Raw genomic sequence first — 222,741 nt, forward strand, 5'->3', positions numbered from 1 at the left:
CTTCCGTTACTAGGGTGCTTGTTATTACAGGCATCCCTTTATTTTTTGCACAACAACTACAAGCATGATCGCTCTCTTTTAGTCTAAAGTCCAGTAACTAAGTTGAGAGGGATATCTGAATTGGGCTATGCTTATGCACTCCCAGTGGATGATATCGTTATAAAACTTAAAATTTTTCCTTAGGAGCTAACATCTGTAAAATCTTTTCTACATGATCCAACTCTCCAACGATTCGCCGAATTGGGTGAGGCCAAACCTTGACAAGGGTAGGAGTTGCAGAAACCTGATTGAGTTCTGCTTGTTCTGGATGAGTTAAAACATCAATCACCTTCAAAGTATAAGGGTGTCCAAGCGATCGCTCTAATAATTCGTGTAAATTTTGGAGAATGCGTTCGGTGGTACTGCTATGTCCTGCAACAAACAAGCGCAGAACATACCCTTGTGTGATAACTTCTTTTTTTTGCACTATCACTGGTTGGTGGTATTTTGGCACAGGTTCAGAAAGGTCTAGACGGACAATTAAATCGTGATCTTCCCAAAGTTGCCCAAATGAGGAACGATAAGTTGTTAACACCATGCGATCGCACAACCCCTCCTGCCAGGGAGCTGCTTGCCATACTAAGTCCCCTGTACCAAAAATGGCATTAAGCAAAGCTTGATGTCTAATTACAGCCGGATAAGCTTCAGCAAAAGTTCGCACTTGTTGAGTGCGCGGATCTAACCAGTGGTCAATAGTTGCAGTATAACAAGGCACTAAAAAATGCGGCGGCTCTGGTAAATCTAGGATTTCTTGCAAAGCCGAGCACAAATGCAAATGCCATCGACCTTGCTTGCTAGGGTCGATGCAGTAAATTAAATCTCCTCCAGGTGTAAATAGCGCAATGCCTTTAAACAACTGGGGTGTAGATAGTTTGTTTGTCGTCAAGTTATTCACAGAGTCTAGGAAGCTAAAAGTAAAAATTCTCTCTTTTACCTTTTACCTTAGCTATAACCTCAACCAGGATCACCTAAAAAATTGGCAACCCATCAAAAATCCCGTAAATCTCGTTTCCACTCCCTGACTGGAAATGCTTTTGATTGCGGTGCCGCTAGAACCGGAGGCAGAGCCTCCAAATAGGCATTCCCAGTCGGAGACTCTTAACAAGACAATCATCTTCATTGCCAAGAGGAACAGACTTAAACTCGACCTCGGAGAAACTGTGCCATTTCGTTAGGAGTTGGTGACATTTCCAAAGCAGTTTCTTCAGTAATCCGACCGTCTTGATAGAGATTGAGCAACGACTGATTCATCGTGATCATGCCGTCAAAGCCAGCTTGCTTCATCAACTCGCCAATTTCATCATATTTACCATCTTTGATCCATTCTTTAATTGCCTCAGTGTTAATCAAGATATCGTGGAAAGCAGCCCGCTTACCGTCAGTTGTGCGGCACAAACCTTGGGCAATTACTGCCACTAAAGACTCAGAAATTGCCACCCGCATTGCATCCTGTTCTTCACCAGAGTAGAGATTGAGAATCCGCTCAATGGTTTTGACAGCGCTATTGGTGTGCAAGGTTCCCATGACTAAGTGACCAGTCTGAGCAGCTTTTAGGGCGGTGTTAACTGTTTCCTTATCCCGCATTTCTCCCACCAGAATTAAATCTGGGTCTTCCCGCAAAGCTGCTTTCAAAGCGTTGTCAAATTTCCGGGTGTGCATTCCCACTTCCCGCTGTTTGACTAAAGACTTGCGGCTTTGATGAACAAATTCTATCGGGTCTTCAATGGTAATAATATGCTTGGCCATCTCCTTATTGATGTAGTCAACCATCGCTGCCATTGTGGTGGATTTACCAGAACCAGTGGGCCCAGTCACCAAAATTAAACCTTTGTGGTGATGACAAATATCCCGAAAAACTGGAGGTAAATTCAACTGTTCCATAGTTAAGATTTTCAGCGGAATCAACCGCAACACCATTGCAGGCCCTTTGAGAGAGCCAAAAACATTAATCCGCACGCGAGCAAAGTCATACTGAGTTGCTCCGTCAAATTCTAAGTGTTCTTCAAAGCGCTGAATTTCTCCTTCAGTCATCACCTCCCGCAACCAATTCATCAAAGTTTCTTTATCTATTTCTGGATGATCCGTTGCTTGAATTTCTCCTCGGTTGCGGAAGCGGGGTACTTCACCTACACCCAAGTGAAGGTCAGAATATCCCTGATCGTAAGCTTCCCTAATTAACTGCGCTAAAGTGAGTCCCGGACTGCTGTTTTTAGGGCGAAGTGAACTAGGTATGGGCGGTGGACTACCCGGACGATGACCTGCAACAGGAGCGTTGCTGCTTCTATCCATTGACATATCCAATGTTTGTGTCATCTGCCGCTGCGTAGTAAACGTTGGCGGTGGTGGCGGCATTGGTGGTAGGTTACTTCCAGCAGCAGACTTAGAATTTAATGGAGACTGTGATTCTGTCATATATCTTCACATTTGGCAGTTAAAAAGTTGAATTAGCGAGAAGTCTAGTCACTTGCTTCGATGACTTTTGGAAGATGCTTGCGTGCAAGCCCTAGCGGTGATGGGAGGCGATTGAAACTCTAGAACCACGGTCAATCCATTTCATCCACCTCAATTTGTATCTTTTTTTCCTAAGATTCTAGTACTCAGAAGATTGAGAGAAGTTATTTATCGTATCTAACCTGGTTTAACACACGCAATGACTAAAACTGCCTCAGTAAAATATCTGAGACATATAAGTATTTTATAAGACATAAAGTAAATTATAAATATTCTAAGCCTTTAGATGAGAAATTTATCCCAGACAAGGACACAAATTGCCAGCAATTAACATCACAAACACTAGCAGATCATTTATTCAGCCCATCTAGGAATTATGAGAACCTTTACTGATTTTTATAAGAAATGTTAAGTTAAATCGGTTCAATATTCGGGGATCAAGATTATAAAGCTTATACTTTTTAGGTTCTGTATCTGAAGACAGATGCATAAAACAGGTTTTTTTAATAGACATAAAGTTGACTTTACATTCATAATTATAAAAAATTGACTGTAAAGTTTAGTAAATAAATGCTCATTTTTCTGATTAGTTTTTATATACTGAATTTCACTGATAAAGAAATCAGTTTACTCGCAAAAAGCGAGATATGACTGAAATTAAAATTTGCTGTGTATTTTAGGAGGAAAAGTCATGGTTTCTGCTCAAAGCTCTAATCAAGGAAAGACCTACTCCATGTTGATGATTAAAAGCTTTTTAATATGGACTTTTACATTGGCAGTATGCTTGTTGGTTGTCGGTTTTCCACTAGTTGTCTTGATGGCTACGGTTGGATGTCTGTTGTCAATTGTCTTGCAATCTGTGATGCCTGTTAGTGCTGTTTTGCTTGTAGCAGGCGCTTTAATCATGTTTAATGTCATGGCAGTTGTATTGGCTGCGGGTGTACTAACTCTTAAAGGAGTTCATCCTAATGAAATTAAATGGTTAAGCTGGCTGCATGGAGAGGCAGACCAAATGCAGACTACTGTTTACGCTGCTTGCCCTTTAACTTGTGAGATTAAAATATAGTCATTACAGGTGAATTCGACAAACAAACAGTGCGTCTGCCCGGTTAAGCCGGGTTTTTTCATACTTTTTGTGATTTGAACATCGGAGATCAAGATTTAGTAATTAGAGTTTTATTCAATAAATAGTGCGTTTGCCCGGTTAAACCGGGTTTTTTCATACTTTTTATGTGATTTATCCTTTTATATTTATGATTTGTGTGATGATTTGCCGCCAACTATTGACTATTAATCATAGACCATTGACTATAGCCATTGGCAAATGACAGATGATTCATGACTAATGATTAATCAAAAACGGGTTTACATTATCTTGGGTACTCGTCCGGAAGCGATTAAACTAGCTCCGCTGATTCAGGTCTTCCAGAAGTCTTCAGATTTTGAGTCGCAAGTAATTCTAACTGGACAGCATCGGGAGATGGTTGAGCAAGTTATGCAGTTGTTCAACATCAAGGCAGATTATGACTTAGAAATTATGCAGGTTCAGCAATCTCTAAATGATATTACCTGCCGTAGTTTACAAGGGTTAGAAGGGTTATTCAAGGAGAAAAAGCCAGATTTAGTGGTGGTGCAGGGAGACACTACCACGGCTTTTGCGGCTGCTTTGGCAGCTTTTTATCAAAAAATCCCTGTTGGTCATGTAGAAGCAGGGTTAAGAACGGATGATATCTTCAATCCTTACCCAGAAGAAGCTAATCGGCGATTGATTTCTCAAATTACTCAGTTGCACTTTGCGCCGACTCCTTGGGCTGTAGAAAACTTGCATCGTTCTGGTGTTTTGGGTGAAGTTCACATGACCGGTAACACGGTAATTGATGCATTGTTAAATGTAGCTGCAACCCAAGCAGTTTGCAATATACCAGGCTTAGAGTGGGATTCATATCGCGTTCTGTTAGCAACAGTTCACCGTCGGGAGAATTGGGGAGAACCTCTGTTAGCGATCGCTCAGGGGTTTTTACAAATTTTAGATAAGTTTCCTGATACAGCTTTGCTGCTACCATTGCACCGCAATCCGACAGTGCGAGTTCCATTAGAAGAGCTTTTAGGGAATCATCCCCGAATTTTTTTAACAGATCCTTTAGATTATGGCCAACTGGTGGGAGCAATTGGGCGATCGCATCTTTTGCTCACTGACTCTGGTGGGTTGCAGGAAGAAGCCCCCAGCTTGGGAAAACCAGTACTAGTTTTGAGAGACACTACCGAAAGACCAGAGGCTGTTGCAGCCGGTACAGCCAAACTTGTAGGCACTACGAGTCAGAATATTTTTGCAGCCGCTGCTGAGTTACTCAGTGATCTAGATGCTTATGAAGCAATGGCAAATGCAATTAATCCCTTTGGGGATGGTCATGCAGCAGAGCGCATTTTGCAGATTGTGCAAAATTACTTGGGTCTTTCATCAGAAACATCAACTTAGAAAGTTACATTAAACAAAGTGCAAAACTTCTGTTTTTTAGAGTACAAAAAACCGGCTTTTCTCCCGGTTTTTATTTTTTTAGTTAGATTTATTTCCATCCCACAAGAAAACAGGTAGAACCTCGAAACGAGATTTTCAAAGGGTGGCTTTTTGGTTGACTGACAAAAGTCCTCAAAGTCTTGTCCTTTCGCTTTTATCCCGCTTAGGAATCAATTCCCAAGCTAATAGCTTAAGTTTACTAAAGTAGACTCAAAAGCATTTAAGCTATAAGCAATCAATTTATAGCAGTTCTCGACCAAGTAAGGTACAGTTTTGACCTCACTTCCATTCCTCTCTCCTTTTAAGAGAGAGGCTTTGAATTTTTCCCCTTCCCGCTTCGGGAAGGGGGCTAGGGGGTTAGGTCTTATACCTTACCGAATCGAAAATAGCTATATTGCACGGCGGGTTAGGGTGCAACGCATTCATATTGGCTAAATGCCCAGAGCTGATCTAGTTTCGGGCCCCACCACACCATCTACAAGTAGACCTTTACTTGCCTGAAAGCTTCGGACTCGGCTAGCAGTTTCTTGACCGTAAATTCCATCAATTGTGAGATTACCCAAAGCTGTCTGAACGTCTCTTACAAGCAGACCTCTAGAACCAGGGCTAAGAATAACTGAACCCCCAACGCCACCAGGTCTACTCACAGGAACACTGTAAGGTTTATCACCAACCCATCGCGCAAAAACGTATCTACCTGTAGAAAGCCTAGCAAAACCGTTTTCATACCTTTCAATCGCTGGGAGTGTTGCACCATTTGATACACAGTCAACATATGAATAGTTAGTGCTTGGGCCTGTACGGACACGTAAACAACTGCCGTTAGTCCTTACATATGCAGCCGAACTCATTTGAATTTGGCTAGCAGCAATAAGTAATACACCAATACCAGCTAAAGCTAACCAAGCCGAAGATTTAAGCAGTTTTCTCCAATTGAATTTAGATTTGCTGATTCCAGATACCTCTTTTTTAGTAATAACTATGTCTGAAGATTTAAGAGGTTTTTTCCGATTTAATTGAGATTTAGGCGGATTATATTTGGTGTTTGCAGATGCCTCTTCTTGAGCAATAAACATGTGGGAATAAGCAAGATATTCCATAATGCGCTCCTTTATATGAAAAAATGAGTACTCACAGAGAATTACTTGATTTTTCTCTGTATTTATTCTTAGTATATTTTATATCATTACCTTTTAACAAAGTTTTACTAGTAGCGGAATTAATAAAAATAAAATTAGTCAAAAGATTCTTGAGAAAATGCGATGTCTGCGATGGTCACTGACTTGTACTAAGCGCAGCGATGCACTCAGCTTGTCGAAGTGTCGAAGTAGCGATGTCGTACCCCTACGGGGATCTTGCTAGCAAGAGCGTCTCGTAGAAAAGTGCGGGCTACGCCAACGCGCTGATTTATAAAGCTTTTTGTTTGGATGCAATACAGTCTGACCTCACTTCCATTCCTCTCTCCTTTTAGGAGAAAGGCTTTGAATCTTATATTATGTCCGCTTGATTAGTTATTAAATCCCAAGAACCCACCTTGTGACCGTATACACACAAGTCTGAAATAGCTGATTAACTGAGGTTTTAGCGTCAGTTTTACCCCACCCTAACCCTCCCCGATGGATTGGGGAGGGAACTAGAAATCTTGTTTCCCCCGTGAAGATTGGGGAGGGAACTAGAAATCTTGTTTCCCCCTTTACAAGGGGGGATTAAGGGGGGTAATTCTACTTGTGTGTACACCGTAGACCTATGGGGAGGGGTTCTTTTATTATGGGTAATTTGGCAAACATGATATTACTCCCCAACGCTAGTAGGGAAGGGGCTGGGAGTTAGACTACATTAAACTCAGCTTTTTGGCGATTTTTGCCTAAGTCCTGTTAAATTTAGTTAAAGCTTTTTCTATACTGGCTTCCCTGTTGTTGCATCCAGACATGTCAAACGTATTCTTCAAGTTTAGCTAAACTAGCAACCGCAGAAACTAACTCGTCTAAGTCTATTGGCTTACATCTATATATATTATAACCTGCTAATAATGCACGATTACGGTCTTCGTCCAAAGCAGATGCCGTCAGAGCAATAGCTGGAATCTTTCTCCCTCGCTTTGCTTCGAGATTTCTGACCTTCAAGAGCAGTGAGCAGCCGTCTTCATCTGGTAAATAAAGGTCACTAATCAGGATGTCTGGTTTAAAAAGTGAGATTATTTCTAGAGCATCATCTGCCGAAGCAGCTGTGATCAGCTCTGCTCCCTCTAATTCAAACAGAAAGGTAAGTAATGTTCTCGTATCAGCGTCGTCATCAACTATGAGTAATCGCAGACCTTTAAAAGACATCGATTCATTAGACATATTCTTACCGCCCTGTAGCTCAAACATCTGGAGTCAGAGTTATATCAAAAAGCATTTATTAGTCAATACCTTTTAACGCACACGTTCCCAGAGTTTAAATGTACTAGTTAGCAAGTGTCTGTCCGGTTTCAGACATAGAGACTTAAAAGTCTTATTCAGAATTGTCTCTAGGCGAATTGTCCAATAACCGAGCAAATTCGTTTTTTATAACTTGATAACACTCACAAGAGGTGTCTTCCAAAATCCCTCGATTCAGGATATTAATGCGACCACGGTTATAGCTAATAATTCCGGCTCGGTTGAGGGTGCTAGCCGCCAGTGTGACACCGGAGCGACGTACACCTAGCATCTGGGCAATAAATTCTTGAGTAAGCAGAAAATCCTTTGATTCCAGACGGTCAGTGACTGTCAGCAGCCACCTGGCGAGTCGCTCTTCTATTGTATGCAGACGGTTGCAGGCAAGCCCTTGTCCAAGTTCGGTGCATTGAGCTTGTACGTAGCGTAGCAGCAGACTTTGAAGCGCTCCACCCCGGTTAAACTCACTTTTAAGGACATCTGTATCTATCTGCGTAGCACCGTCTCCAATCTGCACTATAGCTTTTGTGGTTGTTGTGTCGCCTCCCAAAATTACTGGGATACCCACCATGCCTTCACTACTTACCAAACCAGCTTCGACTGTCGAACCATCTTGCATAGTGGTGACGATAGAAATCACTGAATGATAGGGAAAATAGACATGTGTAATTGGTTCTCCTGGCTTATAAATAATTTGGTTAAATGCGAGCGGAACATACTTTATGTGGGGAAGAAGACGCTCATAGTCGGAGGCAGGCAGAGCAGCAAGCAGCTTATTTGCTTGCGGCTTTAAAGTATTATAATCAACTGACATTAGGACTCTCCTTCAGTAGATGTCCTTAGAAAAGGCAACTTAAGGCCTAAGGACACAAATGAGGATTTATTCCTAAAGTCAGAAGGTATATTTTCTAAAGATAAATTTCGGCTAAAATCTGAAAAATTATGTTTACTTTTCTAACCTAACATAATTAGGTTAGCTATTTTTCATATCATTGCGTAGGCGGAGCCTTCCCGTAGGGTACGGAACGCAGTCAAGCAAAGTAATCGCAGAGTACAGATGAAGTGAATTGCTTGATTCTACATTCGCTTCATTCACAATGAATTGTAACGATTTTGGTAAATTTTTGCATTGGGATGCTCCCTATTTAGCTTAAAACTTCAATCACACTACTATAGACATGAGCATCGTGAGAAGCGATCGCAGTAATAAATTCCTGGTTGTGCAAGTCTTTAAAACCCTGGTTTTTTGTGATTGCGGCAATTTATTCTGCATTCTCTCAGTTAGCTATAGCAGTCACTCTAGTAGACTGTGGCAGAAGTTTGCTTACCTTTAACAAGGGATTTTGCCTCTTGTTTCTTAACGCACCGAATATCTGGGATGGTGCGTTAGTCTACGGCATAACACACCCTACAAAAATAGGTTTTTAGGGCTTGTGTGTAGACCGTAGCCTCTGGGGAAGAGGAATGGAAGCGGGGTTTTTAATATACTTTGCGACTTTTCAAACATCCTCTAACAAGGAAATCTTTTGATTGCGACTCTACCGTGAATTCGGAAGGCGGTAGCTCCCCCAATGGGCATTCGCAGTTTGAGGACATTGCCCAATTGTAGTAAAGATGCGAGATATCGCCTCTATACAAGGGTTTTGACATCAAACAAATTCATTTTCATCCTCTAAATCAGAAACGCCCAAAGGAACATACCCCGTATAAACATTTATTAAGTTTTAATTCTAGAAAAATTTTAAGACTTTTTGCTATACTACGGTAAATAGATTGATTTACCGTAGTTTTTACTTAGCCTAAAAAAGTCTATTTCACAAAAGCTCAAAAAAAGCAAGTATTTTCTACTACATTTTTAGATTTTTTATTACTCTAAACTAGCTCACTTATCCGGTTCATCTATGCCAAAATAAACAACTGCGCCTGTTAAATACGATTTATCCATCAATTTACAATAGTATAAGCAAAATATTTTTTGCTGATAAATTTATATTGGCTAAGTGCCAAAATCAGTGTTGTTTGGAGCTAAATTGCTTAGTCCTAAACAAAATGTAAAATATCCAGCACAAATATCACTGTTAAATCAACTGAAAAACAACGCATAAATATGAAGTATAACCAACTTGGCAAGAGTGACTTAAAAGTTTCTGAAATTTGTCTGGGCACAATGACTTATGGAGAGCAAAATACGATTGAAGAAGCCCATGAGCAGTTAGATTATTCTATTGCCCAAGGAGTCAACTTTATTGATGCGGCTGAGATGTACCCTGTCCCCACAAGTGGCGAAACTTATGGATTAACTGAAACTTATATTGGGGAATGGTTAAAGCGTCAACAAAGAGATCAACTAATTATAGCTACTAAAATTGCTGGTCCCGGTCGAGGCTTTAAATGGGTCCGTGGTGGAGCTAAAGCAATTGACCGTGATAATATCAAACAAGCTGTAGATGATAGTCTAAAAAGATTACAAACAGATTATATTGATCTGTACCAAATTCACTGGCCTGATCGCTACGTGCCACGGTTTGGGCAAACCGTGTTCGATCCGACTCAGGTGGCAGAAACGGTTCCTATCGCTGAACAGCTAGAAGTTTTTGCCGATGTAATTAAGGCAGGAAAAATTCGCTATATCGGTTTGAGTAATGAAACCCCTTGGGGAGTCGCCCAGTTTAGTAATGCTGCTAAACAATTAGGATTGCCCAAAGTTGTTTCGATTCAAAATGCTTATAACTTGCTGAATCGAGTATTTGACGGAGCCTTAGCAGAAGCCGTTTATCAGGAAGAAATTGGCTTACTAGCTTATAGTCCTTTGGGATTTGGTTTCTTGACTGGCAAATACCTAAATGGCAAACCAGAGAAAGCAAGAGTCACTTTGTTTGAAAATTTTGGTCAGCGCTATTTGAAACCAAAAGTAAATGAAGCAGTCGCAGCTTATGTGGAAATTGCCAAGCGCTATCAACTAAGTCCAGTGCATTTGGCCCTCGCATTCGTGCGGAGTCGTTGGTTTGTGGCTAGCACAATTATTGGTGCTACGACACTCGAACAACTCAAAGAGAATTTGGAAAGTGTAAATGTAGTTCTCGACAAAGACATTTTAGAAGAGTTGGATATAGTTCATGCTCAGTCTCCAAACCCAGCACCTTAACAATTCAAAATTAAAAATTAAAAATTAAAAACAAAGAAGAAATAACTAATCTCCATTGCCTCGTTACCAGGCTCCAGCATGGTAACGCCTTTCGAGAGCCTCTGGCTCTGATTATTAATTGACCGTTTGTTTGGAATTGTCTCAGTTTTATGGGGCAGTAAATCATTGATGAATAAATATCAAAATTCTCATTTGCTGTGTACCTTAAAAGTAGTAGTCTGGCTTTTACTAGCCCAATCGGGCTTGAGTTTGATAGTTTCTGGATGTAGTCTGACTAACTCTACTAATTCCACTGTTAAATCTGTGAGTGACTATCAAGGTTCCTCAACAGCACAAAGTTCTGCACCTGAAAAACAGACAGTAGTTCGCATTGGTTATATTAAGGGAAGTTTGTCTGCGATCGCAAAAGAACGTGGGACTTTAGAGCGTGAACTAGCTCCCAAAAATATAAAAGTTCAGTGGGTTGGTACATTCCCATCTTTTGCACCTGTATTAGAAACAATCAATGCTAAAAGTTCTGATTTAGGAGCTGGTGGCGATATTGCTGGTTTGTCTGCATTGTCTGGCGGGATTAATGCTTGCATTATTGCCTACCGACCGGCTAATCGCAACTCAGAAGGGATTGTAGTTCATGCAGATTCCCCGATTCGGAAATTCGATGATCTTATTGGTAAAAAGGTGATTGTGAATCGAGGTGGCATCAGCGAACATTTGTTATTGAAACTATTAGAAAAAGAAAATATCCCCAAAGATAAAGTAAGTCGCGTTTACATGAAACCTGATGAAGCCCTACCCGCTTGGGCATCGCATCATGTCGATGCTTGGGCAGTTTGGGACCCTTGGGTTGCTAGTGCTGAAATCAAGTACAATGCCCGCCAAATTCCTTTGCCTGCACAAGTCCCGCATTACTCCCTTTATATGGTGGATAGGGATGCACTAAAAGCAAAATCTGAGGCGATTAGGGGAGTTATTACGATTCTTGCTAAAGAGGGTGAATGGCTAAATAAACATTCTCAGGAGAATCAAAAACTATACCAAAAAGTATCAGGATTACCGCCTGAAGTTGTGAAGCGGACATTTGAACGCCGACCTGTTGATGGAGTGCTTCCCTTAGAACCGAAAGTGATTGCCGATTTACAGAGTGCTGCTGATTGGATATACAAACAGGGAATTGTTCAGAAACGAGTAGAGGTGCGTGACGCACTCTGTCCAAGTTCTTAGATTAGGGACTGACAAATAAAAAAATATTCAAAAAACTGATGAAAAGACTCTCTCTTCTTCATTCCTCCTCCTGAACTTGGAAGGTGAAATAGTACACCAGTGGAATCTGCCTTATCCACCAGGGTTATATGGTTATCTCTTGCCTAATGGCAACCTTTTTTATAACGGTAAGACTCCACCACAAGAGCCACTACGTTTTGCTCTGTGGGCTGCATTTAAAAGTGGCGTTGTTTTAGAAGTAGATCCCAAAGGAAATATTATCTGGGAATATAAGCATCCAGATCATCATCACGATGGACGTAGACTAGCCAATGGCAACACAATTCTACTAGCCATTGAAAAGATACCTCAGTCGTTGGTCAAGAGCATCAAAGGCGGCGTAACAGGTACGGAAGCAGATGGTGATATCTATGCTGATGTACTTTATGAAGTGACTCCAGCAGGGGAAATTGTTTGGACTTGGCACGCCCACGAACACCTTGATCCAGATATATTTACGATTACACCCCAGGATCATCGACACGAATGGACTCATGGGAATACCGTAGATGAACTCGCTGATGGCAACATTATAGTCAGCTTTCGTAATATATCCACAGTTGCGATCGTCGATCGCAAAACCGGAGAAATCATCTGGACGTTGGGTGATGACGTGCTAGCACAGCAGCACTTCCCGAACGAATTAGCTAACGGTAATATCTTGATTTTCGACAATGGCGCACATCGCCGTCACATTGCTCTCAATTTCTCCCGTGTAATTGAGGTGAACCGCCAAACAAAAGAGATAGTTTGGGAATACACTGACAACCCGCCCCAAAATTTCTTCAGTTCCTATATATCAGGAGCGCAACGTTTAGGGAATGGTAATACCTTGATTACAGAAGGTGCTTATGGCCGAATATTCGAGGTGACAGTTGCAGGGGAAATTGTTTGGGAATACATCAATCCCCACTTTGCATCTCGGAATATTCCAGGTGAGAAATCGCCCGTAACTCGTGGGGAGCAAAATACAGTCTTCCGCGCCTTCCGTTATGCACCTGAAGAAGTGCCCTGGCTTTAGGAAAGGGTAGGGAAAGCAGGGGGGCATAAAAGTGGAGTTAAAAGACTCATTCACGAGTATCAAAGACTCATTAACGGGGTTCAAAGACTCGTCAGCGAGTATCAAAGACTCATTCACGAGTATCAAAGACTCGTCAGCGAGTATCAAAGACTCATTAACGGGGTTCAAAGACTCGTCAGCGAGTATCAAAGACTCATTCACGAGTATCAAAGACTCATTAACGGGGTTCAAAGACTCGTCAGCGAGTATCAAAGACTCATTCACGAGTATTAAAGACTCATTAACGGAGTTCAAAGACTCGTCAGCGAGTATTAAAGACTCATTCCCTATTCCCAATGCCCCATGCCCAACGCCCAATGCCTTACCTAGTAGTCAAATTTAAAAGTTTGGTTAGTGTCTGAAATTTTTCGCCACATCGAGAGCTTCTACTGGGCTTCAGGACACTAACAATTTAAGATTTGGGATTTTGGATGAAAATTCAATTCCCAATGTCGATTAACAAGTCCTATTTACCAAGGAACTTAAACATGGCCCAAATCAAAGTATACAGTGCAGTTGTTTGTCCTTATGCTCACCGTACCCGTTTGGTACTCCAAGAGAAGGGCATTGACTTCGATTTGATTGAGATTGATTTGCAGAATAAGCCTGAAGGGTTTACCAAAGTATCCCCCTATGGTAAAGTTCCTGCGCTAACTCGTGATAATGAGCCAGTTTGGGAGTCAGCAGTGATTAATGAGTATCTCGATGAGGTATTTCCCAATCCACCACTGTTACCCAGCAGTCCGATTGCAAAGGCACAGGCTCGCATCTGGATTGATTTTGCTAACACCAGGTTCGTTCCCGCTTTTTCTACCTTGCTGCGGAGTTCAGATCCCCAAAAACAAGAAGAAGCTAAACAGGAACTATACAAACACCTGGAATTCATTGAAAACGAAGGTTTGGCAAAGCTATCTGGGGAAGGCCCCTACTGGTTTGGTGAATCCATCAGTTTGGTCGATTTCACCTATTTCCCCTGGTTTGAGCGCTGGGCTGCACTAAAGCAGTATCGCGGCTTTGGGGTGCCAGAGGAATTTACCCGTGTACGCCAGTGGAAACGTGCTTTGAAAGAGCGTGAATCTGTGAAGGCGATCGCTAACTCTAAAGAATTCTACATTGAGCGATATGCTAAATTCGCTGCGCCTACTCTCGCTGCTGTTTAAACGTAATTCATAATTATGTTTCAAGTGGGAATTAAACTCCACTTGAAACATAGAATTAAACTCATTAAAAATACGAATTATGTTAGCGTAGCGTTAGCGAGTCCGCGTTCGCGCAGCGTCTCCTAGAGAGCGTCATTACTAATTACGACTTTACCGAAGTGAGCCGCACTTTTGAGATAATGATAAGCTTCTCGTGCTTCAGTGAATGGAAAAACTCGATCAATAATCGGTTTGATTTGATGCTGTTGCATCGCCTGATTCATCGCCTCAAACATTTCCCGACTGCCAACTTCAATTCCCTGAACTGTTAAATTCTTAAAAAGTATTGGACTGGGATCAATTTCATTTCCTCTACCTGATAATACGCCAATCAAACTAATACGTCCCCCAATGCGGACTGCTTGTAGTGATTTTGGCAAAGTGCCTGCACCGCCTACTTCTACTACATGATCTACACCCGTGCGATTAGTCAATTGGTAAACTTGCTTTTCCCAATCTGGTGTTGTTTTGTAGTTAATTGTCTCGTCAGCACCAAGTTGTCTAGCTCGTGCCAATTTATCATCACTACTGGAAGTAATAATCGCTCTAGCACCATGTATCTTGGCAAACTGGAGAGCAAAAATCGAAACTCCTCCAGTACCGAGTAATAAAACACTATCACCTGCGCGAATATTACCTTCTGTTACCAGTGCTTGCCAAGCTGTGACACCTGCACAGGGCAAAGTCGCCCCTTCAATGTCGGATAGATAATCTGGTAATATCACCAAATTATCTTGGTGTAATACGACATACTCAGTCAGCATTCCATCGTTACCACTTCCGAGAGCGGATTTCATTTTCTCTCTGGTGAAAGAGCCATAAATCCAGTCTTGGAAGAAAGTACCCGCGACGCGATCGCCTATTTTCACGCGTGTAACACCTTCCCCCACTGTCACGACTTCCCCCACACCGTCACACACGGGAATTACCGGATATTTCTGTTTAGGATCGTAAGCTCCTTCGGCAATAAGTAGATCACGGTAATTTAGGGATGTTGCTTTGACTTGAATCAGAACTTGTCCCGCAGTTGGTTTTGGTTCAGGGCGATCAACTAATGTGAGGGCATCAATCCCGGCGTTGCTTTGAATTTCGTAAGCTTTCATTGGCAGACTCCTTTTGCTAAAGATCATAGTGTAGAAAAATTTTGTGCTACTTTTCTACACCCAAATAATTACCAAGGAGGGGAAAAGGGTAAAGGGGAAATTTGAGTTGATATAAAAAGCAGTGGTTAAATGTTACATAAAACCACTGCTTTTTATTGTAATAGATAAATAGTGCCTACCCTAAACTGATAGTCATTTCACCTGATCAGCTAGGTTGATCATCTGGAAACATACACTTATCAGAGTCACAACCACTAGGCCCAGCCTCTGACATTTCGCCTAAATCATAGCGGCTTAAGACCGCACAGAAATCATCTGTTTTGCGTCGTGCTTTCACCTCTTGATTCAAGCGATCATAGGTTGGTTTATCTATTGGTTCAAATGGCAAACGTGGGAATGATTGCAGGTCGTCAAAACGGGCTAAAAGAGCTGCTGAAATATATCCCTCATCATTTTGGATAGTTTCATAAATCTGCTGTGCCAAAGGTTCGATTTCATCAGAGCGAAGTTCCAAAGTAGCTGATGTGTTATGAGTCACATACCAACGTTGAACCTGGAGGACAAAATCAAATTGGGCCAAGACTGAAAACTTAGAAACATCAATTTTATCAGCTGCTGGTAAATCAGCCCAAGGTACAGAAACAGGGATTTCTACTAACCACTCACTCACCCTTTGATCAAAGGGATCGTTAAGCAAATTGCCCTGTTCATCTTTGTCTGATTGAGAGGGAATGACGTTGTAACCATAGTCAATACAAGCTAAGGCTACTGGGTCATTTTTGGCGAAAGTGATGCGGCGAATGAATCTTTGCGCTTTCGGGGGATGCCATCCGGAACTAGCATTAGTTAATAAAGCCTTAGTACCACTGGGTTGGACTGTGGTACAGCGATTTGGACGTTTGAGATGATGGCGATCGCAGTAATCCCAAACAACCCGATGTACAATTTCTTTCCAGGAAGTCAGATATTTTTCTTCCTTACGCTTGAAAGCTAATCCTTGTGCAGTTGCGGGTCTTCCTTCTGCCCACCAGCGCAGCCAATCAACACCAAAAGCATGGACAAAGAAATCAAATAAACCTGTAAAAGAAACTCCCACAATCGGGTCTAATTCACGGCTGTATTGATAGCGTGGTTCCAGGAACTTGTGATTTAAAAGTGCTGCTACAGATAGCGCTCCAGCAGTGAATGCCTCTTCTTGTTCTTTATAGTTATATGGGTCAATTTGATTAAGGTGAACCTCAGACAAATTACAGTGGAAGTTACTGCCGATGATTTCCAAATTTGTTACCCTAGAGGCTTTTTATCCCCTAGTTCTACTGCTTGATTATTCGCAGTAGTTCCGCGTACATTTTGCAGATGTGACACCCCCTTTGGGTAAGTCAAAGGTCAAAGTTCAAATTGGCTTTTGACTTTTGACTTTTGACTTTTGACTTGTTACATCTGCCCCCGCACTCTTGGAGAGATTATATTCTAGACATCGATTTCTAGTGTAATCTAGTTTCACTCTCTACGCTGTACGGTGTCAAAGACTTTTTAGTTCCTTTGATTACCACGGGATTAGCATCTCAGCTTTCCCCGTTTTTGCGAGGTTTTTAACGTGAGGCAAAATCAATTACCACACGGATTTAAAGCATATCGCTGCAAACGATGTTCTAGTTCATTAGCATCAAGATTTGGATAACGTTCTTTTAACCACTGTTTTGCTGTTCCTTGTTCGTAAGCTTTCAAGAAATCAATTTTTAAGTTAGCAGTTGACAGCAAATCAATGTTTGATCGCGCTACAGCTTCACCAGCCCATTGAATCGCTCCCTCACCGCTATAATATTGTTTGCGGACAGCATTAAGACATTCTTCTAAGGTTGGCTTGCGGTGAAAAACTCTGGTATGATTTGCCATCCTGAGTGCATCGCGCTCTGGATCAATTCGCCAATTGCCAGTTTCATCTTGCTGCCATAAGTTATCTTTGGCATCGGCGAACAAACTATCTTCGCTAGAACCTTGCCTCATACCAGCTGAACGCCTAATGTTTCCGGCAACAATCGTCACAGCAGCTTGATCAATTAATAGACAGCATTCAACTGAATTTAATTGTCCTCCTAAAGCTTTATTAAGAATAGATGCACAACCCTGATAAAGTCCGGGTAATTTAACAGGATTAGCAACTCCTCCAAAACCGTTGAGAGTTTCTCCTGCTTTGCGGACATCGCTGATATCGACTAATACTTCAACCTCTGTTGAAAATTGTTCATCAGTGGAAAGTTCCAACAGGGTTTGATATGATTCAACCCAACCTTCACGGCTATCTCCAACGTGAATAGTGACATTATTGCCTTCTATATGAGTTTCAGTATATTCACGCCGCTGTAGGACAGGAGTACTGCCAATTTCACCTTGTACGGTGACATTCAGTCGATTACGGATGGGAGGTAATTGGTTAATAAATTGTGGTTCTAGAACGGCTCCAGTGCCACAGCCCATCATTGCCAAATCCATCATTAATCCGAAGGCACTCCAGTCTTCGAGATTGGTAGAGGTGCAATTATAAGCCCCGGAGAAGTTTTTTGGCTTGGTTATCCAGTCTGTACCACCAACCCATAGCCAGCGCCCACTGGGCATAGCTTTCAAGTTGCGCTGCATCTGATCCAGGATGGCTGCTTCTTCTTGAGTTAGCTTTCCCAGCTTGATTAAGCCGAGTAGAGTGCGATCGCATACCTCATCCCATGTTTCCCTTAGTCCCGCCTTTGTGCGGCGGCTATAGGTTCTAAAAAATACGGGATTAGCAGCCGGTGCAGTTTCGGGAAACCTTGCACTCTGGCGTATTCTTTCGAGATTCTGAACCATATATCAAGTGTCTTGCGTGCGGACAGATTATGACTATACGCCAAGTAGTTTGAGTATTAAAGATTGTCAAATTGTCCACTTTACGCTAGCTCTAGCCGGACTATTTGCAACAGAAATTTATGATGTATAATGTCCCTCACCCTTGGCATTACCTCAGTATTCAGTTTTAATTAACACCAAAAAATTTATAAGTAAATTTTTTGGTACCGATTCTTATTTAATTACTTAGCGGAGGCATAAACTTTGCTTAAAATTAGCATTACCATTTCTTAAAGTAGTTGAATTAACAAGCGAGGATGTCATGACTCAATATGACTATATTGTGATTGGTGCGGGTTCGGCAGGCTGCGTTGTCGCCAACCGGATGACACAAGATAGTGAAACAACTGTGTTATTACTCGAAGCTGGGAATCCAGATACTAAACCTGAGATTCAAATCCCGTTGTCATCCCCTAACCTACCTCGCTCAGAACTGGACTGGAAATATTTCTCCCAACCAGAACCTTACCTGAATAACCGCAAAATCTTTTGTCCCCGTGGCAAAGTCTTAGGTGGCAGCAGTTCGATTAATTCCATGATTTATATCCGGGGGAATCATCACGATTATGACCACTGGCACTCATTGGGGAATCCTGGTTGGAGTTATCAAGATGTATTGCCCTATTTTAAGAAATCTGAGAACCAGCAACGCGGTGCCGACGCATACCACGGAGTTGATGGGGAGTTGAGCGTCACCGATATTCAACCCCCTACTGTGGCATCCCAACGATTTGTAGAAGCAGCCGTGGCAATTGGATATAAGCACAATCCTGATTTCAATGGAATACAGCAATCAGGTGCGGGAATTTATCAGTTGACGGTAAAGGATGGTAAACGTCACAGTGCTGCTGCTGCATTCCTCTTGCCAATTCTCAAGCGTCCTAATTTAACAATAACAACAGGAGCGTTAGTGAGGAGGTTATTGTTTGAGGGAACCCGCACCGTTGGGGTGGAATATATGCAGGAGGGAAGGCTGCACCAAGCCAGGGTTAACAAAGAAGTGATTTTAAGTGCTGGTGCATTCGATTCGCCCAAGCTGCTGATGCTTTCCGGCATTGGTGATGCAGAACACCTGCAAGCAATGGGGATTCCTGTCGTCGTTGATTTGCCAGGTGTCGGTCAAAACCTCCAAGACCACTCTCTCGTTCCTGTGGCACACCAGATAATTACCAGTCCTGTAACACACGAGGTAATTGCTGCGTTAGACCCGGCAATTAGCAGTAATGGTAACGCTGAAGCCGGATTATTTTTGCATACCGAAGGTAATCTGGATGCCACGCCAGATTTACAGTTTTTCTTCGGTCCCATTCTGTGGATATCTCCTGGCAAAACCCTCTCTGGTTTGGGATTCACTGTTACAGTCAGTTTGACTCATCCTCAAAATATTGGGAGTGTCAGTTTGCCCTCGCCTGACCCCAAAGACCCACCGATTATTCGGATCAACTTTCTACAAAGTCAATCCGATGTGCAAAAGATAGTTGCTGGGATTAAAATAATGCGTAAATTATTTCATACAAGTGCCTTTGATCAGTTTCGAGGTGAGGAAATCAGTCCCGGTACTGAGGTGATTAGCGATGAAGCTCTCGAAGCTTACATCCGGGAATTTTGCGTTACGGGGTATCATCCTGTCGGCACCTGCAAAATGGGAACTGACCCAATGGCGGTTGTCGATCCCGAACTCCGGGTACGCGGTGTTACGGGGTTGCGGGTTGTTGATGCATCGATCATGCCAACTCTGGTCGGGGGCAATACGAACGCGCCCACGATTATGATCGGCGAGAAAGGAGCCGATTTAATTAAAGCCGCAGGTGGTGTTTCATCGCAAGTAGCTTCAGCAATGGCAAACTAACTCGCTGGCAGGATCGCCTGGAGATAACATGAGACTGTATTAACTACAGCTTCAATATTCATAACTACAACTGAAGCTGTATTAACTACAGCTTCAACATTTATAACCACAGCTTAAGCTGTATTAACTACCGCTTCAAGTTTACTTATAACATCATGAGTATTTATAAATAATGTTTAAGCTGTATTAACTACAGCTTCAAGTTTACTTATAACATCATGAGCATTTGTAACCACAGCTTAAGTTGTCTTAACTACAGCTTTTACTTTACTTATAAAAAGTTGAGTGTTCCGAATGTATTGTTTTAAAACTGGTAAGCCGATACAGCGAAGTAGGGGGTATATGCTCGGGCGATCGCTCTCAAGTAAAATAGCGATCGCAGTTACAGAAATTTTCAGTTGAGTAGACTGCAATAACCACGCCTAGTCTTCAACCCCTGTAATTGAGCTACGCTGCTATTTTATCGTTATCTTTAAGATTGCGAGTTCAGTAGGTACTTAAAGAGGTCGTTGATCGCTCGATTAGCTGATATTGAACCAGATCCTTTCCAATAAAAACCTACCTCATGAACCCGGTGAAGCTGGACAACTTTTAGCTTAGACCACAAGGGAAATGGCTGGAATTGCTTGATTGCTGGGTTTAAATCTTGATCGCCTACCGGATCTTCAGTGAGGAGAAATAGGATATTCCCATCAATCTCACACAGCAGTTCATTTGATAAAGGATAAACAATAGCGCGTCCTCCCAAACGGATGCTTGTCTGGGGATTGAGCAATTGATTTGGTGGAATTTTTATCCCAGCATCGAGGAGGATAGTTCCCGCAAAACTAGCCTTTTCTGCAAGTATAAGCTCCGTTGAGCGCAATTCGGCTACCGATAATACAACCGTGCTTAACAGATGCTGACCCATAGATACTCTCAAGTGTGCTAAACGTGCATAGTAGTCAGCCATTAACTGCTGCTCCTCTTTAGTCTTGCCTAAGGCACGGGCAGTAAAAGCTAAGAACTCCTTCCACGGTGCAACTGGGTTGAAAGTAGCCAAAACCGTAGGTGCAATGTGGGACAATAATGGGTAAATATCCTCATGGGAGCTGAAGCCTAAAATTAAGTCTGGCTTGAGTTGTAAAAGCTTCTCCAAATTGGGAGATGGCCAGTCCACCGACTCAATGCCTCTAAGCTTGCCCACCAATCGCTCCAAGTCAGAGACAGCATCCTTTGGGGCAGCAATGGGCTTGACTCCCAAGGCAAAAGCAGGTTCTAATAAAGAGCCAAGCAAAACCGCTACCCGTTGTGGATGGGCAGGAACTATCGTTTCACCCATAAAGTGTTTGACCACGCGGACATCTACTTTGGGTGGTGAAAAAGTCAAGGAATGACTATTACTGTGTAGGTGTGTCCGGTAACTGCAAGCGCATAGCGATAGAAAGCAGAATAAAGCAATTAAATATAGCCGGATCTGACGGCTGCTCCACGTAAACACCATAGTTTTCAAAAGTGCCACCCCAGCGTAAAGGTTACGGTAAATGGGTTGCCATAAAACACTGTCGTTCTGGTCAAAGCAGTGTCAAAATAGGTGATGTCAAACAGATTTTGGAAGTTGAGCGCTGTATCCAGTTGTCCGCGACGATAGAAAAGGGCTGCATCGGTGCGTACATAACTAGGTAACTTAAAAGAATTAGCCAAATCCCCTTGGCGATCGCCTACATAAAACAAACCCAACCCAGCACCTATCCCTTTGAGGTTTCCTCTGGGAATAATGTAAGTCGTCCAGAGGCTAGCTTGATTTTGCGGCGCTAGGTTGATGAGGTTGCCGACGGGGGTGGAATTATCCTTGGTGACGCGGGGATCAGTATAGCCATAGGATGCAATCACATTCAAGCCTGGTAAGATTTCACCTGTGACAAACAACTCTACACCCCGACTCCTTTCCTCTCCAATGGGAATAGAAAATCTAAGGTTGTTTGGGTCAGCCGTGAGGCGGTTGGTGAGGGTGAGATCGTACAGAGCGAAGTTGGCTGAGAGTTTATCATCAAGCAATTCAGCCTTGACGCCCACTTCGTATTGCGTCCCGCGCTGCGGTTGAAATGGATTGTTATTAGCACTTAGACCAGTCTGGGGAACAAAGGAGCGGCTATAGCTTGCATAGAGCGATATTGGTTTGATCGGCTGATAGACTAAACCTACACGAGGGCTAAAAGCTTCGCTCGAAAACGAAGTTGAGGTGAGAGTGGGAATTTGGCTAAAACTCGTATTCCCTGCCCAGTCATAGCGAGCGCCCAAAACCAGTTTGAGGTTAGAGAATAGCTCGATCGCATCTTGAGCATACACACCTAGGTCATCAAGTTTATTTCCACCCTGAAAGTCACCAATGGAACTGCCGAGTGGCTTCCCATAAACAGGATTGAAAATATCAATTGCGGGAGTAGAGGGAAGACTATAAGCATCGTGAATATTGATCCAAGCATATTCCGACCCAATAATAAGTTGGTGTTCAAGGCTTCCGGTTTTAAAGCGCCCCGTGACTTGAGTATAAAGATCGTATGAATTTGAAACAAAAGGTCCACGGAAAGCTATTGTATCTCGATCAAGGGTGCGGTTATCTGGTTCTAGCCTGCTAGGGAGTAAATCAGGGTTGTCATTAACTCTCGTAAGAATTGCCTGAAAAGCATTCTCCACTGACCAATTTTCACTGAAGCGATGCTCCAGTTTGTAGGAGAGGCGAGTAGATGTAGTATCTTGAGGATCTTCTATTCCAGGTTCTCCCAAAAACCGACTTGGAGGGAGTTTACCATTGGGGTTGGGCAGCACAGTTCCCACCGCAGGCAGTCCGCGCCAATCTAAGTTTTGATTGAAATCCTCATAGCTGGAATTCAATGTCAACTTCGTATCCTTGTTAATATCCCACGAGAGTGCGCCGGCAATCTGATAGCGCTGCTGATGGTAAAAATCTACAAAGCTATCAGAAGACAGGTAGGAACCGTTAAGGCGATACAAGACCTTTTGATCTGAGGTCACTGGACCACCGATATCAAAGGAGGGTTGTATTGAGTTGAAACTGCCAACAGAAAAAGAAGCAGCATAGTAAGGTTCTTTTAGGGGCTGCTTTGTGATTACATTGATTATGCCGCCCAGTCCCGCTTGTCCATAAAGCACAGAGGCTGGACCTCTAAGAACCTGGATTTGCTCCACATTGCTAATATTAATGGCTTGTTCAGATCCACCAAAGTAATTTCTAAGACCGTCGGTTAAAATATTATTAGAAGAATCAAAGCCCCGAATCAGGAATCTATCTTGCAAGCTTGAAGGAAACCCGCCTTGTGATACGCCAGCATTCTTTAGCGCATCTCCAATGTATTGGTTATGCTGGTCTTTGATCACCTGTTGGGGGATGACATTAATTACCTGTGGAACGTCCCGTGTTGGTGTATTCGTTCTTGTGCCAATACTCGCGTCAGGAACGTTATAGCCTGTTTCTGGAGGAGCAGTTACCTCTAGTTCAATTTGTGGTTGCTGTGACTCAGTTGGTGGTATTTTCTGTGACGGCGTTGGCTGCTGTCCAGTAATTGCAGTAGGAGTTACGCCAAACACCAAACCCTCAGTCTGACTATCAAACAATTCCACTACTGGTACTGCTGTTTCTCCAGTCACTGTTAACCGCAGCGTATTGCCATCCACAGGTGCAACTATTACCGATGCAATACCGACTGCTGGTTTTCGGGAGCGGAAACTCTCACCACTCACCAATTGCAACCTAGCATTCTTGATATCTGCAACGTAAGAATTACCTTCAGTTTTAACAGAAACGGATAATTTAACAGAATTAGGCGTAACTAAAATTACCTCTATTCCTTTATTTGTGGTATTTACTTTTACATCTGTTACTAACACTACAGGAGTTACTGCTTGGCTAAGTTTTGGGACATAGTTCTGATTCCTGGGTGTCTTTAGTAAATATGCGGCACTGGTGAAAGCAGACTGCATATCACTCAGGTTTAAAATCTCGTGACTGAGTTCAACTTGATTAACTGCTGTCTGTGGGAGTAATGGTTGCTTGTCAGTTACATTTGCCGTTTCCTTGCCCAGAACAGGAAGGATATACGTTACCATTGAGGCAGTTAATAAAAGACACTGCCAAAACAAGATAGATAGTTTTTTTAAAGCCACTATTACCCCTGACAATTTGCTATTTGCTTTCAAGTCACCACAAAATATGCCAAAGATATGGACGATCGCAGAATCAATCATCCTTTGTCTTCTAGTATTCATATTTCTAAAACAATACCAACAGTTGGTAACAATTACCAAAAATTCTGGTAATAAAACTTTGACAAATAGCATTGTTGTTGAAATCAAGCAATTGAAGGAAACCAAAGGTAAACTTTTAGTAGCCTGGATTATCCCGTTGCTCTGCTGATACCTAAAAAGCGTCCATGTCTACGTAAATAATCTTTCTTACTTGCTTGCTATTGAAGCATTTCTAAGTTAAGCTGACTGCTCCTTGTCCACATATAGGAATCATATTTGATTTTTGAAAAAATCAAGAGATAATACGGTGAGAGCTTATAAGTATAATTAACAACAATGATAAAGCAGCATTTACAACAGACGATACCTTCTCTACTAGATGCTTCGCAAACGCTGAACTACAGGAATTTTAGGTAAGTTTTCTAATTTTTTATTAAAATTGCATAAAGCTTATAACAATCTCTGATAAGTTAAAAATTAATATTAGGGGTTTTAGGAGATAAAAATTAATATGCGATCGCATAGTATATGTCTTAGTCCATTAGTTTTCTGTTTACTCAGTGTCGGTGTGAGTCCGGCAAAAGCGAACGCCCAAACGATTTATCCATTTGACGTAGTATACGACACGGAAGTTACTCTCACACCTATCCCATCGACCGACGTATCTAAAGCATTTGTCTCAGGTTTCAATTCTGATGCTCCGTACGGTCTGAGTAACTTTTCTAGCATAAACAACTACAGCCGAATTGACCCCAATACTGGTAATCTCGTATTTGTTCAAGACGCAACAGAATTTGGTTTACAAGGCTTGCCAATCGGCAGAGATGAGTTTTTTGGCAGTGGCGATGACAAATTATTTGGCAGCAGTAGCGCTACTGCTGCATTTGACTTTATTAATCGTAAATTAGTAGGTTCTGGTACTTTAACTATCACTGGTGGTGCAGGTAGGTTCAGTGGTGCTACAGGCATATTTAACTTCAGTGAAATTGAGTCACTGGATCAAGATTCAACTGCTCCCTTGAAAGGTCAAGCTTTTTTGAGTGGTTCTTTCCAGACACCGCAGCAAATTCCAGAACCAAGAACAGGAGTAACACTATTCGGTATATGTGTAATTGGGATTAGTTCGATATTGCGTCGGCGTTACCTTTGAGCTACTAGACAGTAGTGCGTAAGTTCTAGTTATGTAAGAGTAATCCGAGTAAAAAAATGCCTAATTGTCATTGCGAATAGAGCGAAGCAGAATGATGTCGTGTTCGGTGAAAGACTTATCATTAAGACCGCAGTTCTTGCTGGGGGCAGGGAGCAGGGGGAAAGAGGGTTTTCTGGTTTCTGCATAGATTACGGGAATTATAACTAATTAACCGGACATGATATGAAGCAATCTCTTCGTCTTACCGTGCTTAACAATAAGCGCTTGTGTTAAAAAGCTATTACCAGAGTCTGCAATTAAACAAGCAATATTTGATCTAAAAATCATGGCAAATTACTACTGACCCAGAAACTATGCCAGAGATTCTACTTCTTTTGTGATGACAAATCTTCAAGGTAATCTCAAGAAAACTTTAGGCGACTTATATGGGTTAAGAACCTGGGTAGAATATGCATTCCGACAGTGTAAACAGAGAACTAGGGTGGACAGATTATCGTTTCATAGATTTCCAACATATCGAGAGGTGGTGGGAAATTATTTTCTGTGCTTACACTATGATTAGTTTAAATTCTCCAGTATTTTTAGACTTAAATCAATCTCGTCAACTTGAGACTGAGATACAAAAAGATAGTTCGGGTGATTTTTCTAATCATCAACAATGGAATCATGAATGTGGATGGAAGAATATTTGAAATAATCTACGTCTAATTATCCAACCACTCTTACTTTTTTGGTTGATTTATCCTTGGCTAGATATCTTTCCCAATTCACATTTATTGCTGGAATTCAATCATTTAATTGCTGCAATGAATCAATTAAAACCTAGTTATGCTTTTGGATAATTTCACTTATTTACTACTAGCTCACTCCGGAAAGTGACAGAAGAGGGATAATACTTAGAAAACTAAAGCCAGAGATTTCTTTTTGGTTCCCCCTCTTTTTGGCGAGTCGGGCTGCTGGTGTAGTATGAGGGTGGGTGTCGGTGGGCTGGGTCGATTCGTATCGCCTTTTCCTGCACACTCACAGACATTTGTGCCATTTCCTTAATCTGTTAAAGATGGTGTAGCAGTGCGACGCAAAACTGCTAAATCCTCCTCATCTAGTTCCACCTCAATTCCACTGCGAATCAGTTCAGCAAAATGGTCATTTGGCACCATAATACTTAGGGCATATAAGCGACCCAACCCGGTATTTTCAATAAAATGTATGTCGGTGGGAGGTACTAAAAAGCTGTCCCCCGCCTGAATTGGTACTGTCTTACCATCACAGTGAGCGAGTCCTTCTCCTTTAAGGATGAAAAACATTTCCACCGCCGACTGATGCCGATTTGGGGGTTGCTTCCCGCCCACGTCAAAAATTTCTACACAAACTATGGGGGAGACGTCAGCACTTGCCCTATCGAACACGATCGCTAACCGATTCGTGGCATCGGGACTGATACGATATACCTGGTAGTCTTTGGGAGATTTAATTACTGGAATCATAAATTGAGTTACCTTTAGTTGAATAGAAGACAAGATCCACTAATCTTCAATCCATCCAGCTTTATGGCTTGGATAACTTTCCGACGCAGGTCGTAACTGTAGGGTTTGGGCATGGAATGAGTGCGATGGCGCGGAAGGAGGATTTGGGACTACTTCCAGTTTATGTTATAACCGCCTTGGCGGTTGCTATAGATACTGAGTTTAAAACCACAGACTTTTTAGCTTTTCAAGCGTGCCATTCACCTGGGACACCTTGCTACGGCACTGATACTTCGCTGCCGTCTGGGTTGCCCTGGAATGTCCAGGTACCACCCGATCGGAAGGTTGAACCTGTGCCAAAGGTGTCCTCCATGTACTGCATGTAAGTGACCAAGCCGTTCTTCACCTTTGCCAGGACAGAGAAGGGAGAGACAAACGTTTTATCGAGTATCACCGAATGGACGGTGAAGCTGCCAAAGACAGCGACGTTCTCACCTTCGCCAAATATCTGCTGAATATCAAACGCCTCGATGTTCCAAAAGGTATTGAGTTCCTGGAAAACTTTGAGGACGCTGGCCGGACCATCTTTATGCGTGCCTGCCCAAGGCATAAGCTTTTTTAGGTCGGCATTATCATAGGTGAGTGATACGTAGATGGCATCGGGGGCGACAAGCCGATTGACGACCTCAGGCTTGGTGGCACCTTTGAGGAGTTCCTGCACGATTTCAACGTTGATGTTTGACATGGGTGTGTTCGTTTTCAGTTACAGTTGGTTTCTAGTAGTGATTCTGCGGCAAGTCAGTGCCTCGGAAGAACTCTTCGGGCCCCGCGATTCGCGGGGAAGACGCATTCAATCTTTGATGAATTCAGCTAGAAGAGCAACCACCTCAGGGCCGGATTCTTCCATCAGCCAATGACCAGATTCCGGCAAGATCACGGCCCTGAATTTCTTTTTATCTTCCACGAAACGTGCCGCCATTTGCTTGGGCAATACGTCTCCTACGCCCTTGCCACCGCTGATCGACATGGATGGAATTCTAATCAGCTTATTAGCGGATAGCAGCGCTTCGTTCTGTTTGATGGATTCAGAGTGAAATCTGTAGTAGCCGCTAAAAGCAGCGTGCAAATTTTCGATCCTCGAGTAAGGCTCAATTAGTTCGTCGAGTAACGCATCAGTGAAAATATCCTTTTTCCCGGCATAGCTTTGTATAAAGTAAGCCATAAACAGTTTAGGGTCGTTCGATATCAATTTTTCGGCGATATCTCCGTAGCTAAAAAAGCCGAAATGCCAACCAAGGCCAGGACCTTTCGGGGTGTAGCCCGGATAAGTCCACATTGCCTTGTCCGGAATTGGCGAATCCATGAATACGACTTTTTTGATGTAATCCTGGTTGTTGGCGACCATTGGATAAGAGGCTGTATTGCTCAGATCATGGGAAACATATATGATCGGCTCTCTCGTCAATTTCTTGATGGCTGTCAACAGATAGCTGGAGAGAGCCTGTGCGCTATACCCAGTCTGGGAGGCTTCCGATTGCCCAAGTCCGGGCAAATCGATGGCAATGACCTGGTGCGTGCCAGCAAATGCTTTCAGGGCGGGTTCCCACATTTTCCAGGTCGAACCAAAACCGTGGACAAACACGATGGGACTGCCCGATCCGGCGCTGACGTAGTGCAGCTTAATGCCGTTACTCTCCACGTAGTCACTCTTAAACCCGGCTGGATAGGCATATTGCCCGCGACGCTGCTGTTTTACCTTGGCGAGGGCCAGCTTGGACACGGCAGCTGGTGTATCTATCGATGGTGGACTGACTTCTTGAGCTACTGCACTGAGTGGAGCAAGAGCAAGTAACACGGCAGACAAAATCAAACTCAGGCGTTTATTAATTCCGTTCATAATTAGTCTTCACTTGGTTCCTATGGATGTCTGCCCAAGGTATGAGCTTTTTCAAGTCGGGATCATTGTAGTTGAGCGATACGTAGATGGCATCGAGAGAGACGAGTCGGTTGACGACCTCAGGGTTGGTGGGGTCTTTGAGAAGGGCTTGAACGATTTCTACAGGTGTACTAGACATACGTGTTCCTATAAGGGACTTCCAAATTTAAAAATATCCCAAAATCTCATATAACAATCCTCTTTCCTCTTCCTATCTCTGTGCCCTCTGCGCCTCTGTGGTTCGTTTTATTATTGGATAATTTATTTCTTGGAAATCCCTAAGATTGCTTATGCGAACTTGATAATTGGATTTGATGGTTGTGAAGCTTATTTAACAAGGACTGAAGATTTAAATCCAAGCTCGACTATTGAGCAGAAATGCCAGCACCAGAGATCGTGCCTGAATTGAAAGCGATATGTTTGTACTCCAGGAATTCATCGATCGCCGTCAGACCATTCAGCCTGCCGTTGCCGCTGCGCTTGAATCCGCCTTCCTCAAACTCGTCCCAAACGATCGCCCAATCGTTAATCCAGATCGTGCCTGCATCTATCTCGCGGGCGACGCGCAATGGACGGTCAACATCGCGAGTCCAAATGCTCGCGGCCAAGCCATACTCGCTATCGTTTGCCAGCTGCACCGCTTCTGCCTCAGTCTCGAAGATTTGCATCGTCAGGACTGGACCGAAGACCTCTTCCTGAACGATCGTCATTTTCGGATCGGTTACTTCCAGCAAAGTCGGACGGTAAAACGCACCGCTGGCAAGTGGACCTTCGACAATTGGGCCGCCGCGTACAAGCACCTTAGCGCCGGCTGCGATCGCCTCCTCCACCATCTTGTCAACACGAGCGACGTTCGGCTGATCAATCAGAGGTCCCATATCACTGGACGGATCGGACGCAGGTCCTGTCTTAACGTTTTCCAGTCGCTGGGCGATCAGCGTGCGAAAGCGATCGGCAACAGCACGCTGAACCAACAGCCGGGAACCTGTCATGCAGAACTGACCTGCGAAGGTCGTAAGTGCTTTCTCAACCTTTGGTGCAGCCGCCTCTAGATCGGCATCCTCGAAGATGATCATTGGTGTTTTGCCACCAAGTTCGGTCTGAAATAGCTTGAGCGTCGCTGCTCCGGTTGCGGAAATTGCCTTCCCTGTCTTCGTGCTTCCTGTAAAGCTAATCACTCGAACATCCTTGGACTCCATCAGAAAAGATGATCCACCTCTGCCTTTGCTTTCACTAAAGACATTAATCACGCCCTTCGGTAAATCGGCAGCTTCAGCGAGGGTTTTACTAAACAGATAGTTGATCTGTGCTGTATTACCTGGCAATTTAATAACAGTTGTAACACCAGCAGCAAGAGCAGGTGCCAGAGAACGCACAGTCAGGACAAGCGGCGAGTTAAACGGTGCGACGATTCCAGCAACTCCGATTGGAGATCGAGTTACAACCGAAAGGTGTCCGGGTTGGACTTCCATCGCCCGTCCATAATCGGTCAGCACAACCGATGCCCAGTATCGAAATTTGCTGGGAATCATATCGACTTCAAATGCTGCTTCGTCATGGACTTTGCCGTTTTCAAGCGAGAGAATCGCGATCAGTTCATCTCTGTGGGCTTCAAAGCGATCGGCAATTTGATTCAGCACTCGCGCACGAAGTGCCCGATTTTCTTTCCAGTCTAATTCTCGGAACGCCCGCACCGCAGCATTAATCCCCTGAACTGCCTCGTCACGCCCACCATCTGCATAAGTTCCAATCACTTTGCCTGTAGCTGGATCAATGCTATCAGTATGCTTTTGTGAATCAATCCACTCGCCATCAATCCAGTTCAGTGCGGGTGTTCCTAGTTCAATGTTTGGTGCTGAGGATTTCTTATCTGTCGTTGCTGCCATAATAGCCGCTCCTTACTTTTCTACATAACTAAGTTTCTACTCACAGTCAAAGCTCAACGTACTCTTGTTTGATTAGCGGGTAATCTTCAGCCTTGATTGGTTGTGTTGCAGAAATTTTCAAGTGATAAACGAACGAGTTTCGTTCGCATTTTTTAAGCAATAACTCCAAAGATTTCGTTAATGAACTCTGCCTGAGATACACTCTGCGTAGGGAGGAAGCATTTGGTTAATAACCCATCGAAATAGAGATTCTTGCCCGAATGCTTCGCCCTTACAGGAAAAAAGTTCGATGAACCAAAGTTTTACAAAAGCCTGCCTCAAGCTGGATGAACGACTTGCAAAACCAGCTTGCCGCGTGGATGTCCGTGCTGGCTAACTTCCTGTGCTTTAGCGGCTTCTGCCAGTTCAAAAACTTGCTCAATAGACGCTTTGAGCTGTCCGTCATCAATCAATTGAGCAATCTGCTGGAGCTGGGAATTTACTCTGAGATTGGCGAAAACAGGAACCACTTTAATGCCCTGTGGAATGCCTGATTCAGGCACACCAAGTGTCGAAACTAAAACGCCACCGGGACGAATGATTTGCCACGATCGCGCTTGCGTTTCTCCACCAACCAAATCAAGCACCACATCTACATCTTTTACCTGCTGTTCAAATGGTTGACTCGCATAGTCGATCACCTGATCGGCACCCAGGTTTCTCAGATCATCAAGGTTCGCTGCCGATGCCGTTGCAATGACTCGTGCCTTCTTCCACTTGGCAAGCTGAATTGCATAGCGACCTACTCCACCCGCGCCACCATGAATCAGCACGCTCTGCTCTGGCTGGAGATTTGCGCCATCAAACAATGCTTGCCATGCGGTTATTGCCACGATTGGGACAGAAGCCGCGTGAATATAATCGAGCGTTTTCGGCTTCTGGGCGATCGCGTCTGCATAGCCCACTGCATACTCGGCATAGGCTCCCGAAAGCGCCATGTCTGCTGTTCCATAAACCGCTTGTCCTGGTTGCAGTGTGGTGACACCATCGCCCACACTTGCAACAACACCAGCCACATCAGCGCCAGCAATCACGGGCAGCGAATAATCATAGACTTGTTGGAAAAACCCTTCACGAATCTTCCAATCGATTGGGTTTACGCCTGCTGCATACACTTGAATGAGGACTTGCCCTGCTTGCGGTTCAGGACGGGATACTTCGTCGTACTTGAGGTTTTCAGCCCCGCCGTAAGCATGAATTCGGATTGCTTTCATCGTTGCCATTGTGACGTACTCCTTTTCATAAAATGGATCAGTATTTCATCAATCACTGGCGATCAAAATTTTGAATGTTACTAAGAAAAAGATTCGTAGTCGCTTGGAATGCTGAACTGCGATCGCGCTGTTTCAGCGTTAAACTTTTACTTACCTACTGGGTAATTACAATTCCGGTGTTGCATATTTGGGGAATGATTTTGCTAGTTTTGTGGGATGGACCGAAAAGCCCGTCCCTTGTATTTCAGGGCGGGCGAGACGCCCACCCTACAAGAATCATCCCTTGATTCAGCAACGGCACAATTCCTACTCTGTTGACGATCCATCGACATACTGCTGACCACCGATCATAATGAATTCAACTGTGCTGGCTGGAGCAGCGAAATCCAATGAGGTAATTTCCTCTCTTTGAGCCTCGACTCGACCCAGTACAATGATCTCTTTTCCACTTGTGCCCGGTTTGAGACTCAGGGCGTGCGCGTCAAGCTGTATGACCACGCCACGCACCAAACTGTTACCTCTACCACCTTTTGTGATCACGTCCCCAAGCACGAGGATATTGCCAAATGGTTTACTGGTCTGTATCCCGATCGAGCCATTGCCATGAGTGGTAATGCTTTTGAATTCTGCATAAGCCAAGGTTCCGTCGTATAGATTGAACCCCCGCGCCCCTTCGCCATAGGTCGCCAGGTCGCCTTGCACAATCAGAGTTTGCAAATCTCCGAAATTCACGAATCCGATTCCACTGGTTCCATGAGATATGATAGACTGCCGAGCAAGCCAAAGACGGACATTGCCCCAGTTATCCAACACCATATCATTTGTCCCGTAAGTTGTTATAGGACTGTTATTGATCACTTGTTGAGCCTTCATGCCTGAGCCAACGAACACCCCGCCTGAGATTAGATTGCCAGTACCAGCCGGGATATTGCCATTAGTATGGATTTCGCCTGTGGTCAATAATTTCAGGTCAATCATGCCACCAGGAGAACTGGGCGCTGGTCCACCTTGAGGATCGGCGTTTGCGGGAACAGTTATGCCGCCAAAAATAAAGATGCCGCTACCCCTCAACGGCACATCTCGCGTTCCCCCTGAGAGGTTTTCGGCACGCAGTGTCCAGCGACTTTGGGGATCGGTACAGCGGTTGTAGATCGTAAGGGAACCCGGAACGACCTCTACGCCGTAACCGACTGGACGATGCAGCGCTGAGGTGCTGTCGCCGTCATACACTTGAACGTCAGTGAACACAAGGTCAGCGGTCATCACAATACTAGATTCCAAGTGCAGTCGACCGTAGACGACGAGATGCTGCAACTTGAGTTGTCCAAGAGTAGTCGTTGCCGGTTCCAGACTAAGCGTTAATCGGCTCGGATCTGATCGGAGGGTTAGGTTCTGGAGGGTGTTATTTGCCGTGAGCGCTACTCCGTCTGAATCTGGCTTGAAGACCAATTCTGCGTCAGAAGTTGTACCCACCAAACTTGAGCCTTCAAGAAGTGTAAATTTCTCTAAGTCATGAAGGCGACCAGCCACCTCGATTACAACATGTGTACGTTGAACCGCTTCAGCCAGAGAAGCTGCGTCCTCAACGACTACATGAGTGCCAATGCTATCTGCCATAAACGACTCCCATCAGTGGTTGGATTTACCTCACTCACAACACAACGGTTTACTTGATGTTGAGGCTTTAGTTAGAGTGAAAACAATTGACGCGCATTTCCATGAGCGATATGTAGACGGCTTTCGCGAAGCTCCACCTATACCTACAAAAGTTTGACTATCAGGACGCCTTGAAGGTGATGTCTGCGCGATCTATGAAGGGCTGGAACAAGTCTACCGGCCAGTTGGGATCGCTCTTGGAGGTGCGCTCCAGACACTTCCAAACGCCATCGCGACGTTCAAAGATATCGTCGTAGGTGCCAGTTGAAACGATTCCGACGTGTTCAGCCTTCCAGTACACGAACCATCGCCAGTGCGCTTCGGCCCTGTCACCCGATCCAGAAATTTCAAACGCGCCCATAGAGTGGAACCACTTGTCCATCGGGAAGACGCTGTGTGCGTAGTCGAACATCTGCTTCATGCCCTCAAAACCCTCGAAGGTTGAAGTACGTAGATCGTAGACGTGGAATTTACCCTCCGGCCAGTAAAGGCGGTTGTAGAGGTCGGCCTGCTCGCGCCCCCAACCCTTGTCGATACATCGCTGATGCATGTTCAACTGCTCGAAGATGGTAAAGCGGTCAATCGCTGTGAGTTCGTTGTTCTGAGACATTGAAGTTCTCCTCTACGCTGAAATTCTTGCGGGCGGTCGATGAGTTGATAGTGTTCTAGATTTGTTGTTAAGACTCCTGAAACGTCCAATGCATAAATTCTTCAGTCATCGCTATTTACTTACCTAGCTATTTGATGCTGCGGTCTTCCTCAAATTACATTTATTTCTCATCGTTGTACAAGTATCATTTTGTTGATGCGACGTTTCTTCTTAGTAAACTTTAGAACTACGATGGACACCTTAACAAGCATGAAAGTATTGCTTCAGGTGGTGGAATCGGGAAGTTTTGTGGCAGCCGCCGAGCGGCTCAACTTATCCACAGCCATGACCAGCAAGCATGTGATGCACTTGGAACGAAACCTTGGCGCACGTTTGTTGAATCGAACCAGCCGACACTTAAGCCTAACCGAGGCAGGAAAGCTCTATTATGAGCAATGCCGGGAAATGCTTGATAAATTGGAAATGGTGGAGGCAACGGTGAGGCAATCAGCCGTCGTCGCGCGTGGCGTACTCAAGATCAGCGCCCCAGTTTGGTTTGCTAACCCGTTATTCACTAAAGCCTTGGCGAAGTACCGCTCTCGCTATCCAGACGTTTTGCTATATCTGAATTTGAATGATCGGTTGGTGGACTTGGTGAAAGAAGGATTTGACTTGGCGTTACGTGTCACGCCTGAGGAACCCGGTTCTTCACTGCTCACGCGACGCATTTGCTCAATTGAACTGATGTTGGTTGGCTCAACTGACTATTTGCAAAGAAATGGATACCCAAAAACTCCCAACGAACTGTCGAAGCATGTAAGCATCAGCTATTACTACTCGCAGTTTGCCGATGAGATACTCTTTGAGGATTCTAACGGGCGGGAGACAGTCAAACTGCCAGTCTCGATCCGCTCCAACAACACTATCATGCTGTATCAGGCAACCCTTGCTGGGATGGGGTTGGCAGTTTTGCCAAAGTGGTTAATTGAAGATGATCTTACCAGCCAACGATTGGAGGTGCTGAAGCTGGACTACACGTTGGCAACCTCATCTCTTTATGCTGTCTATACGAATCGGCGATACCTATCACCCAAAATAAGTACTTTCGTAGATTTTCTCGCTGAACATTTTTCTGACATCACCGAGAGCTTTGATTAAATTTGTCCTTGAGGATAGTTCATCCTTTAATTATGCAACGCCTAATTTTTTAAGTTCCTTAAAATAGTTAGTAATTAGATAATACTCGCCAAAAATGAGAAGTAAGCTACATAATTCGTAATTAAATTAGTTTAGGATTTATTTACAACTAATTCAAGACCACCAATTTGACAATTTGATGAGGCAGCATGGTCTTCTCATATTGGGAGAGGCTAGCGCCTGCCGTAGGATGCCCGTTCGCCGCAAGGCGTCCCGTTAGGGAAGGGCTGTAGGGGGTTTCACCCATGAGTGACTGCCGTTAGCGCAGCGGTAGCGTTAGCGAAGCGGTAGCGTTCGCGCAGCGTCTCGTAGAGAGGAACGAGCGTCCGTAGGAGCGTCACCCGTGGGGTGTGGTGAAACGCCTGAAAATTACAAATTAAGGTCTTCTCTACAAGACGCTTTACGTAGCAAGATCCCCGTAGGGGTACGTAGCGGGGCGTAGCTCATTAGGAATTAGTAATTAGTTAAATAGCTCAATCGCTTCAGTTAACCGATTCCAAATGTTAGTAAATAATGATTTGCAAGACCGATGGATTCCTCGTTATTTCAGATTAGCGATCGCCAATATGCTCTCCAATTTAATGGTACCGCTGTCTGGAATGGTTAGCGTTTCCTTTTTAGGACACTTGCAAGATATTCGTCATTTAGCTGGCGTTGCACTAGCTACGGTTGTGTTTAATTACTTCTATCGAGCATTGAATTTTTTGCGTCTCTCTGTCACTGGCACGACTGCCCAGGCGACTGGAAGAAATGATCAACAGGAAGTGCTGCTGCTAGGCTTACGGAATGTTTTAATTGCCCTCGGCTTGGGGTTTGTTGTTTTGCTCCTGCAATACCCACTGAGAGAATTGGGGTTTATTGTCTTGAACAATACTCCAGAGGTGAAAGCGGCTGCGGTGGACTACTTCAATACGCGGATTTGGGGTGTACCTGCGGTTCTGGTGAATATGGTGCTGTTCGGCTGGCTGATGGGGCGTGAACAGAGCCAGAAAGTCTTAGTCTTGTCGGTTTTTGGCAACGTCGTCAACATCATCTTGAGTTACCAGATGATTCTGCGAGCAGGTTTGGAAAGCATGGGAGCAGGCTTGGCACAAGCTTTGAGCCAATTTCTGATGATGCTGCTAGGACTAACTTGGGTCAAGAGTGAAATCCAGTGGCAGGAGATCCGTGCCGTCGCGCCTCAGCTTTGGAACAAATCTGCCTGGAATGAGACTTTTGCCCTGAGTCGGGATCTATTTATACGGACACTGGCGATAGGGTTTACCTTTTGGGCTTTTACCAATCTATTTGCTGGGATGGGAAGAATCGCCTTTGCGGAAAATGTCTTGCTGATTGAGTTCATGACGCTAGGAATTCAAATACTCAATGGCTTGTCTTATGCAACGGAAACCTTAACGGGCAACTTTCATGGCACAAACGAGCAGGGGCAGATGGTGCCACTGCTTGGGGTTTCTATAGGCGTAACTCTGATGTTTGCAGTCATCATGTCCCTTACCTGCATCCTATTTCCTCAAACCGTATTTGGACTACTCACAAATCACACGGAAATAACCACCCACATTGATCCCTACATTCCCTGGCTAATGAGCGTGCTGGGGCTGTATGCGTTTGCCGTCTCAATTGAAGCTTATTTCTTTGGTTTGGCAGAAGGATTAATCCTCCGCAATGCGGCTTTTATCGCAACTGGGTTAGGGTTTATTCCCACAGCAGCCCTTGCTTGGAAGTTGCAGAGTGTTCATCTGTTATGGTTGGCGATGTCTTTGTTTATAGTGACAAGAATTGCAGTGCAGGGAATTCAGATCCCTAGAACTTTGAAACTAGCGGCAGATATTGCTCCTGCTGAAAAGACTCAATGCTAGGAAATCGAAGGCGTAATTTTTATCTTTTACAATCACCTTATTCACAGCATTGTAAACGATTAGCTTTAATTGAGAGCGTTGAAAATCACTGGTGCTGAAACTACACCTTTGGCCTCTAACACAGCTGCAACCCGTAAAATTAACGCTTCATTATATGGTGCTGCTATCAATTGCACACCTAAAGGTAAGGCATTTTGGCGCTGAATTGGTACTGATAAAACGGGTAAGCCAATAAAAGATAATGGTTGAGTAAATAATCCCAAATGAGAACGGACAAGAATTTCTTCACCATCCAAAATCATGGTTTGTTGACCAATTAGCGGTGCAGAAATAGGTGTAGTTGGGGCAAGAATCACATCCACATTTTGAAAGATTTTCCGAACGCGATCACGATACCATCTTCTAAATCGTTGTGCTTGGAGATACCAGTTACTTGGAATTAACGCCCCAGCCAAAAAGCGATCGCGCGTCGCTGGATCAAAATCCTGGGGACGACATCGCAACTTATCCAAATGCAGATTTGCGCCCTCACTAGCTGTAATCACAAACGCTGCTGCCCGGGCGCGGTGTGCTTCTGGTATGGTTACGTATTCAGTGACTTCTATTGCATCAGCTACTTTTTGGACTGCTGCTAAAGCTTCCAGTTCTGCGCCTTTGGTGAAATAATCAGCAGCAATGGCAATTCTGATATCAGAGATATCTTGTTTGAGTTGTGATAAAACCAATTCCGGCGGACGCTTTGTACAAATTGGATCGCGATCGTCTTCTCCTTGAAGGACATCAAACACCGTAGCGATATCCTGCACTGAACGCGCAAAAGGGCCAATATGATCAAAACTGCTAGAAAATAAAGCTACCCCAGCACGAGATAACCTTCCATAAGTTGGTTTCAAACCAAAAACGCCACACAACGCCGCTGGAACGCGAATTGAACCATTAGTATCAGAACCCAGCGTCAACGGTACTAACCCAGCAGCAACAGCCGCCGCCGAACCACCCGAAGAACCACCAGCAACTCGTTGTAAATCATGGGGGTTGTGAGTAGCACCGTAATGGGAATTTTCTGTTACAAACCCATAAGCGTACTCATCCATATTCAAAGCGCCAACCAGCACAGCACCCGCTTGTTTCAGCTTCGCTACTGCTGTCGCATCTTGGCTAGCTGCTGGGTTCTCTGCATTGATTTTCGACCCCGCTAGAGTCGTTAAACCAGCGATATCAAAGAGATTTTTCACCGCAAAAGGCACACCAGCAAGCGTTCCAGGATTATTACCTTGGGCGATTTCCCTGTCAATGCGGGCTGCATCTGTTAAAGCTGTCTCAGCAGTCACAGCCGTAAAACAGTTGAGTTGATGATCCCGCGCTGCTATTCGTGCGATCGCAGCTTTGGTAACTTCCACCGCGCTAACTTTACCTTCACGTACAGCAGCAGCTATTGTTATGGCATCGGCTGAATCAAAATTCATGCTGGAATATTAAGAGATAGCGCGTTTAGCTGATTACATCTAAAGAAGGGTATTATACAGAAAAATTGGTATAATACGTCAAGTTGATTTGTCAGATGCAGTTAGTAACAATTATGCTCAAATTCATCAGATTTTTAGGAGTCTAAGATTGTTGTGGGCATGCTGGTTGGACGCTACGAAATTATTCGGGAATTGGGTGGCGGCGGCTTTGCAATTACTTTTCTAGCAAAGGATTATCTACAACCCAGTCAGCCGTTATGTGTTGTCAAGCAATTGCGTCCTGAACATAATGAGCCTCGGATTGTAGAGTTTTTTGAAACAGAAGCGACTGTTCTGGAAAAGTTGGGTAAATCTTCCCAAATTCCTCAATTATTAGCGCATTTTAGAGAAAATAAGAACCTTTATATTGTTCAAGAATTTATCGAAGGACATGATCTAAAGCAAGAAATCATTCCAGGTAAACAGTTAAGTGAAGATTATGTCACTAAGCTATTACAAGATGTTTTGGAAGTTTTGTCCTTCGTACATAATCAGCAGGTAATTCACCGCGACATCAAGCCGGAGAATTTGATGCGACGGGATCGGGATGGGAAGATTTTTCTGATTGATTTTGGGGCAGTCAAGGAACTTGGCGCTCTGATAGTAAATGTAGAAGGTAAGGTGACTTCTAGTGTGATCATAGGAACTCCTGGCTATATGCCTAATGAGCAAAAGAATGCTAAACCCATATTTGCTAGTGATATATATGCCTTGGGAGTGACGGTGATTCAAGCATTGACGGGTATTTCGGCAGTGGACTTTGAAGAGGATGCCAAAACAGGTGAAATTCTCTGGCGTCATCGAGCACAGGTAAGCAAGCATCTAGCTAATGTGTTAACCAAGATGGTGCGTCGTCATTACAGTTTACGCTACGCCAACGCCACCGAAGTGCTACAAGACCTTTCAAAAAAACTGCCTCCACCACCAACACGACCACAACAACCAATTAACTGGTCGCGGCGCAGAGTTATTCAAACCGTGGGGTTAATGGGAGCTAGTTTTAGCTTTGCAATTGTGGTTGAGAAACTCTTGCTCAACAACTCTGCCCAGAAAAAAGCTTTGCCATCAACCTCATCTATTCCCGCAAATAATATTCCAGTACCGTCCCCGAAGGAGACTCCAGCATTACCGAAGATAAGTGTAAATCCTAAGGAATTTGCTTTAAAAACCTTCCAGTTTGAAGTCATGAAGGTAGATCAGCAAGGAAACAGCACCACAATCAATCCTGGTCAGGCAAATTTTTTTATAGAAGACCTTGGTAACGGTAACACACTGGAGATGGTAGAAATTCCTGGCGGTCAGTTTCTCATGGGTTCACCACTAACAGAAAAAGAGCGAAACCCAAATGAGGGGCCGCAGCATCCGATGACCGTTAAACCTTTTTTCATGGGTAAATTTACGGTCACTCAAGAACAGTATCAAGCAGTTATGGACATCAACCCCTCTTCCTTCCAAGGGCCAAAAAGACCTGTCGAACAAGTAAGTTGGAATGATGCAGTTAATTTTTGTCAAAAGCTGTCGCTCATGACTAGCAAAAGTTATCGTTTACCCACCGAGGCAGAGTGGGAGTATGCAGCTCGTGCTGGAACGACTACCCCGTTCTATTTTGGTGAGACGATTACGACTAAGATAGTTAACTATAATGGCGAGTATACTTATGGTTCTGCTCCCCAAGGTGAAAATCGTCAAGAGACTGTGGATGTTGGTAGTTTACCTGCGAATGCTTTTGGTTTGTATGAGATGCATGGCAATGTTTGGGAATGGTGCCGAGACAAATACCACAATGATTACCGTGGAATGCCTGCTGATGGAAGTGCTTGGGTAAGTGGAAATAATAATCCTTGGCTGCTGCGGGGTGGTTCATGGTTTAGTCAGTCAAGCGTTTGCCGTTCATCTGCCCGTTTAGACGAAAGCAATTCGGATGCAACGGTTTACGACTTCGGTTTTCGGGTGGTTTGCACAATTCTAAAAGGTTTTGTTGCACCCAATTAGCAAAGGAACCTCAAACCCCTAACAGACTGGCATTTCTACTAAAGCTAGCTATTATGGTTCAAATATAGGTGCAGCTTCAATTTCTTCAGCCAAAGGAAACTCATTAACAAGATTAGCGATCGCCCTAATTCTCTCAAAATTTGCCACCACCCCATCACGATACTCATCTCTTAGCTGTAAATCCAACAACAACGCCATTTGATCAACATACTCACCCAGATTAAACCTTTCTGTTCTCATCTTTCTTCCTTCACGCCCTTTGGCCCTTTGCGTCCTTTGCGGTAGCCTGCGGCAAGCCGAAGCGTCTACGTTATTCTAAACTTATAACTTCTTGCGCCAACTCAAACAAACAATGCGATTAATTTTATACAGTAAACCCGGCTGTCATTTATGTGAAGGCTTGCAAGAAAAGCTAGAACAAATCCAAAATCTCAGCTTCGAGTTGGAAATTAGGGATATTACGACTCATGAAGATTGGTTTGCTGCGTATCAGTATGAGGTGCCAGTACTTTATTTATCGAACCACAGAGACGCAGAGGAGGACACTTGCGTGCGGGGGTTCCCCCCCGTTGAGCAAAGTGTCCGTGGCACGGAGGAAGAAATTATAGAAGCACCATTGCCGCGTCCTTCTCCTCGTGCTAGTGTGCAGCAGTTGGAGCAAATGTTGCGTAAGTATTTAGCCAATTAGAAAAAAATAATGCAGAATAAGCCCAAGATTAAGAATGTGACGAGGTTCACAAGATGAAATTGCGGGAATTACTAACAGCGGTAGATAGTGTTGAGCAATTGCCTAGCCATCCGATGGAGGATGTGGAAGTTAGGGGTTTGAAGACGAATTCCCATGCTTGTATTGTGGGAGATTTGTTTATTGGGATGCCAGGAGGACGGGTTGATGGTGGGGATTTTTGGCAAAGTGCAATCGCATCAGGGGCTGTAGCAGCGATCGTCTCCCCGGAAGCTGCACAGAAAAATCCTTCCACAAATCAGGCTGTGGTGATCAGTGCAAGTAACATAACTCAAGCTTGTGCCCAGATAGCCAGTGCTTTTTACGGTTATCCAGGACAAAAACTCAAGCTGGTGGGTGTAACTGGTACAAATGGCAAAACTACAACTACTCATCTAATCGAATTTCTGCTGATCAAAGCTAATCTAGCTACAGCTTTGATGGGAACTCTTTACACTCGTTGGGCAGGTTTTGAGCAAACTGCTGCCTACACTACGCCCTTTGCGGTGGAACTGCAACAGCAGCTAAGAGAAGCTATAAATGCTGGTAGTGAGTTCGGGGTGATGGAAGTAAGTTCCCACGCTTTGGCCCAAGGTAGAGTATTAGGTTGTCAATTTGAGGTGGCGGTGTTCAGTAATCTTACTCAAGACCATCTCGACTATCACAGCGACATGGAAGATTACTTTGCTGCCAAAGCGTTGTTGTTTAGCCCTGATTATCTCAAGGGACGGGCAATAATTAATGCTGATGATTCCTACGGGAAGCGGTTAATTGCCTCGTTGGATTCCGAACGGGTCTGGAGTTACAGTGTCAACGACAACAGCGCTGATTTCTGGATGAGTGATTTAAGTTACCAGCCGAATGGTGTCAGTGGTATATTACATACACCAAAAGGTGACGTGGCTTTTCGATCGCCCCTAGTTGGTCAATATAATTTAGAAAATCTTCTAGCAGCCGCAGGAGCAGTTTTACACTTAGGGCTAGATTTGCAGTTACTTGCATCTGTGATCCCTGAGTTTCCGGGAGTTCCTGGACGGATGGAACGGGTAGAGATTAGTCCTGACCAAGATATTAGCGTGATTGTGGATTATGCTCACACACCTGATAGTTTGGAAAATTTGCTGAAAGCAGCACGTCCGTTTATACCTGGTAAAGTGATTTGCGTGTTTGGTTGTGGCGGCGATCGCGATCGCACTAAGCGCCCAAAAATGGGTAAAATTGCTGCTGAATTAGCAGACATAGCTGTGGTGACATCGGATAATCCCCGGACTGAAGACCCAGAAAGGATTTTGAAAGATGTTTTGGCGGGAATTGCTGACACAGTGCAGCCAAGTGTAATTTGCGATCGAGCGATCGCAATTCGGACTGCTATTTTACAAGCACAACCAGGTGATGGAGTCTTGCTTGCTGGTAAAGGTCATGAAGACTACCAAATTCTCGGTACTGAAAAAATCCATTTTGATGACCGAGAACATGCACGCGATGCTTTACACGAAAGACTGAACATACAAGCCTAATTACAAGTAGGGTAGCACAGCTAGCTGTACTACCCTAAAATGTGTATTCCACAAAATTAAAATCGCCCATAATTCAAGTTCATGTTTTTTTTCCATGCAGATTTTGTAAAAAATGCACACATAAAGGTGAAAATCGAAGACAGAATTATTTCTTGCTTCATCCTTGTTGTGCTTGACTCATGAACGTTTCTCTAGCTAAGGATCTGTCTGTTTATGAACTGGTTATGGGAGTGCAAGTGCCTCCTAAACCATTGTCCCTCAGTCCTGCTACTCTGCTATCACTGGTGAGAGCGCAAATTGACTTACTAATTGAGCAGCAAATTGCAGCCACTTTATGGGTGAAGCTACCACCAGAAAAAATTTGGCAATCAGAATTAGCGCGTTATCAATCCTCCGTAGGTGCATCTAGTTTCATTTATACTTGCCAGATTGACGAGAGTGGGAAAGGGGGAAATGGGGGAACAGGGGAAGAAAATATCCTCTCATCTCCTTATGATGTCCCCGTTCACCTACCACCAGATAGCCAACTGCGACGCGAAAGCTTTCTGATAGTGTTATCGCCCCAGTTTTGCAGTTTAATTTTGGCTCATCGACCACTTAAAAAACGCAAAAATCAGACATCGGGGAAGTTAAATACTAATAAAAACCAGCCGTTGCTGATTATAACTACTGTCGAGGGGAGAGTAATTCAGCAAGTATTAAATGGTATCCAACAAGCGATTGCGCCAGAATCATCCCCAATACCGATTGATTTTATTTGTCCAACTGCGCCCCAAGCCGCACTGATAAATCAACTGTTTACAAAACAACTCCTGCGACAAGATGAAATTAATCGTCAAATCATTACAGCCCGCACTACCAAGTTGCAGCAGCTAAATCAAGAACTGCACAACAAAGACCAACTCCAAGATGAATATCTGAATAATCTATGTCACGAACTGCGTACACCTCTGACGCATATGAAGACAGCACTTTCGTTATTGAATTCCCCTAATCTCAAACCCCCGCAGCGACAACGTTATTTACAGATGTTAAATACCCAGTGTGATCACCAAAATTCCCTAATTACTGGTTTATTGGAACTGGTGCAGATGGAACGTAATTTAGAAGGGACGGCTTTAGAGTCAGTGCAGCTCTCAGATATTGTACCTGGAGTAGTCAGTACCTACCAACCTGTGGCCCAAGAAAAAGGGATCATGGTAGCCTACACCGTACCTACTGAACTTCCATCTATTTGGTGTGTGAGTGGTGGGCTGAGGCAGATTGTGATTAATCTGCTGCACAACAGCATTAAGTTTACTCCCAATGGAGGTCAAGTATGGGTGCGTGCCCGGATTCAAGGCGATTATGTCCAATTAGAATTCCGCGACACAGGTATCGGTATTGCTGAAAACGAAATTCCCAAAATCTTTGACCGATTTTATCGGGTGCGTACAGCAGCAACTGAAAATTATGGAGGTGCTGGGTTGGGATTAACAATTGTACAGCAATTGCTGCTGCGCTGTGGCGGATCTATTTCTGTAAAAAGTAAATTATATGAAGGTTCCACATTTACAGTACAACTGCCAACTGTTGGCAATACCCCAAGAGCGATCGCAATAGAAAATGACTGATCAGTTATGATTATCTCCTGAGTTAACTTTCTGGTGCTATCCAATTTTGTCTTTGTTTAAAATTAATTAGAAAACAGCATCACAAACTTTTGCATAATTTCTCTGGCTCAGAAAGTTAATAAAAGGAATTAAAATTTTAAGAAAAATCTAATTAGTTGAATTGTGAATAATTAATTTTTAATTCCTTGTTTTCCCAAGCTTACTGATGATTCTTAGCTAGAAGTTTTTGGTAGCGCGGCAGTAATTTGGCGGAGCATCATGACTTGCCAATAAGGTACAGGAGCTAGCAATACAGTACCAGTTCCCTCAAAACTATTGACGAAAAACTCACCAGAAGTCATTGAACCTAAGAGAGATTTAGTAGCTTTTTCAACGCGATAAATTAAGGTATTTGTGCGAGCAATCGCAAAATTTCCATCGACGACTAATCGGTCATTTCGTAAATTTATTACTTCTACAGGGCCTTGTGCTGCCATCACCACTGTACCCCTGCCTTTAACTTTTGTTTGAAACAAGCCCTCGCCACCAACTAAGCCTGATAAAAATTTGTTTCGTTCAATTCCTACTTCTACGGTGCCATCACTAGCCCAATAAGCGCCACTATCTAAAATCCATTCACTACCGTCTAATTCTAGGATGTGATATCCCGATAAAGAAGGCTCTAAATATAATTCACCTGTACCTGTATATGTAGGACGGAAAATATTTTCTCCTGTGGCTAGGGATTTTAAAAACCCCCCTGCTGAAGGGGCTTTAGATTGCATCTGAATGTTACCACGTATATAGTACATAGCACCAGATTCAGTCCTGACTGTTTCGTTTTGCAAAGTTACTTTGACTAAACGTAAACTTTCTCGTTCAATTACTTCAAAACTTGCCATATTTTCCTTTTGATTTTTGCAAATAATGTATGCTTGGCTCTTAGCGAGAATTTACATCCATTTTTACAGATGGCAAGTCAGAGAAATTTAATTACTGTTTAATTTAACGTGAGTTTGAGGGGTCTATTGTGTTCGCATAAATTAACGTGAGTTCGACGGGTTACACCATTTCACTTTAATACTGAGCGTAGCCGTTCGCGTAGCGTTCCGCAGGAAAGTCCAAAATCCAAAATTGATTGACTCCTAACTTTTAGCTCCTGACTTGTGCTTGTTGCTAACTTCTAAAGGCAGGAAAATCGTCAAAACTTCCCCATAGTGTGGACGCTGGCGTACAATCAGTTTGCCACCGATCGCCTGAAACAAATGCTTGGTTGCGGCAATATTCAAACTAATCGTACCCGTTTCTGGTTGGAACATCAGCAATTGACCAAGTGCTTTGCGAATTGGCGGCGTTCCAGGTATGGCAGCTTTATTGGAATCTTTGCACCTGAATTGGGGCGATAATTGTAACTTTAGTTGATCTCCAGCCGGAACAACTTGTACTTGAATATGGCTACCAGCAGGTAAGCTGCGAGTGAAATTCTCTATCAACCCACTAAGTACCTGATCCAGCATTGTGGGATTGCTTACCACTGTTGGTAGTTGCTGGGGTAAAATAACATTTAAAGTTAAGTTCCGCCGATGCGCTGCTTGTTCCCAACGGGGAATGCTCTGCTGCAACACCTGATCTAAAGACATCGGCGTGAGTTGAGTTTTTGAAGATTTTACTGAAGCAGTAGTTTCCAGTTCTGCTGCCTTAAACAGCAACTCCATGCGGTCAATTTGCTCGGTACACTCGTGATCGATAATTTTTAAGCGATTGATCACGCTAGCATCTAAGTCTCGCCGCTTCAACAACAGGCGAGTCATGGTGCGAATAGTTGTTAAAGGTGTGCGGACTTCGTGAGCGAAGGCTTGGAGCAATTCCACGTCAGGATTTGGGGATTGGGCATTGGGGAAAACTCTGCTCCCCTGCTCAAGAGCTTCTTCCCCAGTCCCTAGTAAGGAGTCCCTAGTCTCTTCGACTTCTGTTAATTCCTGAAGCAACAATTGGCTAAACTCAAGCACGACGCGGCAATCTGGTGCTACCGGGGAATACTGTTGGACTAATACATCCAGGCGGGCAAAAAATTCTGGATTAGCCAGCATTACCCTTGCTCCTAGCGATCGCCAAGCCTGCTGCACTACTTCTGGCTCAAAAGAAAATGAAAAGGTTTTTTTACCGTTTTTGTGTGTCGCTAAAACTAGCACTAATCTAAATTTATCTGTGAAAACTAGGCAAAACTGTTCTGCCCCTAGCGGATCGGCAGGTAATAAGGGAAGTACTGATTCATGAAGAGCAATTTCTTCATTTACAGATACGTTGGCGTAGTCCGCCGCAAACATCGCATCTGGCATCTGAAATGGCATCAGCGCCAAGGGGTTAAATGGTTTTGCCGTAAAAGTTACTGTCTGTAAGCTTTGAGTCAGTTTTGGCTGACTAAATAAGGGCGCTGGTGCAGCTAAAACTAATCCTTGGGTTATGTTTCTTGAACCACCTGCTAAAGTATTTAATAGCAGATGTTCTGTCGCTGTGAGGCTGACACGCCACTGCCGCTCTGCTTTAGCAGGTGAACATTCAGCTACACTTGATTGATTTTCAGCCAAGATTTCGCTCAGGCTTGGCAATATCCATTCATACACAGGCTTTCACCCCTTAATTCAAGAGCGACTAACAGCGTCTAGGTAGACATTTCACTACTACTTAAGAGGTTATAGCTATTTGTGTACTGATGACAGTGGTAGAACCGAACAATTCGAGCGCAATTTCCCCTCTAAGTGCGATCGCAGTTATTTATAGGCTGAAAAACACTCGCGCTTACCTTGTTACCCGATCATGGCGATCTTTGATTGATAATTGTGCTGATTTCCCTACTCGAATCGGGATTGCAATTACAAACTCTGCACCCTGTCCCGGTGATGAAATGCATTGCAAAGATCCACCATGCTTTTCAGTAATTATCTGGTAGCTGATCGATAATCCCATACCAGTCCCTTTACCAATTGGTTTCGTGGTGAAAAAAGGGTCAAATAAACGCGACTGGATTTCTTCTGGAATTCCTGCTCCATTATCAGCAATCCGAATCACGGCATTTTCATTTACCTGTTCAGAAGAAATACGAATCAAGGGATTTGGACAAAGTTCTTTTTGGAAACCCTCTTCTAAAGCATCGATTGCATTTGCCAAGAGGTTCATAAATACCTGATTCATTTGCCCTGCAAAACACTGGATTTGAGGAATTTCACCATATTCTTTGACTACTTGAATTTGAGGGCGATTATTTTGTGCTTTGATTCGGTGTTGCAAAATTAACAGTGTACTGTCGATTCCTTCATGGAGATCAGCTGTTTTAAATTCAGCTTCATCCAAACGAGAGAAAATTCGTAGACTGAAGACAATTTCCCGGATGCGTCTAGCCCCCATCTTCATTGAGGTTAATATCTTAGGCAAATCTTCTGTTAGGTACTCAATATCTGCTTCTTCGTTAGCATTTTTAATTTCTGGCTCTGGGTAGGGATAATAATTTTGATAAAGCTTAATTAATTGCAGCAACTGTTGAGTGTAATCATCAGCGTGTTGGAGGTTGCCATAGATAAAATTAACTGGATTGTTGATTTCATGGGCAACTCCGGCCACTAGTTGACCCAGACTTGACATTTTTTCTGATTGAATTAATTGGATTTGGGTTTTTTGCAGGTCTTTTAGAGCTTGCTGAAGTTCTGCTTCTGCCTGCTGGCGCTCCGTAATTTTGTCTCGTAATTGTTCATTAGCATTGAGCAACTCATCTCTGGAATGTTGCAGATCGTCCGCCATTTTGTTGAACGAAGTAGCTAACTCACCAATTTCATCCTGGGACCGAATACTAACTCTGGTGTCCAACTTACCTTCAGCCAGATTCACCACAGCTTGCTGGAGTTGTTTAATCGGTTTTGAGATGCTTCTAGAGATTAAATAGCCTACTGATAATGCCAGTATGCCACATCCCAAACTAATCACTGACGTGACAACAATATTTTTATGGGCTGTTGCTAGTGCTGCTTTGTAAAGTGGTGTATATTCCAAAATTATTGCACCAATAGTTTCACCGTTGCTAGTCTTAAAAGCAACAGCAATCAATTGAATACCCAAAGGGTATTCAGAACTGGTCTCAACATAGGTCCTTGGTATACCATCGTGAATAGTTTTACCAACTTCATTATTGAGATCGTGATCTAATCGCGTACCAATGTCTTCCGGAACTACATCTGCCAGAATGATTTTATTGCGGTCTACAATCTCCAGATCATGCTGACGTTGCTTATGTAGTGCTTGAACATTCTCTTGCAACTGGGTTAGCATCTGATTTGGCGATCGCATCTTCTGGGACTCAAGCTCATGACTTACGAAATATCCCAGTAGTCCAGCAACTTCTTCAGCCTCTTGTTCAGCAAGATACTTAGCTATATTCAATTGCTGATTGGCACTAATTGCACCAATAGTTCCTGAGAGAGTAGCCATTCCTAGAATACCCGAAATTAATTTTTGGCTAATTTTCATTGCTTGCTTGAAACCTCAAGTGCTGGCTACTGTGCTGATTTAGTTTTAGGGAGTTTGCCCTAATTCTAAAATTCCCAGTTGTCAGCCTATAAGCTACAGAATTAACAGCCATTAGCAAAATTTTTAATCTGGGTCTATTTCTGCGATGTGCCGCAGCTGTGCCCGTTGTAGACATCGCATTTTTTAGTAAATTAGCAATAGACTATCTCAAAGGCACTTTATGACTTCTTTTGAAACTTCAGTTAAAGATTTGGTATTAGTTACTGGTGCCACTGGTGGAGTGGGGCAACTGGTGGTAGGCAAACTGCTAGAAAAGGGTTTGAAAGTTCGCGTCCTGACACGCAATGCTGCAAAAGCTGAAGAGATGTTTAACCAAAGAGTGGAAATTGCCGTTGGTGACATCCGCCAGCCAGCTACACTGCCAGCCGCAATGCCAGATGTCACCCACATCATAAATTGTACTGGAACCACTGCCTTTCCCTCTACGAAATGGGAGTTTGACCAATCCCCGAACTTGCTTGAATGGGGAACAATTTTTCTTAACCCCCAATCTAGTCAGGCAAAGGCAAAGAATAGTCCAGCAAAGGTCGATGCCCAAGGTGTAAGCAACCTAGTGGCAGCAGCACCCCGGAATTTGAAGCGATTCGTTTTCGTCTCTTCTTGTGGAATTCTCCGTAAAGATAAGTTTCCTTTTAGTATTCTTAATGCTTTTGGCGTCTTGGATGCCAAACAAAAGGGCGAGGAGTCCATTATTAATTCCGGATTACCCTACACTGTTATCCGCGCAGGACGCCTCATTGACGGGCCCTATACCTCATACGATCTCAATACCCTCCTGAAGGCAAAAACAGGGGGTAAATACGGTGTAGTACTAGGTACAGGGGATACACTTTCGGGTGATGCCAGCCGGATTGACGTAGCCAGCGCTTGTGTGGAATGCCTTTTTCAGCCAAGTAGTGCTGGGAAAATTTTTGAACTCGTCAACCAAGGACAAAGACCACCTGTGATTGATTGGGAAACTCTTTTCTCTAGGCTTAAGTGAGTGCTGTTAGCGGATAGCTATGGTTTAGCCCGTGCTAAGTAATATTTTATTCAATGCCCCATACAACTCTTAGAGAGGCTGCGCCCTAAGCGTAGCTATGCCGTAGGCTTTACGGCTACGGCTCCATGTCCGCAAGTCGAGATGCTCAGTACAAGTGCCCAATCCCCAAATATTGCCGATTATACGTAATTACAGAAGTGATCGCGCCTTTTAATCTCGTTCTATCCTCAGTGCTTTTGTAATTTATTACCTCTAAAGACGGCAAACACCACTCTGCCGTTACGGTTCACCCTAATTACTGAAAGTATTAATTCTCATACATTAGACAAAGAAAAGGAAATCAATCTATGAACCAACTAAAAAAACTATTTAGTTAGTTTAACCGTCCTAAGCAAGGTTCGGGAAACCACCCTTCATGGACTGGCTACCACTAAGCTTCAGTATATATATCAGCATAGTCTGGAGTTTTAATCCCAGGAAAGCCAAACCAAAGGTCTTCATGCTGAACTGGCTGATTTATTGACCCTGTTGGTTCAAAATTTAGTCCTTTATATTCTCATTCATTCATTTGTAGTTATACGGAGCCAGCACCTAAAAATGGCAAAAGTAGTTGGAATTGACTTAGGAACAACGAACTCCTGCGTGGCAGTGATGGAAGGTGGTAAACCCACAGTAATTGCTAATGCTGAAGGTTTTCGGACAACACCATCAGTGGTTGCATTTGCGAAAAATGGTGACAACTTGGTTGGTCAAATCGCCAAACGCCAAGCGGTGATGAACCCCGAAAATACGTTTTACTCAGTCAAACGCTTTATCGGACGCCGCTACGACGAAGTTAGTAACGAAGCTACAGAAGTTTCTTACAAAGTCCTCAGCAGCAACGGCAATGTTAAATTAGATTGTCCCATAGTTGGTAAACCGTTTGCTCCGGAAGAAATTTCTGCAAAAGTTCTTCGCAAACTAGTTGAAGATGCCAGCAAATACCTGGGCGAAACCGTAACCCAAGCTGTAATCACCGTTCCGGCATACTTTAACGACTCCCAACGGCAAGCAACGAAAGACGCTGGTAAAATTGCAGGTATTGAAGTTCTGCGGATTATCAACGAGCCTACCGCTGCTTCTCTGGCATATGGATTTGACAAGAAGAGTAACGAAACCATTCTCGTATTTGACCTTGGTGGTGGTACTTTCGACGTATCTGTGCTGGAAGTAGGAGATGGAGTTTTTGAAGTACTAGCCACATCTGGTGATACCCACCTCGGCGGTGACGACTTCGATAAAAAAATAGTTGACTTCTTAGCTGAGAAGTTCAAGAAAGCCGAAGGTATTGACCTGCGGAAAGACAAACAAGCCTTACAGCGTCTGACGGAAGCCGCAGAAAAAGCCAAAATTGAGCTTTCTAGCGTTAGCCAAGCAGAAATAAACCTGCCATTTATCACCGCTACCCAGGATGGGCCCAAGCACCTGGATACAACCCTAACTCGCGCCCAGTTTGAAGAACTTTGCTCTGACTTAATCGACCGTTGCCGTATTCCTGTGCAAAACGCTCTTCGGGATGCCAAGTTAAACAAAGGCGATATTGATGAAGTGGTGTTAGTTGGTGGTTCTACCCGCATTCCCGCAGTCCAACAGATTGTGAAGCAGGTATTGGGTAAAGACCCCAACCAAAGCGTTAACCCTGATGAAGTCGTAGCAGTTGGTGCAGCCATTCAAGCCGGGGTACTGGCTGGTGATGTAACTGGCATCTTGTTGTTAGATGTGACACCGCTGTCTTTGGGTGTAGAAACCTTAGGCGGCGTGATGACCAAAATTATCCCCCGCAACACGACAATTCCCACCAAAAAATCTGAAGTCTTCTCCACCGCAGTGGATGGTCAAACCAACGTAGAAATTCACGTCCTCCAAGGTGAACGCGAATTCTCTAACGATAACAAGAGCTTGGGAACCTTCCGCCTCGATGGTATTCCTGCTGCACCACGCGGTGTTCCTCAAATTGAAGTGGTGTTCGACATTGATGCCAACGGTATCCTTAACGTCACCGCTAAGGACAAGGGTACTTCTAAAGAACAGTCCATCAGTATAACTGGTGCTTCCACCCTGGATAAAAGTGACGTTGACCGGATGGTGAGAGAAGCTGAACAAAACGCTTCATCTGACAAAGAACGGCGTGAGAAGATTGAACGCAAGAACCAAGCCGACTCCTTAGCATACCAAGCTGAGAAGCAGCTACAAGAATTGGGCGATAAAGTTCCTCCTGCTGATAAGACCAAAGTCGAAGGTTTGGTGAAAGAACTGCGGGAAGCAGTTGCTAAAGACGACGATGAGCAAATCAAGAAGCTCACTCCAGAATTGCAACAAGCGCTATTCGCTGTTGGTAGCAATATCTATCAACAAGCTGGTGGCGGTGCTACACCAGGTACTGAACCTCAAGATAGCGGTTCCACATCTAGCTCTGGTAGCGGCGACGATGTGATTGACGCTGATTTTACAGAGAGCAAATAATTCCCCTACCTCTTTTGGGAAGATTATTTTGTCCCACCTCATATTTCCCACCCAGACAAATGCCTGGGTGGGGATTTTTTTAAGAGTTATAAGTTAGGAGTTAAGAGTTAGAAGTTAGTGTGACTTATATCATGTCCGGATGATTAGTTATATTTAAACTATCCTTGTTCTTGGCCACCAGTAATAGCAAGTTAATCCTCTGACTAAATGATGTTGTTTAATTATCTGTTGACATCGGTAGACCAAAAGCTCTTCTAACTCATCTAGAGATGCAGGAGAAAAGTTAGCAACTACTTCATTGGTCAGAGGCCACAACCTTTCTGCAGGTTGCAATTCAGGAGAGTAGGCAGGTAAATAAATTAAGTCAATTCCTTCGGGAACAATTAAATCGTTACTTGTATGCCAACCAGCTTGGTCAACTGTCAGTAAAATTCGTTTATTTTCTCCAATATCGTACTCTTGAGCAAACTCAGCCAAGACTCGATTAAACACCTCAGTATTAACTCTAGGTAGAATCCACCAATATGTTTCCCCAGATTCTGGATGGACAAAACCGTACAACCACATCCATTTATACTTTTGTTGTACTCTAGCCAAAGGTAATTCTCCCTCTGGTATCCAAACTCGGCGCAAAATCGGATGTAGACCTAAATGGTGTTCATCCATACTCCAAACCTCTATTTCCGCATTTGGATATTTGGCTTGAAGAAATTGCAGCCTCAAATTCAGTTTTTTTTCCAGTCTTCTTGTTCAATCACATCGGCTTCTCCATGTTCAGGTCGAGTGACTCGAAGACGGAAAGTCATTTGTCTGAGGTATTCCCATCCGCGCCGACGATCTATTTTCTCACCTAGTAGCTGCGACAACCAGTCTGCTACCTTACGCCCATTCCATAATCCGCCATCAGGTGCTTTTTCTGACAATACCTGCCATAGTTGGGCTTGTTGAACATCTGTTAGCAGTGATTCTTTGCCTTGATTATGATGCCGTTTGTTTGCCAAACCCGATGCACCATCTTGGTTATATCTTTTGATAATTTGATAAATCCAAATCTTTGTGTATCCTGTAACTTCAGATACTTCTTTTACGGTCTTTCCTGTTGCCAATAACCACACTATTTGGTAATGGCTACGTTCTGTTGCTTCTGCCGCTTGACGGTAACGAACAAACAGTTCTTCTGTACTTAAGTGGTTAGCGATCGCAATCCTCTTTGGCATCAGACCTAGATTTAGATACTCTGCACTTTTCCTTCTTTATTATAACTACTCAACCGGACATGATATTAGACAAAAAATAGCCTAAAATCTATATACAGAAAGACTTTAACATCCTTTTGCTTGGTTTGTTGATATACATCGGTTTGGGCTATTTTTGAGCATTTAGTGTATTTTCCTTACCATACATGGGTTTGAGGCTTGTTTCTCCCTCAAAAATGTTTAAGTCCCGTTCAGCGGATGGTAAAGTTGGGTTATTTATTGTTTGTTATGCTTGTAACCTACCTGCACCAATGAAAGCACGGAAACCATATTGCTGTTCTTGTTTAAGATGAAATGCAGTTCGATATTCACCTTTTTTAAAGTAGTTTGCTCATTACTCTGCCAAAATCTGAATGTAAAGCTCTGGATCGTATTGTGCTTTGGTTTCTGCTTTGGCAGTTTCTAAAGTTTGCAGTGCTGCTTCTGGTTGATTGAATGCAGATTGCGATCACGCTAACGCAAACAAATACCAACCCCGATGATACGACCTTTCCCAATCTAAGTTCCCAACATCTGCAAGTTATGTAAAGTAGCGTAAAGCCCTCCTTGTTGCAGTAGTTGATCATGACTTCCCTGCTCGATTAATTCGCCACGCTTGAGAACAAAAATCCGGTCTACATTGCGAATCGTAGACAGGCGGTGAGCGATAATAATCGCAGTACGTCTGAGCAAAAGCTCGTTTAATGCCTCTTGAACTAAAGCTTCTGTGCCAACATCTAAACTAGCAGTAGCTTCATCTAGTACTAAAATTTGGGGATTGCGAATGGCAGCCCGCGCAAAGGCTAAAAGTTGCTTTTGACCACTAGAAATATTTGTACCCCGTTCTCGAAGTTGAGTATCATACCCTTGGGGTAGTTCTTCTATAAACTGGGCAATATTGGTTTGCTCTGCTGCTTGTTGAATCTGTTCAACGGTATAGCCATCTCCTAAAGAAATGTTGCTTTTAACATCGCCAGCAAACAAAAAGCCTTCTTGGAAAATTACTGCCATGTAGCGCCGCAATTCTGCCTGTGGTACTTCCCGAATATCGATACCATCTATGAGAATGCGTCCTTGGGTGGGTTCGTAGAGGCGGCACAAAAGACGGATGATTGATGTTTTACCCGCACCTGTAGGACCGACTAATGCCACTTTTTCACCAGGATGAATGGTGAAATCTAAGTCTTTAATTACGTAATCATCATTTTTGTAAGCAAACCAGACGTGATCAAAGCGAATTTCTCCCAGATCAGGCAGAGAAGTTAGGTCTGAGGATTCTAGATTTGCAACTATCTCATCTATGTAGCCGAATTTAGCATCAAATATTGAGAAGCGCACATTGGCGCGATCGCGGATTTCTATCGGTTCATCTAATATATCGCCTACGCGTTCAATGGCAGTGAAACCAGCTTGAATTACCGTAAATTTTTCCGCAAAATCCCTTAAAGGGTCAAATAATCGCTGGGCATACAAGACAAACGCAGATAAAGTCCCAAAAGTCAAGCTTTTTCCCAATAGTAACCAACCACCTACCAACAAAACACCTGCGATCGCAATCAGACCAATCCATTCCAAGGTTGCTGAAATAAATGAATCATAAAAGATGGTTTGATCCATTTGCTGAGTGTATTGACTGTTCGTGGCGCGAAACAATTCGGCATTGAATTTTTCCCTGCGGAACAACTGCACCACGTTAATGCCGAGGACATTTTCTTGTAGCTGTGAATTCAGGGTAGAAAGTTCTTCCCGTCCTTTGTAATTGGCTTTGCGGTACTGTTGCTGAATGTAAACAATTAACCAGGTTACTGGTAACAACATCAATAGCAGCAAGCAAGTGAGTTGCCATTGGATGGAAAACATTAAACCCAAAATCACCAGCATGGAAAACAAATTGGACACAATGCCAATTGCCCCAGTAGAAAAGACATCGCCTAACACTTCCACATCGCTGGTGATTCTGGTGATTAATTTACCTACAGGCGTGCGGTCAAAAAAGCGTACTGCTAAAGATGTCACATGCTGGAATAAGTCTTGGCGAATTGCTGCGGTGATTTGTTGCCCTAACTTCTGGACTAGATAACCCTGGTAGCCTGTCACAATCAATCGGATTGCGATCGAAATTACCAATAATCCCTCCAGGATATTTAGCCCTTGCGAGAAGGGGCGATTCCTGAGAAATTCGTAAGTGCTTGGTTCATTGCGAATTAGGGAGATAGTTTGGCCAATCAACAGTGGTTGTATGGCATTAGCTAGCGCGATCGGTATGAGTAGGCACATCGACAGCGTCAACAGTCCTCCGCTACGACGGGCATAAGGCACTAAACGCAAAAACAACCGCCAGTCATTTTCACCCCGACGATGTTGCGTATAAGATTTTTTGAGAGATTGGTAGATGCTCATAGTAAGAGCATTATATTAATGTTTGCAAAAAAAAAATACGCTTGTTTAAAGTAGTGTTTGGCCTCCTGCTCTGATATCATGCCTGAGATAGAAACTGCAAGACTGCTACTGAGACCATGTACTCCTCAAGACCTGGATGAACTTGCTCCCATTTTGAGTAACCCAGCAGTTATGAGGTATTCATCCAGAGGGCCGATACCAAAAGATCAGGTCAAAGAAGTAACACAGGAAATATTAAAATTTTTTATTATACACTGGCAACAGCACGGTTTTGGTATCTGGGTTGTAGTGGAAAAAGCCACCGCCAAATTAATTGGTCATTGTGGGCTGAATTTTTTACCAAATAGCCCTGAAGTCGAAGTTCTCTATCGGTTAGATGAAGCTTATTGGAATCAAGGAATTGCCACCGAAGCCACAAAGGTAAGTTTGAGGTATGGCTTTGAGGAAGTCAAGCTAGATCATATCGTCGCCATCACTGCACCAGAACATATAGCTTCGCGTCGTGTGATGGAGAAATGCGGCTTGAAATACCGGAAAAATGCTCAGTTTTATAACTTAGATGTAGTGTATTATGCTCTGGCTCGTTCAGAATGGCGATCAGATGATTCTCTTTACATTTTGCAACTTTAAAGTTTGGATTTTGGGAAGTGAAGCAACTACCTTGAATAATATTGCTTCTGTCTATAATGATTTAGGAAAATCTAAACAAGCGCTATTGCTTTACTATCAAGTTCTTTTGGCACAGCCCGCTGCACGCATCCAAACTTCCTTTCTTTCCCGCCGTTGAGGCGACTGGTGTACCAAGAACACTAACCTCTAAGGGGTGATCGCACCAGAATAATTCGTAGAGTCTGCCTAAGTCCTAAAGAGATCGAACGGCTCCGGGTAAGTAGAGATTTAGCCAGTAAAACCTCATCCAACCCACGAAAAATAAGATTGTGGAAGGCTCAGGGATAAGTAATGGATGTGAATGGTAACATTACCCTGGTAGCCCAAACACCTACAGTTAATCCTGTGCGTTCTTGGTTATCACTTATCTTTTGTCATGCTTGTGACTAAACCAACTACGATTTTTGGCGCGAATTCTATAAAAGTTAAAAGGCAAAAACAGCCACGGTGTTGGGAGAAGACCACGCTAGCTCACTTTTTACGTTTGCCTTTGTACTTCCTAATAGCTTTGATATGCATCCTTGGTTCACCCGTACTGGCAAAAGTTCCTGGCTCAATTAATTCCTCATCCCAACTACCAATTAATAGTCTTATGTCGCTGGCTGTGGCCGCAGACCCCGCCTCACTATTAGAGCAGGGCCAAATTTTATACAATGCTGGAAACTTTACCAAGGCGGTAGAAGTGTTACAACAGGCTGTCCAAGCATCTAAGCAGCAAAGGGACAGCCTTAGCCTGGCAGTAACACTAAGTAATCTTTCCCTAGCTTACCAGCAACTGGGTGCATGGATTCAGGCACAGCAGGCAATTACAGAGAGCTTAAATTTGCTCAAAGGACTGGATGAAAACCAAAATCTGCAAAAAATATTTGCCCAATCACTGGATATTCAAGGTCGTCTCCAACTGACAATGGGACAGGCCGAAGAGGCTTTAGAAACTTGGCGGTGGACGGAAAAAATTTACAGGCAAGCAAATGATCAAAGCGGTGTGGTGCGATCGCTAATCAATCAAGCACAGGCGTTGCGAAGCCAAGGACTTTACCCTCGGGCTGTCAAAACACTCGAAGAGGTAAGTCAGACGTTAAAATCTCAACCAGACTCTAGAGAAAAGACAGTGAGTTTGCGATCGCTCGGTGATGCCCTTTTGGTAGTGGGAAATTTGGAAAAGTCATACCAGGCGCTAGAAGAAAGTCTAATGATTGCTCAACATCTGCAATCAAGTACTGATATTGCGGCAAGTCTTTTCAGTCTGGGGAATCATGCCCGTAAAAAACAAGACAATATACAGGCGATCGCCTATTATCAACAAACAGTTGCTGCATCTCCTTCACCCCTGACAAAAGTACAAGCGCAACTTAATCAACTGAGCCTACTCATTGAAGATCAACGATGGGCAGAGGTTCACACTCTCTCACCATTGATTGAGTCCCAACTCGATCAACTCCCCCTCAGCCGTGCTAATATTTACGCTCAAATTAATTATTCACAAAGTATCTTAAAAATCAAGAGTGGTGTGTTACCAACATCTAGTCAGAATTACTACTCTGAATTCAGCACAAAAGACTCAGCAGTATTACTCGCCAGGGCCATCCAGCAATCCCGCAGTTTAGGGGACAAGCGGGCAGAAGCCTATGCTCTGAAAAGTTTAGGCGGTTTGTACGAAGAAACCGGACAGTGGTCAAAAGCGCAAGACCTGACCCTGCAAGGATTAGCTTTGGCACAGAGCAGCAATGCACCAGAAATTATCTATACTTTGGAGTGGCAGTTAGGTAGATTGCTCCGGGCACAAAAAGATATTAATGGTGCGATTAGGGCATATGATCTTGCTGTGGAAACTCTCGAGTCTCTCCGCAGAGATTTAATAGTCAGTAATGTATTGAATCAGGATGTGCAATTCACCTTCCGGGACAGCGTAGAACCCGTCTACCGAGAGTCAGTAGAGTTACTACTGAAATCCCAAAAAGAAAAATCAGATGAAAAAATATTGGAGAAAGCACGAGAGCGGATTGAAGCACTCCAACTAGCAGAATTGGACAACTTCTTCCAGGAAGCTTGCCTGCAAGGTCAGAGAGTAGCCCTCGATCAAGTAGTAGACAAAGAAAATGCCAGAGCTGCCATCCTCTATCCGATTATTCTTCAAAAAGAACTCCAGGTAATTGTCAAAATTCCCAAACAACCCCTGCAAAGCTACACTACTCAGATTTCCCGGATAGAAGTAGAGAAACTCTTAGTAGAACTGCAAAAAAATCTTGTTGATCCCACCGCTACCAAAGCCGTCCAAACCCACTCGTACCAAGTTTATAACTGGCTACTCAAACCGATTGAGTCAGAATTGCAAAAAAGTCGGGTAGATACCCTAGTGTTCGTCTTAGATGGCCCGTTACGCAATTTACCAATGGCAGCTCTCTACGATGGCAAGAAATACTTGGTAGAGAAATATGCAATTGCTCTGAGCGTCGGTCTGCAACTCCTCAGCCCTAAACCACTGGTAAAACAGCAACTAAAAGCGCTAACCGCAGGATTGACTAAGCCGCCACCAGGTTTTTCCAACTTTGCACCGTTGCTTGCGATAGAATCTGAATTCGACGGGATTAGCAAAGCAGGAATCTCGACAACTAGCCTACTAGATAAAGATTTTAAGAAAAAGAATTTAGAGAGTAAAATTGGTGCTGCTCCATTCAACATAGTGCATTTAGCAACCCACGGTCAGTTTAGTTCCCGCCTTGAAGACACTTTTATTTTGGATTTTGATGGTGAGATCAATGTCAAGGATTTTGATACTCTCTTCAGCAGTCAGGGTAAAACCATAGTAGAACTATTAGTTTTGAGTGCTTGCCAAACAGCAACAGGAGACAAGCGTGCAGCACTGGGTCTTGCAGGAGCAGCTGTCCGAGCTGGGGCACGCAGTACCATAGCCTCGCTGTGGCAGATTGATGATGAATCGACAGCAATGTTTGTTAGTGCCTTCTATCAAAAACTCAACAGTGGCAAAATCACCAAAGCCAAAGCTGTCCACCTTGCCCAGCTACAACTGCTGAAAAATGCTAACTACAGAGCGCCAAGCTTTTGGTCTGCTTATGTGTTGATTGGCAATTGGTTGTGATTTGGGGATTGGAAACTGGGAACAAAGAAAATTAGAGACTCATTCATCTCTTTGAGAACTCCCTTCATCCACCTCAGAACCTCAAACCTCTCAATCCCCAATTTTGCAATAATCATTCTCTATTTTGTGGCATAAATTTAGTGAATGCGGGTGATATGTATATAGCAGCATTGCTCACTAGGGATTGACTTATGAATAACTCCACTTATAAGCTAGACGATTTCGCTTTAACATTGCCGATTTCCCAATCAGCTCGCATAACTGCCCAGCAATTTGCTGACCAGCAGCCAAATCCTGAAAAAGCAGAACAAGTTCGGCTGAATACGCTGGCTGTGTGGGTGGTGAATGACTACTTGGAAATGATGGATATTCCTACTGACCTCCAAGCTAGTGACAGCTGGAATTCCATCATGCGCCTCTGTGGGAATATAGCTGACTTAGAGGTGCCCTCAGTTGGTCGTCTAGAGTGTCGCCCTGTGCAGGAACACCAGCAGATATGTTCCATTCCTCCAGAAACCTGGGAAGAACGGGTAGGTTATTTAGTAGTTCAATTTGATGAATCGCTCCAAGAAGCGAGGCTGCTTGGTTTTATGCCTAGTGTCGCAACTGAAACACTGCCTTTAGAACAACTGCAACCATTGGAAGCGTTTATCGACCACCTGAGTCAACTGCGCCAATCCCCAGTTAGTTCACTGGTGAATTTAAATCAGTGGTTTGCTGGTATATTTGAGACAGGTTGGCAGACTATTGAATCCCTGTGGAACGTGCCGGAACTCAGACCAGCTTATGTTTTTCGCAGTACTGAAACTTTGGAACTAAATACCCTTAAAGAACCAGAATCAATTACTAAACGGGCAAAACTGATTGATTTGGGTATCCAAATTCTCAACCAACCCGTCATGTTGATTGTGGAAATCAGCCTAGAAGAAGATCAACAAACCAGTATTCGTCTCCAATTGCACGCCACTGGGAATCAAATCTACTTGCCCGCAGGAGTTAATCTCACCGTTCTAGATAGTTCGGGAGCAGTATTTCTAAATGCTCAATCGAGAAAATTAGACAATTATATTCAGTTGCAGTTTCGCGGAGAACCTACAGAGCAATTTAGCGTTAGGATAGCTATCAATGATATTAGCATTACCGAATATTTTCGGATTTGAAACATATAGCTAGCTTCCCTCTTTTTTGGTAATTTATTAAGTGGTAATTGGTTAATTAAAAATTAAAAGTGAAAAATTCAAGCCAGCTTTTGGGGATTTTTCAAAAAGTCTGTAAAAGCTTATGGAGCTTGTTATGAGACATTAGAACAGGGCATGATTTTGCACAGGGAGATTAGTGACAGTCATGGGTAAGTTAGTGGTTCTGAAATTCGGAGAGGGTAGTTTTGAGCAGGGGTTTGCTGTTACTCTCCAAATTGGTGAAGAACACGAGCGTGCTGCAACAGAAATCACGGGGAGGTTACCTTCATTCCCTGAAATGCCGCTTTATTACAGTCATTGGCAGTCTAGTTATCGGCAGATAGGCAATCGTTATCGCCTCCATGCTGACCAAATGCAGGTGACGAATGTATCGATGATTCAAGACTGCGAAAACACTTCCCATATTTTGCGGGCACGTTTTAATACCTGGCTGCGAGCAGAGGAGTTTCGCCCTTTGAGGGAAAAATGGTTAGAAAGATTGTCCTCCACGGAAGAAGTGCGGGTGATTCTGCAAACAGAAAATAGCCAATTGCAACTATTACCCTGGCATCTGTGGGATTTGTTAGAACGCTACCCCAAGGCTGAAATCGCCCTTTCTTCACCATCCTACGATCGCATTCACAAGCCACGCACTTTAAATAAATTAGTCAACATTTTAGCAATTGTGGGCAATAGTCAGGGGATTGACACCCAGGCTGATCTAGCTTTACTGCAACAGTGTGCTAATGCAGAGGTCAGCTTTCTGGTAGAACCACAACGTAAGGAATTGACTGACCATCTCTGGGGAAAAAACTGGGATATTCTCTTCTTTGCTGGGCACAGTTCCAGTAACAAAAATGGCGAAAGCGGACGAATTTATCTGAATAAAACTGATAGCCTTACCATTGGCGAGTTAAAGTACGCTCTTAGGAAAGCCATTGAAAACGGTTTGCAACTAGCTATATTCAACTCCTGTGATGGATTGGGATTGGCGCGAGAATTAGCTGATTTGCAAATTCCTCAAATGATCGTCATGCGCGAACCGGTTCCAGACCAGGTTGCAAAAGAGTTCTTGAAGTATTTTCTCGAAGGCTTTGCCAATGGGAAATCTTTATATCAAGCGGTACGCCAAGCGCGGGAACGATTGCAAGGACTTGAGGATCGATTTCCCTGTGCGACTTGGCTACCAATGATTTGCCAAAATCCAGCCCAGATACCACCCACTTGGGATGAATTAAGGTCTAGAAAAACTGAAGATATACCGAATTTAGCTTTGTCTCACAAACGCAGATTTACGATAACTTTGTTATCGAGTTTGGCGATTACAGCCTTGGTTTGTGGGGTGAGATGGCTGGGATTGGTGGAAAGTCCAGAGATGCAAGCCTTTGACCAGATGATGCGATCGCGCCCCGCAGAAGGACTAGATTCGCGCCTGTTAGTAATTACAATTGATGATGACGATATAGCAACTCAACGACAAAATGGCGAGTCCTTGATGGGAATTTCCATTTCCGAAAAATCACTCAATAAACTACTGACAAAACTGAATCAATACCAACCCAGAGCGATCGGCTTGGATATCTACCGTGATTTTAAAGCCACACAACCAGATTTAATTACTCGTCTCCAAAAAACTCAGAACTTGATTGGCGTATGTAAGGGGAGCGATGTCACAGAAAATATCCCAGGCTTTAAGCCGCCACCAGAAATCCCCACAACAAATTTGGGATTCAGTGACTTTATTAATGATAGTGATGAAGTTATCCGTCGGCATCTCCTGTTCATGAACCCAGAGCCGACATCATTGTGTCGTGCTCGTTATGCATTCAGTGTAGAACTGGCCTCTCTCTATCTACAACCCTTAGGAATTGAACGAAAGATCACTCAAGGGAATTTGCAGCTGGGTAAAACTATTTTTCCAAATCTGAAATCTCGTACTGGTGGCTATCAAAATATTGATGCTAATGGCGGTCAAATCTTGCTCAACTACCGTTCCTCAAAAGAGATAGCCCAACAGATAAAGCTAACCAAATTTTTATCTTCTAATCCGATTGACCCCAGTGTTATCAAAGACAAGATTGTTTTGATTGGTGTGGTGGCAAAGGGGGATTCTCCAGACGCCTGGGCTACACCCTATGGCGCTGCTTTAAAGAAAATGCCAGGAGTGTTGGTACAAGCGCATATGGTCAGCCAGATCCTCAGTGCTGTGCAGGATGGGCGGCCGTTGCTGCGGGTTTGGTCACTGTGGGTTGAGGTGGTCTGGATTTGGGGCTGGTCTTTGGTAGGGGGAGTCCTGGCTTGGCGAAGGCTTTCGTTCCCTTGGTTGGCATTGGCAATCAGTATTACCTCTAGTGTTCTGTATATAATTTGCTTTAATCTGTTAATTTCGGGTGCTTGGGTGCCGTTTATACCTTCGGCTTTGTCGTTGGCAGCTACGGTTGCCTTGATGTCAATTTATAATTCAAAAACAAAAGTTCGGGTGGCGAATAGGGAATAGGGAATAGGTAAAGATTTTTTTATGAAATTTTTGGATAACCAGCAGATAAATCTACAAGGTTTACATACTTAAGGTAAGGTTTTTATGAAGTCAAATTCACAACCGATAAAACTGTTTCTAGTAGTAGCTTTTAACTGCACCAGTTTACTAATTAGCCTGACTCCAGTCCTTGCAAAACCAACTCTTAGTTCTTCACTTAGCGATCGGAATGCTAAAACGACCCTTGCTCAAGCCACAACCTTTAATCAACCTCCACTTCCACCTGGCCCCCCTCCTGGAGGTCGGGTTCGTGGTGGAGCGAAGCGTGGGGAACCGATATGTCCACTTACTAAACCTAAGCTGACTGCTTTAGTGCCCTTTACTAAGTCAGATGAAGTGATCAATGTCTGGGGACAGACAACCCTACAACGCCCAAGTTGGTTTTTTTATGTGCCGTATACCAAAAATTCGCCCTATGAAGTTGAATTTGTGCTGCAAGATCAGGACTCTAACGAGATTTCCCGCCCACCGATCGCTCTACCAGATAAACCAGGAGTCATCCGCGTTTCTCTACCTTCCACTGCTCCTGCTTTGGCATTAAACAAACAATATCGCTGGTTTTTCACCATTAATTGTAACAAGCAAACGATTTCCCCCCCGACTTTCGTCGAAGGGGTGATTGTCCGAGTCGAACTAAATCCAACCGTAGTCAAAAAGCTACAAACACCAGAACTTCTAAAGCAGTATGCTATCTATGCTGAAAACGGGATATGGTACGACGCACTGACGATACTGGCTCAACTGCGTCAGAAAAATCCTAAAGATGCAACACTGCAAGCAGAGTGGCGGCATTTGTTAGATCAGATCGATTTAGATGATATTGCAGCAGAACCGATTCTCTCAAAGCAACCTTAGACTAAGAAACACAAGATAATACTACGGTGTACACACAAGTCCTAAAAACCTAGTTTTTTAGGGTGTGTTATTCCTGAGGGTAGGGCACTATCCCAGATTTTCGGTTTACCCCAAGAGTAGGAAAGCGATCGTCCTGGCTTATCATAAGAATGGAGCGAGATTAACCAAAGAGGCAATGAGGCGACTGGTGGATGGGCTGTGCAAGCAAGCCGGAATTACTAAGAAGATGTCACCCCATCGTGTTCGCCACAGTGCGATTACCACAGTATTGGATCTGAATAATGGCAACTACCGTGCTACTGAGCGATTCAGCAGACACGTCCAAATTCAAACGGTGTTGAAGTATGATGATAACCGCCAGCGCTTGCAAAAGCAGATGAGCGACTCAATATCAGAACTCATTTAGAAAAAAAATTAATTAAAGCTGGCAATCGAGGCAGAATCAAGTGACTTTCCCAACTCGGACAATCTTAGTATCACGAGGAGCAAAAAAAATGACTATCACAGAAGATAATTTTCGAGTTCGTCCCATGACCAAAGATGATCTAAAAATTGCCTTAAGCTGGGCTGCTTCAGAGGGGTGGAATCCGGGGATTGATGATGTTGATAATTTTTATATTGCCGATCCTGGTGGTTTCTTAATTGGAGAATTAAACGGTCAACCTATTAGTTGTATTTCTGTAGTGCGATATAGTGCTAAATTTAATTTTATTGGCATTTATCTTGTAAAACCCGAAGAACGGGGAAAGGGTTTTGGTTTAAAAACATGGCAGGAAGCATTGAAGTTAATTTCTAATCAACCTGCTGCTTTAGATGCTGTCTTACAACAAGTTAATAATTATCAAAGATTTGGTTTTAAACCTGCTCATTCTCATCTCCGTTATCAAGGGATAATTAACGGAAAAATCTCGCCAGATGTGACAGATTTAAAAAATCTTGATTTTGAGCAACTTTGTCGTTATGATGAGCGATATTTTCCTAGTTCTCGTCCTCATTTTCTTTCGACATGGATTAATCAACCTCATGGGCAAGGTTACGCTATCATCAACGATGCTAATTTGGTAGGTTATGGAGTGATTAGAAAAGCTACGGATGGTTTTAAAATTGCCCCTCTATTTGCGGAAAATGAAGAGATAGCAGAAAAGTTATTCTTAGCCTTAGTGACTTATGCAGAAATCAGTCCTATTTATGTAGATGTTCCTAATATTAATGAAGCCGCTATTCTTTTATTTGAAAAATACCAAATGACCTCTGTATTTGAATATGTACGAATGTACACAGAAGAGCCTCCCAATATTGATTGGCACAAGATTTTTGCTATTACTACTTTAGAATTAGGTTAAATACTCCTGAACAATTATAAAACAAAAAACCTGCCAAATTTAATGTTTCTACTAAGTCATGATTCTTGGTAATTATATTCAAATATTCTCAATTTTAAATTCTCTTTGCCAGTGCCAGATTTCTGGCTTCTGGCTCATCCCAATCTAAGTCCAGAGACGCTTTCAGGCTGGTTTTAGCGACGATATCAGCACCAAAGCTTGATCCCACATTTTCTAAACTATCTTAATTACTTTCAGCTATTATTGATAACGCTTTTCTCAACGCATGACCTAATAAATTATAGGTATCTTCAACTCTTGCTGCTCCCCATAATGGACTTGAATCTAGGGCTATCCTTAATGAAGTTGAATTATAGCCTCCACGAACTTTAGCCATTTCAACCGTCTTTTCGATTAACCGTCTATCAAAAGAATATGATATTAAAAGGGCACGGAATTTTACTAGCGTTCCTTTGCTGAATGGGGCTTTTTTACAATCAAGACAATCTAAAACTAGCTGCCATCTTTTATCCATTTCTATTGCTTCTATTGCCTCATCATCTGAAACTCCTGTATATGCTTGAAGGATAATGAAAAGTGTCAATTGTGCTGGTGGCACTGGTGATAGTCCAACGCTACTATCTTTAAAAATTTTGGCCAATTCTAATTGAAAATCTGAATCAAATAGTTCGTGGCGGATCTGCCGCAAAAATACAAATAGCTTGGCTTTACGTATACGTTTTACTACCGTTGACTCTTTGGGTGATAACTCGATGGGAGGTTCCCAGATTCGTGAACGCATTTTATACCCCTTATTCCTTTAACCTCGGAGATTGTGATAAACAAATATTGTATCTTTTGTCAACTACTTTTACTCGACCGTCGCTCTAGGGGAGGGGCTGCTGTTGAGAAGTGAGGTAGGAATTACAAGTAATTTACCGTACATGATATAAACGCGCAGAAACAAGATCCCCGACTTCTTAGAGAAATCGGGGATCTAAGGGTTGCAATTCTCACAAATAAAATCGGATTGCTATATAACTAATCTTCTTTTTGCAAGATATCATGATCAATCGGTCACTCCTTTTTAATATCAGGACTTTCTGCTGTCCAATAGTCATCTACTTCAGGAGATTCAGAAACCATCACAAACTCAGTCTCTTTTCTAGGGCTATTTCCCCATTGATCCAAAACATCTTTAATTAACACCTCTTGCACCCAAATTTTAGCGACGACAGTTAGGGGTAGTGCTAGAAATAATCCTAAAAAGCCAAAGAAAGTCACGAAAAATAACTGTGAAATTAAGGTTACAGCTGGTAGCAATGAGACTTGATGCGCCATGACAATGGGCGTGATGAAATTACTTTCAGCCTGTTGAATAAAAAAGTAGAGAATCAAGACAGCAACTGCTTTCCAGGGTTCATCTAACAAAGCGATCGCCATTGCTGGTATTACACTCAGCGTTGGGCCGAGGTTGGGAATTAAGTTCAAAAATCCTGCCAAAACCCCTAAAGCAAGTGCTGCTTTTACACCCAAAATAGATAAGCCAATTACACTCATCAACCCTACTACACCCATAGCAATGAGAGCGCCTATTACCCATCCCCCCAAGGAGACTTCGCATTGATCTAAAATCCCTTCGACTCGTCGCCGATAAAATGAGGGGAAAAGCCGCACAAAGACTTTGCGGTAAGCCACAGGATTAGCTAATGTCATTCCTGTTAAAACTAGCACTAGTAAAACCTTGAGGACAATTTCCAAGGAGCCAGATACAAAGGCGAAGGAGTTTCCTAATACCCGATTGGCGATGGGCTGTGCTTGTTGGATCAGGCTGTTTAAATCTGGGATGTAAGGAATCAATTCAGTAGGAATGCGGGTTCTTAAGGCGTCAAGCCAACTATTAAAACGTCCAAACCCTTGGGGAACCCGATAGGTTAGTTCTTGAAACTGCTGGGCAAAAGGTGGCACAATTAGCCAGAAAAAACCCACGATTCCGGCAAAAAAGATAGCTACTGAGAGAAGGACAGCGAATCCACGCTGCATACCTGAGCGTTGGAAGCGTTTCGCTAGCCGATTTAAGGTGGTGGCTAACACAACTGCGGCAAACACGAGCAAAAGTACTTCCCGAATTTGCCACAGGATGTATAAAGAAAGAACTATGGCGATTAAGCCGATCCATTGACCGAGTTTCACAGGCTGACTTCCAACGGTTGGCGAGATGCAATTTTGTTGTAATTCAGCTAGGTTAGCTGATTTTAGTCACTTGTGCGTAAATGGTTTGAGTTAATTTTGTTTCTGCGCTTGGAATCGCCACAGTAGCGCGATCGCCATAATCACAATTGGCAACAATACTATAATCAGCGCGTTGGTTGCTGTCGCCGGAATTGATAGACTTGGCCCTGCATATTTAATTAATACCGATAACAAAGCCGAGAGTAAAAGCAGTTTCAGAACAAATCCTAGTTGATTTTCCATAAAAGCACGGCAATACAAATTTTTATGGCACATACGAATTTGCGCTGTACCGTCCAGTTTCTACAATAAACCTACAGATACAATCCTTTCCAACTTTCTCTAGGAAATGCGATCGCTTTTTTACGTCAAACTCAACCAGCCAAAAACTTGTTCCACAGTCAGTTCTAATTCGATACCCTCCAGGATGGGTAATTTCTCAGCACCTTCGTATAATTCCACTCGCTGTCCAGGAAAAATCCCCAGCATACTTTCATCTTCAGGGTTGATTAACCAGCCTAGTTCTGTACCATTGCGCGAACAATGCAATAACTTACTCAACACTTTTTTTAACCTTTGGTCTGGGGAAACAATCTCAATTGCCCAGTCGGGATGAATTTCAAAGCGATTAACAATTCTGCCAGTTGAAGTTTTAGGAATTCTATCCCAGCGAAACACAGACACATCAGGGACGATAGATGCACCGCCAAAAGTGCAGCGTAGTTCGGGTAAAGCCAAAGCAATTTTTTGCCCTTCGGTTATCTGATTGATGACATGACAAGATTCGCTCCGCAGTAGGCTATGTTCACCTTGAGGCATTGGTTTTTGAATGATTTCCCCGTTGATAAAATCTGATGCTGGTTCAGTTTCTGGCAGTTTGAGGAAGTCGTCTAATGTTAGTTGGGGTTGAGTTGCGATCGCCATAAATGAGTGAAATAGAGGGGATGGTTTTATTATGCGCCTTAGCCAAGCTCACCGCAGGCATCGCCAAGTGACAGACATTTTGGTAGAAAGTGCGATACCCATTTCGGCTCCCTTCGGCTTTGCTACTTCGACTACGCTCAGTACAAGTCAGGGCAAGACACTCAGTGCATCGCCTAACTTTAGTTGTGGGGTTTGCTCAAGAACTGCTCCTCAACCTCCCCTGCTCAAGAACTGCTTTTTTGTCTTACCTTTACTGTCACGGTGTTTTTCTAGTACCTACTTCACCGATTCATCATAGATACGGATTTTTGCCTTAATACCGTCTACACCTGCAAACATTTGGACGTTGAGACGGTTGTCTCGGTGCATCTGTACCAGTAAATAGAGTAGTAAGGGTTCTCGCGCCAGGTTATCTTTGACTTCATCAGGGCAAGCCTGGGTGGATAAATCCGTTCAAAGACTCGTTAATGAGTATCAAAGGTGGATGAACGAGTATCAAAGACTCATTAATGAGTATCAAAGGTGGATGAACGGAGTTTTTTAACTCCTAGCTCCTATTTTTAAAACGAAACTTTGATACAGGTTTTTTCACAACTCTGGAATTAATACGATGAACACGTTCAGGTAACAACGTATCCAATACGGTTCAGTTAAGAAAATTTATCTGTTTAGGCAGGTAGGGGGAGCAGGGGAAGCAGGGGGAGAGAAAAAGGAATTTGAGATTGGCTGGTATTCTCCCTAAATAATTACATCCCCTGGCTAGCTACTGTTGCTTGTACCATTGCATAGGAATGTAATCCCCTATCCCACAACAACATCCCTGATGTTACGGAACGTAATAGTCTTAATGCTCGTACTCGCTCTCCAATCCGATAGGGACACATTAATGCATCAAATATTATGTGTGTTCCAGCTTCCACTAATATAACTAATCTAACTTTAGGGAACGCAGCTTGTGTCCCAGGACGACCAAAAACTCTGGCATTTTCATCACATCTGGGACATCAAAACAAGTACCACCAATGACTAAAATTCGTAGCCCATTTAAAAATGCCCCCAAAGTTTCGGTTGTAGCGATTAGTCTTACCTACTGATGAAATAAATCACTTATCACTCTTGCTCCTAATCGCTGCCGAGCTTGTGTGATGGCTGATTTGCATGGCATCCGCCAGTATTTACCAACTTTCACCCATGCATCACTCATCCCATCTATTAGGTTTTTAAGTACATCTGGCATTGAGTCTTTAGACCAAAAACTCATTCCTATCACCAGACTTATTACTAATTGTGCTGGTAGCGATGGCTTGCGTTCCTCTTTAGTTTGGGTATTAGTGATCGCCTGTTCGATGACAAAATCTGAGATCGCCATCTCAATTGCTTTAAGCACCTCACCGCTTTGTATCTCAGGAGACACCAACGAAAAATCCTTAAGATGCACCACACTTAATTTTCATTCATGGAAACAATGCCTAGTTTACATGACTTTTAGGCTTAACTAAACCGTATTGAGTTAAGGAGAGTTAAATTATACTTAATCAAACTAAATATTAAATTTAATTTAAATTAAAAGTCAAGAGATTATAGGACTAATTAGTTTCCTTAATTAGTCTAATAATTATGAAATTGAGTTAAGGAGAGTTAAATTATACTTAATCAAACTAAATATTAAATTTAATTTAAATTAAAAGTCAAGAGATTATAAGACTAATTAGTTTACTTAATTAGTCTTGTAATTATGAAAAAGCGAAAGTTAGGTAGTTCTCAGGTACAAATCACACCCATCCTGATGGGAACTTCGCAAGCTGGTAAACATAAGTGGGTAGGAATTGAGGATGCTGACTCGATTAAAACAATTAGAGCCGCATTTGAAGCAGGGATTACAACAATTGATACTGCTGCTCATTATGGTGAAGGACACTCTGAGCGCATTGTAGCCGAAGCCTTATCTGATGTGCGTGCTTGCGTGGAGTACGCCACAAAAGTTTTCGTCCATCATCTCAAGTACGATCAAGTGATTGAAGCTTGTGAACGCTCTCTAAGAAACCTCAAAACTGACTACATTGACCTTTACCAAATTCATTGGCCATCTGGCGCTTTCAATAGTCAAACAGTACCTGTTGAAGAGACTATGAGTGCTCTTAACCGACTTAAAAAGCAAGGCAAAATTCGGGCAATTGGTGTTTCTAATTTTTCTCGCGCCCAATTAGCACAAATAGCAAGTTATGGAAGTATTGATAGTTTACAACCTCCCTATTCTTTATTCTGGAGAAAGGTAGAAAAAGATGCCGTACCTTACTGCATGAAAAACAATATTTCTATCCTTGCCTATTCGCCTTTAGCACAAGGATTGTTGACAGGGAAATTTGCTCTTGGTCATAAATTCGATCCAGCAGATAATCGTGCTAAGAATAAGCTGTTTCAAGGCGAAAACTTTGAACACGCCCATCAAGCTTTAGAAAAATTACGCCCTATAGCTCATCTTCATAATTGTAGCCTTGCTCAGTTGGCTTTGGCATGGTTAATAGCTCAACCTCAAACAAATGCGATCGCTGGTGCGCGTTATCCTGAACAAGCAAAAGACAATGCATTAGCCGTTAAGGTTAAACTTTCTGCCGCTGAACTGGCAGAAATTGATGCGATCAGTCGCACCGTTAACGATCATCTTGATGACAGTTCAGATATATGGGATCGCAGTATGCCAATACTAACCCAAGTTGCTAAGTAAGTTGGCATGAAAAAACCAAACTATGTGATGGCTTTTAATTATTCTCCATTCCCTATGACAAATTTACAAATTTTCCTAGATACTGCCACAGAAGCAGCCTTAGCTGCTGGCGTAGTATTACGACATTACTTGGGTAAGTTAGAAGACATGATTATTGAAAAAGGCCGCCCTGGTGATTTAGTCACTGCTGCCGATAAAGCTTCAGAAGCAGTTATTTTAGAAGTTTTGCATCGCCATTTTCCCCAACACTCTATTCTTGCTGAAGAATCGGGGAAACTAGGTAATCAAGATAATCAATATTTGTGGGCAATTGATCCTTTAGATGGCACAACCAACTACGCTCATCAATATCCTTTTTTCGCTGTTTCCATTGGGTTATTAATTGATGGTGTACCGCAAGTTGGTGTAATTTATGATCCTCTTCACAATGAACTATTTAAGGCCGCTACTGGCTTAGGAGCAACACGCAATCACTGTTCCATCAAGGTTTCCAAAACATCTGAACTGAGTAAGAGTTTACTGGTAACAGGATTTGCTTATGATCGTCACGAAACTTCTGATAATAACTACGCAGAATTTTGTCACCTCACCCACCTTACTCAAGGAGTCAGGCGTAGTGGGTCAGCATCGCTAGATTTAGCCCATGTAGCTTGTGGGCATCTAGATGGTTACTGGGAACGAGGGATTTCTCCTTGGGATATTGCCGCTGGCATAATTTTGCTACAAGAAGCTGGGGGTAAAGTTACCGCCTACGATAGTACTCCTCTAAAAATTGAGTCGGGTAGAATTCTTGCTACCAATGGTTACATTCATAACAACCTCAGTCAAGAATTGATGCAAATTTCACCCTTGTCAGTTTGGAAATGAAATTCAATAAACTCTTAAGAAACACATTTTAAAACCCTTTACCAGCAAGGCTTTGAAAAAATTATGAAAAATGTGTTTCTTTCATATTTTGCTAGTGGTGATCGCCGTTAGTCAGAGGCTCATATCTTGCACCAACTGTAGACACCCGTAAAAAGTAAATAAAGGGCGTTGCATAATTGAAGTATGAATTCGAGCGATCACTATGCAGTATCCAAGGTGTGCATCAAGTCATATCCGCTCATATTGGCAAAAAATATGGTAAACTCTCATCATATTTGTGTTGATTGTGGTCGTCAATTTATAGAATTCATTTGATATCTTTGAGGTGAACAAGTAAAATCGGCACAAACAGTGGAATAGAATCCAATACGGTTCAGATAAGCCTTTTTCTCTCCCCCTGCCTCCCCTGCTCCCCCTACCTGCCTAAACAGATAAATTTTCTTAACTGAACCGTATTGACTCTTAACTCCTAACTTCAATTCCGTTGCCAAATTTTAATCGTCTTATCCAAACTCCCGCTAACTAACATCTCACCGGAAGCTGTAAAAGCTAATGCTGTGACTATATGAGTATGACCTGTAAACGTACCCAGCAATTCCCCAGTTTGTAGATGCCACAATTTGATGGTTTTATCAGCACTACCGCTGGCGATAATTTGACCATCGGGACTTAAAGCGATCGCATATACTCTATCTCTATGTCCTTTCAGAGTATGAAGTAATTCCCCAGTCTCCAATTGCCAAATTTTAATTGTTTGATCCCAGCTACCACTCACCAGCATACCATCTGCACTGATTGCCAAGGAACCAACAATGTGAGAATGACCCATGAGGATATGCAGCGGTTGTACGTCCTTTAAACTTTTGACTCCCATCAAAAGTGAGGTGCGCCAGACTTTAATTTTGCGGTAGCTACCTGTAACCAGAGTTTCCCCGTCTCGACTCAAAACTAGGGAATGAGCTGCGGTATCATCTAGAGAGAGGGCGATCGCAACCTGACGTTGCATCAAATCCCAAAACAGAATTTTTCTATCATCTCCTCCTGTAGCTAACATTCTGCCATCTGGTGTAAAAGCAGCACACCGCACTACCCCATTATGTTTGTGCAAAATATCTATCAAGTCTAAAGCGCCGACGTGCCAAAGCTTAATTGTAGAATCTGCACCGCAACTTACTAAAGTTTGCCCATCTGAACTAAAAGCCAGAGAATTCACTTCATCCACTAGCCCAGATATCACCCAAGGATACTCTGATAATGTATCTATTAATTCACCCTTGCTTAAATCCCAGAGCTTCGTCTCTCCGCGACTACCACTTGCCAATATGGGTAAAGCTTTGCCATTCTTACACGCAGAACTGAAAGCCAAGCAATTAATCCCTCTATTGTGCCCTTGCAAAGTCTGCCAGCATTCCCAGTCACCGACTATACCCTTAAGGCAATGCTCTGATGGTAGAGTTTGTATTGTCTCTGCGATCGCTTTCTGATTAATTACTGGTGACGTGTCTTTTTTAGCAACTAGTGATTCTAAATACCAACTCAACCCCCCCGCATACAACAAATTACTTGGACTTATATCCAGTTTTGGTTCAGTAAATTCAAGGATATTTGTAGGTAAAAAGCCTGTTATTATACTTTGCTTCTCGTAACCTAATTTACCTGTAGATGGATAAAACAAACAAAGAAAAATTAATCCTTGGTGATTTCTTAAATCTTCTTGAGTAACTGACCATCTAATTTTGTCTTTCTTAATACCATTAAAACTTTCTCCATCAGCAACATAAACTTGAACACTTAGCTGAGGATCATCTTTTAAGACATAAGGAAATTTACTTTCGCCACACAAATTTCCTTCATCATCTAAAATCATGTTTTGCAGGGTATCACAAGATACCTTTTTTACCAACTTCCCTAAGCGTTCAGTTATCACCCAGTCAACGATTTGCTCCCGCAAAAAATAATCTTCCGCTTGTCGTTGGAAGTATTTGGGAAAAGGTATCGTCCAGTCGGGAGGTTCAGGATATTCAGGCGGCGTCGGCGGCGGATTTTTGGCGAGAATTTCTGCTTGTTGGCGAGAAAGTTCTTGGAGTTTTGCCAAAGGCTCACCCCGAAATCCTATTATTTCAGTGTGACAACCTTTAACTTGACTTTCCAGCAAAGATAAGTCATAAGTTTTAGGTTTTTTCACACGTCGAAGGAAGTCAGTTTGTTGAGCTTTGAGTAAGCTAATCCAATCCATCAGCATTCTTGCGGCAAACTATTGCATACCTAAGGTAAGCTATACCAATGCAATTACTCAAGTTTATAACCTTAGTTAATTAAAAATTCAGTAATGTTAGTAGTCTAAAAAAACACAGCCATTGGCAGATGTTTGCGGGAAAGAGATAGATGGATAGCACTTAAACATTTCATTCACTGATGCAACTGAAGTATATAGAATTAGTTTGATGTCAGTTAATTCTAACGGAGATGGAGAGCGAGATACTGTTTCCCTAGAAACAGTTCTAGTTGCAAAGAAAAGTTTAATCTGAGAGGGATTTCAAAGGTTGCAGTAACGTTAAGTCAACAAATACTTACATAAAAATAAACTAGTAGCGCTGATTCTAGGGGAGATCATCTAAAATAAGTATAAATGGTGAAGATTGGTTAATTTTAACCTTTGCGTTTTGGTTGTCTGGGTGTAGTATTTACATCAGAGGAGTTGCCAAAAGTATCCCTTGCCTCTATATGTTTAATTTTCATTTGCAAGTTCAAGTCATCACTGCTAACAATTGTTTCTAAATTCGCTAATCTTTGCTCTAACAGTTCTATTTGCTGTTGTTGCAAATAGTTAGTTTTTGATTTTTGCTCATCAGAACGCCAAACAGCAACTGTACCAACAGCTGCGCCACCAATAGCAACTAAAGGAAGAATAGCACCGCTTCTGGTAACTGCTGACAGTGGGACGCAAACTCCGAGAATGGCGACTGTAATTACCCAAATTCTTGTGGTGGCAGATAATCTGACATCTTGATATTGTTCTAGATTAGGTTGAGATTTTTTAGCCATAAGTAAATCCCTTGAAAAGTTATTTGCTAGATTGGCACAATTGTTTACTAAAATACTTCCTACAATTGGGTTAAGTATAATTATTGTACTAATATTTTTAATTACCAATAGGTAAACAGAATTCAACATTAGGACTTACGCAAAAAACCTCTCAAACTCTCATACCTCCCTGTCGCGCCAGTTGCTACCCTGCGTGAACGCTAAGAGCGAACAAGTCTCTTAACCGCAAGGGCGCACTGGCTTCTCTGTGTCTGGAGTGGTTCGTTCTTCCATGACCCGTGCGTAAGTCCTGAACATAAAATCCCAATCAGTGAAATGATTTTCTTAACTCCTATACAGACGCGATTAATCGCGTCTTTACTGCTGCCTTCTGCTTTCTACTTAGTTACTTCGTTATTTTAGATCATTAGATTTTGCTTGCAAGGAACAGTTGTACACTCAGAGGAAGATTTTCTTGAAGTCATAGTAAGGAAGGTACAAATGACAGTTCGTGCTTTTTTTGAAGCTGCCAAAGTTGAGGGTGTCCACTCACCTTACGATACCATTCACCTGAAAATTCTCTATCCAGCACAAATACCGGATCAGCTAGAAAAAAGTACTGGAATTGAGCCAGCTGATCCAGAAAAGGCACCTTTTCCAGTAGTGATTTTATTCAACGGCTTTAACTGTGATGCTCAACAATACCAATGGCTGGCGGTTAAACTCGCTGAACGTGGATTGGTAGTGGTTCTATTTAATTGGATTACCGAAAGTCTACCAGGCGTAATTAGCCTCACACCTGGGATTGATTTGGAAAAGATGAAACCCACAATTTATCGTACTGCTCCCACAGCTTTGGCTTTGCCAGCACTCCTAGCTAAACTCGAACAGTTACAAAATCAGGGAATTTTAGCAGGAATGCTGGATTTACAACGGATCATTCTCGGTGGACACTCTGCGGGTGGTATGGTATCTATAGAAAATGCTGACCCTCGGTTTTTCCCTGAAGTTACTGCATCTTTTGCTTATGGCGCAAGTAGTACAGGATTTACAATCATCGGGTATGAACCAGAAACCATCTTACCTTTACCAGATTCCCTACCACTTCTACTGATGGGAGGAACTGAGGATGCTACCACCCCAGTCAGCCGTACATTCCAAGAAGCAATTACTGGGGGACGAAATGACACCTATCTGGTAATTTTAGAAGGAGCAAATCACTTTTCGATAGTTGATGAGCCAGACTCCACTATAGTTAAATCCTCTCTCGACTTAGAAGCTACTCAATCCCAAGAAAACTTGCGTTTGCTGATGAGTGAAATTATTAGTCTGTTTATTGACACTTATATTCACCACCAACCAGAAGCATCTCAGTTGCTTGAGCAATTATTAAATACTGCCAATCCTTTGATAAAATCCTTTGAGCGTAAGTAGTTAGGCTGATTATGACAAGTGCATCTTATATTTTTCTGGCTGGAGCAAGTCGCGGTGTTGGTCGAGAAATTGCTCAATATCTTACAGCGCAACAGCTAAAGGTCAAAGCACTCCTGAGAACAGCAGCAGTAGCTAGTGAACTAGAAGCAATGGGTATTGAGGTAGTTCTGGGAGATGCCTTGAATGTTGACGATGTAGAACGGGCAATGCTGACAGATGAACCTATTGACACTGTTATCAGTACAATTGGCGGTTTACCATCAGACGTAGAAAGGCCAGATTACCCTGGTAATAGAAATCTGATCGATGCAGCAGTTAAAGCTGGGGTGCAAAAGTTTATTCTTGTATCTTCCATTGGTGCTGGCAATAGTGTTGTTGCTGCGTCACCCCAAGTTTTAGAGGTACTGGGAAAAGTTTTAGCTGAGAAAGACAAAGCTGAACAACACTTAATTGCCAGTGGACTCACCTATACAATCATCCGTCCTGGTGGACTAAAGTCAGAACCAGCAACGGGCAATGGCGTTTTAACCGAAGATCCGCACATTATTGGTAGCATCAATCGTGCAGATGTCGCGCAGTTAGTTGGTCGCTGTTTAAATAGCGATGCCTACGGCGGGCTGCGCCAACGCGCCAATAATAAAATTTTGTCAGCGGTAGACCGAAACATGCTATTTGGGCAAAGAGAATTTGCAGAATTTAGTTTGGATTAATGCCCCTAAAGCTTCTTCTCAATGCCCAATGCCTTTTAGATCAACTTGTCAGGTGTAATAGGTAAATCACGGATGCGCTTACCTGTGGCATGGTAAACTGCATTGGCGATCGCAGCTGAAACACCTGTGATCCCAATTTCGCCTACACCTCTTACACCTGCTGGGTTGAAGTTGAAGTCAGGTTCGCCGACGAAGGCCACCTGAATGCGAGGAATATCTGCATGGGCTGGGAAGTGATAGGTAGCAAGGTCATAAACCACGGGGTAGCCAATGTTTGGATCAACTTGGCAATCCTCCATTAAGGCTTGCCCAATACCCATGATCACGCCACCACGGACTTGACTGGCTGCTGTCTTAGAGTTGATCACTCGCCCGATATCCATCACTGACACCCAGCGCGTCACCCGCAAACGTCCGATTTCTTCATCCACGCTGACTTCACAAAAATGTGCGCCCCAAGATTGGAACGCCCATTCCTTGGTTTCATCGCCAGGAGCAGAGGATGCTGTGGCCTCAATTGCTGCCTGGCCGGACTGACTCAGAGTTGCAAATGCCTCCTGTGCGGTCTTAACATTAGCAGTTTTCAGGACTTGCTCACAAGCTGACATGACCGCCGGGAGGAGAGATGCTGTCATCATGGAACCAGCCGCCATGCCTCCATCTGGTAGCAAGGAGTCGCCTAACTCTACGTGTATCTGTTCGACGGGTAGCCCCAATGCGTCTGCTACTGTGACCGCAACAACGGTATATGCGCCAGTGCCCATGTCATTGCCGGCGGTGAGAACATGGGCAGTACCATCTGCTAGCAGCCGTACCTTGACTGATGCTTTCCCCCGCCTGCCAGGGTAGGTTGATGCCGCCATCCCCCAACCAACGAGTTTACCATCGCGTGTCAAAGAACGCGGCTGTTTTGGTCTGTCTTTCCAGCCAAATTGCTCCGCACCCAAGAGCAAACAGTCAGCAAAATGTTTGGCTGAGAATGGCTGACCTTGGCGCTGGTGTTCTTTAGTTTGGTTTTTTAGGCGCAGTTCTACCGGGTCAATCTTTAGCATCCAGGCTAACTCGTCCATCGCTGACTCCATCGCCCACATCCCAGGATTCTCTCCTGGCGCGCGCATGAATGTTGGTGTACCCATGTTCAGCACCGCTAGTTCCTGCTTCAGTTGCAAATTCGGCGCTGTGTACATAACTGGCGTGACTGAGGTACAGGGTTCTGTAAAGACATCCACTGGTGAGGTAGAGGATTTAACCTCATGGGCGATCGCAGTTAAACTACCATCAGCAGTTGCTCCCAAGCGCATAGTTTGCTCGGTTTCGGAGCGGTGTCCGGCGTTCGCTGTCATTTGCCGTCGGCTGAGGACAACTCTGAGAGGACGCTGAATTTCACGGGCAGCCGCAGCACAGAGAATACCGTGGGGCCAGGGAAAAGCTTTAGAGCCGAAAGCTCCACCCAGGAAGGGTGTGACTACACGAACCCGTTCACTTGGCACTCCAAAGAGTTGTGCATAGGTGCGCTGGGTTGCCGACACCGCCTGGGACGGTTCGTAAACAGTGAGTGATGCATCTTGCCAGTGGGCAATGATCGCATGGGGTTCCATCGCCGCGTGCAGTTCGATGGCTGTCTTGTAGGTAGCTGTAAGTTTTGTTGTTGCACTCGCCACCCCTGCCGCAAAATTCCCCTTTTCAAACTTTAGCTCCTCACCCATCTGCGGTGGTGCCTCCTTGAAGGTAGCTTTTGCAGCTTCCACGACTGGTTTTTGGCTTGTGTATTCCACCTTGACCAAATGCGCTGCATCACGCGCCCGCTCGAAGGTGTCTGCCACTACCAAACCGATAATTTGTCCTGCATAGTGAATTTTGTCATCCGACAACGGCAGACGAGCCTCGTAGATTTTCGAGGTCATAAAGTCGTTGGTTGGCATAAACACTTTCGGCGAGTTTTTATGCGTGAAAACATCTATGACACCTATTGCCTTTTCTGCCGCCCTGGTGTCGATGCTTTTAATTTGCCCATTGGCAATGCTGGCGGTGACAAGATAACCGTGAACCAGACCTGGAATTTCATGTTCTGCGGCGTAGGTTGCCGTGCCCGTAACCTTTGCCCGTCCATCCTTGCGGTTAACGGCAGTCCCAATTACTTTGTTCATACTACGCCTCCTCCTTTGGCTGATACCGCGAGTGCGCGACGAATTGCCCGCTTTGCCAAGTCAACTTTGAAACTGTTATAAGTTAATGGTTTAGCTTCTTGAAGTGCAATTTCTGCCGCCTGCTGAAACGTTGCAGTATTGGCACTCTTGCCGATCAAAAACTTTTCTGCTTCTTTTGAGCGCCAAGGTTTATGGGCTACGCCACCCATTGCCAAGCGTACATTCTGAATCTGCTCACCCGCTAAGTCAATCGCAGCTGCCACAGAGACTAATGCAAAGGCATAGGAAGTGCGATCGCGTAACTTTAGGTAAACCCCTGATTTGGCAAACGGCACTGGGGGCAGAACCACAGAGGTAATCAACTCACCTGGCTCTAAGTTTGTATCTCGCTGGGGTGTATTCCCTGGTAGTCGGTGAAAGTCTGTCAATGGTATTTGCCGCTTACCGTTGGGGCCTTCCACAACAACAACAGCATCCAGAGCCGCAAGAGGGACACACATATCTGAGGGTTGAACTGCCACGCATTGGTCACTGGCCCCAAAGATGGCGTGCATCCGGTTGATGCCCGTTGCTGCCGGACAGCCGCTTCCCGGTTGCCGTTTGTTGCAAGGGAAGGCGGTATCGTAGTAGTAGGGACAGCGAGTGCGTTGCAGTAGGTTGCCCCCTACGGTTGCCATATTGCGGATTTGCTGAGACGCACCAGAAAGAATCGCCCGGGACAGTATTGGATAATCGCGGCGAACATCAGGATGGTCTGCCACTGCTGTGTTAGTTACCAGCGCTCCAAGGCTCAGACCACCCTCACTTGTGCGTTCAATGCGCTTCATCTCTAATCGAGAGATGTCGATAAGTTGCGATGGCTCATCTAAGAAAACTTTGAGACGGTCAACCAAATTCGTACCGCCCGCAATCAATATCGCATTTTGGTCATTCGTTGCCCGTTGAACCGCATCTTTCACAGAAGTGGCACGGGTGTAAGTGAAGTTGTTCATCTGAGCATCTCCTGGGGTTCATTGACCATCACTGCTGCGGCAGGAGAGGGCGATTTTTGTCCTATTACCTGCTGGACTGCTGCCACAATGCCGTTGTAAGCGCTACATCGACAGAGATTACCACTCAGTCGCTCCTTGATTTCAGCTTCAGAGAGTTCAGCCAACTGTGGGGGACTAGCCAAATCTGGTGTGACAACGCTGGCACAACCGCGTTTGATTTCATCAAGTAAGGCAACAGAAGCACAAATCTGTCCTGGGGTACAATAGCCGCACTGGAAGCCATCGTTATCAATGAATGCTGCCTGCACTGGATGGAGAGTATCGCCCTTTGCCAGCCCTTCAATGGTGACGATCGCCTTGTCTTCCTGCATCACTGCCAGAGTCAGGCAGGAATAAACTCGCTCACCATCGATTAGAACAGTACAAGCCCCACACTGTCCGTGATCGCATCCCTTTTTACTGCCCACTAGCCCCAGGCGATCGCGCAGGGCATCTAAGAGTGTGACACGCGGCTCAAGGTCCAGGGTTTGCTGCTCACCGTTAACAGTAAGTTTTACGTTGATCTCACCTGGGTTACTTTGGCTAGCGTCCTTTGCTATGGTTGCCTGATTGAGTAATGAAGGAGCGGTTATAGCTGTTCCGGCAGCAGTCAGTGCCTGTCCCAAAAAACCGCCTTGAGATGTTTTTTCTACCCTTTTTTCGTGTTCCATAATTCGTCCTTCTAGATAGAATAATGCGGTAATTCTGAGAACTTAGGGATATGCATAGCTATTTAGTATTGTGTACATAATGACTCCCGGTTTGCCCATTTAAAAATGAGTTAGTAAAAACAAATATAGCGAAAAGCGTATTCCCAAAATTTCAGAGACTCCAAATGGGTTCTATAGAGTGGTTTGGCGAAAATTTAGACTTAAAGTGAATCGTTTGATGAGTGCGATCGCGATATGCTACTAGTATTGCTACAATGTAGCATCAAAATACTCGCTTCAGTAAGGAGTCTTTCTTATCTTCACCCCAAGCAGTTCCATTGGTGCAACCCCTCAATTAACCTCTCACCCACGACATTAGTCGAATACCCCTGCGTAGTCCCCAAGCAAAACTCTCAATTAGCCAGCCTGGGGATAAATACGAGCAGTCAACTGAGGCAATGGCACCTCATGTAGTGCAGAGGGTTGATCAGCCCCGAAGCAATCAACTTCAAGACGAGTCATTGCCCAAACTGGAAAAAGCAACCAGTTCTGATCATGATATTGCCAATATTCCAATTCTAAGACCAGATACACCGACTCCAATTCAAGCAAAATTGACGATTGGAGAGCCTGGGGATAAGTATGAACAAGAAGCGAACGCAATGGCTAGTTTTGTAGTGCAAAGGATTCATCAGCCACAGAGCAAAAAACTTCAACGAGAATCTTTGCCAGAAAATGATTATATGCAAATTAAGCCAGAATGCAGTATACAGCGACAAGTGTTGCCAGAAGATAATTGTATGCAAATCAAGCCAATGGTGCAGCGTCGTGCAAATGTCGGCGTTGCAGAATAGAAATATGAATTCGAGCGATCGCTATGAAATGTCCAGGATGTTCATCAGATCATATTCGCAAGAATGGGCGGCAGCGTGGTAAACACCCATTACATATGTGTAGACTGTAAACGTCAGTTCTTCGAATCTTATGAGCAGAAAGGGTACAGGGAAGATATTAAAAGTGAGTGCTTATAATGGCAGCTACTTGCTCTACTTTCATTGGTTTTCCAGGTCGGCTCAACAGACGAATCACTAACCATCGTGTGCGTTCTTTTACTTCTCTACAACGTCGGTAGCGTTGGGTTAATTCTGCGTAATCCAGGTGAGGAATGATCTTAATCCGAGTACGAGGCATCGCTGTACACCGAATTTTACTTCCCTTAAATAATACTATCTATTGCAACTTGATATAAGACCGGAGGCGGAGCGTCTCCGGCTCCGCATTATCTTACTCGATTACATCGCAAAACTTTTTGTTACTCCAAAACCGAAGAAATGCTGAAATACTCAATTCGGTTAGTAATACATTATCTGGAGTATGGCTCTGTGGCCCTGCGGGCGCTACGCGCCCGCAAGCTTGAAGCGATCGCGTGATTCATATTTTGATTCAGCAACGCCAGGATTTTTATCATCTGCGACAATCAGGTGATCGCACTGAAACACTTTATCTGGCATAATTAGGACGGACAAGATGTCTATCCTACAAAACATTCATAAAACCTGGCTATGCAAAGAGCAACATAGCATTGAGCTTACAGCTTGTTGAAATGTATTTTTGCAACCGTAAATCTAAGTAAGTTATAATAACATAAACAGTCTTGGGCGATTAGCACAGGGGTAGCGCACATCCTTCACACGGATGGGGTCACTGGTTCAAATCCAGTATCGCCCACTTATATTGTCGAATAAGTAATTATTTGTCGTCGTTAACAGATTAATGTCGTTATTAGACCTCTTGCAAAAAAGTTTTGTGGTATTATATAAAGTTTGGAAATTTCAAGTCAATTAGCTTTTTGAAGGTCATAATTATAAATTCCAGCAATCAAGTGACAACGTAGTCGAAACCGTTTTCTACGATTGCGATAACGTTGACTGAAAATCCGAAAAACTTTTAAACGTCGATTCACATGTTCAATTGCAATCCCAGGGCTGGCCAAAGAACGATTGTAATGCTTATCTTCTGGAGTTAACTTGCCTTTTTTTGGTTTCTTTTTTGGTAAACGACAATTCCGATGTAACTTGCTAAGACCTTGGTAGCCACTATCTTCTAAGCTCTCGGTTTCGGGATGAAAACGCACTTTACTATCGACGAACAACTTGTAGTCATGTCTTCGACCCGAACCGTTGACAACACAACGAATTTCAAAGCTTGCAAGGTTAATCACCAATTGAGATTTGAGGGTATGTTCTTTTTGTTTGCCACTATAGAAGCGTTTTTGACTATATTTAGGACGTTCAATCGGACTCTGTGTGACATCCATCACTGCTGTTAAAGGTTTCTGTGATCAAATCAACAAGGACTTTTTTCCACCTAAACCAAACTTACCGCAGCTGACCAGTGTGCTTTCAATTCGGTGTACGATACGGCAAACAGTCGATTCTAACACCTGCCAATCTTGAGCAATATGGAAGTAAGTGCGATATTCTCGCCAAAATGTCAAGCAGATTAAAACTTGGTCTTCTAAATCTAGCTTGGGAGGACAACCACGCGTTTGTTTGGTTTCGGTAGTATCTCCCATGACTTTCACCATCTGATCAAATGTCAGCCTTTGCACTCCCACCAGACGTTTGAACTCTCGATTTGATAGTTTTTTTGTTTGCTCCTATCGCATAAGTGAGTTTAATCAAGCTAAAAACCCTCTATCTTACCATAAAATAATTCTGCAAGAGGTCTATTCAGAAAAAAAGAAAACCTTGGATAAAGGAAACAAGAGCGCCTCATATTCCTTTTTGGGAGTAGAACAATCAATTAAGTTACCTGAGAAAATTCGCATAATTTTGGATTCTGGCAACACAATGATCGCCGTAGTGCGATCGCACTCTGGGTCGAGGCATTTTTCTATATCGAGGTAGTACCACTTTTTGATAATTTTCTGGCTTTTTTGGTCTTTGATCATTACAGGTAGCTCAGATAGCAGCACCATGAACAAAGCTGTCAGGCGTTGCTGACCGTCAACGATTAATAGGTTTGGAGTAGAATTTTCTGGTTTTAATACCCCATTGACTAGGCGAGGTTTGAATTGTCGGCTTTGATTACCTTGCTGAAGCATCATTACTGCGCCAATTGGGTAAGCTAGAGATATGCTGGCAAGCAAACGGCGCACATGGATATCGTCCCAAACCCAATCTCGTTGAAAATCTGGAAGTTGGATACGTCCAGTTTTAATGTCTTTCATGACATCAAGGAGAAAATATTTACTGATGTCAAAGGTAGAGATTGAGTCCATTGGATGTTCTGCCATTTTTGTCATCAAGAAAGATGCGGTTACTCGCTACAGCTAGTACTTCTGTACCTCAGCCTAAGATTCTCTTTAGGGTAACAGCAAGAGGTTTTTGGGGCAGTTGGTCGTGAGTAGCGATCGCTTTTGCTTAATCTTGAGGAAAGTCTGGAGGTAAGATAACAATTCCTTTGACAACTAGTTGTTTAAATTGATTGATTAAATCAGCTTGCCGTAATATTCGGGTAATGTATTTAAGCCGTCGGCCAAAGTCTGTCCCCCAATCTTTCACGGTTTTTGGACTATTACCTGTAACTTGTACGATCACATTAATACAGGACTTACGCAACTGTCACAAGCAATGGCCCGGCTACACCGCGCCGAGCGCCAAGCAACTATGCGATAAACATGGGAACAGTAGGACGTTTTAGTTGCTCAACTAAATAATTTGATAACAACCCATGCTTAATTTTATAGATTGTTTGACCAGTTTTATAAGCTAAATTTTTAAGTCTAAGCCAGACTAAAATAGCGCAAGCAATATGATTTCTTTGAATACGGTCCTTACGGCACTGACATGATTCAATGCCAGTCAATTGCTTTAATTCTCGGTGAAACTCCTCAACTTTCCATGGTTCGCGCTAGCGTGCCGGAGGCACACTTTACACACTTGTTGTACAACGTCCGTAGAATCTTGAGATAAATCATTTTTGCGAATTAAATCCGTTCTGTCGGTCGAGACAGTTACAAAGGAATTGCTTCACTTTTTTAGGAGATGGGAATTTATTTATTTTGACTATTTTACTGATTTTAGCTTTTGTTGATTCCCAGATAACAATTCAATTCTTTGATAATCTTCAAGACAAGCCGTATCATCTAGAAGTCGATTACGTTTCAAAGAACAATAGTAATATTTTCCTAAACCATCAATATATAACATCAATTTATTTGTCGCATACCAAGTGTCCATTAAAACGGCTTGGAACGGTAAACTTTTATGATACACAAGGTTTTGCAGCATCTCTGACACATGATCTATCTTTGTTTTTCCATCTGTATCTGGGTCATAAATCCGATAATCAACTACCCAAAATTTTCCCACTTCATGATTGACATATATACAATTTATTAACCCAATCCCTTGAATGACTCTATGTTCGTTACCACTATATTGTCGTTTACTTGTCTCTATTTCTGTGGCGGTTCTTTTATCAATTACTGTATCATCAAAAACTAGATATGCTTGAGCATTTACTTCAATGATATCTTTGAGATTATCCCAAAGCAAACGTGGCGTTAATTTTTCATTCTTGAGATAACGGTTAATTTGATCGTGACTAATCTGTTCTAAATGCTTTGCTAAAAAAGTTAACAGTGTAATTAATTTGACTACTCAACAAGTATTGGCAATAGTTAAGTTTCCTAAATCTCATACAGGCAGTGCATTTAATTGGCAGCATCCTCTACTGATATTCTCATAATTTGAACAACAATTTACACAGTTGATTACTATTACTCATTTCACCAATCTCCTCTGGATACGCTACTTTCTATATAGTACGTAAATACTATAAAATGGCGATCGCACTGTGCCAGTTGCGTAAGTCCTGTAATGGTTTTCGCTGGCGGTTACTGCGCGACTCTTCCTTGATGACTCGTTTGACTTATATCGAATTTGATTTAGAACAGATTCTCAACGGTGAGAACTTTGCCGAGTTTGGACTATTTTATCGGTTGTTTCACCGTTCCCGCTTGCCTGAAGGTGTGGATGATGCGGATAAGTGCTTGCTGGAATATTACCACCAAGAAGCACTGCAACAGGGGGGACGGGTACGCGACAGACTTCGAGATGGGGTAGAAAAAGCACTAATCCAGCTAGGCACAGGTTTTCTCCAACATCCAAGTAATGACAATTTGCGGCAGAAGCTTGTTGCTGGTACAGAATTAACGGATATCGAATATTATCGCCAACTGTTGCGGCTGATTTATCGCTTGCTGTTTTTGATGGTGGCAGAGTTTCGCAATTTATTAATTGGAGATGATGTAGAGAAAGCGCGAATTTATCGTGAATATTATAGCATTGAGCGACTACGAGAGTTAGCCGAGCGTCCCCATTGGCGGCAAGAAGGGTTTCAAGATTTATGGCAGGGTTTGCGGGTGAGATTCCTGCTGTTTGATGAAAACTGGAGAGGAAAATATTTAGGATTATCACCATTAAATGGCGATTTATTTGGTTCGTACACTCTACCAGCTTTAGATGGTTGTGCTATTGATAATCACGATTTGCTAGTAGCGATTCGGGAGTTATCATTATATCAAGATAAGGGGCAATTACGACGGGTAAATTATGCTGCCTTAGATGTGGAATAACTGGGTAGCATATATGAAAGTCTCCTTGATTTTCACCCAGAAATATCTCCTAAAAATTACGAATTCAAATTAGTATTTGGTAGTGAGAGGAAAACTACAGGTTCTTACTATACGCCAGCGCAGCTAGTAGGACAACTGATAAAAACAGCTTTAGAACCATATAATTGAAGAAAAAGTTCGTAGTTGCGCTTTAGCGCCTCTTGATTCGGATGCGCTAAAGCGCAACTACGAACAAAGTTTACTCAGCCTGAAAATTGTAGACCCCGCCTGTGGTTCCGGTCATTTTCTCTTAGCCGCAGTACGTCGGGTAGGAAAGGAATTAGCTAAAATTCGCACTGGGGAAGCTGAACCAGGCAGTGAACCTTTAAAGTTAGCGATTCGAGATATTATTCAAAATTGCATTTATGGTGTGGATTTAAACCCCTTGGCTGTTGATTTGTGCAAAGTAGCCTTATGGATTGAAGGTTTTTCTTGCGGCTTCCCTCTTAACTTTTTAGACCACAGGATTAAGTGTGGTAATTCCCTTGTGGGAGTGATGGATTTGAGTTGTTTGGATGAGGGAATTCCTGATGAAGGGTTTAAGCCAGTAACAGGTGATAATAAAAATCTATCTACACAGCTTAAGAAACGGAATAAACAAGAACGTGAGAAAAAAGGACAACTATCAATTGATGAGAAATTAAAAATTGATAGTGTAGATTATGCAGAAATGTGGCGACAGTTAGGGATAATTCCTGAAACCACGCCACAACAAGTTAAATATAAGCAAAAGCAATATCAAGAGAATCTGCAAGAATCGAGTTGGTGGTTGAAATATTCTGCTTGCAACTTATGGACAGCAGCTTTTTTTATACCATTAACTGAGCATCATTTACAGTTACTACCTACAACTGAAGCATTAAACCGTTTAAAACGTGAAAAAGTAGAAAAAATTGCAAAATCAGATGATAATTACGAATTACGAATTACAAATTACGAATTAAATAAGGTTGTAGATGCGGCGAATAAGTTAGCTGAGGAAAAGCACTTTTTCACTGGTGTTTAGAGTTTCCTGAAGTATTTGAATATTTACTGCTTTGCACACAAAAACTAAGTTTTGTTTATTAACTATGTCTAATAGTTGCAAGCAAAATATTTCTTTTTATTTTATGTTAACTAAAATAAAAGATTTAAATGATAATAGACAAGTATTTTCCTTTACTTTACTCAATATCAGCCACCTAACCCTGACTGGTTTGCCATAGTCATCTATGACAAACGCAGCAATGAACGTAGCTATCCCCAACGTTATCGTTCTTTGCTAGAACCTCATCTACGTCGCTTTTACCTAGACGAACTTGATGGCGCACCAGATGATTCTCTAGGAATAGGAATTGTACGCTTAGTTATAGAGAGTGGGAACAAAGCCAGAGAATTCGCCAAAACCCTAATTAACAAAGCTAACGAGGAATTGACAGATACTCTCATCCAAAGAAAAATTCTAGAATTTATAGAGACAATCATAGTCTACAAGTTTCCTAATTTAAGCCCCGAGGAAATAAAAACCATGCTGAATTTAAATTTACTTAAACAAACCAAAGTTTATCAAGAAGCGAAAGAAGAAGGAAAACTAGAAACAAAATTAAAAATGATACCAATTTTGCTGGAGCTAGGATTAAGTGTTCAACAAATTGCTGAACGTTTAGAACTAGATGTGGAGGAAGCAAGGAAAACTATACAAGAGATATAAAAATATAAACAATTGGCTTATAAAGTAAATCTTAAGTAGTCTAACACACCGCTACATAACAAGTGCGTTAGGCTCTCATGTCACATTTTTCATGACAAATCATCTCGAAAATTTTATTTTTACTTTATAAATAGCTTCTAAGTATTTTGTTATTTTCTGTGTCTATAACGGGAAATATAGTATATAAAGTACGTTGACGAAATAACGTACCCTATATAATAAAACCTAGAATCAAAGTTTATGAAAATTACTATAAAGCTACAAGAGTTATTACAGCAACCTGAAAATGCCATTTTACCTATTAGCAATTTATTACCACAAAAATTAGCATTGCTAGATTGTACAGGAGTCGTAGCTGTTACACCAGAGTAATTAACTTTGCTATTTACAGGTATTCCTCAAAATTGGGATATACAATAAATTGAAGAAATATTCAACTTTTCTACTATTACTCCAGCTTTTAACCATCAACTTCGAGAATGGATTGACCAACGCTTAGGACGCACTTCACCCCCATCATCAATTACAAATTACGAACTTGTATTGAGCGCAGCCGAAATATTACGAACTACGAATTATCTTGATATTTTTAATTTCCGCAACGAAGTAATTGGCGACTACCGCCGCTATATTGAAAGCTTCCTCAAAATCCGCTACCAAAAAGTAAAAACCTTTGTCGATAACGAGTTAGAAAAAGGTCAACTCTGGACTGACCCTTTAGTACAACTTAACCCTAAATATCGTCCTGGCGTATCTGTCACCACATTAGTACAGCAAGGTGTTCTACATCCAGACTCTATACGCTACTTCTCACAATATGGTGAAGCTTATTCCTTCCACTCTCACCAAAAACAAGCCTTTGAAACAGCGCAACGTCAAGAACCCTATGTTGTCACCACAGGAACTGCTTCTGGTAAAAGCCTAACTTATGTTGTCCCCATCATTGATGATTTGCTACACCATCCTGAAATCAAAGGAGTTAGGGCTATTTTGGTTTATCCCATGAATGCCTTAATTAATTCTCAGGAAGAAGAATTAAGAAAATTTCTCAAACAAGTCCTTAACACCCATATTCGCAAGGCTTTGCTTACCCGCTTATTATCAATGGAAACTGCGATCGCCTGGAGACGAGAACGCATTACCTGCGACGAAGAAGAACGCCTCAAATACGGTTATAACATCACCACCCACTTCCGTTACGATAAACAAAAACGCCAATCAGCAACCGTACAAACCGCCGATGGCACAGAATTATTACGTTTAACTTACGGTGCTACAGCAGATATCTGGCATATTAATCGCGGACTGAACAAGAAAAAAAGCGAGGAACGAGGATTTAAACTCGATATCAAAACTGGTATTTGGGGCGAATCCAAAAACGACTCGGTAAAAGATAGCATTCACACCGACGTAACTTAATGGTGAAAAACACCTGCAATATCCTAGTCATCGAACCATTAAGTGTTCCCACAAAAGAGAGAGAAGCTTTTATTGCCACCCTACAATACGCCCTGGAAACTGCCATCCAAGCAGTGTACAAATTAGAAGCCGACGAACTCGACTCCGAATGCTTGGGAGACGGGAAATATTTACTATTCTGGGAAGCGTCGGAAGGCGGTGCAGGTGTCCTTTCTCAACTGTTAGAAAACAGTAATGCTTTCCAAAAAATAGCCGATGCAGCTTTAGATATATGCCATTTACAAGAAACTAAAGATAGCTGTGTTCAAGCTTGCTACGAATGCTTGCTTTCTTACCGCAACCAGTTCGACCATGCTTTGATAAATCGCCATCTCATCAAAACCTTGCTTGACGAACTGCAAAAAAGCACAATGCAGATAGAAGGAATATATTGTGATGAACAGTATCAACAACTGCTGCAACAAACAGACCCAAATTCCCAATTTGAGCGAATAGTTTTAGAAGAAATTTATAAACGCGGATATAAATTACCAGATTCTAGACAGGAATTAATTCCAGAGACGAACTGTAAGCCAGATTTTCTCTATAAAGAAGATGGCATTGCTGTTTTTTGTGACGGTTCAGTTCATGACAGCCTTGAGAAACGTAGACAAGACAGAATTGAGCGAGATAATCTCAAGCACAGTACCACTTACCATGTCCTTGTCCTACGACATGATGAAGATTAGCAAACAGAGTTGACAAAACTAGCTGGTTTGTGAGTGGCTTTAGAGTGCGATAGGGCAGTGTTCGCACCTCTAACCTTAAGCCATTTTCAAAGACGTTTCTGACGCTTCGCCATTGTTGCAAAAGGCAAAAAACAGTGAGGACATTCACCCTGTACCCAATCTGCGGGAATCGGGAAACGAGTCTCACAGTTAGTACATTTGGTTAACAAGCGTAAATTGTGGCGATCGCATTTCATCACATCCTTAAACTGCCATTGAATACGATGATAGAGTGATTCTGCATAGCAAGCACCACATAACCGAATTGGTCTGAGTTTCATAGTCACACCTTTTGGTGGCAGAATCTCTCTAAGCTTCTCAACTTCCACACCAACTATACCAGCCAAAGCTTCCAACTCCTGCTGTGTCGGAAACGGGTTGAAATAACACTTCTCCCACCTACCAATAACACCACCTAACCCCGTCAATTTACCAAGTTGAGTTGCAGTTAAATAATTCTCCCGACGAAAACGCCCTAAAAAATGGCTTAAGCTTTCACCTTGGAGTAGTTCAATATCAAAAAATCTAGGCTCTTTCGCTATATTTTCCATCACTCAAACTACTCCAAAACCTCATCTAAAGTCGCTTTATCAATATTACTTAACCCTTTTCTCAAAGATAAAATCGCTGCTCGTCTTAAAACCCTATCCACCAAACCAATCTTGCCACCTGTTTTTTGATACAACGGCATTAAAGTTTCTTTCCTAGTTAGATTTGATGGCACGGGTAAACACAAAACTTCATCTTCCCAAATTTGTAATAACTCGGTAAATTTTTTCTCTGACACTAATTGCAAACGATAACATTCTATGAAACGGTCATGAATATAAGGTTCTTTCTTGATGAGATTATCCAGACCATCAGTTCCCACAAGCACAATTGCAATTTTCAATAAATCGTAAATTCGAGCAATTTCGCTAAAGGTATTCAACTTCAAAAAATTTGCTTCATCAATAATCAACATTTCTACTTTTGATTCTTTAATGAGCCGCAGTACTCGTCGCCGTAAATCAGTTAATTTACCCGAAGTTGCATCATATTTTAAACTTTATAAAATTAATGTTAGTAGTTCTCCCGCCGAACAATCTCCTGGAGCCTGCATATATAAAACAGTTACAATATCCCGCTTACCTGTTCTTTTTTGCGGCTTATTCAACAGTTTATAAACGTCACAAGTAACTGACTTCCCCGCTCGTGGTGGCGCAACAATTCAACCACATTGTTTGGAAAGACGCAAACTATCCAACCAATCATGAATTTTTGGGATATGGTCAAGCTCTACAACGCTGGGAGTAATCAACCTTCCAATTTGCGGCATCAATTCTTCTGGGATTTGGTCATCTCCCCATAAATTTTGCACCCACTTACGCAAAGATTCGTCTGTCATAATCTATGATAGCTCAAATATTTGATTTACTTAAATTTGACCCATTTTTATCAAACTAATCGTCATAATCTCGACGAAGTTGTTCATAGTCAAATACTCTAGGTCGCCGTTTTTGTTGAGGTGTTTCTTGTATTTGTTGAACTGGTTCGTGAATTTGAGGAGGTTCGTACACCGGATAAACTTGAGCTTGTTCTTCTTTTTTACGTTCTTTGTGGCTCTTTTTCTTCTGCTTGATAAAAGTGTCCCTATCCCGCACTTCTGCCAAAATAGATTTATTACTTATCTGCTTACCAGTATCACGAATTTTTCGACTTGCTGCTTTCGCTTCTTCCAAGGAAATCTGCTCAGTTTCTAAGTCAATCGCATGTGCCTGAGACAACAACACTTCTTTTCCCGAATCTTGACGATATACAAAAACTGTTGATATGTCTCTAGGGTCAAATCGCAATATTACACCCTCACCCGCATAACCTGCTAAATATTCCCCCTTATAGGTAATGTTCTCAAAACTCACATACCCACCTTTGTAAATACTGCGGCGTGTCTTTTTCATCAAACAAATATCTAATTGCCGCTCGTCAATTAAACTTGGTAGTGCAGGTAAACCAGCTTCCCAGCGTTGAAACCGCGTTTGTCCGCTACGAGCATCAAGTCGCTGATTGTAGTTATCAATAACATAGCGAATAATTAGTAGTTGTAAGTCTCGCAGCGTAATACAAGCTTCTTCTTCAGCATTTTCTGGACGTTGCTGAATATTAGAACCTAAATAGCCGATAAACCCTGCTCTTGATACTTTTTAACAAGTCGCTGCACCGTCCGAACCGTCTTACCAAGCTTTTGTGCCGCTTGCTTAAGTTTGATTCCATAGGTTTTGCGATCGCATGGCTCAATTAAACTTTGTAATACCTCCATCCTTAGCTTGGCTTCATCCGAGAGTTGGGTAATAATCGTGTTCGTTGGTTCTGCGTCCTCATCCTCTAAAATTTTTTTACAGTGAAAACTAATCCGCCACTTTTTTGCTTTTTCTACAGCAAAGATTACTAAATTAGATAACAAATATTTAAATAAACAGAATCAAGTAAATAATCAATCAATAGATAACTTATCCAATTAATGCATTATTACCCTCACTAATATCACTACAAGCCTTACCCAGTAAAAATTACAGGCTATAATTTACTTTACAACTTTTTTATAAGCTGAGGATTTTGTCTCAGGCCCCATTCATAAGTGATCGCACATAAGGAAAATTAATTAATATCTAAAGCTAGGTGTTGGGCACTCAGAATAACCGCAAGATCCTACTCTACTAGGTGACTCATATTGATAAGTTGTATTAGGTTGATAATTACCTTTAATACAGGATTTAACCCCCATCATTATTAATAGTGTAAGAATCCCTCCAACTACTTGACCCCCTGAATTATTAATACTCATATCATCTACTTGAAAATATTTCAAAACTTCTATCTCAAGCTACTATATATAATAACTACCTCATCATCAAAGAAACACTGAAGTCACATTACAAGTGTTTATACTCACTCAAGTTTGGGGCACCACTATTAGTAACTTCAGTAAACTCACCAATGGAACTGTATAGAATCCCTAATATAGTTAATTAATTATACAAGGGTACTGTTATGTTGGAAAAGAGAAAAGAAGCTGTTAAAAAGTTATACCAAGCCTACAAGCTAATAGGAGAGGTTTTACCTTTAAGTGAAGAACATATTTTATCGATAAATGATGGAGAGGCTATACAAAACTTAATGGATTTTGCCAAGCAGCTTGAAAAATATATATCAGATATAGGGTCGATTGATGATGTATCTTTTCATTCTGATAAGCATTTAGATTCAAATAAAATACTTGAGTACACTAATAATAATGTGACCTTTCCAACTCAGCGTGGGGCTGTATCAACTGTCAAAAGTAAACACAACAGACCTAGTTAGGTTAACCTTGTTTTTCTCCAATGGGTGATCGCTGCAAGTATACTTTGCTAAGTATAAATACTTATAAAGTTTGGGCGGCACTATTAATGTGTAGGAGAGAGGGAGATAACTATAGTAGAGAACTGACAGGATTAATCTGAAACAGAAATCTCAATAGTCAACTGAATATATTCACCCAACTTGTTGCTACCTTCTCTCAAACCTATAAGCAAACTTGAGTATGGTAAGCTCCAGCCTCAGGCTTTTAAATTAAGTAAATTGATAATAGTAAATTCATAAACAAAAGTGATTTAACTTCCCTTAAAGATAAGGACTCTTTGTTAAGTTAACTTGAGTAGACTCCTTAAAAGTTAGCTAAACCTCACTTTTTTGACTATAAACTTTAAGTCCTTTTTTCTCAAGCCATTTGATAAATTCTTTAACTCTATCAGTGGTATTTATTTCCCTTTTAAATTTCTTTAGGTTCCCTAGTAGAGAATCATCAGCAGCAGAATAATGTTCTATCAACCTTTGCTCTAATAACTTAATTAAAGGAGGCTGCTTAGGTTTAGAAGTAGAGCCGCCATTAGAGCCATTTCGATTACCAGTATAAACTAAACCTTCTAACCAAGATTTGTACTTATGTAGTGAGCAAGGCTTTTAGGGCAGGTAGTATGTCCTCTCTGAAATGACCTTTTTAATTTAAGGGCGGCTCAATTTCCCAAGTGTCCTCTTAGTTTTATATAGCAATTCTCATTTGAATGAGGAACAGGGGTAGGGACACGGCAATGCCGTGTCCTTACGAGTATCTGTGTTCATATGTGGCTAATTATTTTTTCTGTACCTTACCTATGCGGGAACCGCTATAGTACTCTTCCCAATTGACAATTTCCCCCTTTATAAGGCAATACAGTTCAGTTAAGCATTTCTTCCTTCTCTTTCCTCCCTTCCTTTGTGTCCTACCCTGCGGGAAGCCACTTCTCTTCTCTACGAGAGGCTGCGCCCTAAGCGAAGCTATGCCGCAGGCTTTACGGGACGCTGCGCGAACGTGTCTATGGGCGCTTGGCGGTTCGTTAAAAAATTGACTTTGATAGAGAGTTAAGCCTTAACTGAACTGTATTGCTTTATAAGGGGGTAAAGGATGTACTTCATTTAGATGCAAAACCCTGTAATTCTGCATCAGCAGCTACCGTTATCAAATAGTCTATTAAACCATCTGAAAACGCGAACATTAGGTGAACGAGCTATGAGTAACCAATGATCGCAAAACCAAGCGAGTAAGTTGCCTATGCTGTTAATTATATTTGGCAGGATGCTGTAACTAATTTAGCTGATATCCGCGGCACTAATTTAGGCGATCGTACCTGAAGCGATGATTGGACTAATTTGTTAAAAGCTATTGATTTGTCATAATTTGCCTCTGCGCCAATTGTTGCGCGTTATCGCTGTAGAAAAATTGTGGTTTAAAGAATAAAGTGGCGGCTTTTAAATGATAGAATGTGCGCCAAAAGATTGCTGTAATACTTGTTATTACGTTGTGCAGGATCTAGAGCGATCGCGTCATCAAAAAAAGTGCCACTCATTCTTACTCTCAATTCTCCGTATAATATTCAATTCGATACTCACGCACCGCCTTAATTAATAGCGTTATTACTATTGACAAAACTAGTTTCATCTTAAACTGTCACCAATGCTAGATAGAAATCTGCCCCGCCTGCGAACTTATGATTGGAACAACTATACAGGGAGGAAGAGGAGGGTCAGGTATAGGGGGTGTTCCACACTCTAGAGTTTTAGGGTCAACCAGAGAGACTAGTTGAGACTTAATTACACTTAGTGTTCCTCCTACAGTTTTTTCAAGGACTACTTGAGACTTACTTACACTTAGTGTTCCTCCGACAATTTTTTCAGCCTCCACATCTGTAATGTCCTGCTCAACAATTGATTCAATATGGTCTAAATCCCAGATTTTTATTTTCAAGGAATGATGCATAGTAATTACCTAATTAATTATTTTTCCTTAGAGGTAAAATCATCTCTATTTAATAACCCAAGTTGCAGCAGAAGTTTTTCTGCAAATTATGCTATTTATTTACAAAACTTTATAATTTATGCTGTCCAAACAGCATAAAAAGCCCTGATCATTACTGTTATTAAGGGAAATTCATCAAATGACTGAGAACTTACGCACTTCGTGCTGGCTTTTAAGGCTAATGATTTCTTTAGCTATTAGTGGCGCATACGTCAATACTGGGGATTGCACCTTTGCTCAAATTACGCCTGATAGCACTTTACCCAATAATTCTACTGTGAAACTAGAGGGGAATACCAGAATTATTGAAGGAGGAACTCTATCTGGAAGTAATCTTTTCCACAGTTTTGAGCAGTTTTCTGTACCCGCTGGCAGTCAGGCTTACTTCAACCACGCTTTAAATATTCAAAATATCATCAGTCGCGTCACGGGTGGTTCTGCTTCTATAATTGAGGGTCTGATTTCAGCCAATCCCAAAGGCTCTGCTAACTTGTTTTTTCTCAATCCCAATGGAATTATTTTTGGGCCTAATGCCCAATTGGACATCAAGGGTTCGTTCATCGCAACTACAGCAAATCGCCTCAAATTTGCAGATGGTACTCTGTTTAGCGCGTTTCCTTCCCAAAACACACCTCTGCTAACGGTAAGTGTTCCCATTGGCTTGCAATTTCAGGGAATAGCAAAAAGTATTCGTGTAGAAGGATCTGACCTCAAAGTGCAACCTGGTAAAACTTTAGCACTCGTGGGCGGTGATATAACGTTGCAGGGAGGTGAACGAGCAGCTTTAGAAAAACCGAATTTGGCAGTTCCAGGAGGACGGATTGAGCTAGGTAGTGTGGCTGGTGTTGGAGAAGTGAGCTTGAACCAGAAAGATGACGATTGGGTACTGGGGTACGCCTCTGTAAATAATTTTGGCGATATTCGGCTGGAAGACGGAGGGTATGTTGATGTTAGCGGTACTGGCGGTGGTGATGTTCAGATTCAAAGCAATAATTTGGCTTTAATTCAAGGCTCATTGATTTATGCCGACACACAAGGTACGGAGGCTGGTGGACAGGTGCTTGTCCACACAACAAAGGCGGTGACTCTCACTGAGGGTTCAAAGATTACAGCCGATGTTGCTTTAAAAGACGCAACTGGAACCGGGGGAGACGTGACGATTGAAACTGGACAGTTGAATATTCAGGGGGATCTCTCATTTGTCAGAGCTGGCACCTTAGGCAAGGGACCGGGGGGAAAGCTTACCGTTCGCGCCTCGGAGTTTGTGGAACTAGCAGGAACAACAAGCGGCTTGTTCACTCAAACTGACGATGTTGGAAATGCTGGAAACTTGACAATTACCACTCGAAGGTTAAGTTCTCAGAATGGAGCGCGAGTATCAACTTCTACTCAAGGCGAGGGACACGGGGGAAATTTGACTGTAACTGCCACCGATTCTGTGGAAGTTATTGGTGTTGGTAGCGGCTTGTTCACTCAAACTTTCGGTGCAGGAGATGCTGGAGACTCGACAATTAATACCAGACGCTTGAGTGTCCAAGATGGAGCACAAGTATTAACTGCTAGTCGTGGTCAAGGAAAGGGAGGAAATTTGTTTGTGGCTGCTAGCGATTTTTAGATTTTAGATTGCGGAGTGGGTAGTTGCTCTGTGACCATCAATTATATAACTAGCTCGCAAAATTAAATTTCACCATCTTGAGAATATTCAGGTTGTTAAGAAACCTCATGATCACAAATCTGGTTGTTCGAGTAAGGACAAGTCGCCGAATTGTGTCACATGTCTATGTCCATTTTACCACTTTGTCAATGCGTAATATCAGGTTCGGTTCAACACTTATAATATCTGTAGGTTGGGGAGCCACTGCGCCCAAGAGGGTTTCCCGACTTGTTCGCTCTTAGCGTTCCCGCTCTTTAGCAAGTGGCGTTTGAGGAACGAAACCTAATATTAACAAGAAGTAAATGTTGGGTTTCACTGGGGGGTTAGGTTTTTGATTACTGAATCGATGCTCTAGAGGATTTAAATTTCTTAAAGATCCGATTTTCTTTACTGAAGTGTATTTGTCAAATCTCCAAAACGGTTAGCATCCCCATCTGCAAAATTCCCCTTGTCCCCAAGTCTCTTTCTTTAATAACCCTCTCCCGATTCCCCCCTTTTAAGGGGGAAATCGGGTTAGAAAGGATAACTCAGGATAATTGCTAGCTTTCTGAAGTTTCTTGGGAGAACTTCTTATGGATAGTTCTAGTGGATTCCCCATCAGCACCTACCGTTATCAGATAGTCCATTAAACCATCTGAAAAGGGGAGACGTAAGTGGAAAGTACCATCGGGTTTAATTTTGATGGTATGACCACCAATGTTTACACTTGTATTTGGTTGGGTTGCTCCGTGAATAATCAACTCAGCATCTGTCACAAACCAGAAATCTTCGTGGGAACGACTGAAAACGCGAACATTGGGTGAACGGGCTATGAGTAACCAACGATCGCTATCAGCAATATAGCCAATTTCAACCATGTAGTCGCGATCGCTCACGGGAATAGCCACAAAGCGTCCCTGTACTACCTCTTCAGATTCATACTGCTGTACAAGCTGGGGATTTTGATAACTCAAGTCAATCCCAGTTACATCGTAGAGCCGCACTAGCAATTGGGAGCCGCCTTGTTGTTGCAGTGCTTCCTTCTGAGTCTTGGAAATGTACCAAGAGACATAAGCCCACTTGGGAGTGCGGGGTGTGAGCGCTACACTGCTCTCTTCTTCACTGCTCTGTTCTTCGGTTTCTACCAAGTCAATAGGTGTCTGGCTTGCTAACGCTACATTTTCAACGGTGGAATCTGTATGCACAGGATTGAAGACACGAACGATCGCTGAACGGGCTATAAAGAACCAGCGATCGTCATCAGCGACATAGCCAATTTCAGCTATGTAATCGCGATCGCTGATGGGAATTTCTACAAAGCGATCGTTTGCTGTCTCTTCACATGCATACTGCTGTACAAGGTGGGGACTTTGATAACTTAAATCTATCCCAGTTACATCATAGAGCCGCACTACTAAATCAGAGCCGCCCTGTTGTTGTAGTTCTACTTTTTTGGTTTCGGAAATTTCCCAAGAGACATCAGCCCATTGCAAAGTGTGCGATGTAAGGACAATACTGCTCTTTTCTTGGTCATCTACCAAGTCAATATCTGTTTCATCCCCGATTGCCAGATTATCAACTATCGGATCTAGAAGAACAGGACTGAAGACACGAATAACTGCTGAACGGGCGATGAATAACCAGCGATCGCCATCAGCGATATAGCCAATTTCAGCTATGTAATCGCGATCGCTGACGGGAATATCCACCAGGCGATCGTGTGCTGTCTCCTCAGATTCATACTGCTGTACAAGGTGGGGACTTTGATAACTTAGGTCTATCCCAGTTACATCATAGAGCCGCACTACCAATTGAGACCCACCCTGTTGTTGCAGCGCTGCTTTCTTGACTTCGGAAATCTCCCAAGAGACATGAGCCGATGTAGAAGTATGCGGCGTGAGTACAATACTGCTCTCTTCATCTGCATCAACCAAACCAATAGCTGTTTCGGCTGCAATTGGCTCATTGTCAACCGTAGTATCGGTTTGTCCTTGGGTATCTGATCCAATGGTAGTCCAGGCTCCAATCCCTGCGCCTGCTAAAGCCGCTGCGGCGGCAAAATCTGTGGAGTCAGCTTCAGCTACAGTCGGCTCTGCTTGATATTCTGACTCTAGCAAATCGGTAGTGGGTTCAGATGCGTCCGCTACCAGATTCAATATATCTTCTGGAAATTCTGGGAAATCGGGCAGTGAGGATGTTTGTGCCGCTGAGGGTTCTATAATATCCGTTGCCGCTTCGCCAGACTCTGGTAAGGGCAATTCATCTCCTGAGGCTGTATCTTCAGTTGAGGTGATACTGTTTAACCAGTTCAATTCTGCCTGAAGTTCCTCATCTATCTGATCTTCACTAACTTCTGTGTCCCAATAGTCAAATTCAGATGTTACTTCTGGCACATCTGGTAATTCTGGGAGTGGGGCTGTCACCTCAGATGCCTCTTCTGGAATATTACCCAGGTGAGGGTATGAAGTATTTACTACAGCCGCCGGAGCTTCTATGTCCCATGCAACTTGATCAGAATCAGGAATGTTTGTCTCTGGATAATGCTCTAGATGGACTGTCTCATCAATGGTGTCTATTTCTGTTTCTTTGTTGTTAAAGGTAGACCAGGTAGCCGCCCCGATTCCTGTTGCTAAAGCCGTACCACCGGTTAAAGCTGCGGCTCCCAAGTTGTTATTACCTGATCCATTAGCTACTCCAGAGGTTGTGCCTTCATGGAGCTTAGAGTTACCATTGGTTGCCTCTTGGACTAAATTCGATGTCTCGTGAGTAGCATTTTCCGTCAGGTCAGATTGTGTTTGAGCATAGATGTTGAAAGGAGTGCGATCAGGGCTTTCTTGCTCTTGGAAGTGCGGCACTGAATCCTCCTCAAGCATCGCTCCGTTAACGGGCAGGGATGTGCTGGCATTGAGCACCGCCATTTCTGCACCTTCTGTGCTGGGTAGATCAGGATCTGATTCTGGTAAGTTGTCTGTTTTCTCAGTCGGCAATGGACGTTTTCCCAGAATCCACCAGAGTAATGCTCCACCTACGGTAATAAAAAAGACAGGTAGCAGCAACCAAAATGGTGTTTCCCTGTTGACAATTGGACTAACTTGTGAAGTAGCAGGAGCCACAAAGGGCTGTTCGCCAAATGCAGAAGTGGTGGCACTAGGGGAAGGTGTAGCAGGTATCGTCTTAGCACTGGGGGAAGGCTTGACAGCAGGTTGTGATCCGTTCGCTGCGATCGCAACTGCTTCAGCAGTTCTACCTTGTTCTATAGCCTTCTGTCCTGGAGGTGCAAGGGTAAAGCCGAGAAAATCTACTGTGGTTAAGCTGGGATTTTTTTTGTAAACGTAAACTAAAGGTTGCGAGAAGGGATATTTCGCATCATCTGGCAAGGCTTGATGTAATTCCAGAACACGCACACCTTTGAGCTTTGACACCTGATTAGCTAACACATAGCTGATGCCGTCTTTGCCCAGTTGTTTGATGATTTCTGCGGTATTATCCTCACTTACTTGGGTAGCATTGGCCCCTGTAGCAAAGTTAGCAGTCTTGAAGGCTGGATAAGTACGAAAAGTATTGCGAGTCTCACTGGTGTTAGGGTGATCAATTAATCGAATCTTCCCTGAAGACCCTCCCAGTTGTGACCAATTTGTAACTTCTCCCCGAAAAATCCGGGCAAATTGCTTACTAGTCAAGCTTTGCTTGAAAGGATTATTAGCACCAACCACGATCGCAATCTTCTCACGGCGCAAGCGAACTTGCTCTAGTCCTTGGGCTTTTTCTGCTGGCGTCAACCCACGCCCCATTGCTGCTATGTCGATTTTGCCAGCTAGCAAATCTTTCAGTGCCGTACTAGTGCCATTAGCAGCAACTTCAACCTTTGTGCCGGAAAACTGTTTTTCAAAATTCTCTTTCAGGCTTTGGTTGATTGCACCCAAGCTACTTGAACCGTCAATCCGCACTGTTGTCCCGTTCTGCACTGTTTGCGGCAGTGAAAAAGCGGGAGAATTAGGTTTAGATTGGGCCAGCATGGGTGCTGACACCAGCAAACTTGCTGCCATAGGGGTTGTAGCTAAGGCAACCCATAATACCAGATTGACTATTGAATTATCTTTTTTTTCTTGTTGCCACATAAGCCCCTTAATTAAAGTAAAAAATAGAAAGCCTGCTAGTCCTAAATCGGATCTGTTTAGGGATTATCGAGGAGACGCGCTAATTATACATCTGAGTTATCTTTACTTCTAATTCCTTCAGCGCACTCGTATTGTTTTATACTCTGCATTAGCTTGTATAGCATGAGAATTTATACTCTAATTGCCAGAGTCTGTTTACTATAAATTTTTCTAATTTATATTGCAAGTTATACCAAGTTGGTAGTTTTTGGCCACAATTATGAATTATTGAATTACTAAAACTGGTAAAGTGTACCAAATTCAATATTATTTAACAATATTATTTTCAGTATTGCTGAGTACTGAGTATCGTTGTGTCAGAACTGAGTACTCAATGTTCAGCACTCAGCAGAATCTACTATATTTTTGAGATAACAATGACAATCTGGCTTATCAATCAGTGACTCAACCAAGGCATTTAAGGCAGTAGCAGCTAAAGCCCCACCTCCCAAGGTTCCTTCAACTGTAATAAAAGGTATCCCTTGTTGCATCAGTTGTCGCTTGGCTGCGGGAGCATGGCTAAAGCCAATGGGCATTCCAATTACTAGTGCAGGTTGAATTTTCTGGTTGGTGAGCGCTTCACAAACTTCTACAAGGACTGAGGGGGCATAACCGACTACCAGCACACAACCCTGATTTACTTGCTGCAATTTTGATCGCCATTCTCGATGTTGCCAAAAGGCAAGTTCTGCCTCTGTGGCGGTGGTAATATGGGGATTATCAATCAAGGTTTCAATGTGGCATCCCAAGTGAGATAATCGGGTTTGATCCAAAGCAGCAGCAACCGTTTGGGTATCGACAACAATTTGACAGCTTGCAGATAGGGCTTCTCGACTAGCTGCGATCGCACCTGGACTCAACTTGATAAAAGACACCAAACTGACATCACCACAGGCCAAAACCAGCTGAGAAATTAAGTGTTGTTCAATTTCCGAACGGTGAGACAAATCAGGTAGTAAACGTTGTAGCGATTCTGAGAAAGCTTCTGAATGCGTATGAATTTCGGCATCCAAACCACTCCACAGGTTTTCCAATCCCCCCAATCCAGCTTGAGTTTCAACATCGAGTAACTTGAGTTGTGCCAAAACTTCCGCTTGCATAATTTGACAATGGCGATCGCGCCCCAATAATCCTTCTAGTGCTGATGCAGTTTGTCGCAGTTGAGAAATTTGTTGCATCACCGCCCGATATTGCTGCTGGAGTTGTCCCATGAGGTTAACAGTTGTGTCAGCTTCTGGTTCCACCTCCAAAATATTGCGGATATGGTTTAGCTGAAACCCTTGCTGCTTGAGGGCGACAATCCGTTGCAACCGAAGGACATCTTTTTGGGTATAGAGGCGATAATTGCTAGGCGATCGCACTGGTTGCGGTAATAGTCCCAATTGATGGTAATGGCGCACCATGCGCGGAGTTAAACCGCCGCCTACCAAGTGGGTTAATTGCTTAATTGTCAGCTCACTGCTCTTGATTTCCACAAATTACGGTATTAAAGAGGTTAATTATTACCGAGGGGATATTTAAGAAACGCAATGTCTGACGACAAGCCACTGCGTGTCTACGCTTTTAACCTAGCTTAGTTAAACTATCTGCTAGCTGATAATTTTTTCTGTATATTAGCTTCTTGGATGACGTAGTTGTTGCTCGTAAATACTTGAATACCTGGAACAACAGCATAATCCATATCATGTGTGATAATTTTAATTTTCCCTGCTCCTGCTCTACTAATAGCTTCGAGAAGTAGTAGATCGTAGCCATCAACAGCTTGAGTTTGGAATCTGTTTAGTGCTGCATCCGTTGTTGCGTCATCTACTGTCAGATCAACAGGAACAGCAAATGCTTTAACCTGACTCCAAGCTGACTGAACTTCGGCAACAACATTCATCCGTTCATTTGAGTAATTATGACGGTATTCCTTAAGTGGCAAATACCCATGCGATTTTGTATAAATGTTATATTCAGTTTTCTCAATGATATGAGCAAGTTCAGCCAAAATTAGTCCAGAATATGTCAGTGTGGCTCCATTTACAAGAGCTTGATTAATATATTTGAGATAATTGCTGAATCTGGAAGTTTGAGTACCAAACCCAGCATTTGTATACGTCTGCCAAAACCAGACGTTGGTATCTACAAGAAAAATATCATACTGCTGCGGATTATCAGTTTTGATATCGATGATATCAGCTTGGATATTAAGATTTACCACCATGCTTTAAAAAGTTGCAGCCTGCTCTGCGATCGCTGCATCCACCGCATTACGAAATTGCTCATCGGAATAGTAATGCTTCGCATTGGCAATCACACGCTCAAGAACATTCCACCCATCAGAATTTATAGCGGTGAACTCAACCAGTCGATTAAGGTTATCTGCTGGAATATCTTTCAATAGATGACCGATCGCAATGTTGAAAAAGGGAGACGCAAAGACCTGAACTCCAGTAAAATCTAATTCTACAGGGTCGCCAGAAAGCAGAACTGGATGAATCTGGTCATATAGCTTTTGCCCACTCTCAGCGCTGATGGCGTATTTCCCGACGAGATCAAAAATTTTGTATGCCATTCCTTTATCTCCCTATTTAAAATAACTGCTTCTTAAGTTGATGAGCTTCAGTTGCTAGGCAGTAGTAAGATTCATCACACCGAAGTGCAATATTAATCAGGGTTCCCTTAAAATTAGTACATGTGTTCTCATATATAATATTATCGCCTATATTGACATATCCGTCATTACTAAAAATTGTAAGGTTTCCATGATTTTTTACGATGAACTCTTGCAATAAATTTAAACCTGCGCCACGGGAGATACTGTCTTGCTTAGTGCTATTTCCCGGCTCGAACGCCCACTGTAGAGCCTCATTAGCACTCTTGTTTAAGTTCTGAGGTAGAGAGCGAACACTAGTAGGGATACCAATACCAAAGTCGATGACCGTCAGATGAAGAAAACCAAGTTTGGGGTAGTGCTGACCGCAGCTGAACACCCCCACAGCAGATTGACTATGATCAAATGCATTGAAATATATCTCTAAGACTCGCCCTGTAATTGCATCTTGTAGTCTTGGACTGATATTGACCCAATCTTTGCCCAGCCAATTATATTTCAGGTAATCTGCAATAGCACTCATATCCTGCTGAAGATCATTCCGGTAAGGTATGGAGTTGCCATCCCAAGGTTTGCTGTCAAAACCGAAATCATACAAGAAGCCATTCTGAGCTAAGTTCATCCGAATTTTGTCTGAAACTGTATTCCAATCAAAAGCGACAGAACCGCCACGAGCTTCGATAAGACGGAATAGTCCCCCCAAAAAAGCAACCCCGTAGTGTCCCAAGAATTCGCAGTAGTGAAAATCTACCTTGATATTTAAGCAATCTTGGGGTAACTGCTCAATTTCATCCCTGAGTTTAAATAACTTATTAAAATGATGGGGATTGTCATCAATCTTGGTTACATAAAGAATTAAATTTGGTTGGTTTTTAGTCTTTAACAGCAAGATAACTCCGACTATTACAGATATTTATTAGTTATTTATATCTTGAACTTGAAAATTGGGATCAACAACATTTAGCACATTTTTGCGATCGTGGAGCTTACTAGAGGCAATTGCTTTCATCCTCTGATAATAAATTTGAAACCCATTCTTGGAGCATTTGTCATGCTAAACCTTGACATTAACATTAATGTCAAGGTTTAGCGTGAGAGAGTCCTTGTTAATTCACCTCTCATGCTCTATCCCCAACGTTTCAGCCAATTCACCAGAGAACACGCAGATACCCTAGCTGCACTTTTATGTGGGTTGCTGCTATTTCTTGGATGGTTCGCCTTACATCTCGGCGCGTTGGAATTGGCATTCCTGCTGCTACCCGCTGCTTATCTAATTGGTGGTTACGAAAGTGCGCGGGAGGGATTGACTACCCTCTTCAAAGAAAAAGAACTCGATGTAGATTTGCTGATGATTGTGGCGGCTATTGGTGCTGCTAGCCTCGGCTTATGGCGAGGAGAATATCATCTAATTATTGATGGGGCAATTTTGATTCTCATCTTTGCCATCAGTGGCGCATTAGAAGGCTATGCCATGCAGCGAACTGAGCGGAGTATCCGTAGTTTAATGAGTTTGACGCCAGATACAGCAAGGGTTTTGCATCAGGGAAGGGAAGAGGAAGTTCCGATCAGTCAGCTAAAGGTGGGTGATGAGATTGTCGTCAAACCCGGAGAGCTAATTCCTACAGATGGGATAATTTTATCTGGTTACAGCACCCTCAATCAAGCTGCAATTACAGGCGAGTCTTTACCTGTAGAGAAAACAGTCGGCGCAGAAGTATTTGCCGGCACACTCAACGGCTATGGTGGATTGCAAATTAAGGTACACAAACCAGCCCAAAGTAGTTTAATTGTGCGTGTGATTCGTTTGGTAGAACAGGCAAAGACTGAAGCACCTCCTTCGCAAGAGTTTATCGATCGCTTTGAGAAGGGATATGCCAAAGTCATTGTTGTAGCTGGGATATTACTGGCAACTTTACCGCCATTTCTCTGGGGTTGGGATTGGGAAACGACGATTTATCGGGCGCTTACCTTCCTAGTGGTAGCTTCTCCCTGTGCGTTAATGGCTGCAATTATGCCTACGCTGCTTTCGGGAATTGCCAATGGTGCAAGACAAGGAATTTTGTTTAAGAATGGGGCGCAGTTGGAGAAGATTGGCAAAGTGCGAGCGATCGCATTTGATAAAACTGGTACCCTAACAACAGGACAGGTGCAGGTATTCCAAGTAATTTCAGCTAGTGAATACACTCGAAGTGATGTATTAAAAGCTGCTGCTACTGTGGAATCCTATTCAGAACATCCCATCGGTAAGGCAATTGTGCAGGCGGCTGGTGATTTGGACTGGGTTGGTGCAGTTCAAGTGCAAGCTATACCTGGACAGGGAATTGTGGGAATTGCTCAAGAACAACAGGTAATTGTAGGCAATGCCGTTTTTGTGCAACAGTATGTGACAAATTTACTTGATGAATTGCAAGAAATGGCTCAATCTTTGGAGCAAGAAGGTAAAACTGTGGTTTGGGTAGCGAAGAATCCCACCCCGCTTTCTCTTAGGGGAGCCGATATGATGGGTATAATTGCGATCGCAGATGAGGTGAGAGTGGAAGCAGCCGTAACTATTACCCGCTTAAAGAAACTGGGAATTGAGCAAATTGTCATGTTAACTGGGGATAATCAGGAAACTGCTTACAGTGTCGCCAAAGCAGTAGGAATTGATCGGGTATATGCTCAACTTCTGCCAAAAGATAAGTTGGATGTTATCCGTCGTCTACAGCAACAATATCAAACTGTGGCAATGGTAGGCGATGGGATCAATGATGCACCAGCCCTAGCGCAAGCATCTGTGGGTATAGCGATGGGAATATCTGGTAGTGATGTGGCATTGGAAACCGCAGATATAGTACTGATGGCAGACAGGTTAGAAAAAATTGCCGTGGCGATGCATTTGGGTAGGCGATCGCAATCCATAGTCAAACAGAATATATTCGTAGCGTTGGGTTTCATTATGTTGCTTTTAGTGGGCAACTTTCTGGGAAATATTAACTTACCTATTGGCGTCATTGGCCATGAAGGTTCCACAGTATTAGTTACCCTCAGTGGTCTGAGATTGTTGAAATAAGGCACTTTTCTCTCTTTTCTCTGAGTCCTCTGCGCCTAGAGCGGTAGCCTGCGGCAAGCCACTGCGTATCTACGTTAAAATTTGAATGCGACGGAGTTCTAAGCCTGATTAATCAGTATCAAAGACTGATAGGACTTACACACACTCTACGATTCTTCTCTACCAGAGGCTGCGCCAACGCCAACGCGCAGCCTCTGGTGGAGAAGGCGTCTTGACGGTAGCCTGCGGCCATTGGTGTTAACTTAAGCTCAAACGCTTACACAACATACGTTTTACCCCACCCCCAACCCCTCCCCTTGGTAAGGGGAGGGGCGGTTTTGGCTTTAGACAAAACCGGGGTGGGGTAACGCGAAGAGTAGATGTAAATTTTAAATTTTTGATGCCGTTGCACTTTTCTCTAACTGTCTAATCCGCTCCATTTGCAAGAGGTTCCACTCATCTTCAGAATAGGGTGTGCTAAACCAGACATCTAATATTTCTTTAGCGATCGCTTCTGTAGTAGCACGTAAACTTAGTACAAGGACATTCGCATGATTCCAGATGCGGGCCCCGCGTGCCGTCTCGGCATCATGACACAAAGCTGCACGTATCCCTGAGACTTTGTTGGCGGCAATAGATGCACCTGTACCAGTCCAACAAAAGACAATCCCTTCATCTGCTTTCTGAGTTGCCACTGCTAAAGCAACTTTACTACAGCTGAGAGGCCAATCAACTTCAGGATCATTCTCGGTTAGGGAACCGAAGGGTATAACTTCATGCCCACGCTGCTTAAGTTCTACCACTATCCTATCGGTAAGGTTGGTGCGTTCATCACTGCCAATAGCGATTTTCATGACTTTTCACGCTTTCCCCTTTAAAGATGTAAATTTAAGTAGGTAGGCACAAAAAACGGGACGTACTAGGGTAATTGTGCAGGATAACGGGCCGATACATCAATGCTTTGGAAGTTCAGCAGTTATGGAAAAAGTGGGAATACATGGGTTTGTACATCAACTTTATTACCAAAATACTGTTCCGAAATGAATCCAATTGAATTGGAATGGCAACACTTAAAAAAATCTGAGCTATCTGGGCAAATAATTGATGATGAGTTCAACCAGTGCTTATGCCGTTATCGATGGTGTTAAAGCTAGGGGAGAGAAAGATAACTACAGTACTCAGCGTGTAAAATTTAACTTGAATGTCTCTGATTATATTTTCGTTACATACCTATAAATTTTTCTGCCTACCTACTTATACTTTTTAACATAAATTACTAAAAAATAAGAAAACATGCAGAACATTATTAATTTTCATCAGGACTTCAACAGATTTGTGGAAGATAGCTATTGTATTCTTCCAAGAATGCAGTTGCCAATCTCACCTCTTCAATATGTCTTGCGGGAGAAGCTTGTTAATCAAGATGGTCTTTGGTTAGAGTTTGGTGTTGCTAGCGGACACACCCTCAATCTCATCTGTGAGTATTGGTTACAAGGAAATGTTTATGGGTTTGACAGTTTTGAGGGATTACCATCTGATTGGCGTCCTGGATTACCTAAAGGAGCTTTTAAGCAACCAGAATTACCCTAGGTAAAAAGCAATGCGACTCTCGTAAAAAGCTAAACGTATGTTTAATTTGTATGATTGAGCAAATTCCAATATACGTTTCATAAATTGGGGACGTCGAGAATTGTTTTCTCCTCCATTATCTTGATTAATAAGTAAGGTTTTTATTTCCGAAAATCGTCGTTTTTCAGACTTCAAAAAATCTCCTAAAATATCAACGATAAAATCGCTATAAATAAATATAAGATAGTTTGTCATTGCGTACTCCAAAGGATAACCCGTTCGCCTTGGTCTTTGCCAGGAGAAGGGTATGAAGTGTTCGCGCCTTGGTCTTGTAGAGTTGCGATCATAAAGAGTGAGATTGCAACTCTACAAGACGCTACCACTCCACTGCCTTCGATACCCTACGCGAAGGCTTACGCCAACGCAATGACATTTTATATTTAATTTCGCCCAGCTACTTACTAAATCAATTTGATCGTAAACATCATTAGAAAATGGGTAGATAGAAATTGAGCATTACGTAGTTATCGATTGGTACAAATATTAAAAACTCCGACTACCCACTTCTTGCGGTGCAGGCTTGATGGGAGCGCCATTGGTTAGGCTGAGAATACCGGAAACAACAATTTTGTCCCCAGCTTTTAGTCCTTGGATAACTTGATAACTATTCCCCTGAATAACTCCCAATTTCACAGGTTTTTGTTGAGCTACTAAAGATCCTGCTTCAGCTTTAGGCTTTTGTGCCGATGCTTCAGCTTTAGGCTTTTGTTCTGGCGCTTCAGTTTTAGGCATTTGTTCTGGCGCTTGAGCCACAAACACAAAAGTCTCCCCACCCAAACGAGATACTGCTGTAACTGGAATTAAGATTCCTGGACGTTTGTTCCAGATCACTCTGGTTTGCACTGACTGAAGATTAAGCAATCGATTTCTCAAATTGCCAAAGTTGGCTTTCACCAAAACTGTCTGCGAATCTAAACTAGCATTTGGAGAAATAAAACTGATCCTACCCGTTGCTGTGGGTTGGCCTTGGGCGTTCAACATTTGCACAGGTAAACCCAAGCGCAACTTTTTGGCTTGATTTAGCGGAACGGATATATTCAGGTCTAAAGAGTCGTTTTTGGTCAATGTGGTGAGTTGATCCCCTTGTCCTACATACTGTCCTGGCTTGACTGGGATATTACCAACAATACCTGTGAAAGGAGCTAGGACTTTTGTGTATTGCACTTGGACTTGAGCCGACTGGACTTCAGCCGCTGCTTGGTTTACTTGCGATTGCCCCTGGGCAATATCTTCTGGGCGGTTGCCGTTCAACTGTTGCCTATAGAATTGTTTCTGTTGTTCTAAGGCAGCACCTAGCTGCTGGATATTAGCAGTTCTGTTTTTGCGGAGTTGCTCTAAGTTTTTCTGGGCTGCAACCACTGCTGCTTCAGCACTAGCTTTGTTTTTGACGTATTCATCTAGGGTATCTTGGGAAGTTGCCCCTTGTTTTGTTAATTCTGCGTATCGCTTTGCTCGTGCTTCTGCTAGTACTTGATCGGATTTGGCGGAATTAACTTGAGCTTCAGCCTGCTGAATTTGCTGTGGTAGCGATCCAGATACGGCATCTTGATATTTTGCTTGGGCCTGATCTAGCTGGGCTTTGGCTTGGGAAACTACTTCTGTTCGAGTCCCTGCTTTGAGTTCGGCAAGATTCGCCTGTGCTTGTTGTAGTGCTGCTTGTTTTTGTCGTAGCAGGGCTAGGGCATCATCAATTTCTAGGCTAATAATTACTTGCCCTTGTTGAACACGGTTGCCCTCTTTGATAAAAATCTGGCTAATTCGCCCTCCAACCTGTGGTTTGATTGGTACTGAGAGTGGTGCCTCTAAGGAGCCAATAAACTCCGAACTATCCTGCACAGTTTCAGTTTCCACTGTTGCTAGCTTAACGGAAACTGCCGGTTGAGGAGCTGCTCCAGCACCCTCTGGTGCATTGCTAGCATTACGCGTTTGCCACCAGCGCCAACCAAAACCAACACCTGCAATTAACAGGATAATTCCTAAGATTAGAGGCCAACGCCGCTTTCGAGGTGGCTTAGGCGATCGCTCTGACAATGGTCCTAACTCTTGACTAGAATCAGTAACAGCAGGCTGTTCTATTTCAACGGGAAGGGGAGACTCAGGGAACTCAGAATGGGACATCTTTGGTTTCTTCTCTTGTGGATTTAGACTTGGGCAATCTAGTTTTCGCTAAAAAAGCATTGTTTAAATAGTTTTTAGCTCTTTTTTTTTGATGTTGGGAACAAATATATATTTGGGTATTTGGCGATCGCTCACGATGTCTAGCACCTAAAACGAACAAATATAGTTCAGCACATTCTAGTTAATTTGTACATTTCCTAACTCCGATAATTTGTTTATACGGATGATTTATCAAACTATTTTAGGCAGTATAAACCCTGTCTTTAGCTCCGAGAGAAAGCACCGTTCAATATCCGGTTGATCTTGTTTGAGGCAAATTAACAGAACCTCCTGTCTCCTTCAAGGACTGTAAAGCGATCGCTTTGGTAATCACAGCAGCTAATAGTTGCTCTTTGTTCTAAAAAAGGCGATATCAAGTTACCTGATTGACCGCAGCAACACAAGCAATTTCTCGCGCTGTGGCTTCGATTAAACCTGCTGTTGCAAACTACTTAGTTGCTGACTTTATCAAGTGTGCATGAGTTTGTGCGGTCCCTGATGCTAAGTTTTCCATGAGCGTTTGTAAGCGTTTGCTTGCACATGTAAGTGCTTGCTTGCATTATAACCACATAGTAGACGAGATTGATATAAGATAAACATGAGTTTATCTCTCTTTAGTAGTAGTGAATATTGATCTTAGGGAAGAGAAGAGTATGGAGTGATCGCTGATTAATTCAGCTTTATTAAGCAAGTTTAGGAGTTTCATCGAGTTATCCTCACCAAGAAACAGGTGCAATCAGTGTTCTCTAATATAGATTCCTCTTTTTGAGTAATCTTAACTTCCTACACTTAGGTCACCCGATCGGTTGATTTTTAACTCACCCAAATGGGTGATTTAATTTTCCCTAATTAGGGTTTTGTATGTGTAGCCGAGCCAGCAATGCCCAATGCCCCATGCCCTTCAACTATCCACAACTGATTTTTTAGAATCCAATTTCGGCAAGATCCCCACAGTTGATTTTCGGTTAGCAAGAATATGAGAAAAGAGCCACTCATACCGATCAAGTGCTTGCTCCAAGGAATAGTTTTCTTCGGCAAACTGTCTTCCTGTGTGACCTAGCCTCGCCCCTAAAGCAGGATTAACATATAAATCATGCACCGCAGCAGCCATTGCATCGGGTGATTCTGGCTCAACAATTATCCCACCACCACTGAGTTGGATTGCTTTAGCAGCAGTACCAGTGGCAGGAACTGAACCCACAATCGGCCGACCACTCGCCAGCAATAGTGGTATTTTTGAAGGCATATTGAACGAAATAACATTGCGCTTTTGCACAATCAGCCCTACATCAGATGCTGCTAGCATTTCGGGTAGTTTTTCTCGCGACTGTAACGGTAGCAGCAAAACATTATCTGCTCCATTTAATAGACAATATTCCTGCAATCTTTGCAATGCTATTGATTCGCCAACGATGACAAAGACAATATCCTTGATATGACGCAAGCAAAGTGCTGCTTCTATTACTGTTTCTAAACCTTGCGTTAGAGCAATATTGCCCGAATAAAGTACTACGAATTTACCATCGAGTTGATGGCTAGATATCCAGGAGTTGTTTTCTTTCAGTAAAGGGCGGATGAAATTTACATTTACCCAATTGGGAATACAAACGATTTTATTAACAGGTACTCCTTTATTCACTAAATTCTCACGAAACCCATCGGCGATGACACTAATAGTGTGTGCAGTCCGATATGCAAATTTCTCTAGGGCTGCAAGAGTTCGGATCATCCACTTATTTTTCAATAGCCCAATACGCACGGCAGCTTCTGGTAGAATATCTTGCACATTCAGAACTACGGGGCAGTCGTATAACCAACCAAATATTGTTGCTGGTAAAGTAGCTAGTAAAGGCGGAACTGTTAAGATAATCACATCGGGGCGTCCACCTTTAAAGGCTTGGGGTAAGCTCGTAAAAACAAAGCTCAACTCCAGTAACAGCCGATCTACAAGGTTAGGTTTAGACTTAATTCGGAGGTAACTTCGTTGAATGGTGACACCATTTTTTTGTTCAGTAACGTACCATTTACCCCGATACTCATCGTAAATTTCGCGCTGAGGATAGTTGGGCATTCCGGTAATCACCCGCACTTGGTGACCTCGCTTTACTAGTCCTTCTGCCAATTCAGTCATTAAGGGAGCAATTCCAATCGGCTCTGGATGATAATTGTAGGAATAGATCAGAATGTGCATGAGCTATTTGTGAATTTCGTGAAGACAGCCTGAGATGAGCGGATTTATTGCTAATTTCAGTAGGCGCTGCTACTTTTATTACTTAATTTCAGTTATGAGCAGGTTATGATTTTTTGAAATCACAATTGCAATCAAGACTATTTAAAACTTTTTATGGTGAATTTTAAGAGTTATCAATTATTAATTATTAATTATTAGTTACCAATTACCAGTGTTCACTGATAATTGTTGACTGATTTAAGTTTCTTACCATACGCATGATAAGTTTTCACTAATTTTAAGAAGGATACAGAATACAGAATCAATATAGTGAGGGATTCAGACCCACTACTTTTTTACAAAGTTTAGATGCCTGCGGCAACCCGCAAAGCGTCTACGGAGGAAGCCTCCGCTCTGACTTTGCGCTAATTGTAGAGACCAAATTTTAAATTTGGTGAGGGACTTAAAACCGTTTATTCAGACGCTCTCTACGAGACGCTGCGCGTAGCTTGCTTCCCCGTAGGGGTACGCGGACTCGCTAGTGCTGCGCTATCTGCGAGTCACACAGAATTAAATTGGATAATTCTAGCTAATGACTCCTGAATTCTGTTTTGTTAAAAGTGAATCTAATGCTTAATTTACACTTAGGGGATTGTAGCATTATATTTAATCTCGTGCATGAAACCCACATTCCAGCTTGTAAAGTGGCACATGAAGTATTTTTAACCAAGTCATCAGTATTGAATTCATTAGTCAGCATCTCACTTTTTTGAGTAATTCAAAGGCACTAACTTTTCAACACTAGCGTCCTGCGTAGCTTCATATTTGAAGCTGTTAGCGGAAAAAAAAACTGTGATGCATCGCAACATCACCTTGCCAGTTAAACTTGAATTTAACAGCTTGAGCCGGGTTGTTAGCAGCAGCAGCGATGCCTGCGGTGGTCACTGAGCGTATTGTAGAGAAGTGCGGGCTATTGGGCGCCGCAACTGTAAAAGTGGCACTGATTGCTGTGATAGTAGCCATTTTGGCGAAAATCTTTTTCATTGTCATAACTCCAAAGTTGATTGACATCATGCAGATATCAATTTATAAACAACACTAACTTTATGAAAAATATGTATAATTAAGTACTGCATTAAATTAGGTAAGTAAATGTAATAAATCAATGAAGAGAAATACTTTTTTTGTGAAGTTTTGGAGAAAATGCCAAGTCTATTTAACAAACCTAAGCTCGACTTTATCCATTTTAGGGATGTATGTGGCAAGGTTTACTAAGTGATTTTCCAGCTTGGTCAACTGTTTACGGTTATTTCTGGATGTTGAGCAAAGATGATACATAGTTATAGATTCACAAAAAGCATCCAAACTCTAGTTACCGTAAAAATCACGAGCGATCGCTTGATAATAACTGATAAAGTTGAGCTACGCAAAGTTGAAAACAGTGTCCTATGCCTGGGTTTCTATTAGAAATTGGTACAGAAGAACTACCTGCAAGTTTTGTCAGTGATGCTTTACTGCAATGGCGGGAGCGCATTCCCCAAAGCCTGCAAGCAAACAGCCTCAAGGGCGAAAGTGTCCAGGTGTACGGTACTCCCCGCCGTCTGGCGGTATTGATTAAAGGTCTACCATCTCAGCAACCAGACCGAGAAGAAGAAATTAAAGGGCCCCCCGCCCAAGCCGCCTTTAAAGATGGTCAGCCGACAGCAGCAGCAGCAGGCTTTGCCAAAAAGCAAGGTGTGGAACTGGATGCGCTGTTTGTTCGCCCCACTGACAAAGGGGAATTTGTCTTTGTGCAAAAAAGAATTCCCGGCTGTCCTGTAGCAGAAATTTTGACAGAACTTGTACCCCAGTGGATTTGGGGTTTGGAAGGTAAGCGGTTGATGCGTTGGGGGAATGGGGATGCGAGGTTTTCCCGACCAATTCGCTGGCTAGTAGCTTTGTTAGATGAGACGGTGCTGCCTCTAGAATTAGTGAATGGCTCTAAAACGATCCAGAGCGATCGCATTTCTCAAGGTCATCGAGTCTTACATCCTGATCCTGTGACAATTGCCCAAGCTACTGATTATGTCACCGCTCTCAAGTCTGCCTATGTCACAGTTGACTCAGAAGAACGGGCAAATATTATTAAAGAGCAAGTAAAGGCAGTAGCAGAGAATTTAGGCGGGTATACAGTAATTTACCCCGATTTGTTAGAGGAAGTAACCAATCTTGTAGAATATCCTTCTATAGTTGTTGGTAAATTTGAACCAGAATTTTTGGAATTACCAACTGAGGTAATTACTGAAGTTATGGTTACTCATCAGCGTTATTTCCCTGTATTCAAACCAGATAGTTATCAGCAAGAATTATTACCAAACTTTATCACAATTTCTAACGCTGATCCCAATAAATCAGATATTGTTGCTATTGGGAATGAAAGGGTAATTCGTGCCAGATTAGCTGATGGAAGATTTTTCTACGAAGCTGATTTAACCAAGTCTTTAGAAAGCTTTTTACCTCAGTTAGAAAAAGTCACTTTTCAAGAAGAATTGGGTTCGGTGCGTGCCAAGGTAGATAGAGTAGTCAACATTGCCGAGCAAATTACTAGCCAGTTAGAATTAAAAGAAGATCAAAGTCAAAGAATCCAACGTGCTGCTTTATTATGTAAAGCAGATTTGGTAACACAAATGGTGTATGAATTCCCAGAATTACAAGGGATCATGGGAGAAAAATATGCCTTAGCTAGTGGTGAAGATGCCGAAGTTGCAAAGGCAATTTTTGAACATTATTTGCCAATAGGAGCAAGTGATAGGTTCCCGGAAACACTCACAGGTCAAATTGTCGGTTTGGCAGATAGATTAGATACTTTAGTGAGTATCTTTGGTTTAGGTTTAATTCCTTCTGGGTCGTCTGATCCCTTTGCCTTGCGCCGGGCTGCCAATGCTGTAGTTAAAATTACTTGGTTTTATAATTTGCCGATAAATTTAGAGAGTTTATTGGAGCAGATAGCAACAGATTTTGCAGCTAAATATCACAAAGAACAGGCATCATTAACCGCAGCATTACAAGAGTTTTTCTTACAACGCATCCGCACTTTACTACAAGAAGAAAAGCAAATTGATTACGACTTAGTAAATGCTGTTTTGGGAGAAAATGACCCAGAATATACAGAACGGACGTTAAAGGATTTATTGGATGTACGCGATCGCGCTTTATATCTACAACAAATCCGCAACGATAGTACCTTAGATAACATCTACGAAACCGTTAACCGTTCCACACGATTAGCCGCCCAAGGTGATTTGGATACAAAACAGCTAGAACCGACAACTGTAGTTCGTCAGGAATTATTCCAAAAGCCCTCTGAAGAAGCTTTGTATAAAGCCTTAATCGATTCAGTACCGCAAATTCAAGCAGCACAGCAGACACGAGATTATAAACTCTTAGTAGCAGCACTAGCAAAAATTGCTCCGACAGTTAGTAACTTCTTTGATGGCCCGGATAGCGTTCTAGTTATGGACTCCGATCCAGAAGTTAAGCGGAATCGATTACATCTGCTCGGATTAGTTCGCAATCATGCCCGTGTTCTAGCTGATTTTGGCGCGATCGTCAAAAATCTGTAGCGTAGCTCAACAAAAAGTTGTGTAATTTTTGCCGATAGACGCTACTATAGGGAGTGCTTAACCAGGGACCTCTGCTGCAATCTATGCCTAGAGCTACTGTAATTGGATTAGGAAAGTCCGGTGTTGCTGCGGCAAGATTGTTGAAACGGGAAGGTTGGGAGGTAGAGCTAAGTGATGGCAACACCTCCGAAACCCTCCAACAACAACAACAACAACTCGCTGCCGAGCAAATAACCGTTAAACTAGGCCAATCCCTAGAATTGAATGGTGTTAATTTACCCCAATTAATAGTTGTTAGTCCTGGCGTGCCTTGGGATATTCCCGTATTAATTAAGGCACGCCAATTAGGTATTGAAACCATTGGGGAAATGGAACTCGCTTGGCGAAATTTGCGAGCGCTACCTTGGGTAGGAATTACTGGCACTAATGGCAAAACTACTACCACAGCTTTAATTGGTGCCATTTTCCAAGCAGCAGAATTAGATGCACCCGCCTGCGGTAACATTGGCTACGCCGCTTGTGAAGTTGCCCTATCTTGCAGCACAGGGAGAGAAACTCCAATCCAAAATCAAAAATCTAAAATCCAAAATTGTATTGATTGGGTGATTGCGGAAATTAGCAGCTATCAAGTAGAATCTTCCAGTTCTCTTGCACCACGTATCGGTGTTTGGACGACTTTCACGCCGGATCATCTTAGTCGCCATCAGACTTTAGAAAACTATTACAACATTAAAGCCAAGTTATTACGCCAGTCAGAGTTGCAAGTATTCAATGGCGATGATGCCTACTTGAGCAAGTTAGGTCTAAGTGCTTGGCCTGATGCCTATTGGACAAGTGTGAGAGGAAAAGATTTCCTGATTAGCGAAAAAGGCTTTTACATCGAAGACGACTGGGTTGTGGAAAAGTTGAGTGCAACTTCTGCACCAGAACCGATTGTGAAAGTATCCACTTTGCGGATGGTAGGAGAACATAATCAGCAAAATCTCTTGATGGCAGTAGCAACGGCAAGATTAGCGGGAATTAATCGTGATGCGATCGCACTTGCAATTCGGGAATTTCCTGGCGTTGCTCATCGTTTGGAGCATATCTGCACTTGGGAAGGTATTGATTTCATTAACGATAGCAAAGCCACTAACTACGATGCTGCGGAAGTTGGTTTAGCATCCGTTAACAGTCCAGTGATTTTAATTGCTGGTGGAGAAGCCAAAGCAGGTGATGATACTGGCTGGCTAGCAAAAATTCACTCCAAAGCTGCTGCTGTGTTATTAATTGGCTCTGCTGCACCCGTATTTGCCCAACGCCTCCAAGAGGTAGGATATTATTCTTACCATATTGTGGAAACTATGGAAAGGGCAGTTCCTAGAGCAGCAGAATTAGCTAAGGAATATCAAGCGCCTGTGGTGTTGCTATCTCCGGCTTGCGCGAGTTTCGACCAGTACCCGAATTTTGAGGTGCGGGGTGATCATTTCCGTCAGTTGTGCCTTGATTGGGCAAAAGCAGAGAAACTTCAATACAACTCGATTCTTTCATCCCCTCTGCCTTAGTAAAGCATTTCAATTAGACCTCTTGCATAAATCAAAAATAAAGAACCCCACCCCGCATTTGCTGACGCAAACGCTCCCCTCCCCTTGGTAAGGGGAGGGGTTGGGGGTGGGGTGTTAGGGACTTTTGCAAGAGGTCTATTAATTCGTAGCGAATCAATGAAATGCAATACCCTGCAATGCCAATGCGTCGGCTTACATTGTTAATACATCGACCGCGTTGTTAATGCGTCGGCTTACATTGTTAATACATCGGCCGCATTGTTAATGCATCGGCTTACATTGTTAATACATCGACCGCGGTGTTAATGCGTCGGCTTACATTGTTAATGGGTCGGCCGCAATAAAAACGCTAATGATAATAGGTGTAGTGCTTACACTTATGTTCGACCAGGATTACAAGGTGCTAGTGCTGTTTGTTATTTAAAATCTGTAGCACCAGCATCAACACCAAATAGCTGCTGTGTATCCGGTGTTAAATTGTAAGGGGAAAGTGCGGTGCGATCACATCATCATATAGACTTAAATATTCTAGAAGGATTGTTTAGGGCTAATTTAGTGATTTTGTATAATTATGTTTTGATGTAGTTTGCAACTTCAACCTCATGAGCGATGCTTGTAGGTTTAGGAATAGGTAAACCATCTTCTAGCATTCCTTCTAGATGAAATTCAATCGCTTCTGTAATCATCTGCTTAACTTCTTCTAAAGTTTCACCTACAGCTACACAACCTGGTAAATCAGGGACATAAGCACCATAGCTAGTTTCTCCCTTTTCAATCACAACTGTATAACGCATTACTCTTCCTTCAATTGAGCTTGTCTCCAGATATTTTTAAGAGTACCAATTGGCACATCCACATTTGGCTTACCAGACACTGTTACAGTACTGGATTTATCTGGATGTTTGAACTGTCGATGACTACCTTTAGTTCTAGCAAGATACCAACCATCAGCTTCTAGTCGTTTGATAACTTCGCGTACTTTCATGCTAGCGCTTATCTGTAAGGTGAAATTTATATTACAGATAGAGTGTCTTATTGACAATTCTTAAAGCAATCACTCAATATAGTCAAAATCGCTTCATGAATCGAGTGGCTCAAAATGAAATGCTAAAGTTAATAATCAAGCTTTTCCAGAGCTACATTCCTTCTCTCCCAGATAAAATTTATATATGAACGCTACACAAGAAAAACTAAAAGTTCAGCTTGAGCAGGCAATAGTTGCGGCTTTTGGCGCTGACTTTGCTGGAGTAGATCCAATTTTGGTTTCTGCTAGCAATCCTAAATTTGGTGATTATCAGGCGAATGTGGCTTTATCCCTGAGTAAAAAATTAGGAAAGCAACCAAGAGCGATCGCAGCTGCGATCGTTGAGAAACTAGATGTATCCGAAATCTGCGAACCGCCAGAAATCGCTGGGCCAGGATTTATCAATCTAAAACTGAAAACGGTATACTTAGAAGCCCAACTCAATGCGATTCAAACTGATCCCCGGTTGGGAGTTCCAACTGCAAAAACGCCCAAGCGGGAAATTGTGGATTTTTCTAGTCCAAACATTGCCAAAGAAATGCACGTTGGACACTTGCGTTCCACAATTATTGGTGATTCCATCGCCCGGATTTTAGAATTTCAAGGACACGATGTCTTGCGGTTAAATCATGTGGGTGATTGGGGTACACAGTTTGGAATGTTAATCGCCTATCTCCGGGAAGTCCACCCAGACGCGCTAACAAAAGCTAATGCTTTAGATATTGGTGATTTAGTCTCTTTTTACCGCAAAGCCAAACAGCGGTTTGATGCCGATGCAGCTTTTCAAGAAACAGCACGACAAGAAGTTGTAAGATTACAAGCAGGTGCAGAGGATACACTCCATGCTTGGAAACTGCTGTGCGAACAGTCGCGGCGGGAGTTTCAAATAATTTATGACTTGCTAGATGTCCAGATAATTGAACGGGGTGAATCTTTCTACAACTCCTTACTATCTGGCGTTGTGGAAGATTTGGAAAAATCTGGCTTACTGGTAGAAAATCAAGGAGCAAAATGCGTTTTTTTGGAAGGATTTACAAATAGAGAAGGTGAACCTTTGCCCTTAATTGTGCAGAAATCAGATGGCGGTTATAACTACGCCACAACAGATTTAGCATCCCTCCGTTACCGAATTCAGCAGGATGAAGCAAAGCGGATAATTTATGTAACAGATGCTGGACAAGGAAACCACTTTGCTCAGGTTTTCCAGGTAGCACGCAAAGCTGGATGGATTCCCGATGATGTGGAATTAGTGCATGTGCCCTTTGGGTTGGTGTTAGGAGAAGATGGTAAAAAATTAAAAACTCGTTCTGGGGATACTGTGCGGTTGCGGGATTTATTAGATGAAGCGATCGCTCGTTCTCATGCAGAGCTAAAAGCTAGATTACAAGAAGAAGAACGCCAAGAAACTGAAGAATTTATTAATGAAGTTGCTAGAGTAGTTGGGATCAGTGCAGTTAAGTATGCAGACTTAAGCCAAAATCGCACCAGTAACTACATTTTCAGCTACGACAAAATGCTGGATCTCAAAGGCAATACAGCGCCCTATATGCTGTATGTTTATGCGCGGATTCAGGGGATTAGCCGCAAGGGTGATATTAACTTTGAGGAGTTGGGAAACAATGCTGTCCTGTTGCAGCATGAAACAGAATTAGCGCTGGCAAAATATTTACTTCAACTGGATGAAGTTATTAGTAGTGTAGAGCAAGACTTGCTACCTAATCGTTTATGTGAGTATTTGTACGAACTGAGTAAGAAGTTTAATCAGTTTTATGACCGCAATCAGGGAGTTCAGGTGTTGGATGCACAGGAACCGCAGCGAACATCTCGCCTGGTTTTATGTGATTTGACTGCTAGAACTCTGAAGTTGGGACTATCTTTGTTGGGAATTCAGGTATTGGAGAGGATGTAATATATTTATTTTTTTAACGCAAAGGTATGCTGAGGTAACGCAAAGGTACGCAGAGTAAGAGTTAAGCTAAAGCTGATTTTTTCTTTGTGTACTTTGCGGTTTGTTAATTAGAATTGCTGGACTTGGAGGCGATCGCAAATGGTACGGACACCATCAAAAAACATAACTTTGGCAGAGTTTCTAATGTTACCAGAAACGAAGCCCGCTAGTGAATACATCGATGGAAAAATTATTGAGAAACCTATGCCACAGGGAAAGCACAGTACAATTCAAGGTGAAATGGTTAGCACTATCAACTTAACGGTGAAGCCCAAGCGAATTGCTCGTGCTTTTCCAGAACTGCGGTGTACTTTTGGTGGAAGGTCAATAGTGCCAGATGTTTCTGTGTTTACTTGGCAAAGAATTCCCCGTGATCACAATGGTCAAGTTGCCAATGTATTCCAAGCAGCTCCTGATTGGACAATTGAGATTCTATCGCCTGACCAAAGACAAACGAAAGTTACAAAAAATATTTTACATTGTCTGAATTATGAAACACAAATGGGTTGGCTGACTGATCAAGAAGAACAAACGGTATTTGTATACATTCGCAATCAACAGCCAATTATGTTGGATCAACTAGAAGCTTTACTCCCTATGCCAGATTTTGCAAGTGAGTTAAGGCTGACACTAGGAGATTTATTTGGTTGGCTGTTAGAGTAAATCCAAGCATGTCAAATCCTGACGAACTGAATAAGAAAATAGATCAAGTGCAACAGATTTTCTGGGTAGGAATCGGTTGTAAACGAGGAACCTCATGGCAATTAATTGATTGGGCAATTGAGCAAGTCTTTCAAGAAAATCAACTTTTTCAAAGTGCGATCGCAGGAATTGCTACTATTGACACTAAAGCCTCAGAAGTTGGTTTAGTACAAATTTGTCGCCTACGCAATTTGCCCCTAAAAACCTTTTCTGGGGAAATCCTTCGCTCTGTCTGTGTCCCCAACCCTGCCACAATTACCGACCACAAAGTAGGTACACCTAGCGTAGCAGAGGCAGCTGCTATTCTTGCAGCTACTCAACTCACATCGTTGACTGTTTTCTCCTTTGCAAGCATAGAGGAATTGCGGGTGAGGTTCTTAGTTCCTAAACGAGTTTTCCAGCTACAAGGGCAACCAGGAGCGGTAACCCTAGCTGTTGCCCAAGCTTGAAATATGAGTATTACAATTTACTAATTTTTCTAGTCAACAACTCTCAATAAATAGTTAATTATGCTAGAAACAATTGCTAGCACAATTGAACCTAACAAAGCAGGTAAAAAGCCCTTAATCTCAAAACCATAACCAGGAGTTAGTCCACTTGCCAGCCAAAGGGTTAAGGCGTTGATTACAAATGTAAATAAACCAAAGGTGAGTAAGGTAATAGGAAATGTCAAAAGACGCAAAATTGGTCTGATAAATGCATTAACTAGCCCGATAACCAGTGCGGCCACAAGGGCTACAACAAAATTATTGACAATAAAGCCATCAACGATTTTAGAAGTGATCAATAACGCCACCGCAGTACCAAGCCAAGTTAATAAAAAGTGTTGCATAAGTTTTTTTAGAGGAATTAGCAGTAAGTTTAATTAATTTGACTATTGCCAGTTGTAATCTATAACACCATTAAGCATAGTTGTATCTAGCTCCTAAAGTTGCTGTACTTCTCTTATCAGTTCAAAAGCAATGTAATTTTTCAGCGATCGCATAGAGAGATACTTTCAATCAAGATATCTTTATCGTATTGCAGGATGTACCACGAATTAAATTCATCAAAAATAATATGAGTAGCAAAATTTCTACAGAGGTTTCTCGACTGAGAGAAACCTCTGTACCTAAAAGAGGGTATGTAGCACTAGCAAGTTCCAAAGTCATTAAGGGAACTGGCAAAATTGTACTCTAGTGGGTGGCAACTTTAGTCTCAGGCTAACGTTGTTAGGGCGATCGCCGCAAAAGAACTTCCCACGTAGAGCCACCAACTATACCGTCAGCTTCTAATCCATAGCGCTTTTGTGCAGCTTTCACAGCTACTTCGGTTGTCACGCCAAAGTCTCCATCGGCATCGCCTTTCAAGAAACCAAGCTTTTTCAGTTGTTGTTGTAACTTAACAACTTCAGAACCACGTAATCCTATACGTAAAATTGGCAATCCTTCTGAGGTGTATTGAATACCAGGGGTTCGGTTAGTAGTTGTGTTTGACTGAGTTCGAGCAGTTGATGTCGTGCGATTCGGCGTTTTCTGCGTGCTTGAAGTTGTAGCTTTTCTTGGGGTAGCAGGTCTTGGCTCAGGGCTGGTCACAGCTTGTGTTGCAGCTTTTTTTGGGGTAGTAGGTCTTGTAGGGCTAGTCGGAACTTGTGTTACAGCTGGTTTTGGGGGATTGGGGGTAGGATTTGCAACGTTGGTGAGGTTGCTAGCCTGGGTTGGAACAGGAAAATTTGTAGCTGAGTTAAATCTTAGCTGGGATGAAGGGACGGTTGATGCTACTATCGGTTCCTTAGGGAAAAGTCGTTGCCAAGTGCTGGCATCAACAACACCATCTGGATTCAAGCCAGCTGCTTGTTTAAACCGGGAAACAGCACTGGCGGTATTCTGACTATATATACCATCTACTGCACCAGAATAAAAACCCAAAAGTTTTAGAGCTGCCTGAAGTTCAGACACACGTTCGCCTTGGCTACCAACTTTAAGGGTAGGGCGGTTGATGCTATCTCCAGGATTTACTTGGGCAATTTTTTGTGGTGCGGCTATTGATACTACAGCCGTTGAGGTAATAAGCAGAGCCGTAGTGAAGAACAAGAGTATTTCAATGGCTGATAAAGATTTAGACCTCTTTGGCCACCAACCCTTTTGCCGTTTTTCCATTCTACAGCGATTTACAGTTGGGTCTAGTAATTTTAAGTAACTCAAAATACTTGCTGTCAGGCTGCTTTGCATGGAATTTACTCCCAAAATATTCTCATGCTAATGGTACAGCCGCTTGGTCTAAAAAACAGCTGCATTTACGATATCTTCTCTGCGAGACGCTACGCGAACGATGGGCTACGCCTACGCACATAATCCAATATCGAATAGTACTAAGATTGATGTGAAATCCCTGCTAGGACTGGGTTACATGGTGATGGGGGTGTAAGAGTGTAGCGAAGAAGCTTTTCTTGTACTGACTCGCTCGTTTCTTGATTTAAAATCTTATTCTTGAGTATGCAGAACTCCTACACCCAAAAGCCAACTACATTAAGAGTTTGCAGTTAACGAACCTACCATTCCAACCAGTACCCAATAGCGCGATCGCTAATTTTATTCCTCTTGTCATGTTCTCTAGGACTCAAGTGAGGTGGTCGTTGTACTTCCCAAATCTGCAATAGTGGATGCCACTTTGATAGAAAGGGACGTAGACCATTATTCAGTACTGCGATCGCAAAGGGTGCTGAAGTTTGTAGCGATCACACCACTGCATTTAAGGACAATCACCTGCCCCATCCCGACACTGTTCAATGGCTTTAAATGTAGTGCTTATTCTGCATAGCTTAGAACTCTTATTAGTGCCATTCATCCAATATCCTTGGGTTCAGACTTGCTCCTCCCTAACTCTTCTCAAAAAGCAGGGAATTAGAATAAGCCTATGCGATCGCTCGATTAATTGCTTCTTCTTGACCAACTAAAGACAAGTAAGGTGATTTTAAATACTTACAAGCTGCGGTGATCGCATCCTTGGCACTCACAGCCGCAATCAATTCTTGGAACTTTGTGTCAAAATCAATTCCTAAGCCCAAAATTTCATACCAGCCGTATATTTGAGCAATTTGCCCGTTCGTTTGTTTACCCAAGGCGTACTGCCCCAGGATCTTATTTTTAGCAGCTTGGAGTGCGCTTTCGGATACTTCATCGCTAGACAATAAATCTACTTCTGTCCGTAGTCCCTCTAGGGCAATGCTGGTATTTTCCGGTGCTGTACCCATGTAAACCACAAACGAGGCTGGAAATAGCCTTGTGGAGTAAAAGGCAGATACTTCGTAAGCTAAACCGCGTTTTTCCCGCAATTCCACAAACAAGCGACTAGAAAGCCCATTTCCCAGGTAGGTACACAGCAACTTCAGTGCGGCGTAGTCAACAGAACTCACTGATGTTCCCAAATAACCAAGCATCACGATTGATTGTTGTGTTTGTACTGGCTTCAGCCTTACCTGTGGTTCCACCCTAATCTCAGGTAAATTCAGTATTGGCAGTGCTTGGGCTGGCGCTTGCCAATGACCGAAGACTTCTTCTACCAATGCCACTGCATCTGTGGGTGTGACTCTACCAGCAATACTAATTACTACATTCTCTGGACGGAAATAAGTCTGGTGATACTCCACTAAATCCGCACGAGTTAAGCGGCTCATGGTGGTTTCATCTCCCAGCACTGACATAGCATAGGGATGATTTTGGTACATTACCTGCCGCATTTGTTCAAAGGCGACATTGAACGGTTGCTCTTTTTGGGAACGAATATCCTGGAGTGCTAAACGCCGTTCTAGTTCTACTTGAGTTTCGGGAAAAGTAGGCGATCGCAAAATCCGCCCTGCCAATGTTAAAATTTCCCCAAAATCGGATGTTACCGTTTTGAAAGATAGCAAAAAATAATCAGTGCTGGCATCTGCACTCAAACTCGCCCCTACAGACTCGACAATTTCGGCAATTTCCAAACTAGAAAGACCATCGCATCCCTTTGTCATCACTGCTGAGAGTAAATGTGCCAACCCTGCTTGCTCCCGATTTTCGTGACAACTACCGGCCCGCACAAAGATTCGCGCCGCAATGATGTCCGCAGCAGGGTTTTCTGCCACCAGCACGACAATGCCATTGTTCAATATGGTACGATGGATAGGCGATTTTTGCAGCAAGGTTGTCATTTGTCCTTTGTCCTTTGTCATTTGTCAATAGTTAATATTTATTACTCATTTGCAAATGACTAATAAATAAATATTAATTAACAGGGTTTAAGTACAGTAACCGCATAATTCTGCGGCGAGAGATATTGTTTAGCTAATTTTTGCAATTCTTGGGCATCAAAAGACTGAATCTGCTGGGGATATGTCACAGCTAATTCAGCTTGGGCGATGGTATTGTAGTATCCATAAAGTCCCGTAAGCTGATTTGGCGTTTCGGTAGAAAACGCATACTCATTACACAGCAGCCTGCGTGTGCGGGCAAGTTCCTGTTCACTAATTCCTCTAGTCTGCAAATCATCCAAATGAGCGCAAATTAAAGACTCAACTTCCTCCAGATTTTCTGGTTCTAACCAGGCAGTAATTGTAAATAAACTTGATTCCCGTTGTAGAGAAAAACTACTGCAAATTCCTTGTACTAATTGTAAATCTTCTCGCAAATCGCGCACTAAACGCGAAGTCCGCCCTTCTGCCAATAACACTGACAACAAATCTAAAGCATAACTAGTGCGGATTTCCTCTACTCCGGGTACCAGCCACGCCATTAACAATCGCGCTTGCTCTATGCGTGGTAAACACAGTTCTTGACGGTGAATTCCTGTGATCTCTGGCTTTGCCACTTTCTCAAACTGCGGACAATTAGAGCGTTCGGCAAAATCAACAAATGAACGATTTACCATTTCCCAAGCTGGTTGCTGGGCTATACCCCCGGCAATTACCACTGTCATGTTTTCTGGCTGATAGTGGGCGCGGTGAAAACAGCGCATTGCTTCTGGTGACTGCTGCATCAGTTCTTGCTCAGTACCCAGTATCGAACGTCCGTAAGGGTGATCCGGGTAGATGCTTTGAATTAGAGTTTGGAATCCTATCCAGTCGGAATCGTCATGACAAGAGCGAATTTCCTCTAGCACCACGTCCCGTTCGCGGCTAAATTCATCTTCTGGAATTGCCGCATTCAGCAGTAGTTCTCCCAAGTAGGGCAGAGTATCTTTTAAATAAGGGGCAGCTGTAGTGAGTGAGTAATGAGCATAATCATAGCTTGTCGCCGCATTACTCACACCACCCCGGTTTTCAACGTTGTAATCGAACATTCCAGGGGGTAGCGTTGCCGTACCTTTAAAAATCATGTGTTCTAAAAAGTGCGCCATCCCGAACCACGGTTCTGGCTCTAGGCTGGCTCCAGCCCGCACCCAAACATCCGCTACTACTACAGGGGTAGTAGGAATCTGTTGATGAATAAACGTTAAACCACTGTCTAGTCGGAAGACCGAGGCTGGAAATAAGGTATTAGTTAGTTGTTTTAACAATTTTTTGTAGCTTTAACCACAATTTAATGCAATTGTGTCATCTTAACTCTGAACGATACCTCATTTAGAATCAAGTTATACAGATTTTGTAGAATTGTGCTACTGCTGTTCTCCACACTACCGAGAAATTGGAAGCGTTATCGATTGAGAGGAAAATCATTTTACCTACTCCTGTCCCAAGAAGGGATTAATTCTTTTTGCCATCTCAAAATAAGCGAATATACAGCTACAGCTCTTTACTTCTTTAAATCGGAGTACTAGTACGCTACGGCGTAAATAAAGCAACCATTTAAAATCCCTAAAAAGCCCATTCCATAATACTTTTGACTTTTGAACGCCAGTTGCTTCTCCTAAAGGAGACGCTGCGCGAACAAGTCGGCAGAGCCGCCCAACGCACTGGCTCCTTTTGATTTTTGACTTCCGCCTTGCGGTACTAGCCATTAAGATACTGGAATCTCAATCACAAATTCTGTTCCTTTGCCAAGCACAGAATTGCAACTCAACCGCCCATTATGGGTTTCCTCGACAATTTGACGAGCGATCGCTAATCCTAATCCTGTTCCTTTGCCAACCTCTTTAGTTGTAAACAGGTGATCAAAGATCCTTGCTCTAATCTCCTCTGGCATTCCTTGACCGTTATCTCTGATGCGAATTGTTACCGTGCGTTGGTCACTCGATACTTCAGTGTGAATCAGTATTTGTTGATGATTGGCTTGTGCTTGGGCAAAAGAAAGTCCTTCAATGGATGCATCTAAGGCATCAATTGCATTAGCGAGGATGTTCATAAATACTTGATTTAACTGTCCTAAAAAGCACTTAACAGGTGGTAATTGTCCGTATTCAGTGATAACTTCAATCGCTGGACGTTTTTCGTCAGCTTTGAGGCGATACTTCAAAATCAACAGGGTACTCTCAATCCCTTCATGGAGGTTGCAAGCGACTTTTTCGGCTGTATCGGCTCTGGAGAAGGTGCGGAGACTGGTACTAATGTCTTTAATCCGATCGCTTGCCACCTTCATCGAGCCTACAAGCTTTGGTAAGTCTTCAGTCAAGAATTCTAGGTCAATTTCTTCGCCATGCTCAATGACTGCGATCGCAGGAGTAGGATGATGTTGTTGATAGTATTGGATATGGGCAAGTAAGTCTTGAGTATACTCTTGGGCATTGTTGAGGCTGCCTTGGAGAAATCCAATGGGATTATTAATTTCATGTGCCACACCTGCAACTAAATTGCCCAAGGTTGCCATTTTTTCATTTTGCACCACTTGTAATTGGGCTTGTTGGAAATTTTGCAGTGCTTGTTCTAAATCCTGAGATTTTTGGCGTAAATTAGCTTCAGACTGTCGTAATGCGGCTTCAGCTAGTTTGCGATCGTTAATATCCATGATTACGCCATCCCATACAATCGAGCCATCGGCTTGTCGCTCTGGTTGGGATACACCTTGAAGCCATTTCACGGTTCCGGAAGGTGTGATAATGCGCCATTCGTGTCGAAATGGTGTGATGTTTTCAGCAGAGTAGCTCATTGCCTGTTGAATGCTGGTAACATCATCTGGATGTTCCAGAGAAAGAACACTTTGCGTTCCTGTGATTATTTCCTCTGCTGTCACCTCATAAAGGTTGTAGCAGCCAGAACTGACGTAGGGCATTGAAGCTGAACCGTCAGCATTTATACGTAGTTGGTAAATCGCCCCAGGAATATTATCAGCAAGGTTCTGGAAGCGGGCTTCGCTGGCATGGAGTTGAGCTAGCGATCGCTCTAACTGTTGTCCATAATTCTGGGATTCTTGATAAAGACGAGCATTTTCTAGAGAGATGGCTGCTTGGGCGCATAGCAGTTGGATAACTTCTAAGCGATCGCTCGTAAATGCGCCAATCGTCAACTTATTTTCTAGATATAGTAACCCGATTAATTGGCCCTGATGCAAAATCGGCGTACACAACACACTTTTGGGTTGTTGCTGCATGAAATATTGATCGGTAATAAAATCGTTTTTTGCTGTTGCATCATTCAGCACAACAGTTTTTAAGCTGTGTTTGACATAGTTTATTAATGCGATCGGAATGGTTTGGCTGCTTGACAATGGTACAGATACCAAAGTCACCCCTTCATTGATGGTAGCTACGGCTTTAACCACTAAGTTATCCTGTTGGAGTACAAGTAGGGCAGCTTTTTTCGCTCCAGCATTTTCCATCACCACTTGCAATAAAGTAGTGAGCAATTGCTCTAATTGAATTTCACTGGAGAGAACTTGTGAGACTTTAAAAATGGTGGCAAAATCGAGGGCTTCAGAAATACTGCTGCTAGAAAGGTTCGTTTGGATGGTTTGATCTGAGAATGATGAGCCATCGACGGTTGAACTCAGTTGAAAGCGATGATGCTGCCCTTGTAAGATGGGAGCAAGAAGTTGAGGATAGCGTTTTTCTAAGTCCTCAGTTTTGGCTTTAGCACCCCAGCGGGCATAACAGTAATAAGCTTCTTGCATATAAACTTGGGCGATTTTTTCTTTGCCCCAGTCGAGGTAGAACTTGGCAGCTAGTTCATTGCTCAAGGCTTCTTCTTGGATGTATTCGTTTTCTTTAGCAATAGAAATGGCGTGATCATATAGTTCCATCGCTGCCATCTTTTCGCCTAAAACCCGATGGCGTTCTGCTTCCACCAAATCAAATTTGTGCTGAAAATTCATCGGAGCAAATTTGGCTCTAAATTGCAATTTTTCCTGGTTTTCGCCTACCTTCAAGAGTAATTGCTTTTGTTGAGACGGTTCAGCCGTTGGATAGAGAGCAAGCCGAGATAAAGAATCGTAGTAGTAGAAGACAGGCACAGATAGCATTCCTACCACACCGTTGAGGTATTGCTCTCCCTGATTTGCATTTTCAACTGCCGCATGAAATTTTTCAAATAGATAACTAAGTGTTAACTTACTTAGAAAAATTATATGGAGTGTAAATTCGTCGTTTTCTTTGAGGAGCGCAGATAATAGTTGTTCTTCTTGACAATATTCACCAATAAGGCACTCTGGATTATTGCTATATTCGGTTAGATTTTTAATGCTTTGACAGACTATACTCGACCAATTTAATAAACGCTGATTTTTAGCAAAATTATACTCATAGGCTTTGATATCTGCTAGCAATATTTCCAAAAATTCTCTACCACTTAAATAGACATAGAATAACTTGAAAATCATCGATGTAAGCACATGAAAAAAATCGCCTGTCTCTAATCCAATATTATGGGATTCCTGTAATAAACTTATTGAGGTGCGAACATGTTGTTTATTATATTGATTTAATGCGGCTACCTTAAATATAGTCATGCTTTGAACAGATTTTGCTTGAAATCTATCTACAAGCATTAAAGCTAGCTTACCAAATTCATATCCTGACTCCAGTTGGTTGCAAGCATTAAGTACAATTCCAAAATCTGCATAACCTGGTGCAGAAAGTGGTGCATTGCCGTATTTAAGAGATAAATTAACTTCTTGGCAGGCAAGAATTGGAAACAGATACGAGCAATCCTGGTGGATGGCGGGAGCAATGCCAGCCATAATCCGCAAAGCAACCAAAGCTTTGGTATCATCCATCAATGGCAAATCAACTAAGCTCTCAATACTTCTGCCTGCCAATGTGGAGAGCGTGTTTAATACATATTCCTGAATGTCTGAAGGTGTTACTGATTCAGGTAATGTTACCCCAAGTTGATCGAGAAGTTCACGCCCAGTTGCGATCACTTTGAATGGTTGATGCCGCACCTGATCAGCTTGGAGTTGAACTTCATAAACTTTCACTCTATCCAGTAAAGTGGTTGTTTCTTGGATGACAACTTGGATAAGAGATTCCATCTGCTCAAATTCATTGTTGAGAAAGGCAGCTTCGGCAGCTTCTTCGTATAAATTTAGAGTCAGTTCGTAGGCTATTTCCCAACTATTAATCGGCAGCAACTGCATTCCATAATTGAAGTAATGAATTGCTGCACCATAAGCGGTAGCTTCTTTTGCTTTTCGACCGGCATTCAAATTTAACTGAGCTAATTGTTGACGTTCAGCCGGCTGGGTGATTAGCGCTATTCCACGATTCAACTGACTGACAATCTCAAAAATTCGCTCCTCTTGCTGAGACTCAGAGGTATTTTGCAAAAGTAATTGACCAATTTGAAGATGAGTCAATTGTTTCTCTTCATCTGGAATCAATGAATAGGCAGCTTGTTGGACGCGATCGTGTAAAAATTTGTAGATAGGGACTTGGAAATTGCAATTGAAGGGGTTTGAGTCAGAATTATACCCACTATCTTGAAAGAATTTATAAACTTCACTAGTAGGTAAAACTAACCCTTCTTGTAAAGCTTTCTATAAAGATGCAGCGGTTTCGGTTTCAGATTGTTCAGAAACAATTGCTAAGGTTAGCAAATCAAACTGATTACCAATGCAGGCAGCTAATTTCAAGACATTTTGCGTTTCTGCTGGCAACTTCTGCAACTGTAGCGCTACGAACTTTACCACATCATCGGTGAGAGCAAGTGCCTTTACAGCAGCAATATCACATTGCCAATACCTTTGCTCAAAATTAAAAGTAATCAATCTATCTTCATACAATGCTTTAAGGAATTGCGTTGCAAAGAATGGATTACCCTGAGTTTTTTGATAGACGAGTTGCGTTAAGGGTTGGGCAATTTTGCCTGAACAACTCAAGGTATCAACTACCAATTGATTTAAACTGGCTTGAGTTAACGGAGCTAAAGTAATACTGTGAATTGTGGCATTGGCTTTGCGAATATCCGCTAAAGTCAACATCAATGGATGCGCGGTAGAGACTTCATTATCTCGATAAGCTCCAATTAAAAGTAAAGATCCACTTCCTGACTCACTCATCAACAACTGCATCAATTTGAGTGATGCAGAATCAGCCCACTGCAAATCATCGAGGAAAATTACTAATGGATGTTCTTTTGTAGTGAATACCTGAATAAAGTTTTGGAAGAGTAAATTGAAGCGATTCTGTGCTGCACTTGGTGAAAGTTCTGTTGCAGGTAGTTGTTGACCAATAATTTGTTCTAGTTCGGGAATTACCTCAAGAATAACTTGCCCCTGATCACCCAGCACTTGTAAAATTTTATTTTTCCAACTTGACAATTGGACATCACTTTGATTTAGCAATTGGGCCATGAAGTCTCGAAATGCCTGCACAAAAGCTGAGAAGGGAATATTACGATTAAATTGGTCAAATTTGCCTTTGATGAAGTAGCCCCGCTGCCGGACAATGGGTTTGTGAACCTCGTTAACCAAAACAGTTTTACCAATACCAGAAAAACCAGCTATTAACATTAGTTCTGTCTGATTGTTGGTAACGCGGTCAAAAGCTTTTAGCAGAGTTTCAACTTCATGCTCACGACCATAGAGTTTTTCTGGGATAATGAAGCGATCGCACACATCCCGTTGGGCAATTGGGAAACTTGCAATTTTCCCTGTTTCCTTGAGTTGAGCTAAACAATTTTCTAAATCATATTTCAGTCCGAATGCACTCTGATAGCGGTCTTCGGCATTTTTCGCCATCAATTTCATCACAATATCTGAAATCACTTGCGGAATTTCTTCTTCCCCCCTGCCTCTTAATTGTTCTGGTTTTTTTGCAATATGACAATGTACCAATTCCATCGGAGCGTGCGATTTAAAAGGTAATTGCCCTGTTAGTAATTCGTAAAAAGTTACACCTAGAGAATAAAAATCAGTCCGGTAGTCAATTCCCCGATTCATTCGTCCAGTTTGCTCTGGAGACAAATAACCGAGTGTCCCTTCTAGCACATTAGGACTCATCAAGATTTGAGTTTCCCGTGGCAACAGAGATGCAATACTAAAGTCAATTAACTTAACTTCCTTAGTTTCTGGATTAATTAAAACATTGGCAGGTTTAATATCTTTGTGAATGATCCGATTACGAATTAGAATATTTAATGCATTACACAAAGCGATCGCTAAAAGTAAAAACTCAATCAGAGCTTGTGATGTTCCCCCCATTCCCCCATTCTCTCTTCTGGCTTGCCACTGGTTGAGAGAAATTCCCCCAAAGTCTTCCATCACTAACGCATAGCCATTCTGATAGGGTTCCAAGCTGTAGGTTTGGATGATTCCAGGTAGATTCAAATTTTTGGCGATGGTGAACTGATTACGAAACTGTACCAATTCACTGAAGCTGGGATAAACAGTTTTCATCAGCTTAATCACCACAGATTTTTGGTCAGTTTCTCGTTCAGCGCGATAAACTAAGGTTCGAGAACCATTGTAGAGTTCTTTGCTAATGTGATATCCGGGAATGCTGACCATGCGGCTTAATCCTTGAGACCTCAGTATCTAGGTTTCCCAAAAATATGGCAATATTTACTGTCAGTTCGCTCATGAAATGACAAAAGTAATACTAATTTAAATAATTAAAGCTCCCAAATTCTAATTGACTTTGGGAGCTAATAATTTTAAGTTCACCGCGACGCCGTTTTACCTAAGTTTATGACCTGGGTTTATCCAGGTGGGAACCTAAATTCCTCATTTAAAGTTTCCGGGTACATGCCCGGTCTACTGCCACGAGAACAGTTGACTCCCTTGTCATTAAAGGCATAGATCAAAAAACTTGATGGCAGTCACCAACGTCGTAGTGCAACTCACTCATTATAGCCTTTCAAAAGATGTTGTGTGTTCAACATCAAAAGTTTCTGATCAATTTATCTGGGATACCAGATAGATTCTATGGTGTGGGCGATGTCGTTGGCGATGGCTACGCCGACGCCGTTGGCGAGCGCAATTGCCGATTCTCTATTTTGGTTATCCAGCAAAACGGTGACATGTCCTAACTTTCGCCCAGGACGTGATTCTGTCTTCCCATACCAATGAACATGCGCCTGAGGAATCTCCGCTATTCGTTGACGCTGGCTTTGGTAGTCGCTATGAGAATTTTCATACCCCAGTAAATTCACCATCACAGCGCCAGCACACTGCAAAGCCGGATTTCCCAAAGGTAAACCACAAACGGCTCGAAGGTGCTGCTCAAATTGAGATGTTTCGCAGGCGTCAAGGGAAAAATGCCCAGAATTGTGGGTACGGGGCGCAATTTCATTTACCAGGATTTTGGCATCAGCGGTGAGAAATAGCTCAATTCCAAAAATTCCCACTACTTCTAGGCTATTTAATAGAGTATGTGCGATCGCTTGGATTTCTACTACTTGATTGGGCATAATCTCGGCTGGCGCAATCACCCGCCGACACACTTGTTGTTCTTGTTGGGTTTCTACCACTGGATAAGTGACAATTTCTCCCTCCATAGAACGAGCTGCAATTACTGCTAGTTCTCTTTCAAAAGGGATAAATTCTTCTAACAAGAAAAGTGGTTGATTTAAAGTTTTTGTTGTGGTTTCATAACTTAGCTTTTGTTCTAAAGTAGCAAAATCCGGAATAATAAAAGTACCTTGACCGTCATAACCGTGGCGTCGGGATTTGAGGACTGCTGGAAAACCCAGATATTCTATTTTCGATTTGAGATTTTCCACCTCATTAAGGGGGAAAAATTGAGGAACTGGCAATCCCAAATCGCTTAAATAGCAGCGTTGATGATATTTATCTAAAAGAGGAGCCAAAGCTTCTAATCTGGGACGGAAACAAACACCTTGCTGTGCTAAAAGAGATAAAGCTTGCAGGTTAACAAATTCGTTTTCAAAGGTGATGACATCGCATTTTTGAGCTAATATCTCTGTCGCACTTGCGTCATCTACTGGGGCGAAAACAGTTTCCTGGGCAATGGACACGGCCGGGTCGTGTTCACTAGGAGTTTGTATTACTAATTTTACTCCTAGCTTCTGTGCTGCATCCGCCATCATCCAGGCAAGTTGTCCGCCACCAATTACACCAACACGTTTCATTGACATCCTAGAGAATCACGAGTTTGCACGCCTGTTTTGGAATTCACACCACTGGCTTTCTGGCACAGTTCTTTGATTTGTGCCCTATCCAAAATTGCATCAGTAAAATCTGCACCATCTATATTCACATCATCAAAGATGGCACGCAGCAAAAGAGCTTCTTTGAAAACTGCATCGCTCAAATCTGCCTTTGTCAAGTTTACCTGATCAACCATTGCATTAGTTAAATCCGCTCCGTGGAGATTTGCTTTTGTCATCACCGAAGCGCTCATGACTGCTCCCCGCAAGTCAGCGTTTGCAAAGTTAGCCAGTTCCATATTGGCGTTAGAAAACTCCGCAGCTTGCAAACTGTCACCAGAAAAATCACGTCTTGATAACTCTGCATTGCTAAATGACAGTGGATGAGTCCAATCTACCGCCAATGCGGGATCAGCCACGCACCATATAATAATTCCTAGAAGGAACGCCAACCCTTGCCGCCAAAATATATCGAGAGCCAATTTGGTGTCTAATCGCTGCATTTAATTACCGCATTTGAATATTAGCAAGATATTGAGTCATCCTAATTGAGACTCACAGCCTTGCTACTGGACTTGGGGATGTGTATTTCCCTTGCTTAATATTTTGTAACGCAAAAAGGACGTAAGCATAGCCCATCGTAGACATCGCTGCTCACCTTGAGCAAAATTATCCCTGGCACTCAATATATCAAGAAATTTATTACTAAATACTGATGCAATTAACTAAACACTAGTCTTTTTTAACACTAAGTAAAATAGAGCAGAACCTATCTCTGTTGATCAAGGTAAAAATTGAAATTCCTAATTCTAAAGGAATGGTTTAGCTCTAAAAAGCGATGTCTAGGACGGACTATGCCTACACTCGTTGATTTGTTCACAGTTCTTCATTTTTAGATTTTAATTTTAAGATATAAAGAGTTTTATTAAGCAGTAATACTCACCAACTTGTTTATAATTCTTGACTTTCAAATTTTCAAGTAAAGTTTATTGTCTTTTAAAGTAAACAAACCCTATCGACTGCTAATCTTTTAATTAATGAAAGCAGGGTTTGAGGCTAATTATATGTGTCTCAACTGCTTAACAAAGCTTAAAAGTTGGATGATTAGCTTTTATTTTATAGCAATTAATTAGTTCTTCAGGAATCTCTAAGAGTTTATCTTCACTAAGTACACAACTTCCACAAACCGAACTCCGAAACCCGATGATGAATCATTACTCACTTCAATGGATTGAGGCATGGTGCCAAGAAAATGGTTGGACAGATTTATTTGTCGAGCGACGTAACAACTTCTGGGCTTTCCCTCCGGGTGGGGTAATGCCAGAACCAATCCCAGTTCATGTTCTCAGATTGATTAAAGCCGAGAAAGGATTGACTTTTGAAGAACGATTGTGGTCGATATCCGCAGTAATTGGCACAATCCTAGCTGTTCTTTTCACCTTTTGGTTTCAGTCGCCGATGCCATTAGTTTTGGCTTTCGCTTTTAACGCGGTTACGGTGGCTCAATTTGAACTTGAAGATGCCTAAATTCTTTTTTTGGGCTTTGCTATTAAAAACTGCTCTTGTCTACTTTCAGCAAGAGCAGTTTTTAATTTCAGAAAAAGAGAGGAAATTCTCACAGTTTCAGCTAAAGATTATTAGTTACTATTTATCGATTGACCAAGGCGTTTCAGTAGATAGTTGACCAATGCAGCTTTTAAAATTCTGATTCTTTGTTAGCGCACAGATACGTAGCAGTAACGTTAGCAAGTACGAGCATCACCTAAAGGGCTTGCTGTTAGGCATCGCAGCAGAAAAGCCCATCGACAAGCGGTAATCCGCAAGGTGTTTTGATGCCAGAATAAGGGCGAGAGAGGCGATCGCTCAAAGCAACTTCAAATTTCTTCCCCAATTCAACCAAGAGAACCAACCTCTCCCTATTTGTGGTAGCCCTGAACGGCAGAAAATCAGCTTGTTTCAGGAAATAGCGCGATCACTCGTTGGCAGTAATGGTACAGGGCATTTAGGGCAAGAACTCAGGGAATTAAAACATCTTGGCGAAAATAATTTGGATCACCAGTGGCGCGATCGGATCGCCTTCTCTTACTGGTTAACTCCTAATACGGTGTAAATATTGCATTCAAGCACCAGCAGGTATTAGAAATGCTTCCCTTGTTCATTCGTTCGGATTTTCAAAAAACAGAAGAAAGCCTAAAGTCACTTTGCCGAGTGCCACACTACTTACGAATCTCACCAGCGTGGTCTATGGGTAATATTTATTCACTATATCCAATGCATTTAGGCAAACAACTAATAAAAGATCATTTATGCATCCTTGATGTAAAAGTCTGAATCAATATTTCTTATAGATGAGGAAAAAAGTACTCGGCAATCAGCACTTTTAACTCAGCTTTAATAACTTCAGGGTAAATTTAGCCGACATACTCAGTATTTTAAGTGTAAAAATTGTATTTAAATATATTTACTTTTATAAACTTGTGATGATCATTTCCTGGATGCTACCTTCTACAAGGTGACACAGGATTTGGAGCGGTTTTTTTAAACATGAAGCGTAGACACAAAGTAGCTTATAGCTTGACATCGCTGATCAGTCTCAATTTAATATCTAGCTTAGTTGCATTTGATGGAGCGATGGCTGCGCCACCGAGAACCCCAGATAAAAGTGTCAATTGCGAGATTTTAGTTGTGGGTGGTGGACTATCTGGCGTCGCCACAGCTTACGAGGGGTTGCTAGCAGGACGAACAGTTTGCCTCACGGAAATTACTGACTGGCTGGGAGGACAAATTTCTGCTCAAGGGACATCTGCGTTAGACGAACGCCCAACCCAGCGAGCTCTCAAATTCTATTCTCGCGGCTACCTAGATTTGCGAAACCGGATTGGACGTAAATACGGTAAACTTAACCCCGGTAACTGCTGGGTAAGTGAATCCTGCTTTCTTCCCCGCGATGCTCACACCATTTTGACCCAGATGCTCAGAGATGCCGAGAAGCGGGGTAAAGGGAAGTTGCAATGGTTTCCCAACACGGTAATTAAGGATTTGGAAATCGCTGCTGATGGCAAAATAATTAATAGTGCGATCGCTATCCAACATCAACCACCAAAAGGCGCACCACCTCTCAATACTTTTACTTTATCTCAAAGTATTGAAGATTCTTATAGTTACGAAAACTCATCTCGGTTTACTAAAACTATTCTTCGTTTTATCCCCAAGGCAGCGCAAGGGGATGCTCCTAAATGGTACGTCGTAGACACCAGCGAAACTGGAGAAATTATTGCCCTTGCTGATGTCCCCTATCGATTAGGCATTGATGCCCGTTCCTACCTGGAACCTTCTGCTTCCAGCACCAACAACGACCCATATTGCCCTCAAGGCTTTACCTACACCTTTGCAATGGAGGCAACCAAGGAACCGCAACCGCAGACGATGCCCCCATTTTATTCACAATATGCCCCATATTTCAGCTATGAATTAACGCGACTGGCTAACTTTGATTTAGTTTTCACCTATCGGCGTATTTGGAGTCCAAACAAAGGTAAACCAGAAAAATTTGGCGGTATAAATTTTACTGCTCCTACACCAGGGGATATCGCCATGCAAAACTGGACTTGGGGTAACGACTACCGCCCAGGAACTGCTGCTGATAACCTGATTTACAGTCGCCAACAGTTAGAAGCTACTGGGCAGTTAAAACCAGGGGGCTGGATGGGAGGACTGCGAACAGAAACCCTCCGCAAAGCTGAGGAAAATGCCCTATCTTTCTATTACTGGTTGGTAGCCGGAACTACAGATTCTCAACTCGGGGAGGGTGTGAAGCAGCAGCAACCCAATAACCGCTTTGTTTCGGGTTTAAATTCCCCGATGGGGACAGTGCATGGCTTATCGAAATATCCCTATATGCGAGAAGGACGCCGCATTATTGGCCGGCCCAGTTGGGGACAACCCGAAGGCTTTGGTATTTGGGAAATTGATATTTCTCGCCGAGATTACAATGATGAGTATTACTCCAAGACTCTGCCAGCAGATATGTATCGTAGACTACGAGCAGCACTTGCAGGTTTGGAAGCAGTATCAGTAATTGATGGTAAAGTCTTACCAGACAAAGCAATGCGGCGGACTCGTTCTACCGTCTTTCCCGATGCTGTGGGTATTGGTCACTACGCTATAGATTTCCATCCTTGCATGGTGAATAGTCCCCCGGAAGCCCCTGGTAATACAGAACATCCAGGTGAAAGACGTGGTGCAGGCCAAGCTTATCCCTTCCAAATTGCTCTAAGGGCAATGATTCCTCAGAAAATTGACAATTTGCTGGTAGGAGGCAAAAGTATTGCTACTAGTCATATTGCCGCTGCTGCCTATCGAGTCCATTCCTTTGAATGGTCGGCTGGCGCAGCTGCGGGAACTGTTGCTAGTTTTGCCATCAAAAATGCGATCGCACCTTACCAACTAGTCGATGACTTACCCAAACAAGAGCCACAACTGGAAGCACTCAAACGGCTTTTGCAACAAAATGGTAACCCCACAGCCTTCCCCGATACATCTATTTTTAACGAAAACTGGGATAATTGGCGGTAGAGCATTGGACATTGGGTATCGGGCATTGGGGACTGAATTCTTTCCAATACCCAATTCCTTACTCTAAACTCTAAACTCTAAACTCTCAACTCCAAACTCCAAACTCCCCAGTCCCCAGACAATGGACTAAACTAGTTATTTGTAGTCTAGTTTTGTAAAATTATCTTGACCAATTGTTCTATGGTTACGACACTTTCAGCAGATGTTTACGGGATGGCCACAGCTCCAACTATAGCTCCTGAACGGTCTAATCAAGTTACCCGTAAGACTTATCCGAATTACAAAGTGATTGTATTAAATGATGATTTTAATACATTCCAACATGTGAGTGAATGTTTGATGAAATATATTCCGGGGATGAGTGGCGATCGCGCGTGGGATCTGACTAATCAGGTACACTATGAAGGTCAAGCGATCGTCTGGGTTGGTCCCCAAGAACCTGCGGAACTTTATCACCAGCAGCTGCGCCGAGCAGGTTTGACAATGGCACCTCTAGAAGCAGCTTAAATCATCATGGGCAAACCCACCGTAAATCTCCTCCAGACGGCTTCGCAAAAAGCTGGCAGACTAGTTTGGAATCACTCGACACACCTTTCTGGTCTCATCCCAATTTTAGAACGTCTTTGTCAGATGGATGGCATCCAAACTGTGACGCCGGGAGTGATTGGGCGGTCAAAAGGTCATTGCCCAAAAATGCAACTGCGTGTTTCAGTACCAATTCGCGGCGGCTATAAAGTAATCGCACGGCAGGGGAAGACGGTACAAGAGGTGTTTATTTTGACTTCTTTGGCGCAGTCAGAATTGGAAACGGCATTAGCGATCGCGATGAAATCTTAATCATGTCATTTGTCATTTGTGCAAAGCTAATGACCAATGCCCAATCCCCAATAACTATTCCTCAACCCGGTGGACTGCAAATTTGTGTAGTGGCAGACTAACAATGCAAGAAAAAGTTAAGAAATATGACAAAGCCGTAGTTATTCTCAAAGTCATGAGTATAGATTCCCAGTCGGGTATAACTATCTTCTCTATGCCAAAAGCTATACAGTAAACTAGCCAATAAGTAAAGCTCATTCTAAACAGAATCCGCTCTGTTTCTTCTATATCATTTTTTTGCTGCTTGCCGTCCCACAGTAATATCAGTCCAATAATGCAAGCTACAAAGGAAACAGCAACTACAAATTCGTGACAAAATATATTTAACGAATGCATTTGTGTTTATCCCCACATTTTTCAGTTGAAATTCAGTCTAAAGGAATATTCCTTGCAGAAATACAAATTATTTACAAACCTCAATAGAGTCATGCATCTGTAAATAAATGCAACAAAAATCGTTTTTGTGCAAATCTTATTTTTAATGAAAATTAAATATTTTTGTTAAGCAGGTGATCGCAGATTGAAGCAGAAAATATCAATTCTGGGGTTCAACAAGCGATCGTGCTGCTAACAATTCCAGAGCTTCTAATCCGGTTTTAGTAGCCATTGACGCTGAGAATTGCATCTTATTTTAACTAAAGTAGGTCGGCAGGCTTCTGGTTATAAAACAGCACAAAAAGCCCTGAGTCGATTTATTGAAGAAATAAAACAAATTGTTGACAGTTTATCATTGACAACAAACAAAACTGCGACATTGAGATTTACTATCTTTCAGAATGCTTGGTTTTATCGCTGTCCAATGTGAAGAAATATTTCGCTAACAGTGTCTTCTCTAGCACTACTCCTAATTAAGCGGATCGAAGCGTTGCAAGATGAGAGCTATCAGCACCACTGGGAAACCTACACCTATACAAATGAGTGCTTGGGTAAACGTCAAAGGTGTTGTGTCAAACACTTGATTCATCATGCCCCACTGACTGAACAGACATTGTAAAATCACCACACCGACAATTCCGATCGCCGGAGCATAAGCGACTGATATGCTTTTTCCTTGAATTCTGGCAAACACAGAGGGGAGAAACTGGGTGATACTTAGGAGGTAAAAAACTTCTGCTGCTACCAGTCCATTAATTGCCATCGTTCGAGCCAATGCTTCATTGTTTGTAATTTGCAGTACCGATTGAAACATCCCAAAAATCACCACCCAATTAAAGACGGAAATTGCCACAATCCGCTGAACTAAACTACCTGATAAGAGCTTTTCGTTGGGGTTACGTGGTGGTTGTTGCATCACCTGTCCAGATTTTGGCTCAAAAGCAAGGGGAGCAATCAACGCTACTGAACTGACCATGTTGAGCCAGAGGATTTGGATCGGTAATATCGGAAGAACGGTTGCTAGGAGGATGCCAATCAAAATTGTCATCGATTCTCCAACGTTGATCGGTAGCATGAAAGCGATCGCCTTCCGCAAGTTTCGGTAAACTGCACGCCCTTCTTCCACAGCAGCTTCAATTGAGGCAAAATTGTCATCAGTCAGGAGCATATCAGCCGATTCTTTGGCAACGTCTGATCCTGCTATGCCCATCGCTACACCAATATCTGCCTGCTTGAGAGCTGGAGCATCGTTTACTCCATCTCCAGTCATCGCGACAATTTCACCCTTTGACTGCAAGGCTTTCACCAAACGCAACTTTTGTTCTGGAGCAACTCGCGCAAATACCATGCTTAACTCTGCTGCTTGCGCTAGTTCCGGCTCATCCATCTGAGCTAATTGCCCTCCAGTGAATACCTGTTCTTGTACCGAGCAAATTCCGATCTGACGGGCGATCGCAAATGCTGTTAGTGCATGGTCACCAGTGATCATCTTCACCTTAATTCCTGCCTCTTGGCAAGCACGGATGGCGGCGATCGCTTCTTGGCGCGGTGGATCAATCATCCCTTGGAGTCCCAGCAATACCAGCGAATCCTCAATATCAGTGTGATCCAAAGATTGGCGATTTGCTGCCACTTCTTTTCTAGCAAAGGCGAGTACCCGTAACCCCTGCTCTGCCATGCGTTCAACTTCTTGTTCTACTGCGGCAGGATTGACAGGAGTAAGCTGTCCTTGGGTATCGAGCATTTGCTTTGCCCGCTTAAGAACCGCCTCCACAGAACCTTTGATATAAATAACATTCACCCCTGCATCCAATTCATGCAAAGTTGCCATGTACTGATATTGCGACTCAAAGGGAATGGTGTCTATCCTGGGCATCTCCTGCTCAAGGGTAGCTTGCATAAACCCCGCTTTTTGGGCGACTGCAATCAATGCTCCCTCGGTTGGGGTTCCTACCACGCTCCACTGTCCGTCTCGCCATTCAATGTGAGAATCATTGCAGAGTAGTCCGGCTTCTAGGCATTCTCGAAGAGCAACATGTCTATCTCCATTGGGATCAACAGATTTTTGATCCATCAAAATTTCCCCGTCTGGGGCGTAACCAATCCCATTCACACTATATTTTTGCTTACCCGCATAAATCGCCTGAACCGTCATCTGATTCTCCGTCAACGTCCCAGTTTTGTCAGAACAGATAACAGTTGTACTTCCCAAAGCTTCAACAGCAGGTAGCTTGCGAATAATGGCGTGACGCCGTGCCATTCGGGAAACGCCGATCGCCAAAGTGACTGTGACGATCGCAGGTAATCCTTCTGGAATCGCGCTGACGACTAGAGCCACACTGGCTTTGAAAACATTAATTAAAGATCCACCCTGTCCTAATCCAACTGCAAATGTCAATGCAGCCAACCCTAAGATGACGTAAAGTAAAGTTTTGCTAAACTTGTCGATTTTTCGCGTCAGCGGTGTTTTCAGACCTGTGCTGCCTTCAATTAATTGCGAAATTCTACCCGTTTCCGTGGCATCTGCGATCGCCACTACAATTCCTTCTCCTTGTCCAAAGGTGACGAAACTTCCTGTATACGCCATATTGCTTCGTTCGGCTAACGGTGTCTCGACATCCAATAATTGGGTTGCTTTCTCTACCGGAACGGATTCGCCTGTTAAGGCAGACTCGTCAACTTGCAACCCACGTACACTTAACAACCGCAGATCCGCAGGCACTTTATCCCCAGATGCCAGTAGTACCAAGTCACCCAGAACAAGCTCAGTCGAAGCCAGACGAGTTTTTTTACCATTGCGAATCACAGTTGCTTCGGTAGTGACAGCTTTGGATAGAGCAGCGATCGCCCCTTCTGCTTTCGATTCTTGAATGTAGCCAATAATGACATTAATTAGTATGACAGCAAAAATTACGCCTGCATCTATCCAATCTCGCAGCAGCAGCGTCACCACTCCTGCCGTTAACAAAATATACAGCAGTGGTTGATTAAATTGCTCTATAAATCGTAGCCAAGGACTTTTTTCATCTTTACCAGTCAGTTGATTTGCACCCATCTGTTGATGCCGCGTGACAGCTTCTTCATCGGTCAAACCTGCTTCTGGATGGCTGGCTAACGTCTTTACAATCTGTTGTTCAGCCAGAGTATGCCATTCATAGTTGAGTAAATCTTTTGTTGTCTGGGGAAAAGAATTTTTCGCGATCGTATTTGTTGCCATCTCCGTCTCCAAATTAAAATAACCGTTTTCTTGAAAGCGTTATTTATGAAAATCTTTTGACAAGTTCATAAACATGCCACTCTTGCACACCCCAGTAACGGAGAATCGATTCTACTTGCCGGATTTCATCCACTGTTCCCTCTACCTTCACCAAAAATTCTTCTGGGGAGGTGGATGGGTGATAAAGTCTAACTTGCCTTTCGGGAGCAAACCAACCCTGAAATGCACCATACACACTGCCAAAGATTGCACTTCCTCCACCCGCCAACAGCATCGCCAGCGCAGATTCAACCGCTAACGCCGGCCCAAAACCGGGAATAATTAATACGCCAAGTCCGGCTGTGAGTGCCAAGAATCCTCCGGCTGTTCCTCCTGTAATTGCGCCTGCTTTGGCACCTTCGATCGGAGTTATGGGATGTTTATCTGCATTAGCATCCTCGTGCAATTGGTGTTCAGAGTCTGTAGCGAACACAGAAATTTTCTGCATTGGAAAGTCAATTGCTCTGAGTTCATCAACTACCTGTGTTGCAGCCTCACGGGTAGAAATGATGCCGATACCATGTTTAACTAGACTGAAATTCATTTGGTCACAACATCTCCTCTAAAAATAAGTAAGTTTTAAACTAAGCGTTAGCAATCTCGAAGTTGTAAAGAACTATAGTTTGCAGTGTGAGCAGGAATCGTGGAGCTAGAACGACTGCCATAAACAAGAGCAATAAAATTTGTCGGATTTGCTACACAGTTCCCTCACACCCTTGTATTCCAGGATTACTGATGAATGTGAACGAAAAGTGATTAAACCAATTTGCAATGACACTCAAGGTCTGGCTAACGCTGCGCTAACCCCATGACACTCGTAAGGATTGCGCTAATGCAATTACGTTTTGTAAGTAGGTAAATATAATTAATTAGATAGCTTTATGATTGAGCCGTTAGCAAGCGATCGCGTTCGGTTCATTCAGCAAGAATCTTTCCACAGCTTACTGCTGCCTCTGCTGGCTCCTCGATTAAATATCTATAGGACTCCTGTCTGATTTCTGAACAAGATTTAATATAAAACCCTGGTAAAACGCGCTTTTGAGTCTCAGTATGTTTTCAAAAATCAAATCGGAGTCCTATATGTTCGCCAAGGGTTTGAAGCCATGAACCAAACATTGAAAACCAAGGCGGAACGCATCGCTCAATTACGACTAATCAATTTTCAAAGTAATTGTATTGTGATTTTTAATATTTGTGCTAAATTTAACAAGGTTGGATATTCGCAAAAATTATTGATTTCCGCTGTTGATCCTGCGGCGGCATATTCTTAAAGGTCATCGTATGTGCCTTGAATTTACTTTTGTTGCTTTCAGGGTTATCGCCTGGGCAGTAAGTTGGAATATCTTGCGAGTGTCCAACCTTCCTATGTAATTTTTAACAGCATGGGTACTATTAATTTAAGTCTAACAGAAGAAGAATTAAAAGAACGCTTTTCTCAAATAAAAACACGTAAAGATATTGCTAGTTTGTTGGAAATTAGTGATTATCAGTTAAGATATCATTTATATATTTATCCTCGTGACAAGGCGTACACAACATTTCAAATACCAAAAAAAACGGGGGAATATAGAACTATTTCTGTTCCGTATACATGCTTAAAAATTATTCAGAGAAAGCTAAATCAAGTTTTGAAATGTGTATATCAACCGAAACCTTCAACGCAGGGCTTTGTTACTGGTAAGAGTATCGTGACAAATGCTAAACAACATCTTCGACAGCGTTATGTTCTAAATTTAGATATTAAAGATTTTTTCTCTTCTATCAATTTTGGTAGAGTTCGCGGCCTTTTCATGGCATCTCCATATAATTGCACAGAGGAAATCGCAACAGTATTAGCTCAAATATGTTGTCATGAAAATAAGCTACCGCAGGGTGCTCCGACATCGCCAATTGTCTCAAATATGATTTCAGCTAGGTTGGATTCCCAGCTACAACGTCTTGCGAAAAAGCATCACTGTATATATACGAGGTATGCTGATGACATCACATTTTCCACTTCTAGACCAAAATTTCCTGGACATTTAGCTTGGTTTTCAGAAGAAGCAGAAAAGTTAATTCTAAGTGATGACCTCAAAAAAACAATTGAGGATAATGGCTTTATTGTTAATGAATCCAAATCGAGATTATATAGTAAATATAGACATCAAGAAGTTACTGGCATAACAGTTAACAAAAAACTTAATGTAAAACGTAAATACATTCGTCAAATTCGTGCAATGCTTCATGCTTGGGAAAAATATGGGCTTGATAATGCTCAAGCTGAATTTTGGAAGCAATTTGATAATAAATCTTCCTATCAAAAAAAACAAAAATCATTTCAATATATTCTTAAAAGTAAGATTGAGTTTGTTGGCACAATTAGAGGTAAAGACGACCAAATATACTTAAACTTTTTAAGATGGTTGAAACGACTTGCCCCAGAATTAGTGAGTGATGAAAAACTGAATGTTTATAATTTATTGGAAAATCAAAATAAATCTTCTATCAAAGCTACTATATGGACTGAAGGTAAAACTGATATAAAACATCTCAATTCTGCTCTAAAATGGTTAGAATATCAAGGTAAAAAATTTGACTTTCAAATTGATTTTAAAGATGATTTAGATCCCCAAAAACAAGGTAGCAGCGAATTGCTGGCAATGTGTAAATATTTATGTAAGACAAAACCCCAGCAACCTATGATTGCAATTTTTGACAGAGACGAACCTACTATAACCAGACAGATAGATGATGAAAGTTTAGGATTTAAAGATTGGAAAAATGGAATTTATTCGTTTGCATTACCAATTCCTCAACATCGTCGTGATTACAAAGAAATATGTATTGAACACTACTATCAAGATAATGAAATCCAGAGACAAGATATTAATGGACGAAGATTGTTTCTAAGCAATGAATTCCATTCTGAAAGTGGTAGACATCTTCATGATGATTTAATCTGTACAGATAGAAATAAATTTAAATCTAGTGGATTAAAAATTATAGATCAGGATGTATTTGATAAAAACAATGAAAAAGTTGCATTAAGTAAAAATGATTTTGCTGATAATATATTCAATAAGAAAGAAAAATTTAATAATTTTGAATTTGAAAATTTTGAAGAAGTATTTAGAATTATAGAAAAAATTATTAAATATCATGTAGAAGAATTACGAGAAGAAAATTAGAAGCAGTATTTTTTACAAAAAGCCTGCTTGTTAGGAGTTTTACGGTTGTTGACAGGCGGGCTTTGTTACATTTTTATTTCCTCCTAGCCTGAAATACCGTCAATATTAATCCACAATCTCATAACGCACTAACTTCCTTACATCCTGACGAGGTAGCCCTAGTTCTTCGGCAATTGTCGCTTCTATCTGGCTAAATTCTATCGTTGGAAGTTCTAATTCCAATCGCTTCAGAATGGGGTCTGCTGTTTTTACTTCAATCTGGGTAATTTTCTGAGTTCGGTTGACAGCAGCGTTAATTAGCAATACGTTGACTGATAGCCGTGCTTCCAGTTGGGTATCTGACTGAAGTTTTTTCTCTGTAGAATAGGATTGGCTTAACTGTTGAGCAGCCAGGAAACTACAACTCAGCCAAAACACAACTGCTACCAGTGGCAGAGGTAACCAAAACTCTAATCCCAGTCCTCGCAGCCAACTTTTGCTAATCCGCCACACACTAAACCTGCCTCTGATTTTGCCAAGTTATACTTACAGCTATTTTCAGGTAAATATACCATGCGGTAGGGGCATAGCATTGCTGTGCCCTTACGACAGATGTGGTTCAAATACTTGAATTCTGCTGTAATCACACATTCATTCTCACTGATGAAAGAAATTTAGATTGCTTCAATGCATTATTATTAATAAGCTCAATTGCACAAAGGTGATGAGAATCTTACTGGTCGAGGATGATCCAAAACAATTAATGCCGCTGCAAACGGTTCTCTCCCAGGCTGGACACAACGTTGATGGTGTCAAAGATGGTGAAACTGCTCAATGGCTTTTGGCTGAAAAAGAATATGACCTGTTGATTTTGGATTGGATGTTACCTCGAATTAGTGGGGTAAGTCTGTGTCAACAATATCGGGCTGCCGGAAAAACCGCTCCCGTCTTAATGATTACGGCCAAAGATACCACACCTGATAAAATAACAGGATTAGATGCAGGAGCAGATGATTACTTAGTCAAACCAATTGATATTATGGAGTTCATGGCACGGGTGCGGGCATTGGGGAGGCGATCGCCCCTCTGGCAAGGAGATACCCTCCGCTTGGCAGACCTCGAACTTCATCTCGATACGCTGATTTTAGAGCGACTTGAAGCAACTGTCTCCCTTTCTAGCCAGGAATTTCAGTTGCTAGAATACTTCATGCGTCATCCCCGCCAAATCTTGACTCGTAACCAGATTGAGCAAGCTGTATGGGAGTGGGGTACAGAGCCAGAGAGCAATGCAATCACCGTTCTAGTTCGTAAGCTTCGCCAACGTTTGCAAATATTAGCAGCAGCCGATTGGATTGAAACTGTTTATGGTATGGGCTATCGCCTCAACCCTCCAGAACCATCTTGAGATTTAACAATTCTGGCTTGGAGAATTCTTCTTTGAGTTGTGTTTAACCGCAGTCGTCGTAACTTAGCTCGTTGGTTTACCCTTTCAATGGGGTGCATTCTCATTCTCTTTGCTGGGGTAATTTATTACCTTGAGGTTAAAGACAAGCTCAAAGCATTAGATCAACTGCTTTATAAAAGAGCAGAGTTAATGGCAGCCAGTTCGCAGTATCGACTACACCAAGGACACAAACAAGTCGATCTGAGCAATATACCACTATTGGGTAGTGGTTCTCATCCCGCTGATATTGAACTAGTCTATGTTCGCTGGTATGACCCAAATGGCAAACTCAAGCGGTTTTTTGGTAGTCCACCTCCAGAACAGTTACAAACGGCATCTGGGTTTCTCACGATTAAGTCCGTTGATCCATTTACAGACAAACTGCTTTGGCTGCGTCAAGTCACGCTGCCTGTTCAAGGAGGAAATTCGGTCATCGGTTATCTGCAAGTTGCTATCCCGCTAACAGAAACTCAAAACGATCTTAGACAATTTCAGTTAATGTTGACGCTGGCTGTACCTGTAGCGCTGGGGTTAATTGGACTTACAGGTTGGGTACTCGGTGGCATAGCCATGCAGCCTGTTCAGCAAGCCTATAACCAACTGCAACGCTTTACATCAGATGCTTCTCATGAGTTGCGATCGCCCCTGTCTGCAATTTTAACCAATGCCCAAGTGGGGCTACTAATGGTGAGAGACCGTCCCCAGATCCATCCCTCACTGGAGAATATCATCGATAGCGCCAAGTTGATGAGTACCTTAGTTAATAACCTACTGCTGTTGGCTCGGCATCAAGGACAATTAACTCCAGAATCTCTCAAAAAGGTAAATCTGAATAGCTTGCTGGAGAATTTAGCTGTTCATTACACTACTGTTGCTGCAAAAGAGTCGCTCAACTTGATCAGCCATTTACCAGAACAACAAATTGAGTTGTGGGCTGACCCCGATTTGCTGCGCCAAGCAGTCGAAAACTTGCTCAACAACGCCTGCAAATATACTCCGTCTGGGGGAACAGTCTGGTTACGTTTAGAACCTCACTCAGATCGAGTCGTGATTCAGGTGATCGATACCGGAATTGGTATTCCAGAGGCAGATTTACCTTACATTTTTGATCGCTTCTACCGAGTTGATACAGAACGGGCAAGAGAAAACGGCGGATTTGGGTTAGGATTGGCGATCGCTCAACAAATTGTCCAAGCTCATGGCGGTCACATTTATGTAATCAGTAATGAAGGTAAAGGCTCGACGTTCCAGATAAAATTACCGCTTAGGAGCCATTCTTAAATCACCTTTTCACCGACGACTATAGTACTATCTTTAAAAGAGAATCTGCGATCGCTGACAAGATTCTCACATTAAATGGTAGTGGCGATCGCAGCGTCTATATCTGCCAGAATGCTGCGGTTTTTTCTGCAAATGGATCTATGAATGGGGCATCCCTTATAAACCTGGGTTAAAGAAATGTCATCCAGCAACTAGCGCAGCACACATCATAGTTTGCTAATTGCTGGATGAATTGCTGCGTGTTCAATAATCTCGGAAATGTTAACAATTTTCTGCTGATGTTTCACAAGCGCCAATACTTACCCAGGTGCTAGAACCATCTTCCCAATGCTCTTTTTTCCAAATCGGGGCTTGGTGTTTGAGGGTATCAATAGCATACTGGCAAGCTTCAAACGCCTCCCTCCGATGAGGACAACCCACCGCGACTAAAACGCTAATTTCTCCAACTTGCAAACGTCCGGTGCGATGATGAATCACTACCCGATTCACATCAGACGTAGATAAGCGAATATCAGCAGCAATTTGATAAAATATCCGCAATGCCATCGGTTCGTAAGCTTGATACTCCAGAGCAACCACAGGTTTACCATCAGTTTGATTGCGAACCACGCCACTCATCATAACCACAGCACCGTTGGCTGGATCGTCAGACTTGGCATAGATTTCTTCAATAGACAATGGTGCAAAGCTAATGGCAAAACTATCTTCGGCTCTTGGTTTAACAGCAGAGGCAAGTGTAGTCGTCATAACTGCGTTGATATTATGTAGGCTTTTTCTATTGTCTCTGAACAAAACACTACTGGTGTATATTTAGTTGCTCTTGCTAAGATTTCGTAAATAGATTAGACCACAAATCGTCAGGTAGGTATTACCCACAAAAGCCTATGTGATGGACATTTGAGATATTGGTGGCAATGCCCAACGCTAGTTACTCTACTTGATGAATTCCAAGCCTTTTTACCCAAAGCCTAGACAACACAAGAATTATTGAAAACCCTATATGCAATTATTAGTCAATAGTATAATCTGCATTATCTAGACGATCGCAGTCATATCTACCTTTAATCTCTTGATTGAAAAAGCTACCAACTGAGTCAGAGGAATGTAAATCTTCCCAAGTATCCTCGTCTACGCCTAAGTACTGATAAACAGATCCACTTTGAAACTCAACTTGCAAAATGTGTTCGTTGCGATCGTAGCCTACAGCCATAGCCATTGAAGAGACAACTGGTAGCATGACAATTGGTTCTTCTTCAAAGGGTAGTGCAGTCGTTTCAGTGATAACCTCGTTCAGTTCTTGCAATCCTTCATAAGCTTGTATCGGTGCCGGAATTTCCAAAAACTCCAGTTCGTCGCCTCGATCAAGCAACAACTGCAAGTATCCATCAGAGTGAGCGATCGCTACTAAACTGCTCAAGTCTACCTTAGATAGCTTCATTTATTTTGTGTTGTCCTGTTTGCGTAGTCGGGAGTGTTAAAGTTTTATGTAACACTTAAGTGCTTATATAGTACAAATATACTATATAAGCACTTTGCTGTCAAGTTTTTTTACTAAGCGATAATTTTAGGTGTGTAGAGACACGAAAGCATTGCGGTACGTTAACGTAGCGGGGCGTTCGCGCAGCGTCTCGTAGAGAAGCCCAGTGCAATTTTGCATCTCTACTGGGTTTATCAGTAACAGGACTTACGCAAAATCATAAAAAAACGTAGACCCGTTGGCGCAGCTTTTCGTAGAGAAGCGGCTTGCCGCAGGCTACCGCAAAGGACGCATAGACTCGCAAAGCGTCTCCAAGAGTTGTGGCTTCCCGCAGGGTAGGACACAAAGGAATAAGGTTTCAGAGAGTTATTGCGTAAGTCCTAAGTAAGTGCATTTTTGATCTGAACTGTATTTACGTGTTCGCCTAACGAAAAAGCACCTATAAGAGGTTTTACTACGCAAAACTGTCCCTCTTTGACTCAGAGCTACGGTGTACACACATCTCGAAAATTCCCTATCTAAATTGACTTTACAACCCACAAATCAAAACCTCACCCTCGCTTTACCCAAGGGTAAATCTTTCCCTCTTTGTGAGTCCAAAGAGGGATGTCCGCCAGGACAGGGTGAGGTTTTTGTTTTATTTTGGGTAATTTCATCACTTGTGTGTACACGGTAGCCGACTCAGAGAGGGAAAGATTTCAATTAAAGTTCATAATCACGGAGAGGTTAATCGAATTCACGTGTATTAGTTTATTGGCTTGCGACCAAAGGTATAAAAAGTTGTGATATCGTTCCAAATGCCTTCTTGCGTCACTAATACTGCCAATTCTGCTTCAAATTCCGCCTCAAGTTTCTCCAACTGCCCAGATAAGAGTTGCTTCATGGGATGTGGAAATTGTCCAGGTGCTGGATGAGAACCTCCAGACCACATCTGCTTTGCCTGTTGTAGGCTAATATAACTACCGTCTTGCTCAGACTTAATTTCAATCGCCTCAAAGCCTGCTGTTTTTAGTAGGTCATGGCACTTTTCAATAGTACCTGTCGGTTTACTGAATGCGAGTGAAACGCCATACTTTTGGGCGACTTTTTGCATAGTTACCCCTCCCACAAAAGCGGTGTCTGCGAATGCATGAAAGCCAATTAACCCACCAGGTTTGAGCAATTGATGCCAAAGGCATAATGCCGCAGGAACGTCAGCCATCCAAATCAGGGCTGAGGAACATAGGATAACATCAAAACTGTTGGCTGGAAAGTTCAGTTTCTCAGCATCCGCGAGTACAAGCTCAATATTATTCAGCCCCAACGCCTGAATCTTACGTTTTGCCTGCTCAAGCATCCCAGTTGAAATGTCCACTCCAACAACTCGACCTGCAAAACCGATAAGCTGTGCTGCTTCAATCGCCACCATCCCTGTCCCCGTTGCAATGTCTAAAACATGCTGTCCTTGGCAAATCTGTGCATGTTCAACCAGACGATGAGCAATTCGAGGATGCCAATCGCCCTCATCATAAGTTTGACCTCTGCAACTGTATAAATCCGCAATTTGTTGCTTGTATTCATTTAGATCAAGTTGTTGATTCATAATTATCTCCCACACAGTGTTTTTTACTTTACATTTACATAATGCTAGAAAACTAATTTAGTATTCAAAGAGGTAAATAACATGTCACAACAGACCTTTATTCAAATTGACCTTGAGCGATGCCTACGGCGGGCTACGCCTACGCTAGACATTAACAATGCAAGCCGACGCATTGGCATTGCAGGGTATTGCTAAATTTAATTCGCTATGAATTAATGAAATGCTGCACTTAGTTGTGTAACCAAAACCTTGTAAAGACATAAAAATTTACGTATCTACATTAACAATTCATATCAGTATTGAGCAATGCAAAAGCGATCGCTCTATTTATTGTTGTGAATTGTGATCCACTACCCAAACAACACCATTTTGGTTGTAAAACAATTTACCCCTTGCCAATAGCATTAGAAGATAAGCAATAATCGAATAACATCCAGATTCAGGAGTTACGGCATGAGGCACAACGCAAACGACACAGCCAATAAACACTTATCTTCAGGTGCTAAGGAACACAAAGAGAAAGCTTCTCGAAATCAAGTGATCACGGTTCCATTACCAGACCCGATTGCAAAAAATATTGAAGCGATTAGTTTACTTCATAGCCAGGAAGTTCGAGAAATTCCCGCCCACCAGCGGATACTAGAAGCGATCGCTACATTCTTTGGGCGAGCGATATTTCTGTATAGTTTGCTAGTCATACTGGGTCTGTGGATTTTTGGCAGTTTTTTTGATGGCTTTTTGCCATTCAACCTGCCCTCGTTTAGCTGGTCAGGTCAAGGCTTAGACGCAGCTGCATTGGTGATTTCAACCGGTGTGCTGGTGCGACAAACTCGCCAAGAAAACTTTGCCGAACAGCGGGCGCAACTGATGCTACAGCTTAACCTGCTCTCTGAGCAAAAAATTGCCAAGATTATTGCTCTATTAGAAGAACTCCGTAAGGATTTGCCTGATGTGATCAATCGGCATGATTTGGAAGCTGAATTGATGCGGCAAGCTGCTGACCCGATCGCAGTATTAGAAGCACTCCAGAAAAACCTGGCTGAAGAACTGTCATCAACAGAAGAAAACAATATGAGTTGATCACGTTTTTAGTGGACTTTTTTTCTATTTAGAAACATCAAACAAAACTTAAAGTATAATTTTTGTGTGAAGAATAAAAATTCATCGTATATTTGACTAGAGGGATACAAATGGCTCAATTGAATGGTGTAATGATGCAGTACTTCCATTGGTATATCCCTCCAGATGGCAATCTTTGGAATGAGTTTAAAGAGAAAGTTAAAGAGTTAGCTGATGCAGGTGTTACATCTGTTTGGTTACCCCCAGCTTACAAAGGAACAGGGGGTGGCTACGATGTTGGCTACGGGGTCTACGATATGTATGATCTAGGGGAGTTTGATCAGAAAGGCTCGGTTCGGACAAAATACGGCACAAAAGACGAGTATATCGCTGCTATCAAGGCTGCAAAAGATGCTGGTATTCGAGTGTATGCTGATGTTGTTCTCAACCACAAGTTAGGTGCAGACCAAGAAGAAGAGGTGGAAGCAACGCCCTATAGTCCAGACGATCGCAACCACGCGATCGGTGAGATGCAAACGATAAAAGTGTGGACTCACTTTACCTTTCCAGGTCGCCAGGGCAAATACTCTGATATGGAATGGCACTGGTGGCACTTCGACGCAGTTGATTACAACGTTTACAACGAAGGTGAAAACGCAGTTTATCTGTTCAAAGATAAACATTTTGACGACAACGTTGACCTGGAAAAAGGGGCTTTCGACTATCTGATGGGATGCGATCTGGATATGGAAAGTCCAGAAGTTCGCGAGGAGTTGAATCGCTGGGGTGAGTGGTTTGTAGAAACCACCAATATAGATGGTTTTCGTTTTGATGCCGTTAAACACGTTAGAGCTGGCTTTTTCCCAGAATGGCTGATTCACTGTCGCCAAAAGGCAGGTCGCGATCTCTTTGCCGTTGGTGAATATTGGTCTTATGAAGTTGAAGCGCTCCACCATTTCCTTAACATCACCGATGGCAATGTGATGTTATTTGATGCGCCATTGCACTATAACTTTAGCGCTGCCAGCACACAAGGCAGTGACTACGATATGCGGCAGATATTTGATAACACTTTGGTGCAACAGCAACCTACTTTAGCCGTCACCTTAGTAGAGAATCATGATTCTCAACCCTTGCAGTCGTTGGAGTCTGTAGTAGAAAGCTGGTTTAAACCGTTGGCTTATGCATTGATCCTACTGCGAAGTGAGGGTTATCCCTGTATCTTCTATGCGGATTACTATGGTGCTAATTATAAGGATAAGGGCCCAGATGGCAATGAATATGAGATTTGGCTCGATAGTCATCAATGGATAATTGATAAATTTTTGTACGCTCGTCAAACCTATGCCTATGGCGACCAGTACGATTACTTCGACCACGCTAATACAATCGGCTGGACACGTTTAGGAGATGAAGAACATCCTGGCGGTATGGCGGTTGTTCTGAGTAATGGGGGAGAGGGGACTAAGTGGATGGAAGTTGGGCAACCCAACAGCACTTACATTGACATCACTGAACATATTAGTGAACCCGTGACAACGAATGATGAGGGCTGGGCTGATTTTCGATGCAGTGCTGGTTCCGTTTCTGTGTGGGTTCCACAGTCATAGTCGGGGTTTTAGCTAAATCCGACATTCATCCCACGCCTCACCAAAGGGGAGCGTGGGATGAATGGTGCTTGCCTTTGACACCGCCGGAGAATAGCTAATTGCATACTTGCAGCAAATTGCTCAGAAGCGCTGATTCTTGCTGAAACTAGATGATCTACTAGAACAGACTAAAGGGGAAATTTAGACTATCCTGTTCAACGTGAGTTCGACGAACTCCTCTCTGCCGGGAACTTTATTTCAAGTCTCTCCCTTTGGAACTCACAGAGGAACGGATTTACATAGTAAAACCTCTTAAAGGTTTTTTGATTCAGTTTACGTTATTCAGATAAATAGGTAGGGTCATCCATGAACAAACTGATCCAGCGTATTAAAGCATTACTCCAACGTATTCTCAAGAGGTTTTCATCCAATTCTGAGCAACCATCGCCTCTAATAAATTCTCGCCCGTTAGACACATCTATCAAAAGTGTTTCTCCCCGATGGGAGTCTGGTTTGGTGCTTGTGTGTTCACAATGTGCAAACGAGCAGTCAGGCTCAACGGCTTCCGAAGAATTAGAGAATTGGTTAAAATCTCGTTTAAAGTTTGAGGGATTATGGGGTGAATTTCGGGTTGTTAACACCAGTTGTTTAGGCGTTTGTCCCCGAATGGGTATTACTGTCGTTATTGTTAATAATGGAAGTGTCGGTAATAGTCCATGCTTAATTGTAAATCCCCAGAGTGATCGCGAACTTCTTTACTCACGCATCAAACAGAATAAAGAATGATTTTACAGCTTTGCTAACGCTTAGAGGTTGTTTGAAAATTCATGTCTGAGCGATTACTACTTTAAGCAAGGTATATTTGGCTATAACCCAACTGTAACTTTTACGCCAACCGCAGATAAGGACACTTTTGTAAAAACCCAGATGCCTTGTTGTGGGCATTTTGGTTATGAGTATGTGCTGGCGTCGGTCGAATAATGCCACTAAACAGGTCATCCAACCCGTAGGGAGTGAAAAATTGCCATTGACCTTGTGCATCTAGTCGAACTCCCACAGCAGTAGCAGTGTGCAGCCAATTCGTGATGCCATCCTCTGTACTAGTGTAGGGTCTGCTACCAAGACGCCAACGAGCAAAACTAGCTTGATTTTTGACATCAAACTCGTCATCAGGAAATTGTTCTGTAAGAGTCGCCTTTGCTTCTAGTTCTTGGGAACGGTTCCCCTCTATATCAAAGAATGCAATATCAAAATCTTTAATACCTAACCCACAGCCATTGCCAAAAATTGAAGCCCAAACCGTGTTTCTGACTGCACCCCCGGCTAACCACCAGTTAGGTAGATTTAGTTGGGCGATCGCTCTTAACACTGTATCAATAGGTGTATCAGTTAAAATCATCTGTAGACGAGTGTTACTATTCATATCAAATTCCTGGGATTGTCAACTAGAAGGTGAAAATATTCTCATTCACATCTCATTAAGCTTACGGTCTTGATAAAACCTACTGTGACACTTAGCGGGTCAAGGTTTATTAGGAGAACTTCTGTAGTCATAGTATAAAGAGAACAGGGTTTTACGGAAGGTTAAATTGTGAATTTAGAATTTAAAATTTTTATTTATGAAAGATATATTTGCGCGGCAAGAACGCACACTCAATCCTGAACTACCTTCCCTAACAGAGTTACAAAAACAACTCCTACAACAACTCAGTATTGATCAAAATCAACCCGGTACGATTCTGCATGACTTTCAAACTCTGATAGATTTCTTGCAACCAAATGGAGTGGAAGTTAGTAGTGTTAATAACCTTCTCCCACTGAAAGTACTATCAGAACTAAATTCTCAGTTAAGTCACCCAATTGAAACTAAACTCAAACGCCCTGTACAGAAATCATACCCCTACATTAATGGACTATATCTGTTATTACGCAGTTCTGGGATAGCCAAAATTAGATCCCAAGGTAAGAAGGAGGTTTTAATCTTAGACGCAGCCACTTTAGAATCATGGTCAAATCTCAACCCAACAGAACGCTATTTCAACTTATTAGAAGCCTGGTTGATTTGGGGAAATAACGAAATTTTGGGTGAGCATCAAGACTCATTCGGGAATTTATTTAGATGCATTCAACTTTGGCCTCACGTCCCAGATAGAGGTTTAAAATTTCCTAAATATGAAGATCAACATGATATTAATTATTACCCTGGTCTGCATAACGTTGCTCTGTTAGAGTTATTTGGATTGTTATCTATTAAGCATGGAAAACCACAAGAAGGCAAGGGGTGGGGCATTGCTAGTTTACAACGCTTGCCCTTTGGTGATGCTCTATTGCAATTCCTATTTCCGCTGGGGATACGAGGAGGATTACAGGATGATTTAAATGTAACTTTTGGAAAATTGCAGTCACATTTTCAACCATTTTTTGCAGAATGGAAATATAATTTATTTGTTCCAGAGCAAGGCTTCACTGATGGTATTTATATTTTTAAAGTGTCTATTTATCAGGCTTGGCGACGGATTGCCATACCAGCAAAAAAACCATTAAGCTGGCTAGCAGAGACAATTATCGATGCTTTTGACTTTGACTACGACCATTTATATGAGTTTAGTTATAAAGACCGTTTTGGTCGCATAATCAAAATCGGTCATCCTTATATGGAAACACCCCCATTTGCCGACCAAGTGCAGATTGGTGATTTGTCTCTAGAACCAGGTATTAAAATGACCTATCTTTATGATTTTGGTGACAACTGGAAATTTGATGTGCAGTTAGAAGCAATTAATCCACCTAATAACAAAATCAAAAAACCAAAGATTTTAGAAGTTCACGGAAATGCACCTCAACAGTATTGGAGTGAGGATGATGAATCGGATGAAAATGAAGAATGAGGGATTTGTAAGTAGTCGAACAGAATTAATTACACAATGTCCGAAGCGAATGTAGCGTTCGCAATGACGGTAAATATTTTTATCCATCTACATTATTTAAATTAGTACTATTGACAAAAGAGCCAGAGCGATTTAACCTCTATCCATTACAGACAGCACACCGTGGGACTAAGTAACTAGGGGAACAAAACATGCGTGTCTTCCTCACCCGCGCTACAGGCTTCATCGGCTCTGCCATCGTTCAGGAACTAATCGGCGCGGGCCATCAGGTGCTGGGCCTCGCTCGCTCAGATGCAACTGCCAAGTCGCTTGCCGCCGCTGGTGCCGAAGCGCATCGGGGTGCTCTCGACGACCTTGACAGCTTGAGGCGCGGAGCAGCTGCATCGGATGGTGTCATCCACACCGCCTTCGTTCACGACTTCTCGGACTATGCGGCCGCCGGCGAGACTGACAGGCTTGCGGTTGAGGCGCTCGGCTCGGCGCTCGTGGAATCTGGTCGCCCCTTAGTTATCACCTCCGGAACCGCAGTCCTGACGCCGGGCCGCCTCGGTACCGAAGACGATGCGCCCGATCCTAGCTCCGCCGCGGTGCCCCGCATCGCCTCGGAAGAGGTAGTGCTTGCGCTGGCATCGCAGGGCGTGCGCGCGTCGGTGGTGCGCCTCCCGGCGTCGGTACACGGCGACGGCGACCACGGCTTCGTTCCGGCCCTCATCGGCATCGCACGGGAAAAGGGCGTTTCGGCGTATGTGGGTGAGGGGCTTAACCGCTGGTCTGCGGTGCACCGGCTCAATGCGGCCCATCTCTTTAGGCTGGCGCTGGAGAAGGGTTCTGCGGGAGCCAGGTTTCACGGGGTCGCCGACGAGGGCGTGCCGGTCCGAGACATCGCTGAGGTAATCGGCCGACGCCTGAACGTGCCGTTCGTCGCCAAATCACCTGAGGAGGCAGCCGACCATTTTGGCTGGCTCGCGCACTTCCTTGTAATCGACAACCCGACCTCAAGCACGCGAACTCAGGAAGAGCTGGGATGGCGTCCAAACCAGCCTGCGCTAATTCCTGATCTCGACCGGGCGCACTATTTCGAAACCTAAAAAGAGAATCGGCGGCGCTTTTGCCCTGCTAGCTTACGGCCAAAATCGCCTGCTTGGATGCCACTTTGTAGTCAGACCCCGCCTGCGCCGCGAACGCATGGACGAAGCCCGATACGCACCTGATCTGCGGCGACTGCAAAGAGAAGCTGCGACCGGAGGAATCGGGGGAAGAATAATATGTCGTACGACACAAAACATTTGAAACTATCACTATACAAAAACCTGCATTTTTGTATATGCGATAATGAAACGTGATACTTGGCTTCTGACAAATTTATCCTGTATGCTTTCTACAAATGAAAAACCTTTAAAGCAATACAAGAGCATCGCAGAGGATTTTCTTTAATAAAAGCTAGTACTTACATGAAGCGAGCTATGTTCTTTGAAAGCGGTAATTTCATAACTAAAATTTTACAACTATGCTACGACTAATTTCGTGTCGCACTCAGGGCAACGATAATTATCATTGTGCGAAGCAAGGGTTGTAACTAAAATTGTAATAGAGCATTTAGGGCAGAAAATATGTCGGTATTTGCAATCATAACATTCTAATGCTGTAACTCTATAGTATTCTTCGCCTGCGAGACGCTTAATATCCTTTATAGTATCTGTTATCGTTTCGTCTAAATGTAGCAACCTGCAATACTAATTGCTCAAACCTGCAATCAAGACTTTTTTAAACCAGGATTATTTGTAACTATAATTGTGCTTCAGCCAAGAGTAATTGCTACTGTGACGTCAGTTTGCATACCTTTAACAAGCGGATTTTGCCCCTTATTAAGCCCTTTGCTTGTTTAAATTAAGATGGTAGTTGGATTTTTGCGCCTGCTGTACTAGTAAGTAGTCGATTTTACCCAAGTGAAGTTCAAGCGACATTGGAGAAGCTTATGAGTTAATTGTGTTTCCTACAACCAGCTTCAAGATTGAGATAGCTTTCGCTACAATCAAGCAATATCAAATGTAAGGAGATAAAACCTGTGAGTCTTCCATATACTGGAGGTTGTCAATGTGGGCAGATTCGTTACGAAATTCATGCCCAACCGTTAACCCTCTACCTATGCCACTGTAAGGAGTGTCAGAAACAATCCTCTAGTGCCTTTGGAATGTCTCTTACTGTTTCACGAGATGCTGTTGTGATTGTTCAAGGAAAACCGAAAGCTTGGACTCGGAAAAATGATAGCGGACGTGAAGTAAATAACCTGTTCTGTGGCGACTGCGGAACGCGATTGTTCCATGAACGGACTTACAACTCAAATACTATCAACGTCAAAGCCGGAACGTTAGATGATACAAGTTGGTTACGCCCAGTGGGTAACATCTGGACACGGAGTGCCCAATCATGGGTGATGATTTCAGACCAATTGCTCAACTATGATGGACAACCAGAGGATGTGCGCCCTTTATGGGAAAAATGGACACAACAGCATCCATAAACGCATAATTTCCGACATCAGACATCGTACCCCTGATAGTTAAGCTAACGCGCTCAGTTCGTAGTCTAACTGATGATTGTACCAAAGGAGAGAATAAGAAAATTCTATTGGTAAAGTGCTTTAATGAACATATGAAATTATTTAAAACAGTAATATTCAACTCGAATTATAAGTTCAGTTTGTATATCATTAGTTTTACATACCTGTCTGCAAATCATGTTAAAAAAACTAACATAGATCAAGATTTTTCTATAAAATATTACTGGAAAAATTAAATTATGCGATTTAGCTAGAATCAGATTTTAAATAGAATTCAAGTTCATTGTCGAGAGTTTTAACAGTTATTTCTAAACAAGGTTGATGAAAAACGATACACCAGAAGAATTAAACCAAGATCCAGAAATTGGGCGCTTGATTGATGAGGTAATGTCTTCATCTCTGACTGATGAACAGTACCGCAAAAAGATGCAGCGGCGTAAGGAAGTGCAGGATCAACGGATAGCACAAGCTGTACCAGAAAAAGGGTTAATTATTGTAAATACTGGTAACGGTAAGGGTAAAACTACTGCGGCTTTGGGGATGGTGTTACGATCGCTTGGTCACGGGTATAAAGTAGCGATCGTCCAATTTATCAAAGGAAGCTGGGAACCTTCTGAAAAAAGGGTTTTCAGCTATTGGGAAGACCAGTTAGAATTTCACGCAATGGGCGAAGGCTTTACCTGGGAAACTCAAGACCGCGATCGCGACCTCGATAAAGCTAGCGCTGCTTGGCAAAAATCATTAGAATATATTCGCAACCCAGACTTCCATTTGGTGTTGTTAGATGAAATTAATATTGCCCTCAAAATGGCTTATTTACCATTAGAGGACGTTTTAGCGGGTTTGGCAGAAAAACCAGCTAACAAGCACGTTATTCTCACAGGTAGAGGCGCACCAGCTGGTTTAATTGAGCGTGCTGACCTCGTAACCGAAATGACCCTAGTTAAGCACCCTTTCCGCGATCAAGGCGTTAAGGCGCAACCAGGAATTGAGTATTAAGTTGGAGATTATTTACACATTTGTAATGTGCGGCGATCGTTAGCTGTAATGGAATTTAACTGATAAAAGTCTTGCAAAGCCACCGAGTAAGGATAATTGCTGAACTCATCTTCACTGACTTGAGGCAGTCTACTGCTTGCAGCTACCTGATTCGACTGAGTAGAACTGGCTTCATTTGACGAACCATTAACCGTCATGGCCAACTCTCCTGACTGGTTGAGTGTACCCTGAAAACAATTAAACTCTGAGTCGGGCATATACAATGCACCAGTTACCTTGCCCTGCTGCTTTTCAAATATGATGTAACCTTGACCAACCTGGTTTGGTTTTGGGGATTGACCATAGAGATAAATCCCATCTTTTACAGGAAAATTCGCTTTTGGTAAAACTTCTGTGCCTTTTGTAGCTTCCTGAGAACCTGGAACCAATGCTGTGGTTGTAGGGAAGGTTTTTGGGCTCTTATGCATAAAAAAATCTCTCTCTCCAGCAGCCCCTTTTAATTGACTTCTCTGCTCTCTAACTTTTCTTAGCTGCGACAATAGAGAGGTTTGGGAGCTTTTCTGAATCTGAGCCGATGATAATGGCGAATCTCTAATCGGTATTACTTGAGTCTGCTTGCCTATAAAGCCCAAACCAAGAAGTAAGCCTAAGCCTGCTAGGGAAATTCCCCACTGACGGGGAGATAAGAACTGATAAAAGTTGTTAAGCACCCTACTTCTCCTGTTAAAAAACTAACTAAGTTCTCTATAACTTACTTAAATCATAACCAAGTTTTAATTGTCAAAGACTTTGTTAACGACTTATATTACTATTGTCCAAAAAATAAAACTGTCAAAAATTAAAGTTTTTATTTAATTAACTGCATAAAAAAATCGCCCCCTGAATTTAAGAGGCGCGTCACCAAGGTGGTGTAGAGACGCGAAATGCCGCGTCTCTAATTCTAGCTAGCAACGTATTCTTGGACATTGGCACGACGGCGACGCAGATGAGCCAAAGCCTGATGCTCTAACTGGCGCACACGTTCACGGCTGAGATTCAATCTCTCACCCACTTTCGCCAATGACATTTCATTACCATCTTCTAAACCAAAGCGTAGGGCTAAAACTTCTCGCTGTTGCGGGGTTAGTTCTGCTAGCAGGTTGTTCAAGTCTTGGCGTAAGAATTCCTGATTGGTGTAATACTCTGGCGATGGGCCGCCATCTTCGAGCATTTCTTGCAACTCAGTATCCTGGTTATCGCCAACTTTAACATCCAAAGACACAGGTTGACGCGCCATGTTCAAATATTCGCGGATCTGAGCAGGTTCTAGTTCCAGTTCTTTGGCAATTTCAGCTGGAGTGGGCGATCGCCCCAAGGTTTGAGCCAACTCACGCTGTACTTTCTTGATTTTATTCAGTTTTTCGGTAATGTGGATCGGTAATCGAATGGTGCGACCTTGTTGAGCGATCGCCCGAGTAATCGCTTGGCGAATCCACCAGTAAGCGTAAGTCGAGAACTTATAACCCCTCATTGGGTCAAATTTCTCCACACCCCGCTCTAATCCTAGTGTTCCTTCCTGGATTAAATCCAGAAACTCCATATTCCGCTTTTGGTACTTCTTGGCAATAGCAACGACCAAGCGCAAATTCGCTTCGATCATTTTTTGCTTCGCCCGCTTACCTTGCGCCACCGTTTGTTGTACCTCGGTTTCCGATTCTTGAACCTGGTCAGCCCACTCTGACATATTCGGTTCGCGGTGCAGCTTCTTCGCCAAAGCTTCCTTGGCGTCGATGAACTTCATCATTTGTTGCACCTGCTTCCCATAGACAATTTCTTGTTCACGGGTTAGCAGTGGTACACGCCCAATTTCCCGCAGATAGGTTCGCACCATATCAGCCGTGAATTTGGTGTTAAGATTTTCCGTTTGGGTGTTGACAGTAGGCATTCGTGTGTTATCCTCTACTCCGTAAACACAATGTATGTTTTTCTACTAAAATTAATGGAGAAAGGTAGTACATCTATCACGAAATATCGGGAGCTACCAAAAGCAATTATCAATCGATACAGCCGTTGTTAAGACGGCAAGCCCCCAATGATAGGTTCCCCTACCTCCCCTAAATTTTCAATCTCTTATAATAAGCACGCTAGTCGTTTTTGAGAATTCTTCTTTTGGGCAGTTACTGATAGTAACTGGAAAATCCGAAGTCGGTATGAGTTTTACTTACCTTTATAATACGATAAATCAGGTAGATAGTAAAGTATCTTAAGATAAAGCGTCTAATTATAATTCAAAAGCAGTCGTTTGCGAAAATAAATTTTAAAGTTCCTTGAAATTACTTACTACATCTATAGTGACGCCAAAAACTCCTCTTCTGTTGCCAAACAGTAGCCGGATAACCGAACTTAATTGGCTGTGAGGATGGAGGGATGTTACGAATTGGGGCATTGGGCATTGCAAGAGAATAACTCAAGACTAATGACCAATAAGCAGTGACAAATAACTATCTAGAATCCCAGGTCAGCTTTGGCTAGTTCAGCAGCGGCAAATACTTCTGCATCAGGTTTTTCTTCCCAGGCTGGCTCACCAATTTCTTCGTAAAAAGTTGCGTCGTATGGACGGGTACGCACTACTACCGGCATCGGAACGGCATGACCCAAAATTAAGGCTTGTTGCTTAGAGTCTAACTTTGCCAACACCGATCGCAGTCCGCTACCACCAGATACACCTGTAAAAATTGCCTCAATATCTTTTTCATCATTAAGCAAAGCAGTAATGCGAGTCCCAATTTGGGACATAACTTCATTATCTATTCCTGATGGGCGTTGATCAACTACCAAAAGTGTGACAAAATACTTTCGCAGTTCACGGGCGATAGTTCCAAAAATCGTGCTTTGTACTACTGCTGGGTCAAGGAAACGGTGCGCCTCTTCAATGGTAATCATCAATGGCGTCGGGCGATCGCAAGGATTTTTGCTTTGCAGGAATTTATCTGCTTTTTTGACGTAATGCTCGTGAATCCGTCGGGTGATCATATTCGTCACCAACATATAAGAGAGCATATTTGACTGGGAACCAAATTCTATCACAACATTCTTCCCAGATTCCAGGCATTGCACAATTTTACTAATGTAATTCTGGGGGCAAACTGCTCGCATATACTTCAAACTATCCATCCGCAAGAGTTTGCGCTGCAATGCCATAATCGAGCCTTTGTGTCCGCGCTTCTCGTCGCAGAACATCTCAATTTCTTCGTTAGTCATATTTAGCAACTGGACAATCCAGGATTTGCCAAACTCGCTATATAGAATATTGGCGTTATCCAAGGCTGCATCAGAGAGTCCTAAATCTCGACTACATAACTTAATATCTTCAACTTCTATTTGCTCGTAGCTCAAATAAAGTTCTTGAGCATCACGCACACCCCGACGCTTTGTTGATTCCGGGTCGAGGGTGTAGACTTCCACCTTACTGGGAAAAAGTTGTTTTAGACCCTTAACAGTATTTACGTTCTTACCTTCTGCAACGGCTTCCCAGCCATACTCAGAGTGCATATCAAAAATCAAATTTACTGCCGCACTTTTACGGATGACACCAGCTAAAAGTAGCCGTGTCAGAAAGGATTTACCAGTACCAGATTTGCCAAAAACCCCATTACTGCGTTCTACAAGGCGATTCAAATCGATGCAAACTGGCACATCCATATCCAAAGGTTTGCCGATGGAAAAATTGCGCCTTTGCGGGTCATCTTCCCAACCAAATACGCGGCGAAAATCGTCAACACTTGCTTCGTAAACTTGACTAAAGTGGCTAGGAATAGTTTTAACAGGCAACAATTCTATAGTAGTACTGGTTTGTGGCACAAATGAAGCCAAACCCGTCACCGATGGAAGAAAGGGATTTACCGATTTGCCATTTGTGGGGGAGAAAGATTCTTCAGTTTCGGGAGTGAACATCAACATCGGCGCAAGGTTGATAGTACCGTATGTACCACTTCCGGCTAAAACATCTCGTAAAAAAGTGTCTTCCCAATTGGGTGGATTAGCAATAATTCGTGCATTAGCAGCTCCCAATGCTACATCTGTCAGCATACAAAAAAAGCGCGATCGCATCCCTTGCACAACGAGAAACTTACCCACCCGCATATCTTCCACAGAAATGTCAGGATGCAATCGTACTTCTAAACCTTCAGTTAGAGAACCTTGAATAACCGAACCTAATGGCTGTACCGAATTCATCTAGTTAATTACATGATTGTGGTGCGCTATCTTATGTTGAATTTTAATTGGATAGGGCAAAAGTTGCGAATAAATTAAAACTCATTCAATTTTAGATTTTAGATTTTTCCTTCAATCCCTTCTCCCTTGGCGTTAGCCTCTCCCAAAGGGAGAAGGGGAGACGCTGCGCGAACGGCTTGGTGCAGTCACTCATGGGGAGCCACTGCGGTGGACGGGTTAAGAGGCATAAAGGAGGCAGTGTGCTCTTGGGGTTTCGCGACTTGTACCCCTACGGAAATCTTGCTAGCAAGAGCGTCTCCCTAAGAAAAAGACTGCGCTGCTTCACCAAAATCCAAGTTGCGCTTCTAGGGCACCAAAGGTGCGACCTAAAATCTAAAATTGGCAGAGTTTGGAGTGCTAAGTGTGAGGGAATAACTAATGCCCAATGCCCAATTACTTAATCAATCTGAATCGAAGTTGGCGCACTTCCTGTTGGTGGAGTGGTAATGATTAATGGTTTGCGGAATTGGGCGTAAAGGCGATCGCGCCAGGTGAAAAATGGTTCATAATCTATATTCTCTGCAAAGATTGGCAATCCTTTACCTCTAATAGAAGCTGGTAAATCCAGATAGGGCCCAGAGGGGAACTTGAGCAATATTGATAAGCTAGCTACTGCCAAGTCAGCTAAAGTCGGCTCATCTCCTGTTAAATAAGGACTATCTGCCAATAATAACGTTACCGCTTCCAAGTCTTGTTTTAAGGATGCGATCCCTGACTGGATTACATCTGGGCTATAACCTACCCCAACACCCAACAATGCCAGGAAGTCACTAGGTACTCCTTGAACCAGACTTTTAAATATATCTGGTGTTGAGGTGGGTAATAAAGACTTGCGGAAATTTTGATCTTGACTTAGTGCAGCAAATAGTGCTTTGCGACCTTTGATACCTATGGACTCATCAGCCCATTCTTCTATTAATAAAGTTAAACCCCGTTTTTTGGGATCTTGCGGTATTACTGGGCGATCGGGATACTCTAAGTCTAAATACTTAGCTATTTTCGTAGAATCCGCAATATATTTATTACGATCCTTTAATACTGGGACTTGTTTCTGACCAGTCAGCCGGAACAGTTCTACTTGTCCAATTCCAGGTGTAACCTCTATTTTGCGGTAATCTAGTCCTTTAAAATCTAGAATTAGGCGCACTTTCTCTGAGTATTGAGAGAGTTCCCATTGGTATAATTCAAGCATATTGTATACCTTGTAACTGGTCAACTTTTTAACTTTACAATTGTAATTGTATCTTTAGTTAAAGTAATTTTTCTTGACATTAGAACTAAACTTATAAGTAGTTACGCAAAATTATTTATGTGATTGCGAGTGAAAAATGTATATTTAATTTTGTACTACTTACCTGATTTTAGGCAAGATTATTGATTTCAAAAATATTATTTTCTGAATGATTAAAATATCAAATAATTAAATAATTTAATTTGGCATATATAAATCAACCTAACCGCTTAATCGTGATCCCAATTTCATGTGAAGATGCATTGGATATCTATACTCACAACTCTTGCTCTACAAAGATTTTATAATTTGATATTTTGTACAAGCTCACAAAGAATTGATATGAGTCTTCAGCAGTTACTTTAATTTCCGTCACTGTTAGCCTACGTTAAAATATCTAGTACACTATGGCTATGGCGGAAGTTTGCCTAGCTTTAACAAGGGATTTTGCCCTAAGTCTTTTTAATTGAGATGGTAGCTGAATTTGAAGCCAAGCTGTACTAGGTACTTAATTTATGTACTTTTGCTGAGTAATTAATGATTAATTTCGACATTATAGCCTTATCCCATAAAGAATTCCGGATTTTTGAATCAAGCATTAACTTGCATACAACTTTGTATATAATTTTGCTTTTAAGTAGACTATTTCTCAGAGGATGTTGTAACTCATAACTTGTAAATATGATATTTTTCTATGTTATTAGAGTTTACGCTACATCAAGTAAGGCTTTTTAACTCCTTTTGGTGTAATGGAGAAAATCTGCTCAATTTACATCAAATATATGGTAAGTATATTTAGTACTTGTCAAGCGTGAGTCAAGGTTGGATATTTAACCTAATCAACACAAACTCTCCCGGATAAAAATCTTACTTCCCTCTCAAGTTAGATTTTGTGCATAGTAAAATGTTATAAATCTTTATGTAATGTATAGACAAAAAAGACAAACAAAATTTATGAAGACGAATTACAGCAAATTGCTGACCGCGTTGACAGGCATAGCAGGATTCACTAGTTTCAGCCTTGTTATTACTTTACCATCTGATGCAAAATTGGCGCTAAATCTTAACCCTAGTATTTTCAACGAAGCTCCATATAACCAGGACCAACGCCTTCAAATAACCGCTCAATACACACCTGCTGAGGCTGCTTCCAAAATAGAGAAAGGCAATACTAAACGCAAACAAGTAGCGCAGACAAGTGGTGTAACAAATCCCAGACCAAGTATTTTCAACGAGCCTCCTTATAACCGTGGTGGTAACGCTACACCTAGTGAACCTACACCCCGCACCCCACGCACTATCCCAGAAACTCAACCTACCACACCACCAACACAAGTACCATCTACTGAGACACCTACTCCAACTCCACCAGGGCCAGGGGCAAGTGACAATCAAGGCAAAAACTTGTTAGCGTTGGCAGAGTCAAACGCTTCTTTTACCACCTTAACCAAGGCTTTGAAAGCAGCAGGATTGACCGGAGCTTTGCAAGGCAAAGATAACTTAACTATTTTTGCACCTACTGATGCAGCTTTTGCTAAGTTGCCAGCAGATGCCTTGCAAGAATTGTTAAAGCCAGGTAACAAAGAAGTATTGATGAAAATTTTAACTTACCATGTAGTACCTGGTAAGATATTGTCCACTGATTTAAAGTCTGGCGAAGTTAAAAGCCTTGAAGGCGGCACAATCAACGTTAAGGTTGATCCTGCTACTGGTGTAACTGTCAATGATGCTAAAGTGACACAGGCAGATATCACAGGCACTAACGGTGTAATCCACGCAATTGATCAGGTGATTTTGCCTCCTGACTTGTAATTTTTAAGTACAAGTACAGCTAGTAACAAAAATATGCTTGCATAAAGTATTAATACGTAAAAATTCCGTTCAGATATTCATTTTGGACGGTTTTTTTGTAAGAAAGGTGAGTTAAATTGGTAACCCTGCCTACCTAACTTTTCACTGAATATAGAAAACCTTACTTCCATTCCTCTCACCTTGTAGAGAAGCAGGGCTGTTTCATTTGAGAAGGTAGGGATTTTGTCAACAGCATGGGCGAGAAATTTAGGGAAGTAGCAAAAAGATAAACTACCGTCTCAACCAGCAAATTTCAATGTGTTGGCGTAGCCTGTGGTAGAGAGGCATCTTGTAGAGTTGGCATCGCCATTTTATTATCCAATCAGATTTTTTAATCACCTGATTTTTTTGACTTAGACGCTTGTAAATCAGAGTTTTTAGGGAATGAAACAGCCTTGCTTATAGGGAAAGGGCTTAGGGGGTTAAGTTTATTGTTGGTTTTTCTCCATGCCGTGAAAAGTCAGCCCCGCCTACAAGTTCGTGCAATATAGTTAGGATAAGATTGAATACCCCCTACTCTTCCCTTAAAAAAGGCTTTCAAAGGTAAGTTTTTCAGTCCCACATAAGGAATTTTAACAAAACCAGAAATAGTTCATCGTTCAGCTAGGTTCTTAGCTAGTTAAAACCTCGAAGCAGCAAGTGACTATAATTGGCTGAGTCCCTAATCTAAATCACTGAGGTATAGGCAGACTACCTTGTAGTATCATCTGACTTGCCTTAGCTTGACAGCTGGCGCAGGCACAGCCAAACATCTGCATGGCAAGCTGTTTAACTCTTTCATTAGCACGTATTGATGGGTATTGGGGATATTCTTGTGAAACAGGTGCAGCAACTGTCTGTGTGTCGGTGGGTGTTAAGGTAGGATTGGCTAAATCTTGAGGAGAAAGCTTCTTAGCAAAAGCTGGATTAACAGTTAGTAATGTTAAAGCCAAAAAGCTAGAGCCGCAAAGCAAAGCCATGACAATTTTATTCATAATTTACACCAGTAGTAGACTTGATCTTTAAGTTGAGCTTAGACGAAAAAATTATAAATCGCCATAAAAATTCTCAATATCAATATCTGTCGTAATGTCATGTCAGACACCAGTTTTATTTAGGCTGAGGGAAACTACCTTGTAATACCATCTGACTTACACGAGCTTGACAGCCAGGGCAGTCACAGCCAAACTTGTGTATAGCAAGCTCCTCAAGTGATTGAGTAGATTTCATTGATGAAAATTCAGGGGATTTTTTAGTTGCAGATGTATTAACTATCTGCGTCTGGACCGAGTTCAACTTGGGAGAGGTTAAATCCTGAGGAGAAAGCTCTTTTGCAAAAGCTGGATTGACAGTTAGTAATGTTAAAGCTAAAAAGCTAGAGCCGCAAAGCAAATCCATGACAATTTTATTCATGATTTCCCTGAGTGCTAGACCTTATTATTAGTTGAGTTTAAACAAAAAACCTACAAATCACCAGAAAAATTAAACTTGTTTTTAGTTGCCAAGTGGCGATTGATAAAGCCACTGATTTCTATCAAAATAACAATTACTTTTTGTTTGCAATCAGCCTTTGATCTTTATCTTGCATTTCTAAAAGTTCAGGGATAGTAACAAAGCTATAGCCCTGTTTCCGAAAGTTTGCAATAATTTCTGGTAAAGCCTGCACAGTTTTAGAGCGATTACCACCACCATCATGCATCAGCACAATCCCACCTGGTTTAGCCTTCCTGAATACATTATTAATTAATTTTGGTACAGCAGGACGTGAGTAGTCTACAGAGTCAGATGACCAGCGAATGATGGCATATTTGCTATTTCTAGCGTAAGCAGCCACCCCATTGTGCATGAGTCCCCCTGGTGGTCGAAATAAATTTGTTTTAATCCCTGTCACTTGATAAATCAGGTCTGCTGTGTGGTCAATTTCATAGGCAGCTGCTTGTGGATTTAAGAATTGATACCAATGATGCCAAGTGTGATTACCAATTACCTGACCCTCAGCGATCTCCCGCTTTACTAAGCCTGGATAATTCTTCACGTTTTGCCCAATGAGAAAAAATGTCCCTTTGATCTGATTTTTTTTGAGAATATCCAGTACTTGCCCGGTACTCCCAGGCCATGGCCCATCATCAAAGGTGAGCGCAATTACTTTCTGTTCAGGAGTCAATTTTGCCGCATCAACTATTGCCCCTTGAAAACGTAGTGGCACAGCATAGGAGAAACCCTTTATTTGTACTAGTTGCTGCCAACTGTTAAGCATCGTCGCTTTTAGTTCTTCAATCTGCTGCTGAGTTCCAACCTTGGCTGGTAGATTGTTTACATTTATATTCTTTGTAGTTTCAGCCTCAGAGGAGCTTGACTTGATAAGCATCATCGTGCCAGCACTCAAACTGGCACTCAAGGCAAGCAACGTAATTAATATTTTTTGCAGACTAAAAAATGACTTATTTTCCTCCACTTCATAGCTCCTTCAAGGGTTGAACCATCTTTTTTTTCACAATACTTCTGGCAGTTTTTTATCCTCTGGTAAGCCTTGCCATGCAAGCTACAGCATAATTGGTATATTTTTTAAAGTTAGCTTCAACCTTGACTCTGAAAAAATACCTTACTCTACGGATAATCTAAGTCTCTATAAGCAAAACCCTCATCATGAAAGTGAGAGCCTTCTTGGGCGTTAATTTTTGTAGACTATGGGGTATGGGGGGAATTTCCAGAACTGTAAAAGGCAATTAATCCTGCCTTGTTAACATGAATATACTTATGTAGGTTTAATATTGCATATCGTATTGACAAAGCCATTGCGAAATTATGACGAAGATGTGACCTTACTTGAGTGATGACGGCACAGGACAGACTCGTTAAAAAATTTATTTGATCCCCGACGGCGCAAGATGAATGAACACCATTGACAGATGAAAGTTCTGTAAATAAGGCTTTAGAGTGAGTCACAGAATCTCCCCCACTTACTTTTGTCTAACTCCCTTAAAAAAGGAATTTCCAATATAATCATCCATTTTGTGGGATCGGCATCTTGCCGATCTCACAATAGGTCACTGCATACTTTTTTCTTTGGAAATTCCTTAACAGGTTATAGGTTCGACATTACATCCCGTGCTACTGCTAAAGTCTGATCAATATCCTCTTCGGTGTGAGCAAAAGACGTAAACCCAGCTTCAAACTGAGAGGGTGCTAAGTAAACACCATGCTCTAACATACCACGATGAAAGCGTCCGAATTTGGCTGTATCAGACTTTTTCGCATCTTCATAGTTATGAACTGGGCCAGAGGTAAAGAATAAGCCGAACATCGCGCTGATTTGACCGCTGCAAGCCGCATGACCATTTTCTTTAGCAATTTGCAGCAAACCATCTGCTAGCTTTTTAGTAATCCGGTCAAGATAATCGTAAGTACCTGGCTTTTGCAGCAGTTCTAAAGTCTTAATGCCAGCAGTCATCGCCAGGGGATTACCTGAAAGAGTTCCAGCTTGATATACAGGACCGGCGGGCGCAATCATTGACATAATATCCCGGCGACCACCATAGGCTCCTACTGGCAAACCACCACCTATCACCTTACCCAAGGTTGTTAAATCGGGAGTCACCCCAAATTTTTCCTGAGCGCCACCGTAAGCAATGCGGAAGCCTGTCATCACCTCGTCAAATACCAATAAGGCTCCATGCTCGTGAGTCAGTTCCCGTAATCCTTCTAGGAAGCCAGCATCAGGTGCAATAAACCCAGCATTGCCGACGACTGGCTCAAGAATGACACCAGCAATCTCGTCGCGGTTTTCTTCAAATAAGGCTTTAACTGCTTCTAGATCATTGAAAGGCGCGGTTAGAGTGGTGCTAGTTGCCGATTTAGGAACTCCTGGTGAGTCTGGCAAGCCAAGTGTCGCAACCCCAGAACCTGCCTTCACTAGAAACGTATCGGCGTGTCCGTGGTAGCAGCCTTCAAACTTGATGATTTTGTCTCGGTTGGTGAAAGCCCGCATCAGCCGCAAAACTCCCATACAGGCTTCAGTTCCAGAGTTGACAAATCTGACCATTTCGATACTAGGAACGGCATTGATGACCATTTCTGCCAAAACATTTTCTAGTACTGAGGGAGCACCGAAACTTGTACCTTTTTCTAAAGCTTCATGCAACGCTGCAATTACTTCTGGATGAGCATGACCGCAAATAGCTGGCCCCCAGGTGCCTACATAGTCTATGTATTGGTTGCCATCTACATCCCAAATGTATGCGCCTTTAACACGCTCAAAAACGATGGGTTGTCCGCCTACAGATTTGAAGGCACGAACTGGAGAACTGACTCCTCCTGGCATAAGGTTTTGAGCAGCGGCAAAGACTTCTTGTGATTTTGTTGTTTTAATTGTGGTATTTACCAAGGTTCTCTCCTAACAGTGGGCAATAAAAAGCTCTATCTTAGGATAGTGTCAAAAACTGCTTAGAATTTCTATCGTATAAAATTAGCTGAACCAAAAAATAATAATATGTTATACAAGTCCAATAAAGATTTGCCTTTAGATATTCAAACTCGATTATCTGAAGCATACCAGGATCTTTACCGAGCAGCTTTTAACTCGGCGATCCATTGGTATGGTGAAGCCTCAAAAGCTCACAAAGTCGCGTTGAGTGCTGTAAAGATGCAGTCTGCTATGGAACGGAATGCTCTTGTTAAAAGCTAGATAAGATAGTTCAATTAAAAAAACATGCCAGCTGCTCTATTCTGAATGGTATCGTAAATCCATGAATTATTCTCATTAGAGCAAACTAGCTGGTATGTCTTCTAACGATTCGCGCTCACTGCATTACGCCATCCCTGTTGAGGAAATTCGCTACGATGAACGGGGTCTAGTACCTGCAATTGTCCAAGATTATTTGGATGGTACTGTTCTGATGATGGCGTGGATGAATCAGGAGTCGTTACAAAAGACTTTAGAAACTGAAGAAACTTGGTTTTGGAGCCGTTCCCGGCAAGAATTGTGGCATAAGGGGGCAACTTCTGGACATATTCAGAAAGTCCAGAGTATCCGTTATGACTGTGATAGTGATGCGGTACTCATAGGGGTAGAGCAATTAGGAGATGTTGCCTGCCATACTGGAGAACGCAGTTGCTTTCACCAAATAGAAGGAAAAATTGCCCCACCACCAGGAGATACATTGTCGCAATTGTTTCAAGTAATATGCGATCGCCGCGACAATCCTACTGAAAGTTCTTATACCTGTAAGTTATTAGCAGGTGGTGATAACAAAATTTTGAAAAAGATCGGTGAGGAAACCGCTGAGGTAATAATGGCCTTTAAGGATGATGAAGCAGATGCGATCACAGGTGAAGTGGCTGATTTACTGTATCATACTTTGGTTGCCTTAGCTTACCATCAAGTTGATTTAAAATCTGTGTATCGTAAGCTCCAAGAACGTCGTCAATAGAGGGAATAATAAGTCATTTTACCGTAGGTGGAATGAAGCTTTTAATCAGCCCAAATTCGATTCAGGTACTGTAAAATTACCACGACGATCACCACACTCAAAGAAAAGCCTAGCCAGAAACTATCAGTAATAATTCGCCGTTGATCTAATGCCCATCCACCTAAAGGATGACCAATAAAATAGCCAACACCCCAGCATACAGCGTTAATGGAGAAATAAACGCCGCGTTGATTTTCAGGGGCTAACTCAGTGACTAAAGAGGCAGCAGATGGGGTATAAGAAACAATCGCAACAGCAAATACTCCCAATGCCAATGCTACCCAAACCAGATTATGAGATGGGGCAGTACCGCTTACCCAAATCAGGCTAAAACCAATTGCCCACAAAATAGCAGACACAGTAAGTGCAAGTGTATGAGAACAGCGTTTTAAGGCACTAGTAACTGGCAATTGACAAATGATCGCTAGCACCAGATGCCAAGCAAATAGAACGCTAATCGTAGTTTGAGCAAATCCTTCGGTAGTACTTTTGATAACAAAGTTTTTAAAGTAAAGCGGGAGAGTGCTATGGATTTGAGAAATATAGATTGTGAAGAATATATTAACTGCTATATAGACAAGGAAGCGGCGATCACTTAATACTGTCATCCAAGAAGCAAAATATTGTGTCTTTTCAGATTCCCCCATTTGCTGTTGTTCTGTTTGATTAATTCCCACATAGACAACCCCAAAAAATACCATAAAAGAGATGGCATCAATGACAAATAGCCAGCGATAACTTCCAATTATCGCGATTAAAAACCCAGCAAGCACAATTCCTATAGCTAACCCAAGATTATCTGCTAGTCGGGCGATCGCAAAAGTTTCCCGGCGATTGTCAATCTGGCTGGCGTCAGCAACAACAGCTTCAGCCGCCGGCCAATAGAAACCTATCCCTAAACCGCTAATCAAGCTACCAATTACCAAAATAGTAAAATTACTGGTTGCAGCTAAAACTAAAGAACCAATTGCTGAAATCGCCGTCGCTAGCAACAAAGTGCGGCGGCGTCCCCATTCTCCAGAATCAGCCAAGGAACCACCTACAATCCGCCCGACAATGCCGGAAATCGAGGCGCTACCCAAGGCTACCCCGACACTGGTTGCAGATAAACCAACTTGATTGACAAAAAAGATCGGGGCGTAAAACAGGGTAAACCCAGTGCCGACTTCCGAGAGGAATCTACCAATTACGAAAATCCATATCTGGGGATGTATCGAGGGCAGCCACGATGATAGCTGAGATTGAGAAGTTAATTTGATGAGCTTAAATGTCATAGTTTTGTGACATTTTGGTAATTCTTATCATTTGCGGCAATTTTCCTGACTCATTCCACAGGGTTTCCACAGGGATTTTAGCAGTTTTCCACAGGTACTCTACGAACTAATGGGCTTCTTGCCGTCTTGCTGGGGATTGTTAATTAACTGTGGCAAGGAACTTCAAGGACTGAGTTTTTGTAAAGTAAAGTAACAAAAAATTTGCTCTAAAGCTGATTATACCGTTAGCATTTATTTTTTATACAATTGTTTTTAACATTTCGCAGCATTGACAAACCCACCCCCTCTTAGCGCACAATGATTCGGCTTGCTTTTATAGTCCGTTCAACCGTTGGTATCAAATGTGTAAAATATATTACCTGAGATGTGGGCGCAGATTGTCGGGCTAGCAAAAGAGCGTGTGAGGTAGCTTTAGGCCGTTTCACCGCAAGCAACTTGTCCCTCTTGATTGTCCTCATAGGAGGAAAATCTCATGAAAGCAACGGTTAGCATCTTTACAGAAATTCCCGAAACACTCCACGAATCCTTAAAAAACTACTTAGAAACCCATCCCGATTGGGATGAGAACAGGGTATTGACGGCGGCGTTATCATTGTTTTTACTCCAAAATGGAGATAGCGATCGCCGTGCTGCCCGAGTCTATCTGGAAACTTTGTTCCACCACTCCTCAGTAGAAATGCCCAGCATGGATTCACCCGCAACCGCTAATCTACTAGACACCCTATAGGTACTGGTATAAAGGGCGTTATTCTGGCTCATGTCCTAATAAAGGTACGCAAACCGTGCTCGATCAATGGGATTTTGACCTAATAACGATCAAGCATATCAGGGCAATATTACAACAAAAAAGATCAGTAGATTCTGATCCTTAAAAAGGTTCCAATAGTTTCTCCTATTGCTAAAACTAATTGGTAATAGCGCAAGATTTAGAATTGAGGCAAGACTTGAGTATATTAGCTGACCGTTAGTACTTATTATCTAACGGTTTTCTTTTGGATACAAACACGTTTGTAGGGGCGCATAGCTATCATTGGTGTCAACTTAAGCTCAAACGCTTACACAACATGCGTTTTACCCCACCCCGGTTTTGGCTTTAGACAAAACCGGGGTGGGGTAACGCCAAGAGTAATGGTAAGTGAGTAAATTCAAGATCATGTCTTGACAACGGTTTTACGTTAAGTTGACACCAATGCATAGCTATGCGCCCCTACGGACTCCAATCTAAGCACCGTTATATCTACCAAAACGGTCAAATGCAAAGAAATATTTTCCAGTGGACTCTCTTACCTGTCCACTGTCTTAAACGGATAAAGAAATATCTCAAATAACGAACTGGTCTGTATTTGAGGAATATCTACCTATTTTGATTGTCTAAATTTGTCTTTTACTAAAGTCAAAGAAATTCATTAATTCCTCCCCCAAGAGTCAACAGTCAAGAGTTAAAAGACTCTAGACTATAAACTCAGGACTTGGCTTCCAAGTGCTGGGGGTGAGGAGGAGATTCAAACTTATACCCTACACCACGTACAGTTTGAATTAATGCTGGCTGACTAGCATCAATTTCAATCTTTTTGCGAATTTGGCCGATATGTACATCTACAACCCGCTGGTCGCCGACATATTCATAGTCCCACACCTCTTGGATTAGTTCTGCACGTCGCCAAACTCGACCTGGATGACTGGCTAAAAAATGCAACAAGTCAAATTCCAGAGCAGTTAAGGGTACTGGTTGGTTATTAAGTGCTACCTCTCGTCGTACCGGATCAATCATCAGTTTTTCAAATACCAAGCGTTTCTGCTCGGCATTAGTTATCACTCGTTGACGCCTCAAAATAGCTCCGACTCTGACTTCTAGCTCTCCTAGCCCAAAAGGCTTGGTGAGATAGTCGTCAGCACCTTTAGAAAAGCCGCGAATTTTGTCAGCTTCGTCAGCACGGCTAGTCAACATCAGAACAAAAACACCATTACGACTTTGCATCTCTTGGCAGAGGTTAAACCCAGTTACATCTGGTAAATTAACATCCAGAATTACCAAATCCGGGTTAAATTGCTCAAATAGAGATAAGGCTGTCTTTCCATCTTCGGCAGCCTCTACCTGATAGTTCTGCTTAATCAAAAAGCGTTGGATTAAATTCCGAACCGCAGGGTCGTCGTCAACTACAAGAATCTTGGCAGGAGCCATGACCATTACTTTGCACAAATATACGTAAGATTAACAAGAGGGTTGCGTAGAAACGCAGTTGCCACTTTCGGACTAACTAAAAATCTACATGGCTACGGCATTATAATCCTGATCATTCAAAAATAAATACTCAAATCAGGATTGTGGGCAATGAGAACGCGAAACTTGTGTTAGCCACAGTATATAGGCGCTCTGACTTTAGCCGCAACAGTTCTTGACACCAAGACACCTTCTTGATCCCAGTTAGGTGGTAACTTAAAACGTTTCAATTTTAAATCGATATTGTGGATATATACCACAAGCGATTATTCAGTATAATTAAAAAAACTCTATTAGGGCACAGTAAGTTGCCAAATCTGAAACAGTAAAGTTGATTTTTTCATAAAAACTATGTGTTTTAGGTACTCTCCGTTCAAATTCTAGATTAGAGCCAGAACTGGGTAACGACATGAGGGTATACACGGAGTTATAGCGATATGTTAAAGTGACTATAGTTGAAATTACAAAGTCAATCAAACTAACCCGTGCTACTATCCTGGTAGGGCATAAAATAGGTCGAGACTTTAGTTTCGATTAAAAAAAACCTAAAGCCGTTTTTTTCTTTGACAAAAGACTGCCGCTGACTGAGGCTGAAGTAACAAACTCCCATGAGCGATCAAAATCCCTACGAAAAACTTGGGGTATCAGAAGAGGCTAGCTTCGATGAGATTCAGTATGCTCGTAATCGCCTATTCGAGCAGCATAATGGCGATGCCAAGCATTTAGAAGTAATTGAAGCAGCTTACGATGCGATTTTAATGGATCGCTTACGGATGCGCCAGGAAGGTAAAATCAAAGTCCCTGAGCGTATCCGGTTTCCAGAGTTGCGAGTGCAATCGCCTCCTAAAGAAAGTCCAACCCCTCGTGAGCAGTCACCTGCATGGCTGCAACGGATGCTGGATCAGCCAACGCCTGCGGATATACTCTTACCAGGAGCTTGGTTTCTTGGTTTGAGTTCTATTAGTGTGTTTTACCCAGAGGGAGGCGATCAGGTTTTGCAGTTAGCATTGGTGGTTGGGGTAGGCACCAGTATTTACTTTCTCAATCGCAAGGAAGGTAAATTTGGCCGAGCAGTTTTGTTCACCCTAGTCAGTTTAATAATTGGCTTAATCGCTGGAGGACTAGTTGCTAGTTGGCTCTTACCACAAATATCATTTATCAGTCTGGGAATAAATCAGTTCTCTACTGTAGTGACGTTTATATTGTTGTGGTTGGTTAGTAGCTTTCTCCGCTAAACCGCTACCTGCAAGCAAATTTCTATAAAGAAGACGTGGTTTATGTGTGTTCTTCTTAAATAAGAAAGTCAGGAGTCAGAATAGGTATGCTGACTCCTACTTTAATTGGCAACCTGAATGCTGATTGACGTGAGTTCGACTGATCACATTAGTCGAATCAAAAGACCTCTAAGAGATTTTACTACACAAAAGCTATCCCTCTCCGACTCTCAGAGGGACAGACTTGAACTTTAGTTCAAGGCAGGGAGAGGTTTGTTGAACTCACGTTGATTAGGTTTTAAGAATGTTGGCTGAAAATCCCTAAGTTGAAACCCAAAAAGACTATTTGGCTACAAGAGAGAAAATTTATTTCCTGGGGAGTAATTGGCATAATTGAGATTGATGCAAAAGGCAAGACAATAAACGAATGCCGATTAATTCAATCTGTTGCAGCTACACAGCCTTTCTAGACAAGGTGTTTAGGTTTTAGGACTAAATCTACAGCAGCGCTGAAATCCTTAACGATTAAGTCGGGGTGGTAAAGTTCCAATTGGGTGCGATCGCGGATGCCAGATTCTACAGCCATCACCTTAATACCATAATTTTTAGCCGCGGTGATGTCGGCTTCGGTATCTCCCACCATCCAGATATCAGTGGCGGGGGGCAGTTCTTCTAAAGCCCTAGCCATTAACAAAGGCTTATCTTCAATATCACGAGTTTTTACGTAGTCGTTAGTCAGGCAATAACAACGATTTTCCGGGAAAAATCTCCCTAAATCGTGTTTTTTAAAGGCATAATCTAGTTCTCGAAATCGGCGCATGGTCATAACTGCCAAATCAATTCCAGCTTGTTGAATTTTTAACAGTGCATCCACAGCACCAGGCGCGAGAGTATCATAGTGAAAGTAAGGTTCTGTATGCACAGTTTGCCGCCGCAACTGGGCAAATTCTTGTGCTTGGGCTTCATCTAACCCTGAATTTAAGGCGATTTGTTTTTCGGGAACACGCGATCGCTTTAACTGCCAAAATTCCGCTTTCGGAAGTTCTTGCACTACTTGGTCTGGACGACGGGTTTTCTCCAAACAGAATTGATAAACACGGTAGTACCGTTCGGAAACATCAATAATTGGGCCGTCGAAGTCAGTAATCAGTCTTAGCATCGGCGGAAAAAGTTAATTTTTATTAAAATTATCTCAGATATATGGCTATTTTTCGAGAGGATCAAGTCTAGTTAAGGGTTTCTTTGTAAACTCTTTTTAAGAAAGTATCGATAATGACCTGGAGGAAAATCTTTTAACTCTCCAAAAACTTCATACCCCAAGTGCTGATAAAATTTGGGAGCTTGGAAACTGTAAGTAAAAAGATATGCGTTTAAGCAACCACGATTAACAGCCTCTTGCTCTGCCTTCGAAAGAAGTGCTTTTCCATATCCATAACCTCTTAACTCCTCTGCAATCCAGAGAGTACCGATATGGAACCATCCCAAGCCGATAAAACCCTCCAAGCCGCCCACTACCTTTTTTTCTGAATCACGAAGCAATAGAAACAGTGGCGTATATTGGTAATCTCCTATTTTGCCTACATTGAAATCCTGAAGTTGCTTGTCTACAAAATCAACTTGCTCGGAGTCTGGCTAAATTTCAATTGATATTTTATACTCAGGCATCATTGCAGGGTACCGCGTTTGATTTGTTCACTTTCAATAGCTTCAAATAAAGCGCGAAAGTTACCTTCACCAAAACCTTGAGCTTGGTAACGGCGCTCAATAAACTCAAAGAAAAATGTCGGCTGTTGAAAAATGGGCTGGGTGAAAATTTGCAATAGTAAGGGCGCGGTTTGTTGTGCCCCTAAAGGAGGATATTCTTGCCAGTCCACCAGAATTTCCTGTTGAGCGATCGCTTCCAGTTCTAGAGGTGATAGGGTGAGTCCTGGACGCTGTTTTAGCTGTGAGTAGTAGCTTTGGGGAACTGAGAGTAAAGATAAACCACTGGCACGAAATTTAGCGATCGCACTCACAAGATTAGTCGTCCGCAAGGCAATATGTTGAATTCCTGGCCCTCGGTTAACATCGAGAAACTCCTGAATTTGAGAATTGCTGGAAGCTGGTTCATTAATTGGCAATTGGACTAGAGCGTTGCGCGAAACCATCACTTGGCTATGTAAACCAGAGCGATCGGTTTTAATTTTAAATGCCTGCTGGGGTTGAAAATCTAAAATGTTTTCGTACCAAGCGACGGCACGTTCCAATTCACCAACTGCCACGTTTAACACTATGTGGTCTATGGCGGTAATTGAAGAGGACACGGGGACACGGGGACACGGGGACAGGGAGAGTTCTTTCTTTGTGTCGTCTATTCCTACTTCTGGACAGCGCCTTTGGATCAACGTATGAGTCAGTCCACCCCAGGCGGCAATTTTGCCACACTTGATGAATGCCGTACCCACCTGGCGTTCATGGATGGGTTGTAGGATTGTAGCACCGTGCATTTGAGCTAGTGCGATCGCGCTTTCAACATCTTCGACAGCAAAAGCAACATCTCCCACACCAGGTGGATATTGAAGTAAAAACTTAGCTACCGGACTTGTGGGTAATAGTGGTGAAGATAGAAAAAAGCAGACAGCACCACTTTTCACCACTTCTGTACAAGTGTGAAATGAACTGATGCTCTTAGCTACTGCTTGAAAACCAAGATGGTGTACAAACCAATCCCGCCATACTTTGGCGTCTTCCACATAGAAATGAACGTGATCAATTTTCATAAATACTGAAAATCAAGCATAACAGCTTATATGTCTGTAAATTTTGCCTTTTTTGCTAGATTTTCATGTCTTTACCAGGCAAGAATTATGTAGACGTACTCCTACTCTAAAAGAACAGATGACTATCAGGTTGAATGTTAATTTCCATTGGCACAGCTTGCGGTTCGGCAGAAAGGGCAAAAAAAATTGCATTGGCAGCAGTTTCAGGACTAAGCATTTTTTTTCGATCTACTTTTAAGTTCACGTTATCCCAGAAAGGAGAATCTACCCCACCAAAGTAGAATAGCGTGAACTTGATACCAAAACGCTTGAGTTCCTCTGCCATGCATTTACTGAAACCGACAACACCAAACTTAGAAGCAGAATAAGCCGCTGCCATTGCCATCGAATGCTTGCCCAGAATTCCTACTAGATTACAGATGTGACCAGACTTGCGCTTTTGCATCTCTTCAGCAGCCGCCTGAGTGGTATAAAAGCTGCCTTTTAAATTAACATCTAGCATCTTGTCTAAATCATCTGGTTGCAGATTGTTGTAAGGCTTGAGTATACCAACGCCAGCTGCATTCACCAAAATATCGATTTGACCAAACTCAGCGACGGTCTTTTTTATCAAAGTATCTACTTGTTGGGGGTCAGTAATATCGGTGGGAACGGTCAAAACTTGCCCTGGTAAATCAGCGGCCAGTGTTGTTAAACAAACTGCATCTCTGGCAGCCAGTATCAACCGGACTCCGGTGGGCGCAAGTTTGTGTATTAACGCTGAACCAATACCACCAGTAGCACCGACAACAACAACGACTTTATCCTGCATCGTATTATTTACATTTATTTACATCTTTTTACATAATACTGAATTACAGCTCAGGTTGTACGTAGATATCCAGAAAGTATTTACTTGCAGAGTAGCGGCGTTACCTCATATTCCTTGCCACTCGCCTTTAATGTAAATGTGGGAGATGATTCTAGATATTTGGTAAAATTGGAACCTAACTTCAATTTTTTGATAATTGAATTAGGAGATTCTCCAGTTATTTTCTGTATCTCTGTACCTAGCTTTGACACAGATAATTTAGTTTTAGGAGAACTTATTTGGAGATGTTGAATTATTTTCAATAGAAATTTATATTGCCCAACACAAGATAAACTCAAAGCAAGCAGAAATTAAATTCAACCTTAATTTACGCTTGCATTATGTTGTAGCTCTCTAAATAGCTAGAATTTAAGAAACACTTCAATTGATGCGGGCGAAAACGTAGTTGCGGGTGCGAGAATCCACGGGGTTAGTAAAGATTTTATTTGTAGTACCAAATTCAACCATTTGAGTAATGCGATTTTCATTACTACAAAAGAAAGCCGTAAAATCAGATAGGCGAGGAACTTGCTGCATATTGTGAGTAACAATCACAATTGTCAACTCAGAGCGCAAGTTATGGATTAGATGCTCAATTTTCATGCTACCAACAGGATCAAGACCTGAACAAGGTTCATCCATCAACAGAACGTTTGGTTTGACTGCTAAAGCACGGGCAATACATAATCTTTGTTGTTGACCGCCAGAAAGCTCTAAAGCAGATTTGTGCAGCTTATTTTTCACCTCATCCCAAAGTTCAGCAGCTTTGATGGCAGATTCAACAATCCCATCTAATTCTACTTTCGGATGCCATCCAATTAATTTCACCCCATAGGCGACATTATCATAAACGCTCATGGGAAAAAGATTTGGCTTGGGAAAAACCATACTAACTTGGCGACGTAAGCGATTGATGTTGACACGACGCTCATAAATACTCTGTCCAAAAAATTCTACTTTTCCTTCAACCCTCACTTCTCCTTCTAATTCACTCATGCGATTTAACGATTTAAGAAAAGTAGACTTGCCACAACCACTAGAACCAATAATTGCCGTGACTTGGTTTTGGTAAATATCCATTGACACGCCTTCAACTATCTTTTGAGTGTCGTAATATAAGCTGAAGTTTTTGACTCTGATGGCTGGAATTAGTTTACTCATATTCCTAAAACGTGTGAAACAAAACTTGACGAAGTAAAGCAGTAGAAATCAGCGCCGCTGTTTCACTATGTTACTCCCAAAAGGAGATGTTCATGGAAATTACGTAGCTATACAGCAGATAAACTGTTAGTATTTATATTAAGACTGTATCCCAAAATTTCTCTTTTACAGACTTTTTATACCTACCTTTCCCACCTTGACCTATATACTATCCTTTCCGATTAAAAGGATTCGGGCTGGTTCGACTTAAAATAGCTATGTAGAAATAAAAATATTAATATCATATACCCTTCATGGGTAGTTAAACAATTTTGAATTTTGGGTTTTAGATTTTAGATTGACCCCATGCCTGTATTTTGCGCGTTCCCGCTCTTTAGGCAGTTCCTCTGAATAAATAATTTTAGTAGGACTTACGCATTGACAGGAAAGACCAAATATGAATTATTTTAAAAACCACATCTGTCGTAGAGGCACAGGTCTGTTTACCATCAAAGAATGATTAATAAAAGCCTGAAACGACCTATTTTGGAAAATGCATACCATGATTGATTTATACAGTGCGTAAGTGTTAAGTGGAACGGTGTAAATAAATATAATATGGACTGTCATTGCGTTCGCCTCTGGTCTCGTAGAGATGCTACGCGAACGCAATGAGATATTACATTTAATTATGCCTGCCTACTTATTTAGATTTTGGATAATAGAATTGTTCTCGCGTTTAAATTCGTTTTATACTGGTACGGACGCTGCACCAACAGACCTTTTTGAATTTTGAATCTTTCAATTCCATTATCCAAAATTTAAAATATAAAATTCGGTGAGGAGCTAGTTTATCTGTAAAGATGAATTAGTAATTTTTTAAAACCACACTTTAATGAGTAGCTTCTGGTATCAGATAAATTGACAAAAATTATTAAGTCACGCTAGGACATACCTTAACCGAAACGCCCTGAAATGTAATCGCGGGTGCGGGGGTCTAGTGGGTTGTTAAAGATTTGCTCTGTAGCACCAAATTCAATCATTTGACCAATGCGACTTTCATCGGTGCTAAAGAAAGCTGTAAAATCAGAAACGCGAGCGGCTTGCTGCATATTGTGGGTAACGATCGCAATTGTCAACTCAGACTGCAAACTATGGAGGAGTTCCTCAACTTTCATGGTAGCGATGGGGTCAAGAGCCGAGCAAGGTTCATCCATCAGCAGAACTTTCGGCTTGACTGCTAAAGCACGGGCAATACATAATCTTTGTTGTTGACCACCAGAAAGCCCTAAAGCTGATTTATCCAGCTTATCTTTCACTTCATCCCAAAGAGCAGCGCTTTTAAGCGCAGATTCGACGATTTCATCTAATTTTAATTTTGAATACCTGCCTGCTATTCTCATACCGTAGGCAACATTTTCGTAAATACTTATAGGAAAAGGATTCGGTTTTTGGAACACCATACCAATTTGGCGGCGTAACCGATTGATGTTAACACGAGGAGCATAAATATTCTGACCAAAAAATTCTACATCTCCTTCGACTTTCACAGGCCCTTCTAATTCGCTAATGCGATTAAGAATTTTGATGAAGGTAGATTTACCACAACCACTAGGGCCAATAATTGCAGTTACTTGATTTTGATAAATATCTATTGAGACCTTTTCAATTGCTTTTGTTGTGCCATAGTAAAAACTGATATTTTTAACTTTGATAGCTGGAATTAGGTTATTCATACTTACCCAAGCTGTAAAAAAAAAATTTATTTTTACTTTATTCTTCTTTGACTAATAACTAAGCGAGAAAGAATACTGACACATAAAATTAAGCCGAGTAGAACTATAGAAGTAGTCCATACTAATTGGCTTTTTTGCGGATCGGGGTCGTTGTAGAGGTTAAAAATCAATACTGGTAAGGAAGCTGTTGGACTTAACAATCCTTCTGACCAATCTAGACTAAATAAGGCAGTAAAAATTAAGGGTGCTGTTTCACCAGCCGCACGAGCTATTGCTAATAAAATGCCTGTAGTAATTCCGGGAATTGCAGCAGTGACAACGATGCGAAAGGTAGTTTGGAAGCGAGTTCCACCTAAAGCAGCAGAGGCGAGGCGTTGAGATGTGGGAATAAGTTTTAAGGATTCTTCTGTTGTCAGTATAATCACAGGTAGCATAATCACGGCTAAAGCAAAACCACCTGCGATCGCACTAAATCCTTTAGTAAGCAAAACTATCACACCATAAGCGAATACGCCTACAACAATTGAAGGCACGCCTGTAAGAATGCTGGTGATAAAACGAACAATACTAGTAATTGAATTAGTCTCACCAAATTCCGTCAAGAAAATTCCTGTCATTATCCCTGTGGGGATGCTTAAAAGTGAACCAATTACTACCATGATTATGGTTCCCAGGATGGCATTTCCAAAGCCATTGTCAATCACTGCCTTGACAAACATATCTGATTGAAGTCCAGATATTCCCCGGACGATAATTTGCCACAAAATTGATATTAAAGGAATGAGTGCTAGACCAGTCAAACTAAAGGTGATCGCATTCATTGCATAAGTAAATATTACTCGTTCTCTTGGCAGAGGACTGCATAATTCTGTCGCCAGAGATTCATCAGTTTCTAACTGGATGTAACTACTCATATTATTTACAACTTTTGATTGATAAACGTCTTGCTATACTGAAGTGTTTGTGGCAATCTTAAACTGAAATAGTGTTATTTATTTTTCCTCCTAACCCATTTCACCAAGAGTACAGCGCCAACATTTACAGCTAGAGTCAACCCAAACAAAATCAATCCCAAATAGCTTAAAGCACCTATATGCAATCCCGGTTCAGCTTCGGCAAATTCATTAGCTAATACAGAGGGAATTGTATAAGCTGGAGCAAGTAAAGAAGCACTGATTTGAACCGAGTTACCAATCACCATAGTGACAGCCATTGTTTCACCCAGAGCGCGTCCTAAGGCGAGCATTGCTGCACTCACCATTCCTGAAAATCCAACTGGTAGCAATACCCGAAAAATTGTTTCCCAACGGGTGCTACCCAAAGCCATAGATGCACTACGTAATTCTTTAGGGATAGCCATTAAAACATCACGAGTAATTGCTGCCATTGTGGGCAAAATCATGATGGCTAGAATAATTCCAGCAGTCAACATATTAGTCCCAGAAGGGTCTTCTGTATTAAACAGTGGTATCCATTTAAAAGTGCTGGCTAGCCACTTTTGTAGAGGTTCTAAAACTGGAATAAAGACAAAAATCGCCCACAAACCAATAATGACACTGGGAATTGCTGCAATTAATTCAACAACAAATGCTAAAGTTGTTTGTAGCGATGAAGGTAAGAAATTTTCACTCGTGACTAAGGCTACTGCTATTCCCACTGGGACAGCGAATAAAATAGCGATCGTACTACTTACCAAAGTTCCATATATATAGGGTAATGCACCAAAAATCTGATTACCTGTATCCCAATCTTGGCCCCACAAAAACCCCAGTCCAAACTGCTTAATGGCTGGTAAAGCTTCGTGTAAAATTACCCAACTCATCAAAAATAACACTGCAACGGTAATCACGGCAAAAAAGTATACTAGCCGTGTAAAACCTTGGTCAAACCAAAAATTTGTGCCGCTGATAGCTGTTAGATTGAAATTTTCATCGCTTAGATTTAAATCATCTGATGAATTTCTGTCGGCTGGTTCCGATGAATTTGCCATTACAAATCAATAAAATAGATTTTTTTCTTATTAATAGAGTGAGTTGTCAACTCACCATACTAGACCATCGATTCAGTAATCAAAAACCTAACCCCCCAGCCCTCAACTCTTGTAGGATTGGGGGAGCCAAACTCCCCTCCCCTCGTAAGGAAGGGGTTGGGGGAGAGGTTTTTCCAGGATTACAAATCAATGCTCTAGGAGAGGAAAGTACTAAGATTGCAAATTAAGGTTTGACAGAGCTATTCACTGTCTGAAGTACACGATTTGCCACATCAGATGGAATCTTGGTGTAGTTGAGGTCATCGTTATATTGTTGACCGTCTTTCAATACCCAATTAATCCATTTCTTAATAGCATCAGCTTTAGAAGCATTAGCATACTGTTTGTAAACCATAATCCAGGTAAGACCTACGATGGGATAACCTTGTCCTGGATCTCCTACAAAAACGCGGTAGTTGTTTGGGAAAGTGACAGTTGACAAAGCTGCATTTGCAGATTCTAAAGAAGGAGCAACAAATTCTCCTCTCTTATTTTGTACCAGCGCTGATTTCAGATTGTTTTTGACAGCGTAGGCATATTCAACATAACCAATAGAACCAGGAGTACGAGATACTAAGGCAGCTACGCCTGGGTTGCCTTTGCCTTTGAAGACATTTGGCAGATTCCATTTTGGAGCAGTGTTAGTTCCAACTCTGCCTTTAAAATAACCGCTGGTAGCACTTAAGTGGTTAGTAAAAATGAAAGTTGTACCGCTACCATCGGCGCGAACAACGAACTTAATTGATTGATTTGGTAGATTGACACCTGGATTATCAGCTTTAATTTTTGCGTCATTCCATTTGGTAATTTGACCTGAGAAAATTGCTGGTAATGTACTGCGGGACAATTTAAGATCATTAACGCCTGGAAGATTGTAAACCACAGAAACGGCACCGCCTGCTGTGGGTACTAAGATTACACCGTTCTTTACTTTAGCGATTTCATCATCTTTCATTGCAGCATCACTACCACCAAAGTCAACAGTTCCAGCAGTGACTTGACGAATACCACCACCACTACCAATTGCTTGGTAGTTAATTTTCAAGTCTGGATATTTATTCTTAACTTCACGAGCATAGCGTTCGTAAAGCGGAGCCGGAAAAGTTGCTCCTGCACCATTAAGAGTTTCAGCTTGTGCGATCGCACCAAAAAATGGACTAAGTGCAACAGAAGTTGTCACCATTGAAGTAGCAACGACACGATTCAAGATGGTGGTCGAAAAAATCATATTACCTCTAATTAAAGGAATATTTTCCTGCTGTAATTCCAGCCTTAAGTTAGGCTACATTTTTTATAGTTAAAGTTTATTTAACAATTGATGAGTAAATAATTAAGATGCGTTTAAATATTAAATTTAAATATCTTTTTGATTATTGATATTTGATTGATTAGATTAGCTTAGTAAAAATCTGCTGATGAGAGATTTAAGTTTAATTTAAATAATTAAAAATGAGTATATTACACAATTTAAAAAATATAACTTCAGTAGAAAAAGAAGAAAAATATGTGTTTATCGGTGAGTCCCTAGAGTTGAGTAGCAATTCTAAATCATTCGTTGTTAGGCTGTGCATCTACATAGAATCAGGATCTTGCTCCTCACAATATCGCTCTCGATTTTCTTCAGAAGGATGTCTTCCGTGGCAAGCATAAACACTATAGCCATCAGTAAATTGAAGAGCAGGTTCCCCTTCAGCATGGAGCATACTTTCTTTGTCAAAAGACAACTTACAAGGGCGATCGCAGACTATACAAACCTTTTCAAATTGGAATATCAAACCACAATGTTGCATCAAATCTCGAAGTACATTCCATTTTTTTTTGTCGTGTTGAAGGTCAATAACTGAGATACAAAAATCTAACATACAACCCCAAATTGCCCCTTCTGCTGGTATATTCAGGTTGCTTGTAAAGTATGAAATATCAGTAAATTCAAGTTCAAGCTTGTCGAGATCAGCAATTAGTTGACGTTCAAGACATATTCCTGTGTACGGAAAGGATGAAACTTGTGGATGACTCTCAGTTGAGTAGTACGGAAATTTAGGATGTTGAACTTGGTTCCGCAACCTGATAAAGAGATGTTCCTCAAGCTGTTGCCTTATTCCATGTATAAGTTGATCTACTACTCTTTTAAGGAATTTAATGTGGATATTGCGCCCTAGATACGTTTTAAAGTTCTCAATAGCAAGAGTCTTTTCAATTGCCGTCATCGGACTGCTATAGAATAATATCTCAGGCTCAGGATAATCACTCACTGTATAAGCAGCTTTAATTACTGCTGTAACTTTTTCTTGCTCAATTGATTCAGTTGATACTTGTATCGAGCGCCACTTGTCTCTATAGATAGGAAGCATTGCTTCTTGTTCATCAGATAGTTCGGTGATGATGCGTTTTGGCATATCATTTGTGCGTCTTGGCATATTTAAGTGCAAGAATAAGAATAGTAGGTTTGCTTAAACGAAATATTTATTATGCAGTCACTTTTAACCACCCAAAAATTTCACCCACCGTCAACTGTAACCCCTGACAGAACTCTGGTACTGGTAAAACAGACTCAATTTCCTCAAAAGGTAAAGGTTGTTGTCCCGCAGGATAAGCAGCAATGAATCGCTCATCAGGATCAATTAACCAACCCATTTGAGTCCCATGATTGAGAGCGTGTAAGATTTTTTTTGTAACTTTTGTATGGCTTTGTTCGGGAGAGAGAATTTCGATTATCCAGTCGGGTGCTGCGGCAAATGTATTGGCAATATCACCATTTTCGTCTATAGGAAGCCTTGCCCAAGAGAATACAGTAACATCGAGAACTATAGAACGTCCTCCAAAAGTGCAACGTAATTCTGGAAAAGCCCAACCCATTTTTTGTACTTTGACAACAGAATTGATTGTGGGACAGAGTTCTCCTTGAATAGTGCTATGTTTTCCTTGAGGCATAGGTTTTGGAATGATTTTACCATCAATGTACTCGCAATACGGTTTAGTTTCTGGTAGTGCGAGAAACTCTTCTATAGTCAATATTTGATTTGGTGTTTGTACCATGATTATCCTAGCTTCAACTTATGATAATTTTTTTACATAGTGAAGTCTTAACTGAAAAGTATTTACCTTATTCTAAAAGATTTTTTAAATTCACCAATCCGCCACCACCTAAATTATTTCATGTTTGCTTGCGGCTACAATACAGCACCAAAAGTATAAATAATCCTATTCCTGCCAGATATTTAATCGGCTCAGGTACGCTGGGATTAGGAGAAAAAAAGCCTTCGATCGCACCAGCAATAACTAACATTGGTACAATCCCAAATATTAGCTGCACTGCTTGAAAACCATAGAATTTCAGTGCATCACCACGGCGATATTTACCAGGAAATAAAATTGCTCTTGCTAATAAAAATCCCGCACCCCCAGCAAAAAAGATGGCGGGTAATTCCAAAGAACCATGCGGAAACACAAACGCCCAAAAAGGATAAGCCAGATTATTTTGACCCACCAAAGTACCAACAGCACCAATCAATAAGCCATTAAAGACCATCAAGTAGGCTGTATATGCTCCAGCCGTGATGCCACCAGCAGCAGCACCAAAAGATACCGACAGATTATTGATCATGATACCGCTGGATGCCAGAGGTTCAACACCAACAATTGACCCCATCCACAATTTATGCTCATCTCGCACCTTGGCAATCAAACTTTCAGGTACTATCAACGACATAAAGCTAGGATTTTGCCAGGAATACCACCAAGCTACTACTGCCCCCAGTAGAAACAGCGCCGTTGCAGCAGCAATATATGCAAATGTTTTCTGGACTACAGATGGTAATCCCCAATGGTAAAATTCTAAGATTGCCTGCCATTCTTGTCGCCGCGAACCTTGGTAAATCTGCGTATAGGCACGAGTTGTTAAAGATTGTAAACTTTGTATCAAAGTATTGCTGATTTGCTGGGTACGGGCACGAGCTAAATCTGCTGCTACTGAACGATATAAACTCGCTAACTCTCTAATTTCTGTTGCTTGTAGGGACTTTAGCCCTTTTTTTTCTATCTGCTTTAATAGGGCATCCAAACGCAGCCAATTCGGTTCTCGTCGCGCAATCCAACGTTGAATATTCATGAATTTTGGGAACACTGAGTTTAATTTAGCTTAAGATATCCTCAAATTCATCTCCGTACTTTCAAGGGAAAGTTACCATTATGTCTGAAAATTTTGGATCTCCCGGTCAGATACAACCACTGAGTGTAGGAAATGTTGTCAGTGCTGCGGTACGATTGTATCGTTCTCATCTGAAGACTTATCTGAAACTGGCTTTAATTGCTCACTTGTGGATTATAGTTCCGATCTATGGTTGGGCAAAATATGCAGCTATTTCTGGACTAATTTCACGCTTGGCTTTTGGAGAATTGATTTACCAACCTGAAAGTGTCCAAGCTGCCAGCAGCCATGTTAATCTGCGTCTGTGGTCATTTTTAAGAGTTGGTTTTCAGGTAGGAATATCAATACTTTTAATTTATTTTGGACTGGCGATCGCGGCTGGTATCTTGGCTGGCTTGCTGGGAGTAGTATTAGGAAGGATATTCGGTGCTAGTACAGTTGTTATAGTCATAACTACATTGGTAATAACTTTTACAATAATTGTGGTGTTGGGACTAACCTGGTTCTACTCTCGTTGGGTAGTAGCTGAAGTACCACTAGCAGTTGAGGAAAATATTAATGGTAGCGAAAGTGTTGCTAGAAGTTGGGAGTTAACTAAAGCCTCGGTACTTCGCATTCAGGGCGTTGTTTTAGTTGCTTTTTTCGTTACATTACCGTTAATGTTTGTATTAAACTATATACCTAGCTTATTCCTGATAAAACTTGAGCAAGGTACTATTATCTACTGGATTGTGTATGTTATTTCTTTGATCGGCAGCTTAATAGGTGGAGTTTTTGTAATGCCATTCTGGCAAGCGCTAAAAGCTGTTTTATATTTGGACTTGCGGACTCGGCGTGAGGGTCTAGGTTTGCAGTTACGAGAACCTCCCTTACAAGATTTTCGTTAACTCAACAGCTTAATTCAACTCTATTAATTTTCAATTAGTTAAAATATGCGCTTTTTTAATCGCATCACATTCCAGACTCCAGAAAGTGTAGAGTTGGAATTCACTTTAGCGGGAATCGGCAATCGAGCTTTGGCACTGCTGATTGACTATACAATCTTGATTGTAACCTTGCTTCTGTTTGTCCTTATTTGGAGTGTCTTATCGACGCAACTATTAAATTTTGTTGAAGACTTTTTTACTAATAGCATAAATTTAGGAGTTTGGTTCTTAGCAATTTTCTTCATTATCGCCTTTGCAATTTACATCAGCTATTTTATATTTTTTGAAACCTTATGGTTTGGGCAAACCCCTGGTAAACGGTTTGCTAAAATTCGCGTGGTTCGAGATGACGGTAGACTCATCGGGCTACAACAAGCAACCCTACGTGCCTTACTCCGACCTTTTGATGAGACTTTGTTTATTGGCGCTTTTTTAATTATGTTGGGCCGTCGAGAAAAGCGTTTGGGTGATTTGGCAGCTGGCACAATTGTGATTCAAGCCCAAACACCGACTGCGTCTGCAACATTGACAATTTCAGAACAGGCAAAGGTACTCAATCAGCAATTACTAGAAATTACCGATTTATCGCAATTGTTGCCCGATGATTTTGCTGTTATTCGTGAGTATTTACAGCGACGTGGTGCAATGTCATTAAAAGCAAGAGCTTCACTATCTCTAAAGTTAGCCGAGCAAGTTCAAAGTATTATTAATTTAGAAAAGCTACCAGAAGCTGTTACACCTGATGTATTTTTAGAAGCTATTTACCTCGTTTATAAACAACCAGAATTTTGATGTAAAAAAACTAGTAACGTAAGTTGCTAGTTATTGCCTCGGATGGTATTATCATATGACAAAAACATGGATGACTAGTATTGTTAAATACTAAAGCTTATAATTGTGTACTTAAAAATAGGCATTTTTTGATAACTAGCAACTTCAGTTAGTACAGCATGGCATAAATCCAGCTACCATCTTAGATCATGTTATAAAAGGATCTTTTGCTCTTTTAGTTAGTAGAGTAAAGTATCTCATTACATCGCTAAAACCTTGATTTATCATCGAAGTTAACCCAATTTAATTAATTTTATATTGCATAACATAGTTTGATTTATTCTTGCCTACTTACTTAATGTTAAACAATAATTCAGAAATTAGAATTCAGGAGTCCGAATAGTTAAAGAATCAGAAGAATATTTGATGAATGAATATACCGATCATACTAAACCCCTGATAAATCCTGACTCCTGAATGCTGAATTATTACATTCTTACGTTTATTGTGAAGATGATCCGCGAATCAGGTCAAAAATTTAAAATTGGCCAGTCTGGTTCACGATAATAGCGTGTCATATTGTCAAACTTCCGCAATTCGACGCGATGAATCAAAAATTCTGGCAAATTCAACAGCCATTCTTCATTCAATTGAGAAAGCATTGTGCTGAAACTTGTGCGGTCTAAGTCAGATGAAACCTCCCCAAAATAAGCTAATGTAATATGGGCTGTGAAGTGATAATGCTGCTCAATACCCAAAGCAATTAACTTGGGATTTTGATAAATTGTTCGGCGAAATTTAATAATTTCCTCATAGCAGCGTTCATCTTGAGGTACTAAACAAACAGCTACAGCTCTTGGCATCAGTATCAGTCCCAGCATTTGCCATTGAATTGGATGACTCCTGTTTGTCATCAATTGTTGATATTGCTGAAATATTTCGGTTAAACAAGAGTGTAACTCCTCATCAAAATTGGGATTTTTTTCGCAGGCGTCAAGGTAAGCATTGTCCCAAATTAAATCCGCTAAAGTCAGATGGAAGCTAGCAGGAGGTACAGGTACAATCAAATTATGGTTTACAGGCAACTCTAAAAGTTCCTGTTGGTAAGTCTGTAATTTGGCATAGAAAGCAGAGTTTTGTGATTCTTCTTCTGCCGGCGGGGTAGTTAGCGTATAGCCAGGAAAGGACGCTGCTTGTCTCAACCCAGAATGTGGCTGGAATTTAGAAGATTCCTGAATATGCTGGACTTGGGATCTGTAAGCTTCTGGCAACGTCAGTCGTGCTAACCGATTTAAGTAAGTTTGATAGTTGTCGTCCAATCTTCATAGCCTCACGCTCTCACTTGATAGATTTTAGGGAAAATTACCTTGATTGACAGAATGATTTCAAAAGTATTTAGTTTTTGGGTGTGATGGTTGAGGGAGTGGGGAGTGGGGAGTGCTGAGTAAAGAAGTAGGGAATCTCACTTTTTTACTCAGAACTCGGAACTGTTTTGCCCAATGACCAATGAGGTTTATCTATGCCAATCTATGTTTACTGGGGTGAAGATGATTTTGCCATAGAAAAGGCGATCGCTCTGCTGCGCGATCGCGTCCTCGATCCCCAATGGATCAGTTTTAATTACACTTCATTTCCCCCAGATCAAGCTGATGCTGCTATCCAGGGGTTAAATCAGGTGATGACACCCACTTTTGGCGCTGGTGGGCGCTTAGTATGGCTGATAAATACTACTCTGTGCCAACACTGTCCAGACAATGTGTTAGCAGAATTGGTGCGATCGCTACCAGTCATTCCCGAAAACTCATTTTTATTGCTGACTAGCCGCAACAAGCCAGATGAACGTCTCAAATCCACGAAATTGTTAAAACAATTTGCTACCGAATTCCGAGAATTTCCCCTCATTCCCCCTTGGAAAACAGAATTGCTGGTGCAATCTGTTAATCAAGCAGCCCAAACTGTAGGCGTGAAACTGACTGCCAATACTGCCCAGCTGTTGGCAGAATCTGTAGGAAATGATACACGGCTACTGTACAATGAAATAGAGAAATTGCGGTTATATGCCCAAGGTAGCAACAAGCCTTTAGATGTAGATACCGTGATAAAATTAGTAACAAATACTACTCAAAATAGCTTACAATTAGCAGCAGCAATCAGAACAGGAGATACAGCTAAAGCTTTGACAACCTTGGCGGATCTGATCAATGCTGCCGAACCGGGATTACGGATAGTTGCCACACTAATTGGACAATTTCGCACCTGGGTATGGGTCAAGATTATGATGGAAAGTGGTGAGCGCAATCAACAAGCGATAGCTATTGCTGCTGATATCGGTAATCCCAAACGGATCTACTTCTTACAGCAAGAAATTAGGCTGCTTTCTATGCAACAGTTAATCTCTTGTTTACCCCTACTACTGGAGTTAGAAGTCAGCCTCAAGCAAGGAGCATCAGAAATGTCAACACTCCAGACTAAAGTCATCGAACTTTGTCAAGTATGCCGAGGAAGTTAACAATCAAATATAAAAGCTTGATGTATTCAGCGGTTGCTGGAACTTCCAACTCCGAAAATAATTCCAAGTCCTTATAATATTCCTGATGTAGTTTTGTGTTACACATTATATGAAGAAAACTTCCGACTTCTTTTTCCCACCTAGCCGAAAGCGAATTCTTTTCCAATCATTCTTTTTCGGTGCGATCGCTACTGTGAGTGTGATTTCCAATGCGTTTTCATTGAGTTCAAAAGTTGATGGTCAAACTCCAACACCAATAGTTAACAATACTGAAATCAATAGTTACGCTCAAGCCGTGCTAGCAATGGAGCCAGCCCGTCAAAATGCCTTTGAAGAAATTAAAAAACTTATTGGCAATGGAGAAATTCCCAAGATTGTTTGTAACGATCCTAACAGTATAAAGGATCTTCCAACAAAGGCTCAAGATATCGCAAAAAATTTTTGTACCCTCTCTGAAAAAATTGTTAAAGATAATGGTTTGAGCAATGATCAGTTCAACAAAATTACTTTGGAACTACAAAATAACAATATCTTATTAAAACAGCAGGTTTCCAATACCTTATTATGCCTACAAAAAGCTCCGAATACAATTAGGGACACAGCATTGTGCCCCAACTTGCATAACCAATTATAATTGCGATATTACTCTTCAAGTACAAGAGATGCTTGTCGCTTGGTGTGAATATTTTTCATATGCTTTTTCACGGTGTTGATGGTGATGTAAAGTTTATTAGCAATTTCTTTGTAGCTGTAATTGCTTCTATAGAGAAACCAAATTTCAGCTTCTCGCGGCGTCAGGTCAAATTTTTTAACTTCAGTGAGTGCTACATTTTTCACAGACTCATATTGGTTTTCTATGGTCACTAATAAGCAAGGTACTTCAAACCCATCTAAATCTAGCAATCTCACCCTAATACGAAAAATATTTGACTTATCAAGCACAATCTCATCTGACAGAATTAGCAGTTTATCAGAAAACAAATACCTACTATTGACTAACGATTTACAAAGATTCCAGATGGCTGAAGGTACAAAACTTTGATTAAAATTGCCTTGATTAAATTGACAGCAAAGGCGATGAGCAGATGCATTAGCATGAATCACTTTACCAGCCTTGCTTAAAATTAATATACCGTCTTCTAAGCCTTCAATTACTTCTTGTAAAAAATTAGCTCGCTTCGACTCATGTAAGTTAATACTATCTAGCTGTTGTGTTTCAGCTACTATTTGTACTAATGTCTTTGTTAGAGCAATCATAGGAGATATTGTAATGTATCAAATACTGCTTATTAGTTAGATTTATGATAGTTGGAAGATGCACATCTTTTTTTACATGATTATCTGAATAAATTACGTGAATATTACAGACAAATCATGCTACTAGCAGACATACAAGTGTTATTTTTAACATGATCCTCTGATAATACTCAAACAACAATTTATGTAGCCTGTTTGGATTAACTCAGGTTACATAATTTAAATACAACTCTAAAATTGCCTATTTCGGAAGTTGCTTCCAATAAGTTTTGGATAAGTTCTCCCCGCCTGTATTCACCCCCTTATAGCGTTTCTTAACGCTTTTTTATGTCTCTGAAGAGAGAAAAATAAGATGCTGACCTTGAATCTTTTTTCAAGCCTCCCTTGATAAGCATTGCCAAAAAATCTTTGTTAGGAACCAAGCCCAAAGAAACAAGGTTTTAAATATTCTTTAATGAGAGTAATAAAAGAGCGAGGTTAAGCTGTACCTCACCCTGATAAAGAATAAGTATCTTTTCTCTCCAGACTCACCCATAAGGGTTGGGGGTAAGGTTTTGTGTACTTCATCTGGGAACTGCTAAAAAAATGGAGTATAAAACAGCAAGCCTTTTTAAGGGGAATCATTGCGTTGCCTACTGAATCGGTGTTCTAGTAAATAGCGATCGCTCCAATACAAAATAATTATTCATATTGAGATAAAAATATACATATAAATATTTTTATAATGCAGGTATTCACCAACTACACTAAATTGCAAAGGAAAAAACTGCTTTTTAGTAATTGGTAATTGGGGAAAATTTGAAATTTTGGATAAATTTTGATATTAGGAAGAAGGGAATAGGGTATGAGGAGAGGCTACGAGGCTGCAAGGGGGCGACTTTTCAAAAGTGGTAGCTTGACTGTAAACGTTGCTCCTTGCTCTTTACCTGGACTATCTACGTGGATAGTACCGCCATGTAATTCTACTAAATGACGCACGATCGCTAATCCTAGTCCTAATCCACCATATGTTCTAGTGTTAGAACTATCAGCTTGACGAAAGCGATCAAAGACGTAAGGAAGAAAGTCAGCACTGATACCAATGCCTGTGTCAATTACCTGAATTTGGGCATATTTATCCGTTGTCTGTTGTTTTTCACCAGTGACTACTGACAATTGCACCTCTACCCGTCCTCCTACGGGTGTGAATTTGATGGCATTGGATAGCAGATTCCAGATGATTTGCTGCAAACGCTCGAAATCCCCAGAAATTAAGAATTGAGAATTTTCGCCAAGCTTGCTGTCCTCTGAGTGTTGATTGGTTTGGGATTGTGCTTCTAGAGATTCTAGATTTTCGCGATTGATTCCTAATCCCAAATCTGAATTTTGCGCGAAAGTGACCACGGGGAGTATCCCGGGTAGCGCATTTCGCGTTTCTTTTGAGGGAATTAGGGAAAATCTCAAATCGATTTCCTTGGACTGGGCGGCTAGACTAACAATCTCAATGGCTGACTCAATTATCCCAATCAAATTGCAACTACCAACATTGAGGCGTAACTTACCTCTAATCATCCGCGATATATCTAGCAGGTCTTCAATTAGCTGGGTTTGCGCCTTAGCATTGCGCTCAATTGTCTCCGTAGCCCTGGCCATTTGGGTTTCACTGAGCTTGCTTCGTTGCAGTAATTGCGCCCAGGCAAGGATGGCATTGAGGGGCGATCGCAACTCGTGGGACAATATCCCTAAGAATTCATCCTTCATGCGGTTAGCATCTTGCAACTGCTCAGTTTGTTGTTGCAAAGAAGCAATTAAACTAGCCCGTTCCATTGCGATCGCTATTTGGTCGCATACTGCTTGCATCATCCCCTTTTGATTGTCGGTGAAGCTTAACCGAGTGCGACTACCAAAAGAAAGAGTACCCAACAGCCGTCCTTGAGCAATCAATGGGTATGCATAATAAGCAGTAATGCCTAAAGAGCGAATCAATTCTGTTTTCTCTTCAATTGATTGTTGCACATTCTCTACAGCTATAGGATGGCGTGAGAGCGCTACACTACCACAAACCCCTTGACCAAATGCCAACTTCTCAATTTCCTTTGCCATCTCCTGGGAAATGCCACTGTAAGACCCCAACTGCAATATCTGAGCGTTATCCTCAACCAAATAGTTAAAGTAAATATCTAAACCAATTTGGTCTTTTAGTTTTCGGTAGACGCTATCAATTAGTACTACTGGTTGTTGGCTTGATAGTAAATCGTTGGCTGTGTCAAATAGTAGCTTTAGCCTTTTGTAACCTAACGAGAGTGCTTTTTGTGCCTTCTTAAGGTTGCTAATCTCTTGGAACACTAAGATACAGGTAGCTGGATGACCGTGCATTGCTGGTAGGGTATCAGCAAATACTAGTAGAGAGCGGACACCACCGGGAGTGTGCCAGTCTACTTCCAATCCATTCAGGCGTTCGCCAAGGGCAACCCGCACTCCTGGCATTTGCTCATTGGGGATGCGATCGCCAGCTGCATCTGTGTAGTGGTAAACTGTGTGATAATCTGCGGCTGGTACACCTTTGGGAAATTCGCCTCCGGCTAATTCGTCAGCAGAGCGATTGGCAAAAGTTACCCGCGCCGTTCCTGGTTCGATAAACAGCAACGGTCTTGGCATCATATTTAACACATCCTCTAGCCATTTTTGCTGATTTATGAGTACTTCCTCTGCCTGTTTGCGCTCCGTAATATCTAAAAATGCACCAACGCTTCCTCTGGTTTTACCCTCTTCGTCAAACAAGGGTGCAACATACTCCAACAGGTTGACGATTTTTCCATTTTCATGGACGACATCGAGTTCACAATCCAGAACTTCGACACCATGAGTGGCAGAGTATTGCATTGGCAGTTCTTCTGCTGAGAGTTCCCTTCCTTCGCGGTAGACTTTAAAGCTTGTCGGTTTTTCGTCACTGGGAGCGTTGAGGGAGGCATTTGTATCTGAGGATATTCCCAACTGTTTGGCAAAAGCAGGGTTGACCTTGATATTTTGGCATTCTGAATCTTCAGCAATGCCAATTCCAATGGGAATGACGTCCAACAAAGTTTGTAACTCAGTAATGCGGCGCTGTAAATCCTTGTTTAGTTGTAAGATTTGTTCCTTAGCCTGTTTTTGTTCGCTGATGTTGCGAGTCACAGTTGCTAAGGCAATTGGCTGACCTGTCTTATTGTCTGTAACAGTGAAGATGTTGTAATCAACTGGTATCGGTTGACCTGTTTGGAGGTGACAAAAGCAGAATTCTCCTTGCCAGCGCCCTTGTAATAGCACAGTCGGCAATATATATTCTTGAAAATAGGCTTTGTCTTTGGGCATGACGTAATCTAATACTGCTTTTTGCCTCACTTCATCAAGGCTTGCAAGCCCTACCAACTTTTGACCTGCATCATTTATGTAGAGTAATTGACCCTCAAGGGTGGCGATGCCGATAAAGTCAGAGCTATTTTCTACTAGCGATACTAATTTTTGTTGCTCTGCTTCTGCTTGCTTGCGTTCACTCAAGTCGAGGATAAATGCTACTGACTCTTCCCGGTTTTCTCCTAGCAGCACGTAACCAACTAAAACTGGAATGCGGCTACCATCCTTACGAATGTATTCTTTCTCGTAAGGCGTACAAGCAGCGTTAGCGCTTCCTTGTGCTTCGGCAACACTTCGCTCATCCAAATATAGATACTCTGGTGGTGTGATATTGCTCCAACTTAGCCTGCCTGCTAATAAATCCTCCGGCGTGTAACCAATCATCCTCAAGAATTCGTCGTTTGCCTGCTGGATACCGCCATACACGTCGCCAAACATAATGCCGATGACATTAGCATCTACAAAACTCCCCAGTTTAGCTTCGTAGGTTCTCAGTGCTTCTTGGGCAAGATCGCGTTGATGACTGAGGCGTTCAATAACCGCCGCACTTTGCCAAATCAAAATAGTAAAAATTACAATCAGGACGATCGTAAACACCGATACTGCAAAAACTGGATCGTATTGTCCTGCCTGTTGACCTTCAACAATTATCCACCCTAATCCAAAAGGGACTGCGATCGCGGCAATTAATAAACGACGTGCAAGCAAGCCGCCGTAGGTATCACTTGTAACTACCCTCATTAACCCCTGTTGTGGCCGCGCCCAGAGAATGCCTATACCTAGTAAGCTGAACAACACCGCTGTGTGTAAGGCCATTGATGTTGTATAAGGGGCAAGTCCATAGAGAACTTTCACTTTATAGGCATAGCCCATGAGCGCTTGAAAGGAAATTAAAGTAGTTATCAGAGCGATAATCTGGGCATACCAATAACTACGGTCGGTTTTTGGATCAACCACAATCTGTAGGGCGACGCCCACCAGCATAAAGTTCAGTGCTGTGTTCACCCCCATTCGCCCCGGACGTAATGTCGCTATACTAGTTAGCGAATCACGCGATAGCAATTCGTCAATACCAAGATTCCAGCCAAACAGATATTCACAGACTGTAAGCACAGCAATTGTGGTAGCCGCTATTGCACAGACCCTAGAAATTAGAAGCGTGGGGAAGTGGGGAAATAATTTTGAGTCGCACCTTTGGTGCGCTTCCAGCGCAACTTGAATTTTGAATTTTGAATTGTTTCCCCCTCCTCTTAAAAACAGCCACAGCGACACACCACACAGTATAAAACACAGCGCTGTATTGACTTTCATTGTCGCCGGACTACCAGGAAAGCCGCGTTTGAGAACTTCAATGCCAAGCCACCAGCCAACTAGTACCAAGCTGCCAACAAAAACAGCGAGCAAACTTGCGACTTTTCCTATAAGTAAATTTGCAGGGATTTTAAATATATCTTGCAGCCGCAAGCGGTTAACATTTAACATTAGGTGTTTTCTAACCGCATCTATCTAGCGTAGTAAACTTACGTATTTCTTACGGTTGAACTATCTATACCCTTTGTATTGTATGTTACCCTTTGACTTGCTGTTCATCTACCCTTATGCATATTTTTTCTTGGACAATTGAAAATCAGAAATAAAGGTGGTTCAAAAAACCACCTTTGTGGTCTATCAGAATTGCAGGCTATGTTGCTTACCATCATCTTGGAAACGTTGCTCTCCAAGACCAACAAGTTCTACAATCACTTCACGCGGTGCAGGTGTCCATTCCCCAACTCTCGCTCCAATTTCCACAACTGTTTGGTTTGCCTCTGTAAATACGCTTATATTTATTAGCGAAAATTTTTTATCTTGATACTTGTTTGTCTGTCCATCATCTTCAAATAGCTGGTATTCGTTATTACCAGGCCAAATCCGTAATCGGATCTCGTCGAGTGGGGCTTGATCAACGTATTGCCTGACAGGTTGCATAGGAACGATCGCACCACCACGGACATACAGTGGCATTCTTTCTAGTGGTGCATGAGCAAGAATGTGAATCGGGCCTTCATAACGCTCATCACTCCACCAATCATACCAAGTGCCTGCGGGTAAATAGACAGCTCGATGCTCAACTCCAGGGCGGTAAATTGGTGCAGCCATCAGCGACGCACCTAGCAATACTTGATCATAGAGGCTATAGGTTTTCGGATCGTTGGGGAAATGGTACAATAAGGGTCTTAAAATCGGTGCCCCCGTTGTTGCTGCTTCCCAGAAAAGACTATAAATGTAGGGAAGTAGTTGGTAGCGTAAATTAATATATTCTCGACAGATATTTTCAACGCGATCGCCAAATACCCAAGGTTCATGACGAGCAGTAGACATTGCCGAGTGACCGCGCATCATTGGGTACAGCATTCCTACCTGCATCCACCGAGCGAATAATTCAGCTGTGGCATTACCAGCAAACCCGCCAATATCGCAACCCACAAACCCCACACCCGAAAGTCCCATGTTGCAAAGCATTGGTAGAGACATTTCTAAATGCTCCCACAACGATTGGTTATCTCCCATCCACACAGAAGACCAGCGTTGCACACCAGCATAACCCGATCGCGTTAACACAAACGATCGCTCTGAGCCTCGATGCCGTTGTAAGCCTTCATAACAAGCTTTAGCCATCATCAACCCATACAAGTTATGCACTTCTGTATGAGTCACATCAATTTTAGATTTTGGATTTTGGATTTTGGATTGAGAGTTCTCCTCCTCTTCCCCTGCTCCCTGCGGTGCATCTAAGGGAAACCAAATTTTTTCACCTTCATCACCAAAGGGGCGATTGTTTATGGCAGGTTCATTCATATCATTCCAAATTCCTGCCACACCAACATCAGTTAAGCTTTTGTGTAAATCAGCCCACCAGTTACACACATCAGGACGTAAAAAGTCAGGAAAAACAGCTTTCTCAGGCCAAACATAGCCGTGGAACAACGTACCATCAGCTTTCCGCACAAAATAGTCCTTTTCTAATCCTTGATCAAAAACATCATAATTGCCTTCTGGTTCATATTTCACACCAGGATCAATGATTGTGACTGTTTTGAAACCATTTTGTGCTAAATCACTAATAAGTTTTGTGGCGTTGGGGAAACGCTGAGGACTCCAGGTAAACACCCGATAGCCCCGCATATAGTCAATATCGAGGTGAATGACATCGCAGGGAATGCGGCGTTGGCGAAATTCCTTTGCTAGTTCCCGCACAACGGTTTCTGATTCGTAACTCCAGCGACATTGATGATAACCTAACGCCCATTTTGGCGGTAATGGCATTCTCCCAGTTAGCTGAGTGTAAGTCTCCAGGATTTGGGCTGGTTCAGGGCCGTAGATAATGTAATAATCCAATTCACCGCCACGAGTTTCCATCTTCCAAATACCTGGTTGTTCAGCACCAATATCGAACTGACTCCAAAAAGTGGTATTGAAAAAGATGCCATAGCTTACCTCAGGGCGCAAAGCCATAAAAAATGGAATTGCCTGGTACATTTCATCAGTCAGTGCATCATAATCTAAAGAATCCGTTGTCCAGTTGGTTTTTACTTCGCTGAGTTTATCCAGAAAGCCTGTGCGTTCACCAAAGCCATAGAAATGTTCATCGGCTGCAATTTCTTTCCACCCTGCAACTGCGCCCATCCGCCAACCTATACCCATCTCTGCATCTTGGGCAAAGGGACGATTAGCTTTATCAAAACAGCCGATGCGACACTTTTCTCGCTGCACGCACACACGAATCTGTGCTGTTTCAATTTCTACCGTCGCTTCAGTTTCCCGAACTGCAAAAGGTGTTGTCGCCCATTCTGCATCATCCAGCGTCACTGCCCAAGAGCGGCGAGGCATAAATTCCCCAGTTTGTGCAAAACGCACACGGATTAAATTGGGAGCAAGTACGCTGATGGTAAGGCCTGAGTCACCACAGTCAAAATTAATAATATTATTGTCCCAGGTTACAGCTTTTACATTGCTAACAGTTGTCCAAGGTTGGTTAGTAGTGGGTAGTTTTCCGAAATATTGCGGCATATCAGTTATTAAGCAGGTTAATACTTGTCCGCATTCATGATTACAGAGATACTTAGCCTGAAACTCTTTCTTTCGCTAGAAGTTGGGTGAAAGATTAGGAGATATTTTTTACCAAGAATGGTTTTTGTAATGCACAAGTTATTATTACCACACTAAATACAAATACGCTTTGGTTAAGAAAATTTATCCGTTGAGGCAGGCAGAGCAGGGGATGCAGGGAAAGCAGGGCAGGGCAAACGCATCTAAATTACTTTTGCTTACAACCAAAGTTAAGAACCAACAAGGATAGGCTACAAATTTATGATTAACTGTACTAAGTAATTATGGTTGCAGGAGCTAATAAAATTATGAGATTTTTCAAGTTTTGTCAGATCAGCCTCCCACTAATAAGCTTTGCATTACTAGGGTGGATAGCGCCAAGAGCTGATGCAGCACTTTTAGTAGGGAGTTTTAATAATAACTCCGTTCTACGCTATGACGAAAAAACGGGAGAATTCATTGATGACTTTGTTCCTTCAAGTAGTGGCGGACTACAGGGAACAACTGGTTTAACTATTGGACCCGATAAAAATCTATATGTTAGTAGTATTTTGAGCGGTAGCATCCAACGTTACGACGGAAAAACAGGGAATTTCATTAGTAACTTTGTTCCTTCTGGTAGTGGTGGACTAGATTCACCTGAAGACTTGGTTTTTGGACCTGACAGCAACCTTTATGTTACCAGTATTAATAGCCGCACTAGTAATAGTGTTCTACGCTACAATGGGCAAACAGGAGCATTTATCAATGCCTTTGTCCCCTCAGGTAGCGGCGGACTCAGTGCACCTTTTGGTTTGAGCTTTGGTTCAGACGGCAACCTCTACGTCAGTAGTAGTCTAACTGATAGTGTTTTAAGGTACAACGGGCAAACAGGAGCTTTTATCGATACTTTTGCTACAGAGGAAAAAGGGTCGGAACCTAGTGGCTTGAGCTTTGGACCAGACGGCAATCTCTACATCGCTAACTTTCAGACTAATAATATCTTGCGCTATAACGGTAGGACAGGAGCTTTTATCGACACTTTTGTCCCATCTGGCAGTGGCGAACTTAACGGTCCTGTAAAGCCAATCTTTGGTACTGACGGCAACCTCTATGTTAGTGGTTTAAATAGTAACAATGTGTTGCGTTACGACGGTAAGACAGGAGCTTTTATTGACACCTTTGTCCCTGCCGGTAGAGGTGGGTTGAATGGGGCTGGCTTTTTGGCTTTCACTGAAGACAGCACTGTTGTTCCTGAACCTAGAATGGATCTAGCTGTATTGGCGATTGGTACTGTGCTAGGAGCAGGCAAGGTAATTAGCCGTAAGCAGAAAGCCACATCATAAAAATCTAGCAATTAAGCTTTCTCCTTAATTAATCCATCACTGCTAATAGCAATTCTCTATAAAGATGCATAGAATAAAGCTTCATAGAAGAGAGCTTCAAGGATGAAATCATAACTTGTCAAAGAGGAGATTAACAAAGGAAGATATTTGAGCTAACTCATGTTCAACTCGCTGGTGCAACTCGTTATAAACATGTACACCGTTTTGCAACTCGGTGATCGAATAATTATTAATTCGTAATACTCGCCTCCGTCGAGAAGCAAGCTACGTAATTCGTAATTGAGAGACAGAGCAACTAATTTTAATTATGAAAAAGTAAAAAATGCGGAGCATTCTTATTACAGAGCAAGCGCATTTATACGTGGGGTAATAATTACGAATTACGTTAGCGCAGCGGTAGCGAGTCCGCAAACGTCATTATCAATTACGAATTATTTTGACATCATACTTCTGCCTCCTTCAAGCCAAGTTACTCTGTATCCTGCGGCTGCTCGTCTAATGATTTTAATGCATCTAGACTGCAACGCAAACGCGGCTTGTCAGGGTCAGTCAAATCTAGCTTGTCCCAAGGTATTGTATAACCACCGTAAATTTTCTGTGCCCCAAGTAGATGCAAAATTTTTAACCCAATTGTCCAAGCGGATAGCCGTTCTAACACGGCAGCATAGCCGATAAGATATTCTTTAACAATCCATTCTTCGCCTTGTTGTTCGGCGCGTACTTCCTGAATGCGTCCGATGGTTTTGCCTGTTGAGTCTAATACTGGTTTACTCAGCAGTAATTCTAGATGAATTTCACGAGTTGTCATTATCCCCCTCCTGGAATTCGGGCGATGATATGATCGCGCAGCCATTTTTCATAGCTTAAAGCTGGTGTTGCTTCAACTTCAACATCGACTTCAACATCAATACCAATATCCCGCACTTTTGACCAGGGAATCCGAAATGGTTCACTTTGTTTAGCACCCCATTTATTTGCAATTGCTGCTATCAAACCTGCCAAACGAGGATTTAGCCGTTTGGTAAGGGTTGTTACTCCTACTTCAATATAAGCAAGTCGTGGTGGTTCGCGATCGCACAACTCCATCACAATGCCATCGACTTTACCGATTTTGCGTTGATTGCGGTCAATTAATTGATTATCAAGAACATCTCTGATAACATCCATTTCCTACCCTCCAATAATTTCCAGTGGAATAGCAATGATCGCTAGCACAAATGTCAGCGCAATTGTAAAAATGACAACACTGTTACTAATCCAGCCGTTACGATACTTGCCGACGTATAATTCATCGTTCATCAAAACCAAAAAAGGTATAATTACAGGCGGCAAAATCACTGCTGTAATTGCCATTGAAAACAAAGTTAATTGCAATGGATCAATACCAAATACCATCAGTAATGAGGCGAGAAAAACAAACACGGTGTAGACTAAACTAAAACGTGCGGCATCTTTTGGTTTAAGGTTTTCGCCCCAATTCCAACCAAAAGCTTGAGCCACAATATACGCTGTATCAAGGCTTACCTCCAGTGCTGCACCAAAGCAAGCAATCCCTAAAGATGCTGCAAATAGCACAAAGCCCCAGTAACCAAAGGTTTCTGTCAACATCAGCGCCGCCTGTTCATAGCTATCAACCTGGATACCTTTGGAGCCGAGTACCAGTGCTGCTACAATCAACACTCCCAACGAGACGATACTACCAAAGCCCATCCCCAAAGCAGCAACGGCGCGATTCACACCGATATACCCTTCATTCCACTTATCTTCTACTGCACCAGATGAGTAGAAATAAAATAAGTAGGGACTAATTAATGCCCCTAGTATGCCAACGGCAAGGTATAAATAATGTGCGGTGTCTTGTTCTGGCAGAGTTGGCAACAAACCAGTACCAATTTTTGTCAATGATGGATGCAGCTTAAAAGTAGCGACGACAAATACTAAAGTAATTAATCCCAATAAAGAAATACCGTTTTCAATTAATCCAAATGTCCCTTTCCAAAGTAGCAACCAAATTGCAAAGGCTACGGGTAAAGCAAACCACTGGAAACTAATGCCTGTTACTAATTGCAAGGCAATACAAACACCGCCAATTTCGGCTGCTAAAACCAGAAAATCGACGACAATTTCTGCAACTAGTGGAATGATATAAAAGTTGAACCCAAATCGTTCTCGCACCGCCGCAGCTAATGTATGTTTGCTAATGGCTGCTAAACGTCCAGACATTTCCACCAGAAAGATTACACAAATTGTCCCTAAGACAAACGCCCAGATTAGTTGGAAGCTATAGGTAGATCCAGCTTCCGCAGCAGTGGCGATCGCACCTACATCCAGAAAGCCACCAATACTGGTAACAATACCAAGAGCGATTTCCAAAATTTTATTCATCGGTTTGCCCTGCTATTTTTCTGAGCTTGTTTAGCGATCGCTTTTCTGCTGCTAATTCTCCAAGTTTTTGCCGTACCGCTGAACGATTTTTTTGTCCCACAGCCCTGGACATTTCCTCTGTTTTATTTGCTAACTGGAAAACTTCAGCTACTAACACTGATTTATCATGTTCGCTCACCTCTTTAGATAACTTTATTTCGTCTATTTTCTCTTTTTCTTTTTGCAGTTCTTCTGTGGCTCTTTTCAATGTTTGTTCAGCATATTTATTTGGCACAGCACCGCGCATCCAAGCATCACCAACCAGATTTGCTGTTGCTACCCAAGAAGATACACAAAGTGTATCTTTGTCGATATTTTCTGCGGACGTTTTACTACTGCAAGAAGCTAACAATGTCAGTATTAATAAACAATTAATTACAGATGCCAATTTACCAGGCTTCGGCATTCCTAAACCCTTCATAGCCAACATAAGTATATTTTTTTCATCAAATTGACAATAGTGTACATCTCTCTAACGACAGATTTTAACAGATATTAGTTTAAATTTAATATTTATTTTTTAATTTAAATGTATTTTGATAATGTAAATCAGCATCATCAATACTGATAATGATTTTCTTGATAATTTATGCTGAATCCAAAGTCAAAAAAATCTAGAAGAATCAAACTTCTTTTAATAATATATTTATTGGCAACTTCATCCACAATAAAGTATATTTTTAATGTTTATCATGGTGCAGATACTTTATTTATAAATAATAGTCTAGGCTTATACAATGACAAGCTGCAATACACATCTTAACTTAGTTTTGGCAAGGTTGAAAGGTATATAGAGGTGCAAGAAAAAAATCAAAGATGTCAAAATATTTTTCCTTTTTATTCCTTCTTAGTCAAGACTTACACACTAAAAGGCGATCGCCACCCAAGAAAACATTAACTGCGACTTGGAGAGACTTGACGGCTATCTTTTTCCCCCAGACCTGAAATCAATAGATCAGATTTAGTAGAAGTTAGAAGCAGTACACTGGGTCGGACTCACTAACATAGGAATGGTGAAGAAAGCGCCGTTGAGCGATTTTGATACAGGAGTGTGTCTATGCTTTCCCCGACAAGGGCAATTTGACCCACTGAAATATCTAACTGGACTTTGCAGAAGCTATACAACGCCGTGGTGGTAGAATTTATACGGAGGTACATGTAGAAAAAATTATAGGTGGTTTACCTGCCCCTGTTGAGACGAGCAGTTGTAAAGTTGTGAGAGCTGATGCTGTGGTAGTAGCAACCAACTCACCCAATGAGGTGACATCAGTGGAAAACAAGTAAAAAGTGGAGACCATAGCTTTAGCCTGACTCTAAACAACTTGTTGAATCTCTATATCTTGAGACTGATGAGAGGTCAAATATTCACAAATGTTTTGTTGAGTGGGCTGTTTTGTCAATCTCGTAAATATACGGGAACTTCTTGCTCTAGGCTGTGGTCACTTTATGTCACTTTGAACAGCAAGGAGACTGCGACTGTAACCGATCAAGCGTAGGCGTAAGCTCAACCCAAGGATTGCAGCCCTCTATGTCCAATTTGACCTTAACTCTTAGGCAAGCCGCCGTTCGCACCTTTAAGTGCGTACAGTTACTGTTATCCGTTACCAGCTTTTCCTAAATTGCCTTTATATATACAATAATTATACTTTGTTAGTCAGATTAACGCAGACTTAAAAGACTTTCAAATCTCTAAAATGGATGTTTGCTGATGGAAAAATTTCGCGGTAATTAACCAAATATTAGCATAATTCTTTATATATACACTAAAAGTTTCTGAAAGCTATACCAAACGACGCCTTACACATTTTTGCAACCAAAACCTTATATACTAGATAGGACTTTGATAAATTTGAGAGTTTTGTTAATTGCAACACCAAAAACTATTAATTTTTAGATTAAATACTAGCGTATTTTATGGTCTATAGTTTTTAAGGTTTAGTCAAAACTATATCCAGTATCATCAAAAAACTGCAAACTTCATGTGGTGCAAAAATCAATCGGGGAGTGAAAACATGAATTTACGTAGAGATGCATTGCAAATCCTCAAAGAAACTAGCCGAACTTTTTATATTCCAATTAGTCTTTTACCGCCAGGATTGCAAGAAGCAGTAGCATCAGCATATTTGTGTATGCGTGCCATTGATGAAATTGAAGATCATCCCGAACTAGATAACGCTACTAAAGCAAAGCTGTTAAGAACGATTAGTCTGACATTACAGGCAGGGGTTGATGGCTTTGCGGTAGATGCTTTCTTTGGAGGATTTAGTGGGTATGAGAATACCTTAGAAGAAGTCACTGTGAGGATTAGAGAATGGTCACTGCTAGCACCAGAGACCATTGCACCTCGAATTTGGGATGCCACTGCTGCAATGGCAGACCGGATGGCTTACTGGGCAGAAAGAAACTGGAAAATTTACACAGAATCTGATTTGGATCGTTATACTTTTGGGGTTGCAGGTGCAGTGGGATTATTACTTTCGGACTTATGGACTTGGTACGATGGAACGCAAACTAACCGTACCCAAGCGATTGGGTTTGGTCGGGGTTTACAAGCAGTTAATATCCTGCGTAACCATACTCAAGATTTAGGGCGTGGGGTAGACTTTTTTCCAGAGGGTTGGAGTGCAGCAAATATGCAAGAGTATGCTCGGCGCAATCTAGCCCTAGCAGAAGCTTACACCAAAAATCTTCCTACAGGTCCAGCCTTAGATTTTTGCCAAATTCCCTTAACATTGGCTAATGGTACCCTTGATGCCCTTGCTAATGGTAAAGAGAAACTTAGCCGCAGTGATGTTTTTGCACTTATCAAACAGCTGATTAGTGTGGACATGAAAGCCAGCTAATAGTTACTTAAGGACTAATGGAGACGATTCTAAATTGCCTCCAAATTTGGGCATCCAAAATCCTACAGCAATTTTTTGTAGGATGGGCACTGCCCTCCAATACTTCTAATACCAATTTTAGATTTTGGGTCGCACCAAAGGTGCGCTTTGAGCGCAAGCTAGATTTTAGATTCAAAGTCTCTGGCTTAAGGCTGTTTCAGCAATGTCAAACAATACTACCTATAAAAAAGTAGCTCAAACACTAGTTATTGGTTTAAGTATAATAAATCAGCTTACTTAGGCGGTCTGTTTACGTAATACCAGTTAAACTTTAGGAACTCTTCAAAGGATTTCCCGCAAAAATTACCTGGCAAGAGTTGATTAATATCTAAATAATTGAAAGGGAGTATAACACTCACCGTGATTATTCGTGCAGCGAGTTGACAGTGCATGAGCTACTGCTTAAATCCTACCTGTCCCAATCCAGAAAATTTGGTAAATAGCCAAAGGTGTCAGTCTTGTCGCTCGCAACTACTGTTGCGCGATCGCTATCAGGTGATCAAACCATTAGGTCAGGGTGGCTTTGGAGCAACCTTCTTAGCCAATGATCAAGGCTTACCAGGAGAACCGAGTTGTGTAATTAAGCAATTACGCCCATCAGGAAGCGCCCCACACGTTTTACAGATGGCCAGAGAACTCTTTGAGCGAGAAGCCAAAACTCTAGGTAAGATTGGCAATCATCCCCAAGTACCAAGGTTGTTAGACTATTTTGAAGATCATGAACAATTCTACTTAGTTCAAGAATATATCAGTGGTGATACCTTGCAGGAGGAGGTCAAACTTAACGGCATCTTGAGCGAAACTGGAGTCAAGCAATTCTTAAGCGAGATTCTGCCACTACTGCAATACATCCATGAACAAAAGGTGATTCATCGTGATATCAAACCAGCCAACTTAATTCGCCGCACTCAAGATGCCAGAATGGTACTCATTGACTTTGGCGCCGTCAAAGACCAAGTTACTCAAGCTGCGACGAGTCAATCAGGACAGACAGCATTAACTGCATATGCCATTGGCACTCCTGGTTTTGCACCTCCAGAACAAATGGCTATGCGTCCAGTCTACGCCAGTGATATCTATGCACTGGGGGTGACATGCATTTATTTACTGACTAGCAAAACACCTAAAGAGTTAGATTACAATCCCAACACTGGCGAGATGATGTGGGAGCCGCTTGTGCGAGTGAGTGACCACTTGAGCAATGTATTGCGAAAAATGTTAGACGTGTCTGTACGTAGTCGCTATCAGTCAGCGGCAGAAGTTCTCAGAGCATTGGAAATAGAACCATACTTAGAAAGTTTAGCAAAGGGTTTACTGATTAAATCAGATAGTGGATATAAAGAGCGAACACACAACTACCTGGAAAATTCTGCTGTTTTATGTAACAACTCCTCTACTGCTGTTACCAGTGTAGGAGTGGCACAGGTAGCGGCAGCAATTCGCGCTAGACGAGCCAAGGCAGCGGAAGCGGCTGGATTACACCAGAGTTCTGGGATGGCCAAATCAACGACTTTAGCTAACACCAACAGCAATGGTTCGCAAGTTCAAAATTTTAAAGTTAAGCGGAAGTTAGATACCCAAGGTTTATTAACAGCCTATTTGAAGGGAAGACGGGATTTTGCCCTACACAATTTAAGTTTGCTGAATCTACAAGGTGCTGACTTATCCCAAACAAATTTCCATTCCGCTCAATTGCAAAAAACCAATCTCCAGGGAGCTAATCTCCACAATAGTGACTTTGGCAGAGCTAGCCTCACTCAAGCAAATCTCAAGGATGCTAATTTGAGCAAAGCATACTTTAACCATGCTGATTTAGAAGGGGCAGACCTCCGAGGCGCAGACCTCAGCAATGCTTATCTCAGCAATGCTAACCTCCGAGGAGCTAATCTATGTGGTGCTAATCTCACCAGTGCCAAAATTTCTGATGAGCAGCTAGCACTAGCAAAAACAAATTGGATGACCGTGCGCCCCAATGGTAAACGAGGTTTATTGTAAGTTAAAAGTTTAGATTTCCTAGCCAGTCGCTTGTGGCTCTCAGACTAGTTCCCTCCTTAAAAAGAAGGAAAGGGAGGAAATCAAATCTTAAGCTGAACTGTTGGCATCCTACCCCTTTCCTCCCTCATCTCCCCGTTAGTAATGCTCTGCCAACGAGTATAAATCACTTACCAACAGTTAAAACTAGACCCTCATAGGCTACTATTGCTTGAGGAAAGGCAGATTTGACATCGACTTGAACCTGGTCAAGAAAATCATCATGGTCATCTGGGTGATGATGAGAAATGGCTAACCGTTGCACACCAGCATTCAGAGCTGCATTCACCGCAGCTTGCCAAAGTAAATCAGCAGAGTCATGGTTGTGAGAGGTAGGGGGAGTGTAAGTGGCATTGGCAATCAGCAAGTCAACGCCTTTAATAAACTGTAAAATCCGCTCTCGCTCTAATTGATCAGCATTCGGGTGCAAATCCGTTACGTAGGCAACACTATACTCTTGCCAAGTAACTCGGTAGCCAACTGACCGCTGAGTTTGATTAATTAATGCAGTTGTAATTGTGACATCATCTAGCTTCACGTCACTTTCTGAAGTCAGATTGTAAAACTGCAATTCTGACTGCATTACCTGTAAAGGGTAAGGAAAGTGTGGCTGGAGCATCTGGTCATACACACATTGTTTGATTGAGGCTCCATTTGAGGCAGCTGTGCCGTAAATGTGAAAACAATTTTCCACAATAAATGCTGGAGCAAAAAAGGGAAACCCTTGAATACGATTTGCTTGGCAGTTGGTAAAAAATAAATGGGCTTCTAGTGGCTGTTGTAGTTCTTGCCAAATTTTACCCAATATACGTAAGCCAGTACCGCCATCAAAAATCAAGCGTTTCCCAGCTACATGCATTTCTACACAAGCGGTATTACCACCATAACGACTGGTATTGCTACTTGGAGTGGGAATCAAACCTCTTACACCCCAAAATTGCACGAGAAATTCACCTGCTGGGCTACTTGGCAGGGTAGATGACTTTTCTCTTATGTAGCTCTGGGAACCCAACAACTCAAAATTTGACATTTTCCTTGAAATTAGACCTTACTGAGCAGGTCATCGTAGCGCCGCACTTCCAACAGCCTGTTTTTTTCGTCCACAATGACTACCGTAGGAGAGTAACTTTTTAACTCTTCTAGAGTGAACTGCCCGTAAGTCATTATAATCAAGCGATCGCCAATAATGCCTAGACGTGCCGCAGCCCCATTTAGCTCAATTACTCCTGAATGGGCTGGAGCCGGGATCGCATAGGTAATAAAGCGCTGACCGTTGGCATTATTAACTACTTGCACCTGCTCATAGGGTAAGATACCAGCTTTTTCCAAAAGGATTTCATCGATGCTGATACTACCCACGTAGTTGATATTCGCCCCCGTGAGGGTGCAGTTATGAATTTTTGCCAAAAGGAGAGTGCGCTGCATTTAGGTTTGGGATTGGTGGCAGTTTTTGCGATCCGTAACAAGCGGAAGTAATTAAAGTGAGGAGTTAGGAATAAAAATTCATAACTCTTAACTCCTAACTCCTAACCTTAACTCCTCTATTATCCTCTATAAGCTTTGACAGATTTTTCTACTAAAGCTGCAACCTTGTCCACATCTTGCCAACCGAGAATTTCAGTCACCTTTTTTTCCAAATTTTTATAACTACGGAAAAATTCGGCAATTTCATCTAAGCGGTGTGGCGCTAAGTCATTCAGTGATTTCACCTGAGTGTAGCGCGGATCTTTGTCAGGAACACAAAGGATTTTCTCATCGCGATCGCCACCGTCAATCATTTCCAAGAAGCCAATCGGTCGTGCAGCAATAATACAGCCTGGAAAGGTTGGCTCGTCAATTATGACCATACCATCTAGGGGATCGCCATCTTCAGCCAAAGTATTGGGTACAAACCCGTAGTCATATGGATATTGTACCGAGGAATAAAGTACTCGGTCTAGAGCAAAAGCTTCTAGTTCCTTGTCGTATTCGTATTTATTTTTACTTTTGCCAATGATTTCAATCAGAACGTTGATTAGACCAGGTTTTGGTTGGGCAGGAATACGAGATAAATCCACAAAAAACTCCTCTGATAACAGTGAATCATGGGGGCACTCAGTCAGCTTCGCTCCCCGTGTAGAATTTTAGGGCAATATGGATCTCTTCCCAAGGTATTTATTCTAGGGCATGGGGCATTGGTTATTTGTCCATCATCCCCCTCATCCCCCAATACTTCTGGCTTTGTACATTTTCAACTTGGAATTGGGTTTGGGGAAAAGGTTTTGGGGTAAGGGTTAAAGGTTTTTTCTTTCCCCTTTTCCCCAAAAGCCAAGAAGTATTGCCTCATTCCCCTCATCCTCAGTTCCCTTGAATTAGCCAAAAAATGGAAAAAGCGTTGCGAAGTTTCCTCGCAACACTTTTTCCAAAAGTGTATTATTCTTTCCCGCCCTTGATTGCTGTTAAAGGGATTTCTGTCCCATTCTGTGAATACAACTGAAATCTGGAGTCACACAATCCAGATTTCAACTTATTCCTGATGAACTACATTCAAATCTACAGAGATTTTCTCAAAATCAGTTTTCTTTTTTTTGTAGCTCTCCTGCTGGTGAAATCCTACTGCAAAGCTTTATCAATCTTGACTTCCTTTGAGGTTTTGGATCAGGGGTTGCTGGTTATTTGGAACATTAGTTGAAGAATAGTGGGCAATGACAAACACGGGTAGGGTGAGAGTCAATAGGGCGATCGCAGTTCCCACAATGTCTGCCAAACGTTGGGAATATGTATCGGTATTGGCAGACTGGCTATTTGAATTCATACAAAATTGAAGTTTTTCGTAACACTGTGTAAGTCTACTCTCTTATCGAGAGTTTGAATGCTATTTTAGCTATTTTTAAACTGTAAAATGTCTGGCATTCTCCAATCTAAATCAGTTTTGCAACTGTCATAATAGCGTTTTTATACATGGACTTCTTAATACAAAGTTACAAATAAACAAATTATGTTTTATTTTGTAATTAATATTTTTAGATGTTTCCCTGTATAGTGTAAACGTTCGCATACCTAAAGCCAACTTTAACAGCATCATAAATTACATTTTTTTGCTGTTTAAAGATTAATTAGCAAAATGTATTTGTTCGATACTTCATGATTATAACATCCTACAACGCCTTTTATAAGGTCATTTTACTGGAATTGCTAATTTGTGATACAGGATACAAAACCGCAAAAGCACTGAATATCTGTCAGTGGTTTTGATTGTTATACAGTAGTTATACACAAAATATTTGATGCCAGAGAAGAAATGGTAAAAATGATTTTTGTAACTAATTATAACTACCGAATAAATACAGATACATCAACTGTGTTGTGCAGCATGGATTCAGTGATACCATATTTCAGAATTTAAATTTTAAAATCTATGTAATATCACAGTAATTTTGTCAATCTATATACAAGTAGAATAAAAAGCGTTTTAGAAGGTGGCGTAGACGTGTAGCGGGTTATCGCCAAACTTTGCTCATATCTGAACAAAATACCCAATCCCAATTTTCAGATCCTAAATCCATATAAGTTTTTGGATAAATCAAAATCTAAGACGAGAAATTATATAACAAATTAATCAGCCAAAAAAACCGCCACTAACTATCATAGGGCGGTCTGGTTAAGCAATCGGAGGGTAATTACAGATTACTCTGCTAATAAATGAAATTGCTGTAACGAAGTTTGCACATGTAAATTAGGGATTGAGCACTTGTACTGAGCGAACGCAAGAGCGTCTGGTAGAGAAGCCCTTGGCGCAGCCTCTGGTAGAGAATTATTGGGCATGGTTATTCTCCTTATCTCCCTCATCTCCTACGCTGTAGAAAGCTAAAGCTACATCTCCCCCAGTCTTTTTCTTCTCTACGAGAGGCTACGCGAACAATTTTGAATTTTGAATTTTGAATTTTAAATTGATTTCTCCCCACTCCCTAGTTCCTTCCGTAAACACTCATTGGTTCCTTGATAAATCGGGTGTAAAGATGCTTAAACGTAGACTTAATGACGCGGGGCATACCAAAATCGATGGGCATTAACTTGTCTGGTAGCCGCCAATCTTCTATTTTTAATAAGTCAGGATTTAAATGCGGAAACTCTATGGTAGCAAGTTCTGGACAAACTCCTAGCCTTTGAGAAGCTGCAACTGTGGGCACTTGTTCAAGAGGGACATTGAGGATTTCTACCATTACCCGATCTAAGGCGAATATATCTGATGCGGCTGCTAAAATTCCCAGTTGGCGAGGTTCACCATTACTGGGGCCATTTCCTTCATGACCGATAATGCCATCTAATATGGTTAAGTTAGGGTTAATTGCCCTGGCTGTTTCTACTAACATTTCACCAAATCTATTGGCATCTTTTCCGGCTTCCATGTGCCACCAAGCTTTCATTTTACCGGGGACACAACCAAACAAGTTTTTTACGCCCAGTGTTAACGTTAACTGCATATGTGATTTCACTTTCGGTAGGTTAATCACTACGTCTGCTTGCATCGCTTCTTTAGACAGTCGCAGATGGTTAAAATTGTCACTGACAGTTTGGTAACGCTGACCGTGAAAATCGATGATCGGAAGATTAAGTTCTTCTAAAATAGGCAGATAGCCGTTTGCTATTGCTACACCCTTGGCACTACCAAAAGCAGGACTATCGCCCAAAAATGGTTTACCGCCAACCTCAATTACCATCTGGGCAACTTCGTAAACTAGTTCGGCACGGGTGATACACTCTTTACCAGGACGCGTCCCTGTAAGTAGATTCGGTTTGAGTAAAACGCGATCGCCTTTTTTCACAAATGCTGCTATTCCTCCAAAAGGTTCTAGGAGAATCACTAAAGATTCTCGTAAAGCCTCTCGTTCGTAAGATGTAGCCCGAATGAGACTAACAGATGGTTTTTGAGTCTGCATGGATAATAAATAGGGGATAGAGGGAGTGGGGAGTGAGAATTTTAGATTTTAGACTTTCCTGCGGAACGCTACGCGTAGCTTGCTTCCACGAAGTGGTACGGCTACGCTCAGTCGAACGATTTTGGATTAAAGAATTGAAATTTAATCTAAAATCATCAATTCCATTATCCAAAATTGAATTGCCCAATACCCCATAACCTATTATTCTGTTCTCAGCGGTAAGATACCACTCATTTGTTCTAGATTTAACACTGTGGCTAAGTCTGCTTCACTCATCAATCCTCGTTCTAAAACAATTTGGCGCAGGGATTTGCCAGTTTCTAAAGATTCTTTAGCGACAGATGCGGCATTTAAATAACCAATGTGGGTATTTAGTGCGGTTACTAAAGCTAAACTGCCTTCAGCGGATGCTAAACAACGTTCCCGGTTGGCTGTAATTCCCTGGATGCAGCGTTCGGTGAGTGCAGCGATAGTATTACCCAGAATTTCGATACTGTGAATTAGGTTATAGGCAATCAGCGGCATCATCACATTCAATTCTAATTGTCCAGCTTGTGCGGCTAAAGCGATCGCACTATCGTAACCCATCACCTGAAAACACACCATTGATGTCATCTCTGCCATCACTGGGTTATATTTCCCTGGCATAATCGAGGAACCGGGTTGCACTGGAGGCAGTTGAATTTCTTTCAAGCCAGTTTTTGGCCCCGAATCCATCAGCCGCAAATCATGAGAGATTTTGACTAAATCCTGCGCTAAGTTGCGTAAAGCACCAGAAACATTTACAAATGGTGCCATACTTTGCATGGCTGCCATCAAGTGAGGCGCAGGTTCTAAAGGAGTATCAATCAATTCTGAGAGAACTTCCACTACACGGGCGCGATACAGAGGATGAGTATTTAATCCCGTTCCGGCTGCACTACCTCCCAAACCCAGCACCATCAAATCACCAGAGGCGGTGTAAATCCGGTTTTGATGTTCTGTAAGTATTTGCGCCCAAGCCCGAAAATTTTCACCCAAACGCACGGGTACAGCATCTTGTAAATGGGTTCTGCCAGATTTGACGATATCTTGAAATTCTACAGCTTTGTTTTCTAAAGACGCGATCGCCCCATCTATTGCTGGGTGTAATGTCTTGGATAATGCCAATAAACCACCAATGCGAATTGCGGTAGGAATCACATCATTGGTAGACTGCCCATAATTAACGTGGTCATTGGGACTAACACGTTTGTAATTGCCCTTTTCTTCACCAAGAATTTCTAAGGCGCGATTTGCCAGAACCTCGTTGACATTCATGTGGTGGGATGTTCCAGCACCCGCCTGATAAACATCCACGACAAATTGATCGCGGAACTTCCCAGCCAGGATTTCATCAGTTGCTTGGACAATCGCCTGACTAATATCTTCAGGAATGCAATTCAGTTCACCATTCACAATTGCTGTAGCTTTTTTAATAATTATTCCAGCATCTACGTAAGTGAATAAAGGCTTGATGCCACTAATTGGAAAGTTTTCGATTGCCCGCAGCGTTTGGATGCCGTAATAAACGCTACTAGCAATTTGGCGATCGCCCATCGAATCGCGTTCGATGCGGAATTGGGAGTCTGTGTGTTCAGTCATAGTATTGTTTTAGGAGAGCTACAGAAAACAGATTTTCCCACGCTTAGGGAGAAAGTGGGGAGACAAAGTAGAAGTTGTAGTAAGTTTGTCCCCTCCGCCTTTTTCCTAATAACAGGGCAACTAAATTTATTTATGGGAATTATTAATTTTGAATTTTGAATTTTGAATTTTGAATTCGGAGCGAAGCGACGTGACTCTACCTAATTGGATTACCTTCTCTCGCCTTCTGGGTGTACCATTTCTACTTTATGGCTTGTACAATCCTACAGCACAAGCTAAATGGATATGTTTAGCGATTTTTATCGTTGCTGCGTTAACTGATTGGTTAGATGGCTATTTAGCGCGGAAACTCAACCAAATTAGTGACTTGGGGAAATTTCTTGACCCCTTAGTGGATAAATTTCTGGTACTTGCGCCGTTGATGGTTTTTATTGAATTAGGAAAAGTGCCGGCTTGGGGAGTATTCCTGATTTTAGCGCGGGAATTAGCGATCGCTGGTTGGCGGGTAAATCAAACGACAATTACCGGGGCAAATATTTGGGGTAAACTCAAAACTGTTAGTCAAATAGTCGCGATCGCACTTCTGATTGCACCCCTACCTGAAGTGTGGCAAATTCCCTCTCTGATTGCCTTTTGGATTTCTGTGGGCTTAACATTAATCTCTGGGGGTATTTATCTTTTGCCGCAAAAAGCTAGCACTGCTGATTGAAAACATCTACTGTATCGTTCCTGTAGGTCTGAGATTTTCTCAGATAATCATGAAAAAATATTTCTAGCTAAGTCAGAAATTTCTAACAGTGCCCAAGAAAATTCGGGAACTAATGTCAATACAATTGTGATTCTGGCTGCAATCCCCACGGATTGCTTTAGGTAGAGGGATTCGCTCAATTGAAGGATAATAGTGCAGAAATACTTATGACAGAAGCAGAACTACTAGAGGTAATTGAACAAGCAGCAAAAGAGGGCGTGACGGAACTTAACCTCTTTGGGAAGAAGTTGACAGCTTTACCACCTGAGATTGGCAAGCTGACTCAACTTAAAAAACTCTCCCTCAACAGTAATTAACTGAGTACTCTGCCCCCCGAAATAGGAAAACTCACCAACCTACATACGCTCAACCTCAGCAGTAATCAACTGAGTGCTCTGCCCCCCGAAATAGGAAAACTCACCAACCTACATACGCTCAACCTCAGCAGTAATCAACTGAGTGCTCTGCCCCCCGAAATAGGAAAACTC

177 protein-coding genes, 1 tRNA gene, 1 other RNA gene and 13 pseudogenes are annotated in these 222,741 nt (G+C 42.2%); 79 read left to right on the forward strand and 113 right to left on the reverse strand.

From position 1 onward, the window contains the following. Positions 1–166 precede the first annotated feature (166 nt). Positions 167–934, reverse strand: coding sequence for a circadian clock KaiB family protein (locus V7K40_RS03260; RefSeq protein WP_298908247.1), 768 nt, complete (start codon positions 932–934; stop codon positions 167–169). A gap of 242 nt (positions 935–1,176) precedes the next feature. Continuing rightward, entirely contained in the window at positions 1,177–2,451 is a 1,275-nt protein-coding gene (locus V7K40_RS03265) for a type IV pilus twitching motility protein PilT (RefSeq protein ID WP_334956682.1), read from the reverse strand. A gap of 730 nt (positions 2,452–3,181) precedes the next feature. Between V7K40_RS03265 and V7K40_RS03270 the strand changes: the two genes are divergently transcribed. Continuing rightward, a complete protein-coding gene (locus V7K40_RS03270; protein WP_298908253.1) occupies positions 3,182–3,556 on the forward strand; it encodes a hypothetical protein in 375 nt (124 codons plus the stop codon). 279 nt (positions 3,557–3,835) lie between these two features. After that, a complete protein-coding gene (gene wecB / locus V7K40_RS03275; protein WP_334956684.1) occupies positions 3,836–4,966 on the forward strand; it encodes a UDP-N-acetylglucosamine 2-epimerase (non-hydrolyzing) in 1,131 nt (376 codons plus the stop codon). A gap of 470 nt (positions 4,967–5,436) precedes the next feature. Here the strand turns inward: wecB and V7K40_RS03280 are convergent, their stop codons facing one another. From V7K40_RS03280 to V7K40_RS03290, 3 genes are all read right to left on the reverse strand, one after another. Further along, a complete protein-coding gene (locus V7K40_RS03280; RefSeq protein WP_334956686.1) occupies positions 5,437–6,105 on the reverse strand; it encodes a peptidoglycan-binding protein in 669 nt (222 codons plus the stop codon). A gap of 831 nt (positions 6,106–6,936) precedes the next feature. Beyond that, positions 6,937–7,347, reverse strand: coding sequence for a response regulator (locus V7K40_RS03285; protein ID WP_334956687.1), 411 nt, complete (start codon positions 7,345–7,347; stop codon positions 6,937–6,939). A 151-nt stretch (positions 7,348–7,498) separates the two neighbouring features. Further along, positions 7,499–8,236, reverse strand: coding sequence for a Crp/Fnr family transcriptional regulator (locus V7K40_RS03290; protein ID WP_334956689.1), 738 nt, complete (start codon positions 8,234–8,236; stop codon positions 7,499–7,501). Positions 8,237–9,529: 1,293 nt separating this feature from the next. Here V7K40_RS03290 and V7K40_RS03295 point away from each other — a divergent pair. The 4 genes from V7K40_RS03295 to V7K40_RS03310 all read left to right on the forward strand — a co-directional run bounded on the left by V7K40_RS03295 (position 9,530) and on the right by V7K40_RS03310 (position 14,047). Further along, complete coding sequence (locus V7K40_RS03295; RefSeq protein ID WP_334956691.1) at positions 9,530–10,567, forward strand: NADP(H)-dependent aldo-keto reductase; 1,038 nt, start codon at positions 9,530–9,532, stop codon at positions 10,565–10,567. Positions 10,568–10,735: 168 nt separating this feature from the next. Further along, the gene (locus tag V7K40_RS03300; protein ID WP_334956693.1) at positions 10,736–11,788 is read left to right on the forward strand and encodes an aliphatic sulfonate ABC transporter substrate-binding protein; all 1,053 of its coding nucleotides are present in this window, start codon (positions 10,736–10,738) and stop codon (positions 11,786–11,788) included. 76 nt (positions 11,789–11,864) lie between these two features. Then, a complete protein-coding gene (locus V7K40_RS03305; protein ID WP_334956695.1) occupies positions 11,865–12,848 on the forward strand; it encodes an aryl-sulfate sulfotransferase in 984 nt (327 codons plus the stop codon). 527 nt (positions 12,849–13,375) lie between these two features. Further along, positions 13,376–14,047 carry a glutathione S-transferase family protein gene (locus tag V7K40_RS03310; protein WP_334956697.1) on the forward strand — a complete coding sequence of 224 codons (672 nt, stop codon included), beginning with the start codon at positions 13,376–13,378 and terminating at the stop codon, positions 14,045–14,047. Between the two features lie 122 nt (positions 14,048–14,169). On the opposite strand, the gene V7K40_RS03315 is transcribed toward V7K40_RS03310, so the two are convergent. The 3 genes and pseudogenes from V7K40_RS03315 to nrdJ (V7K40_RS03325) form a co-directional block, all read right to left on the reverse strand. Further along, a complete protein-coding gene (locus V7K40_RS03315; protein WP_334956699.1) occupies positions 14,170–15,189 on the reverse strand; it encodes an NAD(P)-dependent alcohol dehydrogenase in 1,020 nt (339 codons plus the stop codon). A 205-nt stretch (positions 15,190–15,394) separates the two neighbouring features. After that, a pseudogene (gene nrdJ / locus V7K40_RS03320) lies at positions 15,395–16,465 on the reverse strand (ribonucleoside-triphosphate reductase, adenosylcobalamin-dependent); the annotation flags it as partial. 338 nt (positions 16,466–16,803) lie between these two features. Further along, positions 16,804–18,030: pseudogene (gene nrdJ / locus V7K40_RS03325) on the reverse strand (ribonucleoside-triphosphate reductase, adenosylcobalamin-dependent); the annotation flags it as partial. Between the two features lie 301 nt (positions 18,031–18,331). Here nrdJ (V7K40_RS03325) and V7K40_RS03330 point away from each other — a divergent pair. Then, entirely contained in the window at positions 18,332–19,918 is a 1,587-nt protein-coding gene (locus V7K40_RS03330; RefSeq protein ID WP_334956701.1) for a GMC family oxidoreductase N-terminal domain-containing protein, read from the forward strand. Between the two features lie 472 nt (positions 19,919–20,390). Here V7K40_RS03330 and V7K40_RS03335 read toward each other — a convergent pair whose 3' ends face one another. Beyond that, on the reverse strand, positions 20,391–21,287 hold the full coding sequence (locus tag V7K40_RS03335; RefSeq protein ID WP_334956703.1) for an iron-siderophore ABC transporter substrate-binding protein: 897 nt from the start codon (positions 21,285–21,287) through the stop codon (positions 20,391–20,393). A 119-nt stretch (positions 21,288–21,406) separates the two neighbouring features. Further along, positions 21,407–24,184 (reverse strand): TonB-dependent siderophore receptor, encoded by a 2,778-nt coding sequence (locus V7K40_RS03340; RefSeq protein WP_334956705.1) that lies wholly within the window; start codon positions 24,182–24,184, stop codon positions 21,407–21,409. Between the two features lie 490 nt (positions 24,185–24,674). Between V7K40_RS03340 and V7K40_RS03345 the strand changes: the two genes are divergently transcribed. Then, positions 24,675–25,313: a hypothetical protein gene (locus V7K40_RS03345; protein WP_334956707.1), complete on the forward strand. Its 639-nt coding sequence runs from the start codon at positions 24,675–24,677 to the stop codon at positions 25,311–25,313. Between the two features lie 326 nt (positions 25,314–25,639). Further along, positions 25,640–26,155: pseudogene (locus tag V7K40_RS03350) on the forward strand (transposase); the annotation flags it as partial. 201 nt (positions 26,156–26,356) lie between these two features. Here V7K40_RS03350 and V7K40_RS03355 read toward each other — a convergent pair. The 7 genes and pseudogenes from V7K40_RS03355 to V7K40_RS03385 form a co-directional block, all read right to left on the reverse strand. Continuing rightward, complete coding sequence (locus tag V7K40_RS03355) at positions 26,357–26,797, reverse strand: cupin domain-containing protein (protein ID WP_334956709.1); 441 nt, start codon at positions 26,795–26,797, stop codon at positions 26,357–26,359. A gap of 17 nt (positions 26,798–26,814) precedes the next feature. After that, positions 26,815–26,910: pseudogene (locus V7K40_RS03360) on the reverse strand (IS630 family transposase); the annotation flags it as partial. A 143-nt stretch (positions 26,911–27,053) separates the two neighbouring features. Then, on the reverse strand, positions 27,054–27,521 hold the full coding sequence (locus tag V7K40_RS03365) for a nuclear transport factor 2 family protein (RefSeq protein ID WP_334956711.1): 468 nt from the start codon (positions 27,519–27,521) through the stop codon (positions 27,054–27,056). 105 nt (positions 27,522–27,626) lie between these two features. Then, a complete protein-coding gene (locus V7K40_RS03370) occupies positions 27,627–28,673 on the reverse strand; it encodes an alpha/beta hydrolase (RefSeq protein WP_334956713.1) in 1,047 nt (348 codons plus the stop codon). Next, positions 28,660–28,851 (reverse strand): hypothetical protein, encoded by a 192-nt coding sequence (locus V7K40_RS03375; protein WP_334956715.1) that lies wholly within the window; start codon positions 28,849–28,851, stop codon positions 28,660–28,662. Before V7K40_RS03375 ends, V7K40_RS03370 begins: the two co-directional genes overlap by 14 nt. Before the next feature lie 226 nt (positions 28,852–29,077). Continuing rightward, entirely contained in the window at positions 29,078–30,598 is a 1,521-nt protein-coding gene (locus V7K40_RS03380; RefSeq protein ID WP_334956717.1) for an aldehyde dehydrogenase family protein, read from the reverse strand. A 317-nt stretch (positions 30,599–30,915) separates the two neighbouring features. Further along, positions 30,916–31,860 (reverse strand): NADP-dependent oxidoreductase, encoded by a 945-nt coding sequence (locus V7K40_RS03385; protein WP_334956719.1) that lies wholly within the window; start codon positions 31,858–31,860, stop codon positions 30,916–30,918. Between the two features lie 65 nt (positions 31,861–31,925). Between V7K40_RS03385 and V7K40_RS03390 the strand changes: the two genes are divergently transcribed. Beyond that, positions 31,926–32,138 carry a hypothetical protein gene (locus V7K40_RS03390; protein WP_334956721.1) on the forward strand — a complete coding sequence of 71 codons (213 nt, stop codon included), beginning with the start codon at positions 31,926–31,928 and terminating at the stop codon, positions 32,136–32,138. A gap of 19 nt (positions 32,139–32,157) precedes the next feature. Here the strand turns inward: V7K40_RS03390 and V7K40_RS03395 are convergent, their stop codons facing one another. Next, positions 32,158–33,468, reverse strand: a complete 1,311-nt coding sequence (locus V7K40_RS03395) for a hypothetical protein (RefSeq protein ID WP_334956723.1) — start codon at positions 33,466–33,468, stop codon at positions 32,158–32,160. Here V7K40_RS03395 and V7K40_RS03400 point away from each other — a divergent pair. Next, positions 33,455–33,625, forward strand: coding sequence for a hypothetical protein (locus V7K40_RS03400; protein WP_334956725.1), 171 nt, complete (start codon positions 33,455–33,457; stop codon positions 33,623–33,625). The two genes, V7K40_RS03395 and V7K40_RS03400, sit on opposite strands and share 14 nt — an antisense overlap. A gap of 3 nt (positions 33,626–33,628) precedes the next feature. Here the strand turns inward: V7K40_RS03400 and V7K40_RS03405 are convergent, their stop codons facing one another. Continuing rightward, the gene (locus tag V7K40_RS03405; RefSeq protein ID WP_334956727.1) at positions 33,629–34,117 is read right to left on the reverse strand and encodes a nuclear transport factor 2 family protein; all 489 of its coding nucleotides are present in this window, start codon (positions 34,115–34,117) and stop codon (positions 33,629–33,631) included. Between the two features lie 444 nt (positions 34,118–34,561). Between V7K40_RS03405 and V7K40_RS03410 the strand changes: the two genes are divergently transcribed. Together V7K40_RS03410 and gntT are read left to right on the forward strand one after the other, a co-directional pair. Continuing rightward, the gene (locus tag V7K40_RS03410) at positions 34,562–35,254 is read left to right on the forward strand and encodes a substrate binding domain-containing protein (RefSeq protein WP_334956729.1); all 693 of its coding nucleotides are present in this window, start codon (positions 34,562–34,564) and stop codon (positions 35,252–35,254) included. 539 nt (positions 35,255–35,793) lie between these two features. Next, complete coding sequence (gene gntT, locus V7K40_RS03415) at positions 35,794–37,152, forward strand: guanitoxin biosynthesis MATE family efflux transporter GntT (protein WP_334956731.1); 1,359 nt, start codon at positions 35,794–35,796, stop codon at positions 37,150–37,152. Positions 37,153–37,217: 65 nt separating this feature from the next. Here gntT and V7K40_RS03420 read toward each other — a convergent pair whose 3' ends face one another. Then, the gene (locus V7K40_RS03420; RefSeq protein WP_334956733.1) at positions 37,218–38,618 is read right to left on the reverse strand and encodes an AtzE family amidohydrolase; all 1,401 of its coding nucleotides are present in this window, start codon (positions 38,616–38,618) and stop codon (positions 37,218–37,220) included. A 159-nt stretch (positions 38,619–38,777) separates the two neighbouring features. On the opposite strand from V7K40_RS03420, the gene V7K40_RS03425 reads away from it, so the two are divergent. Beyond that, entirely contained in the window at positions 38,778–40,649 is a 1,872-nt protein-coding gene (locus V7K40_RS03425; protein ID WP_334956735.1) for a bifunctional serine/threonine-protein kinase/formylglycine-generating enzyme family protein, read from the forward strand. Between the two features lie 51 nt (positions 40,650–40,700). On the opposite strand, the gene V7K40_RS03430 is transcribed toward V7K40_RS03425, so the two are convergent. Next, on the reverse strand, positions 40,701–40,889 hold the full coding sequence (locus V7K40_RS03430; protein ID WP_334956737.1) for a DUF4089 domain-containing protein: 189 nt from the start codon (positions 40,887–40,889) through the stop codon (positions 40,701–40,703). Positions 40,890–41,001: 112 nt separating this feature from the next. Between V7K40_RS03430 and V7K40_RS03435 the strand changes: the two genes are divergently transcribed. The 3 genes from V7K40_RS03435 to V7K40_RS03445 all read left to right on the forward strand — a co-directional run bounded on the left by V7K40_RS03435 (position 41,002) and on the right by V7K40_RS03445 (position 44,503). Continuing rightward, positions 41,002–41,337, forward strand: coding sequence for a glutaredoxin family protein (locus V7K40_RS03435; protein WP_334956739.1), 336 nt, complete (start codon positions 41,002–41,004; stop codon positions 41,335–41,337). 53 nt (positions 41,338–41,390) lie between these two features. Beyond that, positions 41,391–42,890, forward strand: coding sequence for a UDP-N-acetylmuramoyl-L-alanyl-D-glutamate--2,6-diaminopimelate ligase (locus tag V7K40_RS03440; RefSeq protein WP_334956741.1), 1,500 nt, complete (start codon positions 41,391–41,393; stop codon positions 42,888–42,890). Positions 42,891–43,069: 179 nt separating this feature from the next. Then, a complete protein-coding gene (locus V7K40_RS03445) occupies positions 43,070–44,503 on the forward strand; it encodes a DICT sensory domain-containing protein (protein WP_334956743.1) in 1,434 nt (477 codons plus the stop codon). A gap of 212 nt (positions 44,504–44,715) precedes the next feature. Here V7K40_RS03445 and V7K40_RS03450 read toward each other — a convergent pair whose 3' ends face one another. The 3 genes from V7K40_RS03450 to V7K40_RS03460 all read right to left on the reverse strand — a co-directional run bounded on the left by V7K40_RS03450 (position 44,716) and on the right by V7K40_RS03460 (position 49,000). Continuing rightward, on the reverse strand, positions 44,716–45,384 hold the full coding sequence (locus tag V7K40_RS03450; protein WP_334956745.1) for an AIM24 family protein: 669 nt from the start codon (positions 45,382–45,384) through the stop codon (positions 44,716–44,718). 243 nt (positions 45,385–45,627) lie between these two features. Then, a complete protein-coding gene (locus tag V7K40_RS03455; RefSeq protein ID WP_334956747.1) occupies positions 45,628–47,106 on the reverse strand; it encodes a HAMP domain-containing sensor histidine kinase in 1,479 nt (492 codons plus the stop codon). A gap of 175 nt (positions 47,107–47,281) precedes the next feature. Then, on the reverse strand, positions 47,282–49,000 hold the full coding sequence (locus V7K40_RS03460) for an ATP-binding protein (protein ID WP_334956749.1): 1,719 nt from the start codon (positions 48,998–49,000) through the stop codon (positions 47,282–47,284). A gap of 220 nt (positions 49,001–49,220) precedes the next feature. Between V7K40_RS03460 and V7K40_RS03465 the strand changes: the two genes are divergently transcribed. Next, entirely contained in the window at positions 49,221–50,042 is an 822-nt protein-coding gene (locus tag V7K40_RS03465; protein WP_334956751.1) for an SDR family oxidoreductase, read from the forward strand. Positions 50,043–50,639: 597 nt separating this feature from the next. Beyond that, positions 50,640–52,544 carry a molecular chaperone DnaK gene (dnaK, locus tag V7K40_RS03470; protein WP_334956753.1) on the forward strand — a complete coding sequence of 635 codons (1,905 nt, stop codon included), beginning with the start codon at positions 50,640–50,642 and terminating at the stop codon, positions 52,542–52,544. A 153-nt stretch (positions 52,545–52,697) separates the two neighbouring features. On the opposite strand, the pseudogene V7K40_RS03475 reads toward dnaK, so the two are convergent. Both V7K40_RS03475 and V7K40_RS03480 read right to left on the reverse strand, forming a co-directional pair. After that, positions 52,698–53,761 (reverse strand): annotated as a pseudogene (locus tag V7K40_RS03475) (IS630 family transposase). Between the two features lie 537 nt (positions 53,762–54,298). Then, complete coding sequence (locus tag V7K40_RS03480; RefSeq protein ID WP_334956755.1) at positions 54,299–56,179, reverse strand: ABC transporter ATP-binding protein; 1,881 nt, start codon at positions 56,177–56,179, stop codon at positions 54,299–54,301. A gap of 78 nt (positions 56,180–56,257) precedes the next feature. On the opposite strand from V7K40_RS03480, the gene V7K40_RS03485 reads away from it, so the two are divergent. The 7 genes from V7K40_RS03485 to V7K40_RS03515 all read left to right on the forward strand — a co-directional run bounded on the left by V7K40_RS03485 (position 56,258) and on the right by V7K40_RS03515 (position 65,860). After that, positions 56,258–56,809, forward strand: coding sequence for a GNAT family N-acetyltransferase (locus V7K40_RS03485; RefSeq protein ID WP_334956757.1), 552 nt, complete (start codon positions 56,258–56,260; stop codon positions 56,807–56,809). Positions 56,810–57,224: 415 nt separating this feature from the next. Next, positions 57,225–59,948 (forward strand): CHAT domain-containing protein, encoded by a 2,724-nt coding sequence (locus V7K40_RS03490; RefSeq protein WP_334956759.1) that lies wholly within the window; start codon positions 57,225–57,227, stop codon positions 59,946–59,948. Between the two features lie 191 nt (positions 59,949–60,139). Continuing rightward, a complete protein-coding gene (locus tag V7K40_RS03495; RefSeq protein ID WP_334956761.1) occupies positions 60,140–61,108 on the forward strand; it encodes a DUF1822 family protein in 969 nt (322 codons plus the stop codon). A 184-nt stretch (positions 61,109–61,292) separates the two neighbouring features. Next, positions 61,293–63,623 carry a CHASE2 domain-containing protein gene (locus V7K40_RS03500; protein WP_334956763.1) on the forward strand — a complete coding sequence of 777 codons (2,331 nt, stop codon included), beginning with the start codon at positions 61,293–61,295 and terminating at the stop codon, positions 63,621–63,623. An 84-nt stretch (positions 63,624–63,707) separates the two neighbouring features. Continuing rightward, the gene (locus tag V7K40_RS03505) at positions 63,708–64,517 is read left to right on the forward strand and encodes a DUF928 domain-containing protein (protein WP_334956765.1); all 810 of its coding nucleotides are present in this window, start codon (positions 63,708–63,710) and stop codon (positions 64,515–64,517) included. A 64-nt stretch (positions 64,518–64,581) separates the two neighbouring features. After that, on the forward strand, positions 64,582–64,923 hold the full coding sequence (locus V7K40_RS03510) for a tyrosine-type recombinase/integrase (protein ID WP_334956767.1): 342 nt from the start codon (positions 64,582–64,584) through the stop codon (positions 64,921–64,923). Between the two features lie 88 nt (positions 64,924–65,011). Next, positions 65,012–65,860, forward strand: a complete 849-nt coding sequence (locus tag V7K40_RS03515) for a GNAT family N-acetyltransferase (RefSeq protein ID WP_334956769.1) — start codon at positions 65,012–65,014, stop codon at positions 65,858–65,860. A gap of 223 nt (positions 65,861–66,083) precedes the next feature. Here the strand turns inward: V7K40_RS03515 and V7K40_RS03520 are convergent, their stop codons facing one another. The 4 genes from V7K40_RS03520 to V7K40_RS03535 all read right to left on the reverse strand — a co-directional run bounded on the left by V7K40_RS03520 (position 66,084) and on the right by V7K40_RS03535 (position 68,995). Continuing rightward, on the reverse strand, positions 66,084–66,641 hold the full coding sequence (locus V7K40_RS03520) for a transposase (RefSeq protein ID WP_334956771.1): 558 nt from the start codon (positions 66,639–66,641) through the stop codon (positions 66,084–66,086). Positions 66,642–66,916: 275 nt separating this feature from the next. Next, entirely contained in the window at positions 66,917–68,032 is a 1,116-nt protein-coding gene (locus tag V7K40_RS03525) for an AI-2E family transporter (RefSeq protein WP_334956773.1), read from the reverse strand. A 90-nt stretch (positions 68,033–68,122) separates the two neighbouring features. Continuing rightward, a complete protein-coding gene (locus V7K40_RS03530) occupies positions 68,123–68,314 on the reverse strand; it encodes a hypothetical protein (protein ID WP_334957010.1) in 192 nt (63 codons plus the stop codon). 120 nt (positions 68,315–68,434) lie between these two features. Then, a complete protein-coding gene (locus V7K40_RS03535; RefSeq protein ID WP_334956775.1) occupies positions 68,435–68,995 on the reverse strand; it encodes a Uma2 family endonuclease in 561 nt (186 codons plus the stop codon). 31 nt (positions 68,996–69,026) lie between these two features. Here V7K40_RS03535 and V7K40_RS03540 point away from each other — a divergent pair, with 31 nt between their 5' ends. Next, positions 69,027–69,293, forward strand: a complete 267-nt coding sequence (locus tag V7K40_RS03540) for a hypothetical protein (protein ID WP_334956778.1) — start codon at positions 69,027–69,029, stop codon at positions 69,291–69,293. Positions 69,294–69,704: 411 nt separating this feature from the next. Here the strand turns inward: V7K40_RS03540 and V7K40_RS03545 are convergent. Next, positions 69,705–70,433, reverse strand: a pseudogene (locus V7K40_RS03545) (transposase domain-containing protein); the annotation flags it as partial. Positions 70,434–70,730: 297 nt separating this feature from the next. On the opposite strand from V7K40_RS03545, the gene V7K40_RS03550 reads away from it, so the two are divergent. Together V7K40_RS03550 and V7K40_RS03555 are read left to right on the forward strand one after the other, a co-directional pair. After that, positions 70,731–71,720 carry an aldo/keto reductase gene (locus V7K40_RS03550; protein ID WP_334956780.1) on the forward strand — a complete coding sequence of 330 codons (990 nt, stop codon included), beginning with the start codon at positions 70,731–70,733 and terminating at the stop codon, positions 71,718–71,720. A 54-nt stretch (positions 71,721–71,774) separates the two neighbouring features. Continuing rightward, entirely contained in the window at positions 71,775–72,587 is an 813-nt protein-coding gene (locus V7K40_RS03555; protein ID WP_334957012.1) for an inositol monophosphatase family protein, read from the forward strand. Positions 72,588–73,062: 475 nt separating this feature from the next. Here the strand turns inward: V7K40_RS03555 and V7K40_RS03560 are convergent, their stop codons facing one another. Both V7K40_RS03560 and V7K40_RS03565 read right to left on the reverse strand, forming a co-directional pair. Further along, positions 73,063–74,829 carry a WD40 repeat domain-containing protein gene (locus V7K40_RS03560; protein WP_334956782.1) on the reverse strand — a complete coding sequence of 589 codons (1,767 nt, stop codon included), beginning with the start codon at positions 74,827–74,829 and terminating at the stop codon, positions 73,063–73,065. Between the two features lie 407 nt (positions 74,830–75,236). Further along, positions 75,237–75,632, reverse strand: coding sequence for a hypothetical protein (locus V7K40_RS03565; RefSeq protein WP_334956784.1), 396 nt, complete (start codon positions 75,630–75,632; stop codon positions 75,237–75,239). A 480-nt stretch (positions 75,633–76,112) separates the two neighbouring features. On the opposite strand from V7K40_RS03565, the gene V7K40_RS03570 reads away from it, so the two are divergent. Next, positions 76,113–77,045 (forward strand): dienelactone hydrolase, encoded by a 933-nt coding sequence (locus tag V7K40_RS03570; RefSeq protein ID WP_334956786.1) that lies wholly within the window; start codon positions 76,113–76,115, stop codon positions 77,043–77,045. Positions 77,046–77,056: 11 nt separating this feature from the next. Next, entirely contained in the window at positions 77,057–77,755 is a 699-nt protein-coding gene (locus tag V7K40_RS03575; protein ID WP_334956788.1) for an SDR family oxidoreductase, read from the forward strand. A gap of 35 nt (positions 77,756–77,790) precedes the next feature. Here the strand turns inward: V7K40_RS03575 and V7K40_RS03580 are convergent, their stop codons facing one another. Genes V7K40_RS03580 through V7K40_RS03590 form a run of 3 tightly spaced genes read right to left on the reverse strand, consistent with a single transcriptional unit; the run spans position 77,791 to position 81,604 of the window. Further along, complete coding sequence (locus V7K40_RS03580) at positions 77,791–79,902, reverse strand: xanthine dehydrogenase family protein molybdopterin-binding subunit (RefSeq protein WP_334956790.1); 2,112 nt, start codon at positions 79,900–79,902, stop codon at positions 77,791–77,793. Then, complete coding sequence (locus tag V7K40_RS03585) at positions 79,899–80,894, reverse strand: xanthine dehydrogenase family protein subunit M (RefSeq protein WP_334956792.1); 996 nt, start codon at positions 80,892–80,894, stop codon at positions 79,899–79,901. Before V7K40_RS03585 ends, V7K40_RS03580 begins: the two co-directional genes overlap by 4 nt. Next, entirely contained in the window at positions 80,891–81,604 is a 714-nt protein-coding gene (locus V7K40_RS03590) for a 2Fe-2S iron-sulfur cluster-binding protein (RefSeq protein WP_334956794.1), read from the reverse strand. The genes V7K40_RS03585 and V7K40_RS03590 overlap by 4 nt, the downstream gene beginning before the upstream one ends. A 437-nt stretch (positions 81,605–82,041) precedes the next feature. On the opposite strand from V7K40_RS03590, the gene V7K40_RS03595 reads away from it, so the two are divergent. Continuing rightward, the gene (locus tag V7K40_RS03595; protein WP_334956796.1) at positions 82,042–82,437 is read left to right on the forward strand and encodes a hypothetical protein; all 396 of its coding nucleotides are present in this window, start codon (positions 82,042–82,044) and stop codon (positions 82,435–82,437) included. Between the two features lie 23 nt (positions 82,438–82,460). Continuing rightward, positions 82,461–82,611 (forward strand): annotated as a pseudogene (locus V7K40_RS03600) (IS1 family transposase); the annotation flags it as partial. Here V7K40_RS03600 and V7K40_RS03605 read toward each other — a convergent pair. After that, positions 82,595–82,774, reverse strand: a complete 180-nt coding sequence (locus V7K40_RS03605; RefSeq protein WP_334956798.1) for a hypothetical protein — start codon at positions 82,772–82,774, stop codon at positions 82,595–82,597. The pseudogene V7K40_RS03600 and the gene V7K40_RS03605 sit on opposite strands and share 17 nt — an antisense overlap. Positions 82,775–82,980: 206 nt before the next feature. Beyond that, positions 82,981–83,109: a hypothetical protein gene (locus tag V7K40_RS03610; protein ID WP_334956800.1), complete on the reverse strand. Its 129-nt coding sequence runs from the start codon at positions 83,107–83,109 to the stop codon at positions 82,981–82,983. 130 nt (positions 83,110–83,239) lie between these two features. On the opposite strand from V7K40_RS03610, the gene V7K40_RS03615 reads away from it, so the two are divergent. Next, positions 83,240–83,311, forward strand: a tRNA-Val gene (locus V7K40_RS03615). 109 nt (positions 83,312–83,420) lie between these two features. On the opposite strand, the pseudogene V7K40_RS03620 reads toward V7K40_RS03615, so the two are convergent. The 4 genes and pseudogenes from V7K40_RS03620 to V7K40_RS03635 all read right to left on the reverse strand — a co-directional run bounded on the left by V7K40_RS03620 (position 83,421) and on the right by V7K40_RS03635 (position 86,290). After that, positions 83,421–84,203 (reverse strand): annotated as a pseudogene (locus V7K40_RS03620) (IS5 family transposase). A 108-nt stretch (positions 84,204–84,311) separates the two neighbouring features. Continuing rightward, positions 84,312–84,866 carry a DUF262 domain-containing protein gene (locus tag V7K40_RS03625; protein ID WP_334956802.1) on the reverse strand — a complete coding sequence of 185 codons (555 nt, stop codon included), beginning with the start codon at positions 84,864–84,866 and terminating at the stop codon, positions 84,312–84,314. Positions 84,867–85,008: 142 nt separating this feature from the next. Beyond that, the gene (locus V7K40_RS03630) at positions 85,009–85,185 is read right to left on the reverse strand and encodes a hypothetical protein (RefSeq protein WP_334956804.1); all 177 of its coding nucleotides are present in this window, start codon (positions 85,183–85,185) and stop codon (positions 85,009–85,011) included. Positions 85,186–85,252: 67 nt separating this feature from the next. Beyond that, positions 85,253–86,290: pseudogene (locus tag V7K40_RS03635) on the reverse strand (transposase). A gap of 142 nt (positions 86,291–86,432) precedes the next feature. On the opposite strand from V7K40_RS03635, the gene V7K40_RS03640 reads away from it, so the two are divergent. The 6 genes from V7K40_RS03640 to V7K40_RS03665 all read left to right on the forward strand — a co-directional run bounded on the left by V7K40_RS03640 (position 86,433) and on the right by V7K40_RS03665 (position 91,103). Beyond that, positions 86,433–87,227: a hypothetical protein gene (locus V7K40_RS03640; protein ID WP_334956806.1), complete on the forward strand. Its 795-nt coding sequence runs from the start codon at positions 86,433–86,435 to the stop codon at positions 87,225–87,227. A 253-nt stretch (positions 87,228–87,480) separates the two neighbouring features. Next, positions 87,481–88,272 (forward strand): DNA methyltransferase, encoded by a 792-nt coding sequence (locus V7K40_RS03645; RefSeq protein ID WP_334957014.1) that lies wholly within the window; start codon positions 87,481–87,483, stop codon positions 88,270–88,272. 144 nt (positions 88,273–88,416) lie between these two features. Beyond that, entirely contained in the window at positions 88,417–88,956 is a 540-nt protein-coding gene (locus V7K40_RS03650; protein ID WP_334957016.1) for a DUF2887 domain-containing protein, read from the forward strand. 240 nt (positions 88,957–89,196) lie between these two features. Further along, positions 89,197–89,328, forward strand: coding sequence for a hypothetical protein (locus V7K40_RS03655; protein ID WP_334956808.1), 132 nt, complete (start codon positions 89,197–89,199; stop codon positions 89,326–89,328). 171 nt (positions 89,329–89,499) lie between these two features. Next, entirely contained in the window at positions 89,500–90,375 is an 876-nt protein-coding gene (locus V7K40_RS03660; RefSeq protein WP_334956810.1) for a DEAD/DEAH box helicase, read from the forward strand. After that, positions 90,375–91,103 carry a DUF1998 domain-containing protein gene (locus tag V7K40_RS03665; protein ID WP_334956812.1) on the forward strand — a complete coding sequence of 243 codons (729 nt, stop codon included), beginning with the start codon at positions 90,375–90,377 and terminating at the stop codon, positions 91,101–91,103. Before V7K40_RS03660 ends, V7K40_RS03665 begins: the two co-directional genes overlap by 1 nt. A gap of 86 nt (positions 91,104–91,189) precedes the next feature. Here V7K40_RS03665 and V7K40_RS03670 read toward each other — a convergent pair whose 3' ends face one another. From V7K40_RS03670 to V7K40_RS03690, 5 genes and pseudogenes are all read right to left on the reverse strand, one after another. Continuing rightward, complete coding sequence (locus V7K40_RS03670; protein WP_334956814.1) at positions 91,190–91,693, reverse strand: TniQ family protein; 504 nt, start codon at positions 91,691–91,693, stop codon at positions 91,190–91,192. A gap of 8 nt (positions 91,694–91,701) precedes the next feature. Further along, positions 91,702–92,352 (reverse strand): annotated as a pseudogene (locus tag V7K40_RS03675) (TniB family NTP-binding protein). Beyond that, entirely contained in the window at positions 92,353–92,529 is a 177-nt protein-coding gene (locus V7K40_RS03680; protein WP_334956816.1) for a hypothetical protein, read from the reverse strand. A gap of 55 nt (positions 92,530–92,584) precedes the next feature. After that, entirely contained in the window at positions 92,585–93,082 is a 498-nt protein-coding gene (locus tag V7K40_RS03685; RefSeq protein WP_334956818.1) for a Mu transposase C-terminal domain-containing protein, read from the reverse strand. Between the two features lie 209 nt (positions 93,083–93,291). Then, positions 93,292–93,585 carry a helix-turn-helix domain-containing protein gene (locus V7K40_RS03690; protein ID WP_334956820.1) on the reverse strand — a complete coding sequence of 98 codons (294 nt, stop codon included), beginning with the start codon at positions 93,583–93,585 and terminating at the stop codon, positions 93,292–93,294. Between the two features lie 587 nt (positions 93,586–94,172). Between V7K40_RS03690 and V7K40_RS03695 the strand changes: the two genes are divergently transcribed. Continuing rightward, on the forward strand, positions 94,173–94,484 hold the full coding sequence (locus tag V7K40_RS03695) for a hypothetical protein (protein WP_334956822.1): 312 nt from the start codon (positions 94,173–94,175) through the stop codon (positions 94,482–94,484). A 1,672-nt stretch (positions 94,485–96,156) separates the two neighbouring features. Here the strand turns inward: V7K40_RS03695 and V7K40_RS03700 are convergent. After that, positions 96,157–96,456, reverse strand: coding sequence for a hypothetical protein (locus V7K40_RS03700; protein WP_334956824.1), 300 nt, complete (start codon positions 96,454–96,456; stop codon positions 96,157–96,159). Between the two features lie 178 nt (positions 96,457–96,634). On the opposite strand from V7K40_RS03700, the gene V7K40_RS03705 reads away from it, so the two are divergent. Beyond that, positions 96,635–98,110, forward strand: a complete 1,476-nt coding sequence (locus V7K40_RS03705; protein ID WP_334956826.1) for a filamentous hemagglutinin N-terminal domain-containing protein — start codon at positions 96,635–96,637, stop codon at positions 98,108–98,110. A gap of 578 nt (positions 98,111–98,688) precedes the next feature. On the opposite strand, the gene V7K40_RS03710 is transcribed toward V7K40_RS03705, so the two are convergent. The 5 genes from V7K40_RS03710 to V7K40_RS03730 all read right to left on the reverse strand — a co-directional run bounded on the left by V7K40_RS03710 (position 98,689) and on the right by V7K40_RS03730 (position 105,770). Then, positions 98,689–102,246: a DUF4912 domain-containing protein gene (locus V7K40_RS03710; RefSeq protein ID WP_334956828.1), complete on the reverse strand. Its 3,558-nt coding sequence runs from the start codon at positions 102,244–102,246 to the stop codon at positions 98,689–98,691. A 377-nt stretch (positions 102,247–102,623) separates the two neighbouring features. Further along, entirely contained in the window at positions 102,624–103,754 is a 1,131-nt protein-coding gene (locus V7K40_RS03715; protein ID WP_334957018.1) for a precorrin-8X methylmutase, read from the reverse strand. Between the two features lie 113 nt (positions 103,755–103,867). Continuing rightward, positions 103,868–104,491 (reverse strand): hypothetical protein, encoded by a 624-nt coding sequence (locus V7K40_RS03720; RefSeq protein ID WP_334956830.1) that lies wholly within the window; start codon positions 104,489–104,491, stop codon positions 103,868–103,870. Positions 104,492–104,494: 3 nt separating this feature from the next. Continuing rightward, positions 104,495–104,842, reverse strand: coding sequence for an STAS-like domain-containing protein (locus V7K40_RS03725; protein WP_334956832.1), 348 nt, complete (start codon positions 104,840–104,842; stop codon positions 104,495–104,497). A 16-nt stretch (positions 104,843–104,858) separates the two neighbouring features. Next, complete coding sequence (locus V7K40_RS03730) at positions 104,859–105,770, reverse strand: ATP-binding protein (protein WP_334956834.1); 912 nt, start codon at positions 105,768–105,770, stop codon at positions 104,859–104,861. A gap of 231 nt (positions 105,771–106,001) precedes the next feature. Here V7K40_RS03730 and V7K40_RS03735 point away from each other — a divergent pair, with 231 nt between their 5' ends. Next, positions 106,002–107,933, forward strand: coding sequence for a heavy metal translocating P-type ATPase (locus V7K40_RS03735; RefSeq protein ID WP_334956836.1), 1,932 nt, complete (start codon positions 106,002–106,004; stop codon positions 107,931–107,933). Between the two features lie 368 nt (positions 107,934–108,301). Here V7K40_RS03735 and V7K40_RS03740 read toward each other — a convergent pair whose 3' ends face one another. Then, positions 108,302–108,766: an RpiB/LacA/LacB family sugar-phosphate isomerase gene (locus tag V7K40_RS03740; protein WP_334956838.1), complete on the reverse strand. Its 465-nt coding sequence runs from the start codon at positions 108,764–108,766 to the stop codon at positions 108,302–108,304. A gap of 439 nt (positions 108,767–109,205) precedes the next feature. Between V7K40_RS03740 and V7K40_RS03745 the strand changes: the two genes are divergently transcribed. After that, positions 109,206–109,502 carry a hypothetical protein gene (locus tag V7K40_RS03745; RefSeq protein ID WP_334956840.1) on the forward strand — a complete coding sequence of 99 codons (297 nt, stop codon included), beginning with the start codon at positions 109,206–109,208 and terminating at the stop codon, positions 109,500–109,502. A gap of 21 nt (positions 109,503–109,523) precedes the next feature. On the opposite strand, the pseudogene V7K40_RS03750 reads toward V7K40_RS03745, so the two are convergent. The 4 genes and pseudogenes from V7K40_RS03750 to V7K40_RS03765 all read right to left on the reverse strand — a co-directional run. Then, a pseudogene (locus tag V7K40_RS03750) lies at positions 109,524–109,709 on the reverse strand (ISAzo13 family transposase); the annotation flags it as partial. Positions 109,710–110,024: 315 nt separating this feature from the next. Next, positions 110,025–111,659: an efflux RND transporter periplasmic adaptor subunit gene (locus tag V7K40_RS03755; protein ID WP_334956842.1), complete on the reverse strand. Its 1,635-nt coding sequence runs from the start codon at positions 111,657–111,659 to the stop codon at positions 110,025–110,027. 940 nt (positions 111,660–112,599) lie between these two features. Then, positions 112,600–113,889, reverse strand: a complete 1,290-nt coding sequence (locus V7K40_RS03760) for a glycosyltransferase family 4 protein (protein ID WP_334956844.1) — start codon at positions 113,887–113,889, stop codon at positions 112,600–112,602. 813 nt (positions 113,890–114,702) lie between these two features. Then, positions 114,703–114,912 (reverse strand): hypothetical protein, encoded by a 210-nt coding sequence (locus V7K40_RS03765; RefSeq protein ID WP_334956845.1) that lies wholly within the window; start codon positions 114,910–114,912, stop codon positions 114,703–114,705. A gap of 404 nt (positions 114,913–115,316) precedes the next feature. Between V7K40_RS03765 and glyS the strand changes: the two genes are divergently transcribed. Together glyS and murD are read left to right on the forward strand one after the other, a co-directional pair. Next, positions 115,317–117,470: a glycine--tRNA ligase subunit beta gene (glyS, locus tag V7K40_RS03770; RefSeq protein ID WP_334956847.1), complete on the forward strand. Its 2,154-nt coding sequence runs from the start codon at positions 115,317–115,319 to the stop codon at positions 117,468–117,470. Between the two features lie 83 nt (positions 117,471–117,553). Further along, a complete protein-coding gene (murD, locus tag V7K40_RS03775) occupies positions 117,554–119,014 on the forward strand; it encodes a UDP-N-acetylmuramoyl-L-alanine--D-glutamate ligase (RefSeq protein WP_334956849.1) in 1,461 nt (486 codons plus the stop codon). Positions 119,015–119,583: 569 nt separating this feature from the next. Here the strand turns inward: murD and V7K40_RS03780 are convergent. Together V7K40_RS03780 and V7K40_RS03785 are read right to left on the reverse strand one after the other, a co-directional pair. After that, positions 119,584–119,808 carry a type II toxin-antitoxin system HicB family antitoxin gene (locus V7K40_RS03780; RefSeq protein WP_334956850.1) on the reverse strand — a complete coding sequence of 75 codons (225 nt, stop codon included), beginning with the start codon at positions 119,806–119,808 and terminating at the stop codon, positions 119,584–119,586. Beyond that, positions 119,808–119,999: a type II toxin-antitoxin system HicA family toxin gene (locus V7K40_RS03785; RefSeq protein WP_334956852.1), complete on the reverse strand. Its 192-nt coding sequence runs from the start codon at positions 119,997–119,999 to the stop codon at positions 119,808–119,810. The genes V7K40_RS03780 and V7K40_RS03785 overlap by 1 nt, the downstream gene beginning before the upstream one ends. Positions 120,000–120,183: 184 nt before the next feature. On the opposite strand from V7K40_RS03785, the gene argS reads away from it, so the two are divergent. The 3 genes from argS (at position 120,184) to V7K40_RS03800 (ending at position 123,137) form a co-directional block, all read left to right on the forward strand. Beyond that, on the forward strand, positions 120,184–121,947 hold the full coding sequence (gene argS / locus V7K40_RS03790) for an arginine--tRNA ligase (RefSeq protein WP_334956854.1): 1,764 nt from the start codon (positions 120,184–120,186) through the stop codon (positions 121,945–121,947). Positions 121,948–122,085: 138 nt separating this feature from the next. Continuing rightward, complete coding sequence (locus V7K40_RS03795; RefSeq protein WP_334956855.1) at positions 122,086–122,649, forward strand: Uma2 family endonuclease; 564 nt, start codon at positions 122,086–122,088, stop codon at positions 122,647–122,649. A gap of 8 nt (positions 122,650–122,657) precedes the next feature. Further along, positions 122,658–123,137 (forward strand): cobalamin biosynthesis protein, encoded by a 480-nt coding sequence (locus tag V7K40_RS03800; protein ID WP_334956857.1) that lies wholly within the window; start codon positions 122,658–122,660, stop codon positions 123,135–123,137. A gap of 29 nt (positions 123,138–123,166) precedes the next feature. Here the strand turns inward: V7K40_RS03800 and V7K40_RS03805 are convergent, their stop codons facing one another. The 8 genes and pseudogenes from V7K40_RS03805 to V7K40_RS03840 all read right to left on the reverse strand — a co-directional run bounded on the left by V7K40_RS03805 (position 123,167) and on the right by V7K40_RS03840 (position 136,620). After that, positions 123,167–123,520 (reverse strand): phage holin family protein, encoded by a 354-nt coding sequence (locus tag V7K40_RS03805; protein WP_334956859.1) that lies wholly within the window; start codon positions 123,518–123,520, stop codon positions 123,167–123,169. Between the two features lie 379 nt (positions 123,521–123,899). Beyond that, complete coding sequence (locus V7K40_RS03810; protein WP_334956862.1) at positions 123,900–124,898, reverse strand: peptidoglycan-binding protein; 999 nt, start codon at positions 124,896–124,898, stop codon at positions 123,900–123,902. 683 nt (positions 124,899–125,581) lie between these two features. Then, positions 125,582–126,853, reverse strand: a complete 1,272-nt coding sequence (locus V7K40_RS03815; protein WP_334957020.1) for a pitrilysin family protein — start codon at positions 126,851–126,853, stop codon at positions 125,582–125,584. A 77-nt stretch (positions 126,854–126,930) separates the two neighbouring features. Next, entirely contained in the window at positions 126,931–128,196 is a 1,266-nt protein-coding gene (locus V7K40_RS03820; RefSeq protein WP_334956864.1) for a pitrilysin family protein, read from the reverse strand. Positions 128,197–128,636: 440 nt separating this feature from the next. Next, a pseudogene (locus V7K40_RS03825) lies at positions 128,637–134,516 on the reverse strand (AAA family ATPase). Between the two features lie 148 nt (positions 134,517–134,664). Further along, a non-coding RNA gene (ssrS, locus tag V7K40_RS03830) (6S RNA) lies at positions 134,665–134,848 on the reverse strand. 60 nt (positions 134,849–134,908) lie between these two features. Then, a complete protein-coding gene (locus V7K40_RS03835) occupies positions 134,909–136,099 on the reverse strand; it encodes a 5-(carboxyamino)imidazole ribonucleotide synthase (protein ID WP_334956866.1) in 1,191 nt (396 codons plus the stop codon). After that, entirely contained in the window at positions 136,096–136,620 is a 525-nt protein-coding gene (locus V7K40_RS03840; protein WP_334956868.1) for a pentapeptide repeat-containing protein, read from the reverse strand. Before V7K40_RS03840 ends, V7K40_RS03835 begins: the two co-directional genes overlap by 4 nt. 700 nt (positions 136,621–137,320) lie before the next feature. On the opposite strand from V7K40_RS03840, the gene V7K40_RS03845 reads away from it, so the two are divergent. After that, positions 137,321–137,644 carry a hypothetical protein gene (locus tag V7K40_RS03845; RefSeq protein ID WP_322688342.1) on the forward strand — a complete coding sequence of 108 codons (324 nt, stop codon included), beginning with the start codon at positions 137,321–137,323 and terminating at the stop codon, positions 137,642–137,644. Between the two features lie 250 nt (positions 137,645–137,894). On the opposite strand, the gene V7K40_RS03850 is transcribed toward V7K40_RS03845, so the two are convergent. After that, entirely contained in the window at positions 137,895–138,026 is a 132-nt protein-coding gene (locus tag V7K40_RS03850; RefSeq protein ID WP_334956872.1) for a hypothetical protein, read from the reverse strand. A 42-nt stretch (positions 138,027–138,068) separates the two neighbouring features. Here V7K40_RS03850 and V7K40_RS03855 point away from each other — a divergent pair, with 42 nt between their 5' ends. The 4 genes from V7K40_RS03855 (at position 138,069) to V7K40_RS03870 (ending at position 141,529) form a co-directional block, all read left to right on the forward strand. Next, positions 138,069–138,227, forward strand: a complete 159-nt coding sequence (locus V7K40_RS03855; protein ID WP_334956874.1) for a hypothetical protein — start codon at positions 138,069–138,071, stop codon at positions 138,225–138,227. Positions 138,228–138,661: 434 nt separating this feature from the next. Then, positions 138,662–140,692: an FAD-dependent oxidoreductase gene (locus V7K40_RS03860; RefSeq protein WP_334956876.1), complete on the forward strand. Its 2,031-nt coding sequence runs from the start codon at positions 138,662–138,664 to the stop codon at positions 140,690–140,692. Between the two features lie 180 nt (positions 140,693–140,872). Next, a complete protein-coding gene (clpS, locus tag V7K40_RS03865; protein WP_298907537.1) occupies positions 140,873–141,199 on the forward strand; it encodes an ATP-dependent Clp protease adapter ClpS in 327 nt (108 codons plus the stop codon). A 6-nt stretch (positions 141,200–141,205) separates the two neighbouring features. Beyond that, on the forward strand, positions 141,206–141,529 hold the full coding sequence (locus V7K40_RS03870) for a DUF2103 domain-containing protein (RefSeq protein ID WP_334956878.1): 324 nt from the start codon (positions 141,206–141,208) through the stop codon (positions 141,527–141,529). A 54-nt stretch (positions 141,530–141,583) separates the two neighbouring features. Here V7K40_RS03870 and V7K40_RS03875 read toward each other — a convergent pair whose 3' ends face one another. The 3 genes from V7K40_RS03875 to V7K40_RS03885 all read right to left on the reverse strand — a co-directional run bounded on the left by V7K40_RS03875 (position 141,584) and on the right by V7K40_RS03885 (position 145,743). Then, a complete protein-coding gene (locus tag V7K40_RS03875; protein WP_334956880.1) occupies positions 141,584–141,904 on the reverse strand; it encodes a hypothetical protein in 321 nt (106 codons plus the stop codon). Positions 141,905–142,412: 508 nt separating this feature from the next. Then, a complete protein-coding gene (locus tag V7K40_RS03880) occupies positions 142,413–145,160 on the reverse strand; it encodes an HAD-IC family P-type ATPase (protein ID WP_334956882.1) in 2,748 nt (915 codons plus the stop codon). A 43-nt stretch (positions 145,161–145,203) separates the two neighbouring features. Further along, positions 145,204–145,743, reverse strand: a complete 540-nt coding sequence (locus tag V7K40_RS03885) for a hypothetical protein (RefSeq protein WP_334956884.1) — start codon at positions 145,741–145,743, stop codon at positions 145,204–145,206. Between the two features lie 838 nt (positions 145,744–146,581). Between V7K40_RS03885 and V7K40_RS03890 the strand changes: the two genes are divergently transcribed. After that, complete coding sequence (locus tag V7K40_RS03890; protein WP_334956886.1) at positions 146,582–148,366, forward strand: reverse transcriptase domain-containing protein; 1,785 nt, start codon at positions 146,582–146,584, stop codon at positions 148,364–148,366. Between the two features lie 105 nt (positions 148,367–148,471). Here V7K40_RS03890 and V7K40_RS03895 read toward each other — a convergent pair whose 3' ends face one another. Continuing rightward, the gene (locus tag V7K40_RS03895; protein WP_334956888.1) at positions 148,472–148,858 is read right to left on the reverse strand and encodes a hypothetical protein; all 387 of its coding nucleotides are present in this window, start codon (positions 148,856–148,858) and stop codon (positions 148,472–148,474) included. A 211-nt stretch (positions 148,859–149,069) separates the two neighbouring features. On the opposite strand from V7K40_RS03895, the gene rppA reads away from it, so the two are divergent. Beyond that, the gene (gene rppA, locus V7K40_RS03900) at positions 149,070–149,750 is read left to right on the forward strand and encodes a two-component system response regulator RppA (RefSeq protein WP_334956890.1); all 681 of its coding nucleotides are present in this window, start codon (positions 149,070–149,072) and stop codon (positions 149,748–149,750) included. A 39-nt stretch (positions 149,751–149,789) separates the two neighbouring features. Next, positions 149,790–151,070, forward strand: coding sequence for a HAMP domain-containing sensor histidine kinase (locus V7K40_RS03905; protein WP_334956892.1), 1,281 nt, complete (start codon positions 149,790–149,792; stop codon positions 151,068–151,070). Between the two features lie 261 nt (positions 151,071–151,331). Here the strand turns inward: V7K40_RS03905 and V7K40_RS03910 are convergent, their stop codons facing one another. From V7K40_RS03910 to V7K40_RS03920, 3 genes are all read right to left on the reverse strand, one after another. After that, complete coding sequence (locus V7K40_RS03910; protein ID WP_334956894.1) at positions 151,332–151,817, reverse strand: molybdenum cofactor biosynthesis protein MoaE; 486 nt, start codon at positions 151,815–151,817, stop codon at positions 151,332–151,334. Between the two features lie 262 nt (positions 151,818–152,079). Further along, positions 152,080–152,508 carry a KTSC domain-containing protein gene (locus tag V7K40_RS03915; protein WP_334956896.1) on the reverse strand — a complete coding sequence of 143 codons (429 nt, stop codon included), beginning with the start codon at positions 152,506–152,508 and terminating at the stop codon, positions 152,080–152,082. Positions 152,509–153,292: 784 nt separating this feature from the next. Beyond that, positions 153,293–154,129 (reverse strand): methyltransferase domain-containing protein, encoded by an 837-nt coding sequence (locus tag V7K40_RS03920; protein WP_334956898.1) that lies wholly within the window; start codon positions 154,127–154,129, stop codon positions 153,293–153,295. A gap of 453 nt (positions 154,130–154,582) precedes the next feature. Here V7K40_RS03920 and V7K40_RS03925 point away from each other — a divergent pair, with 453 nt between their 5' ends. The 3 genes from V7K40_RS03925 (at position 154,583) to V7K40_RS03935 (ending at position 157,563) form a co-directional block, all read left to right on the forward strand. After that, entirely contained in the window at positions 154,583–155,209 is a 627-nt protein-coding gene (locus tag V7K40_RS03925) for a DUF1003 domain-containing protein (protein WP_334956900.1), read from the forward strand. A gap of 110 nt (positions 155,210–155,319) precedes the next feature. Beyond that, a complete protein-coding gene (locus V7K40_RS03930; RefSeq protein WP_334956902.1) occupies positions 155,320–156,798 on the forward strand; it encodes an alpha-amylase in 1,479 nt (492 codons plus the stop codon). 345 nt (positions 156,799–157,143) lie between these two features. Further along, positions 157,144–157,563 carry a (2Fe-2S) ferredoxin domain-containing protein gene (locus V7K40_RS03935; protein ID WP_334956904.1) on the forward strand — a complete coding sequence of 140 codons (420 nt, stop codon included), beginning with the start codon at positions 157,144–157,146 and terminating at the stop codon, positions 157,561–157,563. 100 nt (positions 157,564–157,663) lie between these two features. On the opposite strand, the gene V7K40_RS03940 is transcribed toward V7K40_RS03935, so the two are convergent. Further along, a complete protein-coding gene (locus V7K40_RS03940) occupies positions 157,664–158,200 on the reverse strand; it encodes a nucleotidyltransferase family protein (protein ID WP_334956906.1) in 537 nt (178 codons plus the stop codon). Positions 158,201–158,396: 196 nt separating this feature from the next. Between V7K40_RS03940 and V7K40_RS03945 the strand changes: the two genes are divergently transcribed. The 4 genes from V7K40_RS03945 (at position 158,397) to cobO (ending at position 163,224) form a co-directional block, all read left to right on the forward strand. Beyond that, a complete protein-coding gene (locus V7K40_RS03945; RefSeq protein WP_334956908.1) occupies positions 158,397–159,665 on the forward strand; it encodes a plasmid pRiA4b ORF-3 family protein in 1,269 nt (422 codons plus the stop codon). A 191-nt stretch (positions 159,666–159,856) separates the two neighbouring features. Beyond that, on the forward strand, positions 159,857–160,753 hold the full coding sequence (locus V7K40_RS03950; protein ID WP_334956910.1) for an SDR family oxidoreductase: 897 nt from the start codon (positions 159,857–159,859) through the stop codon (positions 160,751–160,753). Positions 160,754–161,730: 977 nt separating this feature from the next. After that, entirely contained in the window at positions 161,731–162,186 is a 456-nt protein-coding gene (locus V7K40_RS03955) for a GFA family protein (RefSeq protein ID WP_334956912.1), read from the forward strand. A gap of 360 nt (positions 162,187–162,546) precedes the next feature. Continuing rightward, complete coding sequence (gene cobO, locus V7K40_RS03960) at positions 162,547–163,224, forward strand: cob(I)yrinic acid a,c-diamide adenosyltransferase (protein ID WP_334956914.1); 678 nt, start codon at positions 162,547–162,549, stop codon at positions 163,222–163,224. Between the two features lie 8 nt (positions 163,225–163,232). Here cobO and V7K40_RS03965 read toward each other — a convergent pair whose 3' ends face one another. The 4 genes from V7K40_RS03965 to V7K40_RS03980 all read right to left on the reverse strand — a co-directional run bounded on the left by V7K40_RS03965 (position 163,233) and on the right by V7K40_RS03980 (position 168,670). Continuing rightward, entirely contained in the window at positions 163,233–163,691 is a 459-nt protein-coding gene (locus V7K40_RS03965) for a hypothetical protein (RefSeq protein ID WP_334956916.1), read from the reverse strand. A gap of 473 nt (positions 163,692–164,164) precedes the next feature. After that, entirely contained in the window at positions 164,165–165,148 is a 984-nt protein-coding gene (locus tag V7K40_RS03970) for an RNA polymerase sigma factor, RpoD/SigA family (protein WP_273769467.1), read from the reverse strand. Positions 165,149–165,708: 560 nt separating this feature from the next. After that, complete coding sequence (locus tag V7K40_RS03975) at positions 165,709–167,439, reverse strand: ATP-binding protein (RefSeq protein ID WP_334956919.1); 1,731 nt, start codon at positions 167,437–167,439, stop codon at positions 165,709–165,711. A gap of 436 nt (positions 167,440–167,875) precedes the next feature. Further along, entirely contained in the window at positions 167,876–168,670 is a 795-nt protein-coding gene (locus V7K40_RS03980) for a glutathione S-transferase family protein (RefSeq protein ID WP_334956921.1), read from the reverse strand. 993 nt (positions 168,671–169,663) lie between these two features. Here V7K40_RS03980 and V7K40_RS03985 point away from each other — a divergent pair. Beyond that, entirely contained in the window at positions 169,664–170,521 is an 858-nt protein-coding gene (locus V7K40_RS03985; RefSeq protein WP_334956923.1) for a fasciclin domain-containing protein, read from the forward strand. A 710-nt stretch (positions 170,522–171,231) separates the two neighbouring features. On the opposite strand, the gene V7K40_RS03990 is transcribed toward V7K40_RS03985, so the two are convergent. The 4 genes from V7K40_RS03990 to hemL form a co-directional block, all read right to left on the reverse strand. After that, a complete protein-coding gene (locus tag V7K40_RS03990; RefSeq protein ID WP_334956925.1) occupies positions 171,232–171,534 on the reverse strand; it encodes a hypothetical protein in 303 nt (100 codons plus the stop codon). A gap of 115 nt (positions 171,535–171,649) precedes the next feature. Next, positions 171,650–171,952, reverse strand: coding sequence for a hypothetical protein (locus V7K40_RS03995; protein WP_334956927.1), 303 nt, complete (start codon positions 171,950–171,952; stop codon positions 171,650–171,652). Between the two features lie 133 nt (positions 171,953–172,085). Next, positions 172,086–172,994: a polysaccharide deacetylase family protein gene (locus tag V7K40_RS04000; protein ID WP_334956929.1), complete on the reverse strand. Its 909-nt coding sequence runs from the start codon at positions 172,992–172,994 to the stop codon at positions 172,086–172,088. 630 nt (positions 172,995–173,624) lie between these two features. Further along, entirely contained in the window at positions 173,625–174,923 is a 1,299-nt protein-coding gene (hemL, locus tag V7K40_RS04005; protein ID WP_334956931.1) for a glutamate-1-semialdehyde 2,1-aminomutase, read from the reverse strand. Positions 174,924–175,028: 105 nt separating this feature from the next. On the opposite strand from hemL, the gene V7K40_RS04010 reads away from it, so the two are divergent. After that, on the forward strand, positions 175,029–175,223 hold the full coding sequence (locus tag V7K40_RS04010; RefSeq protein ID WP_334956933.1) for a ChaB family protein: 195 nt from the start codon (positions 175,029–175,031) through the stop codon (positions 175,221–175,223). Between the two features lie 94 nt (positions 175,224–175,317). Next, on the forward strand, positions 175,318–175,968 hold the full coding sequence (gene hisIE, locus V7K40_RS04015) for a bifunctional phosphoribosyl-AMP cyclohydrolase/phosphoribosyl-ATP diphosphatase HisIE (protein WP_334956935.1): 651 nt from the start codon (positions 175,318–175,320) through the stop codon (positions 175,966–175,968). 41 nt (positions 175,969–176,009) lie between these two features. On the opposite strand, the gene V7K40_RS04020 is transcribed toward hisIE, so the two are convergent. Next, entirely contained in the window at positions 176,010–177,281 is a 1,272-nt protein-coding gene (locus V7K40_RS04020) for an MFS transporter (protein ID WP_334956937.1), read from the reverse strand. 472 nt (positions 177,282–177,753) lie between these two features. Here V7K40_RS04020 and V7K40_RS04025 point away from each other — a divergent pair. After that, positions 177,754–177,945 (forward strand): annotated as a pseudogene (locus tag V7K40_RS04025) (DUF2811 domain-containing protein); the annotation flags it as partial. A gap of 798 nt (positions 177,946–178,743) precedes the next feature. Here V7K40_RS04025 and V7K40_RS04030 read toward each other — a convergent pair. Beyond that, entirely contained in the window at positions 178,744–179,463 is a 720-nt protein-coding gene (locus V7K40_RS04030; protein ID WP_334872043.1) for a response regulator transcription factor, read from the reverse strand. A 647-nt stretch (positions 179,464–180,110) separates the two neighbouring features. Here V7K40_RS04030 and V7K40_RS04035 point away from each other — a divergent pair. Beyond that, positions 180,111–180,737 carry a CPP1-like family protein gene (locus tag V7K40_RS04035; protein ID WP_334956939.1) on the forward strand — a complete coding sequence of 209 codons (627 nt, stop codon included), beginning with the start codon at positions 180,111–180,113 and terminating at the stop codon, positions 180,735–180,737. A 445-nt stretch (positions 180,738–181,182) separates the two neighbouring features. On the opposite strand, the gene V7K40_RS04040 is transcribed toward V7K40_RS04035, so the two are convergent. From V7K40_RS04040 to V7K40_RS04095, 12 genes are all read right to left on the reverse strand, one after another. Then, complete coding sequence (locus V7K40_RS04040) at positions 181,183–181,875, reverse strand: HAD family hydrolase (RefSeq protein WP_334956941.1); 693 nt, start codon at positions 181,873–181,875, stop codon at positions 181,183–181,185. Positions 181,876–181,946: 71 nt separating this feature from the next. Then, positions 181,947–182,288, reverse strand: coding sequence for a GNAT family N-acetyltransferase (locus V7K40_RS04045; protein WP_334957022.1), 342 nt, complete (start codon positions 182,286–182,288; stop codon positions 181,947–181,949). 92 nt (positions 182,289–182,380) lie between these two features. Continuing rightward, positions 182,381–183,475, reverse strand: a complete 1,095-nt coding sequence (hppD, locus tag V7K40_RS04050; RefSeq protein WP_334956943.1) for a 4-hydroxyphenylpyruvate dioxygenase — start codon at positions 183,473–183,475, stop codon at positions 182,381–182,383. 106 nt (positions 183,476–183,581) lie between these two features. Continuing rightward, positions 183,582–184,286, reverse strand: a complete 705-nt coding sequence (locus V7K40_RS04055; RefSeq protein WP_334956945.1) for an SDR family oxidoreductase — start codon at positions 184,284–184,286, stop codon at positions 183,582–183,584. A gap of 420 nt (positions 184,287–184,706) precedes the next feature. Further along, positions 184,707–185,486 carry a phosphate ABC transporter ATP-binding protein gene (locus V7K40_RS04060; RefSeq protein ID WP_334956947.1) on the reverse strand — a complete coding sequence of 260 codons (780 nt, stop codon included), beginning with the start codon at positions 185,484–185,486 and terminating at the stop codon, positions 184,707–184,709. A gap of 935 nt (positions 185,487–186,421) precedes the next feature. Beyond that, the gene (gene pstB, locus V7K40_RS04065) at positions 186,422–187,201 is read right to left on the reverse strand and encodes a phosphate ABC transporter ATP-binding protein PstB (protein WP_334956949.1); all 780 of its coding nucleotides are present in this window, start codon (positions 187,199–187,201) and stop codon (positions 186,422–186,424) included. Between the two features lie 32 nt (positions 187,202–187,233). Next, the gene (gene pstA / locus V7K40_RS04070; protein ID WP_334956951.1) at positions 187,234–188,115 is read right to left on the reverse strand and encodes a phosphate ABC transporter permease PstA; all 882 of its coding nucleotides are present in this window, start codon (positions 188,113–188,115) and stop codon (positions 187,234–187,236) included. Between the two features lie 74 nt (positions 188,116–188,189). Then, positions 188,190–189,191, reverse strand: a complete 1,002-nt coding sequence (gene pstC, locus V7K40_RS04075) for a phosphate ABC transporter permease subunit PstC (protein WP_334956953.1) — start codon at positions 189,189–189,191, stop codon at positions 188,190–188,192. A gap of 223 nt (positions 189,192–189,414) precedes the next feature. Next, positions 189,415–190,458 (reverse strand): phosphate ABC transporter substrate-binding protein PstS, encoded by a 1,044-nt coding sequence (pstS, locus tag V7K40_RS04080; RefSeq protein WP_334956955.1) that lies wholly within the window; start codon positions 190,456–190,458, stop codon positions 189,415–189,417. 343 nt (positions 190,459–190,801) lie between these two features. Further along, the gene (locus V7K40_RS04085) at positions 190,802–191,626 is read right to left on the reverse strand and encodes a DUF6745 domain-containing protein (RefSeq protein WP_334956957.1); all 825 of its coding nucleotides are present in this window, start codon (positions 191,624–191,626) and stop codon (positions 190,802–190,804) included. 70 nt (positions 191,627–191,696) lie between these two features. Further along, a complete protein-coding gene (locus V7K40_RS04090; protein ID WP_334956959.1) occupies positions 191,697–192,266 on the reverse strand; it encodes a Uma2 family endonuclease in 570 nt (189 codons plus the stop codon). A 118-nt stretch (positions 192,267–192,384) separates the two neighbouring features. Next, the gene (locus V7K40_RS04095; RefSeq protein ID WP_334956961.1) at positions 192,385–193,338 is read right to left on the reverse strand and encodes a stage II sporulation protein M; all 954 of its coding nucleotides are present in this window, start codon (positions 193,336–193,338) and stop codon (positions 192,385–192,387) included. Positions 193,339–193,418: 80 nt separating this feature from the next. Here V7K40_RS04095 and V7K40_RS04100 point away from each other — a divergent pair, with 80 nt between their 5' ends. Together V7K40_RS04100 and V7K40_RS04105 are read left to right on the forward strand one after the other, a co-directional pair. Beyond that, on the forward strand, positions 193,419–194,264 hold the full coding sequence (locus V7K40_RS04100; RefSeq protein ID WP_334956963.1) for a hypothetical protein: 846 nt from the start codon (positions 193,419–193,421) through the stop codon (positions 194,262–194,264). Positions 194,265–194,309: 45 nt separating this feature from the next. Continuing rightward, positions 194,310–195,095: an RDD family protein gene (locus tag V7K40_RS04105; RefSeq protein ID WP_334956965.1), complete on the forward strand. Its 786-nt coding sequence runs from the start codon at positions 194,310–194,312 to the stop codon at positions 195,093–195,095. A gap of 509 nt (positions 195,096–195,604) precedes the next feature. Here V7K40_RS04105 and V7K40_RS04110 read toward each other — a convergent pair. After that, on the reverse strand, positions 195,605–196,393 hold the full coding sequence (locus V7K40_RS04110; RefSeq protein ID WP_334956967.1) for a DUF1868 domain-containing protein: 789 nt from the start codon (positions 196,391–196,393) through the stop codon (positions 195,605–195,607). Between the two features lie 200 nt (positions 196,394–196,593). Between V7K40_RS04110 and holA the strand changes: the two genes are divergently transcribed. Further along, positions 196,594–197,583, forward strand: coding sequence for a DNA polymerase III subunit delta (holA, locus tag V7K40_RS04115; protein WP_334956969.1), 990 nt, complete (start codon positions 196,594–196,596; stop codon positions 197,581–197,583). Between the two features lie 109 nt (positions 197,584–197,692). Beyond that, positions 197,693–198,217, forward strand: a complete 525-nt coding sequence (locus V7K40_RS04120) for a DUF4168 domain-containing protein (RefSeq protein WP_334956971.1) — start codon at positions 197,693–197,695, stop codon at positions 198,215–198,217. A gap of 8 nt (positions 198,218–198,225) precedes the next feature. On the opposite strand, the gene V7K40_RS04125 is transcribed toward V7K40_RS04120, so the two are convergent. The 3 genes from V7K40_RS04125 to V7K40_RS04135 all read right to left on the reverse strand — a co-directional run bounded on the left by V7K40_RS04125 (position 198,226) and on the right by V7K40_RS04135 (position 206,262). Further along, complete coding sequence (locus V7K40_RS04125; protein ID WP_334956973.1) at positions 198,226–198,840, reverse strand: helix-turn-helix transcriptional regulator; 615 nt, start codon at positions 198,838–198,840, stop codon at positions 198,226–198,228. An 855-nt stretch (positions 198,841–199,695) separates the two neighbouring features. Further along, positions 199,696–203,694, reverse strand: a complete 3,999-nt coding sequence (locus V7K40_RS04130) for a PAS domain S-box protein (RefSeq protein ID WP_334956975.1) — start codon at positions 203,692–203,694, stop codon at positions 199,696–199,698. Positions 203,695–203,880: 186 nt separating this feature from the next. After that, positions 203,881–206,262 carry a TIM-barrel domain-containing protein gene (locus tag V7K40_RS04135; protein WP_334956977.1) on the reverse strand — a complete coding sequence of 794 codons (2,382 nt, stop codon included), beginning with the start codon at positions 206,260–206,262 and terminating at the stop codon, positions 203,881–203,883. Between the two features lie 347 nt (positions 206,263–206,609). Here V7K40_RS04135 and V7K40_RS04140 point away from each other — a divergent pair, with 347 nt between their 5' ends. After that, positions 206,610–207,626: an NHL repeat-containing protein gene (locus tag V7K40_RS04140; protein ID WP_334956979.1), complete on the forward strand. Its 1,017-nt coding sequence runs from the start codon at positions 206,610–206,612 to the stop codon at positions 207,624–207,626. 469 nt (positions 207,627–208,095) lie between these two features. Here V7K40_RS04140 and V7K40_RS04145 read toward each other — a convergent pair whose 3' ends face one another. The 4 genes from V7K40_RS04145 to V7K40_RS04160 are packed head-to-tail and all read right to left on the reverse strand — an operon-like array spanning position 208,096 to position 210,480. Next, positions 208,096–208,434 (reverse strand): hypothetical protein, encoded by a 339-nt coding sequence (locus V7K40_RS04145; protein ID WP_334956981.1) that lies wholly within the window; start codon positions 208,432–208,434, stop codon positions 208,096–208,098. Next, positions 208,434–208,793, reverse strand: a complete 360-nt coding sequence (locus V7K40_RS04150) for a hypothetical protein (protein ID WP_334956983.1) — start codon at positions 208,791–208,793, stop codon at positions 208,434–208,436. Before V7K40_RS04150 ends, V7K40_RS04145 begins: the two co-directional genes overlap by 1 nt. 3 nt (positions 208,794–208,796) lie before the next feature. Beyond that, positions 208,797–210,011, reverse strand: a complete 1,215-nt coding sequence (locus tag V7K40_RS04155) for a divalent metal cation transporter (protein WP_334956985.1) — start codon at positions 210,009–210,011, stop codon at positions 208,797–208,799. After that, positions 210,004–210,480 carry a hypothetical protein gene (locus V7K40_RS04160; protein WP_334956987.1) on the reverse strand — a complete coding sequence of 159 codons (477 nt, stop codon included), beginning with the start codon at positions 210,478–210,480 and terminating at the stop codon, positions 210,004–210,006. The genes V7K40_RS04155 and V7K40_RS04160 overlap by 8 nt, the downstream gene beginning before the upstream one ends. A gap of 1,582 nt (positions 210,481–212,062) precedes the next feature. Between V7K40_RS04160 and V7K40_RS04165 the strand changes: the two genes are divergently transcribed. Together V7K40_RS04165 and V7K40_RS04170 are read left to right on the forward strand one after the other, a co-directional pair. Beyond that, on the forward strand, positions 212,063–212,893 hold the full coding sequence (locus tag V7K40_RS04165) for a phytoene/squalene synthase family protein (protein WP_334956989.1): 831 nt from the start codon (positions 212,063–212,065) through the stop codon (positions 212,891–212,893). A gap of 429 nt (positions 212,894–213,322) precedes the next feature. Further along, entirely contained in the window at positions 213,323–214,927 is a 1,605-nt protein-coding gene (locus V7K40_RS04170) for a serine/threonine-protein kinase (RefSeq protein ID WP_334956991.1), read from the forward strand. Between the two features lie 163 nt (positions 214,928–215,090). Here V7K40_RS04170 and V7K40_RS04175 read toward each other — a convergent pair whose 3' ends face one another. The 6 genes from V7K40_RS04175 to V7K40_RS04200 all read right to left on the reverse strand — a co-directional run bounded on the left by V7K40_RS04175 (position 215,091) and on the right by V7K40_RS04200 (position 221,505). Beyond that, positions 215,091–215,993, reverse strand: coding sequence for an MBL fold metallo-hydrolase (locus tag V7K40_RS04175; protein WP_334956993.1), 903 nt, complete (start codon positions 215,991–215,993; stop codon positions 215,091–215,093). Between the two features lie 11 nt (positions 215,994–216,004). Continuing rightward, positions 216,005–216,388: an aspartate 1-decarboxylase gene (panD, locus tag V7K40_RS04180; protein ID WP_334956995.1), complete on the reverse strand. Its 384-nt coding sequence runs from the start codon at positions 216,386–216,388 to the stop codon at positions 216,005–216,007. A 119-nt stretch (positions 216,389–216,507) separates the two neighbouring features. Beyond that, the gene (locus tag V7K40_RS04185; RefSeq protein WP_334956998.1) at positions 216,508–217,020 is read right to left on the reverse strand and encodes an inorganic diphosphatase; all 513 of its coding nucleotides are present in this window, start codon (positions 217,018–217,020) and stop codon (positions 216,508–216,510) included. A gap of 551 nt (positions 217,021–217,571) precedes the next feature. After that, positions 217,572–217,757, reverse strand: a complete 186-nt coding sequence (locus V7K40_RS04190) for a hypothetical protein (protein WP_334957000.1) — start codon at positions 217,755–217,757, stop codon at positions 217,572–217,574. Between the two features lie 1,153 nt (positions 217,758–218,910). Next, positions 218,911–219,882, reverse strand: coding sequence for a DUF362 domain-containing protein (locus V7K40_RS04195; RefSeq protein ID WP_334957002.1), 972 nt, complete (start codon positions 219,880–219,882; stop codon positions 218,911–218,913). 201 nt (positions 219,883–220,083) lie between these two features. Next, the gene (locus V7K40_RS04200; RefSeq protein ID WP_334957004.1) at positions 220,084–221,505 is read right to left on the reverse strand and encodes an aspartate ammonia-lyase; all 1,422 of its coding nucleotides are present in this window, start codon (positions 221,503–221,505) and stop codon (positions 220,084–220,086) included. 190 nt (positions 221,506–221,695) lie between these two features. Here V7K40_RS04200 and pgsA point away from each other — a divergent pair, with 190 nt between their 5' ends. The 3 genes from pgsA to V7K40_RS04215 form a co-directional block, all read left to right on the forward strand. Beyond that, the gene (gene pgsA, locus V7K40_RS04205) at positions 221,696–222,214 is read left to right on the forward strand and encodes a CDP-diacylglycerol--glycerol-3-phosphate 3-phosphatidyltransferase (protein WP_334957006.1); all 519 of its coding nucleotides are present in this window, start codon (positions 221,696–221,698) and stop codon (positions 222,212–222,214) included. 206 nt (positions 222,215–222,420) lie between these two features. Further along, positions 222,421–222,570 carry a hypothetical protein gene (locus V7K40_RS04210; RefSeq protein ID WP_334957008.1) on the forward strand — a complete coding sequence of 50 codons (150 nt, stop codon included), beginning with the start codon at positions 222,421–222,423 and terminating at the stop codon, positions 222,568–222,570. Positions 222,571–222,591: 21 nt separating this feature from the next. Further along, on the forward strand, positions 222,592–222,741 hold a 150-nt coding region (locus tag V7K40_RS04215; protein WP_334957024.1), incomplete at its 3' end, for a leucine-rich repeat domain-containing protein.

The organism is Nostoc sp. (assembly GCF_036917195.1).
GTDB lineage: Bacteria > Cyanobacteriota > Cyanobacteriia > Cyanobacteriales > Nostocaceae > Nostoc.

Coding starts and splice junctions, on each gene's coding strand:
- V7K40_RS03265 (WP_334956682.1), bottom strand. CDS start 2,451: ATGACAGAATCACAGTCTCCATTAAATTCTAAGTCTGCTGCTGGAAGT.
- V7K40_RS03270 (WP_298908253.1), top strand. CDS start 3,182: ATGGTTTCTGCTCAAAGCTCTAATCAAGGAAAGACCTACTCCATGTTG.
- wecB (WP_334956684.1), top strand. CDS start 3,836: ATGATTAATCAAAAACGGGTTTACATTATCTTGGGTACTCGTCCGGAA.
- V7K40_RS03280 (WP_334956686.1), bottom strand. CDS start 6,105: ATGGAATATCTTGCTTATTCCCACATGTTTATTGCTCAAGAAGAGGCA.
- V7K40_RS03285 (WP_334956687.1), bottom strand. CDS start 7,347: ATGTCTAATGAATCGATGTCTTTTAAAGGTCTGCGATTACTCATAGTT.
- V7K40_RS03290 (WP_334956689.1), bottom strand. CDS start 8,236: ATGTCAGTTGATTATAATACTTTAAAGCCGCAAGCAAATAAGCTGCTT.
- V7K40_RS03295 (WP_334956691.1), top strand. CDS start 9,530: ATGAAGTATAACCAACTTGGCAAGAGTGACTTAAAAGTTTCTGAAATT.
- V7K40_RS03300 (WP_334956693.1), top strand. CDS start 10,736: ATGAATAAATATCAAAATTCTCATTTGCTGTGTACCTTAAAAGTAGTA.
- V7K40_RS03310 (WP_334956697.1), top strand. CDS start 13,376: ATGGCCCAAATCAAAGTATACAGTGCAGTTGTTTGTCCTTATGCTCAC.
- V7K40_RS03315 (WP_334956699.1), bottom strand. CDS start 15,189: ATGAAAGCTTACGAAATTCAAAGCAACGCCGGGATTGATGCCCTCACA.
- V7K40_RS03330 (WP_334956701.1), top strand. CDS start 18,332: ATGACTCAATATGACTATATTGTGATTGGTGCGGGTTCGGCAGGCTGC.
- V7K40_RS03340 (WP_334956705.1), bottom strand. CDS start 24,184: ATGAATACTAGAAGACAAAGGATGATTGATTCTGCGATCGTCCATATC.
- V7K40_RS03345 (WP_334956707.1), top strand. CDS start 24,675: ATGCGATCGCATAGTATATGTCTTAGTCCATTAGTTTTCTGTTTACTC.
- V7K40_RS03355 (WP_334956709.1), bottom strand. CDS start 26,797: ATGATTCCAGTAATTAAATCTCCCAAAGACTACCAGGTATATCGTATC.
- V7K40_RS03365 (WP_334956711.1), bottom strand. CDS start 27,521: ATGTCAAACATCAACGTTGAAATCGTGCAGGAACTCCTCAAAGGTGCC.
- V7K40_RS03370 (WP_334956713.1), bottom strand. CDS start 28,673: ATGAACGGAATTAATAAACGCCTGAGTTTGATTTTGTCTGCCGTGTTA.
- V7K40_RS03375 (WP_334956715.1), bottom strand. CDS start 28,851: ATGTCTAGTACACCTGTAGAAATCGTTCAAGCCCTTCTCAAAGACCCC.
- V7K40_RS03380 (WP_334956717.1), bottom strand. CDS start 30,598: ATGGCAGCAACGACAGATAAGAAATCCTCAGCACCAAACATTGAACTA.
- V7K40_RS03385 (WP_334956719.1), bottom strand. CDS start 31,860: ATGGCAACGATGAAAGCAATCCGAATTCATGCTTACGGCGGGGCTGAA.
- V7K40_RS03390 (WP_334956721.1), top strand. CDS start 31,926: ATGTTACTAAGAAAAAGATTCGTAGTCGCTTGGAATGCTGAACTGCGA.
- V7K40_RS03400 (WP_334956725.1), top strand. CDS start 33,455: ATGCTATCTGCCATAAACGACTCCCATCAGTGGTTGGATTTACCTCAC.
- V7K40_RS03395 (WP_334956723.1), bottom strand. CDS start 33,468: ATGGCAGATAGCATTGGCACTCATGTAGTCGTTGAGGACGCAGCTTCT.
- V7K40_RS03405 (WP_334956727.1), bottom strand. CDS start 34,117: ATGTCTCAGAACAACGAACTCACAGCGATTGACCGCTTTACCATCTTC.
- V7K40_RS03410 (WP_334956729.1), top strand. CDS start 34,562: ATGCTTGATAAATTGGAAATGGTGGAGGCAACGGTGAGGCAATCAGCC.
- gntT (WP_334956731.1), top strand. CDS start 35,794: ATGTTAGTAAATAATGATTTGCAAGACCGATGGATTCCTCGTTATTTC.
- V7K40_RS03420 (WP_334956733.1), bottom strand. CDS start 38,618: ATGAATTTTGATTCAGCCGATGCCATAACAATAGCTGCTGCTGTACGT.
- V7K40_RS03425 (WP_334956735.1), top strand. CDS start 38,778: ATGCTGGTTGGACGCTACGAAATTATTCGGGAATTGGGTGGCGGCGGC.
- V7K40_RS03430 (WP_334956737.1), bottom strand. CDS start 40,889: ATGAGAACAGAAAGGTTTAATCTGGGTGAGTATGTTGATCAAATGGCG.
- V7K40_RS03435 (WP_334956739.1), top strand. CDS start 41,002: ATGCGATTAATTTTATACAGTAAACCCGGCTGTCATTTATGTGAAGGC.
- V7K40_RS03440 (WP_334956741.1), top strand. CDS start 41,391: ATGAAATTGCGGGAATTACTAACAGCGGTAGATAGTGTTGAGCAATTG.
- V7K40_RS03445 (WP_334956743.1), top strand. CDS start 43,070: ATGAACGTTTCTCTAGCTAAGGATCTGTCTGTTTATGAACTGGTTATG.
- V7K40_RS03450 (WP_334956745.1), bottom strand. CDS start 45,384: ATGGCAAGTTTTGAAGTAATTGAACGAGAAAGTTTACGTTTAGTCAAA.
- V7K40_RS03460 (WP_334956749.1), bottom strand. CDS start 49,000: ATGAAAATTAGCCAAAAATTAATTTCGGGTATTCTAGGAATGGCTACT.
- V7K40_RS03465 (WP_334956751.1), top strand. CDS start 49,221: ATGACTTCTTTTGAAACTTCAGTTAAAGATTTGGTATTAGTTACTGGT.
- dnaK (WP_334956753.1), top strand. CDS start 50,640: ATGGCAAAAGTAGTTGGAATTGACTTAGGAACAACGAACTCCTGCGTG.
- V7K40_RS03480 (WP_334956755.1), bottom strand. CDS start 56,179: ATGAGCATCTACCAATCTCTCAAAAAATCTTATACGCAACATCGTCGG.
- V7K40_RS03485 (WP_334956757.1), top strand. CDS start 56,258: ATGCCTGAGATAGAAACTGCAAGACTGCTACTGAGACCATGTACTCCT.
- V7K40_RS03490 (WP_334956759.1), top strand. CDS start 57,225: ATGCTTGTGACTAAACCAACTACGATTTTTGGCGCGAATTCTATAAAA.
- V7K40_RS03495 (WP_334956761.1), top strand. CDS start 60,140: ATGAATAACTCCACTTATAAGCTAGACGATTTCGCTTTAACATTGCCG.
- V7K40_RS03500 (WP_334956763.1), top strand. CDS start 61,293: ATGGGTAAGTTAGTGGTTCTGAAATTCGGAGAGGGTAGTTTTGAGCAG.
- V7K40_RS03505 (WP_334956765.1), top strand. CDS start 63,708: ATGAAGTCAAATTCACAACCGATAAAACTGTTTCTAGTAGTAGCTTTT.
- V7K40_RS03515 (WP_334956769.1), top strand. CDS start 65,012: ATGACTATCACAGAAGATAATTTTCGAGTTCGTCCCATGACCAAAGAT.
- V7K40_RS03520 (WP_334956771.1), bottom strand. CDS start 66,641: ATGCGTTCACGAATCTGGGAACCTCCCATCGAGTTATCACCCAAAGAG.
- V7K40_RS03530 (WP_334957010.1), bottom strand. CDS start 68,314: ATGGAAAATCAACTAGGATTTGTTCTGAAACTGCTTTTACTCTCGGCT.
- V7K40_RS03535 (WP_334956775.1), bottom strand. CDS start 68,995: ATGGCGATCGCAACTCAACCCCAACTAACATTAGACGACTTCCTCAAA.
- V7K40_RS03540 (WP_334956778.1), top strand. CDS start 69,027: ATGCGCCTTAGCCAAGCTCACCGCAGGCATCGCCAAGTGACAGACATT.
- V7K40_RS03550 (WP_334956780.1), top strand. CDS start 70,731: ATGAAAAAGCGAAAGTTAGGTAGTTCTCAGGTACAAATCACACCCATC.
- V7K40_RS03555 (WP_334957012.1), top strand. CDS start 71,775: ATGACAAATTTACAAATTTTCCTAGATACTGCCACAGAAGCAGCCTTA.
- V7K40_RS03560 (WP_334956782.1), bottom strand. CDS start 74,829: ATGCTGATGGATTGGATTAGCTTACTCAAAGCTCAACAAACTGACTTC.
- V7K40_RS03565 (WP_334956784.1), bottom strand. CDS start 75,632: ATGGCTAAAAAATCTCAACCTAATCTAGAACAATATCAAGATGTCAGA.
- V7K40_RS03570 (WP_334956786.1), top strand. CDS start 76,113: ATGACAGTTCGTGCTTTTTTTGAAGCTGCCAAAGTTGAGGGTGTCCAC.
- V7K40_RS03575 (WP_334956788.1), top strand. CDS start 77,057: ATGACAAGTGCATCTTATATTTTTCTGGCTGGAGCAAGTCGCGGTGTT.
- V7K40_RS03580 (WP_334956790.1), bottom strand. CDS start 79,902: ATGAACAAAGTAATTGGGACTGCCGTTAACCGCAAGGATGGACGGGCA.
- V7K40_RS03585 (WP_334956792.1), bottom strand. CDS start 80,894: ATGAACAACTTCACTTACACCCGTGCCACTTCTGTGAAAGATGCGGTT.
- V7K40_RS03590 (WP_334956794.1), bottom strand. CDS start 81,604: ATGGAACACGAAAAAAGGGTAGAAAAAACATCTCAAGGCGGTTTTTTG.
- V7K40_RS03595 (WP_334956796.1), top strand. CDS start 82,042: ATGGCACCTCATGTAGTGCAGAGGGTTGATCAGCCCCGAAGCAATCAA.
- V7K40_RS03605 (WP_334956798.1), bottom strand. CDS start 82,774: ATGCCTCGTACTCGGATTAAGATCATTCCTCACCTGGATTACGCAGAA.
- V7K40_RS03625 (WP_334956802.1), bottom strand. CDS start 84,866: ATGGACTCAATCTCTACCTTTGACATCAGTAAATATTTTCTCCTTGAT.
- V7K40_RS03640 (WP_334956806.1), top strand. CDS start 86,433: ATGGCGATCGCACTGTGCCAGTTGCGTAAGTCCTGTAATGGTTTTCGC.
- V7K40_RS03655 (WP_334956808.1), top strand. CDS start 89,197: ATGAAAATTACTATAAAGCTACAAGAGTTATTACAGCAACCTGAAAAT.
- V7K40_RS03665 (WP_334956812.1), top strand. CDS start 90,375: ATGGTGAAAAACACCTGCAATATCCTAGTCATCGAACCATTAAGTGTT.
- V7K40_RS03670 (WP_334956814.1), bottom strand. CDS start 91,693: ATGGAAAATATAGCGAAAGAGCCTAGATTTTTTGATATTGAACTACTC.
- V7K40_RS03680 (WP_334956816.1), bottom strand. CDS start 92,529: ATGACAGACGAATCTTTGCGTAAGTGGGTGCAAAATTTATGGGGAGAT.
- V7K40_RS03685 (WP_334956818.1), bottom strand. CDS start 93,082: ATGAAAAAGACACGCCGCAGTATTTACAAAGGTGGGTATGTGAGTTTT.
- V7K40_RS03695 (WP_334956822.1), top strand. CDS start 94,173: ATGTTGGAAAAGAGAAAAGAAGCTGTTAAAAAGTTATACCAAGCCTAC.
- V7K40_RS03700 (WP_334956824.1), bottom strand. CDS start 96,456: ATGCATCATTCCTTGAAAATAAAAATCTGGGATTTAGACCATATTGAA.
- V7K40_RS03705 (WP_334956826.1), top strand. CDS start 96,635: ATGACTGAGAACTTACGCACTTCGTGCTGGCTTTTAAGGCTAATGATT.
- V7K40_RS03710 (WP_334956828.1), bottom strand. CDS start 102,246: ATGTGGCAACAAGAAAAAAAAGATAATTCAATAGTCAATCTGGTATTA.
- V7K40_RS03720 (WP_334956830.1), bottom strand. CDS start 104,491: ATGGTGGTAAATCTTAATATCCAAGCTGATATCATCGATATCAAAACT.
- V7K40_RS03725 (WP_334956832.1), bottom strand. CDS start 104,842: ATGGCATACAAAATTTTTGATCTCGTCGGGAAATACGCCATCAGCGCT.
- V7K40_RS03735 (WP_334956836.1), top strand. CDS start 106,002: ATGCTCTATCCCCAACGTTTCAGCCAATTCACCAGAGAACACGCAGAT.
- V7K40_RS03740 (WP_334956838.1), bottom strand. CDS start 108,766: ATGAAAATCGCTATTGGCAGTGATGAACGCACCAACCTTACCGATAGG.
- V7K40_RS03745 (WP_334956840.1), top strand. CDS start 109,206: ATGCAGAACATTATTAATTTTCATCAGGACTTCAACAGATTTGTGGAA.
- V7K40_RS03755 (WP_334956842.1), bottom strand. CDS start 111,659: ATGTCCCATTCTGAGTTCCCTGAGTCTCCCCTTCCCGTTGAAATAGAA.
- V7K40_RS03760 (WP_334956844.1), bottom strand. CDS start 113,889: ATGCACATTCTGATCTATTCCTACAATTATCATCCAGAGCCGATTGGA.
- V7K40_RS03765 (WP_334956845.1), bottom strand. CDS start 114,912: ATGAAAAAGATTTTCGCCAAAATGGCTACTATCACAGCAATCAGTGCC.
- glyS (WP_334956847.1), top strand. CDS start 115,317: ATGCCTGGGTTTCTATTAGAAATTGGTACAGAAGAACTACCTGCAAGT.
- murD (WP_334956849.1), top strand. CDS start 117,554: ATGCCTAGAGCTACTGTAATTGGATTAGGAAAGTCCGGTGTTGCTGCG.
- V7K40_RS03780 (WP_334956850.1), bottom strand. CDS start 119,808: ATGCGTTATACAGTTGTGATTGAAAAGGGAGAAACTAGCTATGGTGCT.
- V7K40_RS03785 (WP_334956852.1), bottom strand. CDS start 119,999: ATGAAAGTACGCGAAGTTATCAAACGACTAGAAGCTGATGGTTGGTAT.
- argS (WP_334956854.1), top strand. CDS start 120,184: ATGAACGCTACACAAGAAAAACTAAAAGTTCAGCTTGAGCAGGCAATA.
- V7K40_RS03795 (WP_334956855.1), top strand. CDS start 122,086: ATGGTACGGACACCATCAAAAAACATAACTTTGGCAGAGTTTCTAATG.
- V7K40_RS03800 (WP_334956857.1), top strand. CDS start 122,658: ATGTCAAATCCTGACGAACTGAATAAGAAAATAGATCAAGTGCAACAG.
- V7K40_RS03805 (WP_334956859.1), bottom strand. CDS start 123,520: ATGCAACACTTTTTATTAACTTGGCTTGGTACTGCGGTGGCGTTATTG.
- V7K40_RS03810 (WP_334956862.1), bottom strand. CDS start 124,898: ATGCAAAGCAGCCTGACAGCAAGTATTTTGAGTTACTTAAAATTACTA.
- V7K40_RS03815 (WP_334957020.1), bottom strand. CDS start 126,853: ATGACAACCTTGCTGCAAAAATCGCCTATCCATCGTACCATATTGAAC.
- V7K40_RS03835 (WP_334956866.1), bottom strand. CDS start 136,099: ATGAAACGTGTTGGTGTAATTGGTGGCGGACAACTTGCCTGGATGATG.
- V7K40_RS03840 (WP_334956868.1), bottom strand. CDS start 136,620: ATGCAGCGATTAGACACCAAATTGGCTCTCGATATATTTTGGCGGCAA.
- V7K40_RS03845 (WP_322688342.1), top strand. CDS start 137,321: ATGATGAATCATTACTCACTTCAATGGATTGAGGCATGGTGCCAAGAA.
- V7K40_RS03860 (WP_334956876.1), top strand. CDS start 138,662: ATGAAGCGTAGACACAAAGTAGCTTATAGCTTGACATCGCTGATCAGT.
- clpS (WP_298907537.1), top strand. CDS start 140,873: ATGGTTACGACACTTTCAGCAGATGTTTACGGGATGGCCACAGCTCCA.
- V7K40_RS03870 (WP_334956878.1), top strand. CDS start 141,206: ATGGGCAAACCCACCGTAAATCTCCTCCAGACGGCTTCGCAAAAAGCT.
- V7K40_RS03875 (WP_334956880.1), bottom strand. CDS start 141,904: ATGCATTCGTTAAATATATTTTGTCACGAATTTGTAGTTGCTGTTTCC.
- V7K40_RS03880 (WP_334956882.1), bottom strand. CDS start 145,160: ATGGCAACAAATACGATCGCGAAAAATTCTTTTCCCCAGACAACAAAA.
- V7K40_RS03885 (WP_334956884.1), bottom strand. CDS start 145,743: ATGAATTTCAGTCTAGTTAAACATGGTATCGGCATCATTTCTACCCGT.
- V7K40_RS03890 (WP_334956886.1), top strand. CDS start 146,582: ATGGGTACTATTAATTTAAGTCTAACAGAAGAAGAATTAAAAGAACGC.
- rppA (WP_334956890.1), top strand. CDS start 149,070: ATGAGAATCTTACTGGTCGAGGATGATCCAAAACAATTAATGCCGCTG.
- V7K40_RS03910 (WP_334956894.1), bottom strand. CDS start 151,817: ATGACGACTACACTTGCCTCTGCTGTTAAACCAAGAGCCGAAGATAGT.
- V7K40_RS03915 (WP_334956896.1), bottom strand. CDS start 152,508: ATGAAGCTATCTAAGGTAGACTTGAGCAGTTTAGTAGCGATCGCTCAC.
- V7K40_RS03920 (WP_334956898.1), bottom strand. CDS start 154,129: ATGAATCAACAACTTGATCTAAATGAATACAAGCAACAAATTGCGGAT.
- V7K40_RS03925 (WP_334956900.1), top strand. CDS start 154,583: ATGAGGCACAACGCAAACGACACAGCCAATAAACACTTATCTTCAGGT.
- V7K40_RS03930 (WP_334956902.1), top strand. CDS start 155,320: ATGGCTCAATTGAATGGTGTAATGATGCAGTACTTCCATTGGTATATC.
- V7K40_RS03935 (WP_334956904.1), top strand. CDS start 157,144: ATGAACAAACTGATCCAGCGTATTAAAGCATTACTCCAACGTATTCTC.
- V7K40_RS03940 (WP_334956906.1), bottom strand. CDS start 158,200: ATGAATAGTAACACTCGTCTACAGATGATTTTAACTGATACACCTATT.
- V7K40_RS03945 (WP_334956908.1), top strand. CDS start 158,397: ATGAAAGATATATTTGCGCGGCAAGAACGCACACTCAATCCTGAACTA.
- V7K40_RS03950 (WP_334956910.1), top strand. CDS start 159,857: ATGCGTGTCTTCCTCACCCGCGCTACAGGCTTCATCGGCTCTGCCATC.
- cobO (WP_334956914.1), top strand. CDS start 162,547: ATGAAAAACGATACACCAGAAGAATTAAACCAAGATCCAGAAATTGGG.
- V7K40_RS03965 (WP_334956916.1), bottom strand. CDS start 163,691: ATGCATAAGAGCCCAAAAACCTTCCCTACAACCACAGCATTGGTTCCA.
- V7K40_RS03970 (WP_273769467.1), bottom strand. CDS start 165,148: ATGCCTACTGTCAACACCCAAACGGAAAATCTTAACACCAAATTCACG.
- V7K40_RS03975 (WP_334956919.1), bottom strand. CDS start 167,439: ATGAATTCGGTACAGCCATTAGGTTCGGTTATTCAAGGTTCTCTAACT.
- V7K40_RS03980 (WP_334956921.1), bottom strand. CDS start 168,670: ATGCTTGAATTATACCAATGGGAACTCTCTCAATACTCAGAGAAAGTG.
- V7K40_RS03985 (WP_334956923.1), top strand. CDS start 169,664: ATGAAGACGAATTACAGCAAATTGCTGACCGCGTTGACAGGCATAGCA.
- V7K40_RS03990 (WP_334956925.1), bottom strand. CDS start 171,534: ATGAATAAAATTGTCATGGCTTTGCTTTGCGGCTCTAGCTTTTTGGCT.
- V7K40_RS03995 (WP_334956927.1), bottom strand. CDS start 171,952: ATGAATAAAATTGTCATGGATTTGCTTTGCGGCTCTAGCTTTTTAGCT.
- V7K40_RS04010 (WP_334956933.1), top strand. CDS start 175,029: ATGTTATACAAGTCCAATAAAGATTTGCCTTTAGATATTCAAACTCGA.
- hisIE (WP_334956935.1), top strand. CDS start 175,318: ATGTCTTCTAACGATTCGCGCTCACTGCATTACGCCATCCCTGTTGAG.
- V7K40_RS04020 (WP_334956937.1), bottom strand. CDS start 177,281: ATGACATTTAAGCTCATCAAATTAACTTCTCAATCTCAGCTATCATCG.
- V7K40_RS04030 (WP_334872043.1), bottom strand. CDS start 179,463: ATGGCTCCTGCCAAGATTCTTGTAGTTGACGACGACCCTGCGGTTCGG.
- V7K40_RS04035 (WP_334956939.1), top strand. CDS start 180,111: ATGAGCGATCAAAATCCCTACGAAAAACTTGGGGTATCAGAAGAGGCT.
- V7K40_RS04040 (WP_334956941.1), bottom strand. CDS start 181,875: ATGCTAAGACTGATTACTGACTTCGACGGCCCAATTATTGATGTTTCC.
- hppD (WP_334956943.1), bottom strand. CDS start 183,475: ATGAAAATTGATCACGTTCATTTCTATGTGGAAGACGCCAAAGTATGG.
- V7K40_RS04055 (WP_334956945.1), bottom strand. CDS start 184,286: ATGCAGGATAAAGTCGTTGTTGTTGTCGGTGCTACTGGTGGTATTGGT.
- V7K40_RS04060 (WP_334956947.1), bottom strand. CDS start 185,486: ATGAGTAAACTAATTCCAGCCATCAGAGTCAAAAACTTCAGCTTATAT.
- pstB (WP_334956949.1), bottom strand. CDS start 187,201: ATGAATAACCTAATTCCAGCTATCAAAGTTAAAAATATCAGTTTTTAC.
- pstA (WP_334956951.1), bottom strand. CDS start 188,115: ATGAGTAGTTACATCCAGTTAGAAACTGATGAATCTCTGGCGACAGAA.
- pstC (WP_334956953.1), bottom strand. CDS start 189,191: ATGGCAAATTCATCGGAACCAGCCGACAGAAATTCATCAGATGATTTA.
- pstS (WP_334956955.1), bottom strand. CDS start 190,458: ATGATTTTTTCGACCACCATCTTGAATCGTGTCGTTGCTACTTCAATG.
- V7K40_RS04085 (WP_334956957.1), bottom strand. CDS start 191,626: ATGCCAAAACGCATCATCACCGAACTATCTGATGAACAAGAAGCAATG.
- V7K40_RS04090 (WP_334956959.1), bottom strand. CDS start 192,266: ATGGTACAAACACCAAATCAAATATTGACTATAGAAGAGTTTCTCGCA.
- V7K40_RS04095 (WP_334956961.1), bottom strand. CDS start 193,338: ATGAATATTCAACGTTGGATTGCGCGACGAGAACCGAATTGGCTGCGT.
- V7K40_RS04100 (WP_334956963.1), top strand. CDS start 193,419: ATGTCTGAAAATTTTGGATCTCCCGGTCAGATACAACCACTGAGTGTA.
- V7K40_RS04105 (WP_334956965.1), top strand. CDS start 194,310: ATGCGCTTTTTTAATCGCATCACATTCCAGACTCCAGAAAGTGTAGAG.
- holA (WP_334956969.1), top strand. CDS start 196,594: ATGCCAATCTATGTTTACTGGGGTGAAGATGATTTTGCCATAGAAAAG.
- V7K40_RS04120 (WP_334956971.1), top strand. CDS start 197,693: ATGAAGAAAACTTCCGACTTCTTTTTCCCACCTAGCCGAAAGCGAATT.
- V7K40_RS04125 (WP_334956973.1), bottom strand. CDS start 198,840: ATGATTGCTCTAACAAAGACATTAGTACAAATAGTAGCTGAAACACAA.
- V7K40_RS04130 (WP_334956975.1), bottom strand. CDS start 203,694: ATGTTAAATGTTAACCGCTTGCGGCTGCAAGATATATTTAAAATCCCT.
- V7K40_RS04135 (WP_334956977.1), bottom strand. CDS start 206,262: ATGCCGCAATATTTCGGAAAACTACCCACTACTAACCAACCTTGGACA.
- V7K40_RS04140 (WP_334956979.1), top strand. CDS start 206,610: ATGAGATTTTTCAAGTTTTGTCAGATCAGCCTCCCACTAATAAGCTTT.
- V7K40_RS04145 (WP_334956981.1), bottom strand. CDS start 208,434: ATGACAACTCGTGAAATTCATCTAGAATTACTGCTGAGTAAACCAGTA.
- V7K40_RS04150 (WP_334956983.1), bottom strand. CDS start 208,793: ATGGATGTTATCAGAGATGTTCTTGATAATCAATTAATTGACCGCAAT.
- V7K40_RS04155 (WP_334956985.1), bottom strand. CDS start 210,011: ATGAATAAAATTTTGGAAATCGCTCTTGGTATTGTTACCAGTATTGGT.
- V7K40_RS04160 (WP_334956987.1), bottom strand. CDS start 210,480: ATGTTGGCTATGAAGGGTTTAGGAATGCCGAAGCCTGGTAAATTGGCA.
- V7K40_RS04165 (WP_334956989.1), top strand. CDS start 212,063: ATGAATTTACGTAGAGATGCATTGCAAATCCTCAAAGAAACTAGCCGA.
- V7K40_RS04170 (WP_334956991.1), top strand. CDS start 213,323: ATGAGCTACTGCTTAAATCCTACCTGTCCCAATCCAGAAAATTTGGTA.
- V7K40_RS04175 (WP_334956993.1), bottom strand. CDS start 215,993: ATGTCAAATTTTGAGTTGTTGGGTTCCCAGAGCTACATAAGAGAAAAG.
- panD (WP_334956995.1), bottom strand. CDS start 216,388: ATGCAGCGCACTCTCCTTTTGGCAAAAATTCATAACTGCACCCTCACG.
- V7K40_RS04190 (WP_334957000.1), bottom strand. CDS start 217,757: ATGAATTCAAATAGCCAGTCTGCCAATACCGATACATATTCCCAACGT.
- V7K40_RS04195 (WP_334957002.1), bottom strand. CDS start 219,882: ATGCAGACTCAAAAACCATCTGTTAGTCTCATTCGGGCTACATCTTAC.
- V7K40_RS04200 (WP_334957004.1), bottom strand. CDS start 221,505: ATGACTGAACACACAGACTCCCAATTCCGCATCGAACGCGATTCGATG.
- V7K40_RS04210 (WP_334957008.1), top strand. CDS start 222,421: ATGACAGAAGCAGAACTACTAGAGGTAATTGAACAAGCAGCAAAAGAG.